Genomic DNA, 225,907 nt, shown 5'->3' on the forward strand with positions numbered 1-225,907 from the left:
CTCGCCGAGATCGGCCCGATCGAGCCGGTCCGGCTCGAGGTCGTGACCGTCGACCGCCTCGGACCGGACACCATCCTGCTCGTCTGGCGGGCCGTCGCCGACGGACGTTCCACCCTGCGCAGCAGCCTGTGGCTGCGCTCCGGCGAGCAGTGGCAGCAGCGTTTCCACCAAGGCACCCCGGAGGGCTGAGCCGTCGGGGTGGTGCGAGCCACCCGTCCGGAAGCGTCGCCATGACCCGACCGGACCACGCGCCCGGACGTTGATCGGAGGAACCCTCAAGGTCCGGTCAAGCGACAGCGTGGTCCAGACAGTTCGGATGGGATGACGCCCGTGCGATTCCTCCCTTCCAGCGTCCGCCGCGGACTCCTCGCCGCCACGCTGCTGTCCCCGGTGCTGGCCACCCTCGGCCTGTCGGCGCCGGCCGATGCCGCGACCACCACCGTCACCAACGCCAGCGCGATCTCAATCCCCAGCTCCGGGACTGCGAACCCCTACCCGTCGACGGTGTCGGTGAGCGGGATGGCCAGTAGGATCAGGTCCGTCGAGCTGACCCTGACCGGGTTCCAGCACCAGATCTCGTACGACGCGCACGTGATGCTCGTCAGCCCCACCGGACGCAACCTCACGGTGATGTCCGACATCTACAGCCTGGGCGGCGCTAGGACCTTCACCTTCGCCGACGGTGCTCCGAGGCTGGCGAACGGATCCCCCTCCGGACGCTACGCGCCGACCGACAACGACGAGCCCAACAACTTCCCGGCGCCCGCACCGGCCCGGACCGGCGTCACGACCTTCGCCGACGCCTTCAAGGACACGAACCCCAACGGCACCTGGCAGCTCTTCGTCTACGACGACATCGGGGGCGGCTCAGGCAGCATCGCGTCGTGGAGCCTGACCGTCGACGCCGGGATCCCGCACGCCGTCACCTTCGGGAGCACCGCGCCCGCCCCGGCCCGCGTCGGTGACACCTACACCCCGACCGCGACGTCCGACGCCGGCCTCGCGGTGACCTACGCCGTCGACACCGCGACCACCAACGACGCGTGCCGCCTCGCCGACGACGACCGGACGCTCTTCTTCCAGCACAGCGGCTCCTGCGTGGTGGCCGCCAGCGCGCCCGGCGACGCCGACCACGACCCCGCCCGCGCGACGCAGACCATCGCCGTGCGCGCCGCGCGATCCGACCTGGCCACCCTCGCGATCAGCCCGGAGGGCGCCTCGACCACGGCGGGCGAGCCGGTCTCGTACACCGTCGTGGGCGCCGACTCCAACGGCCTCGCGATCCCCGGCCAGCAGGCCGGCTACTCCTACGCCCCCGCCGACGGCGGCAGCTCGACCGTCTGCGTGGACGCCGCCTGCGCGCCGGAGGAGGCCGGCACCTACACCGTGACGGCCACCGCGCCCGGCGCCGACGGCCCGATCACCGACTCCACCACCCTGACCGTCCTCGCCGACGGCGTCGCCGCGCTGCAGGTCAGCCCCGAGGGCGCCACGACCACGGCCGGCACGCCGGTGCAGATCACCGTCGGCGGCACCGACCGCTTCGGCAACGCCCTGCCGGACCAGACGTCGGCGAGCACCGTCGTCGCCACCCCGGTCGGCGGCGGCGACCCGGTCGCCTGCCCGAGCGGCCTGTGCGACCTCACCGCGGCGGGCGTCTACTCCGTGGGTGCCAGCCAGTCCGGTGCCGACGCGCCCGCCGGCGACGCGACGACCCTCACGGTCACGCCCGCTGCCCTCGACCACGTCGAGCTGGGCGGCGAGGCCACCACGGCCGCCGGCAGCCCGGTCGTCTTCACGGTCACGGCCTACGACGAGTTCGACAACATCCGCACCGGTGGCACCCCGACCGTGACGGCCACCCACGGCGCCACGAGCGTCGCCTGCCCCAACGGCGTCTGCTCGCCCACCAAGGCCGGCACCTGGACCGTCGAGGGCGCGATCGGCTCCGCCAGCGACACGACCTCGCTCGAGGTCACCCCGGGCGCCCTGGCGTCGCTCGTCGTGACCCCCGACGTCACCACGGTGACCCCGGGCACCGACGTCGCCTACAGCGCCACCGGCGCCGACACCTACGGCAACGACCTCGGCGACCGTACGGCGCAGAGCACCTTCACGATCGCGCGCGGCACCGACGAGGCGAAGGCCTGCGCGGACGCCGTCTGCACGCCCGCCGCGACCGGCAACCACCGCGTCACCGCGACGATCGGCGGCGTCACCGGCGCGGCCACCCTCGTCTCCGCGCTGCCCTCGGTCGCCGTCGAGCTCGGCGCGCTCCCGGCCGCGACCTACGGCGACGTCGTCCCGCTCTCGGCGACCGTCACCAGCGCCGACGGCACCCCCACCGGCACCGTGCAGTTCACCCTGGACGGCGAGCCGGTCGGCTCCCCGGTCCCGGTCGACCGCTCCGGCACGGCCACCGCCGCCGACCTGTCGGGCGTGCGCGCCGGCGCGCACCGCGTGGGCGCGACCTTCGCGTCCGTCCCCGCGGGGGCGTTCGACGCCGCAGGCGTCACCCAGCAGCTCGTCGTGGCCAAGGCCCCGACCACCACCACCCTCGCCGTCGGCAGCAGCCTGACCGCGACCGTCGCCTCGAGCGTGGAGGAGCCCACCGGCACCGTCACCTTCGCCGTCGACGGCGTCGACCGGGCCACGGTCCCGCTCACCGCTGGCTCGGCGACCTGGGCCGGCAACCACTCCGGTGGCGCCGACTCGGTGGTGACCGCGACCTACTCCGGCAGCGCCGACCTGCTCGGCTCGGCCGCGTCCACGGCCCGCAAGGACCCGAAGATCGTCGCCACGGTCGGCGGCACAGCCCGCAACGGCTGGCACAACACGCCCGTCACCGTCACCTTCAGCTGCACCCCCGGCTCCGGCGTCGTGACCTGCCCGGCTCCCGTCACCCTCAGCGGTGACGGGGCCGGCCAGACCGTGACGCGTACGGTCGTGGCGAGCGACGGCGGCGTCGCCGCGGTCACCAGCGCCCCGGTCTCCATCGACCGCACCGCGCCGGTCGTCCGGGTCACGGGCGTGCAGGAGGGTCGCACCTACAACGGCACGGTCCCCGAGGCGGCCTGCGCCGGCTCCGACGGTCTCTCCGGTGTCGCCAGCTGCACGGTGACCACGACCGGTCGCACCGGCGCCGCCTCCGCGACCGTCACCGCGACCGACCTCGCCGGCAACACCGCGACCGCCACCACCTCGTACGTCGTGCGGGACCTGTGGGTCACCCGCAGCGAGCAGGTCAAGGGCGCGTGGCAGCTGCCCGTCGGCAGCCGCCGCAACCTCCAGCTCATCGGCAACGACCTGCCGAGGCTCAAGGGCGGGAAGGGCCTCGAGATCGCGCCGTTCCGGTTCGCCGGTCGCGCCGACGGCGTGGGTCACTGGACCGCTCGGGTGCGGGTGCCGCGAGGCGTGCGCCCCGGGAAGGTCTTCGTCCTGCGCGTGACCCGCGGTGACGGCACCACGGAGCGCGTGAAGCTCGTCGCCTCGCGCCGCTGACCCTGCCGGGCTCCACCGAGCCCGCTCCGCCACGGCCCCGGGCCCGACGTCCACCAGGACGCGGTCCCGGGGCCGTGGCACACTCGCGGGATGCCTCCCGCGAAGATCGCCGCCGCCCTCGCGCTGCTGGGCGGCGCCCTCTGGATCGTGCGCGCCGTCCTCGGCGGCGGTGACGACCCGGTCGCCGGCACGCTCCACGTCATCGGCCTGGGCTGCCTCCTGATCGGCTCTGCCGTCTTCGGCACGACCCTGGTCCGGAGCGACGCCGTCGGCATGCGCCTGCTGATCGGCGTGGCGTCGGGGCTGCTCACGCTGTCGCTCATCTCGGCGTTCCGCCCCGCCGACGCCGTCTGGTACGACGGCTTCTGGGGCGGCGTCGCCGTCCTCGTCGGCGGGATCACCCTGCTGCGCGCCCGCGGGTCGGCCGGCAACGCCGCGACGGGGGCGCACGCCCGCTGAGCCCGAGCCCGCTGACGGATGTGCCGGGACCTGCGGGAATCCCGGGGCCGTCGGCGGAGTTGCACCGGAGGTGCCCCCGACCGGGGTGCCTCGACGACGAGAGACCTCAAGGAGGCAGCGTGGGCGAGCGGGTGGCCATGATCAGCCTGCACACCTCACCCCTGGACCAGCCCGGCACGGGCGACGCCGGCGGGATGAACGTCTACGTCATCGAGCTCTCCCGGCGCCTCGCCGCGCACGGCATCGCGGTCGACGTCTTCACCCGCGCCACGTCGTCGGCGCTGCCGCAGGTCGTCGAGGCCGCTGACGGCGTCCTCGTGCGCCACGTCGCGGCCGGTCCGTTCGAGGGCCTCACCAAGGGCGAGCTGCCCGGTCAGCTGTGCACCTTCGCCCGCGAGGTGCTGCGCACCGAGGCCCTGCAGCCGCTCGGCCACTACGACGCGGTCCACTCCCACTACTGGCTCTCCGGCCAGGTCGGCGCCCTCGCGCGCGACCGCTGGAACGTGCCGCTGGTGCACTCGATGCACACCATGGCCAAGGTCAAGAACGAGGCCCTGGCCGTCGGCGACACCCCGGAGCCCCTGTCGCGGGTGATCGGCGAGGAGCAGGTCGTCGAGGCGGCCGACCTCCTCGTCGCCAACACCGACGCCGAGGCGCGCCAGCTCGTCGACCTCTACGGCGCGAGCCCGGACGCCGTCGAGGTGATCCACCCCGGCGTCGACCTGTCCGTCTTCGCCCCGCGCGGCCGCGCGGAGGCGCGCCGTGCGCTCGGCCTGCCCGAGGACGCAGCCGTCCTGCTCTTCGCCGGCCGGATCCAGCCGCTCAAGGGTCCCGACGTGCTGCTGCGCGCGGTCGGGGTGCTGCTCGAGCAGGACCCGGGCCTGCGTCACCGGCTGGTCGTGCCGGTGGTCGGCGGGCCGTCCGGCTCGGGGCTCAAGCACCCGACGGCACTGGCCGACCTGGCCGACGAGCTCGGCATCGCCGACGTCGTGCGGTTCGTCCCGCCGGTGTCCCAGGGCGAGCTCGCCGTCTGGGCCTCGGCCGCGACCGCGGTGGCCGTCCCGTCCTACAACGAGAGCTTCGGCCTCGTCGCCGTCGAGGCGCAGGCGGCCGGTACGCCCGTGGTGGCCGCCGCGGTCGGGGGGCTGACCACGGTGGTCCGCGACGAGGTCAGCGGCCTCCTGGTCGACACCCACGAGCCGCGCGACTGGGCTTCCGCCCTGCGGCGGCTCGTCGACGACCCCGCCCTGGTGGAGCGCCTGGGCCGGGGCGCCGTCGCGCACGCCCAGGAGTTCTCCTGGGAGCGCACCGCGCAGCGGACGCTGCAGGCGTACGAGCGCGCGGCCGGCCGGATGCGTGTGGAGCTGGCGTCGTGACCTCGGCCGCCGACACCGTCCGGGCCTACCTCGCCGACAACGACATCGAGCACGAGGAGACCACCCGCGAGGGCGACGGCGCCACCAGCTTCTCGATCTCCCTGCCGGGCGAGCGCAAGCTGCAGACGCCGGTGCGCCTCGATGTCGGCCCGCACGCGCTGGGCGTGCACGCCTTCGTGTGCCGCAACCCCGACGAGAATCACGCCCGCGTGCACCGCTGGCTGCTCGAGCGCAACCTCAAGATGTACGCCGTCTCGTTCGCCGTCGACCGCCACGGGGACATCTACCTCGAGGCCCGGCTCCCGCTCGCGGCCGTCGAGGCCGACGAGCTCGACCGGATCCTCGGGTCGGTCCTCGCCAACGCCGACGAGTCCTTCAACGCGATCCTCGAGCTGGGCTTCGCCTCCTCCATCCGCAAGGAGTGGGAGTGGCGGATCTCGCGGGGGGAGTCGACGCGCAACCTCGAGGCGTTCCGCGGGTGGCTCGAGGCCGGGACCGACCCGGCTCCCTAGCGACCGGCCGGCGCGTACGCGCGCGGCTTGCGCCGCGTCATCAGCACGCCGACGATCGCCAGGGCCCCGCCGACGAAGGTCAGCGACGGCGGCACCTCGTCGATCGTCAGCCAGGCGATGAGGGTCGCGATCAGCGGGACGAGGAACGTCGTGAGCGACAGGGCGCCGGCGTCGGTGTGGGTGAGGGCGTACGCCCAGGTGGTGAAGGCGACCGCGGTCGGCAGGACGCCGAGGTAGACGATCCACCACAGCTCCGCGCCGCCGTCGGCCACGATCGACGGCAGGTCACCCGAGAACGGCAGGCACGTGGCCGCGCCCATCAGGAACGACACGAACACGACCTGCACCGACGGGATGCGCCGCAGCAGCACCTTCTGCGTGAGCACGCCGACGGCGTACATCGCGGCCGCCACCACGACGAGCACGACACCGAGCAGGCTGGCGTCGGCATCGGTCGAGGAGCCGCGCGCGATCACCGCGACGCCCGCGAAGCCGACGACCATGCCGGCGACGAGCCACGTGTGCAGGCGCTCGCCGAAGAGCGGCACGGCAAGCAGCGCCACGATGACCGGTCCGACCTGGATGATCATCGCGGCCGTGCCGGCGTCCACGTGCCGCTCGCCCGCGTTGAGCGCGAGGTTGTAGACGCCGAACCACCCGACGCCGCCGACCGCCAGCAGGGTCCACTCGCGGCGCGTGGGGCGTACCCAACCACGGCGGAGCACCAGCGGCAGGACCACCAGCGCGGCGACCAGCAGCCGGCCCGAGCCGAGCGCGCCGGGGCTGACGTCGTGCGCGACGTGGCGGATCACCACGAACGCCGACGCCCACATGACCAGGGTGACCGCGCCGGCCGCGACGGGGAGCCACGGTGCGGGCGCGGAGGTCTGGTCGGGGCGGGTCTCGGCGGTCGTCGTCACGGGTCAAGGGTAGGTACGGTCATGACGCACCGCCAGCGCATTTCGGACGCCGTACGCCGACATCCCGCCGCTCCCGCCCGGGTCAGCAGGGGTCGGAGGTCAGAGGTCAGAGGTCAGAGGTCAGAGATCCAGCTTGTAGCCGAGGCCGCGGACCGTCACGAGGTACTTCGGCTCGCTCGGGTCGGGCTCCAGCTTGGCGCGCAGCCGCTTGACGTGGACGTCGAGGGTCTTGGTGTCGCCGACGTAGTCGGAGCCCCAGACCCGGTCGATGAGCTGGCCCCGGGTGAGCACCCGCCCGGGGTTGCGCAGGAACATCTCCAGCAGCTCGAACTCCTTGAGCGGCAGCCGCTGCTCGGAGCCGTCGACCGTCACGACGTGGCGCTCGACGTCCATCCGCACCGGGCCCGCTTCCAGCGTGTCCGGCATGAGGTCGGGCTCCTGGCCACGGCGCAGCACCGCACGGATCCGCGCGACCAGCTCGCGCGGGGAGTACGGCTTGGTGACGTAGTCGTCGGCGCCGAGCTCGAGGCCGACGACCTTGTCGACCTCGTCGTCCTTGGCGCTGACCATGATCACGGGGACCGAGGACGTCTGCCGGATCTGCCGGCACACCTCCGTGCCGGGGACGCCGGGGAGCATCAGGTCCAGCAGGACGATGTCGGGGCCGAAGCGGTCGAACTCCGTGAGGGCGGTGTTGCCGTCCGCGGCGATCGCCACCTCGTAGCCCTCCTTGCGGAGCATGTAGGCGAGCGCGTCGCTGTAGCTCTCTTCGTCCTCGACGACGAGTACGCGGGTCATCTGTGGTTCTCCTGCTGTGTCGTGCCTGATGGGGTTGCGGTCCCGTTCGTGCGTCGCGCGGGCGCGACGACCTCGACCGGGTTGCTCGTGCGGCCGGCGCCCTGGCCGGGCGCGGCGTTCTGGGGGAGGGTCAGCGTGAAGGTCGAGCCCTGGCCGTGGACCGACCAGACCGAGATGTCGCCGCCGTGCGTGGCCGCGACGTGCTTGACGATCGACAGGCCGAGGCCGGTGCCGCCGGTCGAGCGGTGCCGGGCCGGGTCCACGCGGTAGAAGCGCTCGAAGATGCGGTCGATGTCCTCGGCCGGGATGCCGATGCCCTGGTCGACGACGGAGACCTGCACCTGGTCGCCCTCGGACCTGGTGGTCACCACGACCCGGGAGCCCTCGCTGGAGTAGGCGACGGCGTTGGCGACGAGGTTGGAGATGGCGGCGCCGATCTGCTCCTGGGAGCCGAACACCTCGAGGCCGGTCTCGCCGCGCGACTCGACGCTGATCCGCTTGGCGGCCGCCTCCATCGCGCTCGTGTCGACCGCGGTCGCGACGGCCGCGTCGACGTCGACCATCACCGGCATCTCCAGGGGGTCGTCGCCCTGCAGGCGCGACAGCTCGATGATCTGCTGGACGAGCTTGGACAGCCGGTCGGACTCGGTGAGCATCCGGTTGGCGAACCGCTGGACCGCCTCGGGGTCGTCGGCGGCGTCGGTGACGGCCTCGGCCAGCAGCCGGATCGCCCCCACGGGGGTCTTGAGCTCGTGGCTGACGTTGGCCACGAAGTCGCGGCGCACCGCCTCCACCCGCCGCTCGCGGGTGCGGTCCTCGACGAGCGCCAGCACCAGGCGCGCGCCCAGCGGGGCGACGCGCGCGGTGAGCGTACGGCTGAAGCCGCCGTCGGCCGCGGGCAGGTCGAGGTCGCTCTCGCGGATCTGCCCGTCGCGGCGCACCTGGGCGATCACGTCGAGCAGCTCGGGCAGGAGCACGGTGTTGCCGCGCACGAGGCCGAAGGAGTACGCCGGCGCGGACGCCTTGAGCACGTGGTCGGACTCGTCGACGACGACCGCGCTCGAGCGGAGGATGCTGAGCACCGCGGCGACGCCCGCCTGCACGACGGGCTCCTCGACCTGCGGCAGCGTGTGCCGCTGGCGGTCGCTGATGTGCCAGGCGAGCACCGCGCCCCCCGCCATGATGGCGCCGACGATGGCAGCCAACCCGGCCTGCGTAGTCGGATCCACGCTCACCATCGTACGCAGCCGCAGGGGCCCGCCAGACCCGCTGGACGCCGGGCACGGAGTGTTCATCCGGCGTTCACGTGGCCACCACGTCCGTTCGCTTCGGCTCCCTACTGTGGCGCCATGCGTGAGGCCTTCCATGACCAGCTCGACGGCATCTTCGCCGACCTCTCCGAGATCTGCGGGCAGGTGGAGATCGCCGTCCGTGAGGCGACCAGGGCGCTGATGACCGGCGACGTGCACACCGCCGACCAGGTGATCAGCAACGACAAGGTGATCGACGCCGCGCGCGAGCGCGTGGACGACACCGCGTTCGCCCTGCTGTCGCTGCAGCAGCCCGTCGCCGGCGATCTGCGGATCATCGTGTCCGCGCTGCGCATGGTCAGCGAGCTCGAGCGGATGGGCGACCTCTCGGTGCACGTCGCGAAGATCGCCCGCCTGCGCGTGCCGGCCGTCGCCGTGCCCGACGAGCTGCGCCCGACCATGGAGAAGATGGCCGCGACGGCCGAGGACATGGTCCGCCGGGTCCGCAGCATCATCATCGACCGCGACGTCGAGGCCGCCATCGAGCTCGGTCGCGACGACGAGGTGATGGACCAGCTGCGCCGCCGCAGCTTCACCGACCTGCTCTCGACCGACTGGCAGCACGGCGTCGAGGCCGCGGTCGACATCGCCCTCCTCGGGCGCTACTACGAGCGCATCGCCGACCACGCCGTCTCCGTCGCGAACCGGGTCGTGTTCGTGGTCACCGGTGAGGTGCCGGTCCGGGTCTGAGGGGCGGCGTCGTCCATATCCCCACATGAGCGGCCATATGGTCGCTCATGTAGGGGCATACCGGGGTCCGAGCGACCACATCAGGGTCCCAGTGGCGCGAGCGCCCCCCGAGGCAACCGGCGAACGGACCGAACGACGTACGCGACGCGCGCGCCCGGCGTACGGCGGGGGCGCGGCAGCGCGTTCGGTCCGCCGGGCGGTCAGCGACCGGCGGTGCCGCCGCGGTGCACGGAGTTGCTCAGCGACCCTGGTTCGCGACGGCTGCGGCAGCCGCGGCGGCGGCCTCCGGGTCGAGGTACTCGCCGCCGGCGACCGTCGGGCGGAAGGACTCGTCGAGCCGGTAGACCAACGGCATGCCGGTCGGGATGTTGAGCCCGGCGATGTCCTCGTCGCTGATCTGGTCGAGGTGCTTGACCAGCGCGCGCAGGCTGTTGCCGTGGGCGGCGACCAGCACGGTCTTGCCGGCCGTCAGGTCGGGGACGATCTCGGACTCCCAGTAGGGGAGGAACCGGGCGATGACGTCCTTCAGGCACTCGGTGCGCGGCAGCTCGTCGCCGAGGTCGGCGTAGCGCGGGTCGGAGGCCTGCGAGAACTCGTCGGAGTCGTCGAGCGGCGGCGGGGGGACGTCGAAGGAGCGGCGCCAGAGCATGAACTGCTCCTCGCCGTACTCCTCGAGCGTCTGCTTCTTGTCCTTGCCCTGCAGGGCGCCGTAGTGGCGCTCGTTGAGCCGCCAGGAGCGCTTCACGGGGATCCAGTGACGGTCGGCGGCGTCGAGCGCGAGCGCGGCGGTGTTGATCGCGCGGCGCTGGAGCGAGGTGTGCACGACGTCCGGCGCCAGGCCGGCCTCGCGGATGAGCTGGCCGCCGCGGACGGCCTCCTCGCGGCCCTTCTCGGTCAGCGCGACGTCGACCCAGCCGGTGAAGAGGTTCTTGGCGTTCCACTCGCTCTCGCCGTGGCGGAGCAGGACCAGGGTGTGGGTCATGACGCGTCCATGCCTTCCCAGTAGCCGAAGTCGTTGCGCACGACCGGCACGTTGAACGAGATGCGCTCGCCGTTGCCGAAGTCGAAGGACAGGGGGATGAAGTCGCCCGGGCCGAAGTCGCCGGTGAGGACGATGTCCGCGGCCGGGTCGGCGAGGTTGACCAGGTTGCCGGGCCCGATGGCGACCGGCTCGAACTCGGCGGTCTCGATCGCGACGCCCTCGGCGCCGCTGACGCCGGTGAAGGTCTGCTCGTCGTCGGTGCTGTTGTTGGACAGCGACGCCACGAACGTGCCGGACCCCTCCTCGGCCGACACGACCACCGCGGAGAGGATGTCGACCTCGCCCTCGCGGTTGTTGGCGCCCCCGGCCGGGGTGTAGTCGCGCTCCGTGGCGTAGTCGAAGCCGCACGAGGCCAGCGGGGCGGCGAGCGCGAGGACCGCGGCGGCGGTCGCGATGGGTCGAAGTCGCATGGCCCACAGCCTAGCGTCGGCTCAGCTCAGTCCGACGCTCCGCCCTGCGATCAGGACGCCGGCCACGACGGCGGCCGTCCAGACGCCCGCCAGCAGCAGCAACCGGGGGGTGCCGGTGCGCAGTGCGAGGAGCATGGGGAGGGAACGCTCCCCCTCCTCGTGGTCGTCCACGAGGCCGGGCAGCGCGACCAGCACGTGCACGCCCAGGCCCAGGGCCGCGGCGAGCGCGACCATGGCCACGGTCGGCGGGGTCGGTGAGCCCAACCCGCCCCAGCCGCCGTACGCCACGAACGCGGGGTAGAGCGCGAAGCTGGCGATCCACGGTACGAACGACAGCGGGTGGGCGTGGAGCAGCCGGTCCCCGACGGCGGAGACGAGCAGGAGCGCGAGGTAGGTCGCCGCCGCCCGGCGGCCGTTCGCCACGGCCAGCGGCACCACGAGCAGCAGGGCGCACGTCAACGCGAACCAGACCGTCGCCGGGTCGAGCCGGTCGCCCGCGAGGGGCTTGTCGGGCCGTCGCCGGGCGTCGCGCTCCCGGTCGGCGAGGTCGTCGGCCCACCCGAGCAGCGACTGCCCCACGAGGACCGTGGCGGCCACGAGGCCGACCTCCCGCAGCGGCCGGCCGGCGACCGCCGCGACGGCGCTCAGCACCGCGGCGGTGGCGATCGCCTGGCGAGGATGCGCTGCCCGGACGAGGAGCAGCGACGGGGTCGTCGGCATGGCCCGCAGTATGGCCCAGCGGCCCCTCGCCGGGCGTGTCGCACCACATCGACCAGCGATCTGTCAAGCCCGCATGTGGCCTCTGACCTGCACAAACGCGTCGGGATCCCGTTCGAACCCGTGTTAGAATGGACACCTAGGAAGGGAAACTGAACATATGACTTTCACCGTCGGCGAAACGGTCGTCTACCCCAATCACGGGGCCGCAGTCATCGAGGACATCGAGATGCGGAAGATCAAGGGGGAGGACCGTCAGTACCTCGTCCTCAGGATCGTCGCTCAGCAGGACCTCGTCGTCCGCGTGCCCGCCTGCAACCTCGACCTCGTCGGCGTGCGTGACGTCGTCGACAAGGAAGGCCTCGACCGCGTCTTCGACGTGCTGCGCGCCGCCCACGTCGAGGAGCCGACCAACTGGTCGCGCCGCTACAAGGCCAACCTGGAGAAGCTGCACTCCGGCGACGTCATGAAGGTCTCGGAGGTCGTCCGCGACCTGTGGCGCCGCGAGCGCGACCGCGGCCTCTCGGCCGGCGAGAAGCGGATGCTGGCCAAGGCGCGCCAGATCCTGGTCTCCGAGCTCGCGCTCGCCGAGAAGACCAACGAGGACAAGGCCGAGGCCATGCTCGACGAGGTCCTCGCCTCCTGATCAGCTCGTGATCATCGCTCCACCCACGACCCCCGGCACACGTCCCGTGCCGGGGGTCGCGGCGTTCCCGGGCCCGCCCGATAGCGTGGCGGGACGATGACCTTCGACACCGACGAACCGACTCCCGCCCTCGGCGCGATCCTGGACGAGGGTCGCGGGTCGCTGCCCTACCAGCTGATCCACGGGGAGTCCCTCGTCGCGTGCGCCGCCTGGGCGCTCGGGCAGGCGGAGGTGGACCTCGTCGATGCCAGCGTGACGTGGGACGGCATCGTCGAGGCCGGCGCGGACCTCGTGCTCCACGACGCGCTGTGCCCGATGACACCGCCGTCGTTCCTCGCCTCCTGCCTCGACCACGCGCGGGAGACGGGCCGGGCGGTGGTGGGCGTCCGGCCGGTCACCGACACGGTCAAGGTCGTCGCCGACGGCCTGGTCGGCGAGACCCTCGAGCGCGACCGGTTGCTGGCCGTCGCGTCACCGCTCGTGCTCCCGGTCGCGGTCCTCCCGCACCTGCCCGCGCAACCGCCGTCCGACCTCGCGGCCGCCGTGGCCGCGCTCGCCGCGGCAGGTCACCGGGTCGACACCCTCGAGGCGCCGCCCGCGGGCCGGCGGGTCGCCTCCGCCGACTACGTACGCCTGCTGGAGGCCCTCACGGGGCCGGTGGGACCGCCCCGGGGCTGAGCTCAGCGGCGAGCGCGACGTCCTCGGGGAAGGTGACCTTGAGGTTGAGCGGGCTCCCGGGCACGGCGGCGACAGCCGTGGAGCCGTACGCCGCGACGCACGCGGAGGTGTCCGTGCCCTCGAAGCCGTCCGCCGCAGCCGCGCGGTAGGCGGCCAGCACGTCACGAGCCCGGAAGGCCTGGGGGGTCTGCACGCCGCCGACCGCGTCGGTCACCAGCGTCAGGTCGTCGTGCAGGAGGTGGTCGACCGGCACGACGGGGATCGCCCCGCCCGTCTCGCGGGCGCGCGCGACGACGGTCCCCCACAGCGCCGAGCCGGCGAGGGGCCGGGCGCCGTCGTGCACCACCACGACGTCCACGTCGCCGGACTCGACGTCGGGTGCCAGCACCTGGAGGGCGGCCCACTCCGACCCGTGGCGGGTCGCGCCGCCGTCGACCAGGAGGACCTCCCGGTCGCCGAGGTGGGGCGCGACGGCCGCCCCGACGGCGTCGCGGTCCTCGGGACGCACCACGAGCACGAGGCGGCGTACGTCCGGCAGCGCCAGCGCCTCGCGCAGCGACCAGACGAGGAGGGGCACGCCCCGCAGGGGCAGCAGGACCTTGTTGACCGTGGCGCCGACCCGGCTGCCCGCCCCGGCGGCGACGATGACGACTGCGGTGGACACGGTCAGCCGACGACGAGGGCCGTGGCGATCGCGGCGACGCCCTCGCCCCGACCGGTGAGGCCGAGCCCGTCGGTCGTGGTGGCCGAGACCGTGACCGGCGCCCCGACCGCGGCGGTCAGCGCGGCGGCGGCCTCGTCGCGGCGCGGACCGAGCCGGGGGACGTTGCCGATGACCTGGACGGCCACGTTGCCGATCTCCCAGCCCGCGGCGCGGACCCGACGCGCGGCCTCGGCCAGCAGGCTCGCCCCCGAGGCACCCGCCCACGCGGGCTCGGAGGTGCCGAAGTTGGTGCCGAGGTCGCCCAGGCCCGCGGCCGAGAAGAGCGCGTCGCAGGCTGCATGGGCGGCGACGTCGGCGTCGGAGTGCCCCTCCAGTCCGGCCGGCTCGTCGGGCCAGGCGAGCCCCGCGAGGTGCATCGGGACCCCCTCGACCAGCCGGTGCACGTCGGTGCCGACACCGATCCGTGGCAGCGGGAGGGGAGTGGTCACGTCGGCATCATGCCCGAAGCGTCAGAATGGGCGCATGACCACCCGCCGTCCACCGTGGGCGCTGGCAGGAGTCCTCGCCGGGCTCGCCGGACTCGCGACCAGCTATGCGACCGCGATGGTGCTCACCATCCGCGAGTCACCCGTGGTCGCCGTCGCCGAAGGGGTCATCGAGCTGACCCCGGGACCCGTCGCCGAGCGGGCGATCGCGCTCCTCGGGCACTTCGACAAGCCGGTCCTGGTCGGCGGTGTGCTGGTGCTCCTGCTCGCCTGCTTCGCGTGGGCGGGCGTGCTGGCCCGCCGCGGGTGGTGGCGGCCGATCCTGGTGTGGGCGGTGCTTGCGGGCATCGGCCTGGCCGCGGTCCTCGCCCAGCGGGGCGCCGGGGCGGTCGACACGCTCCCCGTCGCGGTCGGGCTGGTCACGTGGATCACCCTGCACTCCGCGCTCACCGACGCCCTGCACCGCGGGGTGCGGCGCCCCGAGCTCGAGTCGCACGAGCGCCGGGTCTTCCTCATGGTGGCGGGCGTGGTGGCGGTCGCCAGCGTGGGCATCGCCGTCGCCGGGCGCCTGGTCGGCGCGGGGCGTCGCCACGTCGAGGTGAGCCGGCGCCTGCTGCGCATCCCCGGCGTCACGCGCCGGGAGGCCCCCGCCGCGACCTCCCTCGGCCTGCCCGGCATCACGCCGTGGCAGACGCCCAACGAGGACTTCTACCGCATCGACACCACCATCGCCCTGCCCACCATCGAGCCCGACGACTGGTCGCTGCGCATCCACGGCCTCGTCGACCGCGAGCTCGTGCTCAGCTACACCGACCTCGTCCGCCGCCAGATGACGGAGTCGTGGATCACGCTCAACTGCGTGAGCAACGAGGTGGGCGGCAACCTCATCGGCAACGCCCGCTGGAGCGGCGTACGCATCGCCGACCTCCTCGAGGGCCTCGGCGTCTCGCCCCGCGCGGACTGCGTGCTCCAGACGTCCCACGACGGGTGGACCTGCGCGACCCCGCTCGAGGTCCTCACCGACGACCGCGACGCGATGCTCGCCGTCGCCATGAACGGTCACCCGCTGCCGATCGAGCACGGCTTCCCGGTGCGTACGGTCGTGCCGGGCCTCTACGGCTACGTGTCCGCCACCAAGTGGGTCGTCGACCTCGAGGTGAGCACGTTCGCGGAGTCGGTCGGCTACTGGACCACCCGCGGGTGGTCGGCCCTCGGCCCGGTGAAGATCGCCTCCCGCATCGACGTCCCGCGCTCGGGCGAGGACGTCCCGGTCGGTCCCTTCTCCTTCGGCGGCGTCGCTTGGCACCAGCACACGGGCATCGAGTCGGTCGAGGTGCAGGTCGACGGCGGCGAGTGGACCCGCGCCGAGCTCGCCGAGGTCCCCTCCGTCGACACCTGGGTGCAGTGGGCGGTCACCATCGACGTCCCCGAGGGCGACCACGAGGTCCGGGTCCGCGCCACTGGCAAGGACGGCGCGACCCAGACCAGCGCGCTCGCCCGCCCCGACCCCGACGGCGCCACCGGGTGGCACACCGTGGAGTTCAGCGCGGGGTGAGCGTCAGCTGTTGCGGATGACGTACGCCGTCCCGCCCGACGCGGCGATCCAGAGCCGCTCGAACTGCGCGCGGTCGTAGGTGCGGCGCACCTCGGCGTTGGTCGCGCCGGCGGGGTCGTTGACGACCACGTCGCCGTCGGCCTCGAAGCCGACGATCACCAGCAGGTGGCCGTTGCTCGTCGAGATCGGCGCGCCGGCCAGCTGGTTGCGGCCGAAGGCGATGGACACGATCAGGGGCACGCCGGCCGCGATGTGGTCCTCCGCCTCGCGCAGGTCGCGCATCCTGGTGACGTAGGAGTCGCCGCCGACCAGGGTCGCGGCGTACGCGGTGTTGAACGCCCAGTTGCCGGTGCCCTCGTAGCCGTGGTCGTAGACCATCTTCGCGGTGTGGTCGACGACGGCGTCGGCGTGGCCGGCGGCGATGCCGGTCGGGGTCGGCGTGATGCCGTAGTAGCCGAGCACCATCGCGGTGGAGGTGGGCGAGCACCAGGCCTCACCGCCGCCGCCCCACTGCGGGTAGTGCCCGCTGTGCACCATCTGGGAGTACGTCGGTACCGGGAGCACCGTGCCGACACCCGGGCCGGGCGTCGAGGTCGGTCGGGGCGTGCCGGCGTCGACCGAGGCGACGGCGCCGACCCGCTCGAGGGAGACAGCGTTCTTCGAGCCCTTCGGTCGCAGCAGCGTCACGCGGACCTGCCACGACGTCACGGCGGTCGTGGCGAGCCACGTGTCGACGCTGACCCGACCGAGGTCGTCGGCCTGCCCCGAGTAGGTCGTCCGCTTGACCGGGCGGTTGGTGCGCGACCAGTCGGCGACGGTGTCCCAGCTGCCGGTGCGGCCGTCGGCGCCGCGGCCGCGGATCTGGATCCGGACCATGCTGCGTCCCGGCGTGGTCGCCTCCCAGCTCGGCACGAGGGCCGTGGCACCGAAGCCGGGCGTGGCCCAGGGCGAGGTCCAGGTCCCGGCCTCGTACGCCCTGCCGGCCACCGTGCGCGGGGTGGGCGCCAGCATCGAGACCTGGCCGCGGCCGAGCTTGAGGCCCGTGCGCGTGCCGGCCTTGAAGTCGGCGTAGCTGCTCCACGAGGTCAGCGCGACCTGCGGGGTGGCGCGCGTGCGGGCGTCCGTGGGAGCCGCCGCGCCGGACGCCGGGACGAGCGAGGCGGCCAGGACCAGGGGGAGGCCGAGGGGGAGGAGGAGGGTCGCGGCACGTCGGAGCACCGCCCGACGATAACCCGAGGATTCCCACGCGTCCCACGAGTCACACAGGACGTCCGCGCGACTTCGGTGGGACCGGGGTCGCGCACCTAGACTCTGCCGCGTGACCCTGAGGCTCCACGACACCGCGACGCGCGAGACGCGCGACTTCGTCCCCCTCGTCGAGGGAAGGGCGGGCATCTACGTCTGCGGCCTCACCGTCCAGTCGGAGCCGCACGTGGGCCACGTCCGCTCCGCCGTGAACTTCGACGTGCTCCGCCGCTGGCTCACGGCCACCGGCCACGACGTCGACTTCATCCGCAACGTGACCGACATCGACGACAAGATCCTGGCGAAGGCTGACGACCAGGGCATCCACTGGTACGCCCTCGCCGCCGCGATGAAGCGCGAGCTCGACAAGGCGCTGGCCGCCATCAACGTCCTGCCCCCGACCTACGAGCCCGGCGCCACGGGCCACGTCCCGGAAATCGTCGAGCTCATCGAGCAGCTCGTCGCCCGCGGGCACGCGTACGCCGCCGAGGACGGCAGCGGTGACGTCTACTTCGACGTGCGCAGCTGGGCGTCCTACGGCGAGCTCACCCGGCAGAAGGTCGAGGACATGGAGCCCGCCGGCGACGCGGACCCGCGCGGCAAGCGCGACCCGCGCGACTTCGCGCTCTGGAAGGGGTGGAAGAAGGAGTCCGAGCCGCAGACCGCGTCGTGGCCCTCCCCGTGGGGACCGGGCCGCCCGGGCTGGCACATCGAGTGCTCGGCCATGGCCGGCAAGTACCTCGGTCCCGCCTTCGACATCCACGGCGGCGGCGTCGACCTGCGCTTCCCGCACCACGAGAACGAGCAGGCGCAGTCCCGCGCGGCCGGCCGGCCGTTCGCGTCGTACTGGCTGCACAACGCGTGGATCACCACGGCCGGCGAGAAGATGAGCAAGTCGCTCGGCAACTCCCTGCTGATCCCGTCGGTGCTGGAGCGGGTCCGCGGCATCGAGCTGCGCTACTACATGGTCGCGGCGCACTACCGCTCGCACGTGGAGTTCAGCTTCGAGGCGCTCGACGAGGCGGCCAAGGGATTCCGCCGCATCGAGGACTTCCTCGACCGTGCGGCCCCGGTCGTCGGGACCTGGTTCGCCGCGCTGCCCGACGCGTTCGTCGACGCGATGGACGACGACCTCGGTACGCCCGCGGCGGTCGCGGTCATCCACGACTCGGTGCGCGAGGGCAACCGGCTGCTCGCCGACGGCCCGTCGGACGCGCTCGGCCAGAAGTTCGGCGAGGTCATCGCGATGCTCGACGTGCTCGGCCTCAACCCGGCCGACCCCGCGTGGGCGACGGCCGGCACCGACGACAGGCTCACCGAGGTCGTGGACGCACTCGTCCAGGGACTGCTGGCGGAGCGAGCGGCCGCGCGCGAGTCCAGGGACTGGGCCCGCGCCGACGCGATCCGCGACCAGATCAAGGCGGCCGGGATCGACATAGAAGACACGCCCTCCGGGCCGAAGTGGAGTATCTGAACGTGGCTGGCAACTCCAAGCGCAAGGGCGCGATCAAGAAGACCGGCAAGGGCAACCCGACCGCCGGCTCCGGAGGCCGCGTGCGGCGCGGGCTCGAGGGCCGCGGGCCGACGCCCAAGGCGAAGGACCGTCCTTACCACCAGGCCCACAAGGCGGCGAAGCGCGCCGAGAAGGCCAAGGACACCCGGCCCAAGCGGCGCACCACCTCGGACGCCGAGTGGGCCGCCGGCCGCAACTCGGTCGTCGAGCTGCTCCAGGCGGGGGTCCCGGTCGCGGCGATCTACGTCGCGGAGGGCACCGAGCGCGACGGCCGGATGCGTGAGGCGTTCAAGCTGGCCGCCGAGCAGGGCCTGACGCTGCTTGAGGTCACCCGCAACGAGATGGACCGGATGACCGGCGGCGCGGTGCACCAGGGCCTCGCCGCACGGCTCCCGGCCTACGAGTACGCCCACGCGGACGACCTGCTCGACCGGGCCGACGACAACAAGGAGCCGGCGCTCATCGTCGCGCTCGACCAGGTCACGGACCCACGCAACCTCGGCGCGGTGATCCGCTCGGCCGCCGGCTTCGGCGCCCACGGCGTGCTCATCCCCGAGCGTCGCGCCGCGGGCATGACCGCCTCGGCGTGGAAGACCAGCGCGGGCGCCGCGGCCCGGCTGCCCGTCGCCCAGACGGTCAACCTCACGCGCCAGCTCAAGGCGTACCAGGACGCGGGCTGCATGGTCGTGGGCCTGGCCGCCGACGGCGACCTGTCCCTGCCCGAGCTCGTGGCACCGGGTGGTCTCGCCGAGGGCCCGCTCGTCGTGGTCGTCGGGTCGGAGGGCAAGGGCCTCGGTCGCCTGGTCGCGGAGACCTGCGACCAGATCGTGTCGATCCCCATGGCCGGCCAGCTCGAGTCGCTCAACGCCGGCGTCGCCGCCTCGGTGGCGCTCTACTCGATCTCGCAGGCCCGGCTGACGTGATCTGCTGATGGGCCGCCGACGCCGCGTCGCAGGCGGCATCGTCGTCGTCTGCCTGAGCGCGCTGCTCGGTGCGTCCGTCGCGGTGTCGCTGTTCCTCAACAGCAGCCGGACGGTCGTGCTCGTCGGTCACGACACGGTCGTGCGCCCGACGACGTCGGGTGACGCGGTCGTGCAGACCGGCCCCCTGCTGCCGGACTTCCGGTTCCGCGACGTGGGCCCAGTCGGCGTCTCCCTTGCGCTCGGCAAGACCGAGGTCGGCTCCGTCGAGGAGCTCGTCGAGCGCTACGCCTACATCGCCGGCGACCCGACCGGCCAGGTCGACAAGGTGCGCGCCGTCGTGGTCGACATGGCGGTGTCGGCGGCGCTGCGCGGGCTCGGCGTCGGGCTGGTCCCGGTGGCCTTCTACCTGCTGCTGGGCCGCCACCGGCGCGGCGAGCTGTTCCGCGGCGTACGCTCCCGCAACGGTCTCGTCGCCCTCGCGTTGCTGCTTGTCCTGCCGGTGCTGGTGTGGCAGCCGTGGGAGGCCGACGCGGAGACCCAGGAGGAGCAGGGCAGCTGGCAGACGCTGGCCGAGCTCGCTGGTCCCGACGTCACCCTGCCGGGGGAGGTGCGCGACATCGAGGTCCGCACCGGGCCGGTGACGACCCAGAGCAAGCGGCTCGTGCTGAGCGCGATCGACACCTACGACAAGTCCAAGGAGTTCTACTCCACGGCCGCCGAGGGTGCGGCCGACCTCGACCTGCGCGAGCCGGAGGACGGGGAGACCGTCGCGCTGCTGGTCAGCGACCGGCACGACAACATCGGCATGGACCGGGTCGCCCGGGCGATCGGCGAGCGGGCGGGGGCCACCGTCGTCCTCGACGCCGGCGACGACACCTCGACCGGCCAGCCCTGGGAGGCGTTCAGCCTCGACTCGCTCGAGGGCGCCTTCTCGGACTGGGAACGGTTCGGGGTGGCCGGCAACCACGACCACGGGACCTTCGTCAGCACCTACCTGGCCGACCTCGGCTGGACGATGCTCGACGGGGAGGCGGTCGACGCGCCGTGGGGCGGCACGCTCCTCGGCGTCGACGACCCGCGCAGCAGCGGCCTGGGCAACTGGCGCGAGGAGTCCGGGCTGAGCTTCGCCGAGGTCGGCGACCGGCTGGCCGACGACGCGTGTGCCGCGGCCGAGGACGGCGAGCGCGTCAGCACCGTGCTCGTCCACGACGCCAACCTCGGGCGCGAGGCGCTCGCCCGCGGGTGCGTGGACCTGGTGCTCGGCGGCCACACCCACGTCCAGGCGGGCCCGGACGTGATCACGGGCGAGGACGGGTCCACGGGCTACACGTGGACCAACGGCACCACCGGCGGGGCGGCGTACGCCATCGCGATCGGCAGCAAGCCGCGTCGCGACGCCGACGTCAGCCTGGTGACCTATGCCGACGGCCGGCCGATCGGGCTCCAGTGGGTGCGGCTGCGCACCGACGGGTCCTGGCTGGTCGGCGACTGGAGCCCTGTCGAGCCGGGCTGAGAGTCCCCACGTTCCCTCGGCCCGGCCCGCGGGTCGATCCTCCGTCGCCGGGCGCCGCAGCGCGAGTCGGTTTCATGATCAAGGCTGGATGAAATCTTTACCTCCTCGGCGCGAGACGGGTGTGCCGACGACGTCATGCGTGCCCTGACAATCGGCGCGTGCCCGAACCGACCAGGATGACGATCGTCGACGACTCCACGTCGCTCGCCGGTCCGGTCATCGACGTGGCCGCCCGCATCGGCTGGGTGCTGCGGATGGCCCGCACGACCGCCCGGGACGTCGACACCCGGATGCGCCCCGTCGCGGAGGCGCTCGGCACGAGCACGGCGCGGCTGTCGCGGGCCGAGACCGGCCAGCTGCGCGACGGCGAGCTCGTCGACGGCTACGAGCGCGTGCTGGGGCTCCCCGAGGGGTCGCTGCGTGCGCCGATCGACGTCCTGTGCCGCACCTTCCCGGCCACCAGCCCCGTCGACGTCAGGCCGGGGCTTCCGATCTCCTCGGTCGAGGAGCTCTCCCGGCTGACCGAGAGCATCGCCGGCGCCGAGGACGTCTCAGGGGGTGAGTGGCTGCGCTGGGCGCGTGCCATCTCGGCGCCCGGCAACATCGGCCTGCCGGTCTCCCTGGCCCGCACGGCCGTGCGGCGGCTCGTGCGCGAGCTCGCCCGGTCGGTCAGCCACGGCTACCCGACGCGCTACGAGGCGCTCGCCCGGATCCGGTGCAGCGGCTACGGCTTCCTCGTCCTCGAGATCGCGCGCGAGGAGGTCGCGCACCCGCACGCGCAGGCGCTCGGCGACCTGCTGAGCGCGGTCGGGGAGGCCGCGACGCCGGACGCCGTCGCGTGGTGCCTCGAGCTGCTGGTCGACGAGGCCCCCCACCTCGCGCTGTGCGGGGCCCTGGGGCTGGAGAACATGGCCGAGATCGCCGGGCCGCAGGCCTTCTGGACCGAGGTGGCGCCGGCGCTGGTCGACGCCTTCGACGCGGTCGCCGCCGGCTCGGTGCAGGAGGAGTGGGCGACGCACCTCATCCGTCTCGTGCCGGCCGCCGTGTGGCGGACGCTGGGGCGTACGCCGTCGCGGCCGCTGCCGCGCGCCCCCGAGGTGGAGGGTTTCGACCGCGAGGCCACCAACCGGCACTGGCAGGGGTGCCAGGAGTCCGCGCGACGGATCGGCCGGCAGGTCGGGGTCGGCGACCAGCCGATGCTCGCACGACTGATGTTCGACATCGGCTACGGCCACTGGGAGACGCGCGCAGTGACCGGCTACTTCCTGCTGGGCGGGCTCCCCGCCGTCGCCCGGCCCACGTGGGAGCACCTCGCCCGCATGGTCGACGACGAGCCCGACGAGCGGATCCGCCACCGGATGGTCCGGCGGATCCAGGGCACCCTGCACGGGGACGGGTCGAGCATCGCGACCCGGTGGCTCGACTCGCCCGACGAGGTGCTGCGAGCCGCCGGCCTGCAGGTCGCGGGGGCGTCCGGCCTGCACGTGCCCGTCAACGACCTGCGACGGGCGCTGTCGGACTCCGCCACGCGTCGCGCGGCCGCGTTCGCGGCGGGGATGAGCGCGCACCCGGCCCTCGCCACGCTGGCCCGCGACCCGGGCCTCGACGAGGCGGCACGCGGCTCGGCCGGCTGGTGGCTGGACCGCGGCGGGCGCATCGCGGTCTGAGCGTGCGCGCCCCGGCCAGCGCCGGGTCCTACTCCTGTCCCGCGATCGCCTCGTCGGCGCGGGTGGTGAGGAAGCGGTCGATGTAGTCGCGGGCGGTCTCCTTGATGTCCACCTCGTGACCGGCGCGCTCGGAGAGGTACCACCGGTGCTCGAGGATCTCGTGGAACACCTCGGCCGGCTCGAGCTTGCCCGTCGCGTCCGGCGGGATCATCGCCATGATCGGCTCGAAGACGTCGTGCATCCACCTGCTCGCCACGAGGTGCCGGTCCTCGCGGCCGAGGTCGAAGTGGGCCGTGAACGCGGCGAGGTCGTTGAGCAGCCGTCGCGCCTGGTTGTCCTCCACGCTCATGCCCGTCAGGTCCCGGATCTCGCGGGCGTGGTGGCCCAGGTCGACGACCTTGGGCTGGATCCGGATGGTGTCGCCGCCGAGGTCGGTCACGATGTCGAGCTCGTCGACGTCGAAGCCGAGGTCGTTCAGCCGCTCGACGCGCTGCTCGATGCGCCACATCTCGTCGGCGCGGAACTCCTCGAGCCCGGTCAGCTCGTTCCACAGCGCCTCGTAGCGGGTGCGGAGGTGCTCGATGATCGCGAAGCCGTCGATCTCCTTCTGCACGGCGCCGCTCGCCGAGAGGTCCATCAGCTCGGCGAAGATGTTCTCGCAGCCGACGGTGATGTCGTAGTCGCGCAGCCGGTCGCCGACCGACTCGTGCAGCTCGCCGGTCTCGGCGTCCACGAGGTAGGCCGCGAGCGCGCCGGCGTCGCGCCGGAACAGGACGTTGGAGAGCGAGACGTCGCCCCAGTAGAACCCGGCGAGGTGCAGCCGGACGAGCAGCACGACGATCGCGTCGATCAGCGTCGGCACGTGCTCGGCGTCCATGCCGCGGCTGAACAGGCTCCGGTAGGGCAGGGAGAACTGCAGGTGGCGGGTGATGAGCGCCGCCGGGAGCTCCTCGCCGTCCGCGTCCTCGCGGCCGGTGACGACGCCCTGCGGCACCACCGACGGCATCCCCATCCGCTGCAGGTCGCGGAGCATCCGGTACTCACGGAAGGCGATGTCGCCGTGGGTCTCCTTGACGGCGTAGACCGAGCTGTTGAGCCGCACGATGCGCACCACGTGCCGCGACAGGCCGCGGGGGAGGGGCACGACGACGTCCTCGGGCCACTCCTCCAGGGGGAGGTGCCACGGCAGGGTGAGGACGGCCGGGTCGGGCCGGCTGGCGACGATCCGCATGGCCATGGCCCGACACGCTACTCCGTGACGAGCTCCCACACATCGACCCGCGGCCCGTCGGACGCGGGCACCACGAGGCCGCGGGTGCCGGACGCGAGGTCGGTCCCGCCGGTCTCCGAGCCGTAGAGGTGCCGGGCGTCACCGAGCGGGAGGTCGAACGCCGCCCCGGCGCAGCGGCGTACGACGACGAGGACGCTCTGGTCGGGATGCTCGCGGACGTAGGCGATCGTGTCCGCGTCGACGTGGGCCCAGCGCAGCCCGCCGCGGCGCAGCGCCACGTGGGCGCGGCGCAGGGCGGAGAGCCCGGCGTACGCCTCCAGGGTGCGGGTGTCCCACTCGTCGCGGCGGTCCCACGGCATGGTGCGGCGGGCGTCCTCGCCGTTGACCCCCTCGAGCCCGATCTCGTCGCCGGCGAACACCATGGGGACGCCGGGCAGGGTGAACTGCAGGCCGACCGCGACGCGGTGGACGGCTGCGTCGCCGCCCACGAGCGTGCGGATCCGGGCGGAGTCGTGGGAGCCGAGGATGTTCCAGCTCGAGGCGGTCGCCCGCCAGCCGAGGGTGCCCTGCCAGGCGCGGAAGGTCTCGACGACCGCGGGACCGTCGCGCCGGGGCACGGGGACGGGGCGGCCGAACGCACGCGCCGGCGAGGCCGGGTCGCGCAGCCACGACCAGACCGGCCACGAGAAGCCGGAGTAGTTCATCGTGCCGTGCCAGCCGTCGCCGTCGACGTCGCCCGTCGCGTCGTGGTTGTGCTCGCCGATGACCCAGGGGTCCTCCCGCAGCGCCGCGGCGGTGGCGCGCACCGTGCGGGCGACGTCGTGCGCGACGTCGATGGCGCCGAGCCGGCCGGTCATGTTGGCGACGTCGATGCGCCAGCCGTCCACGTCGTAGGGCGGCTGCAGCCAGCGGCCCACGACCGAGCTGGGCCCGTCGACCATGGCGTGGCGGGCGTCGAGGTTGGCGTGGTTGATCTTGGGCAGGGTGCCGTGGCCCATCCAGCACGCATAGGTGCCATCGTCCTCGAAGTAGTAGAACGACCGGTGCGGGTCCTCCGGGTCGTCGACGGCGGCGAGGAACCACTCGTGGGTGTCGCCGGTGTGGTTGGTCGTCAGGTCGCCGAGGATCCGCCACCCGCGCGCGTGCACCGCCGAGCTGAGCCGGGCGTACGCCTCGCTGCCGCCGAGCAGGGCGTCGACCTCGAGGAACGTGGTGGCGTTGTAGCGGTGGTTGCTCTCACCCGGGAACACCGGCGTCGTGTAGAGGACGTCCGCGCCGACCGCCGCCACGTGGTCGAGGTGCTCGGTGACGCCGTCGAGGTCGCCGCCGAACAGCTGCATCGGGGTGCGCGGGTCGCTGCCCTCGAACACGACCTCCTCGTCCCACGCCGCCGGCAGCGCCCAGTCGGGGACGGGTCGCTCGTCAGCCGCGGCCGAGCGGGCGAACCGGTCGGGGAAGACCTGGTAGACGACGCCGTCACGCCCCCAGTCGGGCGCGGAGGGGAAGGCGGAGAGGCGGAAGTCCGCGGCGTCCGGGAGGTCGTACGCCACCGCACCGGCCCCGGTCAGCCACTCCTGGCTGCCGTCCGCGCGGACGAGGAGGAAGCGGTAGCGGGTCACCGGGTTGTGCACCGGCAGCGCCGCGGACCACCAGACCACCTCGCCCTCGGCGGTGGCCGTCGTCGGGTGGAAGACCGGCTCCGCGTCGTACGTCGTGCGCAGCCAGACCGCCTCGACCGGGTCGGCGGCGCTCGTCCGCACGCGCACCGTCACCGTGTCGCCGAGGGCCGGCGCCTCGTCGGACACGAAGAGCGGGGAGCCGTCGTGGTGCGGCAGGTGGAGGAGGCTCACGGGCGCCATCCTCCCTCACCTAGGATGGCCGCCGCGCCGCGAGGCGCACGCCGGTGTAGCTCAGTTGGTAGAGCGCATTACTTGTAATAATGATGTCGCGGGTTCGATTCCTGTCACCGGCTCCCGCTGCTTCACCATGGGATGTCGACGAGCCTGCACTTCCCGGGGTCGATGAACCGAGGGAAGTGCGCCTTCACCGACATCCCATGGTGGAGCGTCAGCGGACCTGCTCGACCTCGAACTCGTTGGCGGGGGAGGCGATGGCCTCCTGGGCCGCGATCAGGCGCAGCTCGCGCTCGCCGGAGTCGAGGGTCTCCTTGAGCACCGCGAAGACCGACGAGGCCGTGCGGGCGAGCGCGTCGGCGGCGGAGCCCGTCGTCCTGAGGTGGGCGGTGAAGAGGGCGGCGGTGATGTCGCCGGAGCCGTTGGCCTTCATGGGCAGCCGCGGGGTCCGCACCAGCCACGCCTCGTCGCCGGTGACGGCGAGCATCTCGATGGCGTCCTCGGGCGCGCCCTCCCGGTCCACGGACGTCACGAGCACCGTCGACGGGCCGAGGGCGCGGACCTCCTCGACGGCCTCCAGGATCGCCTCGAGCGACGACGCACCGCTCAGGGCGTCGCGCTCGGTGATGAAGCCGAGCTCGAACTGGTTGGGCGTCAGGACGTCGGCGACCGGGATGACGGTGGAGCGGTACTTCGGCGGGATGGCCGGGTTCACGAAGCAGCCGGAGGTGGCGTTGCCCATGACCGGGTCGCACGTGTAGGTCGCGTCCGGGTTGGCCACCTTGACCTGCGCCACGGCGTCGACGATGACGTCCGCGATCTCCGGCGAGCCCTGGTAGCCCGAGAGGATCGCGTCGCAGGTCGCGAAGGCGCCCCGCTCACCGATGCCGGTGATGACCGCCGCGACGTCGTCCGCGTCGATGAGCGGCCCGCGCCACGCGCCGTAGCCGGTGTGGTTGGAGAAGTTCACCGTCAGGACCGGCCACACCTCGTGGCCGAGGCGCTGGAGCGGGAAGACGGCTGCGGAGTTGCCGACGTGGCCGTAGGCGACGTGGGACTGGATGGAGAGGACGCGCATCCCCCCAATCTATCCGGGTCTCGACACGCGCCGTCACGGCCTCGTGCCTCGGCCGTGGGCTCGCTCGACCTCGCCTGGCTGCGGGCCGCCTCGTTCCTCGGCGACCCGGTCGGTCCCGGGTCTCGGTACGTGCCGTCACGGCCTCGTGCCTCGGCCGTGGGCACACTCGACCTCGCCTGGCTGCGGGCCGCCTCGTTCCTCGGCGACCCGTCAGGCGACCTGCAGCGACCTCTTGGAGAGGCCCATCCAGAACCCGTCGATCACCTGGACCCCGGGGTCGTCGGCGGTGGTCGCGGCGCCGAGCGTCACGAAGAGCGGCGTGTAGTGCTCGACGGTCGGGTGGGCGTACGGCATGCCGGGGGCCTTGGCCCTGTAGTCCGACAGCAGGTCGACGTCCCCGCGGGTCAGCGCGTCGGCCGCCCAGTGGTCGAAGTCGACCGACCAGCCGGGCGCGGCGGCCTCGATGCGGAACTCCTTGAGGAAGGGAAGGCCGTGGGTGAGGAACCCGGAGCCGATGACGAGGACGCCCTCGTCGCGGAGGGGACGCAGCCGCTCGCCGAGCTGCATGAGCCGGTGCGGGTCGTCGGTGGGCAGCGACATCTGCAGGACGGGGATGTCGGCCTCGGGGTACATGATCTTGAGCGGCACCCAGGCGCCGTGGTCGAGACCGCGCGAGACGTGCTGGTGGACCGGCTCGGTGCTCGGCATCATCGCGGCGATGCGCTGGGCGAGCGCGGAGGAGTCCGGCGTCTCGTAGGTCATCTGGTAGTACTTCGGCGCGAACCCGCCGAAGTCGTAGACCAGTGGGGCGCGGTTGGCGCTCAGGCTCACCGGCGCGGACTCCCAGTGCGCGGAGACGATCAGGATCGCCTTCGGGCGCGGGAGGTCCTTCGCCCAGGCGGCGAGCTGCCCAGACCAGATCGGGTCGTCGAGCAGCGGCGGCGCACCGTGGCCGATGTAGAGGGCAGGCATGCGATCGTTCATGACATCCTCAATAGTACAGAATTCAATTATATTCCGGAAGGGCCCAGTCGACCGGACCCGCTCCCTGCTCCTCGAGCAGGCGGTTGACCCGGCTGAAGGGCTTGGACCCGAAGAACCCGCGGCGCGCGCTCAGCGGCGAGGGGTGGGCCGACTCCACCCACGGGACCGGCCCCAGCAGGGGCTTCAACGACTGGGCGTGGCGGCCCCAGAGGATCGCCGCGCAGGGACCGCCACGGGCGGCGAGGGCCGTGATGGCGCGATCGGTGATGACCTCCCACCCCTTGCCCTGGTGGCTGTTCGAGTCACCGGGACGCACGGTCAGGGACCTGTTGAGCAGCATCACGCCCTGGTCGGCCCACGCGGACAGGTCGCCGTGACGGGGCGGCACGATCCCGAGGTCGTCGCGCAGCTCGACATAGATGTTCACCAGGCTCGGCGGGAGCGGCCACACGTCCCGCTCCACCGCAAAGCTCAGCCCGATCGGGTGCGAGGGGTTGGGGTAGGGATCCTGCCCGACCACGAGCACGCGCACATCGGCGAGCGGACGCTCGAAGGCCCGGAAGATCCGCTCTGCGGGGGGCTGGTACCCGCGGCCCGCCGCCTCCTCGTCGCCGAGGAAGCGCCCCATCGCCGCGATCCGGTCGTCGACCGGGGCGAGCGCCTCCGCCCAGTCCGGGGCGACCCGTCCCTCCTCGACGAGCCCCGCGAGCGAGCTCATGGGCGGCCCCCTCGCACGGGTCGCTGCAGCCGGTCCAGGAAGGCGACGAGCAGCGCCTCGCGCATGGCGGGCGAGGCGACGTCGAGCATCGCGTTGACCTCCGCCATCCGGGTCGGCAGCTCGAGGTCACCGTCCGCGCCGGCACCGACCAGGCCGGACGCCGCGAGCAGGCCGTCGAAGTCGTCGTCACCGAGCGCCGCCGGGTCGAGTGCCTCGATGAACGCCACCACGCCGGGGTCGACCGCGACGGGTCCGGCCGCCTGGGCTGCCGCGACCGACTCCGACAGCGCGTCCCTGAGCTCGGCGACGTGCGGGAGGGTGCCCGCGCTGACGGACAGGTGGATGCTCGGCCCGCCCCCGGCGTACGACAGCTGCGGCTGGACGTACCACCCGCGCGAGACGAGCTCGTCGGTCAGCGTGAACGGGTCGCACGACCCGTCGGTGGCCAGCGTGACGAGGGTGGAGTCCGGCTGGACGACGAGGTGCAGGGCGGGCTCGCGCTCGACGGCTGCGACGATCGCGTCGACGGCGTCGAAGGCGCGCCCGGCGAGGTCGAGGTAGCCCGCGTCCCCGACGTGCTCCACCACGGCCCACGTGCCGGCCACGGGTCCGCCCGACCGCGTCGACTGGGTGGTCGCGTTGAGCATCGTGTAGCCCGGCCAGGCCGCCGAGGCGAAGTACTGCGGCTTGCGCAGCGACGCGTCGCGGTGCAGCAGCAGCGAGGTGCCCTTCGGGGCGTAGGCGTACTTGTGGGTGTCGACCGAGATCGAGGTGACGCCCTCGACGGCGAACGTCCACGGCGGCACCGCGCGGCCCAGCCGGGAGGCGTAGGGCAGCACCCACCCGCCGATGCAGGCGTCGACGTGGCAGCGCACCCCGCGGGCCGCTGCCGCCGCGGCGATCTCAGTCACCGGGTCGACCACGCCGTGGGCGTACGACGGCGCGCTGGCCACGACCAGCACCGTGTCGTCGTCGACGGCCTGCGCCATCGCCGCGGCGTCGGCCCGGAAGTCCGGCCCGACGGGCACGAGCACGGCCCCGACGCCGAAGTAGTGGGCGGCCTTGTGGAACGCCGCGTGGGCGGTGGCCGGCAGCACCATCCGCGGCCGGACGACGTCGGGACGGCTGTCGCGCGCGCCCTGCACGGCCAGGAGGATCGACTCGGTGCCGCCGGAGGTCACCGTGCCGACCGCCGAGTCCGGTGCGTCGAGGAGCGCGCACGCGAAGCCCACCAGCTCGTTCTCCATCTGCAGCAGCGAGGGGAAGGCGGTCGGGTCGAGCGCGTTGGACGCGGCGTAGGCGGCCACCGCCTCGCGCGCGACCCGGTCGACCTCGGGGTCACCGCAGTCGTAGACGTAGGCCAGCGTGCGGCCGCCGTGGACCGGCAGGTCGGCGCCCTGCAACGCCTTCAGCCGCTCGAGGGGATCAGTCATGGGAGCCTCCCTGGGCAGTGGCCACCTCGGTGGCGTCGAGCGCGTAGCGGCGCAGCCACCACAGGCTGGCCAGGACCAGCAGCGCGGGGACCACGGAGAAGCCGAGCACGATGGCGAGCTGAGCCGACTCCGGCTGCTCGATGTCGCGGCCCTGGCTCGACACGTAGCCCCCGAGTGCCAGCCCTACGGCGTACACCGCGGGCCCGAGCGCGAGGCCGAGGGTCTCGCCGGCCGTCCAGACGCCGGTGTAGACGCCGGCGCGGTTCTCGCCGGTGCGGGCCGAGTCGACGGCGGCCGCGTCGGGCAGCATCGCCATCGGGAACACCTGGCACCCGGCGTAGCCCACGCCGACCAGCGCCGTGCCGATCATCGTCCACACGTCGTTCAGCCCGAGCGCGAGGAGCGTCAGGAGGGCGCCGGCGGCGAGCACGAGCGACGACACGACGTAGCCCTGCTTCTTGCCGACCCGCTCGCCGACGCGCGCCCACACCGGGGTGAGCACCAGCGCCGGTCCGACGAAGCAGACGAACAGGATCGTCGCCGCACCCGGGCGCAGCAGCACGTCGCCGGCGAGGTAGTCGACCCCGGCGAGCATGCAGCCCGTGGCCAGCGCCTGCAGCACGAAGGTGGTCAGGAGCAGCCGGAAGTCGCGGGCCCGGCCCACGATCCTCAGCTGCTCGCGCAACGAGCCCGCGCCCGCGCCGATCGCGCCGATCGGTGCCGAGCGGGTGCCCCACCACGCACTCACCACGCCGACGACGATGAGCACGGCCATCACGACGCCCATCACGCGATAGCCGTCGCGGCCGCCGACGCCGTCGCGGATGAGCGGCGCGGTCGCGCCCGCGAGCATGATCGTGAGCGCGAGGATCGCGACCCGCCACGTCATCAGCCGGGTGCGCTCGTCGTAGGAGGAGGTGATCTCGGCCGGCATCGCGACGTAGGGGACCTGGAAGAAGGCGTACGCCGACGCCGCCAGCACGAAGAAGACCAGGACCCACGTCGCCTCGAGCGCCGCGCTGCCGAGGTCGGGTGCGGCGAAGATGAGGGCGAACGCGCCCGCCAGCATCAGCCCCGCCCGGATCAGCCAGGGCCGTCGTGGGCCGGCGGGGTCGATCGTCCGGTCGCTGACCCGTCCGGCGACGGGGTTGAGCAGCACGTCCCAGGCCTTCGGCACGAACACGATGACGCCGGCCCAGATCGCCGCGATCCCGAGCTCGTCGGTCAGGTAGGGCAGCAGCATCAGCCCGGGGACGGTGCCGAACGCGCCGGTCGCCACGGAGCCGCTGCCGTAGCCGATGCGTACGCCCCGGGTGAGCGTGGCCGGCTCGCCCGTCGGGACGGCGGTGCTCACCGTCGGCCCAGGGAGCGCGACCCGGCGGAGCCGTAGCGGCGCGACGGGTTGGAGCCGATGGTGCTGGCCGACGCCTTCTTCGCCGCGGCCTTCTTCGCGGGCGCCTTCCTCGTCGCTGCCTTCGTGGCCGGCGCCTTCTTGGCGGGCGCCTTCTTCGCAGCGGTCTTCCTGACCGGCGCCTCGGTCGTCGCCGGCGCCCGGCCCGACCACTGGTCGACCCACTCGTCGAGGGTGGTCCACGTCGTCCCGCGTGCCGCCCGCCCGGTCAGCATGCCGAGGTGCCCGCCGGGCACGACCTCGAACTGGACCTGCTCGGACCCGGTCAGCAGCGGCACCACCGCGCGTACGGCCGGCAGCGGTGCGATGCCGTCGGTGTTGCCCGCGAAGACCAGCACCGGCACCTCGATGGCGGCGAGGTCGATCGTCCGGTCGCCGACGTCCATGCGCCCCTCGGCGAGCGCGTTGCCCTTGACGAAGCGGTGGTAGAGCTGGCCGAACGTGCGACCGGGGTAGGCGATCATGTTCGCGCGGAAGCGGTCGACCGCCTCGAGCTGCGCGAGGTAGTCGGTGTCGTCGAGGTGGGTGAGCACCGCCAGCGGCTTGGTGACCACCTTCTGCGCCGACGCCGCCGTGAAGGCCCAGTTGACCAGCGGCGTCGGGACGCCGCCGAGGGCTCGGTAGATCCGCGTGACCGCGCCCCTGCCCTGCGTCAGGTTGAGCAGCGGCCTGACCGGCGCGACCAGCGGCACCTTGCGGACGTCGACCGGCGAGCCGACGACCGTCAGCGACGCGAGGGGCAGGTCATGGCGGTCGGCCGCGACCAGCAGGGCGAAGATCCCGCCGAGGCTCCAGCCGACGAGGTGCACCGGCCGCCCGCCGGCGTGCTCGGAGACCGTCCGGACCGCCTCGGGGATGACCTCGTCGACCCAGTGCTCCACACCGAGCGAACGGTTCTTGAACGACACCTGCCCGTACTCCACCAGGTAGGTCGGGCGTCCCCCCTGCACGAGGTGCTCCACGAGGGAGCAGCCGCGCCTCAGGTCGAAGCACAGTGCGGGCGCCGCGAGGGGGGTCACCAGCAGCACCGGGTCGCCCGTCTCCTCGACGTCCTTCACGGGCCGGTAGTGGTAGACCTCGCGCAGCTCGCCGTCGTCGATCAGCGTCCGCGGCATCGGCCGCAGGTCGGCCAGGCCGCCGTAGAGCACGCTGTGCGCCACGTTCCCGGCGGCGGCGACCACCTGTTCGGGGGTGGGGATGAGGTCCATGGAAAGAAATCTACGGGCAGGTGCATCCGATCCGCCGCCCCAGCCGGAGAAGGGGGAGACAGGGCGCCACCGGGCGCCCCCAACGGAAGGACTGCATCATGAAGCGTCGCGTTCCCGCGATCCTGGCCGCCTCCGCCCTCGCCCTCGGCGCGGTGCAGGCGACCGCCCCCGCCGCCAGCGCGAAGGCCGCCGGTGACGACAGCCTCGCCGCGCTGCTGACCTCCGACGGCAACCAGTTCGACAAGAACAAGAACGACTTCGACATCCTCACCGAGGCCGCCCTCGCCGTGATCGACGCCAAGCCGGACTCCCCGGTCGCGCTCGTCGCCGACGGCTCGCAGCGCCTCACGGTCTTCGCGCCCACCGACGAGGCGTTCCGCCAGCTGGCCAAGGACCTCACGGGCAAGACGATCAAGAGCGAGAAGAAGATCCTCGAGGCGCTCGTCGAGCTCGCCGGTGTCGACACCATCGAGACCGTGCTGCTCTACCACGTGGTCCCGGGCAAGACGCTGACGAGCAACAAGGTGCTCAAGGCCAACGGCGCCAAGCTCAAGACCGCCCAGGGCGGCACCGTCAAGGTCTCGATCAAGAAGAAGCCGATGCTGAGCATCACGCTCAAGGACGCCGACAAGAACGACCAGGACCCGAAGGTGGTCCTCAAGGCCCTCGACCTCAACAAGGGCAACAAGCAGGTCGCCCACGGCATCGACCGGGTCCTGCGCCCGATCGACCTCTGAGTCGCGGCCACCACCTGACGCGGGCACGGGCGGGGAGCGCGATGACCATCATCCCGTTCCCCGCCCGTTCGCCTCGCCGGTACGGTGACCTCGTGGTCACCCAGCCGATGGCGCTCGAGGACGAGGCGGACGACGTCCGCTCACTGGCCGAGCGCCTGGTCGCGGGGGAGGAGGCAGCCCTCGAGGCGGTGTACGACCGGTGGTCCCCGCTGGTCCACACCTACGCCCTCCGGGCCCTGGCCGACCCGCACGACGCGGAGGACGTCACGCAGCAGGTGTTCGTCGCCGCGTGGCGCAGCCGCCACACGCTCACCCCGAGCCCCAGCGCCCTGCCCGCCTGGCTGATCGGGATCGCCCGGCACAAGGTCGCCGACGTCCGCGCCGCCCGCGCGCGCGACGCCGACCGGCTCGCCGCGGTCGTGTCCCTGCCGGGCGCGCACGAGCTCCACCAATCCGCGGACGAGGACGTCGCCGAACAGCTCGTCGTACGGCAGGCCGTCGACGAGATGCCCGACCCCCGCCGCACGATCCTGTTCCTCGCCTTCTGGGAGGAGCACAGCCACGCCGAGATCGCCGAGCGGGTGGGACTTCCGCTCGGCACCGTCAAGAGCCACCTGCGCCGTGGCCTGATCACGCTCCACCGACAGCTCGAGGGGGTGCGCCATGAGTCACGCTGAGCCCGACCAGCTCGCGGGCCTCGCGCTCGACCCCGACGACGCCTCCGAGGCGGTGCGCGAGCACGCCCAGACCTGCCCCGAGTGCGCGGCCCTGGTGGCCGCCTTCACCGGCACCCGCCGACGCGCCGGTGCCGACGCCCTCGTCGCCCCGCCCGCGCACGTGCGCGACCGGGTCCTGGCGGACGTACGCGCCCCGGCGCCGCCCACCGCCCCACCCCCGGTCGTCGTGCGGGAGCGTCGCGGCGTCCCGGCGTGGCTGGCCGCCGTCGCCGCCGCGCTCGCCCTCGTCGCCGGCATCGGCCTCGGCCGGATCGGCACCGGCGAGACCCCGGCGCCCGAGGCGAGCGACCCGACCCCGGTCGAGACCGACGACGGCGGTGAGGTGGTCGCCGCCACCGCGCTCACCGCGCTCGACAGCGACGCCGAGCGGGGCGAGGCCAGCGTCACCGACCGCGACGACGTGATCACCCTGCGGGTGCGCGCCCGCGACCTCGGCGACGAGGACGGCTTCCACGAGGTGTGGCTGATCAACGTCGACGGCAAGCGCATGGTGGGCGTCGGCATCCTCGCCGACGGCGACGACGGTGAGTTCAAGGTGCCGCGCCACCTCATCGACGACGGCTACCGCATCGTCGACATCTCCGTGGAGCCCGACGACGGCGACCCCACCCACTCCGGGGTGAGCCTCGCCCGCGGCGAGCTCGCCTGACCGCCACCAGGTCCTCGACATCACGGTCCACGAGGGCTAGGAACGGACCATGAAGTGGAGGTACGCGATCCTGGGCGGCACCGCGGCGGCCGCGGCCGCCACGACGGTGCACGACCTGGTCCAGTCCAAGCACGCGATCATCCGCAACTTCCCGGTCGTCGGGCACGCCCGCTTCTTCCTCGAGCGGTTCGGCCCCGAGCTGCGGCAGTACATCGTGACGAGCAACGACGAGGAGCGGCCGTTCAGCCGTGACCAGCGTCGCTGGGTCTACGCCAGCAGCAAGCTCGAGAACAACTACTTCGGGTTCGGCACCGACAACGACGTCGAGCGCGTCGAGGGGTACCCGATCATCAAGCACCGCACCTTCACCGGGCCCGGCGCGGCGACGATGCCGCACGCGCAGGAGGAGATCGTGCTGCCGTGCGCCAAGGTGATGGGCGCGGCGCGCGGGCGTACGCACGCCTTCCGCCCCGGCTCGGTCGTCAACATCTCCGGGATGAGCTTCGGCTCGCTGTCCGGCAAGGCCATCGAGGCGCTCAACAAGGGAGCCGCGCTGGCCGGGTGCCTGCAGAACACCGGTGAGGGCGCCCTCTCTCCCCACCACCGCCACGGCGGCGACATCGTCTTCCAGATCGGCACGTCCTACTTCGGCTGCCGCGACGAGCACGGCCGGTTCGACCTGGCCCGGCTCGTCGACCTCGTGCAGTCGGCCCCCGTCCGGGCGATCGAGGTCAAGCTGAGCCAGGGTGCCAAGCCGGGCCTCGGCGGGATGCTGCCGGGGGAGAAGGTGAGCCGGGAGATCGCGGAGATCCGCGGCATCCCGGAGGGCAGGGACTGCGCCTCCCCGAGCCGTCACGAGGTCTTCCACGACGTCGACTCGATGCTCGACTTCGTGGAGTCGGTGGCGCAGGCCACCGGGCTGCCCGTCGGCATCAAGTCCGCGGTCGGCAACACCACGATGTGGGACGAGCTCACGGCCGCGATGGCGGGCGGCGATCGGGGCGTCGACTTCGTCAACATCGACGGGGGCGAGGGCGGCACCGGTGCGGCGCCGATGATCTTCGCCGACTCCGTCGCCTACCCGTTCCGGATCGGCTTCTCCGAGGTCTACCGACGCTTCGCGGAGGCAGGGCTCAGCGACGACGTCGTCTTCATCGGCGCCGGCAAGCTGGGCGTCCCGGAGAACGCGGTGGTCGCGTTCGCCCTCGGCGCCGACATGGTCAACGTCGGGCGCGAGGCCATGATGGCCATCGGGTGCATCCAGGCGCAGAAGTGCCACACCGACCACTGCCCGGTCGGCGTGGCCACGCAGAACCCGCGCTACACCCGCGGCCTCGACGTCAGCCTCAAGAGCGTGCGCGCGGCCAACTACGTGCGCTCGCTGCGCCGCGACCTGCTCAAGGTCTCCGAGGCCGTCGGCGTCGTGCACCCCGGCCTGATCGGCCCGCGCGACGTCGACATCCTCGACGGCACGCGCTCGGCGGTCGGGCTCGCCGCGACCTACGGCTACGACCCGTCGTGGCCGCGGCTCGGCCGGCACCTCGTCGACGAGATCGAGTCGATCATGGTCGCCCAGGACGCGACCGACCGGGAGAGCGACGAGGAGCGCCCCTGACGACGGTCAGCGCCTCGCGGGGCGCCGCACCGACTTGTCGTGGTGCTCGGGCAGCCCGGCGAGCTCGGTGAGGAACTCGTCGGCCCACTTGGAGACGTCGTGGGTGGTGACGGTCCTGCGCATCGCGCGCATCCGGCGGTTGCTGTCCTTCTCGTCGGCGGCGTACGCCTCGAGCAGGGTGGCCTTCATCCCGTCGATGTCGTAGGGGTTGACCAGCCACGCCTGCCGCAGCTCGGCGGCGGCACCGGCGAACTCCGACAGCACGAGCGCGCCGTCGTCGTGGATGCGGCAGGCGACGTACTCCTTGGCGACGAGGTTCATCCCGTCGCGGAACGGGGTCACGACCATGATGTCCGCGGCGCGGTAGAAGGCGGCCATCTCCTCGCGCGGGAACGAGCTGTGCAGGTAGTGGATGGCGGGACTGCCGATGCGGCCGTGGTCGCCGTTGATCCGCCCGACCAGCATCTCGATCTCGTCGCGCAGGATGCGGTACTGCTCGACCCGCTCGCGCGAGGGGGTGGCGACCTGCACGAAGACCGCGTCCTCGACGTCGAGCTCTCCGTCGCGCACGAGCTCGCCGAAGGCGCGCAGCCGGGAGTAGATGCCCTTGGTGTAGTCGAGCCGGTCCACCCCGAGGAAGATCTTGCGCGGGTTGCCGAGGGCCTCGCGGATCTCGGCCGCGCGCTTCTCGGTCGCCTCGGACCGGGCGAGCTCCTCGAACCCGGCGGTGTCGATCGAGATGGGGAAGGCGGTCGCCTTCACCGGGCGGCCGTCGGGGAGGTAGATGGTGTCGCGGTGCGTCTTGTGGCCCACGCGGCTGCGCACGAGCCGTACGAAGTTGGCGGCCGCGCCGGGCAGCTGGAAGCCGATGAGGTCCGCGCCGAGCAGGCCCTCGAGGATCTGGCGGCGCCACGGCAGCTGGCTGAACAGCTCGGCCGGCGGGAACGGGATGTGGAGGTAGAAGCCGATGCGCAGGTCGGGCCGCTGCTCGCGGAGCATCTGGGGCACGAGCTGGAGCTGGTAGTCCTGGACCCACACGGTGGCGCCCTCGGCCGCGACCGTCGCCGCGCGGTCGGCGAAGCGCTGGTTGACCGCGACGTAGGAGTCCCACCACTCGCGGTGGAACTCCGGCTTGGCGACGACGTCGTGGTAGAGCGGCCACAGGGTCCCGTTGGAGAAGCCCTCGTAGAACTCCTCGACCTCCTGGCTGCTCATCGCGACCGGCACCAGCGAGAGGCCGTCCTCGACGAACGGCTCGATCTCGTCCTCGTCGGCCGACCCCGGCCAGCCGATCCAGGCGCCGTCGTTCTTGCGCAGGACCGGCTCGAGGGCGGTGACCAGACCGCCGGGCGAGGTGCGCCAGGAGTCGGTGCCGTCCGGGAGGCGGACGCGGTCCACGGGCAGCCGGTTGGCCACGATGACGAGGTCTGCCTGCGGTGTCCGGCTCACGCAGCCACCCTATCGACGCACGGTGACGCGCAGGTCACCCCGCGGTGTTGCTCCTCCGGCCCCGCCGACCACCCGTCCGTCGATCCCGCGCGGTTTGTCCAGACGACTCGCCGGGAGCGAATGACATGGTTGTCGTTCGTCGCCTAGACTGACCGCAGTCCGCCCGGCCACGGGTGGGCGTGGGGTCGAGGAGGAACAGGCAATGGACGCCGCGAAGCACGCCGCAGCCGAGCAGGAGACTGCCGCCGGGCTGAGCCAGCGCGACCGGGACATCCTCGAGTTCGAGCGCCACTGGTGGAAGTACGCCGGCGCCAAGGAGCAGGCCGTCCGCGACAAGTTCGACATGTCCTCGACCCGCTACTACCAGGTCCTCAACGCCCTCATCGACCGCCCGGAGGCGCTCGAGGCCGACCCGCTGCTCGTGCGGCGCCTCCGCCGCCTGCGCGCCTCCCGCCAGCGCCAGCGCTCCGCGCGCCGCCTCGGATTCGAGATCTGATCCACCGACCCTGACCAACCACTCACGATCGGTCCTTCCCCATGGCCTTCTTCCCCAGTCCTGGCCGCCCCTCCTCCCGCCGCCCGCGTCGCCGCGACGAGCGGGGGGTGGCGTTCCCGTCCCCCCTCGTGATGCTGTCGGTCCTCGCCGTGGCGATGGCGTCCATCACCTTCCTCGCCACCCGTGACCCGGCGCCGACCGAGCGCCGCGTCGACACCGCGACGATCGCCAGCGCCGACCAGTCGCCGAGCCCCGAGCCCGAGGCCACGCCCACCGAGACCCCCAAGCCCAAGCCGCAGGTCAAGCGGGGCGAGGTCTACGTCGAGGTCTACAACAACTCCGGGATCAAGGGCCTCGCCGCCGCCACGGCGACGAAGGCCACCGGCGTCGGCTGGGCGGTCGTGGGCGAGGACAACTGGCAGGGCCTGATCCCCACCAGCACCGTCTACTACCCCCCGCGGCTCGAGCGCGCCGGCAAGCAGCTCGCCCTGGACCTCGGCATCACGCGCACCGCCCCGGCGGTCGGCGTGATGAAGCGGGACCGCCTGACGGTGATCCTGACGGAGGACGCTCCGCGCTGACCCGTGTGGTTGGCTTGACCCATGGAGCTCACCTCCGACGAGGCACGCGCCCACTACGACGCCGTGCGTGACGTCCTCGCGGGCACCGTCGTCGGGCTGGACTTCGACGGCACGCTCTCGCCGGTGGTGGACGACCCGGAGGCGGCCCGCCTCCACCCGGGTGCTCCGGGGGCCCTGCTCGAGCTCGCCGAGGTCGTCCGCGCCGTCGCCGTCATCACCGGACGCCCGGCCCGGCAGGCCATCGCGATGGGCGACCTCGACGCGCTCGGCAACGCCATGCTCGACCGCGGCGCCGAGCTCTTCGTCTTCGGCCAGTACGGCAACGAGCGCTGGTCGGCGACCGAGCAGCGGATCCGCTCGCCCCGCCCGCCCGCCGGGCTCGCGAGCTTCGAGCGCGAGCTGCCGTCGGTGCTCCGCCGCGCCGGCGCCCCCGACGCCTTCATCGAGGAGAAGGGGCTCGCGGTCGCGGTGCACACGCGTCGCATGGACGATCCCTCCGGAGCGTTCGACCGGCTGGTCAAGCCGATCGCGGCGCTCGCCGAGCGCCACCACCTCACGACCGAGCCCGGTCGCAACGTCATCGAGGTGCGCTCGGGGGAGATGCACAAGGGCCGGGCCGTGCGCACCTTCGTCGCCGAGCAGGAGGCCGCCGGCGTGGTCTTCGGCGGTGACGACCTCGGCGACGTCGAGGCCTTCGAGGCCGTCCGCTCGCTGCGCTCGGAGGGCCTCCCCGGGCTGGTGGTCTGCTCCGCCTCCCACGAGCAGCCCGACCTCGTCCGGCTCGCCGACGTCGTCGTCGACGGCCCGGCCGGCATGGTCGACCTGCTCGGCGCCCTCGTGCGACGTCCCTGACCACGAGCCGGAACCCACGTCGCCCACATCGTGGACTCGATGTGCGCATCGTGAGACGCCGTGCCTAGGCTGAGCGTGCTCATCACGAGGGACTGAGGGAACGGCCCGTCGAAGTCCCGGCAACCACCCGTGAGCCTCCTGTCCGGACGCAGTCCGACAGTCACGGGAGCAGGTGCCAAATCCGGCCCACGCGAAAGCCGCGCGGGACAGATGAGAAGGAGGACTTCATGAGCACCGTGCTGGACGAGAACGACACGACGGCCGCGACGACCGTCACCGCGCCGCCTCAGGCTGCGGGCCTGCGCGACGGTGCCTTCGGCAACGCCCGCGCCCTGGCCTGCCGCGAGTGCGGCCACGAGGTCGGGCTGGGCCCGTCGTACGCCTGTCCCGAGTGCTTCGGGCCGCTGGAGGTGGCCTACGACTACCCGGCCGTGACCCGCGAGGAGATCGCCGCCGGTCCCCGCAACATCTGGCGCTACAAGGCGCTGCTGCCGGTGCCGACGGACATCGAGCAGAGCCCCAACACCGAGCCCGGGTTCACCCGGCTGCTCGACGCCCGCAACCTCGCCCGCGAGCTCGGCCTCGAGAAGCTGTGGGTCAAGGACGACTCGACCAACCCGACCAACTCCTTCAAGGACCGCGTCGTCGCCTGCGCCCTCAGCGCGGCCCGCGAGCTGGACGCCAAGGTCTTCGCCTGCCCCTCGACGGGCAACCTCGCCAACGCCGTCGCCGCTGCGGGTGCGCGGGCGGGCATCCCGACGGTCGTGTTCATCCCGAGCAACCTCGAGCAGCCCAAGCAGGTCAACTCGGCCGTCTTCACCGAGCGGCTCGTCGCCGTCGACGGCAACTACGACGACGTCAACAAGCTGGCCTCGGAGATCGCCGGCGAGGAGGAGGGCTGGGCGTTCGTCAACGTCAACGTGCGTCCCTTCTACGCCGAGGGCTCCAAGACGCTGGGCTACGAGATCGCCGAGCAGCTCGGCTGGCGCCTGCCCGACCAGATCGTCATCCCGGTGGCGTCCGGGTCCCAGCTGACCAAGGTCGACAAGGCCTTCCAGGAGCTGATCAGGCTCGGCCTCGTCGAGGACAAGCCCTACAGGGTCTTCGGCGCCCAGGCCACCGGCTGCTCGCCCGTCTCGGTCGCCTACAAGGCCGAGACCGACGCGATCCGTCCGGTCAAGCCCGACACGATCGCCAAGAGCCTGGCCATCGGCAACCCCGCCGACGGGATCTACGTCCTCGACATCTGCCGTCGCACCGGCGGCGCCGTGGAGGACATCAGTGACGACGAGGTGCGCGAGGCGATCGTCCTCCTGGCCCGCACCGAGGGCATCTTCACCGAGACCGCCGGCGGCACCACGGTGGGCGTGCTCAAGAAGCTCGTCGAGACGGGCCAGCTCGACACCTCGCTCGAGACCGTCGTGATCAACACCGGTCACGGTCTCAAGACCCTCGACGCGGTCTCGGACCGGGTCGCCCCGTTCGCCACCATCGCGCCCAGCTACGACGCGTTCGTCGCGGCCGACGTGCTCTGAGGAGAAGGAACACCCATGGCAGTCTCCGTCCGGATCCCGACCATCCTGCGCACCTACACCGGCGGTGAGTCCGAGGTGAGCGCCGAGGGCGACACCCTCGCCGCCGTGCTCGACGACCTCGACGCCCGCTACGCCGGCATCAAGGGCCGCATCCTCGACGAGGCCGGTGCCCTGCGCCGCTTCGTCAACGTCTACGTCGGCAACGACGACGTCCGCTTCCTCGAGGACCTCGCCACCCCGACGCCCGACGGCGTGCAGGTCTCGGTGATCCCGGCGGTCGCCGGGGGCTGACCGGAACCGTCCGATGGCCGTCGCGCGTCGAAGCGGCATGAACCCCCTCCAGCGCTCGTCCCTCGCCCTGCTGCTCGCCGTCGCGCTGGGCGCCGGCGCGGCCCCGTCGTACGCCGTCGCCGACGACCCGCTGCCGGTCGACCCGTTCGTGCCGGGGATCCACGAGGACCCGACGCTCGCGACGGCGTGGCAGCGCTGGCAGTCCAGGGCGATCGACGACTACGTCATCACCGTCCGGAGGAGCTGCTACTGCCCGCCGGAGTCCGCGGTCCGCACGGTGGTCCGCGACGACGCCGTCCGGCGGGTCACCCGTGGGGAGAAGCGGCTCGGACCCGCCCTCGGCTACTCCATGGACGGGATGTACGTCCGGCTGCGCGAGGCGATGGCTCGCGCGGACCGGGTCGAGGTCGACTGGACAGAGCGCGGTGTGCCGCGCGCGATCACGATCGACCCCGACCTCAGTGCCGCCGACGAGGAGACCTACTTCTCGGTGGTCGTACGCCGGCTCTGAGCGCTCAGGGAGCGCGTACGTCGACGACGGCGGCGTTGCCGCGCCCGTCGACCCGAAGCTCAGCCACGGCGCCGCCGCGCAGCAGGTCCTCCGCCGCGCGGGCGTCCTCCTGCGGCAGGAACCAGCTCTCGATGCCGCACCGCACCTGCCACGAGCGGTCGTCGCAGGCGAGGTACGGCCCGTCCGCCGGTCGCCGGCGGGTCCAGTCCGCGGCCACCCAGACACCGTCCTGCTCCACGAGGGGGACGTAGACGTCCCCGGAGCGGCCGTCGTCCACCACGCCGAGCCCGTCGGTCCACGCGTCGGCGTCCTGACGGGCCAGGTCCGGGTAGTCGAGGGCGACGTACGCCCCGCGGAACGGGTCGATCGGGTCGACGGGCGCCACCCGCACCAGGTAGGTGTCGCCGGTGAGGCGGGCGGACAGCTGCGGGGCCACGCCCACGCCGACCAGCGCGAGCTGGGCGACGGCGACGACGGCGGTGGCCAGGATGCGCTTCATCGGTCGGATCCCTTCGGGTCGGTGGAGGTGTCGAGTGCCTGGGCGAGCTCGCGGCGGGCCCGGTCGACCAGGAAGCCGGTGCCGAGGAACACGGTGCCGAGCACGACGAACAGCCAGGCGCCGGTGACGATCGGGGCGAACACCGCGAAGCTCTGGAACGTCGTGAACACGACCAGGCCCGTCGTCGCCATCCAGGTCAGCGCCGGGTGGTCGCGCACGGTGCCGAGTGCGACGAGGCCGACGGCGAGGGCGACGTAGGCGAGCACCGAGACGGCCGCGTGCAGCCAGTCGGAGGTCCGGACGTCGCTCGCGTCGGCGCCGGTGGACCACGACGCGAGCAGCGTCGCTGCGACGGCCACGGCGACCGCGCCGGCCGGCTCGAGCACGCGCGGCCCGGGACGTACGAGCGCGGCGGCGACAGCGGCCAGGCCGGCCAGCACGACGGCGACGACCATCCACGTCGACCACCGGATCCCGTCAGCCCCGACGTCGGGAACCGCGGCGACGAACATCGCGAGCAGGGCCATGCCGCCGGCGACCGTGCGCCACGTCCAGGCGAAGCTGGCGATGCGGCCGTCGTGGACCACCGCGAGGCCGGAGGCGAGGACCGCACCGGCCCCCAGCAGGACGACCCAGGTCAGGCCGTCGCCGTCGACCCACGTCGGCTGCATGAACCACCAGGCGACACCGGTCGCGACGCCGACGACGAACGGCAGGTACGCCCGCGCGAGGTAGGCGTGCAGCAGCGCGCCGGCGGCCCAGAGACCGACGAGCCGCGGCTCGTACGCAGGGACCTGGAGCGACTGCGCCGCCTGGAAGACCACGGCGCCGGAGCCGAGGGCGGCGAGCAGCCGGACCGCTCCGACGAGCGCGGGGGAGGAGCCGCGGGCGGCGAGCGCCTCACCGCCGAGGAGGAAGGAGAGCCAGAGGGCGGCGACCACGCCGAAGCGGGTGGCGGGGGAGAGGGCGTCGAGGTTGGCGGCGACCAGCCAGATCAGCCCGACGCCGACGAAGCCGGCGCCGAGGACGAGGAGCACGCGGCCGACGTCGGTGCGGGCATGGTGCCGGGAGTGGTAGCGGGCCGAGATCCGGGCGGCCTGGTCCTCGCTGACGATGCCCTGCGCGGTCCAGTCGGCCAGCTCGGTGTGCAGCCACGTGAGCTGCTGCGGGGCCACCGATCGGGTGACGAGAGGCGGAGCCGTGGTGTCATTCATGGGCCCAGCGTCCCCAGCCACCGCCCGGATGTCCTGAGTACCCGGACCCATGTGTGACGCACCGTTGGGTCGGGCGACGCACGGTGTTGCGCGCGCGTTCAGGTCGGTGTGGTCCCTGTGACCTGTGACGAGCAAGCTCCTGCCCCGGGCCGTCGTGGCCCTGACCGTCCTCGGCGCCGTGGCGGGCGGGGCGGCGTACGGGGCGCGCGAGCTGCTGCGCCACCAGGCGGCGCAGGCCCGGCGGGCGATCGGGAAGCCGCTCGGCGAGGTGGCCCCGGCCGCGGACCGGCACTACAAGAAGAAGTACGGCGCGCCGGTGGACCTGCTCGTGCTCGGCGACTCGATCGCCGCCGGCCTCGGCGCCGAGCGCCCCGAGCACACTCTGGGCGGTCGGCTCGCGCGCGGGATCGCGAAGGGGGCGGGACGGTCCGTACGCCTGCGCACCGCCGCCGTCGTCGGCTCGGAGAGCAGCATGCTCGCCGCCCAGCTCGCGTCGCTGCCGCGGGCGTACCGCCCCGACGTAGCCGTCATCGTCGTCGGCGGGAACGACGTCACCCACCGGGTCCCCGTCGCGGACTCGGTGCGGCACCTCGGCGAGGCGGTCGAGGCGCTGCAGGAACGGGGCGCGCACGTCGTCGTGGGGACCTGCCCGGACCTCGGCGCGCTGCGACCCGTGCCGCAGCCGCTGCGCACCCTGGGCTCACGCGCGTCGCGGCAGCTCGCGGACGCGCAGCGCACGGAGGCGCTGCGCCGCGGCGCGCGGGTGGTGTCGCTGGCCCACGTGGTCGGCCCGTTCTTCATCACCAACCCCGACGAGATGTTCAGCCTCGACCGGTTCCACCCGAGCGCGCACGGCTACAAGCGCACGGCCAAGGCCATGCTCCCGTCGGTGCTCGCGGCGCTGGACGTCGTCGAGGACGTGCCCTATGGGCACCACGCGCCGGTGGTCGGCGGGTCAGGCTAGGGTCTGCGGGTGCGCACCACTGCTCGACGAGCCGGCCAGGCCGTCAAGAAGGCCGCCCGGAAGGCCGGACGCGTGCAGGCACCCTCCGCGCCCGAGCCCCCCGCGCCGGCCGACCCGAAGGCGGAGCGCCGCAAGCGCCTCCTCGCCAGCAACCTGACCGAGCTCGCCATCGAGTTCCGCACCGACAAGTGGGGCGTCCACAAGTACACCCCCCACTACGAGCGGCACCTCCAGCACCTGCGCAAGGAGTCGTTCACCCTCCTCGAGCTCGGCATCGGCGGCTACAAGAAGCGCCGCAAGAGCGGCGCCTCGATGAAGATGTGGCGCTGGTTCTTCCCCAAGGCCCGCATCGTCGGCCTCGACATCGAGGACAAGTCCTGGCTGACCCGGGGGCACATCCACGCCTACCTCGGCGACCAGACGGACCCCGAGGTCCTGCACCGGATCATCGACGAGCAGGGCGCCCCGCTGGTCGTGATCGACGACGGCAGCCACATCCCCGCCCACGTGCGCGAGTCGTTCCGCATCCTGTTCCCGCTGATGCCCGACGGCGGCATCTACTGCATCGAGGACATCCAGACGTCCTACTGGCCGGCATGGGGCGGCCAGCTCGACCCGCGTGCCCCGGGCACCTCGATGGACCTCGTTAAGGACCTCATCGACGGCCTCAACCACGAGGAGTTCCTCGTCGAGGGCTACGAGCCGACCTACACCGACCAGTGGGTCCGGGCGGTGCACTGCTACCACAACCTCGTGATCATCGAGAAGGGCGACAACCGGGAGGGCACCAACCGCGACAACGTCGCGCACGAGCTCTACGGTGCGTCCGAGCTGCCGGACGCATGACGGTCCTCCTCGCGACCAGCGGCGACCTGCCGCAGGGCGAGCCGGGCGCCGGCGCGCTCGACGCCGCCCTGCGCGAGCGGGGCGTCGACGCCGTCTGGGCGCGCTGGGACGACCCGGCCGTGGACTGGGCGTCGGCCGACCTCGTCGCGGTGCGCTCGACGTGGGACTACACCGAGCGCCCCGCGGAGTTCCTCGCCTGGGCCCGGTCGCTCGACCAGCGCCGGCTGCTCAACGGCGCCGACGTCTTCGGGTGGAACCACGACAAGCGCTACCTGCTCGACCTCGACGGCCTCCCGGGCGTACCCACCGCCTGGGTCACCAGCGCGACGCAGCTCGTGGCCGCCGTCGACGGGCTGGGCACCGCGGTCGTGAAGCCCGCGGTCGGGGCCGGCGGCGAGGGGCTGACGATCCTCGAGGCGGGTCTCGACGAGGACCGGGCCGCGCCCGTCGTCGCACGGGGCGCGGTCGTGGTCCAGCCCCTCGTCGAGTCGATCCACACGCGCGGGGAGGTCTCGGTCTTCGTCCTCGACGGCCGGATCGCCCACCGGTTCGACAAGACACCGGGGGAGGGCGACGTACGCGTCAACGAGGAGCACGGCGGCACCGTGCAGAACGTTCCCGTCGGGGACGTCTCGGACCTCGTGCTGCGGGCGTACGCCGCCATGACCGCGCGGTTCGGTCGCCCGGTGGACTACCTGCGTGTCGACCTCCTGCACTGGCAGGGGGAGTGGGTGGTGAGCGAGCTCGAGCTGATCGAGCCCGGCCTCTACCTCGACGTGGCTCCGGTCAACGCCGGACCGTTCGCCGACCTCGTCGCGCGCGCCCTGACGACGCCGGGGTAGGCGGAAATAGCCCGAACGGGCTATACGAAAGGCCTCTTCGGAGGGCGCGGCGCGAGCGCGCTTCCCCGGATGATGGTGGGAACCTGCGCGCGGGTGTCTGGGGGGATCCCCGGCGCGCAGGCCATCTCAGGTCGCGCGTCCGGGAGCGCGACACCGAAGGGGGAAGGCCATCGTGGGTACGTTGCACAGCCGCAAGCGGCAGCGCGGGAGTCGTGGCGCCGTCGCCGTCGAGTTCGCGCTGCTCATGCCCATCCTGCTCGCGCTCGTCGCAGGCATGATCGACGCCGGCTTCGCGATCAACCGCTACACCATGCTCAACAACGCGGCGCGTGAGGGCATCCGCGCCGCGAGCCTCGGGCAGAGCGTCGGCGACGTCGAGACCACGGTGAGGAACTACCTCGGCGACAGCGGGGTCGCCGCGGCGACGATCACCCTGACCTGCCAGCGCCCCAACTCCACGACGGCCTGCGCGGGCGGCTGGGCCGGCCGCGCCACCGGCGGTACCGCGATCCTCACGATCACGTACTCCCACCCCTGGATCACCCCGGTCCCGGGCCTGATGGGCTCCGACCAGGTCAACCTCCGCAAGACGATGCGAATGAGGATCGAGTGATGACCAAGCCCTTCCGCCGCGCCAGGCGCGAGCGCGACGAGGACGGCGCCATGGCCCTCATGGTCGCCCTCATGGCCGTCGTGCTGTTCTTCGCCGGCGCCATCGCGGTCGACATCAGCGCCCTGGCCATGGAGCGCCAGCAGCTCCACGACAACATCGACGTGGCCGCCCACGCCGGCGCCTACGAGCTGCCCAACAACGGCACCGGCGCGATGACCAAGGCGCGCGAGATGGCGCTGCTCCTCGACCCGGACCTCAGCCCGGAGACGGACCTGTGGTGCATCGTGGCCTCGACCGGCAGCGCGAAGGCGGTGCGCGTCGAGCAGATCCCGGCGACCTGCAACCCGGGTGCTGCGCCCTACACGGCGGCCAGCTACCCGGGACTGCGCTGCGACACCGTCATCTGCGCGATCCCGTGCTTCCCCGCGCAGGGCGACAAGTGCAACTCGATGCGCGTCTCCGACGAGAAGGCGGTGCCGTTCGGCTTCGCCAGCATCGGCGACTGGCTGCGCACCCGAGGCGCCAACGACCGCCGTGAGGGCACCACGGGATCGGTCACCACCGTCGCCTGCAAGGGCTCGTGCGGCAACGAGACACCGAACCCGCTCGACGTGGTGGTCATGGCCGACCGCACGGCCTCCATGGAGTACGCGGACCGCGAGGCGATGAAGCAGGCCATCCTGAGCATGCTCAAGGTGATGACGCCGTCCATGCACTACGTGTCGTTCGGGACGCTGCACAAGTCCCGCACGTCGAGCTTCACCCCCAAGACGTCGACCTACGGGCCGCAGAAGGACGACTTCATCGTCACCAGCTGCCTGACCGGCTGCACCGTCGCCCAGGAGAAGGCCGCCGACTCCAGCACCCTGCGCAACTACAACGGGCACTGGGACGGCACGGGAGACACCAACAACGACGGCCGCTGCTACACCGAGGCCAGCACCAAGGCCACCCCCAGCACCAACACGGTCATCAACACCTACAACTACACCCCGACCACGGGCACGCCCACCTCGACCTCGCGCCCCAAGCCGGGCTTCGGCAGCCAGACCGACGTCAAGGCGGGCACCTGGACCCCTGTGCCGTTCTCCAAGGACTACCTCGCCACCGTGGCGTCGCCGACCACCGTGGCCACGCTGAACAACGCCAGTGCGCTGGTCGACGGGATCTCCTGCCTGCCGCAGTCCATCGCGGCGGAGTACGGCACGCACCTGGCCAGCGCACTGAAGGGTGGCGTCGCGAGGCTCCTCGACGGCACGACCGCGTCGATGACCCCGCGCCCCGGCACCCCCCGCAAGGTGCTCGTCTTCGAGACGGACGGCATGCCGGACGAGTCCGGGTTCACGACCGCCGGCTTCGGCGACACCGCTCTCGGTTCGGGCGACCTGTCGGCAGGGACGCAGAGTGCCACCCGCGGCCCCCAGGGCTGCGCGAACCTGGTCCGCGTCGCGGAGCTCGCGAAGGAGAAGGACATCACGATCATCACGATCGCGTTCGGCGACGCCGCGACCCAGTCCTGCGTCAAGGGCAGCCCGTCGTCCGGGCGCAAGGTGCGCGACGTCCTGGCCGAGGTCGCGTCCCCCGACCCGAACACCGGCAACGCCAGCACGGCGAACAGCTGCCAGGGCGCGGACATCGCGAAGGAGAACACCGACGGTGACTTCTTCTTCTGCGCGGCCGACGGCTCGTCGCTCGCGAACATCTTCACCACCGCGATCACCCAGGTGACCTCCGGCATCAAGTTCGTCAAGATGCCCCCCGCTCCCTGAGCCACTGCTCCTCGGAGCACCCGCACACGCCGTCCCGGACCTCCGGGGCGGCGTTTGCACTCTCGGGGTGCGAGTGCTAAACATGAGGTTGGCACTCTCGTCATGAGAGTGACAATGACCCAGGTGACGCTGAGGTCCGCAGAAGCCGGCGTGAATGGATCGCCGGCGGAGCGGGTCGTCCGTCGCGGGCAGCCCGCCTGGTGTCGCACACAGACTCACGTCGATAAGGAATCGCACGCGATATGGCCAAGCTGATTGCTTTCAACGAGGAGGCCCGCCGCGGGCTCGAGCGGGGTATGAACACCCTCGCCGACGCGGTCAAGGTCACCCTCGGCCCCAAGGGCCGCAACGTCGTCCTGGAGAAGAAGTGGGGCGCCCCCACGATCACCAACGACGGTGTCTCGATCGCCAAGGAGATCGAGCTGGAGGACCCCTACGAGAAGATCGGCGCCGAGCTGGTCAAGGAGGTCGCCAAGAAGACCGACGACGTCGCCGGTGACGGCACGACGACGGCCACCGTCCTCGCCCAGGCCATGGTCCGCGAGGGCCTGCGCAACGTCGCAGCCGGCGCGAACCCGATGGGTCTCAAGCGCGGCATCGAGGCCGCCGTCGCCGCCGTGTCCGAGCAGCTGCTCAGCATGGCGAAGGACGTCGAGACCAAGGAGCAGATCGCCTCCACCGCGTCGATCTCCGCCGCTGACACCACCGTCGGCGAGATCATCGCCGAGGCGATGGACAAGGTCGGCAAGGAAGGCGTCATCACCGTCGAGGAGTCCAACACCTTCGGGCTGGACCTCGAGCTGACCGAGGGCATGCGCTTCGACAAGGGCTACATCTCGGCCTACTTCGCCACCGACCTCGAGCGCATGGAGGCCGTGCTGGAGGACCCCTACGTCCTCATCGCCAACTCCAAGGTGTCGACGGTCAAGGACCTCCTCCCGCTGCTGGAGAAGGTCATGCAGTCCGGCAAGCCGCTGCTGATCATCGCCGAGGACGTCGACGGCGAGGCGCTCTCGACCCTGGTCGTCAACAAGATCAAGGGCACCTTCCGCTCCGTCGCCGTCAAGGCGCCGGGCTTCGGTGACCGCCGCAAGGCCATGCTGCAGGACATCGCCATCCTCACCGGTGGCCAGGTCATCTCCGAGGAGGTCGGCCTCAAGCTCGAGTCGGCCGGTCTCGAGCTGCTCGGCCAGGCCCGCAAGGTCGTCATCACCAAGGACGAGACCACCATCGTCGAGGGTGCCGGCGACCAGGGCCAGATCGAGGGCCGGGTCAACCAGATCCGCGCCGAGATCGAGAAGTCGGACTCCGACTACGACCGCGAGAAGCTCCAGGAGCGCCTCGCCAAGCTGGCCGGCGGCGTGGCCGTCATCAAGGTCGGCGCGGCCACCGAGGTCGAGCTCAAGGAGCGCAAGCACCGCATCGAGGACGCCGTCCGCAACGCCAAGGCCGCGGTCGAGGAGGGCATCGTCGCCGGCGGCGGCGTCGCGCTCGTCCAGGCTGCCGCCACCGCGTTCGACAAGCTCGACCTCACGGGCGACGAGGCCACCGGCGCCAACATCGTGCGCGTTGCCACCTCCGCTCCGCTCAAGCAGATCGCGGTCAACGCCGGCCTCGAGGGCGGCGTCGTGTCGGAGAAGGTCGCCAACCTCGAGGCGGGCCACGGCCTCAACGCCGCGACCGGTGACTACGTCGACATGATCGCCGAGGGCATCATCGACCCGGCCAAGGTCACCCGCTCGGCTCTGCAGAACGCCGCGTCGATCGCCGCGCTGTTCCTCACCACCGAGGCCGTCGTGGCCGACAAGCCCGAGAAGGCGCCGGCCATGCCCGGCGGCGACATGGGCGGCATGGGCGGCATGGACTTTTGATCGGCCAGTCGGGCGCGCTCGCGCGCCCGACGTCGGCCGATCAGGTCGAGTAGCGGCCGCGCACCCGAGCGCAGCGAGGGAACGCGGACCCGCGTATCGAGACCGGATCGACCATCCGTCAGCTCCACCAGCACCACCAGCAGGGCCCCCGCTCCGGCGGGGGCCCTGCTGCGTGTCCGGTCCACGCGCACGCGTTGTCGCGTTCGCCTGACGCCAGCCGTGAGCGTCCCTAGGCTGAGCGGCGCCTGGGCGCCATCGGGGTGGCCCGCAGTCGACCCTGGGGGTCATCCATCGTGCGTCTCTCCATGCCCACGCGCCTGAACGGCCGTACTGCTTCCGCGGTGCTCGTCGCCGGCGCTCTCGTCGTCTCGGCCGGTGTCGGTGGTGCCACCGCCGGCGCCCTCATCACGGGCAGGGACATCAAGGACGGATCCATCACCGCGGCCGACATCAAGGACCGCACGCTCGGCACCAACAAGCTCAGCGAGGCGGCGGTCGCGAGCCTGAAGACTCGCTGGAACTCGGGCGCGGGTGCGCCGACCGAGCAGGGAAGCGTCCGCGGCGACTGGTACCTCGACACCACCACGGGTGACGCGTACAAGAACACCCCCTCGGGCTGGGAGCTCCGGGTCAACATCATGGGCGCCACGGGCGCTCCGGGTGCGGTGGGGCCGCAGGGCGCCAAGGGCGACCTCGGTGTGACCGGCGCCAAGGGTGACCAGGGCGTCCAGGGCGTGAAGGGCGACACCGGCGCCAAGGGCGACCAGGGTGACAAGGGCGACCGGGGAGAGCAGGGCGACCAGGGCATCCAGGGCATGCAGGGCGCGAAGGGCGACACCGGCGCCAAGGGCGACCAGGGTGACCGGGGCGAGAAGGGCGACCAGGGCGTGACGGGCGACGCTGGCGCCGACGGCAGCAGGTGGCTGCGCGGCACCACCGATCCCGCGGCCGGCACCGGAGCGGTCGGTGACTGGTACCTCAACACCACGACGTGGGACGCCTTCGAGAGGACCACGGCCGGCTGGACCGCCGTCGTCAACCTCCGCGGCCCGATCGGCCCGAAGGGCGACAAGGGCGACACCGGCGCCCAGGGCACGAAGGGCGACCAGGGCGTCCAGGGGAACCAGGGCGTCCAGGGGAACCAGGGCGTCCAGGGCACCCAGGGGCTGAAGGGCGACAAGGGCGACCAGGGCATCCAGGGGGTCCAGGGTCCGATCGGCGCGACAGGTCCGCAGGGGCCCAAGGGTGACCCGGGCGTCCAGGGCCCGACCGGACCCGCGGGCGCCGGCGGCCTCGTCCTCAAGGACGGCAACGGCGTCACGCTCGGCACCATCGTCTCCGTCGGCGCACCCGTCGCCGGCAACGCGGTGGCCGCACAGAGCCGCGGCGTGTTCATCCGGACCTCGACCGGCTACCTGATCAACGTCGGCTGGGACGGCCAGACCGCCCGGGGCCAGATCTACTACTCCGGGAACTGCTCGGGCGACGCGTACTGGAACGCGAGCAACTCCAACCCGCAGACGATCTACGGCAACAGCGCCGTCTACTCCTACACCCTCGACCAGTGGATGGTGATCGAGACGACGGCCAACGGATTCGCCACCTCGGCGGCCATGCCCGCCGGCATCGGCGGCCAGGACAGCACCCTCAGCAGCAGCCCGACCGGGTGGTCGTGCACGGTCCCCCCGAGCCAGCCCACCCAGTCCGCGTGGAAGCTGCGCGCGTCGGGCAACGTCGAGCTCGGGCTCCCGGGGACGATGACGGGCAGCAAGTTCGTCCTGCCGCTCTCGGTCGGCTGACCGCGGGACGCACTCCCTCAGCGCGCACCACCAGCAGGGCCTCCGCTCCGGCGGAGGCCCTGCCGGCCATTTCGGGCACTGGTAGGAATGGCGCATGCGCCTGCCCGTCCCCGGACCCCGCGACGTCCTGTCCGCCCTCGAGCGAGGGAGCGAGCAGGTCGAGGCGCTGCTCGGGGCGGTGCCGCGGGTGCTGGCGCTGCTCGACCGCGCCGAGGAGATCGTCGACCGCGCCGAGCAGACGGTCGACCGGGTCGGGGCGGTGGTCGACGCCGCCGTGGTCGAGGTCGCTCGCGTCGGCGCCGTGGTGGACGCGGCGACCGCCCGGGTGGACCAGGTCGGTGCCGTGGTGGACGCGGCAGCGACCGAGGTCGCACGCGTCGACGAGGTGGTCGGTGGCGCCTCGATCCAGGTCGGCCGCGCGGCAGTCCTCCTCGACGCCCTCGAGCCGCCGCTGACCCGGCTGCAGCCGACACTGGAGACGCTGGCCGACACCACCGACCCCGACGAGGTCGCGGCCCTGGTCACCCTGGTCGACCACCTGCCCGCGCTGACCGTGCAGGTCGAGCGCGACGTGCTGCCCATCCTCACGACGCTCGGCTCGGTCGCCCCCGACCTCCACGAGCTCCTCGACGTGAGCCGCGAGCTCAACGAGATCCTCGGCAAGATCCCGGGCATCGGGAGGCTCAAGAAGCGGGTCGAGGACGAGCAGGACGAGGACCGGTGACACCGGGGAACCACCGTGCCGTCCCTCCCGTCGAAGCAGATGAGGGGGCGGGAGGCTCCGCCCCCCAGACGAAAGGGATGCCCGCCATGAGCCGACTCCGCACCACCCGCCTGCTCCCCGCCGCTGCGGCCGTCCTCCTCCTCGCCCTCGCCGGCTGCGGCGGACAGGACGACACCGCCGACACCGCGAGCGACACCAGCAGCGCCGACACCTCGTCCTCCGACGACTCCGCCGGGAGCACGCCCGACGAGACCCTCGCCCTCACCGCTGACGGCTCCGTCGCCGGCAAGTGCGCCATGCCGTCCGCCGATACCCTCGCGACCTTCGACACCGCGTTCGAGGGCACCGTCACCTCCGTGGACGCCGGCACCGTCACCCTGTCCGTCGACGAGTGGTACGCCGGCGACGAGGCCGCCACGGTGACCGTCGAGGCGCCGAGCAAGGAGCTCGAGGACCTCCTGCTGGCGGTCGACTTCCAGGAGGGTCGCACCTACCTCGTCAGCGCCACGGACGACCGGGTGACCCTGTGCGGCTTCACCGCCGAGACGTCGCCCGAGCTCCAGGCGATGTACGTCGAGGCCTTCGCGCAGTGACGTCGGTCGCCGGGCTGCTCCTCGCGGCAGGGTCGGGGGAGCGGTTCGGCGGCCCGAAGGGCCTGGCCCGCGACGCGGACGGCACGTCGTGGCTGCTCCGCTCGGTGCAGGCGCTGCGCCCGTGCGCCGAGGTCGTCGTCGTGGTCGGCGCGGAGGCCGAGCGGGTCGCCGCGCTCCTGCCGATGTCGGTCGCCCGGGTCCGCGCGGACGACTGGGCCGAGGGGATGGGTGCTTCGCTGCGCGCCGGCCTCGAGGCGCTGCGCACGACCACCCACGGCGCCGCGCTCGTCTCGCTCGTCGACCTGCCCGACGTCGACGGCGCGGTGGTCGCCCGCCTGGTCGACGCGGCGACCGGCCCGGCCGTCCTGGTGCGTGCGGCGTACGACGGCGTCCCCGGGCACCCGGTGCTGATCGGGCGCGACCACTGGGCGGGCGTGGTCGCGACGGCCACGGGCGACCGAGGCGCCCGCGACTACCTGGCGGCGCACGAGGTGGGTCTCGTCGAGTGCGGCGACCTCGCCACGGGTGTCGACGTCGACCGCCGCTGACGTCAGGTCACGGCGCCCCAACGTCCAGCCAACGTGCCGGGTCGTAGCCTGACGCCATGGCGCTAGGGATGGACTCCGCGGCTGATGTGGCCGCCCGGCTGGGCACGACCGGCTACCTCGCCGACGACGAGCTGGCCACGGTGGTGTTCCTCGCCTCGCGGATGCAGCGGCCGCTGCTCCTGGAGGGCGAGCCCGGCACCGGCAAGACCGCGCTCGCCGAAGCCCTGTCCGAGAGCCTCGAGCTCCCCCTGGTGCGGCTGCAGTGCTACGAGGGGATCGACGCCAGCCAGGCGCTCTACGACTGGGACTTCCCGCGCCAGATCCTGCACCTCCGCGCCCTCGAGGCGGGCGGGCAGGTCGACGCCGACGATGCCGAGAAGAGCCTCTACGACGAGCGCTTCCTGCTGGCCCGCCCGGTGCTCGCAGCGCTCCGCCAGGCGCCGGCCGTGCTGCTCGTGGACGAGGTCGACCGCGCCGACGACGAGTTCGAGGCCTTCCTGCTCGAGGTGCTCTCGACCTGGCAGGTCACGATCCCGGAGTTCGGCACCGTGACCGCGCAGGAGCCGCCGTTGGTGGTGCTCACGTCCAACCGCACCCGCGAGCTCCACGACGCCCTGAAGCGCCGTTGCCTCTACCACTGGATCGACCACCCGGGCCTGGAGCGCGAGGTCGAGATCGTCCGCTCGCGAGCGCCCGAGGTGAGCGAGGCCCTCGCGCGCCAGGTCGTCGGCCTGGTCCAGCAGCTGCGGACCCGTGACGACCTGCTCAAGCCGCCGGGCGTCGCCGAGACCCTCGACTGGGCCCGCGCCCTGACCTACCTCGGGACGACCGACCTGGACCTCGCGTCGGCGGCCGCCACCCTGGGCGCGCTCCTGAAGTACCGCGAGGACGCGGACCGGGTGCGGGCTGCGCTCGACCGGATGCTGGCGCGATGACGCTCGAGCACGCCGCTGACGAGGTGCTGCTCGGCTTCGCCCGGGCGCTGCGCGCGGCCGGGGTGCCGGTGACGCAGGACCGCGCGCTCGGCTACCTGGCCGCGGTCGCCGCGGTCGGGGCCGACGACCGGCAGGCCACCTACTGGGCCGGCCGCGCCACCCTCTGCGCATCGCCGGACGACCTCGCCCGCCACGACCAGGTCTTCGCAGCCTGGTTCGACCCCCGCGACGGCCTGCCCCGCACCGCTCCGCGCGCGGCGTCCCGCCCCTCGACGGCCCACCTGCTGCCCGAGGCCGAGGGCGCCGGAGGCACGGGCGGCGACGAGGAGGACGTGGTCCGCGCGGCCGCCTCCGCGGAGGAGGTGCTGCGCCACCGCGACGTCGCGTCGCTCGACGCCACCGAGAAGCGTCGCCTCGCCTCGATGTTCGTCCGCCTGTCGCTGCGCCCGCCCGTGCGGCGTACGTCCCGGCACCGTCGCTGGCACCGCGGCGAGGTCGACGCCTCCCGCACCCTGCGCGCGTCGCTGCGCCACCTCGGCGAGCCCGGCGACATCGCCTGGCGGCGCCGGGGCACCCGCCCGCGCCGGGTGGTGCTGCTGGTCGACGTCAGCGGGTCCATGAGCGCGTACGCCGACGCGCTGCTGCGGCTGGCCCACCGGCTCACCCAGTCGGCGCAGGCCACGGGCGGCACCGTCGAGACGTTCACGATCGGCACCCGCCTCACCCACGTCACCCGCGCCCTGCGCTCGCGCGACGCCGACCGCGCCATCGTCGCTGCGGGGGAGGTCGTGCCCGACTGGTCCGGTGGCACCCGGCTGGGGGAGACGCTGCGGGTGTTCCTCGACCGCTGGGGCCAGCGCGGCATGGCCCGCGGGGCCGTGGTCGTGGTCTTCAGCGACGGGTGGGAGCGCGGCGACGCCGGGCTCCTCGGCGAGCAGATGGCACGCCTGCGCCGGGTCGCCCACCGCGTCGTGTGGGTCAACCCGCACCGTGGGAAGGCGGGCTACGAGCCGCTCCAGCGAGGCGTCGTGGCCGCGCTGCCGCACTGCGACGACTTCCTCGCCGGCCACTCGCTCGCGACGTTCGTCGACCTGACGGAGGTGATCGCACGTGCGTGACGTGCTGCCCGAGCTGATGGCCTGGTGGGAGGCCGGCGAGACCGTCGGCGTCGGCACCGTCGTGGCCACCTTCCGCTCCGCGCCCCGGCCGGCCGGGGCGTCGATGCTGGTCGGTCCGGACGAGACCGCCGTCGGCTCGGTGTCCGGCGGGTGCGTCGAGGGCGCGGTCTACGACCTGGCGCAGACGGTGGTCGCCTCCGGCGAGCCCGTGCTGGAGCGCTACGGCGTCTCCGACGACGACGCCTTCGCCGTGGGCCTGACCTGCGGCGGGATCCTCGACGTCTTCGTCGAGCAGGTCTCGCGCGAGACGTTCCCCGAGCTCGGCGACGTGGCCGCCGACGTCGGGGCCGGCCGCCCGGTCGCCCTCGCGACCGTCATCGAGCACCCCGACCCGGCACGGGTCGGCCGCCGGATGGTCGTGCGCCCCGATGCCGCCGCCGAGGGCAGCCTGGGCTCGTCGCGCGCCGACGCGGCGGTCCACGACGACGCCCTGGGGCTGCTCGCGGCCGGCAGCAACGCGACCCTGACGTACGGCCCCGACGGCGAGCGCCGCGGCGAGGGGATGCGGGTCTTCGTGTGGGGATTCGCCCCCAAGCCGCGGATGCTGGTCTTCGGCGCGATCGACTTCGCGGCCGCCGTGGCGAAGGTCGGCTCGTTCCTCGGCTACCACGTGACGGTCTGCGACGCGCGCCCGGTGTTCGCGACCAGCTCGCGCTTCCCCGGGGCCGACGAGGTCGTCGTCGACTGGCCGCACCGCTACCTGCGCGCCGAGCTCGACGCCGGCCGGATCGACCGCCGCACGGTCCTCGCCGTGCTGACCCACGACCCCAAGTTCGACGTGCCCCTCCTCGAGGTGGCGCTGCGGCTCGGGGACGACGTGCGTCCCGGCTACATCGGGGCGATGGGGTCGCGGCGCACCCACGAGGAGCGCCTCGACCGGCTCGTCGAGGCCGGGCTGTCGACCGACGAGCTGGCCCTGCTGTCCTCGCCCATCGGCCTCGACCTCGGGGCCCGCACCCCCGAGGAGACGGCCGTGTCGATCGCCGCGGAGATCGTCGCGCGGCAGTGGGGTGGCTCGGGGGAGCGGCTCGCGACCACGCAGGGCCGGATCCACCACGACGACTGAGCGGGCGGCCGGGGCCCGTGGACCCCGACTTTGCCCACGCGCCGGTTTCCCTTACCTTCTTTGGGATGATTTTTCCTGCCGCGCTGCTCCGTGACCGTGTCCGTACGACCGCCCTGCTGGCGACGAGCCTCCTCGTGCTCGCCGTGCTGGCACCGCTCCCCTCGGGCGCAGCGGTCCGTGAGGACACCCGCGCCGCGGCGAAGTCCGGGTCCGCCCGCGAGTTCTCCGTGGCCACGCTCAACCTCCGCAAGGGGATGCGCGTGCCCGGGATGCGTCACGACATCGGGCGCGTCATCGGCGGCGGTGCCACGGTCATCGGCTTCCAGGAGCGACTCTTCAGCCGGCCGGCCCTGCGGGCGAGCCTGCCGAAGTCGTGGTCGCTGCTGATGCCGGACGGCCCCACCGGCACCGACGACAACCCGGTCGCCTTCGACAAGGACGTGTGGAAGCTGCAGCGCACCTGGCCGGTCCTGCTCACCGGCAAGACCTGGCGGCGCCAGACCGGTCGCACCGCGCACGACCAGTACGGCGTGGTGGCGGTGCTGCGCCACCGCGCGAGCGGCCACGTGATCCGGGCGGTGAGCTTCCACCTGCCGAACCACCTGCACAACCGGCGCACCGGCGGTCCCAACTTCGCCAACCGCGGCGGCGTCGAGGCGATGTGGCGCATGGCCCACCGGATCCGCCTGCTCGAGGCCAAGACGCCCGAGGAGCACCAGTTCGTCGCGATGTGCGACTGCAACGTCACCGCCGACCGCGACACGACCGGCCTCCTGCTCAAGGGCCGCATCATCAAGCCGGCCGGCCTGAAGTCCAACTACGCCGTCAAGGGCCGCGGCCCGGGGTCCGGGATCGACTACGTCCTCGCCGAGCGCGGCCAGGACTTCCGCATCAAGACCTACCAGTCGTTCACCGACCTGGTCACCGACCACCCGGGCGTCGTCGGCACCTTCGTGCGCCGCCGCTGAGGCAACCTGCGGGGAACGGTGGCCCGGTCTCCCTGTTGCGGGCGTCACACGCGGGCTAGGTTGGCGGCGACCACCGGGAGCCGCCATGACCAGCGATGACCTGCACGCACGGCGCGTGAGCGCCGTGCGCGCCTGGACCCAGTTCGTCTCCGACGGCGACGAGGGTGCCGAGGCCGTGCGTCCCGAGATCCTGCGCAGCTGGCAGCTCTCGGGCGTGGTGTCGCCTACCGTCACCCACGCGCCGCTGGCCGACGAGGGCGACACCGCCGACTTCTGGAAGCAGTCGCCGCTGCAGACGGCGGTCGAGCGGGTGCAGGACGAGCTGCGTCGCACGGCCGAGGACGGCGACCTCGTCATCGCGGTGACCGACGACCAGACCCGCATCCTGTGGACCTACGGCGGTCGCGTGATGCGACGCAAGGCCGAGACCGTGAACTTCGTCCCCGGCGGGCGGTGGGACGAGGCGAGCGTCGGCACCAACGCCCTCGCGATCGCCGGACGCACGGGCGCGCCGTCGATGGTGTTCAGCGCCGAGCACTACGCCGAGGTCGTGCACAACTGGGTGTGCTGGGCCGCGCCCGTGTTCGACCCGGCGACCGGCCGCCCGCTCGGCGTGATCGACCTGTCGACGACCTGGGACCGCACGCACCCGATCGGCCTGGCCACGGCGCGGGTGATGGCGCGGCTCATCGAGGGCGCGCTGCCCAGCGACCGCCGTACGGCCCTCGCGGGCGAGGCCGGACCCGCGGAGCCGGGGCTCACGCTCACCCTGCTCGGCATGGCCGAGGTGTGGCTCGACGGCCAGCGGCTGCTCCTCAACCGGCGCCAGACCGAGATCCTCGCGCTGCTCGCGCTGCACCCGGCCGGCCTGTCGGTCGAGCACCTGCACGCCCTGCTCTACGGCGACTCCACCGTGACGACGTCGACGCTCAAGGCCGAGGTCTCGCACCTCAGGGCGGCGCTCGCCGGCCAGCTCTCGTCGCGCCCCTACCGCCTGACGATGCCGGTGACGAGCGACGTCGAGGAGGTCCAGCGGCTGCTGCGGCGCGGGGACGTGCGGGCGGCCGTACGGGCGTACGGCGGGGACCTGCTGCCGGGCACGGACTCGCCCGAGCTGGTCCAGATGGGCGACTACCTCGCGGTGAGCGTGCGCGAGGCCCTCCTCGCGAACCCGGACCCCGACGCCGTGCTGCGCTACAGCGAGCTGGCGCCCTACGACACGGCCGTCGTCGAGGCGTGCCTCGCGTCCCTGCCGGTGCACCACCCGGTCGCGCCCCTGCTCAAGGGCAAGCTCGCCTCGGCACGCTGATTCCTTTACCCATTGTGGGTGAAGAAGGTAAAGAGGTGGCCGTTCCCCGCGCAGCGGGTCGATCCTGCAGGGATCGCCACACCAGGGAGGGGTGGCACGTACGAGGGAGAACGCATGGCCGCAACACGACGCGCGATGGCCGCAGGTGCCGTCGCCCTGCTCACGGGGAGCCTCCTCGCGAGCCCGGCCGGGGCAGCCCAGGCCCCCGAGCCCACCACCGTGGCGAAGAAGCTCGTCACGCCGCTCAGCATGGCGGTCGCCGCGGACGGCACCGCCTACGTCGCCCAGAACTTCGCCGGGCTGCTCACCGCGGTCTCGCCGGGTGCCAAGCCGCAGGTCGTCTTCGCCGCCCCCAAGGGGACCGAGGTCGGCGCGGTCTCGACGCAGGGGAGCACCGTCCACTTCGCCACGACGAAGGGCAAGGCGGCCGCGCTCTGGTCGATGCGCCCGGGCGGCAAGCCGAAGAAGCTCGCCAACCTGTCCGGGTACGAGAAGGAGAAGAACCCCGACGCCGACCAGGCCTACGGGTTCGAGGGACTCGACCCCGCGTGCGCCGCGCAGGTGCCGCCGGAGGTCCCGGCCAGCTACACCGGCATCGTCGAGTCGCACCCCTACGGCTCGGTGGTGCACAAGGGCGTGACCTACGTCGCCGACGCCGCGGGCAACACGATCGTGTCGGTCAAGCCCAACGGCAAGGTGCGCACGGTCGCCGTCCTGCCGCCCGTGCCGGTCGTCGTCACCGCGGAGGCCGCGGCGGCCAACAAGCTGCCGGCGTGCACCGTCGGCAAGACCTACAACTTCGAGCCGGTCCCGACCGACGTCGAGGTCGGCAAGGGCGGCTGGCTCTACGTCAGCATGCTGCCCGGAGGTCCCGAGGACGGCAGCACCGGAGCCAACGGCGCGGTGGTGAAGGTCAAGGCGACGTCCGGCAAGGTCCGGCCCGTCGCGTCGGGCTTCGCGGGTGCCACCGGCGTGGCGGTGGCCGACAACGGCGACGTCTACGTCGCCCAGCTGTTCGGCGGCCAGGTGTCGCGGATCAAGGCGGGCAGCACCACGGCGAAGACGTACGCCCAGGTCATGATGCCGGCCGCGGTCGAGTGGGCCGACGGCGATCTCCTCGTCTCGGCCAACGTCCTGGCGGAGGGGCCGAAGGGCAAGGTCCTCGCCTACTGAGCCGGACCACCGAGCCGGTCGCGGGCCTTCGGGTCCCGCGGCCGGCTTCGTGGTCTCGATCGGGACGGCCGAGCCGGCGGGCTGCCCCCAACCTCTCGCCAACCAGCCCGACCTAGCCTCACCAGTGGCGTGACCCACCTCACACCCACGACACACTGGAGCGGCCAGATGACGAAGATCGAACTCACCGTCGACGGAGCTGCGGTCTCCGACGACGTCGAGCCCCGGATGCTGCTGGTGCAGTACCTCCGCGAGAAGCTCGGCAAGACCGGGACCGTGATCGGGTGCGACACCTCCAACTGCGGGGCGTGCACCGTGCACCTCGACGGCACGAGCGTGAAGTCGTGCAACGTCCTCGCCGTGCAGGCCAACGGCCGCACCGTCACCACGATCGAGGGTCTCGCCGACACCGCCGAGGGCGACCTGCACCCCGTCCAGGAGGCGTTCCGGGAGTGCCACGGCCTCCAGTGCGGCTTCTGCACGCCGGGGATGATCATGCAGGCCGTCGACCTGCTCGCCGAGAACCCGACGCCCACCGAGGAGGAGGTGCGGCTCGGCATGGAGGGCAACCTCTGCCGCTGCACCGGCTACCACAACATCGTCAAGAGCGTCCTCCAGGCGTCCGGGCAGACCGAGGGGGCACAGGCATGACCGCCACCCAGGACCGCCCGGCCGCCGAGATCGGCAAGGACCGCCGCCGCAAGGAGGACCAGCGGCTGATCACGGGCCGCACCCGCTGGACCGACAACATGACCCTGCCGGGCATGCTGCACCTGGCGATGGTGCGCAGCCCGTTCGCCCACGCCTCGATCACCTCGATCGACGTCGACGCCGCCAAGGCGTCCGCCAACGTCGTCGCCGTCCTCACGGGCAAGGACTTCGGCGACGAGCTCGGCGTCTGCATCAACGCCTGGCCCATCACGCCCGACCAGAAGACGCCCGCCCACTCGCCGATGCCTGCCGACCGGGTCGCGTTCGCGGGCGAGGTCGTCGCCGTCGTGGTCGCCCGCAGCGCAGCGGCGGCCCGGGACGCAGCCGAGCTCGTCGACGTGGAGTACGACGAGCTGCCTGCCGTCGTCGGCATCAAGAAGGCCCTCGAGGACTCGGTGCTCGCGCACCCCGACCTCGGCACCAACAAGTCCGCGCTCTGGATCTTCGACTCGAGCGAGGCCGGCACCGGAGGTGACGTGGAGGGCGCGATCGAGGAGGCGCGCGCCAACGGCATCGTCATCGAGCGCGAGTACCGCCAGCAGCGCCTCATCCCCGCGTTCATGGAGCCGCGCAGCGTCGTGGTCGACCCGACCGGCGAGCAGATCACCATGTGGTCCGCCACCCAGATCCCGCACATCCTCCGCTTCGCCCTGGCCGCCACCACCGGCGTACCCGAGAGCAAGATCCGGGTCATCGCCCCTGACGTCGGTGGTGGCTTCGGCGGCAAGCTGCAGACCACGCCCGAGGAGTGGATCGCCTGGGCCGTCGCCCGACGTCTCTCCAAGCCGGTGAAGTACACCGAGACCCGCAGCGAGAGCCTGATGGCGGCCCACCACGGCCGCGACCAGGTGCAGACCCTGACCCTGGCCGCGGACAAGGACGGCAAGGTCACCGGCTTCAAGGTGCACCTCGACGCCGACCTCGGCGCCTACATCGCGATCGTCGGCGGCGGCGTGCCCGTCCTCGGCGCCTTCATGTTCAACGCCATCTACAAGTTCCCGTCCTATCGCTTCGAGTGCCAGACCGTCCTCACCAACACGACCTTCACCGACGCCTACCGCGGCGCCGGCCGGCCCGAGGCGACCTACGCCATCGAGCGGATGATGGACGAGCTGGCCGCCGAGGTCGGGGTCGACCCGCTGGAGATCCGCGAGCGCAACTGGATCACCCACGAGGAGTTCCCCTTCACGACCGTGGCCGGGCTGGAGTACGACACCGGCAACTACGAGGCGGCGACGGCGAAGGCCAAGGAGTCGTTCGGCTACGACGAGCTCCGGCGCGAGCAGGCCGAGCGCCGTCAGCGCGGCGACCGCGTCCAGCTCGGCATCGGGGTCTCCACCTTCACCGAGATGTGCGGCCTCGCACCGAGCCGGGTGCTCGGCAGCCTCGACTACGGTGCCGGCGGCTGGGAGCACGCCAGCGTGCGGATGACGCCGCTCGGCAAGGTGGAGGTCGTCACCGGTGCCAGCGCGCACGGCCAGGGCCACGAGACGGCCTTCAGCCAGATCGTCGCGGACCGGCTCGGGGTCCCGTTCGAGGACGTCGAGGTCCTCCACGGTGACACCCAGGTCGCGCCGAAGGGGCTCGACACCTACGGGTCACGCTCGCTCGTCGTGGGCGGCGAGGCACTCGTACGGGCCGTGGACAAGGTCATCGACAAGGCCAAGGTGCTGGCCGCGCACCTGCTGGAGGCCAGCGAGGACGACCTGGAGTACACCGCCGGTCGCTTCAGCGTCCGGGGCACCGACCAGGGCACGACGATCCAGGAGCTGGCCACGGCGACCTTCGCGGGGCACGACTACCCCGAGGGCATGGAGCTCAACCTCGACGCCGACGCGACCTACGACCCGGTGAACTTCAACTACCCCCACGGCACGCACCTGTGCGCGATGGAGGTCGACACCGAGACCGGCGCGGTGAAGATGCGCAAGTACACCTGCTGCGACGACATCGGCACGATCATCAACCCGCTGATCGTCGCCGGGCAGGTGCACGGCGGCCTCGTGCAGGGCATCGCACAGGCGCTGTGGGAGGAGGCGGTCTACGACGAGTCCGGCACGCTGGTGAGCGGGTCGTTCGTCGACTACCTGCTGCCGACGTCGGCCGACACCATCTCCTTCGACGTGGTGCACACCGACGACCCCAGCATCTGCACGACCAACACGCTCGGCACCAAGGGCGTCGGCGAGGCGGGCACCATCGCCTCCACCCCGGCCGTGGTCAACGCCGTGGTCGACGCCGTGCGCCACCTCGGCGTCAGCGACATCCAGATGCCGTGCACCCCCGAGCGGGTCTGGCGCGCCATCCACGCGGGCGACGGCGACGCACCGACACCCGGGGCGGCGATGCCGCACTTCCAGGAGGACTCCCTCAACCAGGACGAAGGAGCAGGCCAGTGATCCCCGCACACTTCGACTACCTCGCGCCGACCTCGGTCGAGGAGGCCCTGGCCGCGCTCGGCGAGCACGGCGACGACGCCAAGATCATCGCCGGCGGCCAGAGCCTGCTGCCGGTGCTGCGGATGCGGCTCAACGCGCCCGAGGTCGTCATCGACCTCGGCGGCATCTCCTCGCTGCGCGGCATCCGTGACGACGGCGACGCGATCGTCATCGGCGCCATGACCACGCACCACGCCGTCCGCGACCACGACCTGGTCACGGAGCACGCGCTGCTGCTGTCCAAGGCCGCCGCCGAGGTGGCGGACGCCCAGATCAGGCACCGCGGCACGTTCGGCGGCGCGCTCGCGCACGCCGACCCCGCCGGCGACCTCGGTGCGCCCGCACTCGCCCTCGACGCGCAGTTCGTGATCGCCGGGCCGGGCGGGACGCGTACGGTCGAGGCGGCGGACTTCTTCGTCGACCTCTTCGAGACCGCGATCGGTGACGACGAGATCCTCACCGAGGTCCGCGTCCCCAAGCACACCGGCTGGGGGGCGCACTACGAGAAGTTCGTCCGCGTGGCCCACCAGTGGCCGATCGTCGCCGTCGCGGCGACGGTCCGGGGCTCGATCGACGAGGCCAAGGTCGGGCTCACCAACATGGGCTCGACACCGCTGCGGGCGAGCGCCACCGAGCAGGCGCTCGCGGGCGCCAGCGCCACGGAGGAGGGCGTACGCGCGGCGGCGGACCTCGCGGCCGAGGGCACCAACCCGCCGTCGGACCTCAACGGAGCCTCCGACTACCGCCAGCACCTGGCGCGGGTGCTCACCGGGCGGGCCGTGCTGAAGGCAGCGGGGTCCTGACGGCATGGAGCTGAGCCACCAGTTCACCGTCCCGATCGGCGTCGAGGAGACCTGGGCGCACTTCAACGACATCGCGTCGGTGGCCGAGTGCTTCCCCGGCGCCGTGGTGACCGAGGCCGACGAGCAGTCCTTCGCGGGGTCGGTCAAGGTCAAGCTCGGGCCGATCGCCCTGCAGTACAACGGCAGCGGCACCTTCGTCGAGAAGGACGCGGACGCCCACCGGTTCGTCGTCGACGCCAAGGGCAAGGACAAGCGCGGCAACGGTACGGCGGGGGCGAAGGTCACGGTGACGATGACCGATGCCGGGGGTGCGACGGACGTGTCCGTCGAGACCGACCTCGCCATCACCGGCAAGCCCGCCCAGTTCGGTCGCGGCGTCATGCAGGACGTCTCGGACAAGCTGCTGGGCCAGTTCGTCAGCTGCCTGGAGCAGCGGCTCGCGGGTCCCTCCCCTGGGACGGGCGGTGAGCCGGCAGCCGAACCACCCCTGGAGACGGTTGCCGGCCCGCCGCCCACGACCGGCACCGACGCACCGGCTCCGCCGCCCCCGCCTCCGCCGCCTCCGCGGACCCCGCCGCCGCGGGAGCCGGAGGCGCTCGACCTCGGCAGCGCCGTGCTGCCCGTGCTGCTCCGGTCCTACTGGAAGCAGGCGGTCGCGGCGCTCGCGGGCATCGTCGTGGTGCGGAGGCTGCTCAGAAGACGTTGAGCGGGCGGAACTGCACCGAGATGCGCGGCCCGGAGTGGGCCACCTTCGGCACGGCGTGCTCCCACGTGCGCTGGCACGACCCGCCCATCACGACGAGGTCGCCGTGGCCCATGGTCACGGCGATCGAGGCCCCGCCGCCGCGCGGGCGCAGCAGCAGGCGCCGTGGGTCGCCCACGCTCACGATGGCCACCATCGTGTCGGTGGTGCGGCCCCGGCCGATCGTGTCGCCGTGCCACGCCACGGAGTCGTGGCCGTCGCGGTAGTAGCAGCACCCCGCGGTCACGAACGGCTCGCCCAGCTCGGGCAGGTAGTGGGCGCTGAGGGCCTCGCGGGCGCCCGCGAGCGCCGGGTGGGGGAGCGGGTCCGCGGCGAGGTAGGTGTGGACCAGCCGCGGCACGTCGACGACCGCGTCGTACATCTCCCGGCGCTCGGCGCGCCAGGGCACGTCCGCGACGAGTGCGGAAAACACGGCGTCGGGGTCGGTGAGCCAGTCGCGCTGGACGTCGAGCCACGCTCCGTGGGACAGCTGTCGACGCTCGGGCGACAGCGCCACGGAATCCGTGGTCGACTCGGCGAACAAGGACGACTGGTAGTCCACGGGGCCAGCGTACCGCACGAGTCGAACAGGCGTTCGAACTTCTCGGATCGTCGGAAGGTTCCTCGAAGGAACCGTCAATATGCAGACACCCGTCCAGACCAGTTCTACTCTCACCCCTATGGATCAGGTGGACCTCGTCGTACCGCGTCAGCGAGCGCTGAAGCATGTCCAGGTCCGTGAGCACGTCCGCAGCCTCATCGAGGCGCAGCCCCCCGGGTCCGCAGCACCTTCCGAGCGCGAGCTGGTCGCTCGCTTCGGGGTCGCGCGGATGACCGTACGACAGGCGCTCGACGCGCTCGTCGCCGAGGGCCTGCTGGAGCGCATCCCCGGACGTGGCACGTTCGTCGCGCAGCCGCCCAAGACCGCCGGCCGTCTGAGCTCCTTCACCGAGGAGATCCGTCGCCGGGGCATGCTGCCGGAGTCCCAGACCCTCCTCGCGCGCGTCGAGCAGGCCGGGCCCGGCGTGGCCCGCGCGCTCGACATCTCGCCGGGCGACCCGGTCCTGCACTGGCGTCGGCTGCGGCGCGCGGACCAGGCGATCGTCTGCGTGGAGGACGCCTACCTCAACGAGGTCCTGCTGCCGGGCTTCCTGCAGCACGGCACGCCGACGAGCCTCTACGAGGCGCTCGGCGCCCGCGGCCTGCGCCCGACCGAGGTCGAGGACTCCATCAGCGCCGACCGCGCCAGCGCGGACGAGGCGGCGATGCTCGACATCACCGAGGGTGACCCGGTGCTGCGCCACGCGCGTCGCGCCGTGTCCGACGGGCGCATCGTCGAGGTGTCGCGCACCTGCTACCGGCACGACCGCTTCACGGTCTACCTGCAGCTCAACGACCGCTGAGCCCGGCGAGCTCACGCTCGAGGTTCGCGCGCGCCGCGCTCTCCCACAGCGCGCGCGCCTGCGTGGTGTGGAAGAGATGTGGCTTGGCGGCGAGGTCCGTCAGGACGGCCGCCCGGCCGGCGCGGAAGTCCGCGTCGCCCACCTCGGCGAAGTCGGCGCGCACGCCGGCGACGTAGGCGTCGTAGCGCCGGCGGGGTGCGGCCAGGATGGCGAGGTCGGCGTCGCTGAGGGCGGCGCCCGCCTCGTCGGAGTCGTCGGGCCGGTGGTGCTGGGTCATGCGCACGAGCCGCGCCACCTCGGTGGCGTACGCCGGCGGCAGCGCACGCTCTGCCCACCGCGCCGACTGCTCCTCGTCGTCGGCCGCGCCCGCGTAGACGGCGTCGTGGAACCATGCGGCCAGCGCGACCGTGGTCCGGTCGAAGCCGACACCGGCCCCGGCGAGCAGGTCGAGCCGGTCGAGCACCTCGGTGAGGTGGAGGAGGTCGTGGTAGCCCGCCCGGTCCCAGGCGCCGAGCAGCTCGTCGCGCAGGTCCAGGTGGTCCTCGAGCGGCCAGCGGTCGGCCAGCGTCACGCGTGTGCCTGCTGCATCTCGCGTGCCTCGGCGTGGCCGGACGCCATCGCCCACCGGATGGTGCGGGTGGCCGCGGCGCCGAGGACCCGGTTGGTGACCGGGGGGACGGGCGGCAGCCGCAGCTCGCGCCGCGCGTCGGACGGCAGCAGGCCGATCGCCGCCGTCGCCAGCGAGAGGTAGCCGGGTCGTGCGGCCAGCGGGAGGTCGGGGTGCAGCAGCAGGAAGCGGATGGCCTCGACGGCCTCGGTGGTGGCCCGCAGCTCGGGGCCGTACGCCGTGAGCACCGCGCGCAGCTCCTCCACCGTCTCCGGGGGGTCGAGCACGCCGAGGTGGCGCGCAGGCACGGCGGCCTGCGCGAGGTACTCGTCGCGCTCGGGGCCGACGAGCGGACGGTGGCCGTAGCGGTCGTGCGCGGCGAGGAAGCTGTCGACCTCGGCGGCGTGGACCCAGCCGAGCAGGTGCGGATCGGAGGCGGCGTACGGGCCGCCGTCGGGCATCGTCCCGGTCACGGACTCGTGGGCGCGCTGCACGGCCCGGATGACCGTCAGCGCGTCCTGCTCGGCGCCGAAGGTGGTCATCGCGATGTAGGTCGACACCTGGGCGAGCCGGCCCCACATGTCACCGCGGTAGCCGGAGTGGTCGGCGACCCCCTGCATCGCCGCCGGGTGGAGCGACTGCAGCATGATCGCGCGGATGCCACCGACGAACATCGACGCGTCGCCGTGCACCCGGGCGATGGGGGAGTCGGTGGAGAACCAGCGCGGGCCGGGGGTTCCGTGGACGCGCTGGCGCTGCCGGGGCCCGTCGGGTCCGGCGACCTTGCGGAACAGCTCGGCGCCCAGGCGCTCGCGGAGGGTCACGCTCCGAGGCTAGCCAAGGCCGGCAACGTCGCCGGCGTCGATGATGCGGTAGGCGTAGCCCTGCTCGGCCAGGAAGCGCTGCCGGTTCTGCGCGAAGTCGGCGTCGACCGTGTCGCGCGAGACCACCGTGTAGAAGTGCGCGGTACGCCCCTCGGTCTTGGGCCGCAGCAGCCGGCCGAGACGCTGGGCCTCCTCCTGGCGCGAGCCGAACGACCCGCTCACCTGGATCGCGACCTCCGCCGACGGCAGGTCGATGGAGAAGTTGGCGACCTTGCTGACCACGAGGAGCCCGATCTCGCCGGACCGGAACGCGTTGAACAGCCGCTGCCGCTCCTTCACCGTGGTCTCGCCCTTGATCACCGGCGCGTCCAGCATCGCGCCGATCTCGTCGAGCTGGTCGATGTACTGGCCGATGACGAGCGTGGGCTGGCCGGCGTGCTGGCGGACCAGGTCCTGCACGACATCGATCTTGGCGTGCGTGCACGACGCGAGGCGGTAGCGCGTGTCGGGGTCGCTGGTGGCGTACGCCAGTCGCTCGCCGTCCGGCAGGGTGACCCGCACCTCGACGCAGTCGGCCGGCGCGATCCAGCCCTGCGCCTCGATGTCCTTCCACGGCGCGTCGTAGCGCTTCGGCCCGATCAGCGAGAACACCTCGCCCTCACGGCCGTCCTCGCGGACCAGCGTCGCGGTGAGGCCGAGCCGGCGACGGGCCTGCAGGTCGGCGGTCATCCGGAAGATCGGGGCCGGGAGCAGGTGCACCTCGTCGTAGACGATGAGGCCCCAGTCGCGGGCGTCGAGGAGCTCGAGGTGCGGGTAGACGCCCTTCCGCTTGGTCGTCAGCACCTGGTAGGTCGCGATGGTGACCGGGCGGATCTCCTTGACGGCGCCGGAGTACTCCCCGATCTCGTCGGGGGTCAGCGACGTGCGCGCGACCAGCTCGTCCTTCCACTGCCGGGCGCTGACGGTGTTGGTCACCAGGATCAGCGTGGTGGCGCGGGCGTGCGCCATCGAGGCCGCGCCGACGATCGTCTTGCCGGCGCCGCACGGCAGCACCACGACGCCGGAGCCGCCGTCCCAGAACGACTCGGCGGCCTCGCGCTGGTAGGGGCGCAGCGTCCAGCCGTCCTCGGCGAGGTCGATCGCGTGGGCCTCGCCGTCGACATAGCCGGCGAAGTCCTCGGCCGGCCAGCCGAGCTTGAGCAGCGCCTGCTTGAGGTTGCCGCGCTCGCTGGGGTGCACCGCGACGGTGTCCGCGTCGAGCCGCTCGCCGATCATCCCGGCGACCTTCTTGGCGCGCAGCACCTCCTCGAGCACGGGGCGGTCGGTCGAGGACAGCACCAGGCCGTGCACCGGGTGCTTCTCCAGCCGCAGCCGGCCGTAGCGGCCCATGGTCTCGGCGACGTCGACCAGCAGCGCGTGCGGGACGGCGTACCGGCTCCAGGTCAGCAGGGCGTCCACGACCTGCTCGGCGTCGTGACCGGCGGCGCGGGCGTTCCAGAGGCCGAGCGGCGTGAGGCGGTAGGTGTGGATGTGCTCGGGGGAGCGTTCGAGCTCGGCGAACGGCGCGATCGCCTTGCGCGCCTCCGCGGCCGAGGGGTGGTCGACCTCGAGCAGCAGCGTCTTGTCGGACTGGACGATGAGGGGGCCGTCGTTCACCGCGCCGCCGCCTCGGCCTCGGCGCCCGGCTCGTTGCGCGCCTGCTCGGCCCGGCGCTGGCGGGCCCGGAAGGCGGCGACGTTGGCCCGCGAGGAGCACCGGTCGGAGCAGTAGCGCCGCGACTGGTTGGGCGAGGTGTCCACGAAGACGTGGTCGCAGCGGGGCTCCCGGCAGATGCCGAGGCGGGTCGCCCCGAGGTCGCACACGAGGGTGGCCAGGCCCATCAACGCCTCGGCGACGAGGAGCTCGGCCACCGAGGACGCGCGGTTGGTGACGTGCATGTGGAGGTTGTCCGGGTCGTGGTCGGAGATCATCGGCGTCACCGGGTGGCGGGCGAGCAGGTCGTTGAGCGAGCTCACGACGAGCCCCACGTCGTCGACGTCGGACGCCTCGAACACCGGGCGCAGCTCGGCCTGGAACGCGCGCAGCGACGCCAGGTCGCCCTCGGCGACCGAGCGGTGCAGCCAGGTGCGGTCGGCGAGGTGCTCGTGGAGCGCGTCCTCGTCGGTCAGCTCGGCGTTGACGAGCGCCGCCGAGCGCTCGGCGTACCGGATGAAGTCCATCCGAGCATCCTACGGAGGTGCCCCTTACAGCCCCGCTACGCGCGACGTACGCCCGTGATGCGGTGGACGGCGAAGTCGCGGACGTCGTCGGCGCGGTGGTCGTAGGCCGACAGCCGCCCGCCGTCGAGACGTCGCGGCTCGACCACTCGCTCGCCCGTCGCCCCGTGGTTGTCGACGTAGCCGATGACGACGGTGCTGCCGGCCTCGATCGCCTCCCGCAGCGCGGCGAGCGCGGCGGACGGGTTGGTCGCCTCGGCCGTCGGGGGCCGCGACGACTCGGCCCGGTCACCGGCCCGGATCGCGGTGGCTACGGCCTGCACCTGGGCGGCCTGCCGGGCCTCGACGGCGCCGGCCGGCCGACGGCCGCGACGGCTGCGGGCGCGGTGCAGGTCGGGGCGGGTGACCCGCACCGTGCCGTCGGCGGCCTCCACGACGGGCGCCGCGCCGAGCTCGCGGAGCCGGGGGAGGAGGACGTCGAGGGGTGAGGTGGCGATCGCCACCGTGGGGGCGAGCAGCCGCAGGCCGAGGGTCCGGGCGCGCGGGTCGTGGACGAGCGAGGCCAGGGCCGCCTCGTCGTCGGCCCGGAGGAAGGCCTCGGCGTGCCCGACCCGGACGCTGCCGAAGGTCCGGGCGACGTCGTCGACGAGGTACTCCAGCGGCTGCGGGACGGGCGTCTGCGACACCGACGTCAGGAAGTCGCGCACCTCGACCGCCGACCAGCCCGCGTCGAAGCCGCGGCGCAGCGACCCGGGGGTGAAGCGGTAGACGGTCGCGCCGCCCCGCGACTCGACGTCGGCGAGGAGGTGCAGGCGGCGGGCCACCTCCGTCTCGAGCGGGCCGGGGGCGACGGCGGTGAGGTCGGCCTGCAGCAGCACGCGGTCGACGGGCGTGGGGAGGAGGGGCGCGATCGCAGCGGCGGCGCCGGCGAGGTCGCCGTCGGCCACCAGCCGCCCGCTCGGCGGCAACCCGCCGGCGCCGCTGACACCCAGCGCGGCCGCCTCGTCGAGCGAGGCGGCGACGAGGTCGGCGAACACGGTGGGGCGCCGCGGCCTCAGCCACCCGACGCGCTGGACGACCGACGCGACCCCGGTGCCGGCTGCGAGGACGTCACCGTCGGGCATCCCGGAGAGCACCTGCAGCGCGAGCCGTCGCGCCTCCCCGGCCAGGCCGCTGGAGAGCTCGGGGGACAGGGCGTTCCACGCCTTCCCTGCGGCGTCGCGCGAGCCGACGAGCGACGGCATCCGGCTGCTCGCCAGCCACCCGCCGACCAGCCGCGCCCACCGCTCGGCGATCGGGAGGGCGGACCAGACGTCGAACTCGTCGGTCGGGAGCCAGGACGGCGTCCCGTCCGCGACCGCGGCCTCGGCGACCAGGCCGGCGGAGAGGGCGACCTCGACGACCAGCGCGGCGCCCGGCTCGTCGAGGTGCAGCTCGAGCGCCACGGCCTTGAGGTCGCGCACCCCCAGCCCGCCGCTGCGCAGCACGCCCGGCGGCCGTACGCCCCAGTGGTCCAGCAGCAGCTCCACCCGGCGTACGACGTCGAACGCGGCACCGGCGGCGCTGCGGGCGACCAGGGCGGGGTCGCGCGGGGAGGTCGCGAGGTCCGGCACGTCGTCGACCGGCTCGGTCGTCGTCCGTCCTCCCCGCAGCGCGAGCCCGACCTCTCCGGGCAGGACCACGGCGTCGCCCTCGCGGGGCACCAGGAGGCGACGGCTGATGAGCTCCTCCGCCGGGCTCCGGGCGTCGGCGGGTGACACCGTCCGGCGGGCGGACCCGGTCGTGCCCTCGCCGCCGTGCTCGTCGACGTGGCGCAGCAGGGCGGCCGCCGCGGGCGACAGCTCGGCGATCCGACCGGCCACCTCGGCGGGCGCCGGCGGCTCGGGGCTCGAGGGCCGCAGCCCGCTGGTGAGACCGGGCATCCCGCGCATCGCGTCGGCGACGCCGGTCAGCGCGCGGACCCCTCCCGGGGCCTCCCAGGCGAGGGCGAGGTCGAGCAGCCGCCGCAGCGCGGCGGCCACCCGCTCCTTGTCCGCGTGGACGATCGAGATCAACCCGTCCGAGGTGGTTTGACCTGCAACCAGGAGGGCATCAAGGACGGAAAGCTCCAGGCGGTCGAGGCCGTCGAGGGCGCGGTGGATCGACGAACGCGTGGCTGCCCGGGAGGCCAGCTGCGACGAATCTTGAGGGGCGGGTGTGGCGAGGTCTGGACGAGCCCGGAGGAGCGCCACGAGCCGCTCGTCGGGCCAGCTCCGCAGCTGGTCGGCGAGGGTGCGTGCGGGTGTCGCCCGCCCAGGACTGGACATCCCTCTTACGCTACTCGCCGGGTCGGCACCACGACCCCACATCTCGACACGGGGCGAAGAGGGCTGGGCATGAGGCACGTTGACCTGCACCACGGTGCGTCGACCGACGTCGGCCTGGTGCGCAAGGTCAACGAGGACTCCTACCTCGTCTCTCCCCCGGTGTTCGTCGTCGCCGACGGGATGGGCGGCCACTCGGGCGGCGACGTGGCCAGCCAGATGGTCGTCGAGGAGTTCCAGCGGCTCGCCGACTCCTACGACCCCGCCCGCGGGGCCGAGCTCGTCACCGACGCGTTCACCCGTGCCCAGGCCCGCATCGTCGACTACGGCGACGCCCACCGCGCGCTGCACCCGGGCTGGCACGCCGGCACCACCGCGGTGGTGGCGGTGCTGGTGGACGACGACGGGGCGGCCAAGTGGCTGCTGGCCAACCTCGGCGACTCCCGGATCTACCGCATCAGCGACGGCCGCCTCGAGCAGATCAGCGTCGACCACTCGGTCGTCCAGGAGCTGATCGACGCCGGCCAGATCACCGCCCAGGAGGCGGCGGTCCACCCCGAGCGTCACGTGATCACCCGGGCCCTCGGCAGCCCCGGGGGGATCCAGCCCGACTTCTTCCTGCTCCCGCTCACCTCCGTGGAGCGCCTGCTGCTGTGCAGCGACGGCGTGACCGGGATGATCGAGGACAAGGAGATCGAGGAGATCCTCGAGTCCGTCGCCGACCCCCGCGACGCCGCCGACCAGCTCGTGCGCGCCGCCGTCGCGGCCGGAGGTCGTGACAACGCCACGGCGATCGTGGTCGATGTGGTGGGATTGGTGACCGACGCGACCTATGACTCCCAGCGCCAGCTGGAGAGTCTCGAATCCAAGCTGGGGGGACGACTGTGAGCACCGAGGCAAGGTTCGCCGCCGGGGACTGGTACGCCGTCGTCGGCGACGCCGCGACCGTCCTGCTCCCCGCCAGCCGCCGCGACCGCGTCGCCGGCCTGTGGGACCTCGCCGACGCCGGGGCGAGCCCCGACGCGCTCCTCGACGCGCTCCTCGCCGGTGGGCTCTCCTCGCTCGAGCACTTCGCGCTCGTCGCGCACGGCGACGACGCCACCCGCCTCATCGTCCGGGGCGCGCCGACGGCGACGGTCTCGGCCACCTCCGGCGACGAGATCGTGTCCGCCGCGCCCGGCACCACCTGGGCGGAGAAGGTCGTCACCGGGGTCACCAGCATCCGCGTCACCCTCACCGGCGACGGGGAGGCGGCCCACACGCTCACCCCCGGCCTGGCCCGGGTGTCGGTCGTCGAGTTCGGTACGCCCGCCCCCGCCGCGCCCGACGCCCCCGCCCCGTCCGCCGCGCCCGGCGAGCCGGTCGCGCCCGCCGAGACCGCCGCGCCCGTGATGGCGGTCGAGCCGGAGCCGGAGCCGGAGCCGCAGCCCGATCCGGTCGCCGAGCCGGTCGCCGAGCCCGTGCCGTTCGTCCCCGAGGCCGAGCCGGTCGCGGCGGCACCGATGCACTTCGGCGAGCCCGAGGACGACCCGACGCCGACCGGTGAGACGCCGGTCGTGGGGGGCGACTGGGACCGTGACGGCCAGACCCAGATCGGCGCGCCCGTCCCGGAGTTCGACCGTCCGCCGATCCCCGGCCAGGAGATCGCCCCCGACGTCGTCTCGCAGCCCGTGGCCGCGCTCGTCTTCTCCACCGGCGACGTCGTCGCGGTCGACCGCACCGTCCTCGTGGGCCGCGCCCCGGAGGCCCGCCGGTTCGCCTCCCACGACCAGCCCCACGTCGTGACGGTGCCGAGCCCCCACCAGGAGATCTCCTCGACCCACCTCGAGATCCGACCGGGTGCGGGGGCCGACCACGGCTCGGCGATCGCGACCGACCTGGGCTCCACCAACGGCACGGTCCTGGCCCAGCCCGGCCTCGACCCCGAGGAGCTCAAGCCCGGCATCGCCGTCAGCCTGATCCCCGGAGCCGTGCTCGACCTCGGTGACGGCGTGACCATCCAGGTCACCAACCCCTGAGCAGCACCCCGTGACCCAGCACCCCCAGCACGCCGGCCAGCACGCCGGCCAGCACGCCCTGACCTACCCGGTCGCCCAGCTCGAGCGCCGGTTCACCGCGTTCGCCGTCGACCGGCTCCTGGCCTGGAGCCTGCTCGCGGTCGTCGGCGTGGTCACCGCGATGGTCGTCTCGGACGACCTCTGGACCGTGGTGGGCGCCGTCGCGGGGGCCATGGTCCTCGTGTGGCTCGTCAACGCCGTCGCCACGGGCGTCAGCGGCACGTCGGTCGGCAAGGCGATGACCGGCCTGCGGGTGGTCCACCACGGCACCGGCACGCCGATCGGGGTCGGCCCGGCCCTCCTGCGCTCGCTGGTGCTCGGCATCGCCGGGCTGCCGACCTTCGGCATCGGCGTGGCCACGCTCGCCTGGACGGCCGTCGAGGACCGCGGCCGCCAGCGCCGCGGCTGGCACGACCACCTCACCCACACGGTCGTCGTCGACGTCCGCCCGGCGGTCGAGGTGACCGAGGCGGCCGACGAGGGGCCGCGCCACATCGTCAACCTCACCGCCATGCGTCTCGTGCCGGCTCCTCCCGTGGAGGACGTACGCACGCCCGAGCGCACCGAGCAGTCGGTGCGTCGCCAGCCGCTCCTGCCGGAGGTCGCCCCACCGACCTCGCCGCCGCCCTCACCGCAGCAGCCGCCCGCCCCGCAGCCGCAGGTCCCCCAGCCGGGACCCTCACCGCAGTGGGGAGCCCCGCCCCAGCAGTCAGCGCCGCAGCCCCGGCAGCCAGCGCCGGAGTCGATCCCGCAGTCGGGCCCGCCGGTGGGCTGGCAGCCCCAGCAGCCCCAGCAGCCCCAGCAGCAGCCCGCGGCATCGCGGCCCCCTGCCGCGCCGGCGCGCTGGCGGGTGCGGTTCGACAACGGCGAGAGCTTCGTGATCGCCGGCCTGGCCCTGGTCGGTCGGCGCCCCGAAGCACGCTCGGGCGAGCAGGTGGCCCACCTCATCCCGCTCTCCTCGGCGGACATGTCGGTGTCCAAGACGCACGCCCAGTTCGGTCCCGCGTCCGACGGGACGATCGTCGTGATGGACCGCGGCTCCACCAACGGCACCGTCCTGGTCCGGCAGGGCGTCTCGCGCCAGCTGGCGCCCGGCAAGCCCGCCGCGCTGATCGACGGCGACAAGGTGGTTTACGGCGACCGGGAGATGACGATCTCCCGCGAGGCCTGACGCCCGGTCCGCCTCAGCGCGTCAGGGCGACGGGCACCCGGGTGACGCCGCCGCGGGCCCCGAGCCACACCAGCACGCCGTCGTCGAGCGCGCCGGGGGTTGTCGGTCCGGTCACCGTGATCCGGAAGTCGGCCGACTCGCCCGGTGCGAGGCGTACGGCGAGGGGCTGCACGCGCACGCGGTGGGAGGCGAACCCGCGGGCGGTGACCGAGAAGTACTCCGGCCGCTCGCCGACGTTGGTGACCGTGCGGACCGCCGACGACTGGCGCGAGGACAGCAGCAGGGAGCTGGTGTTGAGGTCCGCCAAGGTGTGCGTGCGCAGCGCACGTCGCCACTGGGCGGGAGCGACGTCGAGTACGAGATGAGCCCGGGGGGCGCGGCCCGGCAGTGCTCCGGAGCCCTGCTCGAGCGCGGACGACCCGGCCACGGGCCGGCCCGCGGTGACGACGAGCGAGCGCACCGCGGCGGCCGACCAGTCCTCGTGCTTGCCGATCACGAGCGCGGCGAGGCCGCTGGCGTGGGCGGCGGCGGCCGAGCTGCCGCTGAACACGCCCCAGCTGCGTCCCGTCGAGTCGGGGAGCGCGCCCAGCACCGCGTCGCCGTCGGACACCGCGTCGGGCTTCAGCGAGGCGCCGCGCGGGTCGCCGGCGGCGCTCCACGGGGCCGTACGGCGGGTGCCGGGCGCGCCGGCCACGCGCGACATCCGCACGCGGGCGTCGGGGTGCCGCGCCACCCAGCGGCTGAACGCCCGACCGGCCGGCGCGGAGAGGTGGACGGTCGGCACCGCGTGGAGGTCGGCCGTGACCGCGCCGCGGCTCCGGTTGACCAGCACCATCGCGCGCCCGCCCGCCTGTGCCACGGCCTGTGACTTGTCGATGCGCCCGATGCCACCGCGCCGGCACACCACGATCCGGTCGGCGACGAGGCGCGTGTCGAGGGCGCCGCGCCGGCACTGTGCGGCCTCGCGACGCGTCGCACCGGGGGCGGGGGCTTGCTGGGCCAGCACCGCCCTGCCCGTGAGCGGGGTGGGTCGGCCACCGCCGGTCCAGGAGCGGCCGCCCGGGAGCGTGACGCGTCCCCGCGACATCCGCCCGACGGCCGAGCCGACCGTGGTGACCCAGGGGCCGGCGTGCGCGGCGTACGCCGACGAGCCGGAGTTGCCCGACGCGCCGACCACGACGACGTCGGCCTCGGCGGCGCCGAGCAGCGCGAGCTGGAGGGTGTCGATCCGCTCGCCGCCGGCGAGGGCGATGGTCAGCACGTCGACCCCGTCGGCCACCGCGGCGTCCACGGCGGTGACGACGTCGGCGGTCGAGCAGCCGTCGTCGGACGGGTCCGGGGCGCCCCAGCACGCCTTGTAGGCGGCGATCCGGGCCTGAGGTGCGACGCCGCCGAAGCGACCGGCGTCGCGGTCGTCGACCCGGACGCTGACGCCGGCGTTGCCGGCTGCGACGGAGGAGACCTGGGTGCCGTGCCCGAGCACGTCGGTCGGGGACAGCGACTCCGACGAGCGCACCCGGTCGGCGCCGAAGCCGTCGACGTACCAGCGGGCACCGACGACCTTGCGGGTGCAGGAGTCGGCCGACCAGCCGTCCCCCTCCGCGCAGGCACCGGTGAAGTCCTTCGGGTCGGCGCCGAGACCGGGGACCTCGGCGAAGGCGGGGGACTCCGGCGCGATGCCCGAGTCGACGACGCCGACGACCACGCCGGCCCCGCCGCGCAGCCGCGGCATGGCGACGTCGCCGACGAAGGCCGGGGAGGTGTGGCCGGCGAGCGGTCGGACTGTGTCGGCCTCGACGGCGGCGACGCCCGGCTGCTGGTCGAGCGCGGCGAGCTGGGCCGCGGTCAGGTGTGCGGCGAAGCCGTTGAGCGCGGTGGTCCAGCGGTAGACCGGCTCCCCGGCGCCGATCGCGCCCAGCACGGCGTCCTGGCGGGCGAGGACCTCGGTGACGTCGCGGCGTCCGGCGGACGTGCCGGCGCCGTCGAGCGTGACGAGGGTGAGCTGCTCGGGGGCCGGCACCGACCCGGTGTCGTCGGCGGTCGCGGTGCTCGCGAGGGGCAGCGCCACGGACGTCGTCACGGCGGTCGCGAGCAGGCAGGAGCCCAGCAGCCGTCCCAGTGTGCGTGCCCGCACCTCGACCTCCCGCTCGTCCGTCGTCATGGCCACCGCCCCCGCGGTGGGCCCCGAGCCTCCCATGGTCCCAGCAGGGACGTCTTCAAATCAAAGGTGGCCCCGAGGAACCCGTTGGTGGGCGGCTGGCGCTGCCGCCTATCCTTTGCGGGCCGCGTCGCACGACGCGGCACCGAGTGCAGAGCTGAGGGGTGGACCGTGCCGACTGGCAAGGTGAAGTGGTACGACGCGGAGAAGGGCTTCGGCTTCCTCTCGCAGGAGAGCGGCCCGGACGTCTACGTCCACTCCGACGCGCTGCCCGAGGGCACCGGGACGCTCAAGGCCGGCACGAAGGTCGAGTTCGGCATCGCCCAGGGCCGCCGCGGCGACCAGGCGCTCCAGGTCCGCGTCCTCGACGCGCCCGCCTCGGTGGCTCGCAACCAGCGCAACGCGCAGCGCAAGCAGCCCGAGGCGATGGTGACCATCGTCGAGGACCTCATCAAGATGCTCGAGGGCGTCGAGGAGACCTACCGCCGCGGCCGCCACCCCGAGCGCGCCGCCGCGCGGGGAACGGCGAAGGTGCTGCGCGCCCTCGCCGACGAGCTCGAGGTCTGACCCGCCCAGTCAGGCGCGGCTGGGCTCCGCGGCAGCGCCCCGGGGCCGGCTGACCAGCACGAAGGTCGCCCACAGGGCCAGCACGCCGGCGGCGATGCCGATCCCGAGCTGCGGCATGAGCGGCATGGCGATCCCGACGAAACCGCCGATCACCCACGCGAGCTGGAGCGTGGTGTCGGAACGGGCGAACGCGCTCGCCTGGATCCGGCTCGGGATGTCGCGCTGGATCGTCGAGTCGAGGGACAGCTTGGCCAGCGCCTGGGCCAGCCCGGCGGTCAGCCCGAGCAGCACCAGCGGGACGATGCCGTAGAAGAGTGCCGCCACGGTCGCCACGACCGCGTCGGCGAGGAGCGCGAGCACCACCGTCACGGCCGGGTTGAGCTTGCGCAGGACCGAGCCGATCGTGATGCCGAGGGTGTTGCCGAGGCCGGCCGCGCCGATCACGAGGCCGAGCAGCACCTCGGGTCGCCAGTCGCCGATCGGGTTCTCGCGCAGCAGGAACGCCATGAACATCGTGAGGAAGCCCGACAGCCACCGCGGTCCGCAGTTGGCCCGCAGCGCGAAGGCGACGGCCGCGGGGATCCGGGTCTTCGTCCGGCGCCCGGTGCGGCCCTCCTCGTCGGAGCCGGTGAGGACCATCTCGCCCTCGCCCTGGCTGGCGTCGACCTGCTCGGGGAGCCGGATCGCCCAGATCGTGGCGAGCACGAAGATCACGAAGCCGTAGCGCAGCGACCACTCCGGGCCCAGCGTCGAGGCGAGGATCGCGAGGGGCGCGGACACGCCCGCGCCGACGATCCCGGCGAGCGAGACCCGCGCGTTGGCCTTGACCAACGTCAGGTCGGGCGGGAGCAGCCGGGGGACGGCGGCGGCCCGCGTGACGCCGTACGCCTTGGACGCGACGAGACAGCCGAGGGCCGCGGGGAACAGCCACGGCGACTCCGTGACCACGGCCGTCGCCAGCACCCAGCACAGGAACCCGCGGATGGCCATCGTCGAGCCGACCGCCCAGCGGCGGCCGTGGCTGAAGCGGTCGAGGAACGGCCCGATCAGGGGAGCGACGACCGCGAAGGGCAGCATCGTGAGGCCGAGGAACAGCGCGACCTGGCCGCGCGCCTCACCGGTCGGGACCTGGAAGAAGAGCGTGCCCGCGAGGGAGATCGCGACGGCCGCGTCGCCGGCGGCGTTGAAGGCGTGCAGCTCGATCAGCCGCGACAGCCCGGAGTCGCCCGCGCCCTCGGCGCGCGCGGCCCGGCGTGCCTGCGTGACGGCGAAGTGTCCCGCGGTGCCGGCCCCCCGGCCGGCGACCCTGGCTCCGCGGCCGGCGGCCCGGGCGCCGCGAGCGGCACCCGCGAGGGAGCGGCGCACCGCCCCGGGCCGGATCGGCTGCGTCTGCTGCTCGGTCGGGTCGGAGGCCTGCTCCGAGGCCTGCCCGGAGTGCGGGTCGGGGCGCTCGGAGGTCACGCACCCATCTTGGACCACGCACCCGACAGCCCGGCGGAGGACGTCCCGGCAGGCGTCCCGACGGGACAGGACCACCGGGCATTTGCCATGATGCGCACGTGATCTCTCTCCGCTCCCGTGCCGGCAAGCCGGACTCGCCCCTCGCCAAGGCCGTCGACCTGGCCCGCGCGGTGGTGCTCGAGGTGGCCGACCCCGCCGAGGTGGGCGACCACCTCGGTGCGTACGCCGAGGGCGAGCGTCTGGTCACGCACCACTTCTCCTGCGCGCGCCCGGGCTACCCCGGCTGGTACTGGTCGGTCACGCTCACCCGCGCCAAGCGCGGCAAGGACATCACCGTCAACGAGGTCGTCCTGCTGCCGGGTGACGAGGCGATCGTCGCCCCCGCGTGGGTGCCCTACAAGGAGCGGCTCCAGCCCGGCGACCTCTCGCCCGGCGACCTGCTGCCCGTCGAGGACGAGGACGTCCGTCTCGTCCCGACCTACCTCGTCGGCGACGACCCGCTGGACGACCCGCTCGACACCGACGCCAAGGCTCAGGTGCGCCGCGTGGCCGAGGACCTCGGCCTCGGCCGGGTCCGCACCCTGAGCCGCGAGGGCCTCGACATGGCAGCCGAGCGGTGGCACGACGGCGACGGCGGGCCCGACGCGCCCCTCGCCAAGAGCGCCCCGGAGAACTGCTGGTCCTGCGGCTTCCTGGTCCGGCTCAGCGGCTCGCTCTCGACGCGCTTCGGCGTCTGCGCCAACGGCAACGCCAACGACGACGGCCGGGTCGTCACCTTCGACCACGGCTGCGGCGCCCACTCGGAGGTCAAGCTCGCGCGCAAGCAGCAGCCGCTCCCGATGCCGGACCACGTGCTCGACACGATCACCGAGGACGGGCTCGAGACCCTCTGACCGCGCTCAGGCGCGCGCGAGCACCCAGACGGCGTACTCGTCGCTGGGCTCGTGGAGCTCGTAGCTGCCGAAGCGGTGCACCACCCGCAGGCCGGCGGCCTCCGCGTCGGCGACGAACTCCTCGGCGGGGTACGTCCGGCTGCCGGCCTTGATCGCGGTGAGGTGGAAGCCGACGGCGGCCCGGCCGTCCGGGGCCAGCAGGTCGCGGACCCGCTCCAGCACGGGGCGTTCGGTGTCCTCGCCGACGTAGACCATCACGTTGCCCACCACGGCGACGAGGTCGAACGTGCCGACCTCGGCCGGGTCGAGGGCGAGCGCCTCGTGGGGGAGCACCTCGAGGTCGGGGTAGGTCGCGCGCGACTGCTCGCGCAGGGCGGCGTCGGGCTCCGTGGCGACGACGTCGTGCCCGCGCGCGCGGAGGGCGGCCGCCACCCGGCCCATCCCGGAGCCGATGTCGAGGATCCGCGACGCGCGCGCCGCCATCGCGTCGAGGAAGCGGGCCTCGCCGTCCACGTCCACGCCGCGCGCCACGCTGTCGGCGAAGTGGCGCCCGTAGCCGCGGTTGTCCTCACCGGCCAGCTCCCACCGGGTCGGCGGGAGCGTCACCGGGTGCCCCGCTGCGCCGCGCGCTCCTTGCGCCGGCGGCGGCAGTACTCCAGGCCGCAGAGCCCCAGGCCGAAGCCCGCCAGGCAGGTCCACAGCCACCAGGTCCGCCCGCTCTCCTCCAGGGCGCCCCAGAACGGCAGCAGCCCCAGGAAGCCCAGCAGCCAGAGCGCGGTCCCGACCTCGGTGGTGCGTACGCCGTCGACGTCGAGCGGCTCGACCTGCGCGACGATGTAGGTGCGCCGGCCGATCTCGTGCTGCGTCGGCTGCTCGTCACCCAGGTCCACGTCGCCCACGCTACACAAGGGCGCGGACGCGAAACACGGCCGTAGCACGCTTCTGCCACACTGCCGTTCCGTGACCGACCAGACGCAGACCACCCCCCAGTCCCCGAGGGCCTCCGGGCTCGACGGGTACTTCCAGATCAGCCGGCGAGGATCGACCGTGGGCCGCGAGGTCCGCGGCGGCGTCGTCACCTTCTTGACGATGGCCTACATCATCGTGCTCAACCCGCTGATCCTCGGCTTCGTGCCCGACTCGACCGGCGCCTTCCTCGGCGGCGGCGCCGAGCCCGGCAGCGGCATCCCCGCGATCGCCGCCGGCACCGCGCTGGTCGCCGGCGTGCTCACCATCGCGATGGGCGGCTTCGCCAACTTCCCCCTCGCGCTCGCGACCGGACTCGGCCTCAACGCCTTCGTCGCCAACACCATCGCGCGCCAGTCGACGTGGGACGCCGCGATGGGCCTGGTCGTCCTGGAGGGCATCGTCATCCTGGTGCTGGTGCTGACCGGCTTCCGCAAGGCGGTCTTCCACGCCGTCCCCCAGCAGCTCAAGGTGGCGATCTCGGTCGGCATCGGGCTCTTCATCGCCCTCATCGGCTTCGTCGACGCCCGCGTGGTGACCCGCATCCCCGACGCCTTCCAGACCACCGTGCCGGTGCAGCTCGGCGCCGACGGGCACCTCGGCGGCTGGCCGGTCCTCGTCTTCGTCGTCGGCCTGGCGCTGATGATCGCGTTGTGGGTCCGCAAGGTGCGGGGCGCGATCCTCATCTCGATCGCGGTGACGACGGTCCTCGCCGTCGTCGTCGAGGCCATCGGCGACCTGGGGGCCTCGTCCGCGGAGAACCCGAAGGGCTGGTCGCTCAGCGTGCCGAGCCTGAGCGGCGACGTCGTCGGCCTGCCGTCGTTCGACACCCTCGGCTCGGTCGACCTCTTCGGCGCCTTCAGCTCCACCGGCACCGGCGTCCTCGCCGCGCTCCTGCTGGTCTTCTCGCTGCTGCTCGCCGACTTCTTCGACACGATGGGCACCATGACGGCCATCGGCGCCGAGGCCGGGCTCAACGACGACGAGGGCACCCCGCCGAACGCCCAGCGCATCCTGGTCGTGGACTCCGTCGCCGCCATCGCCGGCGGCGCCGCCGGCGTCTCGTCCAACACGTCCTACATCGAGAGCGCCTCGGGCGTCGGGGAGGGCGCCCGCACCGGCCTCGCCTCGGTCGTCACCGGAGTCCTGTTCCTGCTGGCGACCTTCTTCACGCCGCTCGTCGCGGCCATCCCGTCCGAGGCGGCCGTACCTGCCCTCGTGCTGGTCGGCTTCCTGATGATGCAGCAGGTCACCGAGATCGACTGGCGCGACCTCGAGGTGGCCATCCCGGCCTTCCTCACCGTGGTGCTGATGCCGTTCACCTACTCGATCTCCGTCGGCATCGGCGCCGGCTTCGTGTCGTACGTCCTCATCAAGGTCGTCGTGGGCAAGGTCCGCGACATCCACCCGCTCATGTGGGTCGTCGCCGCGCTCTTCGTCGTCTACTTCGCCTACACCCCGATCAGCGGCTGGTTGTCCTGACGGGCTGACTGCGGCGCTTCGTCAGCGATCCCCGGTCAGCCGGGGATTGCTGACGTTGTCGGCCGTTGCAACGCCTGACAACGTCAGGGAGAGCCGGTCAGCCGGGGATCACTGACGGGCAGATCCGCGGCGGAATAGTTAGCACAGGTAATGAGTTATGCTAACGACATGCCGACCGCTGACCTCCGCACCGACACCGGGCTCGCCTCCGAGCTCCGGGCCGGCGTCATGCGCCTGCGCCGCCGCCTGATCTCGGAGCGGCACCCCGACAACGACCTCAGCATCAGCCAGATGGTCGTCCTCGGGCTCCTCGTGCGCCACGGCGACCAGACCGTCGGCGAGCTCGCCCGCGCCGAGCGCGTGCAGCCGCCGTCGATGACCCGCACGGTCAACTGCCTGGAGGAGGGCGGCCACGTCGAGCGCCGGCCCCACGAGACCGACGGCCGCCAGGTCGTCGTCGCGCTCACCGACGCCGGCCGAGCGGCCGTGCTGGCCGACCGCCAGCGCCGCGACGCCTGGCTCGCGCGCCAGCTCGGCGGCCTCACGCCGGCCGAGCGCGCCACCCTCCGCGACGCGGCGCCGATCCTGGCCCGCCTCGCGGTGACCGACTGACACCCCGACCGACACCCCCACCGACCACCCGACCGACCACCTGACTGACCGAGGAGTCACCACGAGCCCCACGTTCCGCTCCCTCGCGAACCCGAACTACCGCCGGTACGCCGCTGGCGGCGTCGTGTCCAACACCGGCACCTGGATGCAGCGCATCGCCCAGGACTGGCTGGTCCTCGAGCTCGCCGCCGGCTCCGGCGCCACCGCGCTCGGCATCACGACCGGCCTGCAGTTCCTGCCGTTCCTGCTGCTCACGCCGTTCGCCGGCCTCGTGGCCGACCGGATGCCCAAGCAGCGCCTGCTCCAGCTCACCAACCTCGGCATGGCGGTGCCCGCAGCGGTGCTCGGCATCCTCGCCGTGACCGGCGTCGCCGAGGTCTGGCACGTCTACGTCCTGGCCCTCGTGCTCGGCGCGGCCTCCGCGTTCGACGCCCCCGCCCGCCAGTCCTTCGTCTCCGAGCTGGTCGAGCCCGGCGACCTCACCAACGCCGTCGGCCTCAACTCCGCGAGCTTCAACGCCGCGCGCCTCGTCGGCCCCGGCCTCGCCGGGCTGCTCATCGCCGCCTTCGGCGGGGGAGCGGTCGCGACCGGTTGGGTGATCCTGTTCAACGCGGTGTCGTACGCCGCCCCGATCTGGTCGCTGCGCCACCTCGACGCCAGCCGGATCGACGCCGCGGCGCCCGCCGACCGCGGACCCGGCGCCATCCGGGAGGGTGTCGCCTACGTCCGGGCGCGACCCGACCTGCTCCTGGTCCTCAGCCTGGTGTTCTTCGCCGGGACGTTCGGCCTCAACTTCCAGATCACCTCCGCGCTGATGGCGACCGAGGTGTTCGACAAGGGGCCCGAGGAGTTCGGCGCGCTCGGCACCTTCCTGGCGGTCGGCTCGCTCACCGGTGCCCTGCTCGCCGCGCGACGTACCCAGGTCCGCCACCGCCTCGTGGTCGGCGCCGCGCTGGCGTTCGGCACGAGCGTCGTGCTGGCCGGCCTGATGCCGTCCTACCTCACGTTCGCGCTGCTCGCCCCGGTCACCGGCCTCACCGCGCTGACCTTCATCACCTCCGCCAACACCTACATGCAGCTGCACACCGACGCGGGCGTGCGTGGGCGGGTGATGGCGCTCTACCTGATGATCTTCATGGGCGGCACCCCGGTCGGCGCGCCGATCATCGGCTGGATCGGGGAGGAGTACGGCGCACGCTGGACCCTGCTCGGCGGTGGCCTGCTGACGATCGCCGGCGTGGCCGTCTCCGCGGTGGTCTACCTCCGCCTCGAGCGGGCACGCTGGGAGCGGGCGGCTAGAGTGGAGGACGCGCCCGTGGAGCGGGCCTCGGCGGCATTTTGACCCTGCCGGAGCGCCCGAGTAGCCTCAATCCTTGTGTCTGGCACGTCCAGACCCCTGCGCATGCTCTCAGCAGCGGCCGATCTCCGAGCCGCTCCCAGCAGGTGGCAACAGGCACGACGCAGCAACGCACGACACCCGAGCCCGGCACAGCGCCGAGCCGTGACGAGAAACAGAGAGAGGGAACCACCCGGTGCCCACCATCAACCAGCTGGTCCGCAAGGGCCGCCAGGACAAGGTGTCCAAGAACAAGACGCCTGCCCTGAAGGGATCCCCGCAGCGCCGTGGCGTCTGCACCCGCGTCTACACGACCACCCCGAAGAAGCCGAACTCCGCCCTCCGCAAGGTCGCCCGCGTGCGCCTGAGCAGCGGCGTCGAGGTCACGGCCTACATCCCGGGCGTCGGTCACAACCTGCAGGAGCACTCGATCGTGCTCGTGCGCGGCGGCCGTGTGAAGGACCTTCCCGGTGTCCGCTACAAGATCATCCGCGGCTCGCTCGACACCCAGGGTGTCAAGAACCGCAAGCAGGCCCGCAGCCGCTACGGCGCGAAGAAGGAGAAGTAATGCCTCGCAAGGGTCCCGCTCCCAAGCGCCCCCTCGTCGTCGACCCGGTCTACGGCTCGCAGCTGGTCACCCAGCTCGTCAGCAAGGTCCTCCAGGACGGCAAGAAGGCTGTCGCGCAGCGCATCGTCTACACCGCTCTCGAGGGCTGCCGCGAGAAGACCGGCACCGACCCCGTCGTCACGCTCAAGCGCGCGATGGACAACGTCAAGCCGGCCATCGAGGTCAAGTCCCGCCGCGTCGGCGGCGCGACCTACCAGGTCCCCGTCGAGGTCAAGGCCAACCGCTCCACCACGCTGGCGCTGCGCTGGCTCGTGGGGTACGCCCAGGACCGTCGCGAGAAGACGATGTCCGAGCGCCTCATGAACGAGATCCTCGACGCGAGCAACGGCCTCGGCGCCGCTGTGAAGAAGCGCGAGGACACCCACAAGATGGCCGAGTCCAACAAGGCCTTCGCCCACTACCGCTGGTGACGTTGAGAGGCCGTACGCCCCGCACCCGCGGCCGTACGGCCTCTCACCCCACAACCCCACTACTTCCGAGGGACTGAGACACAACAGTGGCTGTCGACATCACCACCGACCTCAACAAGGTCCGCAACATCGGCATCATGGCGCACATCGACGCCGGCAAGACCACCACCACCGAGCGCATCCTCTTCTACACCGGCATCACCTACAAGATCGGTGAGGTCCACGAGGGTGGCGCCACGATGGACTGGATGGAGCAGGAGCAGGAGCGCGGCATCACCATCACGTCCGCCGCGACGACCTGCTGGTGGAAGGACCACCAGATCAACATCATCGACACCCCGGGCCACGTGGACTTCACCGCCGAGGTGGAGCGCTCGCTGCGCGTCCTCGACGGCGCCGTGGCGGTGTTCGACGGTGTTGCCGGTGTCGAGCCGCAGACCATGACGGTGTGGCGCCAGGCCAACAAGTACTCCGTCCCCCGCATGTGCTTCGTCAACAAGCTCGACCGCACCGGTGCGGACTTCTTCCGCTGCGTCGACATGATGGTCGAGCGCCTCAACTCCACCCCCCTTGTGCTCCAGCTCCCCATCGGTGCCGAGTCCGACTTCCTCGGTGTCGTCGACCTGGTCGGCATGCGTGCCCTCACGTGGCGCGGCGAAACCAAGATGGGTGAGGACTACGACGTCGAGGAGATCCCCGCCGATCTCGCCGACCAGGCCGCCGAGTACCGCGAGAAGTTCATCGAGACGCTCGCCGAGGCCGACGACGACATCATGGAGAAGTACCTCGAGGAGGGTGACGAGAACTTCACCGTCGATGAGCTCGAGGCCGCGATCCGTCGCGCCACCCTGGCCGACAAGCTCAACCCGGTCCTCTGTGGCACCGCGTTCAAGAACAAGGGCGTGCAGCCCCTGCTCGACGCGGTCGTCAAGTACCTCCCGTCGCCGCTCGACATCGACGCGATCATCGGCCACTCGCCGCGCGACGAGGAGGAGCAGATCTCCCGCAAGCCGTCCGACGACGAGCCGTTCTCCGGCCTCGCCTACAAGATCGCGAGCGACCCGCACCTCGGCAAGCTGATCTACGTCCGCGTCTACTCGGGCAAGCTCGAGGCCGGCTCCACCGTGGTCAACTCGGTGAACGGCCGCAAGGAGCGGATCGGCAAGGTCTACCAGATGCACGCCAACAAGCGTGAGGAGATCGCGTCGGTCGGTGCCGGTCAGATCGTGGCCGTCATGGGTCTCAAGGACACCAAGACCGGTCACACCCTGAGCGACCCCAACAACCAGGTCGTCCTCGAGTCGATGACGTTCCCGGCCCCGGTGATCGAGGTCGCGATCGAGCCCAAGACCAAGGGTGACCAGGAGAAGCTCGGCACCGCGATCCAGCGTCTCTCCGACGAGGACCCGACCTTCACGGTCAAGGCCGACGAAGAGACGGGCCAGACGATCATCGCCGGCATGGGCGAGCTCCACCTGGAGATCCTCGTCGACCGCATGAAGCGCGAGTTCCGCGTGGAGGCGACCGTCGGCAAGCCGCAGGTGGCCTACCGCGAGACGATCCGCAACACGGTCGAGAAGCACTCCTACACCCACAAGAAGCAGACGGGTGGCTCGGGCCAGTTCGCCAAGGTGGTCATCAGCCTCGGCCCCAACACCGACCCGGAGACCGGCGCCGGCGCCGGCTACGAGTTCGTCAACAACGTCACCGGTGGTCGCGTGCCGAAGGAGTACATCCCCTCGGTCGACCAGGGTGGCCAGGAGGCCATGGAGTTCGGCGTGCTCGCCGGCTACCCGATGGTCGACGTGAAGTTCTCGCTCGAGGACGGCGCCTACCACGACGTCGACTCGTCCGAGCTCGCGTTCAAGATCGCCGGCAACCAGGCCTTCAAGGAGGCCGCGCGCAAGGCCCGCCCGGTCCTGCTCGAGCCGATGTTCGCCGTCGAGGTCACGACCCCCGAGAGCTTCCTCGGCACGGTCATCGGCGACATCAACTCGCGTCGCGGCCAGATCCAGGCGCAGGAGGAGCGGCACGGCGACATGGTCGTGAGCGCCCTCGTGCCCCTGTCGGAGATGTTCGGGTACGTTGGCGACCTGAGGTCCAAGACCTCCGGCCAGGCGTCGTACTCGATGGAGTTCGACTCGTACGCCGAGGTTCCCACGAACATCGCCGACGAGATCGTGAAGAAGGTCCGCGGCGAGTGATCGTCGCCGGATCCTCGGCACCCCAGCTGTACCCACACCCACGAGTCACGTAACAACAATCAGGAGGAGCCCCAGTGGCTAAGGCGAAGTTCGAGCGGACCAAGCCGCACGTCAACATCGGCACCATCGGTCACATCGACCACGGCAAGACGACGCTGACCGCGGCCATCACCAAGGTGCTGCACGACAAGCACCCGGACCTCAACGAGGCTTCGGCGTTCGACCAGATCGACAAGGCTCCCGAGGAGCGTCAGCGCGGTATCACGATCTCGATCGCGCACGTCGAGTACCAGACCGAGTCGCGTCACTACGCGCACGTCGACTGCCCCGGTCACGCCGACTACATCAAGAACATGATCACCGGCGCGGCGCAGATGGACGGCGCGATCCTCGTGGTCGCCGCCACCGACGGCCCCATGCCGCAGACCCGCGAGCACGTGCTGCTCGCGCGCCAGGTCGGCGTCCCCGCCCTGGTCGTCGCGCTCAACAAGTGCGACATGGTCGACGACGAGGAGCTCATCGAGCTCGTCGAGATGGAGGTGCGCGAGCTCCTCTCCGAGTACGAGTTCCCGGGCGACGACATCCCCGTCGTGCGCGTGGCGGCCTTCCCGGCCCTCAACGGCGACGCCAAGTGGGGCGAGTCGATCGTCGAGCTCATGCAGGCCGTGGACGACTACATCCCGACCCCCGAGCGTGAGACCGACAAGCCCTTCCTCATGCCCGTCGAGGACGTCTTCACGATCACCGGTCGTGGCACCGTCATCACCGGTCGCATCGAGCGCGGCATCGTCAAGGTCAACGAGGAGGTCGAGATCATCGGCATCCGCGAGGGCTCGCAGAAGAGCACCGTCACCGGTGTCGAGATGTTCCGCAAGCTCCTCGACGAGGGCCAGGCGGGCGAGAACGTCGGTCTGCTCCTCCGTGGCACGAAGCGCGAGGACGTGGAGCGCGGCATGGTCGTGATCAAGCCGGGCACGACCACCCCGCACACCAACTTCGAGGCCTCGGTCTACATCCTCTCGAAGGACGAGGGCGGCCGTCACACGCCGTTCTTCAACAACTACCGCCCGCAGTTCTACTTCCGTACGACTGACGTGACCGGTGTTGTGACCCTTCCCGAGGGCACCGAGATGGTCATGCCGGGTGACAACACCGAGATGTCGGTCGAGCTCATCCAGCCCATCGCGATGGACGAGGGCCTGCGCTTCGCCATCCGCGAGGGTGGCCGCACGGTCGGCGCCGGCCGCGTCGTCAAGATCACCAAGTGATCACCGCCGGTCACTGACCGGCACCTGCACCACCCGAGACCCCGTCTCCCGTCAGGGAGGCGGGGTCTCGTGCGTCCGGCGGTGCCGGGCAGGATGGTGCCATGGGATTCACCAGGGCAGAGCTGGAGTCGTTCCGCGACGTGGAGGTCCCCGACCTGCTACCGGCCGACGGCCAGCCGCTCCGGCTGCTCTTCGTCGGGATCAACCCGGGGCTGTGGACCGCGGCGACGCAGACCCACTTCGCCCGTCCGGGCAACCGCTTCTACCCCGCGCTGCTGCGGGCGGGCGTCCTGACGCACGCGGTCGACCCGTCCGCGGGGATGACCGACGCCGATCGCGCCGAGTTCCGCAACCTCGGGATCGGCATCACCAACCTCGCCCCGCGGGCGACCGCCCGGGCCGACGAGCTCACCGCCGAGGAGCTCCGCCAGGGCGGCGCGCGGTTGCGTGCGCTCGTGGAGGAGCGCCGCCCGGTGGTCGTCGCGATCGCCGGCATCACCGCCTACCGCACGGCCTTCGGGGACCGGAAGGCGCGCACCGGGGAGCAGCCCGAGGGGTGGGGGCCGTCGCGGCTCTTCGTCGTGCCGAACCCGTCCGGGCTCAACGCGCACGACACCGTCGACACCCTCGCGACGGCGTACGCCGAGGCCGCGGTCGCCGCCGGGGTGCTCCCGCGCGGGGCCGGTCAACCCATGTCCACGCCCTCGAAGTCCTCGGGCGTGTAGTCGCGCTTCTCCACCAGCACCATCCAGTTGCCGGAGTTGTCGCGCATCAGCGCCTCGACGCCGTACGGCCGCTCCTCCGGCTCCTGCAGGAACTCGACGCCCTTGGCCTTGAGCTCCTCGTAGGTCGCGCGGCAGTCGTCGACGTCCATCCCGATCCCCGGGAGCCCACCCTCGTCCTGGGCGCGCCTCATCGCGTCGATGAGGTAGTCGGGGAGCGGGCCGCTCGGCGTGGTCAGGTGCACGTGGACCTCGGGCTGCTTCGGGTGGTAGATCGTGCACCACCGGAAGTCCGGCCCGAGCTGGAGGTCGTCCCCGGTCTCGAAGCCGAGGACGTCGGTGTAGAAGGCGAGGGACTCGTTGATGTCCTTCACCCACAGGGACAGCAGGGAGATGTTGGTGATCATGGGACGAGCCTAGGAAGCGCCGGCCCCGCCGTGCTTCTCCTGCGTTGCGGTGTGCGCGCCGTCCGTCTCGACCAGCCCCGCCATGAACACGAAGCACCCGGGGATGCGCGGGTTGCCCGCCGCGGCGTACCTGCGCTGGAAGTCGCTCGGGGTCTCGCCCACGATCTCGCGGAACCGCGAGCTGAACGACCCCAGGCTGCTGTAGCCGACCGCGTGGCACACCTCGGTCACCGTGAGGTTCGCCGCCCGCAGCAGGTCCTGCGCCCGCTCGACCCGACGCTGCGCGAGGTACGCCGCCGGCGTGGTGCGGTAGGTCGTGGCGAAGGACCGGACGAAGTGGTACCTGCTCATCCGGGCGAGCCGTGCCAGGTGGTCGAGGTCGAAGGGCTCGGCGAAGTGGCGGTCGAGGTGGTCGCGGGCGCGGCGCAGGTGCACCAGCACGTCCCCGGGCACCCGCCGCGGCCCGTCGGCGGGGCTCATCCGAGCAGCGCCTCCACCGCTCCGCGGAACGCCGAGGTGTGCGCGTCGACGTCGGTCTGCCCGTGGAAGGGCGAGAACAGGGACATGTTGTGGAACGGCGCGAGCAGCACCCCGCGGTTGACGGACCACAGGTGGAAGAACGCGTCGAGCTCTTCGTCGACGGCCGCGGCCGCCTCGGCGCCCGTGCGCGGGGGAGGGCAGAACCAGTACTCCGCACGGCACCCGAGACGCTGGACGTGCCACGGCAGGTCGTGGGCGTCGATGACGTCCTGGATCCCGTCGGTGAACGACGCGGCGAGCGGGACCGCGACGTCGAAGTCCTCCTGCCGCAGGGCCGTGGACAGCGTGGCCCGGACGGCGGCCATGGCCAGGGCGGAGCCGGACAGCGTTCCGCCGACCCCGGCGACGTCGATGTCGTGGCCCAGCATCGGTCCCTCGAGGCGGGCGGCGACCTCGTCGCTCATGCCGTAGGCAGCGACGGGGATCCCGCCGCCGATGGGCTTGCCGATCACCACCATGTCGGGCTCCAGGTCCCAGGCGGCCGTGGCCCCGCCCGGTCCGGCGCAGATGGTGTGCGTCTCGTCGTTGACCAGCAGCACCCCGTGGCGCCGGGTGACCTCGCGGACGCCGGCGAGGTAGCCCTCGTCGGGCAGGACGATGCCGATGTTGGTGAGTGCCGGCTCCATCAGCAGGCACGCCACGTCACCCTCGGCCAGGCGGGCTTCGAGCGCGTCGAGGTCGTTGAACGGGACGACCGCGGTGGTGAGCGCTACGTCGACCTGCGGACCGAGAGCGCCCGGCCGGGCGACCACCCGGTCGCCGGCGCGGCCGTGCTCGAGCACGCCGAGGGTCTCGTCCACGGTGCCGTGGTAGCACCAGTCCATGACGGCGATCCTCGGCCGGCCGGTGAGGTGCCGGGCGAACCTGAGCACGAAGCGGTTCGCGTCCGTGGCGGTCATGGCCATCTGCCAGCGTGGCAGGCCGAAGCGACGGCTGAGCTCGCCGGCGACCCACGCGGCGTCCGTCGACGGCAGCATCGTGGTGATGCCGCGCTCGGTGCGCTCGCGCACGGCGTCGGCGACGGCCGGCAGGCAGTGGCCCGTCATCGAGCCGGTGTCGCCGAGGCAGAGGTCGACGTAGTCCAGGCCGTCGACGTCGGTGAACCGCCCGCCTCCAGCCTGCTCGACGAAGAGGGGGAACGACCCGGGCCACCGCGTCATCCACGGCATGGGGACGCCGGCCAGCAGGTGGGCGCCCGCGTCGGCCGCCAGCCGCCTCGAGGTCGGGTGCAGGTCGACGAACCGCTGCTCCTCCTCGGCGTGGAGGGCGGCGAGGCGCCCCCGGTCGATGGTCGTCACAACGCGCTGCCGACGTACTTGGTCTCGAGGTACTCCTCGATCCCCTCGAAGCCGCCCTCGCGCCCGAACCCGGAGTGCTTGACCCCGCCGAAGGGGGCGGCGGGGTTCGACACGATGCCCGTGTTGAGCCCGACCATCCCGAACTCCAGCGCCTCGCTCACCCGGATCGCCCGCGCGTGACCCTGGGTGAAGACGTAGGCGACGAGGCCGTACTCCGTGTCGTTGGCCTTCGCGATCGCCTCCTCCTCGGTGTCGAAGGTCGTCACGGGCGCGACCGGACCGAAGATCTCCTCGCGGAACACCCGAGCGGTCGCGGGCACCTCGACGAGGACGGTCGGGGGGTAGAAGTGCCCGGGGCCGTCGGGCACCGAGCCGCCGACCAGCGCCCGCGCGCCGGCCGAGACGGCGTCCTCGACGAGCTCGTGCACGCCCGCCCGGGCCTTCTCGGTGATGAGCGGGCCGACGTCGACGCCGTCGCGGGTGCCGTCGCCGACCGTCAGGGAGCCCATGCGCTCGGCCAGCCGCTCGGCGAAGGGCTGCGCGAGCGAGGAGTGCACGAGGAAGCGGTTGGCCGAGGTGCAGGCCTCGCCGATGTTGCGCATCTTCGCGAGCATGGCGCCGTCGACGGCTGCGTCGAGGTCGGCGTCGTCGAAGACGACGAAGGGCGCGTTGCCGCCGAGCTCCATCGAGACCCGCAGCAGCTGGTCGGAGGCCTGCGCGACGAGCTTCTTGCCCACGGCGGTCGACCCGGTGAAGGTCAGCTTGCGCAGCCGGCTGTCGGTGATGAGCGGCTCGCACACGCCGCCGGAGTCGGTGGTGGTGATGACGTTGAGCACGCCCGGGGGCAGTCCGACCTCCTCGAGGAGCGAGGCCAGCGCCAGCATGGTGAGCGGGGTCTCGGCGGCCGGCTTGACGACCATCGTGCAGCCGGCGGCGATGGCCGGGCCGATCTTGCGGGTGCCCATCGCGAGCGGGAAGTTCCAGGGGGTGATCATCAGGGTCGGACCGACCGGCCCCTTCATGGTGATCAGCCGCGAGCCGCCCGCGGGCGCCTCGGCGTAGCGGCCGTGGACCCGCACCGCCTCCTCGGAGAACCAGCGGAAGAACTCGGCGCCGTAGGTCACCTCGCCCTTCGCCTCGGCGAGCGTCTTGCCCATCTCGAGGGTCATCAGGCGGGCGAAGTCGTCGGAACGCTCGACGAGGAGCTCGAAAGCGCTGCGCAGGATCTCGCCGCGCTCGCGGGGCTCGGTGGCCCGCCATCCCGCCTGGGCGTCGGCGGCAGCGCCGAGCGCCCGGAGGCCGTCGTCGGGCGTGGCGTCGGCGACCGTCGCGAGGACGCCGTCGTCCGCCGGGTTGCGGACCTCGAAGGTGCCGCCGCTGCTGGCACCGACCCACTCGCCGCCGATCAGCAGCCGGGTGGGCACGGTCTGGGTCTGCGTCAGGTCTGCCATCACTCCACCTTGCCATTCGCTGCCGCGTCGAACGCCGCCTCGAAGACGTCGAGGCCCTCGGCGAGCAGGTCGTCGCCGATCGCGAGCGGCGGCAGGAAGCGGAACACGTTGCCGAACGTGCCGCAGGTCAGCGTGACGAGACCCTCGGCGGAGCAGGCCCGGTGCACCGCGCCGGCGAGCGCCGCGTCGGGCGTACGACCGGGGCCGTCGCTGACGAGCTCGACGGCGAGCATGGCGCCGCGACCGCGGATGTCACCCACCCGGTCGGGGTGCCGCTCGGCGAGCGCGCGCAGCCGCGGCACGAACAGCGACTCGATCTGGCGTGCGCGCGCGGGAAGGTCCTCGGCCTCCATCGTCTCGATGGCGGCCAACGCCGACGCGCACGCGACGGGGTTGCCGCCGTAGGTGCCGCCGAGGCCGCCGACGTGCACGGAGTCCATCACCTCGGCGCGCCCGGTGACCGCTGCCAGCGGCAGGCCGCCGGCCATGCCCTTGGCGGTGGTCAGCAGGTCGGGCACGACGCCCTCGTGGTCGCAGGCGAACCAGTCGCCCGTGCGGGCGAAGCCGGTCTGGATCTCGTCGGCGATGAGGAGGATGCCCTGGTCGCGGCACCACTCCGCGACGCGCGGGAGCCAGCCCGGCGGCGGCACGATGAAGCCGCCCTCGCCCTGGATCGGCTCGATGAGGACGGCGGCGCAGTTGTCCTCCCCGACCTGGGCGTGCACCGTCGCGACGAAGGCGTCGAAGGACTCGTCGGCGCACGCCTCCGCACCGCCCGGCCAGCGGTAGGGGTAGGCCATGGGTGCCCGGTAGATCTCGCCGGCGAACGGCCCGAAGCCGTGCTTGTAGGGCATGTTCTTGGCGGTCAGCGCCATCGTGAGGTTCGTACGCCCGTGGTAGGCGTGGTCGAACACGACGATCGCGTCGCGGCCGGTGTGGTGCCGGGCGACCTTGACGGCGTTCTCCACCGCCTCGGCTCCCGAGTTGAAGAGCGCGGAGCGCTTCTCGTGGTTGCCCGGCGTGACCTCGGCGAGCTTCTCGCAGACCGCGACGTACTCCTCGTAGGGGGTCACCATGAAGCAGGTGTGGGTGAAGTCGGCGACCTGGCGCTGCACGGCCTCCACCACGCGGGGCGCGGCGTTGCCGACCGTGGTCACGGCGATGCCCGAGCCGAAGTCGATCAGCTGGTTGCCGTCGACGTCGCGCAGGATGCCGCCGGCCGCCTGCTCGACGTAGACCGGCAGCGTCGTGCCGACGCCCGCCGAGACGGTCGCGACCTTGCGGGCCTGCAGCTGCCTCGAGCGCGGCCCGGGGATCTCGGTGGCGAGGATGCGTTCCTGGCTCAGGCTCATGACTTCTCCTCCATGCCCCACGGGGATCCGAACCCCTCGGGCCTCGGTGCGGCGAGCAGGTCGAGGAACGGCTTCGGCGGCAGCGCCTCGGGGCCGAGCACGCCGGTGCCCGACCAGGTGCCGTCGGCCAGCAGCTCCAGCGCCACCACGGGGTTGATCGCGGTCTGCCAGACCACGCACTGCGCGCCGTAGTCGCGCATCGAGTCGGCGTTGTCGACCACGTGGTAGAGGTACGTCGAGCGCGGGGCGCCGTCCTTGCCGGTCCCTCTCACCCACAGCCCGGCGCAGGTCTTGCCCTCCATGCGGGGCCCGATCGTGGCGGGGTCGGGGAGGCAGGCCGCGACGACGTCGCGCGGGGACACCTGCACGCCCTTCACCGACACCGGCTCGGTCGAGTCGAGACCGAGGGTGTGCAGCGTGCGGAGGATGCCGATCATCTCCTCGCCGAGGCCGTACTTGAACGTCACCCGGTCGGCGTCGACCCAGCGCGGCATGAGGAGGACCTCCTCGTGCTCGACGTGCACGCACTCCACCGGGCCGATCCCCTCGGGGAAGTCGAAGACCTCGGGCTCCGAGAAGGGCGGCAGCGTGAAGAACCCCGACTCCAGGTCGCCGCCGCCCCTCCCGCGCTCCCACACGACGGGCGGGTTGAGGCACTCCTCGATGATCGTCCACATCGAGAAGCCCGGTGCGAAGACCTCGTTGCCGGCGTCGTCGCGGATGACCAGGTTGGCTCCGTCGCGGGTGCCGAGCTCGTCGATGTGGTCGAACAGCTCGTCCGCGGCGTACCGCGCGAACACGTCGGAGAGCCCCGGCTCCACGCCGATGCCGAGGAGCGCGAGCCGGCCGGCCGCATCCCACTCGCCGGCCATGGCGAACTGCTCGTCGCCGAGCTTGACCCCCACCTGCTCGTAGGGCGCGTCGGGGTGGCGTACGGACAGACTCATCGCCATGTCGAGGTAGTCGGCGCCGGCGGCGAGCGCACCCGTGAAGATCGGCATCACGAAGCGCGGGTCGACGGCGTTGAACACGTGGGTGGCACCCACCTCGCGCGCCAGCGCGGCGACCGCGTCGGCGTCCGACGCGTCGACCTGCGCGGCCCGGAAGCGCGTGTCGCCCGGCCGTCGCTCGGCCGCTGCCGCGACGGTCCGTTCGGCGCGGGAGAGGTCGTAGTCGGCCACGACCCAGCTGTCGAAGTAGTCGCGCTCCACCGCGATGCGGGCCGCGGCGTCGCCGACGCCACCCGCCCCGACCATGAGGACGTTCATCGGTCCAGGCACTGCTCAGATCACTCCTTGGTGCGTGAGGCCCGCGCGCTGCTCACGACCTGCGCGCCCACGACGAGCAGGACGGCGAGCACGAACATCGAGAAACCGATGACGTTGGCCTCGGCGGGGATGCCGCGACGGGACGCGACGTAGACGAACTTGGGGAACGTGCTCTCGTTGCCGGAGACGAAGTTGGTGATGATGAAGTCGTCGAAGGACAGCGAGAAGGCGAGCATCGCGGCGCCGAGGATGCCCGGCAGGATGAGCGGGAAGGTGACCTTCCAGAAGGTCTGCATCGGACTGGCGTAGAGGTCCTGGGCAGCCTCCTCGATCCGGGGGTCGAGGGACTGGATGCGGGCCTTGACGGTGACGACGACGAAGCTCAGGCAGAACATGATGTGGGCGAAGACGATCGTGCCGAAGCCCAGGCTGATCCCGACGTTCGAGAAGCCCTGGACGAAGATCGTCAGCAGCGCGGCCCCCATGACGATCTCGGGCGTCGCCATCGGCACGAAGATCAGCACGTTGCTGGCCGCCTTGCCGCGGAACCGGTAGCGCACCATCGCCAGGGCCATCAGGGTGCCCAGGACCGTCGCGATGACGGTCGAGATCGCGCCCACCTGCAGGGACACCACGAGGGACTCGCACGCCCCGGCGACGCCGCACGGGTCCTGCCAGTGCTCCCAGGTGAAGCCCTGCCACACGATGTTGGTCTTGCCGTGGTCGTTGAACGAGAACGCGAAGGTGTAGGCCACCGGCAGGAAGAGGTAGAGCAGCACCAGGATCGCGGAGATCATCGCGAAGTGGTTGGCCAGCCACAGCTGGGCGCGCTTCGCCGCGGAGGGGCGGTACGCCGTACCGGCGTCGGCGGTCGTCGCAGCCACGTCAGACCAGCTCCTCGGTGCCGAAGCGGCGGACGTAGAGGAAGACCATCGCCAGGATCGCCGCCATCAGCGTGAACGACAGCGCGGCCGCCACGGGGTAGCCGCCGGGGATGGCGAGGAACTGGTCGTTGATGACGTTGCCGACCATCTTGCCCCGCTGGGGACCCAGCAGCTCCATGTTGACGAAGTCGCCCGCCGCCGGGATGAAGGTCAGCAGCGTGCCGGCGAGGACGCCCGGCATCGACATCGGCAGCGTGACGGTGCGGAAGGTCGTGAACCCGTTGGCGTAGAGGTCCCCGCCGGCCTCGATGACCCGCGGGTCGGCCCGCTCGAGGGACGCGTAGATCGGGAGCACCATGAACGGCAGGAAGTTGTAGGTCAGTCCGGCCACGACCGCCACGGGCGTGTTGATGATCTGGCCGCCGGGCAGCAGGTGCAGGACGTCGAGCGAGCGCACCACCCAGCCCTCGTCGGCGAGGATCTGCGACCAGGCGAAGGTGCGGAGGATGAAGGAGGTGAAGAACGGCGCGACGACGCAGATCATCATCAGGTTGCGCCACCGGCCGGCCTTGAACGCCATCGCGTACGCCAGCGGGTAGGCCACCACGAAGGCGAGCAGCGTCGCCAGCCCGGCGTAGAGGAACGAGCGGGCGAAGTGGGGCGCGTAGTCGGTCAGCGCGCTGACGTAGTTCTGGAAGTTGAGGTCGCGGTAGTAGTAGCCGGGGAAGCCGGGATAGCGGCTCTGCAGGCTGACCGAGGCGAGCTGCACCAGCGGCAGGATGAAGAAGACGCCGAGCCACAGCACGCCGGGCAGGAGCAGGAGGTACGCCGTCCAGCTGCGCTTCTGCGTCTCCGGGGCGGGTGCCACCGGGTCGACGGCGGGGTCGCCGGCGACCTGGGCGAGCGCGCTCATGCGTCGGCCGGGACGCCGAAGGCGTGGCCCGGGTTCCAGGTCAGCCACACCTCGTCGCCGGGTCGCAGGTCCACCGGCTCCACGTCGAGGTTCTGCTCGTAGCAGCTCCACGTGGCACCGCTCGGCATGTCGACGAGGTAGCTGGTCGCGACGCCGAGGAACGACACGTCGCGCACGACGCCCTTCACGTCGTTGCCCACGTCGTCGGGCTGCTTGCGCGACACGGTGACCTTCTCGGGCCGTACCCCGAACAGCACCCGGCCCTCGTGCACCTGCGAGCGGGACTTCAGGATCTGCACCTTGGTGCCGAAGACGTCCGCGACGAGGTGGTCGCCGTCGACCGCCTCTATGGTGCCCTCGCCGGTGTTGGCCTGGCCGAGGAAGTTCGCGACGAAGCGCGTGCGCGGCAGGTCGTAGAGCGCCGCGGGGGCGCCCATCTGCTCGATCCGGCCCTTGTTCATCACCGCGACCGTGTCGGCCATGGTCATGGCCTCCTCCTGGTCGTGCGTGACGTGGATGAAGGTGAGGCCCACCTCGGTCTGGATGCGCTTGAGCTCGACCTGCATCTCGCGACGCAGCTTGAGGTCGAGGGCACCGAGCGGCTCGTCGAGGAGCAGCACCTCGGGGTGGTTCACCAGCGCCCGGGCCAGGGCCACCCGCTGCTGCTGCCCGCCGGAGAGCTGGGCGGGCTTGCGCCCGGCGAACTGGGTCATCTGCACCAGCTCGAGGGCGTCGGCGGCGCGCGACGCCGCGTCCTTGTCCTTGCGGCGCTTCGGGCCGAAGGCGACGTTGTCGCGGATCGTCAGGTGGGGGAAGAGGGCGTAGGACTGGAAGACGGTGTTGACCGGCCGCTCGTAGGGGCGCGAGCCGGTGAGGTCGGTCTCGCCGATCTTCACCCTCCCGGTGGTCGGCTGCTCGAGCCCGGCGACCATGCGCAGGGTCGTGGTCTTGCCGCAGCCCGACGGCCCGAGCAGGGCGAAGAAGGAGCCGCGCGGGACGGTCAGGTCGATGTCGTCGACGGCGGTGAAGTCGCCGAACGACTTGGTCACGCTCTCGAGCAGGAGGTCGCCCCGCGCCTCGCGGAATCCGGCCATGTCAGTTCCCCATCACCTTCGTGGACCAGAGGTCGGCGAACTCGATCTCCTCGTCGGCGTCCAGCGAGCGGAACCCCTGGATGTTGGACTCCGAGATGAAGTCGGCGGTCGGGAAGATCCACGGGCTCTCGGCGAGCTCGGGGTCGATCTTCTCCATCTCCGCCTGCGCGCCCTCGACCGGACAGACGTAGTTCACCCATGCGGCGACCTGGGCCGCGACGGCCGGGTCGTAGTAGTAGTCCATGAGCTTCTGGGCGTTGCTGCGGTGGGTCGAGGTGATCGGCACCATGAGGTTGTCCGACCACAGCGTGCCCCCCGACTCGGGGATGGTGAAGGTCCACGCCGGGTCCCCGGTGTCGAAGGACAGGACGAAGATGTCGCCGCTCCACGTGATGCCGGCGACCGCGTTGCCGCTGGTGAGGTCCTCCATGTAGGAGTTGCCCTTCACCTTGCGGATGTAGCCCTCCTCGATCTTCTGCTCGATGAAGTCGAGCGCGGCCTCGAACTCGGCCCTGCCGAAGTCGCTGTCGATGTCGACGCCCTGGGACTGCATCACCAGGCCGGCGGTGTCGCGGAACTCCGAGAGCACCACGATGCGCCCCTTGAGGTCGTCGGCCCACAGGTCGTCGAGCGACTTGAGCTCGCGCCCGACCTTGTCGCGGTTGTAGCCGATCCCGGCGAAGCCGCTCTGCCACGTGATGGAGTGCTGGCGTCCGGGGTCGAAGCTGACGTCCTTGAGCGGCTGGAGCAGGTTGCTCACCACGTTGGGCATCTGGATGAGCTCGAGCGGCTGGCAGAGCTGGTCGCGGATGACGCGGCCGGTCATCCAGTCGGTGAGGGTGAAGATGTCGCGGTCGATGCTCTGGCCCGCGCGCAGCTGTGGGGCGACCTTGGCGTAGTAGGAGTCGTTGTCGTCGACGTCCTCGCTGTAGGAGACCTCGATGCCCGTCTGCTGCATGAACGCATCGAGCGTCGGCGACTTCGTCTCCTTGCCGTTCATGTCGAGGTAGGCCGTCCAGTTCGCCCACTTGAGGATCTTCTCCGAGTCCGAGACGTCCTCGGGCAGGTCGAGGCTGGACAGGCCGCCGCTGCCGGCGGGCGGCTTCGGCGGGGCGCACGCGGACAGCGCCCCGGCAGCGAGGCCGGTGCCGAGGAGGGCGCGGCGGCTCATGCCGCCGGACGCCGCGCGCGTGATCGCCGCGGCCGGCTCCGACAGGGGGCGCCGTGATCGGCGCGGGATCGGTGTCATCAGTTCCAGGTCCTCCGCTCGGCCCGAGTCGCTTCGCTTGTCCGGTGGTCGGCTGTCGACGTCAGCTCTCGATGTTGGCCATGACGTGCTTGATCCGGGTGTAGTCCTCGAACCCGTACATCGACAGGTCCTTGCCGTAGCCCGACTTCTTGTAGCCGCCGTGCGGCATCTCGGCGACCAGCGGGATGTGGGTGTTGATCCACACGCAGCCGAAGTCCAGGGCCTTCGACATCCGCATGGCGCGGCCGAAGTCCCTGGTCCACACCGACGATGCCAGGCCGTAGTCGACGCCGTTGGCCCACCGGACCGCCTCGGCCTCGTCGGTGAAGCGCTGGACGGTGATCACCGGCCCGAAGATCTCGTTCTGGATGGCGGCGTCGTCCTGCCGCAGGCCCGACAGGACGGTCGGCTCGAGGTAGTAGCCGTCACCCAGGTCGGTGCGGCGGTTGCCGCCGGCCGACACGGTCGCGTGCGAGGGCAGGTCCTCGATGAACCCGCTGACGTGGGCGAGCTGCCGCTGGTTGTTGACCGGGCCGAACAGCGCGTCCTCGTCGTCCGGCAGCCCGACGGGGGAGGAGCTCCGCGCGTACTCGGAGAGCGCGGCGACGAAGTCGTCGTGGATGCCCGGCCCAGCGAGCACGCGGGTCGCCGCGGTGCAGTCCTGGCCGGCGTTGAAGTAGCCGGCGATCGCGATGCCCTCGACGGCGGCCTCGATGTCGGCGTCGTCGAACACCACGACCGGCGCCTTGCCGCCGAGCTCGAGGTGGACCCGCTTGACCTGCGGGGCCGCGCTCGCGGCGACCTCCGCGCCCGCGCGTACGGAGCCGGTGATCGCCACCAGTCCCGGCGTGCGGTGCTCCACGAGCAGGCGTCCGGTCTCGCGGTCGCCCGTGACGACGTTGAGCGTGCCGGCCGGCAGGAACTCCGAGGCGAGCTCCGCGAGCCGGAGGGTGCTCTCGGGGGTCGTGTCGCTGGGCTTGAGCACGACGGTGTTGCCGGCGGCGAGGGCCGGACCGATCTTCCACACCGCCATGAGGAGCGGGTAGTTCCACGGCGTCACCTGCCCGACCACGCCGATCGGCTCGCGCCGGATCCACGACGTGTGCCCGGCCATGTACTCGCCGGCCGCCTTGCCCTCGAGGACGCGTGCCGCGCCGGCGAAGAACCGGAGCTGGTCGACCATCGGCGGGATCTCCTCGCTCGCGGTCAGCGCCTTGATCTTGCCGGTGTTGCGCGACTCGAGGTCGATGAGCTCCTCGGCGTGCGACTCGATCGCGTCCGCGATCTTCAGCAGGGCCTGCTGGCGCTCGCCGGGGGTCGTGCTGCCCCACTCGCCGAACGCCCGGTCGGCTGCCTCGTACGCCGCGTCGACCTCCTCCGGGCCGCTCACCGGCGCGTGTGCGACGACCTGGCCCGTGGACGGGTCGACGACGTCGCTGGACGCGCCGGCGGCGCCGTCGACGTAGGTGCCGCCGATGAAGTTGCGCAGCGTGCGGGGGCTGGTCACGTGGGGGTCCTCCCGGTCGGGGGCGGTCGGGTGCGGTGAGGGGAGACTAGGACGGGTGGGGGAGCAATCTCCATACTTGCGCCCAAAGAATCTGCGGTAATCGCAGAATTAACGAGTCCGAAATGCGGATTCCGCGCCGGGTGACTTGATAAAGCCGCTCCTGAGGGCAACCATGTGCCCCATGACGGAGGGAACGGTGCGGCTGGACGCGACCGCCAAGCGCATCATCGAGCTGCTCCAGGAGGACGGCCGGATCTCGTACGCCGCGATCGCGAAGGCGGTCGGCCTGTCGGAGGCCGCCGCCCGGGCGCGCGTGCAGAAGCTGCTGGACTCGGACGTGATGCAGGTCGTCGCGGTGACGGACCCGACCCAGGTCGGGTTCACGCGCCAGGCGATGATCGGCGTGCGCACCGAGGGCGACCCGATGAAGGTGGGCGACCGGCTGGCGCTGGTGCGCGAGGTCGACTACGTCGTCACCACGGCCGGCAGCTTCGACCTCCTCGTCGAGGTCGTGTGCGAGGACGACCCGCACCTGCTCGACGTCATCCGACAGATCCGAGAGCTGGAGGGCGTGGTCTCCTCGGAGACCTTCGTCTACCTCAAGCTCAACAAGCAGCACTACAACTGGGGTACCCGATGAGCACCGACCCGTCCCTCGACCCGTCGTTCGACTACCAGGCGGCCGGCCGCGACCACCTGTGGCTGCACTTCACGCGCCACTCGACCTACGAGACCGGCGGCGAGATGCCGCTGATCGTCCGGGGCGAGGGCCACAAGATCTGGGACAGCCACGGGCGCGAGTACATCGACGGCCTCGCCGGGCTGTTCGTCGTCCAGGTCGGCCACGGCCGCGAGGAGCTGGCCGAGGCAGCCGCGAAGCAGGCGAAGGAGCTGGCCTTCTTCCCGCTGTGGTCCTTCGCGCACCCGCGGGCCGTCGAGCTCGCCGACCGGATCGCCGCGATGGCGCCGGGCGACCTCAACCGCGTCTTCTTCACCACGGGCGGCGGTGAGGCCGTCGAGTCCGCGTGGAAGCTGGCCAAGCAGTACTTCAAGCTGACCGGCAAGCCCAACAAGCACAAGGTGATCTCGCGCGCCGTCGCCTACCACGGCACCCCGCAGGGGGCGCTGTCGATCACCGGCATCCCGCCGCTGAAGGAGATGTTCGAGCCGCTGGTCCCGGGCGCGCACAAGGTGCCCAACACCAACTTCTACCGTCGCCCCGAGTTCGTCGGCGACGACGAGAAGGCGTTCGGCCGATGGGCCGCGGACCGGATCGCCGAAGCCATCGAGTTCGAGGGCCCCGACACCGTCGCCGCGGTCTTCCTCGAGCCCGTGCAGAACGCCGGCGGCTGCTTCCCGCCCCCGCCCGGCTACTTCGAGCGGGTCCGCGAGATCTGCGACCAGTACGACGTCCTGCTCGTCTCCGACGAGGTCATCTGCGCCTTCGGCCGGGTCGGCGAGATGTTCGGCGCGGCCGAGTTCGGCTACCAGCCCGACATCATCACGTGCGCCAAGGGCATGACGTCCGGCTACTCGCCGATCGGGGCGATGATCGCCAGCGACCGCCTGTTCGAGCCGTTCCGGGCCGGCACCACGGCGTACGCCCACGGCTACACGTTCGGCGGCCACCCCGTCTCCTCGGCGGTCGCGATGGCCAACCTGGACATCTTCGAGCGCGAGGGCCTCAACGCCCACGTGCAGCAGAACGCACCGGCGTTCCGCTCGACGCTGGAGAAGCTCCTCGACATCCCCATCGTCGGCGACGTCCGGGGCCACGGCTACTTCTACGGCATCGAGCTGGTCAAGGACCGCGAGACCAAGGAGACCTTCGACGACGCCGAGTCCGAGCGGCTGCTCCGCGGCTACCTGTCCGGCGCGTTGTGGGAGGCGGGCCTCTACTGCCGCGCCGACGACCGCGGCGACCCGGTCATCCAGCTCGCGCCGCCGCTCGTCATCGGCCAGGCCGAGTTCGACGACATCGAGCAGCGGCTGCGCTCGGTGCTGATCGGGGCCCTCGCGCACCTCTGAGGCACGCCCCCGCGATGTGCGTCCGCGCCGGGGGAGCGGGGAGGATGGTCCGGTGAACGACGCCGTACGCCCTGCCCGCCCGCACCACAAGCTCACCCCGGACGGGCGGCGCATGCGCGAGGTGCTCACGTACTCGCGCCGGGGGAGCCGGTTCACCCCGCGGCAGGCCGAGTCGTGGGCGGCCCACCAGGCCGACTGGGTCATCCCGGACGAGGCGGTCGACCAGCCGGGCTTCGACCTCACCGAGCGCTTCGGCCGCGAGGCGCCGCTGATCGTCGAGATCGGACCCGGCATCGGGGAGGCGACCGCCGTGCTCGCCGCGGCGCGCCCCGACCACAACGTCCTGGCGCTCGAGGTGTGGCGTCCCGGCGTCGCCGACTCGCTGTGGCGGGTGGCGGAGGCAGGCGCCGACAACGTGCGCTTCTGCTCCGTCGACGCCGTCTGGACGCTGGAGAACCTCATCGCGCCGGACAGCCTCGCCGAGATCTGGACCTTCTTCCCCGACCCGTGGCGCAAGACCAAGCACCGCAAGCGCCGGCTGGTGAACCCGGCCAACGCCGCCCTCGCCTCCTCGCGCCTGGTGCCCGGCGGGGCCTGGCGCCTGGCGACCGACTGGGCCGACTACGCCGACCAGATGCGCGAGGTGCTCGACGCCGAGCCCACGCTCGAGGGCGGTCAGGTCGAGCGCTGGGCCGAGCGTCCGGTGACCCGCTTCGAGCGCAAGGGCCGCGACGTCGGTCGCGACATCGCCGACTTCTGCTATCGCAGGACGTCCTGAGCGTCAGTCCAGCGCCAGCCCGGCGCGGCGCAGCACGTGCTCGAGCCGGAGCCGCTCGGCCTCGCGGTCGGTGCCCTCGGGCACCCCGGTCAGGGTGTCGGGCTCGCCGAGCGCACGCGCCGCGGCCACCAGCAGGTCCTCGTACGCCGCGGTCGCCCCGCGACGACGCGCCATGGTGGTGCCCGGCGCCGGCGCGAGCACCTCGCCCCGCAGCCGGCGCAACGAACGGGCCAGCTCCTCGATGGGCGGGCCCTCGGGCGCGGGCTCGACGGGGGAGACCCGGGTCCGGGCCCGCCGGTAGGCCCGGGCCATCTCGCCCGGGCACAGGAACACCGCCATCGCGACGCCCAGCATCAGCGTGCAGACGACGATCGCGACCAACCCGGCCATCCTCCGACGGTAGGCCGAGCCCGGTGCGCGCACAAGGCTGCACCCCTGTCCTCGGTGCGTGGGGTGGCCGGGCCAGCACGCCGTGGGCCGTCCGCGGGTGTGAGGCGCATGCCGTCCCGCCCGCGACCACTGCGATTTGGCGTGGGGGTGCCGGGTCTGTCAAGATGTTCCGGTTGCTCCGGCGGGTCGCCGGGGCGCGGCACACCTTGACTTCTGAATCGCGTCTCCTTGATCGAGCCAGTCGTCCGCGTGCGTCGCGCCGACATCGCACGTGGATCACAGCGTGATCGCACGGTGATCGGAGACCCGACCAGATCCGCCGACCGGCGGGTGCCACCCAGAGAAACACCGCTTCCCGTTGGGGTCGCGTCACGGCTAGACACCGCGACACGCCCGACCGCGGGGGTCGGAGGGTGGAGGAGAGACAGGCGGCGCTCGCCCACCGGGGGTTGAGAGCCGAAACCAGACCAGGCGTACGAGATCGAAGAGGACAGGGACCTATGGCGGGACAGAAGATCCGCATCAGGCTCAAGGCCTATGACCACGAGGTGATCGACACCTCGGCGCGGAAGATCGTGGACACCGTCACCCGCACGGGTGCGAAGGTCGCCGGCCCTGTGCCGCTGCCGACCGAGAAGAACGTGTACTGCGTCATCCGCTCGCCCCACAAGTACAAGGACTCCCGCGAGCACTTCGAGATGCGCACGCACAAGCGTCTGATCGACATCATCGACCCGACGCCGAAGACCGTCGACTCGCTGATGCGTCTCGACCTGCCTGCCGGTGTCGACATCGAGATCAAGCTCTGAGGCCTGACATGACGAACACTTTCGAGCGCAACGCCAAGGGCCTGCTGGGCACCAAGCTCGGCATGACCCAGCTCTGGGACGAGAACAACAAGGTCGTCCCCGTCACCGTGATCGCGGCCGCGACCAACGTCGTGACGCAGGTCCGCCAGCCCGAGGTGGACGGCTACAACGCCATCCAGGTCGGCTTCGGCGAGATCGAGGCACGCAAGGTGAACTCGCCCGAGGCGGGTCACTTCGCCAAGGCCGGCGTCACCCCCCGTCGCCACGTCGCGGAGATCCGCACCGCTGACGCCGCCAGCTACACCGTGGGCCAGGAGCTCACGGTCGAGACCTTCGCCGCCGGCGAGGAGATCGACGTGACCGGCACCAGCAAGGGCAAGGGCTTCGCCGGCACGATGAAGCGTCACGGCTTCGCCGGTGTGTCCGCCTCCCACGGTGCCCACCGCAACCACCGCAAGCCCGGCTCGATCGGCGCCTGCGCCACGCCGGGTCGCGTGTTCAAGGGCACCCGCATGTCGGGCCGCATGGGCAACGACACGGTCACCACCCAGAACCTGACGGTCCACGCCGTCGACGCCGAGAAGGGCCTCATCCTCGTGAAGGGCGCCGTCCCCGGCCCCAAGAACGGGCTCGTGGTCCTCCGCTCGGCCGCGAAGAAGCAGGAGGCCTGAGCATGGCTGTCAAGACCGTCAAGGTCGACCTCCCCGCCGAGATCTTCGACGTCGAGGTCAACATCCCCCTGATCCACCAGGTCGTCGTGGCCCAGCAGGCCGCTGCGCGTCAGGGCACGCACGCCACCAAGACCCGCGGCGAGGTCCGCGGCGGTGGCCGCAAGCCCTACAAGCAGAAGGGCACCGGTCGCGCCCGCCAGGGCTCGACCCGCGCGCCGCAGTTCGCCGGCGGTGGCACCGTCCACGGCCCGCAGCCGCGCAGCTACGACCAGCGCACCCCCAAGAAGATGAAGGCCGCCGCCCTGCGCGGTGCCCTCTCCGACAGGGCCCGCAACGACCGCGTCCACGTGGTCGACGGCCTGGTGTCGGGCGACAAGCCCTCCACCAAGGCCGCGCTCGCCGCGCTGACCTCGCTGACCGACCGCGTGGGCTACCTCGTGGTGCTCGAGCGCTCCGACGCGATCACCTGGCTCTCGCTGCGCAACGCGCCCGAGGTCCACATCGTCGCCGTCGACCAGCTCAACACCTACGACGTGCTCGCCGCTGACGACGTGGTCTTCACCAAGGGTGCCTACGACGTCTTCGTCGGTGGCGCCCCCGCCCCCGCCAAGGCCGAGAAGGTCGAGAAGGCGGAGACGCCCGCCGCGACCGAGGAGCAGGCCGAGGCCGAGCTCCCCGCCGGTGCCAAGGCGCCGCTCAAGAGCGGCAAGAACCCGAAGGGCTACGAGGTCCTCGGCCAGCAGGCCGGCACCTACCTCGTCGAGGGCGACGCCGGTTACGACGTCTCCGCGGGTGACTTCTGGTTCAAGTCCGTCGAGGACGCCGAGGCCGCCGGCCTGACCCGTGCCAAGGAGGACGACAAGTGAGCACCCTGCACAAGGACCACCGCGACATCCTGATCGCGCCGGTCGTGTCGGAGAAGAGCTACGGCCTGCTCGACGCCAACAAGTACACCTTCATCGTCCACCCGGACGCCAACAAGACCGAGATCAAGATCGCGGTCGAGAAGGTCTTCGACGTCAAGGTCACCTCCGTCAACACGATCAACCGCCAGGGCAAGACGCGTCGCACCCGCTACGGCATGGGCAAGCGTCCCAACACCAAGCGAGCGATCGTCAGCCTCGCCGAGGGCCACCGCATCGACATCTTCGGAGGTCCGGTCTCCTGACCGGGCTCCTGAATAGGAACTGACATGGCTATCCGCAAGTACAAGCCGACCACCCCGGGCCGTCGTGGCTCCTCGGTGGCCGACTTCGTCGAGATCACCCGGTCCACGCCGGAGAAGTCGCTGACGCGCCCGCTGCCGAAGAACGGTGGCCGCAACAACCAGGGCCGCATCACCACCCGGCACAAGGGTGGCGGTCACAAGCGTGCCTACCGCATCATCGACTTCCGTCGCTACGACAAGGACGGCGTGCCGGCCAAGGTCGCTCACATCGAGTACGACCCCAACCGCACCGCTCGCATCGCGCTGCTGCACTACGCCGACGGCGAGAAGCGCTACATCGTCGCGCCCCGCGGCCTCGAGCAGGGCACCATGGTGGAGTCGGGCCCCAACGCCGACATCAAGCCGGGCAACAACCTGCCGCTGCGCAACATCCCGGTGGGCTCGACCATCCACTGCGTGGAGCTGCGTCCCGGCGGCGGTGCGAAGATCGCCCGCTCCGCCGGCAACTCCGCCCAGCTGGTCGCCCGTGAGGGGAGCCGCGCCACGCTGCGCCTGCCCTCCGGCGAGATGCGCTTCGTCGACGTGCGCTGCCGCGCCACGATCGGTGAGGTCGGCAACGCCGAGCAGTCCAACATCAACTGGGGCAAGGCCGGCCGCATGCGGTGGAAGGGCGTCCGCCCGACCGTCCGCGGTGTCGTCATGAACCCCGTGGACCACCCGCACGGTGGTGGCGAGGGCAAGACCTCCGGTGGTCGCCACCCGGTCTCCCCGTGGGGCAAGCCCGAGGGCCGCACGCGCAAGCGCAAGGCCAGCGACCGCCAGATCATCCGTCGTCGCAAGTCCGGCAAGGGTAGGAAGTAACCGACATGCCTCGTAGCCTCAAGAAGGGCCCCTTCGTGGACGGCCACCTCCAGAAGAAGGTGGACGCCGAGAACGAGAAGGGCTCGCACAACGTCATCAAGACCTGGTCGCGCCGGTCGATGATCGTGCCCGACATGATCGGTCACACCATCGCCGTGCACGACGGTCGCAAGCACGTCCCGGTCTTCGTGACCGACTCGATGGTCGGCCACAAGCTCGGGGAGTTCGCCCCGACCCGCACCTACCGCGGGCACGTCAAGGAAGACCGGAAGGGACGCCGTCGATGAGCACCACCGAGCGCAGCCGCACCAGTGCGCGCCGCGAGTCGCTGCTCGGCGACCAGCCGGGCGCGTTCGCCAGCGCACGCTACGTGCGGATCACCCCGATGAAGGCCCGCCGTGTCGTCGACATGGTCCGTGGCCTCCAGGTCGACGAGGCCCTGACGCTGCTGCAGTTCGCGCCGCAGGCCGCCTCCGAGACCGTCTACAAGGTGCTGGAGAGCGCGATCGCCAACGCGGAGACGACCGAGGGCCTCAACCGGGCCGACCTCGTCCTCTCCGTCGCGATGGTCGACGAGGGCCCGACGATGAAGCGTTGGCGTCCGCGTGCCCAGGGCCGCGCGACCCGCATCAACAAGCGCACGAGCCACATCACCCTCGCGGTGCAGCCGGCCGACGCGCTGACCACGTCCGCCAAGGGCAAGAACGGAAAGGGTGCCTGATGGGCCAGAAGATCAACCCGAACGGCTTCCGCCTGGGCATCTCCACCGACCACAAGAGCCGTTGGTACGCCGACAAGCTCTACAAGTCGTACGTCGGTGAGGACGTCGCCATCCGCAAGCTGCTCTCCAAGGGCATGGAGCGGGCCGGCATCGCCAAGGTCGAGATCGAGCGCACCCGTGACCGCGTCCGGGTGGACATCCACACCGCGCGTCCCGGCATCGTCATCGGTCGCCGCGGCGCCGAGGCCGACCGCATCCGCGGCGAGCTCGAGAAGCTCACCGGCAAGCAGGTGCAGCTCAACATCCTCGAGGTCAAGAACCCCGAGATCGACGCGCAGCTGGTCGCCCAGGGCGTCGCCGAGCAGCTCTCCGGCCGTGTGCAGTTCCGCCGCGCCATGCGCAAGGCGATGCAGACCTCGATGCGCTCGGGTGCCAAGGGCATCCGGATCCAGTGCTCGGGTCGTCTCAACGGTGCCGAGATGTCGCGCACGGAGTTCTACCGCGAGGGCCGCGTGCCCCTGCACACCCTCCGCGCGGACATCGACTACGGCTTCTACGAGGCCCGCACCACCTTCGGCCGCATCGGCGTGAAGGTGTGGATCTACAAGGGCGAGGTCGCCGGCACGCGTGCCGAGCGCCAGGCCCAGCAGGCCGCCCGCGCCGGTGCCCCCGGCCGTGGTGGTCGTCCCAACACCCGTGGCGGCGACCGTCCGAGCCGTGGCTCGCGCGGCGACCGCGCTCCTCGCACCGAGGCCACCGCTGAGACCTCAGCGGCCCCGGCTGCCGAGGCTGCACCGAGCACCGGACAGGAGGCCTGACCTCATGTTGATGCCCCGTCGCGTCAAGCACCGCAAGCAGCACCATCCCAAGCGTCGTGGCGTCGCCAAGGGCGGCACCTCGCTGGCCTTCGGTGACTTCGGCATCCAGGCGGTCGAGGGTCACTACGTGACCAACCGACAGATCGAGTCGGCCCGTATCGCCATGACCCGTCACATCAAGCGTGGCGGCAAGGTCTGGATCAACATCTACCCGGACCGCCCGCTGACCAAGAAGCCGGCCGAGACCCGCATGGGCTCCGGCAAGGGCTCCCCCGAGTGGTGGGTGGCCAACGTCAAGCCCGGCCGCGTCATGTTCGAACTCTCCGGCGTCGACGAGACGGTTGCCCGCGAGGCCATGCGCCGCGCGATGCACAAGCTCCCGATGAAGTGCCGGTTCATCTCCCGTGAGGCCGGTGAATTCTGATGGCAACCAAGCTGAACGCCCACGAGCTCGACGAGCTCGACGCCACCGAGCTGGAGGCGAAGCTGCGCGAGGCCAAGGAGGAGCTGTTCAACCTCCGTTTCCAGGCGGCCACCGGCCAGCTGGAGAGCCACGGCCGGCTCCGCACGGTCAAGAAGGACATCGCCCGCATCTACACCGTGGTCCGTGAGCGCGAGCTCGGGATCCGCACGGCGCCGGGCACCAACGAAGAGGCGAAGGCATGAGCGACAACACTGCTACCACGGCTGGCGAGCGCAACCAGCGCAAGACCCGCGAGGGCCTCGTCGTGAGCGACAAGATGGACAAGACCATCGTCGTCGCCGTCGAGGACCGCGTGAAGCACGCCCTCTACGGCAAGGTCCTGCGCAAGACGTCGCGCCTGAAGGCACACGACGAGACCAACCAGTGCGGCATCGGCGACCGGGTCCTCATCATGGAGACCCGCCCGCTCTCGGCCACCAAGCGCTGGCGCCTCGTCGAGGTGCTCGAGAAGGCCAAGTGACCTGAGGCCCTCGGGCCTCGCGCACCAGTTTCCACATATCAGTTCGGCCAGGCTCGCTCCCCGATGAGAGGGCGAGAACCAGCTCGACAACCAGGAGAAATCAATGATCCAGCAGGAGTCGCGACTCAAGGTCGCCGACAACACCGGTGCGAAGGAGATCCTCTGCATCCGTGTTCTCGGTGGCTCTGGGCGTCGCTACGCCGGCATCGGTGACGTCATCGTCGCCACCGTCAAGGACGCGATCCCCGGTGGCAACGTCAAGAAGGGCGACGTCGTCAAGGCCGTGGTCGTGCGCACCGTCAAGGAGCGTCGCCGCGCCGACGGTTCCTACATCCGCTTCGACGAGAACGCCGCCGTCATCCTCAAGAACGACGGCGAGCCCCGTGGCACGCGCATCTTCGGCCCGGTCGGCCGCGAGCTGCGCGAGAAGCGCTTCATGAAGATCATCTCGCTCGCCCCGGAGGTGCTGTGAGAGATGGGTAAGGACATGAACATCAAGAAGGGCGACACCGTCAAGGTGATCGCTGGCAAGGACAAGGGTGCCCAGGGCAAGGTCATCACGGTCCTCCGCGAGGAGGAGCGCGTGATCGTCGAGGGTGTCAACCTCGTCAAGCGCCACACCAAGTCCGTGCAGCAGACCAACACCACCGGCGGCATCATCACCCGCGAGGCGCCCATCCACGTCTCCAACGTGATGCTCGTCGAGGGCGACGGCGTCACGCGCGTCGGCTTCCGCCGCGACGAGGTCACCAAGCGCCGTCCCGACGGCTCGACCTACGAGGCCAGCCGCTCGGTCCGCGTGTCCCGCAAGACCGGCAAGGAGATCTGAGATGGCCGAGACCCAGACCACCGAGATCCCCCGCCTCAAGGCGCGCTACCGCGAGGAGATCGTCCCCGCCCTGCGCAACGAGTTCGAGATCGCCAACATCATGCAGGTGCCCGGCCTGACCAAGATCGTGGTCAACATGGGCGTCGGCGAGGCTGCTCGCGACTCCAAGCTGATCGAGGGCGCCATCCGCGACCTCACCGCGATCACCGGTCAGAAGCCGGCCGTGACCAAGGCCCGCAAGTCCATCGCGCAGTTCAAGCTGCGCGAGGGCATGCCGATCGGCGCGCACGTCACGCTGCGCGGCGACCGCATGTGGGAGTTCCTGGACCGCCTGCTGTCCCTGGCGCTGCCCCGCATCCGTGACTTCCGCGGCCTCTCGCCGAAGCAGTTCGACGGTCGCGGCAACTACACCTTCGGTCTCACCGAGCAGGTCATGTTCCACGAGATCAACCAGGACCGGATCGACCGGTCGCGCGGTATGGACATCACCGTCGTGACCACCGCCACCAACGACGACGAGGGGCGCGCGCTGCTCAAGCAGCTCGGCTTCCCGTTCAAGGAGAACTGACATGGCGAAGACTGCGCTCAAGGTCAAGGCCGCCCGCAAGCCGAAGTTCGCCGTCCGCGGCTACACCCGGTGCCAGCGCTGCGGTCGCCCCAAGGCCGTCTACCGCAAGTTCGGCCTGTGCCGCATCTGCCTGCGCGAGATGGCCCACCGCGGCGAGCTGCCCGGCGTCACCAAGTCCTCCTGGTAATCACCTCACACCCGTTGCAGGTCCCCAGGCCGTGAGCCTGAGGAAACCACGACGAGAAAGAACCACATCATGACGATGACTGACCCGATCGCAGACATGCTCACGCGTCTGCGCAACGCCAACCAGGCGTACCACGACGTGGTGTCGATGCCTTACAGCAAGATGAAGGCCGGCCTCGCGGAGATCCTCAAGCAGGAGGGCTACATCACCTCCTACGACGTCGCCGACAACGTCTCGGCCGAGGGCGAGCCCGCCGTCGGCAAGACGCTGACCGTGACGCTCAAGTACGGCCGCAACCGGGAGCGCTCGATCGCCGGCGTGCGCCGCATCAGCAAGCCCGGCCTGCGCGTCTACGCCAAGCACACCAACCTGCCCAAGGTCCTCGGTGGCCTCGGCGTCGCGATCATCTCGACGTCGCAGGGACTGCTGACCGACCGCCAGGCGAACCAGAAGGGCGTGGGCGGCGAAGTCCTCGCCTACGTCTGGTGACCCGGACCAACTGAGACCAGGAAGAGAGAGAAGCATGTCGCGCATTGGCAAGCTCCCCATCGCGGTCCCGTCCGGTGTCGACGTCGCGATCGACGACTCGCTGGTGACCGTCAAGGGCCCCAAGGGCACCCTGTCGCACACCATCGCCTCGCCGATCACGGTCGCCAAGGGCGAGGACGGCATCCTCGAGGTGCAGCGTCCCAACGACGAGCGCGAGAGCCGCTCGCTGCACGGCCTGACCCGCACCCTCATCAACAACATGGTGGTGGGCGTGACCGAGGGCTACGAGAAGAAGCTCGAGATCGTCGGCGTGGGCTACCGCGTCCTGCCGAAGGGCCCGACGCAGCTGGAGTTCCAGCTCGGCTACTCGCACCCGATCATCTTCGACGCCCCCGAGGGCATCACCTTCACGACCGAGGGCCCGACCAAGCTCGGCGTCGTCGGCATCGACAAGCAGCTCGTCGGTGAGGTTGCGGCCAAGATCCGCAAGCTCCGCAAGCCCGAGCCCTACAAGGGCAAGGGCGTGCGCTACGCCGGCGAGCACATCCGCCGCAAGGTCGGAAAGGCCGGTAAGTGACATGGCGATCTCGCTGAGCAACAACAAGCACACGGCGAACCGTGTCCGTGCCCGCCTGCGCCGCCAGGCGCGCGGTCGCAAGCGGATCCACGGCACGACCGAGCGTCCGCGCCTGGTCGTGACCCGTTCGGCCCGCCACATCACCGTGCAGGTCGTCGACGACCTCGCCGGCGCGACGCTGGCGTACGCCTCGTCGATGGAGGCCGACGTCCGCACCGCGGGTGGCGACAAGACCGCGCAGGCCAAGAAGGTCGGCGAGCTCGTCGCGTCGCGTGCCAAGGCCGCGGGCGTCGAGGGCGTCGTCTTCGACCGTGCCGGCAACAAGTACCACGGCCGCATCGCGGCCCTGGCCGACGCCGCCCGTGAGGGCGGCCTCCAGTTCTGATCGCCCACGCGAAGAATTCTGAAAGAGGAGAAAGTCTCATGAGCGGAGCCCAGCGCGGACAGCGCGGTGGCGAGCGCCAGGGCGGCGACCGTCGCGGAGGACGCGACAACGGTCGCGGCCAGGCTGACAAGACCGCCTACATCGAGCGCGTCGTGGCGATCAACCGTGTCGCCAAGGTCGTGAAGGGTGGTCGTCGCTTCAGCTTCACCGCCCTCGTGATCGTCGGCGACGGTGATGGTCTGGTCGGCGTCGGCTACGGCAAGGCGAAGGAAGTTCCCGCGGCGATCGCCAAGGGTGTCGAGGAGGCCAAGAAGCACTTCTTCAAGGTCCCCCGCATCCAGGGCACCATCCCGCACCCGGTGCAGGGTGAGAAGGCCGCGGGCGTCGTCCTGCTGCGTCCCGCCGCTCCCGGTACCGGCGTCATCGCCGGTGGCCCGGTGCGTGCGGTCCTCGAGTGCGCCGGCATCCACGACGTGCTGAGCAAGTCGCTCGGCTCGTCCAACCAGATCAACATCGTCCACGCGACCGTCGAGGCGCTGCGGATGCTCGAGGAGCCCGAGGCCGTGGCTGCTCGCCGTGGCATGCGCGTCGAGGACGTCACCCCGGCCGCCCTGCTCAAGGCGCGTGCCGAGGCTGCGGCGGAGGTGTCGGCCTGATGGCACAGCTCAAGGTCCAGCAGAAGCGCGGCACGGTCGGCCTCAAGGCCAACCAGCGCGAGACGCTTCGTTCCCTCGGTCTCAAGCGGATCGGCGACGTCGTCGTGAAGGAAGACCGCCCGGAGATCCGGGGCATGATCAACACCGTCCGTCACCTGGTGACGTTCGAGGAGGTGGAGTGACATGACGCTCAAGCTGCACCACTTGCGTCCCGCTCCGGGCGCCAAGACCGCCAAGACCCGCGTGGGTCGCGGTGAGGGCTCGAAGGGCAAGACCGCCGGTCGCGGTACCAAGGGCACCAAGGCGCGCTACCAGGTCCCGGCTGCCTTCGAGGGTGGCCAGATGCCGATCCACATGCGCCTGCCCAAGCTGAAGGGCTTCAAGAACCCCTTCCGCGTGGAGTTCCAGGTCGTCAACCTCGACCGCCTCGGCGAGCTGTTCCCCGAGGGCGGCTCCGTGACCGTCGCCGACCTCGTCGCGAAGGGCGCCGTCCGCAAGGGCCAGCCCGTCAAGGTGCTCGGCCAGGGCGACATCTCGGTCGCCGTCCAGGTGAGCGTCGACGCGTTCTCGACCTCCGCCAAGGAGAAGATCGAGGCCGCCGGCGGCACCGCGACCGTGGCCTGAGGCCGCGATCTCGCACATCCGGTGAAGGCCTGGCCGCACAGTGGGAACTGTCGGCCGGGCCTTTGTCGTTCTTCCCCTTGACTCCCGGGGATAAAGCGGGTCAGAACCCGACTGTTAGGCTTCCCCGGGCCCTCCGCCGCACGACGGTGAGGGTTTCTCGTCCGCCCGCCGATCATGGCCGGGCACCCATACGAAAGAGGAACCAGTGCTAGGCGCGTTCGCCAACGCTTTCCGGACTCCGGACCTGCGGCGCAAGCTGCTCTTCGTCCTGCTGATCATCACGATCTTCCGGCTCGGCTCGCAGGTGCCCACCCCCGGTGTGCACGTCGCCAACGTGCAGGCCTGCATCAGCCAGCTGGAGGAGGGCGGCCTCTACAGCCTGATCAACCTCTTCTCAGGTGGTGCGCTGCTCCAGCTCACCATCTTCGCGCTCGGGATCATGCCGTACATCACGGCCTCCATCATCCTGCAGCTGCTCGTCGTGGTCATCCCGCGGCTCGAGGCGCTGAAGAAGGAGGGCCAGGCCGGCCAGACGAAGATCACGCAGTACACCCGTTACCTGACGCTGGGCCTCGCGGTCCTCCAGGCCACGGGCATCGTCGCGCTCGCCCGCAACGGCGCGCTGCTGCAGGGCTGCACGCGCGACCTGCTGCACGACGACGGCACGAGCACCTTCCTCGTCATGGTGGTCACCATGACCGCGGGCACCGCGGTCATCATGTGGCTCGGTGAGCTCATCACCGACCGCGGCATCGGCAACGGCATGTCGATCCTGATCTTCACCCAGGTCGTCGCCACCTTCCCGGCGTCGCTGTGGAGCGTGCAGACCTCCAAGGGCTGGGTCGTCTTCAGCATCGTGATGGTCGTCGGCCTGATCCTGGTCGCCGCCGTCATCTTCATCGAGCAGGCGCAGCGCCGCATCCCGGTGCAGTACGCCCGTCGCATGGTGGGTCGCAAGATGTTCGGCGGGAACTCGACCTACATCCCGCTCAAGGTGAACCAGGCCGGCATCATCCCGGTCATCTTCGCCTCGTCGCTGCTCTACCTGCCGGCGATGGCGGTGCAGTTCAACCCGGAGAGCTCCAACCCGGTCCTGGACTTCATCGGCACCTACCTCGTGGGCGGCGACCACCCGCTGTACATGATCTCGTACTTCGCACTCATCATCTTCTTCACGTACTTCTACGTCTCGATCACCTTCAACCCTGTGGAGGTCGCGGACAACATGAAGAAGTACGGCGGCTTCATCCCCGGGATCCGGGCGGGCAAGCCGACCGAGGACTACCTGTCCTACGTCCTGTCCCGCATCACGTTCCCTGGAGCTCTCTACCTCGGTCTGATCTCGCTGGTCCCGCTCATCGCGTTCGCGATGATCCAGGCCAACCAGAACTTCCCGTTCGGCGGCACGTCGATCCTCATCATGGTGGGTGTCGCGCTCGACACGGTGAAGCAGATCGAGAGCCAGCTCCAGCAGCGCAACTACGAAGGATTCCTCCGCTAAATGAGACTCATCCTGATGGGCCCGCCGGGTGCGGGCAAGGGCACGCAGGCCCGCTTCGTGGCCGACCACTTCGGTGTCCCTGCGATCTCGACCGGCGACATCTTCCGGGCCAACGTCTCGCAGGGCACCCCGCTCGGTGTCGAGGCCAAGCGCTACATGGACGCCGGCGAGTACGTCCCCGACGAGGTCACCAACCGGATGGTCCGCGACCGCATCGACGAGCCCGACGCCGAGCCCGGCTTCCTGCTGGACGGCTACCCGCGCACGCTCGACCAGGTCGGCGAGCTCGACGGCATGATCAAGCACACCGGGCACGCGCTCGACGCTGCGGTCGTCCTCACCGTCGACCCCGAGGAGCTCGTCCAGCGACTGCTGCAGCGGGCGCAGACCGACGGCCGCGCCGATGACACCGAGGACGTCATCCGTCGCCGCCAGGAGGTCTACACAGAGCAGACCGCGCCCCTGATCGAGGTCTACCGCGAGCGGGGCATCCTCGTCGAGGTCGACGGCATGGGCGAGGTCGACGAGGTCACGACGAGGATCTTCGACGCCCTCGACGTGATCCCCGAGAGCTGAGTCGCGTGGGCCTGCGCGACCGCGGGATCGAGATCAAGAGCCGCGAGCAGATCGACCTGATGCGCGTCGCGGGACGACTCGTGGGGGAGACCCTCGAGCTGCTCCGCGCGGCCGTACGCCCCGGCGTGACCACGCTGGAGCTCGACACGCTCGCGGAGACCCACATCCGCGACCACGGCGGCGTCCCGTCGTTCAAGGGCTACAGCCAGCCCCCGTTCCCGGCCACCATCTGCGCGTCGGTCAACGACGAGGTGGTCCACGGCATCCCCGGTCCGCGCACCCTCGCCGAGGGTGACGTGATCTCCATCGACTGCGGCGCCATCGTCGCGGGCTGGCACGGCGACGCGGCCGTCACGGTCCCCGTCGGGGAGGTCGCGGCCGAGGTCACCGAGCTGCTCCGGGTGACCGAGGAGTCGCTGTGGCGCGGGATGGCCGCGGCACGGCTCGGCGGCCGGGTCACCGACATCAGCAACGCGATCGAGACCTACGTCCGGGCGCAGGGCCGCTACGGCATCCTCGAGGACTACACCGGTCACGGCATCGGCACCGAGATGCACATGGCCCCCAACGTGCCCAACTACGGCCGGCGCGGCCGCGGGCCATCGATCGTCGAGGGCCTGGCGCTGGCGGTCGAGCCGATGGTCACCCTCGGCAGCAAGCACACCGACCTGCTCGAGGACGAGTGGACCGTCGCCACCGTCGACGGCTCCGTCGCCGCACACTTCGAGCACACCTTCACCGTCACCCCGGAGGGCACCTGGGTGCTGACGGCGGTCGACGGCGGCGAGGCCCGCCTGGCCGGGCTCGGCATCCCATTCGGCGGACGCTGAGGGCCGAGGTGGGACCCACCCGCACGGTCGTGACAGACTGAGCCGGTTGGAGGGGAGTATTCCCCGGTAGTGGTGTCGTCAGTACGGCATCCGCGCGAGCGGAGCCCGGTGCCACTGGTTCGCAGCAGTCAGGCGGGCGGAAGAGACCTCCGGCGTCCGCGTGCTGCGCGGAAGCCGTACTCACTCTCACCACTAGGAGCTCAAGCGTGGACGTCCCCACCTGGGTCTGGATCGCCACCTTCGCGGTCACGATCGTGATCTTCACCTTCGACCTCGTCATCGTGGGCCGCCGGCCGCACGAGCCGAGCATGAAGGAGTGCGCGACCTACCTGTCGATCTACGTCGGCCTCGCCATCCTGTTCGGCGCCGGCGTGTGGCTCACGTGGGACCACCAGCACGGCCTGGAGTTCTTCTCCGGCTGGCTGGTCGAGTACTCCCTGTCGATCGACAACCTCTTCATCTTCATCATCATCATGGCCAAGTTCGCCGTGCCGAAGGAGCTGCAGCAGTACGCCCTGATGATCGGCATCGTCATGGCGCTGGTCATGCGGGCGATCTTCATCGGCGTCGGCGCTGCGGCGATCAACAACTTCAGCTGGGTCTTCTACCTGTTCGGACTGTTCCTCGTCTACACCGCCTTCAAGCTGGCCAAGGAGGGCGCCGAGGACGAGGACGACGAGTTCGAGGAGAACAAGCTCGTCGCGTTCGTCGAGAAGCGCTTCCCGGCGACCTCGGAGTGGCACGGCAAGAAGCTGCTGGTCAGCGGCGACGGCGCCAAGAAGATGATCACGCCGATGTTCATCGTGATCCTCACGCTCGGCACGACCGACCTGCTCTTCGCGCTCGACTCGATCCCCGCGATCTTCGGCATCACCAAGGAGCCCTACCTGGTGCTCACGGCCAACATCTTCGCGCTGATGGGCCTGCGCCAGCTCTACTTCCTCATCGGTGGCCTGCTCCAGCGCCTGATCTACCTGTCCTACGGACTGGCGTTCCTGCTGGCGTTCATCGGCGTCAAGCTGTTCTTCCACGCGCTGCACGAGAACGAGCTGCCGTTCATCAACGGCGGCGAGCACCTCGACTACGCCTGGCTGGAGATCCCGATCTGGCTCTCGCTGGTCGTCATCGTCGCCACGCTGGCCGTCACCGCCGCGCTCTCGCTGTACGTCTCGAGCCGCATGACGCCCGAGGAGCAGGACGCCGCCACCGGGCCGCGTCGCGACTGGGAGGACGACTGACCCTGACGGGTCCGAGGTCGCTCAGCTGACGCACTGCTTCGCGCTCGGGGAGCTGTCGCTGCCGCGGGTCATCACGACGTCGAGGCACACGGGCTCGTCGGTGCGCACGAGGAGACGGCCCCCCTCCTGGGTGCCGTACTCGTCGGTGTCGTCGCGGTGCCAGCGGAACGCGTCGCCCTCCTCGAGCTCGACGGGGGCGTTCCAGGTGAAGAGGACGCCGCGGGGCGTACGGCTGCCCGAGAGCGTCGGCGCCTCGGTCAGCCCCTCGGGCAGGCCGAGGTCCGGGGTCTGGGAGTCCGTCGGGACGACCACGCCGGGGTCCTCCTCGCGGTCGTTGCCCCCGAGGACGAGGAAGCCCACCAGCACCGCGACCACGGCGGCGCCGATGCCCGCCCAGACGAGCCCGGAGACGCCCTGCCTCTCGTCGTCCTCGTCGGGCGCGGCGACGGGGTCCTGGGCGGCGATGCGCCGGGGGCCGCTGGCGGAGATGACCGTCACCGGCTTCATCGCGGTGGCGTCCTCCGGCGCGTCGGGCACCTCGGGGGCGGCGACCGAGGCGTCGGGACGGTCGCCCTCCACCGCGACCGCGGTGCGCGGCCAGCCCGCGGCGGACTCGATGCGCTGGAGCGCCCGGGCGAGCTCGAGGGCGCTGGCGGGACGGTGCTCGGGCCGCTTGGCGAGGCACTGCTGCAGCAGGCGGTCGAGGGCCGGAGGCACGTCGGGGCGCTGGGTGGCCGGGGGAGCGGCGTGGAGGATGCGCGCGCTGAGGGCGCGCGTCGAGTTGTCGCCGGACGGGATCGCGAAGGGCGACCGGCCCACGAGCAGGTGCCAGATGGTGGCGCCGAGTGAGTAGACGTCGGAGGCCACCGACCCGTTGGAGCGACCGTCGAGCAGCTCCGGCGGCGACCACGGGTAGGAGATGCGGACGTCGTTGTCGCCGTCGACCTCCGAGACGTGGCCCGCGATGCCGAAGTCGGTGAGCGCCGGCTCGTGGTAGCTCGTGACGAGCACGTTGCTGGGCTTGATGTCGCGGTGCAGGATGCCCGAGCGGTGGGCGGTCTCGATCGCGCTGGCGAGCTTGATGCCGGTGGAGACCGCGTCGACCGGTGCCATGGGGTTGGAGCGCACGCGGACGCCGAGGTCCGGCGGCGGGCAGTAGCGCATCACCAGGAACGGGCGCCCGCCCTCGGCGGTGACCCCGGCCGTGATCACCGAGACGATGTAGGGGTGGTCGGCGAGCCGGGCCATCGCGTTGGCCTCGGCGGTGAAGAGGTACTTCTCGCGGTCGGTCAGCGGCACGTCGGGTCGTACGACCTTGACCGCGACCCGCTGGCGGGGCCACTGCTGCTCGTAGAGGAAGACGTCGGCGAAGCCTCCGCTGCCCAGGTGCTCGACGAACGTGAACCCGGGGATGACAGGTGCGCTCACCGGGAGACCGCCCCCGTCTCGAAGCGGACGGCGTAGACGTGGGCCATGTCGAGGACCGTGCCCGGCTCGAGGACGTAGGCGTCACCGGGGCGCATCCGCTCGGCGTCACGTCCCGGGGCCGCGATCGTCGTGCCGCCGCGGCTGTCGAGGTCGCGGGCCACCACGTCCCAGCCGTCCAGCTCGATCTGGAGGTGGCGGCGGGAGACGAACGAGTGGTCGGCGGGCAGGTGCACCAGGTGCGGCCAGTCGGTGCTGCCCTCGGCGGGCGCGGGCTTGCGCCCGAGGATGACGCCCCGGTCCAGCGGGACGACCTCGCCGGTCGGGAGCCGGAGCCCGCCGAGCGCCGGCCGGTCGACCCGGCGCGGCTCCTGCGGCGCGACCCGCTGGTGGCACACCCGGCACTGCGGGGCGATCGGCGGGGTGAGGTGGCCGAGCGGGCAGCTGACCGCCAGCACCGTCGGGGCCGTGCCCTGGGCCAGGTGCGCCGGACGCATCGTCGTGGACCCGTCGTGGTCCTCGGGCCCGCCGGCCGGGTCGGTGGGCGGGGTGTGCGGCGCGGACGCCGGGCGGATCGTGGTGTGGGTGCCCTGCTCGATGCGCTCGACCATCAGCGGGTCGGGCTCCGAGGTGTCGGGGAGGGGGGCGCCGGTGTCCTCGGCCGGACGACGCATGCGGGTGCGCGGGGGCGGGCCGTCGGGGCCCTTGGCCGCGAGGATCGAGGCGGGGATGCCGTCGATCAGGTCGCCGGCGGCCGGAGGCGCCGCGACCTCCTCGGCCCGGTGGGCGGGGGCGGTGCGCACCGACATCGGGGTGAGCTCGACCCGGTCGGAGGCGACCACGCCGCCGACGAGGCGGCGCGTGGTCGCGAGGCCGTCGGGGTCGGCGCCGCCGTCGAGGCTGAGCACCCGGGCCGGGCCGGCCAGGCGTACGTGGCCCGAGCCGCGGGAGAGGGTCGTGGAGGCGCCCGAGGTGAAGTCGACCAGGGCGAGCGCCGGCGGGTCGCCGTCGAAGGCCTTCTCCGCGATCGCCATCACGCGCTCGACGACCGTCGCGCCGGAGGGCGCGGTCATCGACAGGACGTCCCAGATCTCCTGGACGACCTGCTCGTCACCGGGGTCCGTCAGCAGCACCCAGTGCGCGCCGCTGCCGACGAGCACGCCGGTGCCACTGGCGTACCGCGCTTCCACGATCAACGTCGGCTCCCCTCGTACACGCCCACCCGACCATCATCACCCATCGCCCCAGTTCAGCGCACTCGGTCCCGACTTGTCGGAACCTCTGCTAAATACATACTCTCCTCGGGGTGACGGCGGCCGGCGCGTCATCCGTGGGGCCAAGGGGGAATTGGCGTGGCACGTGCGTCGTGGGCGCGCAGGCACCGGGCGGGCATCGCCTCCGGTGTCGCGCTGGCCGTTGCCACGGGAGCGATCGTGGCCTACGCCGTGTCCGCCGACGGCTACAAGAAGCACGAGGCCGACCTCAACGACGGCGGCGTGTGGGTCGTCAACGGCAAGAAGGGCTGGTCGGGTCGCCTCAACAAGCCGATCAACCAGCTCGACGGCGTCGTCCCCAACGTCGACGGCAAGGCCCGCCTCGACGTCGTGCAGGACGGCGCGGCCGTCGTCACGCTCAACGCCAACGCGGCGCGCGGGCAGGCGATCGAGACCACCCGCCTGGAGGCCCAGGACGGCGGGTCCGCCGCGATCCCCGTCGCCGGCGACGTCCGGATGGCCGGGGGGACGCTCGCCACGCTGGACGCCGAGACCGGCGAGGCGTGGGCCGTGCGCTTCGACGACCAGGTCGGCCAGCCCCTGATGTCGGTCGTGGACCGTCAGGCCAAGCCGCTGGTCACGACCGGTGAGGGCGCTGCGCTCGCGGTCGCCCAGGACGGCACCGTGGTCATCACCTCGACGGAGGAGGGCACCCTCACCACGCTGGAGCCCGGGGGCACCTCGTTCGGCAAGCCGCGCACCCGGGACCTCCCCGGCGACGCCGGCCAGGTCAGCGACGTGACGACCGTCGGGGACCAGGTCGTCACCCTCGACGCGGACGCAGGCGTGCTCAGCATCGTCGGCGGCCCCACCGTCTCCGTGCCCGCCGACAGCCGCCTGCAGCAGGCGGGGCCGGCCTACGACGCCGTGCTCGTCGGGGCGCCCGACGGGCTGCTGAGCATCGACCTGACCACCGGGGAGCAGACGGTCGTCTCCGACCAGAGCGGTGCGCCCGTGGAGCCGGTGCGGCTCGGCGCGTGCGTGTTCGGCGCCTGGTCCGGTGGCGTCGGCGCCGTGGCCGTCCAGTGCGGCTCCCAGGAGGTCAACGAGGACCCGCTCAAGGGCGACGCGACCAGCCTCGCCTTCCGCGTGAACCGCGGCGAGATCGTCCTCAACGACGCCGCCAGCGGCACGGTGTGGGACGTCGAGCAGGAGAACCCGGTCAAGATCGACAACTGGGAAGCCTTCACGTCGAAGAAGAAGAACGACGAGGACGAGAAGGAGAACGAGAACCAGAGCGAGGCCGACCGGCGCCCGCCGCAGGCCAAGCCCGACTCCTACGGCGTGCGCGCCGGCCGCACCACGGTGCTGCACCCCCTCGACAACGACTCCGCCCCCGAGGGGCGCCTGCTGAGCATCGTCGACGTCGACCAGCCCGCCGGCGGGGCGCGCGTCGAGATCAGCCCCGACGGGCAGACCCTGGTGCTCCAGATGCCGGAGGACGGCCGGGCCGCGACCTTCGACTACTTCATCGACGACGGTCGCACCGGCGTCACCGCGCACGCCGCGGTCGACGTGCAGATCCGCGGCGTGGACCAGAACGAGCCGCCCGACGTGCGGCAGGGCTACGAGAAGCCGACCTACAAGGTGCCGCACGGCGGGTCCCTCGCCGTACCCGTCCTCGCGGACTGGCGCGACGACGCCGACGGCGACACCCTCCTGCTCGACTCGGCGCAGGCCGTGGGCGGAGAGGAGAGCGGTGCACGGGCGCGGACCACGGCGGACGGCCGCATCCGTTTCAACGCGCCCACGGGTCCCTCCGACGGCCAGCAGCTCGTCCGGGTCGAGTACGCCGTGACGGACGGTGGCTCGGCGCCGGTCCGCAAGGCCATCAGCTTCCAGGTGCAGGCGCCGAAGGACCAGAGCTCCTTCGCCCCCCGTGCCGAGCCGGACGTCGTGCGCGGCGAGGTCGGCAAGCCGATCAAGATCCGGCCGCTGCTCAACGACCTGCCCGGCTCCGACCCCAACGACCCGGACGCCGAGCTCGCCCTCGGCGGCAAGGTCCCGCAGCAGCCCAACGTCGACGTCGTGGCCGACCTCGAGGCGGGGCAGATCACGGTCACCGCGCAGCGCGCGGGCACCTACTTCCTCAACTACGACGCCGCCTACGGCGACGCGACGATGGACTCCGGCACGATCCGCGTGGACGTGAAGGCGAAGCCGAAGCGCTCCGCCGAGCCCATCGCGATGCCCGACACGCTCACCATCTACGGCCAGGCCCCCGGGATCGTCGACGTCCTGGCCAACGACCTCGACCCGGCCGGCGGCCTGCTCGTGGTGCAGCGCGCGACGCCCCAGCGCCAGAACGAGCTCGACGTCGCCATCGTCGACGGCCGCTGGCTGCGGATCTCCTCCGTGCAGCCCGACATGGTCCCTGTCACCCAGACCGTCTCGTACACCATCAGCAACGGCACCAGCTCCAGCGTGCGCGGCGAGGTCGTGGTCACCCAGCGGCCCGCGCCCGAGGACAACACGCCGATCACGGTGTCCGACAAGGTCGTCGTCCGGGCCGGCACGTCGGTCTCGGTGCCCGTCCTGGACAACGACGTCTCGCCCTCGGGCGACCGGCTGACCCTGCTCAACGACCTCGTCGACAGCGAGACCCCGGGCCAGCTCGACGTGGTCGCACCGATCGACGTCACCGGCGACGTCGGCAGGGCGTACGTCTCCGGTCGCGTGGTCCGCTACGTCGCGCCGGACACCATCGAGGACCGCGACACCTACACGGTCACCTACGTCGCGCAGAACCTCGACGGCAAGCGTGCCAACGGCACGCTCAAGGTCACGATCGTGCCCGAGGACGACCCCAACGACCCGCCGGAACCGCCGACGCTCGAGAGCCGGGTCGTGTCCGGCGACCCGGTGAAGATCCGCGTCCCCGGCGTCGGTATCGACCGCAACGGCGACCCGGTCACCGTCACCGGCATCACCTCCGCGCCCAGGCTCGGGCGGATCACGGACGTCGGCGGCAACTTCCTGCAGTACCAGGCCTTCCCCAACACGGTCGGGACCGACGAGTTCACCTACTCCGTCGTCGACTCGCAGGGCGCGTTCGCCACCGGCACCGTCCGGGTCGCGGTGGTGCCACCCGGCCAGCCACAGCCGCCGCTGGCCGTCGAGGACCGCCTGACGGTCCAGCCCGGGCGCACCGCGACCTTCGACCCGCTGGCCAACGACTTCATCGCGTCCGGCGACTCGGTGAAGGTCCAGCTCGTCGACCCGCCGGAGGGTGCGAAGCTCGACGCCGAGACCAATCTCGTGACCGTGCCGGCGCCGGACACGCTCGAGGCGCCTCCGGTCGTGCTGGTCTACCGCGTGACCAACGGCCTCGACGAGTCGCGCTCGACGATGACCCTGACCACGGCCGCCGACTACAACAACCCGCCGGTCGTCTACGACGCCTTCGGCCGCGCCGACGACAGCGGGAGCGTCGTCGTCGACGTGCTCGACGGCGCGTACGACCCGGACGGTGACGTCGACGACCTCGAGGTGTCCGACGTGTCGGGCGACCCGAGCGCGCGGACCGTCGGCGGCACGCAGGTCCGGGTGGACCGGGGCGAGAACCCGAAGGTGCTCCCGTTCGAGGTCACGGACGGCGACGGCGCCGCGTCGGTCGCGTCGGTCTACATCCCGCCCACGGGCAACGGCCTGCCCTACGTCCTGCCCAACTCCCTCATCGAGGTCGACTCCGGCGACAGCGTGACCGGCAAGGTCAGCGACTACATCGCGGCGCCCGACGGCGCGCAGGTCCGCCTGGCGTCGGGACGCCGGTCGTACTCCGCGTCCCCCTCGAGCCTGCAGGTGGGCCCCGACGGCGACAACCGCTTCACGCTGACGACCCCCGCGGACTTCCGCGGCCCCGCGGCGCTGCTGGTCGAGGTGACCACCGCCAGTGACACCAGCGGCAACGAGGACGCCTCCACCGTGGCGGACGGCGTGACCGCCATCCTGTCCATCCCGGTCCAGGTCGGCGACGACGCGCCGACCCTCGAGTGCCCGTCGACGCCCGTGCCGATCTCGGCGGGCCAGCAGTACGACCTCGACATCGCGACCTTCTGCAAGGTCGTCACCATCGACCCCCGCGACGCCGCCGGGCTCGACTACACCGCCGAGTGGACGCAGTCCGTCGACGGCGTGACCGCCGGGGCGGCCGAGGGTTCGGTCGTGCCCGTCGCGGTGGCCGACTCCGCCACCGAAGGCGGCGAGGCCGTCCTCACCGTGCGAGCGGGCGACAGCAACACCGAGGAGGTGCGCTTCCGGCTCGCCCAGGCGCCCGCGCCGCGCCTGTCGCCGATCCGCGTCGAGACGATGGAGGCCGGGCAGAGCCGCACCTTCGACATCAGCTCCTACCTCGACTCGGGGGTCGCCGACCCCGACCCGACGATCGTCTCGGTCGAGAACACCGGCAACCCGACGGTCCGGGCGACCACGGAGGGCAGCCGGCTCACGCTGACCGCCGCCAAGGACGCCCGCGGCGTGGAGGCGTCCTTCCGCCTCGTCGTCAGCGACGTCGGGGGCTCCGACCCGCCGCCCTCGCGCACCGCCCAGGGGCGCATCCAGTTCCAGGTGATCGGCACGCCGAGCCAGCCCGGCGAGCCGAGGCCGTACCAGAACAACGCCGAGATCGGCACCATCAAGATGTCCTGGGCGCCCCCGGACGACGACGGCGGCGCGCCGATCCAGTACTACACGGTCCGCGAGGAGCGCAACGGCGCGACCCAGAAGTGCGACACCAACGAGTGCGTCTTCCGCAAGCTCGAGACCGGCGGCCGCTACAGCTTCCGGGTCAAGGCCACCAACCGCGTGGGCGACAGCGAGTGGAGCGCGATCTCGCGGTCCGCGCAGGCCGACACGGCACCCGGCCGCGTCCGTGACATCCGCATGGTCGGGCGCGGCAACGGGACGATCCAGGTCGCCTGGACCAAGCCGGCGACGCAGACGTCGCGCATCACCTCCTACACGATCTCCTGGGCCGGGGGACAGGCCGTCGTGCCCGGTGAGCAGACCTCCTACGAGGCGATCGGGCTCAACAACAACGAGCGGTACTTCTTCACGATCAAGGCGCAGAACCAGGTGGGCTACTCGCCGCCGCGCCAGTCCGCGGAGTTCCAGCCGCTCGGCACCCCTCCGGCGCCGGCGGCACCCACCGTCACCGACCTCGAGGCCGGCCCCAGCCAGACCAACCTGCGGATCTCCTGGCAGGAGGTGCTGCCCGAGGGCCCCGGCCCGACGGTCTACACCGTCAACTACTCCAACGGCGTGTCGTCCGGTGCCGTGCCCGGGTGCCAGAAGACCGCCTCGCTGACGTGCACCCACGCCAACGTGCCCTACGACGGGCTCACCTACACCTACACGGTCGTGGCGGCCAACCAGCCCGTGGGCGAGCCGGGCAACCGCTCGGCCGCGAGCGCCGGGACGTCCATCGAGGCCGTGGGCCGACCGGCGCAGTGGGGCGACTGGTCCGTGGCGCCGACCGGCGTCAGCCAGGAGCTCGAGCTCAGCTTCACGGTCCCGGACTCGCGGGGCAGCGCGAGCAACGTCGACATCATCGTCGGCGGATCGGTCGTGAGGTCGCTCAGCGCGAGGGGCCCCGTCACGGCGAAGGTCAACACCCAGAGCAACGAGACGCCCTACAACGTGGAGCTCAGGGTCTGCAACGAGAAGGCGCCCGCGGGCTGCACCGTCAGCGCCGCCAAGTCGGCGCAGAGCTACGGTCCGCTGGGCAACGCGCTGACCGAGATCCGTCCGGTGGTCAACGGCAAGGACGTCTACTGGGTGATCACCGGCACCGCCAACGGCTCCCCGGTCTCGGTGCGCTACGACGTCGACAACGACGGCGAGCAGCCGATCACCACCCAGCCCGGGGTCAACGGCCAGTTCAGCGTCCAGACCAAGACCTTCACGGCCTCGGGCTACAACCAGAACATCCGGCTCAGCGTCGCGATCTTCGACCCGTCGAAGCCCGGCCGCGGCCAGGCCTCGGGCGACAACACGACCAAGTCCGGCCTGCCGCCCGCCCCGACGGTCAGCATCGCCCGCGGTCAGGCCTGCGGCGACGGACCTAACACCACGAGGCCCTGCCGTTCCAACCTCGGACAGACGGCGTGCCTGGTCAACAGCTGCAGCACGATCCGGTTGGCGACCGAGGGCTTCCTGGAGAACTACAGCTGCTCGGTCGACGGTGCGGTGCTCAACCCCCAGAGCGGCAACCCGGGCTTCCAGACCTCCAACCACCCCGGTGGCGGCTTCGAGACCGCGTGGTACGCACCCGGCGGGACCGTCACGGTGACGTGCACGGACACCACGGGACTGCAGAAGAACAGCTCGACGATCAGCTGGGAAGTCAAGAACGAATGAGCCCCCGGACCAGCGCCACGACAGGAGAAGCATGACGATCAGCCACGAACAGGCCGAGTGGTTCAAGTCCACGTTCGACCAGCTCACCGACAACATGGAGAAGGCCGTCCTCGGCAAGCGCCATGTCGTGCGGCTCGCGCTGACCTGCCTGCTCTCCGAGGGACACATCCTGCTCGAGGACTTCCCGGGCACCGGCAAGACGATGCTGGCCCGCGCGCTAGCCAACACCGTGCAGGGCAGCCACGCGCGCATCCAGTTCACGCCCGACCTGCTGCCCTCCGACGTCACCGGCGTCACCGTCTACGACCAGCACAAGGGCACCTTCGAGTTCCACCCGGGCCCGATCTTCCACACGATCGTTCTCGCCGACGAGATCAACCGTGCCTCGCCCAAGACGCAGTCCGCACTCCTCGAGGTCATGGAGGAGGGCCGGGTCACCGTCGACGGCGTCGCGCACCCCGTCGGCAAGCCGTTCCTCGTGATCGCGACCCAGAACCCCATCGAGCAGGCCGGCACCTACCGGCTGCCCGAGGCCCAGCTCGACCGCTTCCTGATGAAGACCTCGGTCGGCTACCCCGACCGCCAGGCCACGGTCGAGCTGCTCAACAACGCCGCGGTCCGTGACCGCGCCGCGCTCGTCACGCCCGTCATCACCGCCGCCACGATCGCCCAGATGAGCGGGCTCGCCGACGAGGTCTACGTCGACCCGGCCGTGGTCGGCTACGTCGCCGAGCTCGCGGAGGAGTCCCGCCGCCAGCCGCACGTCAAGCTCGGCCTGTCCGCGCGCGGCTGCCTGGCGTTCGTGCGCGTCGCGAAGACGTGGGCCGCCGCCGACGGGCGCGACCACGTGGTGCCCGACGACATCAAGGACCTCGCCGAGCCGGTGCTGTCGCACCGCGTGCTGCTCGACGCCGAGGCCCAGTTCAGCGGCGTCGACGTGCAGACCGTGATCTCGCGCCTGCTCGACGCCGTCGCGCCGCCGACCGACCGCGTGGGGGCCTGAGCGTCCCATGCGGCAGCGGTTGAACGAGGCGCTCGAGGTCATCAAGCCGATCGGCTGGCTGATCCTCCTGCTGGGCCTGTGGACGTTGGTGGCCGCCACCTTCACGCAGTGGCGTGAGCTGGCCGTCCTCGCCACCGCGTGCCTGGCGCTGGTCGTCCTCGCGCTGCCGTTCCTCCTCGGTCGCACCTCCGTGTCGGTCGACCTCCGGCTGCAGCCCGAGCGGGTCGCGGCGGGGGAGTCGGTCGCCGCGGGGGTCCTGGTGGTCAACCGTGCGACCTCGCGACTGGTCCCGACGACCCTCGAGGTCCCCGTCGGCTCGGCCGTCCACCGCTACGGCATCAGCTCGCTGGCGCCCGGCGCCGTGCACGAGGAGTCGTTCACGATCCGCACGGAGCGGCGCGGCGTGATCGCCGTCGGCCCCGCGATGACGCGGCGGGGCGACCCGGTCGGGATCTTCTCGCGCGACGTCGTCTGGACGCCCGTGCGCGAGGTGCTCGTCCGTCCCCACCTGGTGCCGATGGAGTCGCTGGGCGCCGGCCTGCTGCGCGACCTCGAGGGTGTCTCCACCGACGCCGTCAGCCAGAGCGACCTGGCCTTCCACGCCCTGCGCGAGTACGTCCCCGGCGACGACCTGCGCCACATCCACTGGCGCTCGTCGGCTAAGGTGATGGCGTCCACGGGAGAGTCCGCGCTGCTGGTCCGGCAGTACCTCGACACGCGGCGCAGCCACGCCGCGATCGTCGTCGACGACCGGCTGGCGTCGTGGGCGGACCCGGAGGACTTCGAGACGGCGATGGCCGTCGCCGCGTCCATCGCCGTCCGCGCGGTGCTCGACGAGTTCGACGTGTCGTTCGTCTGCGGGTCCCACGCGTCCACGGGCTCCGACGGCCACCTCGCCCTCGACGCGGTCTGCCGCGCCGACTTCGGACAGCGCGGCCTCGTCGAGTCCGGTCGGCAGGCGAGCATGCTGGCTCCCGACACCAGCCTCGCGTTCTTCGTCAGCGGCAGCGAGGCGCAGTTCTCCGACCTGCTCCGCTCCGCCGCCGCGTTCCCGCCCGAGGTCCGCCGCTACGGCATCGTCGTCGACCCGGCCGGCAACAGCCGGGTGACCGAGACCGGTGGACTGCCCGTCCTGCACCTCGCCACCAAGGAAGACCTCGGCGGCCTGCTGCGGTGGAGCGTGCGATGAGTCCCCGCAGCGCCACCCGGCGTGACGCCACGCCCTCCACGACCGGCACCCGCACCCGCGTCCGGCCCCACGCCCTGCTGCCCGACCGGCACTCCTGGATCGACATCGCCTTCACGCTCGCCCTGGTCGGCGTCGCGCTCACCGCCTTCGGCACGTCCTTCACCGGTGTGGGCTACCTCGTCGTCGGGATGGTCGGTGCCGTCCTCGCGGTCGTCGTCACCCACGCCACCCGGGCCGCCGGCTGGCCGATCATCTCCGCCGTCGTGATCTGCCTGGTCCTGTTCTTCCTGCTCGGCGGCCCGCTGTGCCTGCGCTCGCTGGGCGACGCGTACGCCCTCCCCGGCGGGGCCACGCTCGCGAAGGTCGCCGACCAGGCGATCTTCGGGTGGAAGGACCTGCTCACCACGCTGCCCCCGATCGACGGCGACGGACCCCTGCTCGTGCTGCCGTGGATGGCGGGCATGCTCGGCGGGCTGGTCGGGCTCGGCCTGGCGCACCTGCCGGTGCGTCGCGCGTGGCTGGCTGCGCTGCTGCCGGTCCTCGGCCTGGCCCTGGTGCTGTCCGGGGCGATCGTGCTCGGTGTCCGGCACCCCCAGTCCCTGCTCCTGCAGGGGTCGGTCTTCGCCGGGCTCGCCCTCGCGTGGCTCGCGATCCGGGCCCGCCGGGCGAGCGCGACCGTGCAGGGCGGCACCACGTCGTACGTCCGCACCGGCGGCGCGCTGGTCATGCTCGTGCTGGCCGCCACCCTGGCGTACCCGCTGAGCGCGCCGTTCACCCGCGACACCGAGCGCGCCGTGGCGCGCAACTGGGTCGAGCCGCCCTTCGACATCGGGCAGTACCCCTCGCCGCTGGCCGGGTTCCGCAAGTACATCGACCTGGGCGGCAAGAAGAACGACCAGAACGTCTACGACAAGACGTTGCTCGAGATCCGGGGCGTGCCCGCCGAGACCCGGGTCCGCTTCGCCACGATGGACCGCTACGACGGGATGGTGTGGGGCGCGACCGACGACGCGCTGCCCGGACCGGCCGACGACGCCTTCCAGCGGGTGTCCTCCACGATCGACAACCCGGTGGACGGCGACGAGGTCGACGTGACCATCACCCTCGGTGAGGGGTGGACGGGCGTGTGGCTGCCCACCGTCGGCGCGCTGCAGTCGCTCGCCTTCGACAGCGGTGACGCCCGCGCCAAGGCCGAGCTCTTCCGCTACAACCTCGCCACCTCGACCGGGGTCGTGCCGACCGGCATGCAGCCCGGCGACACCTACCACTTTACCGCGATCGAGCCCGACGACGAGCTGACCGACGAGACCGTCGGCTCCTCCGAGCTCTCGCCGCTGCCGACCGGCGCGGCCTTCATCCAGGGGCCGACCGAGAAGTGGACCGAGGGTGCCGGGCCCGACCCGATGGACCGGGTCATGGCGGCCGCCGAGCACCTGCGCACCGAGGGCAAGTACTCCGACGGCATCGGCCGCACCGAGCGCATCTACGTCGCCGGGCACAGCGTGTGGCGACTGTCGGACGAGTTCGTCAACGCCCCGCAGATCGTCGGCAACGACGAGCAGTACGCCGCGACCATGGCGCTGATCGCCAACGAGATCGGCGTGCCGGCACGCGTCGTGCTCGGCGCGGTGGTCCCGGAGGGCGGGCGCGTGACCGGCGCGGACGTCTCGGCGTGGGTCGAGCTCCGCGCGGCCGACGGCTCGTGGAAGACGCTCCCGACCGAGGAGTTCATGTCGAGGACCCCGCCGGCCGACCAGGTGCCCGAGACCAACACGCCGATGTCCGGCACGGTCATCCCGCCGCCGAACCCGATCCCGCCGCCGTCCGACGCGGGCGAGCAGAGCGACGCCGACCTCAAGGAGCGCAAGGCCACCCGCAAGGACGCGGAGGAGGACGAGGGCCTGATCCCCGGCCTCCCCGGTTGGATCGCGGTGGTGGTCACCTACGTCGGTGGCCCGATCCTCCTCGTCGCGCTCCTGCTCGGGGCCATCGTGGCGCTGAAGGCCTGGCGCCGGCACCGGCGTCGCAGCGCCGACTCGCCGTCGGCGCGGTTCGTCGGCGCCTGGCGCGAGCTCGTGGACCACGCCCGCGACCTCGGCCAGGTCGTCCCGCTCGGCCCGACGGTCACCCGGCGCGAGCAGTCCGTCGGGATCGTGTCCGGCCAGGCCGGCGTCCTCGCCCGACGCGCCGACAGCTTCGTCTTCGGCCCCACCGCGCCCGAGCCGGGCGCCGCGACGACCTACTGGGAGTCGATCGACGCCGAGCGTCGGGCGATGTCGCAGGAGGTCGGCCGGTGGCAGCGCGTGCGGGCGGCGATCAGCCTGCGGTCGCTGCGGCGTACGCCCGCGCGGACCGCCTCCGCGGGCGGTGCCGGGGAAGGCGTCGACCCAGCGGTCGCCGCGGGGGAGGGCTCCACCCCCGCGACCGGGCGTGTCGCGCGTCTCGGCGCGCGGGTGCGCACGCTCGCTGATTGGCGTTCTCGCAGGACGCCTGACTAAACTGGTGCGTCGGCCCAACGTGGGCTGTGTTCTGTGGTGCCTCGCGGCTGCCCGGATCTCGTGTGATCGTCCCCGACGGCTGCACGCGTGCCCGGGGATGAGGTGCCCCGGACCGCCTCACGAGGTCCACCGGCCACCTGCGAGCAGGGGCCGGGCGGTTCCCGGGCCACGGTAGACACCTGACGAGAAGATTGTGGAGGACATGCCGAAGAAAGAAGGCGTGATCGAGATCGAGGGCACCGTCGTGGAGGCCCTTCCCAACGCCATGTTCCGTGTGGAGCTGGCCAACGGGCACAAGGTGCTCGCGCACATCAGCGGCAAGATGCGACAGCACTACATCCGGATCCTCCCCGAGGACCGGGTCGTGGTGGAGCTCTCGCCGTACGACCTCACCCGGGGTCGCATCGTCTACCGCTACAAGTAACCAGCCAGCCGAGTAGCAAGGATCGTTGACATGAAGGTCAACCCCAGCGTCAAGCCCATCTGTGACAAGTGCAAGGTCATCCGCCGTCACGGCCGGGTCATGGTCATCTGCGAGAACCCCCGCCACAAGCAGCGGCAGGGCTGAGTGATGCTCGTCAGGCTTGCCTGACGAGCAGCGCGAGCCGCGCAGCCGCTTGCGGCAAGCGGGTGTGAACCCCAGCAGGACCAGCAACACCGCACCACCACACAACGTGATCGCTAGGCCAGGCACCGCCTGAGTCGAAGCCACCTCCGGAGCACCGGCCGGAGCCCACCCGAGGCGGGATGGGATGCGACACGACCGAAACCGATGCGAGAACAGACAGGAATCGCCACATGGCACGCCTCGTTGGTGTGGACCTCCCGCGCGACAAGCGCATCGAGATCGCACTCACCTACATCTACGGCATCGGCCGTACCCGCGCCCAGCAGCTGCTCGCTGCCACCGGCGTCGACCCGAACGCCCGGGTCCACACGCTCGGTGACGAGGAGCTGGTCAAGCTTCGCGACGAGATCGAAGCCAACTTCAAGATCGAGGGTGACCTCCGGCGCGAGGTCCAGGCGGACATCCGCCGCAAGATCGAGATCGGCAGCTACCAGGGTCGCCGCCACCGCATGGGCCTCCCGGTCCGCGGTCAGCGCACCAAGACCAACGCGCGCACCCGCAAGGGTCCCAAGCGCACCGTCGCCGGCAAGAAGAAGGCGAAGTGATCTGCGCCCCTCACCGGGTGCAGCGCTGATCACTTCAGTCCCTACGCAAGCTTCCAGACCAGAACCTCACAGGAGTTACTGAATGCCTCCCAAGAGCCGCGCGACCAAGGTCCGCCGCAAGGAGAAGAAGAACGTCGCCCAGGGCGAAGCCCACATCAAGAGCACGTTCAACAACACCATCGTCACCATCACCGACCCGACCGGCGCGGTGATCTCGTGGGCCTCTGCCGGCACCGTCGGCTTCAAGGGCTCGCGCAAGTCCACCCCGTTCGCCGCCCAGATGGCTGCCGAGGCCGCCGGTCGTCGCGCCATGGACCACGGCATGAAGAAGATCGACGTCTTCGTCAAGGGTCCGGGCTCCGGTCGTGAGACGGCCATCCGGTCGCTGGGTGCCATCGGCCTCGAGGTCGGCACCATCCAGGACGTCACGCCCACCCCGCACAACGGATGCCGGCCGCCCAAGCGCCGCCGCGTCTGACCCGAGACTGAGAAAGAGAGACTGACACATGGCCCGCTACACCGGTCCCATGACCCGCAAGTCGCGCCGTCTCGGTGTCGACCTCGTCGGCGGCGACGCCGCCTTCGAGAAGCGTCCCTACGCCCCCGGCCAGCACGGCCGCGGTCGCATCAAGGAGTCCGAGTACCTCCTGCAGCTGCGTGAGAAGCAGAAGGCGCGCTTCACCTACGGCGTGATGGAGAAGCAGTTCGTCCGCTACTACAAGGAGGCCAGCCGTCGTCAGGGCAAGACCGGCGACAACCTCCTGCAGCTCCTCGAGTGCCGCCTCGACAACGTGGTCTACCGCGCCGGCTTCGCCCGTACGCGCCGCCAGGCCCGCCAGCTCGTCACGCACGGCCACTTCCTGGTCAACGGCAAGAAGGTCGACATCCCGTCCTTCCAGGTCACCGACCACGACATCATCGACGTGCGCGAGAAGTCGCTCGAGCTCACCCCGCTCATCGTGGCCCGTGAGACCCACGGCGAGCGCGTCACCCCTGCGTGGATGGAGGTCATCCCGTCGCGGATGCGCATCCTGATCCACCAGGTCCCGGTCCGGGCGCAGATCGACGTCCCGGTCCAGGAGCAGCTCATCGTCGAGTACTACTCCAAGAAGTGACTCCCCGTCGGTGGCCGCCCGCTCGTCCCGGGCGGCCACCGACGCCGCTGTTCCCGCTCCACCTCCTGCCACTCCTCACCAGGTTCGGATCCGTCAAATAGTGGGTGGATCCGGAAAGGAAGAACTCCGTGCTTATCGCTCAGCGCCCGACCCTCACGGAAGAGACCGTCGACGAGTTCCGTTCGCGGTTCGTCATCGAGCCCCTCGAGCCCGGCTTCGGCTACACGCTCGGCAACTCGCTCCGTCGTACGCTCCTCAGCTCGATCCCGGGTGCCTCGGTCACCAGCATCAAGGTCGACTCCGTCCTCCACGAGTTCTCGACCATCGAGGGCGTCACCGAGGACATGACCGAGATCATCCTCAACCTCAAGGGCATCGTGGTGTCCTCCGAGCACGACGAGCCGGTCGTGATGTACCTGCGCAAGTCCGGTGCCGGTGACGTCACCGCCGCCGACATCACCCCGCCCGCGGGCGTCGAGGTGCACAACCCCGACCTCAAGATCGCCACGCTGTCCGACAAGGGCAAGCTGGAGATGGAGCTCGTCGTCGAGCGTGGCCGCGGCTACGTCTCCTCCGTGCAGAACAAGGGCGCCGACAACGAGATCGGCCGCATGCCGGTCGACTCGATCTACAGCCCCGTGCTGAAGGTGACCTACAAGGTCGAGGCCACCCGTGTCGAGCAGCGCACCGACTTCGACAAGCTCGTCATCGACGTCGAGACCAAGCCGTCGATCCGTCCCCGCGACGCGATCGCCTCGGCCGGCAAGACGCTCGTCGAGCTCTTCGGCCTGGCCCGTGAGCTCAACGTCGAGGCCGAGGGCATCGACATCGGCCCGTCGCCCGTCGACGAGCAGCTCGCCGCCGACCTGGCCCTGCCGGTCGAGGACCTGCAGCTCACGGTCCGCAGCTACAACTGCCTCAAGCGCGAGGGCATCCACACCGTGGGTGAGCTCATCAGCCGCTCCGAGCAGGACCTGCTCGACATCCGCAACTTCGGCGCCAAGTCCATCGACGAGGTGAAGGCCAAGCTCGTCGAGATGGGCCTCTCGCTCAAGGACAGCGCGCCCGGCTTCGACCCGCACGCCGCCCTCGCCGCCTACGGCGACGATGACGACGACGCCTTCATCGAGGACGAGCAGCTCTGATCTGAACGACGCTGGCGCGCACCTCGCGGCGTTGTCGTCGGTCGACGTCCAAACCCGGGACGCCTTCCCTCCTCCGCCTTGCGAGGCACGCACCATCGCCGCCCAGATCCACCACACACCCATCTACTCGAGTACCTGATACGGCTCGGGAGAAACGAGAAGATCAATGCCCAAGCCCAAGAAGGGTCCCCGCCTCGGCGGCAGCCCGGCCCACCAGCGCCTGATGCTGTCGAACCTGGCGACCGCCCTGTTCGAGCACGGCCGGATCACGACCACCGAGACCCGCGCGCGCCTGCTGCGCCCGGTCGCGGAGAAGCTGATCACCAAGGCCAAGCGCGGCGACCTGCACAACCGTCGTGAGGTCCTCAAGACCATCCGCGACAAGTCGGTCGTGCACACGCTGTTCACCGAGATCGCGCCGACCTTCGCCGAGCGTCCGGGTGGCTACACCCGGATCACCAAGATCGGCCCCCGCAAGGGCGACAACGCCCCCATGGCGGTCATCGAGCTCGTGACCGAGGCCTACAGCCCGAAGGCTCCCTCGACCAAGAAGACCGAGAAGGCCGCTCCGGCTGCCGCCCCGGTCGCCGGGTCGAACGACGCCGACGAGCCGGTCGAGGACACCGCCACCACCGACGCCGCTGCCGAGCACGAGGCTGCCGCCGAGGAGCACGAGGCCGCTGCCGAGGAGCACGAGGCCGCCGCCGAGGAGCACGAGGCTGCCGCCGAGGAGCACGAGGCCGCCGCCGAGGCTGCCGAGTCGTCGGAGGACGAGACCAAGGCCTGATCGGCCTGCTGTCCCACCACGAGGCCCGCCACCCCGCACCGGGGTGGCGGGCCTTCGTGCGTCACTCGCCGGTCGGCGGACCGAGGGCCGCGAGGACCTTGCCCGCGTCGAGGCTGCGCGGCGCGCCACCGGCGTACGCCAGCGCGCGGGTGGCCGCGACGACGGCCTCGTTGACGGGCGTGGGGATGCCGAGCAACCGGCCCTGGAGCACGACCTCTCCGGCGAGGTAGTCGATCTCCGAGTCACCGGTGCCACGGCTGAGGCTCTGCCAGGTGGACCCGCCGCGACGCTCGAGGTCGGGACGACGCTGGAGGATCGAGCCGCGGCGGGCGCGGTCCTCCTCGGCCGTGACCACGCTGACGCCGGCGGCGGCCAGCACCTGCTCGCCCTCGGCCTGGGCGCGGGCGGCGAGCTCGTCGGCCGCCTCGCCCTCGGCGAACGACGCGTCCACGCCGTTGCCGAGGTTGAGCACCAGCTTGCGGCGCTTCATCGCCATGATGTCGTCGCGCTCGACCGAGTCGATGCCTGCCGCGCGCAGGTCGGCGGACACCGCGGCGGTGACTGCGTCGGTGCCGCCCGGGATGCGGCCGACGTCGAGGATCGCGGGCGTGGGGTGGCAGGAGGCGACCACCACGCCGGGCTCGAGGTGGGAGGCGGGCAGCATCACGCAGAGGGCGTACGTCCGCGCGAACGACCGCAGCGTGGCCGTCTCCGTCGCGATCCCGTTGGTGGCGCACACGACCGGGGTGTCCGCGGGCGCGTGGGCGCGCAGGTCGGCCAGGGCGGCGGCGGCCTGGTGGGACTTCACCGCGAGGAGCACGACGGTGTCGTCGGTCCACGCGACGTCGGCGGCGGTGTCGGTCGCCGGCGCGTCGATCCGGTGCCGCCCGTCGCCGGTATCGAGGACGAGACCCCCGGAGCGGATGGCGGCCAGGTGCTCCCCGCGGGCCACGAGGGTGACGGGAGACCCGGCGAGGTGCAGGTGGCCCCCGATCACACCGCCGACCGCGCCGGCGCCGTACACGACATGTCGCACGCCTCCCACCCTACGAAGGCGTGCCGCGCGCTCAGGCGGGCGGTCGCCAGGCGGGATCGCGACCGACGAACCCCATGAGCCGGTCGACGACGGGCGCGTCGAGGGGGACCGGTACGGCGGGGCCGTACTGCCCGGAGTCACGCAGGAGCTGCTCGATGGGCTGCATGCCGGACAGCATGCCGGCGGCCTCGTCCTCGTCGAGGCGCGCCTCCTGGCCGGTCGCCCGGGCGAGGTCCCACGAGTGCATGAACACGTCGGCGGTGTAGAACCGGTCGATCGTCGTGTCGAGCCGGCCGGGTCCGACGTGTGGGTGGGTGAAGTCCTCGGCGCCGCGCCCGTCGAGGAGCGTCTGCACCGCGTCGGCGTGGTGCTGCCAGGCGGCGACGGGGTCGTCGTCGGCGGACGGCCCGGCAGCCAGGTCGACACCCCCCGCGGCCAGGAAGCCGGGGAGCCAGGTGACGAGGTGGTCGACCACGTCGCGAGCGGTCCAGCCGGTCACCGGTGCCGGAGCGTCCCAGTCGGGGGTGCCGGCCACGAGCCGGGAGAGCTCTCCGGCCACCACGCCGTGGCGGGCGGCCGGGGACGAGGGGAGGGCCATCAGGAGGTGCCCCCGGCGAGCATCCGGTCGAGCTTGGCGTAGCCCTCGTGGACGCCGGTCTCCATGCCGCTGGCGAGCATCGCGTCCCGGCCCTCGAACGAGTCGCACAGCGAGAAGGCGTGGAGACGGGTACGCCCGTCGCCGAGGTCCTCGAAGGTGAGCGTCTCCAGCGCGATCGCCTCCGGCATGCCCTCCCAGGTGAAGGTCTGGACGATCTTGTCCTCGGTGACGAGCGGGAAGGTGCCGCGGAAGGCGTACTCCTCGTCGCCGCGTGTCGAGACGTAGCGGTAGGCGCCGTTGGTGCGGCACGACCACTCGTCGATGCGGGTGGTGAGCGAGTCCGGACCGATCCACCGGGCGAACAGGTCGGGGTCGGTGTGGGCCCGCACGAGCTGGGCCGGCGTCGCGGCGAAGTCGCGCCAGATGTGGACGGCCGGCACGTGCTCGTCGGCGAGGATCGCCGCCTCGGGGTAGCGGGTGGTGGTGTCGGGGCTCTGCACGGTGGTCATGATGCGGTTCCTGTCTGTCGGTCGTCGGTGCTGCGGTCGGGGTCCTCGTCGTCCTGCATCCGCGCGAGCACGGTGTCGAGACGCGCGTAGCGCTCCTCGGCCCGTCGGCGGTGGCGCTCGATCCACTTCGTCATCAGGTCGAGCACCTCGGCCTCCAGGTGCACCGGGCGGCGCTGTGCCTCCCGGGTCCGGGTGACCAGCCCCGCGTCCTCGAGCACCTTGAGGTGCTTCGAGACGGCCTGGAGGCTCACGTCGTACGGCGCGGCCAGGTCGTTCACCGTGTGGTCGGCCTCGGTGAGGCGCGCCACCATGTCGCGACGGGTCGGGTCCGCGAGGGCGGAGAAGACGCGGGAGAGCTGGTCGGTCACGGAGCACCTTCTTCAACTAATGGGTTGAATAGAAGGTAAGCCGAGTCGACCCCTTTGTCAACCAACCGGTTGACCAAGGTCAGCGGGGGACGCGTACCGTCCTGGAGACCGCCTTGCCGCACTCCGCGACACCTGTGCTGTAGGTCGGGGTGACCATGGCGTAGTAGCGGGCACCGCCGGGCACCGAGAACCGTCGCCGCCCCTGGGAGGACGCGTCCGAGGCGAGCAGCTTGTCCGACCGGCCGGGACGGTCGAGGAAGAGCTTGATGCGGGCGCGGGCGACGCACGCCCCGGCCGGCGAGCTGACCCGGGCCTCCAGTCGCTCCTTGCCCGCCAGCCACCTCAGCGACACCGTGCGCCACACGGTCGGGCAGCCCGTCGCGGTCCCCGACGCCACCGTGGGGCAGCCGTCGATCGAGTCGTCCAGTCCGTCCCCGTCGGTGTCGACGGCTGAGAGGACGGGCGCGTCCGTCGCGCCGGACGAGGTCGCCGCGCCGGGTGCGACGAGGGCGCCCGTCGTCGACAGGACGAGGGCCAGGATGCGTCCGAGGAGGCGTGACCAGGACATCACCCGCCCCACACTAGGCACTGGACCGGCCCGGCGACACCACCTCGGGCCCACCCCTGCCGCCCGGCCTAGAATTCGTCACGTGCGCCTGCGGATCGACTGTGCCTACGACGGCGCCGAGTTCTCCGGCTGGGCCGCCCAGCCGTCGCTGCGCACCGTGCAGGGCACGCTCGAGGCCGCCCTGGCGACCGCCCTGCGGTTGCCCGAGGTGCGCGTGACGGTCGCCGGGCGTACGGACGCCGGTGTCCACGCGCGCGGCCAGGTCGTCCACGTCGACGTCGATCCCGAGGTCGTCGCCGCCTCGGCCGGGCGGTCCACCGACCCGCCACTGCACGCCCTGGCCCGCCGCGTCGACGGCATCCTCCCGCCCGACCTGCGGGTGCGCCGCGTCGTCGAGGCGCCCGACGGCTTCGACGCCCGCTTCTCCGCGGTCTGGCGCCGCTACGCCTACCGCATCGCCGACGCCCAGGAGCTCGCCGACCCGCTCGTGCGCGGCCACGTCCTGACCTGGGGTCGCCCTCTCGACCTGGACGCCATGAACCGGGCGTCCGCGCCCCTCGCCGGGCTGCAGGACTTCGCGTCCTTCTGCAAGCAGCGCGAGGGCGCGACGACCGTGCGTACGCTGCTCGACCTGCACTGGGCCCGGGACACGTCCGGCGTCGCGGTCGGCACGGTGCGGGCCGACGCGTTCTGCCACAACATGGTGCGTGCCCTCGTCGGCTGCCTCATCGCGGTCGGGGAGGGGCGTCAGCCGGTCTCCTGGCCGGCCGAGGTGATGGCCGGGCGGCGACGCGACCAGGGCGTCCGCGTGGTCCACGCCCACGGCCTCACGCTGGAGGAGGTCGGCTACCCCGACGACGACGAGCTGGCCGCGCAGGCCGAGCGAGCCCGCGCCCGACGAGAGGCGATCGATGCCTGAGCACTACTTCACCGCCGACCCGACCGTCCCCTTCGAGCGGGAGGGCTTCACCGCCGAGCTGTGGGGGAGCACCCTGACCTTCGAGACGGGCTCCGGCGTCTTCAGCCGGGGCCACCTCGACCACGCGACCGCGGTGCTGTTCAAGGAGCTCGACCCGCCGCCGCAGGGCCAGTTCCTCGACCTGGGGTGCGGCTACGGCGTGATCGGCCTGGCGATCGCCCGGGCCGTGCCCCTCGCCAACGTCACCGCCGTCGACGTCAACGAGCGCGCGATCCTGCTGGCCAACGAGAACGCCCGCGCCGCCGGCCTCGACCCGCGGTTCGTCGCGTGCACCCCCGAGCAGGTCCCCGGCAACCAGGTCTTCGACGAGATCTGGTCGAACCCGCCGATCCGCATCGGCAAGGAGGCGCTCCACGAGCTCCTGCTGACGTGGCTGCCCCGGCTCGCCCCCGGCGGCCGGATGGTCATGGTGGTCGGCAAGAACCTCGGCGGCGACTCGCTGCAGCGCTGGCTCACCGAGCAGGGGTGGCCCACCGAGCGGCTCGCGAGCAGCAAGGGCTTCCGGGTGCTGGAGACGCGGCGGGGCTGATCACGGGCGCCCGTCGAGGAACATCCTCAGCCGGGTGCGCGTCCCGTCAGGGTCCTGGGGCAGGTGTCCGTTGACCGCCCGGCAGACCCAGCCGAGCCGCATCGCGATCGCCGCCGCGCCACGGAGGTCGTCGCGCCCGTAGGCCTCCTCGTAGGGGCGGAGGTAGGCCGCGAGATGGGGTTCGAGGTCCTCGGAGCCCTCCACGTCGTCGACCCCCCACGCGATTACGCCCTCGAGCGTCACGCTGAGGGTGAGGAAGGGGTGCGAGACGCACGCGTCACCCCAGTCGAGCACGTGGGCATGGCCCGACGGCACGAAGACCTGGCCGTCGTGGAGGTCGTCGTGCTGGATGGTCTCCCTGATGCCATGGGCCGCCAGCCGGTCGCACAGGTCCCCGACGGCAGACGCGTCCGGGAGCCGCGGGTCGACGTCGCCGAGCTCGGCGAGCAGGTCGGCGTACGCCCCGGGCAGGGTGGTCAGACGACGGTCGGGCAGCCCGAGGGCGAGCAGGGCGTCCACCTCGCCCTCGCAGGCCAGCTGGATCCGGGCGTACGCCTCCAGCGCGTCGTGCCAGCGGTCGAGGCTGCGTTCCTCGACGATGACCTCGCGCAGCCGCGGTGTCATGTCGACCATCAGCATCCAACCCGTCCCCGGGTCGAACGCCTTGGGACGAGCCACCCGCCCGTCCGACCGCGGGGCGAGGAACGCCGTCACCGCGGCCTCGTGCCGCATCGACTCGTCGTTGGCCTTGAACCACAGGACGGTGTGCCGCGTCGTGACCCGCATGACCGTCGACCAGTCGGTGACGTGCGTCTGCTCGATCGAGAGCACCGGACCGGAGACGTCGTCGTCCAGCTGGTCACGGATCCAGGCGTGCGCCGCGGACACGAAGGCCGGCCCGCGCCAGCGCTGCTCCAGGTCGGACATGGGGTGCATTCCAGCCGGTCCCGGCTGGTGGGAGCAACGGAGATTCCGGGCGGCGGGCCTCAGCCGAGGCGGACGGGCAGCCGTTCGACGCCGTGCACGATGGCGAGCTCGGTGAAGCGCAGGTCGGCGGGGTCGCAGGCGAGCGACAGGCCGGGGAACCGGCGGGCCAGGGCGACGAGCGCGGTCCGCAGCTCCATGCGGGCCAGCTCGGCGCCGACGCAGCGGTGCATGCCGTGGCCGAACGCCAGGGTCCCGGCGGTCGGCTTCGTCGGGTCGAAGTGCTCGGGGTCGACGCGGTGGTCGGGGTCCCGCTCGGCACCGGTGAGGGAGACGAGCACGATGTCGCCCGGGATGACGACGTGCTCGCCGACGGCCACCTCGCGCCGCGCGATCCGCGGGAACGCCATCTGGACCGGGCAGACGAAGCGGAGCAGCTCCTCGACCACCCGGTCGACCTCGGCGGGCTCGCCGCGCTGGAGGGTCGCCCAGGACTCCGGGTGCTGCAGCAGCACCCACGTGCCGAGGGACAGCATGCTCGCGCTGGTCTCGTAGCCGCCGAGGAAGACGCCGTCGGCCAGCCCGCCCAGCTCGACGTCGTCGAACGCGTCGCCGTGGTCGGCGACCATCCGCGACATGAGCCCGTCGGGGAGGTGCGGGTCGAGCCGCTCGGCGGCGACGAGGTCGATGAGGAACTGGCGGGTGCCGGCGGCGGTGTCGAAGATGCCCGCCCCCGCGTCGCGCAGGTCGAACCGCGCGGCGCCCTGCGCGCGGAAGGCGGCGCGGTCGACGTCGGGCATCCCGAGCAGGTCGCAGATGACGCCGAACGGCACCTGGAAGCCGAACCTCTCCACGAGGTCCACCTCCGGCCCGTGGGCCTCCATGTCGTCGAGGGCGGCCTCCACGACGCGGTCGATGTCGGACTGCAGCTCGACGAGGCGACGACGGGTGAAGTAGGGCGTGAGCACGCCGCGCAGGCGGCCGTGGTCGGGCTGGTCGGTCATGCCGAGGCCGCCGATCCGCTCGGCGGGGGCGCGGTCCTGGCGTCCGATGAGGTCGCGGACGTCGTTGCCGAACGCGTGGGAGTCGGCGAGCACGGCCCGCGCGACGTCGTACCCCGTGACCAGCCAGACGCGCGTGCCCAGCAGGCTCGCGAAGCGGACCACCGCGCCGCGCTCGCGCGTGGCCGCCAGCCGGGGGACGGGATCGATGCCGTCGCGCTGGAGGGGGAACCGGATGCTCGCCGGCACGCGCCGGACGTACGGCACGCGGCGCGCGGTCGACAGCGCGAGCTTGAAGGCGGTGCCACGCAGGGAGGAGGCCATGGGGCAAGTCAATCCCACGCGCACCACCAGCGTCGATCGGGATCAACCCCGATCCGCCCCCGAGACGCCCCGACCGGCGACCGGGCAGGATGTGGCCCATGGCATACGTTGCAGCCCACGACAGGTACGACGACGCGACCGGCATGCACTACCGGTCGACCGGCCGGAGCGGGCTCAAGCTCCCGGCGCTGTCCCTCGGCCTCTGGCAGAACTTCGGCACCGACCGCCCGGAGGACGTGCAGCGGGCCATCCTGCGCCGGGCGTTCGACCGCGGCGTCACGCACTTCGACCTGGCCAACAACTACGGACCGCCCTACGGTCGCGCCGAGGAGAACTTCGGCCGCTACCTCAAGGACGACTTCAAGCCCTACCGCGACGAGCTGATCATCTCGACGAAGGCCGGCTACGACATGTGGCCGGGGCCGTACGGACAGGGCGGCGGCTCCCGGAAGTACGTCCTCGCCTCGCTCGACCAGTCGCTGGAGCGCCTCGGCCTCGACTACGTCGACATCTTCTACAGCCACCGCTTCGACCCGGAGACGCCCGTCGAGGAGACGATGATGGCGCTGGACGCGGCCGTCCGGTCGGGTCGCGCGCTCTACGTCGGGATCTCGTCCTACTCGGCGGCGCGGACGAAGGAGGCGGCCGACATCGCCCGCGACCTCGGCACGCCGCTGCTGATCCACCAGCCGTCCTACTCGATGCTCAACCGCTGGATCGAGGGCGGGCTGCTCGACGAGCTCGAGCAGCAGGGGATGGGGTGCATCGTCTTCACCGCGCTCGCGCAGGGCCTGCTGACCGACCGCTACCTCCGGGGCGTGCCCGACGACTCGCGTGCCGCGCGCGACGACTCGACGCTGACCGGGCTCGACGAGGAGACCCTGGGCCGCGTGCGGGCGCTCGACGAGATCGCGCAGGAGCGTGGTCAGAAGCTCGCCCAGCTGGCCCTCCAGTGGGTGCTGCGCGACGACCGCGTGACCAGCGCGGTCATCGGCGCCTCCAGCGTCGAGCAGCTCGACACCAACCTCGACGCGCTGTCCGGACCCCCGCTGTCGGGCGTCGATCGCGCCGAGATCGACCGCTACGCCGTCGAGTCCGGCATCAACCTCTGGGCGAAGCAGACCCAGGAGTGAGCACGCGGGTGCTCGTCGTCGGGGCGGACGCGGCGGGGATGTCCGCCGCCCACCAGGCGTTGCGGACCGCGAGGCGGACCGGTAACGACATCGCGGTGACCGTGCTCGACAAGGGCACGCACACCTCCTACAGCGCGTGCGGCATCCCCTACTGGATGGCGGGCGACGTCGCGAGCGGCGACGACCTCGTCGCCCGCACCGCCGACGAGCACCGCGAGTCGGGCATCGACCTCCGGATGGGCGTCGAGGTGGTCGGCTCCGACCTGCAGGCGCGGACGGTCACGACCGCTGACGGCGAGACAATCGGCTACGACGAGCTGGTCGTGGCCACCGGCGCGCCTGCCGTGGTGCCGGACTGGGCCCTGCAGGCGGACGGGACGGCGTACGACGGGGTGGGCGTCGTCAAGACGCTCGACGACGGTGCCGCGTGGGTGAAGCGGTTCGCCGCAGCCGACAGCGCCGCCCACGTGGTGGTCGTCGGCGCGGGCTACGTCGGTGTCGAGGTCGCGGAGGCCGCGCTCCGCCACGGGTTCGGCGTCACGGTGCTGACCCGCACGCGGGGCATGTCGATGCTCGAGGACGAGCTGTCCGACACGGTGAACACCGGCCTGGTCGACGCCGGTGTCGAGCTCGTGCTGGGCGCCGAGGTCACGGGCCTGGAGCTCGACGGGGACCGGGTGACCGGCGTGCGCTGGGACGGTGGCAGCCGCGAGGCCGACCTCGTCGTCGTGGCCATCGGCGTCGAGCCCGCCACCGGGTTCCTCGCCGGATCCGGGATCGAGACCGCGGACAACGGCGCGCTGCGACCCGACCCCCACGGGCGGGTCGCCGACCACGTGTGGGCCGCCGGCGACTGCTGCGAGGTGCGGCGACGGGTCGACGACTCCTGGGTGTTCCGGCCCCTCGGCACCTACGCCACCAAGCAGGGGCGCGCGCTGGGCGACACCCTGGCCGGCGGCGCCCTGGCCTTCGACGGGATGGTGGACACCTCCATCACCCGCTTCGCCCACGGTGACGTGTACCTCGAGATCGCTCGCACCGGGCTGTCGCGCTCGGAGGCCCGGGAGGCGGGTCTCGACCCGGTCGACCTGCTCACCGAGGGCACGACCGCCACCGGCTACATGCCCGAGGCCGAGCCCCTGTCGGTCTGGGTGATGGCCGACCGCACGACCCGCCGCCTGCTCGGCGTGCAGGTCGTCGGCGGCCACGGCGCCGGCAAGCGCATCGACGCCGCAGCCGCCGTGCTGTGGGCCGGGGGCAGCGTCGACGACCTGGCGTGGATGGACCTCGCCTACGCACCCCCGTTCGCGACGACGTGGGAGGTGCTGCAGGTCGCGGCTCGCCGGGTCGCCGAGCGGCTCTGAGCCCCACCGAAACCGGTTGCCGTCCGCTGCAGGATGTCGGCATGGAGCCGGAGATCGTCACCCTCGCCGAGCGGCCGGACCTCATGGAGGTCTTCTGGGACATGGACACGTCCTGGCCGGAGTTCATGAAGCACGACCCGATCGGCAACTCGTACTACTCCTGCCTGGAGGAGTACTTCACCGAGTGCGTCCTGATGGCCCTCGACGACAGCGGCAGGATCGTCGCCAAGGCGTTCTCCGCGCCGTTCACGCTGCCCGAGGGGGACCTCCCCGACGCCGGGTGGGACTTCGCCCTGCGCAGCGCGGTGCTCACCCGGGCCCGGGGTGGGAGCCCGAACGCCATCACCGCGGCGGAGATCGCCGTCGAGCCGGGCCGGCAGGGCACCGGGCTGTCTGCCGTCATGCTCGCCGCGCTGCGCGACAACGCCGGCCGACTGGGCTACCGCGAGCTGCTCGCCCCCGTCCGTCCCAACGGCAGGACCGATGTCCGCGAGCCCATGGAGGCGTACGCCTTCCGCACCCGCGACGACGGGCTGCCCGTCGACCCGTGGCTGCGCGTCCACGTGCGTGCCGGCGGTCGCATCGACCGGGTCGCGCGGCGCTCGATGTGCATCCCCGGGACGCTCGAGGAGTGGCGGGAGTGGACCGGTCTGCCGTTCGACACCACCGGTCCGGTCGTCGTGCCGGGTGCGCTGGTGCCCGTCCTGTGCGACGCCGAGCACGGCACGGCGACCTACGTCGAGCCGAACGTCTGGGTGCGCCACGCCACCGGCGCCTGACGTCAGGCCCCCGCGACCGCCTTGCGGACCTCGTTGACGCACAGCGCGAGGAAGGCGAGCGCGCACAGCACCATCAGCACGTTGGAGTGCAGCTTGTTGCGCCACTCGGCCGGCGTGCGGTCGGTGTTGAGCAGCCACAGCAGCGTGATGGCGAGGAACGGCATGAAGAAGGCGCCGAGCACGCCGTAGGCGAGGATCAGCCACACCGGCTTGCCGAGGAACATCATCACCATCGGCGGGAAGGTGAGCCAGAGGATGTAGGCGCGGTACCACTTGCCGCCGGCCCTGGCGTCCTCGGCGGGGCCGTCGGTCACGTTGGTCACGAAGTCGGCGAACATGAGGCTGACGCCGTTCCACACGCCGACCAGCGACGACATCGCCGCGGCCCAGAAGCCCAGCAGGAACAGCTTCCCGGCCCACTGGCCGTAGCGGTCCTGGAGCACGACCCCGAGGTCGAGCAGGCCCTGGTCGCCGCTCTCGATCGCGACGCTCGTGGAGTAGAGGAGCTCGGCGCCGACCACGAGGGTGGCGAGCACGAAGATGCCGGTGACGACGTAGGCGACCGTGTTGTCGATCCGCATCACGCGCATGTAGCGCGGCGTGTCCCAGCCCTTCTCACGGAGCCAGTAGCCGTACGCCGCCAGGGTGATGGTGCCGCCCACCCCGCCGGCGAGCGCGAGGGTGTTGACGAGGCCGCCGTCCGGGATCCGGGGCGCGAGCCCGGTGAGCAGCTCGCCGAGGTTGGGCAGGGTCAGCAGCGCGGCTCCCACCATGGTCACGAACATGATGCCGACGAGTGCGGCGAGGACCTTCTCGAAGATGCTGTAGCGGCCCGTCCACACGAGCACCAGGCCGAGGAGGCCGGACAGGATGCCCCACCAGGTGGTCGAGAGGCCTCCCGCGAGGCCCTGCAGCGCGAGTCCGGTGCCCGCCATCGCGGCGGCGCCGTACACGAATCCCCAGATCACGATGTAGGGCCCGAAGTACCACGTCGTCCACGCCCCCAGCGAGCGCCAGCCCTCGAAGATCGTGCGCCCGGTCGCCAGCGAGTAGCGGCCCGCGCCCTCGACGAGCACGATCTTCATGACGCAGCCGACGACCACGCACCACAGCAGCGTGTAGCCGAACTTCTGGCCCGCGATGAGGGTCGCGACGAGGTCCGCTGCGCCGACGCCGGTCGCCGCGACGACGAGGCCGGGGCCGATGATGCGCCACTTCGGGGGCGAGGACTGCTCTGCCGTGGTGGGGGTCGCCATGCGCCCGCAGTCTAACGGCGGTCTGGACCACTGGGCGGCGCTGGTCGAGAGGTTCGAGCACGACGCACCCGTCCGCGCCCACGGCTCGACGGAGGCGCGTGGAGCCGCGTGGGTCCGAGATCTGTCCGGGGGCAGTCACCGGCCGCGCGTTCTTTGGTCCTCGATCTGCGCGGCGAGCCTGACCAGCACGAGACCCGCCTCGCTGGCCTCGAGCGGTCTGGCTCGGTGGAGCAGCGCGCCGCCGATCCGGGGCGGAGGGGTCGCGTGCAGCTCGCGGGCGGCGGCCTCGAAGGTCCCGAGCCGGACCGCGACGGCCGGTGTGCGCAGGGCCACGGGTTCGGGTTAGTCCCGAGCGCCGGACCTTCTTGCGGCCCTGCGCACACGGGAGAGCCGAACAGACATCACGGGCGACTGCCGCTCGTGTGGGTGGACTCGACGTGCCTGTGGCCCCGCCCTCGTGGTGAGTGGCGGGGTGTGGGGCGGGGTCATCGTCGGCGGGGTCGCGGGATGTCGGGTGGTGGTCCGGTGTCGATCGCTCGGGTGCCGGTGGGGTCGCGTCGGAACCTGTGGCCGTGGGGGCTGGTCCAGTCGTACGTCCCCGGCGCGGTGGTCTCGTAGTGCCAGGAGCTGTGGGTCTTGAGCCTGTGGTGGGTGCGGCACAGCGGTGCAAGGTTCGACGTCGAGGTGGGTCCGCCGGCGTCGAAGGGGACGACGTGGTCGAGGTCGCAGCGGCGGGCGGATCGGGTGCACCAGGGGAACACGCAGGTGCGGTCGCGAAGGATGACGGCCTCGCGGATGCGGGTGGTGGGTTCGTAGGCGGGTGTCGCGAGCTCGGTGTTGAGGTCGATGACGGGACGGAGGGTGACCTTGGTGCGGGTGTCGGTGCACCAGTCCTTGACCTGGTCGAGCAGGACCAGGCGTTGGCCGTCCTCGAGGCGACCAGTGGCTTCGAGGACGGGGCCGCCCGATGTCGCGGTGGCGTTGAAGTGGGCGTGCAGGACGACCTCGCGGGCATGCGGGAGATCGGGTCTCGATACGCCCGCTCGTTCCTCACGGGCTACTCGACCACCTTCATCTGCCGCCTCGCGGGCTACTCGACCGCCTTGCGCGAACAGGTCGAGGGCGGTCTGGGTGCGAGCCAGATCGCCGAGCGCTGCGGAGCGGCGGACGTCGAGCGACGCTTCCGACCCGAGGGCCTTCAGGGTCGCGGCTCCATGAGCCAGTGCCCGGTCCAGGTCGAGGGCGTCGGCGATGTCGAGCTCGGCCTCGAACCTCATCGTCCCGGCGTAGTGCACGTCCTCGCCGTGCAGGGTGGCGTGGCGCGGGTCGACGTACTGCCACCCGTCCTCCGGGTCGTCGGTCGGGTCGGCGTCGGCGAGGTCGTAGCGCTTGATCGCCTCGGCCACCAGCCGGTCGAGCTGCGCGGGACCGATCCGCCCGGCCACCGCGGCGACCTGCGCGTCGACGAACGCTGCCGCCTCGACCGTCAGGGCAGGTGAGGCATGGATCGTGGTCTCGGCGACCGACCGGGCCCGCCACGCCGGCACGGCACCCGACTGCACCCCAGTCCACAACCGTGGCAGTCGGTGGCGCAGCTCGAGCGCGTGCCCGACGAGCCGCTTCGCCGACGTGGTGGACATGCCGAGCACCGCACCGAGCTCCGCGATGCAGAACTCCGCGACCAGGGGCGTACCCGGTCCTGCGATGGGTTCCTCGTGCTCGCACCCGGGGATGGTGAACGACGCCGCGGAGTGGATCGACTCCGGCGGGTGGAGGTCGGCCCACCGGGCGGCGAGGTCGAGCTGGCGGACGGCAGCAGCATTCTCGACGTCGCGGGCCGCGCGGATCGAGGCGAGCAGGCCGGCGGCGGAGAGGCCGTCGTCGACCCTCGCTGCGTCCCGATCCAGTGTCTCGATCATGTGTTCGATTATATGTTAGCGGTCCAACAGTCGCCCGCGGTGGAGCGTCAAGATCGGCCTGGGTTTCGACACGGGCGCGGGGCGCCCTGCTCAACCAGCGGTTGGGTGGGGTGGCCTGGGTTTCGACACGGGCGCGGGGCGCCCTGCTCAACCAGCGGGAGCACGTGCGGGGCGAGGTGATCGACCGGCGGGCGGACGGGCACGATGCGGGCTGTGAGGCGCCGCTCGATCGGCGGCGGGTGGGAGCGGCGCCCTTGGTTTCGACACGGGCGCGGGGCGCCCTGCTCAACCAGCACGGCGATAACCCCGCGACGCGGGGTGGACGGGCTTGCGACAATCCTCGACGTGGGTCACGTGGATGTCGCTGGAGTCCGTTACGAGCTGCCGGACGGGCGGGTGCTGCTCGACGACGTGAGCTTCCGGGTCGGCGACGGCCAGAAGGTCGCTCTCGTCGGGGCGAACGGCGCCGGGAAGACGACGCTGCTGCGCATCGTCACTGGGGACCTCCAGCCGCACGCGGGAGTCGTCACCCGCTCCGGCGGGCTCGGCGTGATGCGCCAGTTCGTCGGCCACGGCGGTGGGGACGAGACCGTCCACGACCTCCTGCTCAGCGTGGCCCCGCCGCGCGTGCGCGAGGCCGCGGCGGCCGTCGACGCCGCCGAGCTCGAGCTGATGGACACCGACGACGAGCGCACGCAGATGGCGTACGCCGAGGCGCTGGGGGAGTACGCCGACGCGGGCGGCTACGACATCGAGGTGACCTGGGACGTCTGCACGACCGCGTCGATGGGTATGCCGTTCGACCGGGCCCGCCACCGCCTCCTCGCGACGCTGTCGGGCGGCGAGCAGAAGCGGCTCGTCCTGGAGTACCTCCTGCGCGGCCCCGACCAGGTGCTGCTGCTCGACGAGCCGGACAACTACCTCGACGTGCCGGGCAAGATCTGGCTGGAGGAGCGGATCCGCGAGTCGCCCAAGACGATCCTCTTCATCAGCCACGACCGCGAGCTGCTCGCCAACACCGCGACCCGCATCGTCACCGTCGAGCTCGGCAGCGCCGGCAACCTGGTGTGGACGCACCCCGGTGGCTTCGCGAGCTACCACGAGGCGCGCAGCGACCGCTTCGAGCGGTTCGAGGAGATGCGCCGCCGCTGGGACGAGGAGCACGCCAAGATCAAGGCGCTCGTCCTCCGGCTGAAGATCAAGTCCGAGTACAACGACGGCATGTCCTCGCAGTACCGCGCGGCCCAGACGCGGTTGAAGAAGTTCGAGGAGGCGGGGCCGCCGACCGAGCAGCCACGCGAGCAGCAGGTGAAGATGCGGCTCAAGGGCGGGCGGACCGGCAAGCGCGCCGTGGTGTGCACCGACCTCGAGCTGACGAACCTCATGAAGCCGTTCGACCTCGAGGTCTGGTACGGCGAGCGCGTGGCCGTGCTCGGCTCCAACGGCTCCGGCAAGTCCCACTTCCTGCGGCTGCTGGCCGCCGGCGGGAGTGACCCCGACGTCGAGCACCGCCCCGTGGGCGACCCGCCCGCGCCGGTCCTGCACACCGGCAGCGCCAAGCTCGGTGCGCGCGTGCGGCCCGGCTGGTTCGTGCAGACGCACGAGCACCCCGAGCTGGTCGGCCGCACGCTGCTGGAGGTCCTGCACCGCGGTGACGGCACGCCCGACGGGCGCGCCGGGATGGGGCGGGAGGCCGCCAGCCGGGTGCTCGACCGCTACGAGCTCGCGCACGCCGGCGAGCAGCGCTTCGAGTCGCTGTCCGGTGGGCAGCAGGCACGGTTCCAGATCCTGCTCCTCGAGCTGTCCGGTGCCACCCTGCTGCTCCTCGACGAGCCCACCGACAACCTCGACGTGCAGTCCGCCGAGGCCCTCGAGGCCGGGCTGGAGGCGTTCGAGGGGACGGTGCTCGCGGTGACCCACGACCGCTGGTTCGCCCGCGGCTTCGACCGGTTCCTGGTCTACGGCGCGGACGGGGAGGTCTACGAGTCGCCGGGGCCGGTCTGGGACGAGGGCCGGGTGGCGCGGGCGCGCTAGCCAGCGTCGGGCAGGTCTGCGCGCATCGCCTGGAGGAGACCGGACATCGCGCGCTCGTCGACGTCGCAGCCGCGCTCGTCGGGTCTCACCACTCGCACCGCCTTCGTGTCCGGCGACACGAGGTAGACGTCAGGGCTGATCGGGTAGGGCTCCTCTGCGAAGGTGCGGAGCGCCAACCACGACATGGCGACGGCGGTGTCCACGACGGCGGTGTCCACGACGGCGTCGTCCACCGGTACGTGCACCCAGAGCTCGAACGTGGTGGGGACCGCCACGAGCACGCCGTGGCTCGCGAACGGGATGCGCATCCTCCGGAGCAGCTCAGGGAGCACGGTCACGCGTGCTGCGCCGTAGGCATCGGGGCCGTCGAGGAACTCGACCCACGACGTCGTCACCCGAGGGTCCGCACGGCGGCTCGAGGGGCTCGTACGTGAGGAGGTCGTCCGCGCGAGGTCGTCGAGGCCCACCGTGCGCCCATCATCCATCCCGAGTGCGACCCCCTCGACCACGTGTGGGGTGTGGCCGAGGTCGATCAGGACCTTCGTCGCCTCGTTCACCAGCCACTGCGTGTCGGACGTGGACAGGCTGGGGAGGCGAGGGGCTTCTGTCGTCATGGTCGACAGGGAATCAGGGGCCGGCCGGTGCGTGCTCGCGTCATCCACAGACCCCGAGCATGGCTGGCGTCGTCCACAGGGTGGCCCTGACCGGAGGACGAGGTCCCACGCCAAAGGGGGATGCCTGGTCTGTCCAACGTGAGCAGGATCGTCGTGTGCTCAGACCTGCGCCTGCCGATGCCGACCTCGTGCCCCACCACCTGCTGCTCGGCCCCGACACCCACGGGGTCACGAGGTACGCCGGGGAGGTGGCCGACGCGGCGGGCGCGCCCGTCGTGCGGGATGCGTCGGCGGTCGAGCCGGGCGCGCCGGTGCACCTGCACCTCACCGACCGGCTGCTCGGGCGCGACCCCGCGGCCGCGGCCGCTGCCGTGGAGGAGCTGGCGCGCCGGGTGCGCCTGACCGTCACGCTGCACGACGTGCCGCAGCCCACCGACGGTCCGGGCTTCCCCGCGCGGGCGCAGGCGTACGGACGGATCGTCCGCGCGAGCCACGCCTGGGCGACGAACTCCTGGCACGAGCACGCACTGGTCGACCGGTGGAGCGCGGCGGGCGCCACCGGCACGGTGATCCCGCTGCCGGTCCTCGACGGCCCGGTCGTCCCTCGGCCGCGTGGAGCGGTGCCGCTGGGGGAGCCCGTGCTCGGGGTCTTCGGCTTCGTCTACCCCGGCAAGGGTCACCAGCAGGTCCTCCGCGCCGCGGCGGCACTGCGCCGGGGCGGCACCCTGGTGGGCGTGCGGGTGCTCGGCGACGCGGCGCCCGGTCACGCCGACGAGCTCGACGCGCTCGTGCGCAACGGTCGCGCGCGCGGCGTGCCGGTCGAGGTGACCGGACGGGTGCCCGAGCGTGACCTGGCGCAGGCGCTGCGGGGCGTCACGGTGCCGGTCTGCGCGCACCGCAACGTCTCCGCGTCCGGCAGCCTCAACTCGTGGATCGCGGCCGGGAGGCGCCCGCTCGTGCGCGACGGGGCGTACGCCCGCGAGATGGCCGCGCTGCGCCCGGGCACCACCACCCTCTTCGACGACGCCACCCTCGTGCCGCGTCTGCAGGAGGCGCTGGAGCGGCCGGGCGCGACCTGGACGCGGCCCGGGGCCGACCTCGGGCCGAGGCTCGCCGACACGGCCGCCGCCTACCGGACGTGGTGGGCCTCGGTGCACGGATGACGACGACCCCGCCGTGGGGGACGGGCGTGCCGGGCAACCGCTGGGACCTCGCGCCCCCCGGGGCACCCGAGCGGACCGTATCCGTGGTCGTCACCCACTTCGAGCAGCAGGAGGCGCTCGACCGCACGCTGGCGGCGCTGCGCCGCCAGACCCGGAGCGTCCACGAGGTCGTCGTCGCGGACGACGGCTCACGGCGCGCGCCCGGCGTGCCCGCCGGCGTGGGGCTCGTGCGCCAGGCGGACCGCGGCTTCCGGGCCGCGGCCGCGCGCAACCTGGGCGTCGCCGCCAGCACCGGCGAGGTCGTGGTCATGCTCGACGCGGACACCACCCCCGAGCCGGGGTTCGTCGAGCGCATCGTCGCGCTGCCCGAGGCGCTGCCGGAGGCACTCGTGGTCGGCCGCCGTCGCCACGCCGACCTCTCCGGCACCGGCCCGGAGGACCCGGTCGAGGTCGTCGCACCCCCGCGCGAGCTGCCCGAGCCGGCCTGGCTGCGGACGGCGTACGCCGACACGGGCGACCTGCTCCGTGCCGACGCGACCAGCCACCGCTTCGTCATCAGCGCGGTGCTCGCCTGCAGCCGGTGGTGGTACGACGAGCTGGGCGGCTTCGACGAGACGTTCACGGCCTACGGCGGGGAGGACTGGGAGCTCGCGCACCGTGCGTGGACCGCCGGCGGCCTGCTGGCCCACTGCCCCGACGCCGTCGCGTGGCACGACGGCCCGGACGCCGGTGCCCGGGAGTCCGACCCGCTCGGCCGGCTCGTCGAGACGACGGCGGTCGCCGACCGCACGTCGGCCCCGGGCACGACGTGGCGCGGGCTCCTGCGCGGGCCGGCGGACCTCGTCGTGACGCTCGACCCCGCGATCGACGACACGGCGGCCGTCGTCACCGTCGACTCGCTCCTCGCCGCGCTGCCGCGCGCCGCCGTACGGCTCGGCCCGCGTCACCGCGAGCTGGTGGGCGCGGACCCGCGCGTCCTGCCTGCCGGGTCGGACGTCGCCGCCTCCGCGCGCGCCCACCTCGTCGTACGGCGGGGGCTGGTCGGGGACGCCGAGGCCTGGACCGCACTGGTGGCCGGCCTCGACGGTGTGTCGGGCTCACGGTCGCTCGACGGCGGGCACGCCGAGCTGCACGACCTGCGCCTGCAGCGCCGCGCCGCCCGGTGGGACCGCGCCGGGCTCGCGCCGGAGGGACCACCGCTCGCGAGCCGCCTGCGGCCGGTCGACCCGGACGTGACGCTGGCGGCCTGGCTCGGCGGGTGGGCCTAGGGCTCGATCGAGCCGTCGTGCTCGCCGAGACGCACCGTGTGCCCGGACCGGATGGCGGCGGCCAGCTCCTCGAGGTCGGCGTCGGACGTGGCCCGGAGGCCGCGACTGCGCAGCTGTGCGCGCAGGTCCTCGAGCACGTCCGTCCCGGGCGTCCGGGTGTAGGTCGTCGACACGGTGTCGACCGCCTCCTGGGCCACGTCACGCACGGGTGCGCCGAGCGCCGTGTCGTGGATCGTCTCGAACTCCATGCCGGCCCGGTACCCACCTCGCCACGGACGATCCCGCGGGGGAGGTGCTGCAATGGGCGCATGACGACGCGCCGCGGCATCTTCCTCGCCCCCTTCGACGCGCTGGCCGACCCGCGCCTGGTCGGCGACCTCGCCGCAGAGGCGGAGGCGGCGGGCTGGGACGGGGTGTTCGTCTGGGACCACCTCCAGTACGGCGAGCGGATCAGCGAGGTCGCGGACGTGTGGGCCTGCTGCGCCGCGATCGCGATGCGCACCGAGCGGGTGCTCCTCGGCCCGATGGTCACCCCGCTGGCGCGCAGGCGCCCGCAGGTCCTCGCGCGTCAGGCGGCCAGCCTGGCGACGATGTCGGGGGGCCGCCTCGTGCTCGGCCTCGGCCTCGGCGACGACTGGGTGGGGGAGTTCAGCGCGTTCGGCGACGAGCCCGACCCCAGGGTGCGCGGCCGGATGCTCGACGAGGGCCTCGCCGTCCTGACCTCGCTGCTCGGCGGCGAGCACACCGACCACGCGGGGGAGCACTACACGGCCCGCGGCGTGACGTTCCGACCGTCGCCCCGCGTGCCGATCTGGCTGGCCGGACGGTTCGGCAACGCCGCCCCGCTGCGCCGGGCGAGCGCGTACGACGGCTTCTTCGTCATCGACCTGGCCGGGGCCGAGGACCTGGACCGTGTGCGCGCCGACCTCGAGGCCCACTCCGTGGCGCCCGACTTCGACGTGGTCGTCGACCTGCGCGACGGGCAGGACCCGGGCCCGTGGCTGGACCGCGGGGCGTCGTGGGTGCTCGACCGGATCGGGCCCTACGACCTCGACCTCGCGGACGTGCGCCGCCGGATCGCCGCGGGCCCGTCCGTCACGTGAACGCGCTGACGCCCGTCTCGGCGCGTCCGATGAGCAGCTTCTGGATCTGCGAGGTGCCCTCGTAGAGCGTCATCACCCGGGCGTCGCGGAGGTACTTCGCGACCGGGAAGTCGTCGACGTAGCCCGCACCGCCGTGCACCTGGACGGCGTTGCCCGCCGCGCGCACGGCGGCCTCCGAGGCGTACAGCTTCGCCTTGGACGCGGCGGTGCCGTAGGGCTCCCCGCGGTCGATCAGGTCCGCGCAGCGCCAGGCGAGGAGCCGGGCGGCGTCGGCGTCGACGGAGATGTCGGCGATGAGGTCCTGGACGAGCTGGAAGGAGGCGATGGGGCGACCGAACTGGGTGCGCTCGGCCGCGTAGGCGACCGAGGCCTCCAGGCAGCCCTGGACGATCCCGACGCAGCTCGACGCGACGGCGAGCCGGCCCTTGTCGAGGGTGCTCATCGCGATCTTGAAGCCCTGCCCGACCTCGCCGAGCCGCGCGGAGTCGGGGACGCGGACGCCCTGCAGGAAGAGCTCGGCGGTCGCCTGCCCCCGCAGGCCGAGCTTGCCGCGGATCTCGCGCGCCTCGAAGCCCGGGCTGTCGGTCGGCACGAGGTACGCCGTGATGCCGCGTGACCCGTCGTCACTGGTGCGGGCGAGGACGAGCGCCACGTCGGCCCAGGTGCCGTTGGTGATGAAGACCTTCTGGCCGTCGAGCACCCAGTCGTCGCCGTCGCGGGTCGCCCGGGTGGTCAGGTTGCCGGCGTCGGAGCCGTGGCCGGGCTCGGTGAGGGCGAAGCACCCGAGCTTCGTCGCGGCGGCGAGCTGTGGCAGCCACTCCTGCTTCTGCTCCTCGGTGCCGTGGACGAGGATCGACTTCCCGACCAGGCCGCTGCTCACCGAGACGATGCCGCGCAGCGCGGAGTCGGCTCGGCCGAGCTCCTCCATCGCGAGCGAGTACGTCACGTAGTCGCCGCCGACGCCGCCGTACTCCTCGGGGATGGTGAGCCCGAAGAACCCGAGGTCGGCCATCCTCGGCACGATCGCGAGGTCGACCGACTCGTCGTGGTCCCACTGCATCCGGTGCGGGACCGCCTCGCGCTCGAGGAAGTCGCGGGCCAGCGCGCGGAAGGCCTGCTGGTCCTCGGTGAGCGAGAGGTCCATCAGACCGCGTCGACGAGGTCGTGGTCGTCGACGCGCCCGGCGAGCCGGGTGAGGTGGTGGCCGCCGTTGCCGAGCCACTGCTCGAGGACAGTGAGGTGCGCGGTGCCGACGCCCACGGCGTACTCCGCGGTCATCCCGATGCCGCCGTGCAGCTGGATCGCCTCCTGGCCGATGTGCCGGCCCGACCTGCTGACCTGCAGGCCCACCCGGTCCGCGGCGTCCGCCACGGCGACCGGGTCGCCGCCGGCGATCGTCATCGTCGCCCAGTCGACCATGCTGTGCGCGAGCTCGAGGGAGACGTACATGTCGGCGGCCCGGAAGTTCAGCGCCTGGAAGGTGTTGAGGGTGACCCCGAACTGCTTGCGGCTCGTGAGGTAGTCGGTCGTCGCCCGGACCTGCGACTGCATCACGCCCAGCGCCTGGTTGGCACCCATGATGCGGGTCAGGTCGCTGATGGTGGCGATGCTCGGCGCGAGGTCGCGGCCGGGCTCGCCCAGCGGCGTCGCGGTGCTGCCGTCGAAGGTGATCGAGGCGGCGCGGGTCAGGTCGGCGGTGGCGTAGCCGGTGCGGGTCGCGTCACCCGCCTCGACCACGAAGACGCCGGTGCCGCCGCCGTCGGGCAGCGCGGCGGTGACGACGAGGACGTCCGCCGACTCACCACCCATCACGGGGTCGGCGACCCCGTCGAGGGTCCAGGCCCCGTCAGACACCGAGGCGCGCACGCCGTCCGCCTGCGAGCCCCAGCGGCTCCCGGGGGCGGTGTCGGCCGCGGCGAGGAGGACCTCCCCGGCGCTCAGCCTGCCGAGCAGGTCGGCCTTCTGCTCGGCCGTCCCCACCGCGGCGACCAGGCCACCGGCGTGCACGACGGCGGCGAGGTAGGGCTCGGGCGCGAGCACGCGGCCCAGCTCCTGGCACACGATGCCGATCTCGACGGGACCGGCGCCGACCCCGCCGTCGGCCTCGCTGAACGGCAGGCCCAGGACGCCCATCTCGGCCAGGCGGCCCCACAGCGCCCTGTCGAAGCCCGGCTCGGCGCCCGCGGTGCGGCGGCGCGCGTCGTGGTCGGCGTACGCACTCGCGAGGAGGCCGCGCACGGCCTCGCGCAGCGCCTGCTGCTCGTCGTCGTAGGTGAAGTCCATGTCCGTCTCCCTGCTGGGGCTCAGAGGCCCAGGATCGTGCGGCTGATGATCTGGCGCTGGATCTCGTTGGACCCGCCGTAGATCGACGCCTTGCGGAGGTTGAGGTAGGTCGGGGCCGAACGACGCGCCCAGCCCTCCTGCGGCGAGTCGTCGCCGGCGCGCGCGGCGAGGGACGCCGGCCCGGCGAGGTCGAGGGCGAGCTCGCTGACGGCCTGCTGCAGCTCGGTGCCCCGCAGCTTGAGCACCGACGACGCGGGGTGCGGCTCGCCGTCGGAGGAGTGCGCGACGACGCGGAGCGCGGTGAGCTCCAGCGCGAGCAGGTCGTTCTCGAGCTCGGCGACCCGGGCGCGGACGAGCGGGTCCTCGAGCTGCGCGCCCGCCGTGGCCTTGAGTGTGGCCAGCGCGCGCTTCGTGGCACCGACGGGGGCGACGCCGACCCGCTCGTTGCCCAGCAGGAACTTCGCCTGCGTCCACCCGCTGTTGAGCTCGCCCACCATGTTCTCGCCCGGCACGCGGACGTCGGAGAACCAGACCTCGTTGACCTCGTGGCCTCCGTCGATGAGCTCGATCGGACGCACCTCGACGCCCGGGGTGGTCATGTCGATCAGCAGCATCGAGATCCCTTGCTGCTTCTTCACCTCCGGGTCGGTGCGGACGAGGGTGAAGATCCAATCGCCGTACTGCCCGAGCGTCGTCCAGGTCTTCTGGCCGTTGACCACCCAGTCGTCGCCGTCGCGCACCGCGCTCGTGCGCAGCCCGGCGAGGTCGGACCCGGCGTCGGGCTCGGAGAAGCCCTGCGACCACCAGATGTCGAGGTTGGCCGTCGGGGGCAGGAAGCGCTCCTTCTGCTCCCGGGACCCGAACTGCGCGATGACCGGTCCGATCATCGAGGCGTTGAACGCCAGCGGGATCGGTACGCCCGCGCGCTGCATCTCCTCGTGCCACAGGTGCCGCTGGAGCTCGGTCCAGTCCTGCCCGCCCCACTCGGTCGGCCAGTGCGGGACGGCGAGGCCCTCCGCGTTGAGGATCCGCTGCGCCTCCACGATCTGGTCGCGTGACAGGTGGCGGCCCTCGAGGACGGTGTCGCGGATCTCCTGCGGGACCTTCGTGGTGAAGAACTCCCGCAGTCGGTCGCGGAACTCCTCGTCCTCGGGGCTGAGCTCGAGCTGCATGTGGCTCCTCTGTCACGGGTGGGGTCGGGCACGGCACAGGCCGGCCGCACCATCATGGCGCGACCGGCCTGAGCCCGCGTGCGGGGGCGGCTGTGCCCCCGCGTGTCAGCCTTGCGTGGCGTCGGAGTCGAGCGTGACCTGCGCGTCCTGGGACTGGCCGTCGCGCGTCCAGGTGACCGTCACCTGGTCGCCGGGGCGGTAGGACCGGATCGTCGCGACGAGCGAGTCGGCGCTGGTGATCCTCTGGTCGTCGATCTGGGTGATCACGTCGCCCGCCTTCATCCCGGCCTCCGCGGCCGTCGAGCCGTCGGTGACGTCGGAGACCACCGCGCCGGCCGCGTCGTCGCCGACCCGGATGCCGAGCCGGGCGTGGGTCGGGGTCTCGCCCTTGGCCATCTGGTCGACGATCGGCATGACCTCGTCGATCGGGATCGCGAAGCCCAGGCCGATCGACCCGGACTGCGACTGGCCGTACGCCGACTGAGAGGCGGCGGTGCGGATGGAGGAGTTGATGCCGATGACCGCGCCGGACATGTCGACCAGCGGTCCACCGGAGTTGCCGGGGTTGATCGCCGCGTCGGTCTGGATCGCGGGGTAGGTCGTCGAGTTCCCCTCGTCGTCGGAGCCGACGTTGACCGGTCGGTTGAGGGCGCTGACGATGCCGCTCGTCACGGTGGCGTCGAGGCCGAACGGCGAGCCGATCGCGACGACGCCCTCGCCGACGCCGAGGTTGGCGGACTTCCCGATCGTGGCCGGGGTGAGCCCCGAGACGTCGGTGGCCTTGATGACCGCGGTGTCGGTGAGCGGGTCGGTGCCGAGCACCTCGGCGGCGGCGCTCGTGCCGTCGTCGAAGGAGACCGTGATCGACCCGGGCTGGGCGCCCTCCACGACGTGGTTGTTGGTGAGGATCGTGCCGTCGTCGGTCAGGATGATGCCCGAGCCGGAGGCCTCGCCCTGCTGCGTGGCGACGTCGATCTTCACCACGCTCGGCAGCACCTTCTGGGCCACCGACTGCACCGAGCCGTCGGCCGCCGGGGTCTGCGTCTGCGACACCGTCGAGGTGGAGACCTGGCTCGCCTGGGGCGTCGTCGCGGGGTCGTCGTGGGCGGCGTCCCACCACGCGGCGCCGCCGATCCCGGCGCCACCGCCGACGAGCAGCGAGGTCGCGACGACAGCGGCCGCGAGGCTCGTACGCCGGCGCCGCGGCGGCGTCAGGGGAGCGGGCGGCTGCGACGTCTGGGACGGGTGACCCGGCTGCCCGGGGGGCGGGGAGCCGAACGCCTGCTGCGGCGCGTGGTCGCCGGACCAGCCGGAGCTGGCCTGGCGGAACGGGTTCTGGTCGCCGTGCTGGGGGTGCTGTCCGTCGCTCATGTCATCGACAGTGCGCCGCGAGCCTGTGGATGCCCTGAGAACCGGCTGGGAAGGTACACAGACCTGGGGATCCGTCGGACGAGAAGAGCCCCCGGCCGGTGGCCGGGGGCTCTCCTCGTCAGACGTCGGGCGGGCGGGTCAGCTCCACCGCTCCGACGCGGCGGTGAAGGTGAGCTCGCGGTCGCCGGTGTAGATCTGCTTCGGGCGGGCGATCTTCTGGTCCTTGTCCTGCACGAGCTCCGACCACTGCGCCAGCCAACCCGGGGTGCGGCCGATGGCGAACAGCACGGTGAACATCTCCGGCGGGAACTGGAAGGCCTCGTAGATCAGGCCGGAGTAGAAGTCCACGTTGGGGTAGAGCTTGCGCTTGACGAAGTACTCGTCCTCGAGCGCGATCTTCTCCAGCTCGAGCGCGATGTCGAGCAGCGGGTTGGTGCCGGTGACCTCGAAGACGTCCTCCGCGGACTTCTTGATGATCTTCGCGCGCGGGTCGTAGTTCTTGTAGACCCGGTGGCCGAAGCCCATGAGGCGCTCGTTGCCGTCCTTGACCCCGTCGATGAAGGCCGGGATGTTCTCCTTCGAGCCGATGCGCTTGAGCATCCGCAGGACCGCCTCGTTGGCGCCGCCGTGCAGCGGGCCGTAGAGGGCGCCCACCCCGGCCGAGACGGCCGAGTAGGGGTCGACCTGCGACGAGCCGACGGAGCGGACCGCGTTGGTCGAGCAGTTCTGCTCGTGGTCGGCGTGGAGGATGAAGAGGACGTCGAGGGCCTTGACCAGGCGCTCGTCGGCCTCGAACTTCGACTCGCTCATCTTGAAGAGCATCGAGAGGAAGTTGGCGGTGTAGCCGAGGTCGTTGTCCGGGTAGACGTAGGGCTTGCCCTGCGCGTGACGGAACGACCAGGCGCCGAGGGTCGGCATCTTGGCGATCATGCGGACGATCTGCATGTGGCGGTTGTCCGCGTCGCTGATGTTGCGGGCGTCGGGGTAGAACGTCGACAGCGCGCCGACGGAGGCCATCAGCATGCCCATCGGGTGCGCGTCGTAGCGGAAGCCCTGCATGAACGTCTTCACGTTCTCGTGGACGAACGTGTGGTAAGTGATCTCGTGCACCCACGCGTCGTACTGCTCCTTGGTGGGGAGCTCACCGTGGATGAGGAGGTAGGCCACCTCGAGGAAGTTGGACTTCTCCGCGAGCTGCTCGATGGGGTAGCCCCGGTACTCGAGGATGCCCTTGTCTCCGTCGATGTAGGTCACCGACGACCTGCACGAGGCGGTGTTGACGAACCCGGGGTCGTAGGTCGCGAGGCCCGGCTGCTCGTCGTCGAGGCGGATCTGCCCCAGGTCCTTGGCCGCGATCGTGTTGTCGGTGATCGCGATGTCGTACGTCTGACCGGTCCGGTTGTCGGTGACAGTCAGGGAATCCTTGGCCGCAACGTCGGTCACGTCGGCTCCTGTCTCTGCGCTCGATGTATTTCGGGCGTCTTGGGTACGTCGTCAGTTGTCCCCTCAACCTAGTCCGCGCCCCGTGGGGAGGGGTAATCAGGTGTCCACCCTGAGACCTGGACCACGGAATCAGCGGCCGGCCACCCGGTTCGCGAGGCGGGCCACGCGGCTGGTGCGCCCGAGGCCGGCGTCCTCGCGCCGGTCGGCTGCCCGGTAGAGCCGGTAGAGGGCGTGCACGCCGGCCCAGCGCAGCGGCTCGGGCTCCCACCTCCGCACCCGGTGGCCGGTCCAGGGCAGGGCGGTCAGGTCGGTGCTAGCACCCAGCACCAGGTCGCGCAGCGTGCGACCGGCGAGGTTGGTCGCGGTGAGCCCCGACCCGACGTAGCCGCCCGCGTGCCCGAGGCCGGTCGCGGGGTCGTACGCCACGCTGGCGCTCCAGTCGCGCGGCACGCCCAGCACGCCGCACCAGGTGTGGTCGAGGCCGATGCCGGCGAGCGACGGGAACAGCGAGGTGAGGGTCGCGCGCAGCGACTCGACGGTCCACTCCTGCGTGCGGCCGTCCACGTCGGTGCGGGACCCGAAGCGGTACGGCACGCCGCGCCCGCCGAGCGCGATCCGGCCGTCGGCCGTGCGCTGCGCGTAGCAGTAGGCGTGGGCTTCGTCGCCGAGCAGCTCCTGGCCCTCCCACCCGACCTCGGCCCACTGCGCGTCGCTGAGCGGCTCGGTCACCACGATCGCGGAGTTCATCGGCAGCCAGTCCCGGCGGTGGCCGGCGAGGCCTGCGGTGAAGCCCTCGAGGCAGCGGAGCACGACGGGGGCGCGCAGGGTGCCGCGGTCGGTGTGCACGGCGCCCGGCTCGAGGCGTACGGCCCGCGTCCCCTCGTGGACCCGCACGCCGCGCTCGCGCACGACCCGGGCGACGCCGGAGACGAGCTTGGCCGGGTGGACCCGCGCGCAGTCCGCGTCGAAGTGGCCGGACACCGCGCCGGCGACCCGGATCCGCGCGGCCACCTGCTCGGCGGACAGCTCGCCGTCGAGCCGCTGGCGCTGGGCCTCGGACCTCGCGACCATCAGCACGCCGCTGCGCACGACGTCGGCGTCGATGCCCTCGCGGTCCGCGACGCCGATGACCTCGTCGACCGTGGCGCGCAGGGCGGCGCGCAACCGCTCGACTCCCTCGGGGCCGGCGGCCCGCTCGTAGGTCCGGACGCTGCCGGCCAGCTCGCTCGACAGCCAGCCCCCGTTGCGGCCGGACGCGCCGAAGCCTGCGAACCGCGCCTCCACGACCCGTACGTCGAGGGAGGGGTCGGCCTCGCGGAGGTAGTGGGCGGTCCAGAGCCCGGTGAGGCCGCCGCCCACGATGGCGACGTCGCAGACGTCGTCGCCGGTCAGGGGGTCGGCGGGGGAGGGCAGCCCGACCTGCTGCCACCAGAAGGACACGCCGCCGTTGTGCACCCGGTCATTGTGGCGCCCGTGCCGTTTTGACCCTCCCGCGCGGGGCGCCGTACTCTTGCTGGTCGCGACTCCTGCCGCGTCCACTCCCACTCGTCACGAGGCGGAGCGGGTGCAGATCCGGACGTCATCCCCAGTCCCGCCACGCGGGGCCGGGGAGCGATCCGGGCCGTGTTCGTCAGTAGCCGCGGCACGACTCCGTTCCTCGTCCGGGGAGCGGGACCAACGAACCAGAACGGGATACCGCCGTGCGCACGTACAGCCCCAAGCCCGCTGACATCCAGCGTGAGTGGCTCGTCATCGACGCCACCGACGTGGTCCTGGGCCGCCTCGCCGTCCAGACCGCGAACCTCCTCCGCGGCAAGCACAAGCCGACCTTCGCTCCTCACATGGACATGGGCGACTTCGTGATCATCGTCAACGCCTCCAAGGTGTCGCTGTCGGGGACCAAGAAGACCACCAAGATGGCCTACCGCCACTCCGGCTACCCGGGCGGCCTCTCGGCCACCCCGTTCGGTGAGCTCCTCGAGAAGGACGCCCGCAAGGCCATCGAGAAGGCCGTGTGGGGCATGCTCCCGAAGAACAAGCTCGGTCGCCAGATGCTGAAGAAGCTCAAGGTCTACGCCGGCCCCGACCACCCGCACGCGGCCCAGAAGGCCACCCCGTTCGAGATCTCGCAGATCTCCCAGTGACGACTGAGGACGCACACATGACTGAGAACACCACCGAGGTCGAGGAGACCTTCGAGACCGACGCCGAGGGCGTTGCCTACACCTCCGAGAGCGACGCCTCGGCCGACACCCCCGCCCGCCCGGCCACCATCGCGCCCGCCGGCGCCACGGGCCGCCGCAAGGAGGCCGTCGCCCGCGTCCGCATCGTCCCGGGCACCGGCGAGTGGACCATCAACGGCCGCACGCTCGACAGCTACTTCCCCAACAAGCTGCACCAGCAGATCGCGAACGAGCCGTTCGCGGAGCTGCAGCTCGAGGGTCGCTTCGACGTGATCGCCCGCATCCACGGCGGCGGCATCGCCGGCCAGGCCGGCGCCCTGCGCCTCGGTGTGGCCCGCGCGCTCAACGCCGTCGACGTCGAGGCCAACCGCCCGGCGCTCAAGAAGGCCGGCCTGCTGACCCGCGACGCCCGCGTCGTGGAGCGCAAGAAGGCTGGTCTCAAGAAGGCCCGCAAGGCCTCGCAGTTCAGCAAGCGCTGATCTCCTAGGGTCTCGTCCATGACGCGACTCTTCGGCACGGACGGGGTCCGGGGCCTGGCGAACGCCGATCTCACGGCAGAGCTGGCCCTGGACCTCTCCGTCTGTGCGGCCCACGTCCTGGCCGACCGAGGCGAGTTCGAGGGCCATCGCCCCCTCGCCGTGGTGGGGCGGGACACGCGCATCTCCGGGCAGTTCCTCGAGGCCGCCGTGGTGGCCGGGCTCGCCTCGGCCGGTGTCGACGTGCTGCTGCTCGGCGTGCTGCCCACCCCCGGTGTGGCGTACATGACCGAGCGCCTCGGCGCCGACCTCGGCGTGATGCTGTCCGCGTCGCACAACCCGATGCCGGACAACGGCATCAAGTTCCTCGCGCGCGGCGGCCACAAGCTCGACGACGCGATCGAGATCGCGATCGAGCGCCGCATGGGCGAGCCGTGGGAACGCCCGACCGGTGGCGCGGTGGGCCGGGTCAACGCCTACCCGAGCGCCGTCGAGGAGTACGCCGCCCACCTCGAGGGCACGATCACGCACCCGCTCGTCGGCCTGAAGGTCGTCCTCGACTGCGCGGAGGGCGCAGCGCACGCCGCCGGGCCGCGGGCGCTCGAGGACGCCGGCGCGACCGTCATCGCGATCCACGCCGACCCCGACGGCCTCAACATCAACGAGGACTGCGGCTCGACCCACCTCGGCGACCTGCAGCGTGCCGTCGTCGAGCACGGCGCCCACGCGGGCTTCGCCCTCGACGGTGACGCCGACCGCTGCCTCGCGGTCGACGCGGACGGCAACGTCGTCGACGGCGACCAGATCCTCGCGATCCTGTCGCTGTCGCTGCTCGAGCAGGGCCGGCTCGCCAAGGACACCGTCGTGGCCACCGTGATGAGCAACCTGGGCTTCGTGCAGGCGATGCGGGCCCACGACGTCGGCGTACGCCAGACGAAGGTCGGTGACCGCTACGTCCTCGAGGCGATGAAGGTCTCCGGCTACTCCCTCGGCGGCGAGCAGTCCGGGCACGTCATCCTGAGCGACCACGCCACCACCGGCGACGGCATCCTCACCACGCTCCACGTGATGGAGCGGATGGCCACCACCGGCAGGTCCCTGGCCGAGCTCGCCTCGGTCATGACCCGGTTGCCGCAGGTCCTGCTCAACGTCTCGGGCGTCGACAAGTCGCGCGCCGACGACGACCCCGTCGTGGCGGCGGCGGTCGCGGAGGAGGAGGCCGTGCTCGGTGAGCGCGGCCGGATCCTGCTGCGCCCGTCCGGCACCGAGCCGATCGTCCGCGTGATGGTCGAGGCGCCCACGCACGACGAGGCGCAGGGGGTCGCGACCCGGCTGGCCGAGGTCGTGCAGCGTCAGCTGTCGCTGTCGTGACGACCGACCCGCGACGGGCCGTCGAGGAGGTCGAGCCGCCTCGGCGCAGCCTCCTCTCGCTCGGTGACGTCGCCTTCGCGATCGGTATCGGGCTCGTGCTGGCGTTCGTGCTCGCCGTCATCACGCCGGGCACGCGCAGCCACCTCCTCGGCGGCACGGAGCGGCGCGACACGACGGTCGTGAGCGTCCGCGAAGCGCCCCGCGAGGGCGACCCGGACCGCGTCGTGACGACCTACGGCCTGCGCTGGTCCGACGACGGCGAGGCCCGCGAGGCGACCTTCCGCCGCTCCGGTCCGCCCCGTCGCGACGTCGGCGAGACGTGGTCGCTGTGGGTCTCCGAGGACGGCTCCTCGGTCGAGACCAGCTCGCCGCGCACCACCTGGCTGCTGCTGGGGGTCGGGATGCCCGTCTTCGCCCTGGTCATCGGCGCGCTCGTGCGTTGGCGCGGCCGCGTGATGTCGCGCGCGTCGCGGCGCCAGGCCGACCGCATCGAGGCGGCGCGCAGCCGCCGCGCAGCCCGGCGCCGGTCGTCGGCCTAGCCGTCCCGCGGGTCCTCCCGCAGGCCGGCCAGGGTCTGCGCGGCCCGGCGCGCCGCGACGGCGCGCTCCGGCACCGAGCAGGCGTACGCCCGCCCGGCCTCGTGCAGCGAGGCGATCTCCGCGTCGAGGAGCGCCCGCTCGTCCGCGTCGCTCAGGACGCGGCGCCGAGCCTCGGTGGCGCCGACCCCGACCGGGGCGTCCTCGATCGCGCCCGCGGAGGTGTCGGTCGGGACGGCCTCGGCGTTCTCGAGCGCGGCGAGGGCCGTACGCAGCGTCGAGACCGTCTCGGCGTCCCGGGCCCTGCGGGCGTCGAGCAGCGCGGCCCGGATCCGGTCGCGGAGCGGAGAGCTGGTCGTCATGGCTCCACCCTGCCAAGGGAGCCCGGTCCGGCGCACGCGATATCCGGGTGACGACCGGCGCGGTCGTCGCTACGGTCGCGACGTGGTCGACATCGAGCAGCTCAACCCGCGCAACGAGGCCGCGCTGCGGGCGTGGTGGGACGTCGGCAACCAGGCCAACGCCTACCGTCCGGGCAAGCCGTGGCCGGTCTGGGAGCAGAGCCGCGTCTCGCTGCCCGCGCACAACCCGGAGCGGGGCGTCACGCTGCTCGCGGCCATCGACGGGCGCGAGATGGTCGGCGCCGGGCTCCTCGTCCGCCCGCTGAAGGAGAACCTCCACACCGCGATGGCGTTCGCCTACGTCCGCCCCGACCGCACCCGCGAGGGCATCGGCCGTCGGCTCGTCCGCGAGCTCGAGGTGGTGGCCGCCGGCGACGGCCGTACGACGCTGCAGGGCGAGGCCTACCTCCCGCCCGGGGTGAGCGGCACCGCGCCCGAGGCCTTCGGCCGGGCGATGGGGTACGCCGTCGCCAGCCGCGAGTCGATCAAGGAGCTCGCGACCGCCGACTACCTCCAGCGCCGCTCCGGCCTCGTCGAGCGGGCCCCGGTGCCGGACGGCTACCGGGTCATCACGTTCGACACGGTGTGCCCCGAGGAGCACCTCGCGTCCTTCGGACGGCTGCTCGGGATGCTGATGTCGGAGGTGCCGCTGGGCGAGCTCGACCTCGCCGCCTCGGACTGGCCACCCGAGCGGATCCGCGAGGCCGAGCAGCGGCAGGTCGACACGGGTCGGCACGTGCTCACCGCGATGGCCCTGGCTCCGGACGGCGCCGTGGCCGGCGTCTCCGACGTGCGCGTCGACGACAGCGACACCGTGCACGGCCAGGTCGGCATCACGATCGTCGACCCGGCGCACCGTGGGCGACGCCTCGGCCTCGCCCTCAAGGTGGCCACCCACGACCTCGCGCTGGCGTCGTACCCCGCCCTCGAGTCGGTGGACACCTCGAACGCCGAGGTGAACACCTGGATGAACGCGGTCAACGAGGCGCTGGGCTACCGGACGATCGAGACGCTGCTGGAGCTGCAGAAGAAGCTCTGACCCCGGACGTCATGAGGATCAGCGGTGCGCACCGGCGATTCCCATGACGTCGAGGTCCGTGGGTCGTCCACAGACGAGCCGCGGCGCCGTTCTCCACAGCCGGCGAGGTCGTCCGTAGCGATGCTCCGTCCTGTTCCGCGAACGTTGCCCGATGCCAGCGAAAGGACATGCTCCGCGTCCACGGCAGGAGCGGGAGGTACGCCGGGCGGCGGTGCGCGACGTCGGCGAGGCCCAGGGTGGCGTCGTCTCGCGCGACCAGCTGAGGGCGGCGGGGATCACCGGTCACGAGGTCGCCGCCCATCTCCGCGCCGGACGGTGGCGCGCGGTGCACACCCAGTCCGTCGCCGTCCACACCGGCCCGCTGCCGTACGTCGGTGAGCTGTGGGCGGCGGTCTTCGAGGCCGGCGACCGCGGGTGCCTCGACGGGTCGTCGGCGTTGATCGCCTCCGGCCTCCAGCACTACACCGAGGACACGATCCGCGTGTCGGTGCCGCGTGGGGTGCTGGTCAGGCGCGCGCCCGGCCTCGACGTACGCCAGACGCGCCGCCTGCGGCCGGAGGACCTCGCCGCGCACGGCATCCCCCGCACCCGCTCGGACGTGGCAGGCGTGCGCGCGGCCCTCTGGGCCCGGTCGGACAAGCAGGCCGCCCTGCTGATCACGATGTCGGTCCAGCAGGGACTGACGACGGCCGAGCGCCTCGGCGCACAGGCGGTGAAGGTGCGCCGGGACCGGAGACGGATGCTCGTCACCACGGTGGTCGCCGACCTGCTCGGAGGGGTGCGCTCGCTGGGTGAGCACGAGTTCGCCCGCGAGTGCCGACGGCGCGGCCTGCCGGAGCCGAGCCGTCAGGCGGTCCGGCGCTCGCGAGACGGCCGGTGGTACCTCGACGTCTGCTGGGATCAGTGGGGTGTCGTCGTGGAGATCGACGGGATCCAGCACGAGTGGGCGACCAACCTCGTCTCCGACGCCCTGCGGCACAACGCGGTGACCCTGGACCGGGCCGTCGTCCTGCGGCTTCCGCTGCTCGGCCTCAGGGTGGCCGCAGACGAGTTCTTCGCCCAGATCATCGAGGCCCTGGTCGGTCGTGGCTGCCCGATGCCCGTAGCGTCATGAGATCGATCGCTTCGCACCGAGGATTCTCATGACGGCCCGGGTCAGAGCTTGCGCAGCCGCACGTAGCGCACCGAGTGGTCGGCGTCCTTGCGGAGCACGAGGTTGGCGCGCGAGCGCGTGGGTGCGACGTTCTGGACGAGGTTGGGCTCGTTGATCGAGTCCCAGATCCGGGTCGCCTCGTCGACGGCCTCGTCGTGGGAGAGGGAGGCGTACTTGCGGAAGTACGACGCCGGGTCGCGGAAGGCGGTCTCGCGGAGGCGGAGGAAGCGGTCGACGTACCACCGCTTGATGTCGGTGAGGGCGGCGTCGACGTAGACCGAGAAGTCGAAGAAGTCGCTGACCGCGAGGCCCGTGCGGCCGTCGTCGCGCACGCGTGCCGGCTGGAGGACGTTGAGGCCCTCGATGATCACGATGTCGGGCCGCTTCACCACGACCCGGTCGTCGGGCAGCACGTCGTAGACGAGGTGGGAGTAGATCGGGGCCTCGACCTCGTCCTTGCCCGACTTGATGTCGATGACGAACTTGAGCAGCGCCTTGCGGTCGTAGGACTCGGGAAAGCCCTTGCGGTGCAGGATCCCGCGGCGGACCAGCTCGGCGTTGGGGAGCAGGAAGCCGTCGGTGGTCACCAGCGCGACGTGGGGGTGCTCGGGCCAGTGGGCGAGCATCTGCTGGAGGACGCGCGCGGTGGTCGACTTGCCGACCGCCACCGACCCGGCGAGGCCGATCACGAAGGGCGTACGCGGCGGGGTGACGCGGTGCAGGAACTCCTCCTGCTCGCGGTGGAGCCGCGAGTTCGCCGCGACGTAGAGGCTCAGCAGCCGCGAGAGCGGGAGGTAGACCTGCTCGATCTCGCGCAGGTCGAGCTGGTCACCGAGACCGCGCAGCCGGGCGACCTCGTCGCGGGTGAGCGTGGTCTCCGACGTACCGGCGAGCTGCGCCCACGCGGCGCGCTCGAGCTCGACGTACGGGGAGGCGAGGCCGCCGTGGGAGGACGACGTGACCTCGGACATGCCTGCGATTGTGGCACCGTGGCGGGGCGAGGCCGTGCGCAGGCCTGCCGATAGACTTCCCGGTCATGTGCGGAATCGTCGGATACGTGGGTGACAAGCCGGCCCAGGGCGTGGTGGTCGAGGGTCTGCGTCGCATGGAGTACCGCGGCTACGACTCCGCCGGCATCGCCCTCGTCGACGCCGGGTCGATCGTCTCCGACAAGCGAGCGGGCAAGCTCGCCAACCTCGAGAAGGCGATCGCCGAGGCCCCGCTCCCGGCGGTCACCACCGGGATCGGTCACACCCGCTGGGCCACGCACGGTCCGCCGACCGACCGCAACGCCCACCCCCACCTCGGGCGTGCGCGACGGGTCGCGCTGGTGCACAACGGCATCATCGAGAACTTCGCGGAGCTGCGCGGGCGCCTGGAGTCCGAGGGCGTGGAGATGGCCTCCGACACCGACACCGAGGTCGCCGCCCACCTGCTCGAGGAGCAGCTGGAGACCGGCGCCGACCTGACCGTCGCCATGCAGACCGTGTGCCGCGGGCTCGAGGGTGCCTTCACCCTGGTCGCGGTCGACGCCCAGGACCCCGACCGCGTGGTCGCCGCCCGCCGCAACAGCCCGCTCGTGGTCGGCATCGGCGAGGGCGAGAACTTCCTCGGCTCCGACGTCGCGGCGTTCATCGAGCACACCCGCGAGGCGATGGAGCTCGGCCAGGACCAGGTCGTCACGATCACTCGCGACGGCGTCGAGGTGTCCGGCTTCGACGGCGCTCCCGCCGAGGGCACGCGCTACCACGTCGACTGGGACCTGTCGGCCGCGGAGAAGGACGGCCACGACTGGTTCATGCGCAAGGAGATCTTCGAGCAGCCGCGCGCGGTCGCCGACTCGCTGCTCGGTCGTCGCAACGCCGACGGCCTCCTGCAGCTCGACGAGATGCGGCTGTCCGACCAGGACCTGCGCGAGGTCGACAAGATCATCATCATCGCGGCGGGCACGTCCTTCTACGCCGGCATGGTCGCCAAGTACGCCATCGAGCACTGGTGCCGCATCCCGGTCGAGGTGGAGCTCGCGAGCGAGTTCCGCTACCGCGACCCGATCCTCACCGCCTCGACCCTCGTCGTGGCCATCAGCCAGTCGGGCGAGACCGCCGACACCCTGCAGGCGATCCGGCACGCGCGCGTGCAGCGCTCCAAGGTGCTCGCCATCTGCAACACCAACGGCTCGACGATCCCGCGCGAGTCCGACGGCGTGATCTACACCCACGCCGGCCCGGAGATCGGCGTCGCCTCGACCAAGGGCTTCCTCACCCAGCTGGTCGCCTGCTACCTCCTCGCGCTCTACCTCGCGCAGGTCAAGGGCACCCGCTTCGGCGACGAGATCGCGCAGGTGATGGACCAGCTCGACGAGATGCCGGGCCACATCGAGAGCGTCCTGGCCAAGTCCGAGGAGGTGTACGCCCTCGCGCGCGACCACGTGGAGAACCGATCGGTGCTCTTCCTGGGCCGCCACGCCGGCTACCCGGTCGCCCTCGAGGGCGCGCTGAAGCTCAAGGAGATCGCCTACCTCCACGCCGAGGGCTTCGCCGCCGGCGAGCTCAAGCACGGACCCATCGCGCTCGTCGAGGAGGGTCTGCCCATCCTCTGCGTCGTGCCGCCGCGCGGTCGCGACCAGCTGCACGACAAGATGATCAGCGGCATCCAGGAGGTCCGCGCCCGCGGCGCGCGCACCCTCTGCCTCGCGGAGGAGGGCGACACGGCGATCGAGCCCTACGCCGACGTCCTGATCACGCTCCCGCAGGTGCCGGTCCTGCTGCAGCCCCTCGTCGCGGTGGTGCCGCTCCAGCTGTTCGCCTGCGAGCTGGCGACCCAGCTCGGCCACGACGTCGACCAGCCCCGGAACCTCGCCAAGTCCGTCACGGTCGAGTAGGACGACACCGTGCCGGTCATCGGCGTCGGCATCGACGTGGTGGACATCGACCGCTTCGTGCGGTCCCTCGAGCGCACCCCCTCCCTGCGGGCGCGGCTGTTCACCGATGCCGAGGCCTCGCGCCCGCCGGCCTCGCTCGCGGCCCGGTTCGCCGCCAAGGAGGCCATCGCCAAGGCGCTCGGTGCGCCGGTCGGGATGGCCTGGCACGACGCCGAGATCGTCTCGGAGGAGACCGGCCGGCCGCGCTTCGAGATCCGCGGGACGGTCGCCGCGCGGGCCGAGGCGCTCGGCGTGGCGCACGTGCACGTCTCCCTGTCCCACGACGCCGGCATCGCCTCGGCCGTCGTCGTCCTGGAGAGCTGAGGAGGCACCGGTGCTCCGCGCCCACACCGTCGAGGACGTACGCCGCGCCGAGGCCGCGGTCATGGCCCGCCTGCCCGAGGGTGCGCTGATGCAGCGCGCCGCCGCCGGGCTGGCGGCTGCGCTGGTCGAGCTGCTGGACGGCGCGTACGGCCGGCGGGTGCTGCTCCTGGTCGGCCCGGGCGACAACGGCGGCGACGCACTCTGGGCCGGCGCCCGGCTCGCCGCCCGGGGCGCGCGCGTCGAGGCGCTCCTCCTCGCCGACCGCGTCCACGCGGACGGGCTCGCCGCCCTCACCGCGGCCGGCGGCCTGGCCGCCCGCGACCTCGCCGACCTGCACCCCGCGCCCGACGTCCTCGTCGACGGCATCGTCGGCATCGGTGGCCGGCCCGGGCTGCGCCCCGAGGCGGTCGCCGCGCTGGAGGCCCACGACGGGGTGCCGGTCGTCGCGGTCGACGTGCCGTCGGGGACCGACGTCGACACCGGGCGGGTCGACGGTCCGCACGTCGTCGCCGACCTCACCGTCACGTTCGGCACCCACAAGGTCGCGCACCTCGTCGACCCCGCGTCGGCCGCGACGGGCGCGCTGCACCTGGTCGACCTCGGCCTCGACGAGGAGCTGGGGGAGCCCGCCGTCGAGGCGCTGCAACCCGCCGACGTGGCGGCGCTGCTGCCGCGGCCGGGCGAGCTGGCCCAGAAGTACACCCGCGGCGTCGTCGGGGTCCGTGCCGGCTCGGGCACCTACCCCGGAGCCGCGCTGCTGGCCGTCTCCGGTGCCAACAGCGGCCTCGTCGGCATGGTCCGCTACGTCGGGCCGGAGGAGATCGCCGAGACCGTCCGCACCGCGCACCCCGAGGTGGTCGGCGCCGGCCGGGTGCAGGCCTGGGTGGTCGGCCCCGGCGGTGGTGACGACGCGGGCCGGATGCTGTCCGAGGCGCGCGCCGACGGCGTACCGCTCGTGGTGGACGCCGACGCCCTCCGGCACGTCGACGAGTCGCTGCCCGGATGCGTGCTCACCCCCCACGCCGGCGAGCTCGCCGCGATGCTCGACGTTGAGCGGTCCGAGGTGGAGGCCGCGCCGCTCGAGCACGCGCGGGCCGCGGCCCGGCGCTGGGGCTGCGTGGTGCTGCTCAAGGGGCGCCACACCCTCGTCGCCGACCCGGCCGGACGGGTGCGCGCCACCACGACCGGCGTCCCGTGGCTCGCCACGGCCGGGGCCGGGGACGTGCTGTCGGGCCTGGTCGGGGCCCTGCTCGCGGCCGGGCTCGAGGCGTACGACGCCGCCTCCGTCGCCTCGTGGGTGCACGGCGCGGCGGCGACCGAGGCCGCGGCCGGGGGCCCGCTGACCGCCAGCCGGGTCGCAGCCCAGATCCCGCAGTCCGTGCGCGAGACCCTCGCGGGTTTGGGATGATCGCTCCCATGAGCGATCCCGTGCCGCAGCGCGCCGAGATCGTGGTCGACCTCGCGGCCGTGCGGCACAACGTCCGCATCCTCAAGGACCTGGTGAGCGTCGACGGGCCCGTGCAGCTGATGACGGTCGTGAAGGCCGACGGCTACGGGCACGGCATGGTCGAGGTGGCCGCCGCCGCCCGTGACGCCGGAGCGGACTGGCTCGGCGTCGCGACGATCGACGAGGCGCTCGCGCTGCGGGCCGCGGGCGACGAGGGACCTCTGCTGTGCTGGCTGAGCGCGCCGGGCGACGACTTCGCCGCCGCCGTCCGTGCAGGCGTCGAGGTGACGGCCTACTCCGTCGCGGAGCTGGACGAGATCGCCGCCGCCGGGCCGGCCCGGGTCCAGCTCAAGGTCGACACGGGCCTCTCGCGCGGCGGCGCCGCGCGCGCGGACTGGGAGTCGCTGTTCGCCGCGGCCGCCGCCCACGAGGAGGCCGGCCGGGTCCGGGTGACCGGCGTCTTCTCCCACCTCGCGGCCAGCGACGAGCCGGACCACCCCGCCAACGACCAGCAGGAGCAGTCCTTCCGGGACGCGCTCGCGCTGGCGGAGCGAGCCGGGCTCGCGCCGGACGTCACCCACCTGGCGAACTCCGCGGCCACCCTCCTGCGCCCGTCGTCGCACTTCGACCTCGTGCGCTGCGGCATCGCGTCGTACGGCCTCGACCCCGCGCCGGGGACCAGTCCGCGCATCGGGCTGCGGCCTGCGATGACGGTGCGGGCGCGCCTGGTGCTGAGCAAGGAGGTGGCGGCGGGGGACGGCGTCTCCTACGGCCACACCTGGGTCGCCCCCCAGGACACCACGGTCGGGCTGGTCCCCGCCGGCTACGCCGAGGGGATCCCGCGCGCGGCGGGCAACACCGCCTCGGCGTGGGTCGCGGACTCGCTGCGACCGGTCCGCGGCCGCGTCTGCATGGACCAGCTCGTCGTCGACCTCCAGGGCGAGCTGCTGCCTCCCGGCACCGAGGTCGTCCTGTTCGGCCCCGGCGACCGCGGCGAGCCCACGGCGCAGGACTGGGCCGAGGCCGTCGGCACCATCAGCTACGAGATCGTCACCCGCGTGGGCGGTCGCCTCGTGCGCCGCCACGTCGACTCCGAGGGGACCACGCGTTGAGCATCAAGGGCCGGATCTTCGGCACCGTCGTGGGCGCAGCCGGACTGGCCGCCGCCGCCGGTGCGGTCGGCATCGCCCGCCAGAACCGCGTCATCGGCAACCGCGCCGCGGGCGAGCAGGTGGCGTTCGGCGAGCTGCACAGCCCGGCCCGGGTCGTGGTCACCGACGACGCCGTCGACCTCCACGTCGAGATCGACGAGCCCGAGGACTTCGGTGGCCGGCCGGCGACCGACGACGACCTGACCGTGGTCTTCGTCCACGGCTACTCCCTCAACCTCGACTGCTGGCACTTCCAGCGCGCGGCCTACCGCGGGCAGGTGCGCACGGTCTTCTACGACCAGCGCAGCCACGGCCGCTCGGCCCGCTCCGACGAGGAGCACTGCACCATCGAGCAGCTCGGCGACGACCTGCGTCGCGTCATCGAGCACACCGTCCCGGGCCGGTGCGTGGTCGTCGGTCACTCGATGGGCGGGATGAGCGTCATCTCGCTGGCCGAGCAGCACCCCGACCTCTTCGGCGACACCGTCGTCGGCACGGCGCTCATCTCGACGACGGCGGGTGGGCTCGACGCCGGACGCATCCTCTTCCCGATGCTGCCCCTCGGCCTGGGCGGGCGCTTCGTCGGGCGCGCCGTGCGTACGCTCGACCGCGGCCACCGCGTCGTCGACGTCGCGCGCAGCTGGGGCCACGCGGTCGCGGACGTCTTCACCGACCGCTACGCCTTCGGCGACGACGTCCCGCAGGCGATGGTCGAGTTCGTCTACTCCATGCTCAACGCCACGCCCTTCGCGGTGGTCGCCGACTTCTACCCCGCCTTCGCCACGCTCGACCACTTCGACCGCCTCGAGGCGCTGGGGCGCGTGCCCACCTCGATCATCTGCGGCACCGAGGACAAGATCACCTCGATCGGGCACAGCCGCAAGCTGCACAGCCGGATCCCCGGCTCGAGCCTGCTCGAGTGCGAGGGGGCCGGGCACATGGTGCTCCTCGAGCGCCACAAGCAGGTGACGGCCGAGCTCGACGACCTGCTGTCGCTCGCCGAGGGCGAGGACCTGCGATGACCCTCGAGGTGCGCCGGGTCGGTCCGGAGGCGGCCGCCGAGGTCCTGGCGGTCGTGCGCGAGGCGTTCAGCGCCCGTCCACCGCTGGACCCGCCGGCCGACGCGCTCGGGGAGGACGTCGACTCCATCGCCCGCCTGCTCCGCCGTCGTGGCGGGCTGCTGGCGCTGCTCGACGGTGAGCCGGTCGGCTGCGTCGTCCTCGACCCCGACGCGGACGGTCTCGTGCTGCGCCGCTTCGGCGTGCTCCCGTCCGCCCAGGGCAGGGGGGTCGCGACGGCGCTCGTCGAGGCCGCCGTCGAGGCGGCCACCGGACGCTCCGCGGTCCGGGTGGTCGCCCGCGAGGAGCTGCCCGGCACCGTCGCCTTCTGGGAGGCGCACGACTTCGTCGTCACCGGCCGCACCAGCCCCTACGTCGAGCTGGCGCGCTGGTTGGGCACCAGCTTCGACGCACCGGACGCCGAGACGATGCGCGCGCTGGGGGAGCGGCTCGGCCGCAGCCTGGTCGCGGGAGACCTCGTCGTGCTGACGGGGGAGCTCGGGGCCGGCAAGACGACGTTCACCCAGGGCCTCGGCGAGGGCCTCGACGTCCGCGGCGGGGTGACGTCGCCGACCTTCGTGATCGCCCGCGTGCACCCGGCGCTGGGCGACGGGCCCGACCTCGTCCACGTCGACGCCTACCGCCTCGGCGGGCTGGATGAGCTCGACGACCTCGACCTCGACACCTCGCTCGACTCCGCGGTGACCGTCGTGGAGTGGGGCGCTGGCCTCGCCGAGGGGCTCGCGGACGCCCGCCTGGAGGTGCTGATCGAGCGCACCGTGGGCGACAGCCCCCTCGAGGGCGAGCTCGATCCGAGACGCGTGTCCGTGCGCTGGGTCGTCGGCCAGTAACCTCGACGCCGTGCTCCTCGCCTTCGACACCGCGACCCCGCTGGTGACCGTCGCCCTCCACGACGGTGACCGGGTGGTGGTCGAGCACTCCTCGGAGCAGCCGATGAAGCACGGCGAGCACCTCGCCCCCCTCATCGCGCGCGCCATGGACGACGCCGGGATCGTGCGCCAGGACCTCACGGCCATCGCCGTGGGCGTCGGCCCGGGACCCTTCACGGGCCTCCGCGTCGGCGTCGTCACGGCCCGCACCCTCGGCTTCGTGCTCGACGTCCCGGTCTACGGCGTGTGCTCCCTCGACGCCATCGCGCTGGAGGTCGTCGGGCGCGGTGCGGCCGAGGGGAGCTTCCTGGTCGCCACCGACGCGCGCCGCAAGGAGGTCTACCTCGCCTCCTACGACGCCGATGCGCGACGCCTCGAGGGCCCGGTCGTCACGCGGCCCGCCGACGTCGCCACCGAGGCTCCCGTCGCCGGAGCGGGACCCGAGCTCTACCCCGGCGACTTCCCCCACGCCCTCGCGCCGACCCGGCCGAGCGCCGGCTGGCTGGCTGCGGGCGTCAGCGAGGAGTCCGTAGAATTGCTGGACCCCGAGCCCCTCTACCTGCGGCGCCCCGACGCGGTCGCCGGCGCACCCAGAAAGCCCGTGTCGTGATCCGTCCCGCAACCCTCGACGACCTGCCCGCGCTCGTCGCGCTCGAGCAGGAGCTGTTCGGCCCCGACGCGTGGAGCGAGACGCTCGTGCGCCAGGAGATCGTCGGCCCGGGCCGACGCTTCGTCGTCGCCGACGACCTGTCCGGCTACGGCGTCACCATGACCGCCGGCGACATCGTCGACCTGCTCCGCATCGGCGTACGCCCCGACGCGCGCCGCACCGGCATCGCGACCAGGCTGCTCGACGAGCTCCTCGTCGGCACCGACGACGCGTCGCGGATGCTGCTCGAGGTCAGCGTCGCCAACGTCGAGGCGCTCGGCTTCTACGTCGCGCGCCAGTTCAGCGTGATCGACGTCCGCCCCCACTACTACCGCGACGGTTCGGAGGCGCTGGTGATGTGCCGCTGGCTCCCCGGCGCCGCGCGCACGGAGACGACGACGGCCCATGACTGACGAGCCGCTGGTCCTCGGCATCGAGACGTCCTGCGACGAGACGGGCGTCGGCATCGTCCGGGGGCACACCCTCCTCGCCGACACGGTCGCGAGCAGCGTCGAGGAGCACGCGCGGTTCGGCGGTGTCGTTCCCGAGGTGGCCAGCCGCGCCCACCTCGAGGCGATGGTGCCGACCATCGAGCGTGCCGCCGAGACCGCCGGCATCTCGCTGTCCGACATCGACGCGGTCGCCGTGACCAGCGGCCCCGGTCTCGCCGGCGCGCTCCTCGTCGGCGTCGCGAGCGCGAAGGCCCTCGCCCTCGGGCTCGGCAAGCACATCTACGGCGTCAACCACCTCGCGGCGCACGTCGCCGTCGACCAGCTCGAGCACGGGCCTCTGCCCGAGCCGTGCCTGGCGATGCTCGTCTCGGGCGGGCACTCCAGCCTGCTCCAGGTGAGCGACGTGACGGTCGGCGTCGAGCCGATGGGGTCCACCATCGACGACGCCGCGGGGGAGGCCTTCGACAAGGTCGCCCGGCTGCTCGGACTGCCGTTCCCCGGCGGCCCGCACATCGACAAGCAGGCCCGCAGCGGCAACAGCGTGGCCATCGACTTCCCGCGCGGACTGACCAGCCGTCGCGACCTCGAGCGGCACCGCTTCGACTTCTCCTTCTCCGGCCTCAAGACGGCCGTCGCGCGGTGGGTCGAGGCCCAGCAGCGCGCGGGCGCCACCATCGACGTCGCCGACGTCGCCGCGTCCTTCCAGGAAGCGGTCTGCGACGTCCTGACGCGCAAGGCGATCGACGCGGCGTCGAGCCGCGGGATCGAGGACATCCTCATCGGCGGCGGCGTGGCGGCCAACAGCCGGCTGCGTGCGATGGCGGAGGAGCGTGCGTCCGCGGCCGGGATCCGCGTACGCGTGCCGCGACCGGGCCTGTGCACCGACAACGGGGCGATGGTCGCCGCGCTGGGCGCCGAGCTCGTCGCGCGTGGCCGTGCCCCGTCGCTCCTCGACCTGCCGGCCGACTCCTCCCAGCCGATCACGACCGTCGTCGCCTGAGCTCACCGGCGCGACCGCCCCGGACATGACGAAGGCCCCCGCCCGAGAGCGGGGGCCTGCATCACTGACACCTGACCGAGGTGGCGTGCCTCAGTCGAGGACTCCGGGGGCGACGTCCTCGTCGCCGAGCCAGTCCTGGTCGTAGACCAGGGAGTCGCGCTGCCCGTCGCGCTCGCGGTCGCCCTTGCGTCCGCCGCGACCGGAGGCACCTCCGGCGCCGGCACCGCGGGCGCCACCTGCGCCTCGGCTGCCGGAACGGGAGCCGGCGTTGGAGCCGGTCGCCGCGCCCCGGCCCCCGGCCGCGCCGCGACCGCCGGCCGAGCCTGCTCCGCGTGCCGCCGTGCTGCCGCTCGCCGCGCCGCGCGAGCCCGCCGCACCCGGAGCACCCGAGCGGGCGGCTGCCGAGCCAGGCGCCGACGCGCTGCGCGAGAGCGCACCGGCGCTCGCGCTGCGGGCCGTGGCGCCGATGGGACGAGCGGGAGCGCTGCCGGCGGGCGCGGGAGCCGAGCCGGCACGGATGGCGCCGGCCATGCCGCTCATCCCTCCCGCGGCTCCGGCCGCCCCCATCGCAGCCGCGTTGACACCGGGAGTCGCGCCGGCGGTGGTGGTGGCCGCGGGGACGGACGAACCCGTGGGCTGGTAGGTCACGCCGCTCTGCTCATGGCCACCGACCGTGGTGCTGGTCGTGGGGTGCGGGGTGGTGGTGATCTCGGGCGGGGTGCTGACGTGGGTGGGATCGACCGGGGTCAGGGTGCACCAGATGGTCTCCGGCTCCACGTGGTTCGGCGGAGGGAGGACGGTGGGCTCGAACTCCGTCGAGGTCCACTTCACGATCCCGGTCTCGGTGTAGTGCGGCTTGACGCCACTGGCACCGCCGCCGGTGGGCGGCGGGGCGGAGGTGCCCGGCAGGTAGGTCCCGCCGGGGCCGGACGGCACGCTGGGCGGGGGCTCGGTCGGGTCCTGCTGGCCGTGGATCTCCTGCATCGGCGGGATGGCGCCGAGGAAGGCGGCGTCGAGGTCCCTGGTCAGGGCGAGGGCCTTCGCCTCCTGCTTGTCGTACTGCGTCTGCCAGGCGTTGCGCTCGGCCTGACGAGCGGCCGACGCGTCGGCCTGCGCCTGCAGCTCCTCCTTGGTCGGCTCGACGCCGGGCGTCCCGGCCGGGGCCTGGTAGGGGCCGGGCTGGGGGCCGAGGTCGGCGAGGTTGTCGCGCGCGTCCTTGGTGTCGTTGATCTGCTGGCCGACCACGACCAGGGCCTCTCCGGCGTTGCGCAGCAGGCCGGCCTTCTCGCCCATCGCGGTGGCCGACTCCTCCATGCCGGCGCGCAGGGCGGGGCCGGTGAGGGTCTGCTCGCCGATGCGGAGCTCGGCCTGGCCGGCAGCGAGCTTGAGGGCGTCGCCCAGGGTCTCGAGGTCCTCGGCCTTGCGCTTCCAGTCGCGGCCGACGGCCTGGAGGTGCCCGCCCATGGCGGAGTCGAGGTAGGAGTCCAGCTTCTGGCGGTTGGGTCCCTTGGTCACGGCGTCAGTCCTGGCTCTCGGTCGGCAGCGTGCACTGGCTGGAGGCGAAGTCGGGGGCGGCCACGCAGTCGGTCGCGACCTCGATGCGGGTCGCCGTCGCCACGGACTGCTCCGTCGTCTTCTGCACGTCGTTGCTGAACTCCTCGACCGACGCGCCCATCTCGCGCAGGCCGGCGACCATCCGCTGGAGCTCCTCGCCGACGGCCTGGTGGGCCATCTCGACGTTGGTCGCGAGCCGGTAGCCCCCGGTGAACGAGTCACCGTAGGAGGCGCCCACCACGGGGGCGACCGGGTCGTTCTCCAGGCCGGAGGCGGCCTTGTCGAACGAGAACAGGAGCGACGAGATGGTCTCGGCGTCGATGTTGAGCCCGACCATCGTCTGGCTGAGGAGTTCCCTGTCTTCGAGCGGCAGCATGCCGTGTCCTTTCCCCCTGTCGACAGAACCAAAACCACTTTAGGTCGATGATCTGGTGGCGTCATCTCGGCGTCGACTTGGCTAGTCTCGCCGCATGATTCCTCGGGGAACCGGACGCCGGTGGCTCGCCTCCTGCGCAGGTGTGATCGCCCTCACGGTCACGACCGGGTGCCAGTCGTCGGCCTCGGACGAGACGGGCGGGGACGGCCCCGCGACCGCGACGAGCTCGCCGTCGGCGACGTCCTCCGCGCCGGTCCCGGTCCCCGACGCCCCGGTCGAGGCCTCCGACGGCAAGGTCGTCAAGGTGCCCGGTGCCTCGATGCGGGCGCTGAAGACGTACAAGCGGGTCAGCGACTACGGCATCGTGCAGGGCTACAACGACGAGCAGAGCGCCCTCACCCTCTCTCCCAACCTCACGCAGAAGACGTCGCTGGACGCGTACGCGAAGGAGTGGATCCGCGCGCACGGCGGGCCGAAGCGGATGGAGCGCCAGGAGGACGCGGTCGTCGGCGGGAAGTACAACGCCTGGCACGTCATCGACACCCGAGGACCCACCGAGGAGTCGCACTACTTCGGGGTGATGTTCCTCGACAGCGCCTGGCTCATCAACATCGCGATCTACAAGGGCGACCCGTGGAGCCTGACGCCCGAGGAGGGCGAGGAGGTCATCGCGAGCCTGCTCGCGTCGTTCAAGACCGACCTCGACTGAGGCCGGCCGGGGATCGGGCCGGGGCGGGGATCCCGGCTCAGCCCGGCTCAGCCACCGTCAGGCCGGACGCGCCCGAGCTCGCGACGTCGATGCGTTCGACCGTCCCGTCCAGGCCGAGCCTCATCATGGCCGAGTCATCGCCGGTGAACAGGCGCGCCACGACCGCGTCGTCGCCCGCCCAGGCCAGCTGGGTCGCGAACCCACCGGCCGTGCGTGGCGGCAGCGCGGCCTCGAAGGTCACGACCTCCTCGCCCGTCGCGGCGTCGAGCACGGTGAGCGTGGGCGAGCCGTAGGCGTCGGCCTCGGGGTCCGAGCCGAGGACGTACTGGCCGCCGGGGCTGATCGGACCGAGCACGTGGTCGCACGTCTCCCACAGCGTGGCCCCGGCGTCGGCGACGCCCTCGACGACCGCGGAGCACGCACGTCCGTCCTGCGAGCCCTTCAGCCCGGCGACGACGCCGGTGACGGGGGAGGCGGAGCGTCCCTCGACCGGCCCCGGCAGCGCACCGGGGGAGTCCCCGCCGCCCACGAAGGTCGAGAGGACCCCCCGACCGTCGTTCTGGGTGGCGGCGACCTCGACGTCCGAGACGAACCCGATGGGCGCGACCTCGTGGTCCTCCGGGCCGGGCGGGAAGACGAGGTGGTCGGACGCCGGGCCCCCCGCGGCGTCGGCCAGCCTGACCCGCCACTGCGTGCCGTCGTACTCCGACCATGCCACGCGCGTGCCGTCGGGACTCACCACGAGGCCCCCGGTGGCCACCGGGTCGTTTACGACCTCGAGGTCGGCGTCGAGGATCTCGATCGTGCTCCACGGCACGCCGGGGGCGTCGTTGATCGCGACGCCGATCCAGCCGTCGCCGTAGGGGGTCAGCGCCTCGTAGTCACCGGGCAGGTCGACCGTGCTGCCGTCCGGCTGGAGGAGGGCGGGGCCGTCGACGTCGAGGAGGGGGACGGGCGCCTGCTCCACGGCCTCGGCGCTGAGCGGGTCGACCTTCACGATGCCCGACGCGATCGTCGGGGCGGGCGGCTGGGTCGCCGGGGGCACCTCGCTGCGCTGGCCGGGGTCGACCAGCGACAGCCCGACCGGGACCGCGATGGCCAGGACGGCGGCGACGGCCGCGCCGGCCGCGACGGTGCGGCGGCGCTGGATGCGGCGCGCACGCGTACGCACGTCGGTGACGCTGAGCGGCGACCGGTCCAGCGGGTCTGCGGTGCGGTGCAGGGCGTCGTGGACCTGCTCCTCGAGGGGACGGTCGTTCATCGTGCGTCCTCTCCGGTCTGGTGGGGATTGAGTGACTGCGGGGCGCGGGCCCGGAGACCCGCGAGTGCGCGACTGGCCTGCGACTTGACGGTGCCGACGGAGATGCCGAGGACGTCGGCGATCTCGGCCTCGCTGAGCTGCTCGTAGTAGCGCAGCACGATCACCGACCGCTGCTTGGGCGGCAGGGTCTGGACGAACGACCACAGGGCGCCGCCCATCCCGTCGTCGTAGACGTCAACGACACCGGTGTCCGGCATGACCTCGGTCGAGTGCTCCTTGCGCTTCCAGGCGCGGCGCCACAGCGAGTTGTTCTCGTTGACCATGATCCTGCGGACGTAGCCGTCGAGGGCCTCGCGGTCACGGATCCGGTCCCAGGAGAGGTAGAGCTTGGCGAAGGCGTTCTGCAGGAGGTCCTCGGCCCCGGCGTGGTCGCCGGCCAGGAGGTAGGCCGTCCGGTAGAGCGCGGGCTGGCGCGCGGACATGTAGGCCGAGAAGTCGGCGTCCTTGACCGCCTGCCTGTCCACAGGCGCGTCGGCCTGCCGCTCGTGCGCACCCATGTCGATGAGTGTCGCGGTCATCTCGCACCTCCCGTCCGATCTCGGCGCCCCCGGGCGGGGCGTGTCGTGATGAGGACGCGACCGGGTCGACCGGGGTTGCATCCATTTGGGAGGCTCGTCCCATCCAGTTCCAGACATCTGCCAGGAGGCATCGATGCAGCAGGTCAAGGCCGTCGTCGCGCTCGCGAAGGGCGAGCCGGTGCAGCTCACCACGATCAACGTCCCCGACCCCGGGCCGGGCGAGGCGGTGGTGACGGTGCAGGCCTGCGGGGTGTGCCACACCGACCTGCACTACCGCGAGGGCGGGATCAACGACGACTTCCCGTTCCTGCTCGGCCACGAGGCGGCCGGCGTGGTCGAGGCGGTCGGTCCTGACGTCACCGGGGTGGCGCCGGGGGACTTCGTGGTGCTCAACTGGCGCGCCGTGTGCGGTGACTGCCGGGCCTGCAACCGCGGCGAGCCGCAGTACTGCTTCAACACCCACAACGCCACGCAGAAGATGACGCTGGCGGAGGGTGAGCTGGCGGGCACGGAGCTGTCACCCGCCCTCGGGATCGGGGCGTTCGCCGAGAAGACCCTCGTCGCGGCGGGCCAGTGCACCAAGGTCGACCCGTCGGCCCGCGCGGCCGCGGTCGGCCTGCTCGGCTGCGGCGTGATGGCCGGCCTGGGCGCGGCCATCAACACCGGCAACGTCGGTCGCGGATCCACCGTCGCCGTCATCGGCTGCGGCGGCGTCGGCGTCGCCGCCATCGCCGGTGCGGCGCTGGCCGGTGCCGCGAGGATCATCGCCGTCGACATCGACGAGCGGAAGCTCGCGACCGCGAAGAAGCTCGGAGCCACCCACACCGTGAACTCGTCGGAGGTCGACGCGGTCGAGGCGATCAGGTCGCTGACCCCGCCGCCCGACGGCACCGGCCACGAGGGCGGCGCGGACGTCGTCATCGACGCCGTCGGCCGTCCGGAGACCTGGAAGCAGGCGTTCTACGCCCGCGACCTCGCCGGCACCGTCGTCCTCGTCGGCGTGCCCACCCCGGAGATGAAGGTGCCCGAGATCCCGCTCATCGACGTGTTCGGCCGCGGCGGGTCGCTGAAGTCGTCCTGGTACGGCGACTGCCTGCCCTCGCGCGACTTCCCGATGCTCGTCGACCTCTACCAGCAGGGACGCCTCGACCTCGACGCGTTCGTCACCGAGGAGATCGGCATCGAGGACGTCGAGGCCGCGTTCGACAAGATGCACGGCGGACCCGACTCCGAGACCGTGCTGCGCTCGGTGGTGGTCCTGTGACCGCGCGGGTGGACCACGCCGTCGTCTCCGGCACCTTCAGCCTCGACGGCGAGACGCACCAGGTCGACAACAACGTCTGGGTGATCGGCGACGACGAGCAGTGCCTGGTCATCGACGCCCCGCACGACGTCGACGCGATCCTCGAGGTCGTCGCCGGTCGCACCGTGAAGGCGATCGTGTGCACCCACGCCCACGACGACCACGTACGAGTCGCGCCCGCCCTGCGCGTCGCGACCGGTGCTCCGATCCTGCTCCACCCCGACGAGCGGCCGCTGTGGGAGCTGACCCACGGAGGCGACGAGGAGGGTGCCGAGCTGTGGGACGTCGACCTGTCCGACGGCATGACGCTGACGGTCGGCGGCGCGGCCGTCCGGGTGATCCACACCCCCGGGCACGCGCCCGGCGCGGTGTGCCTCTACGTCCACGACCTCGGCTGCGTCTTCACCGGCGACACCCTCTTCGAGGGTGGGCCGGGCGCCACCGGCCGGTCCTACTCCGACGCCGACCTCATCAAGGAGTCGATCCGCTCGCGCCTGTTCGACCTGCCCGACGAGACGGTCGTGCACACCGGGCACGGCGCCGACACCACGATCGGCGCGGAGAGGGCCAACGTCTGAGAGTCGTCAGCCCACCGATCTCCGGTTGCCCGAGACCGAGCGGGGCCTACGGTCGCGCGCATGAGCGCCGACCCGTTCGTGCCCGACGACTTCGAGCCGCCGACGCGCCTCGTCGCCGAACGCTTCGTCCTCGAGCCGCTCGGGCCGCAGCACAACGACGCCGACCTCGCGGCCTGGACGTCGAGCATCGACCACATCCGGTCCACGCCGGGCTACCCCGACGGGGACTGGCCGCCCGTGGACGGGATGTCGTCCGAGGCGAACCTCGCTGACCTCACCCGCCACGCGGCGGACTTCGCGGCCCGTACGGGCTTCACCTTCACCGTCCTCGACCCGGGCACGGACGAGGTGATCGGCTGCGTCTACCTCTACCCGTCGCACCGGCCGGAGCACGACGTGGAGGTGCAGTCCTGGGTACGCGCCGACCGGGCCGACCTCGACGGGCCGCTCGCCGACGCCGTCGCGGCGTGGCTGGACTCCGACTGGCCCTGGGAGGCGCCGGACCGCCACGGGCGGTGATGCTGCTGCGCGGGTGCTGGCTGCACCTGGATTTCCCGGCACCGGTCGCCGTGCCACCATGGCGCGATGCTCGCGCGGCCGCTCTCGCTGGTGGCGACCCTCGCCCTGGTCGCCACGCTGTCGGCCTGCGACGGGGACGGCGGTGAGCCCCGCGAGGAACCCGGCGCGGAGGGAGCCGCCGCCTCCAGCACCCCCACCGTGCCGCCCAGCCCGTCCGAGGAGCTCGGGCTGGTCGAGGGCTGGGGGCCGGACCGTGCCGAGCTGGACCGGGCCGCGCGAGCCGTCGCCCGGTTGCGCCTGCCGGACCTCGCCGGCCAGGTCATCGTCGCGGACTGGCAGGGCACGTCGGCGCCGGTGGCCATGGTCCGCGACCTGCACCTCGGCGGGGTCATCGCCTTCTCCTCCAACGTCGCGTCGGCCGAGCAGGTCGCGCGCGTCAACTCGGCCCTCACCCACCAGGTCCGGCGGACGTGGCCGCTCTTCCTCGGCGTCGACCAGGAGGGCGGCGTCGTCGAGCGGCTACGGGGTGCCGCCACCCGGTTCCCGGCCTTCATGAGCACCGGCGCCGCCGACGACGCGGCGCTGACGCGGCGGGCGTACGCCGCGGGCGCGGGTGAGCTGCGCCGCCTCGGGTTCACCGTCGACTTCGCGCCCGACGCCGACGTGACCTCGGGACCCGACGACCCGACGATCGGCTCGCGTGCGGCGTCCTCGCGCCCCGCGGTCGTCGCCGAGCAGGTCGTGGCGGCGGCAGCGGGCTTCGGCTCGGCGGGCGTGCTCCCGGTGATCAAGCACTTCCCCGGCCACGGGTCGGTCCCCGCGGACAGCCACCTCACGCTGCCCGTGCAGGCCAGGACGGCCGAGGAGCTGGAGGCGACCGACCTGGTGCCGTTCCGGGCGGCCGTCGAGGCCGGGCTGCCCGCCGTGATGGTCGGTCACATCGACGTGCGTGCGGTCGACCCACGGGTGCCGTCGTCGCTGTCGCGCAAGGTGACGACGGGCCTGCTCCGCGACGAGCTCGGCTTCGGCGGCCTCGTCGTGACCGACTCGCTCGAGATGGCCGGCGTGACCCGCGGTCGCAGCCCCGCCCGTACGGCCGTGCAGGCGATGCGCGCCGGCGCGGACGTGCTGCTGATGCCACCGTCGCCGGCCGTGGCGCGCACGGCGCTCGTGCGCGCCGTCCGGGGCGGGTCGCTGCCGCGCCGCCGCCTCGAGCAGGCGGCGGCCCGCCAGATCGCCCTCCTGCGCCACCTCGCCGGCGTCGAGCCCGGCGGGACCGGCGGGACCGGCGCGGCGGCGGAGGCGTCGCGGGCCCTGTCGGCGGCCGCGATCACCGTGACCGACGGGGCGTGCGCCGGCGCGCTGGTCGGTGCCGCGGTCCACCCGTACGGCGACGCGGGCGCGGTCGCCTCCTTCGCCGCCGCGGCGCATCGTGCCGGTCTCGAGGTGCTGCTCCGCCGCTCGCCGCCGGCGCGGCTCGCCCGCGCCGAGACGAGGCCGGAGCGCCGCGACCGCGAGCGGAAGCGGGCGTACTTCAAGCGCATCCGCGCCTGGAAGAAGGCCGAGGCGCAGCGCGAGCGGCGGCTGGCGGCCTGGACGTCCCGCGAGGACGCCCGGCTCGCCGCGGGCACCGCGATCGGATTCACGGGCTACCGCGACGCCCCCGTCGACGGCGCCGTCGCCGTGGCCACCGACACCCCGTGGGTGCTCGGGCGGGTGGGCGCGCCGACCCGGATCGCGACCTACGGCGACACCCCGACGGCGATGGACGTGCTGGTGGAGGTCCTCACCGGCGCGGCAACGGCGCCCGGCCGGCTGCCGGTCAGGGTCGCCGGTGTCGCGCGGTCGGGGTGCTGAGAGCCTCCCCGGACGTCATGAGATTCACGGGTTCGAACCCGGATTTCTCATGACGTCATGGGTTGTGGTCGTCCCGGCGACCGCCGCCCATGACGTTGCTGGGCTCGAGGGGGCATCGGCTCCGGGGGGCGGAGGACCGGACCGGGCGATCGTCGGTCGTGCCGCTGTCGACCTGTGCGAGCATCCGAGGCGTGGCCAGGAGGTACGAGACCGGTCGCTCGACGACTGCCGATGCCTCGTCGGTGACGGACAGGGATAGCTTCGCCTACTTCCTCGAAGTGGTCCTCGGGGACTTCCGGCTCGGCGATGGCGAGTCGGAGTGGGAGAACGCGACTCTCGACCGTTTCCTGGAGGCGCTCGCAGCGTTCGCCGAGGCACGTGTCACCGATGGGCCGGGACAGGACATGGACCAGGATCGAGGCAGCTGGCGACTCTTTGCCCAGATGGTCGTCGCCGCCACCGGCTACGAGTGACTCGCACGCAGCTCAGGCCGCCACGAGCGCTTGCTGCCCCGCGACGGGTGCCTCGGACGTCATGAGATCCGCCGGTTCGAACCCGAAATTCTCATGACGTCATGGCCCGTGGTCGTGGAGGCAGCCGCCTGCCATGACGTCCCGTCAGGGCGTACGCCTCAGAAGGGCTCGACCAGGAGGGCGGTGCCCTGGCCCGCGACCCGCGTCAGCACCAGCGTGGCCTCGGCGTCGCCCTTGAGCGCGAGGCGCTTGCGCAGCTCCTCGGGCACGACCTGGACGCCGCGCTTCTTGATCGTCAGGCGCCCGACGCCGCGCTGCTGCAGGGCGGCCCGCAGCTGCTTCTCGCGGTAGGGGAGGTGCTCCAGCACGCGGTAGCCGCGCGCGAACGGGGTGCGGAACGACGCGTTGCTGGTGACGTAGGCGATGTGCTCGTCGACGAGACCGCCGTCGACCCCCGCGGCCACGGCCGTGACCAGCCCGGCGCGGATCACCGCGCCGTCGGGCTCGTAGAGGAAGTCGCCCACCTCGCGTACGCCCGCGCCCGGGTCGTCCTCGTCGGTGAGGGTGGCGAGCCCGCGCTCCTCGATGACGGTCGCGCGCCGGTCGGTGGTGGACAGCCCGGGGGCCCAGAGGACCGCCTCCTTGACGTCACCCCCGTCGCTGACCCACTCGGCCTCCACGCCGTCGGGGACGAGGTCGTGGCCGATGCCCGGCGCGACCTTGACGAGGGCGCGACCCCGGAGCAGGTCGAGCACCCACGGCCACGGCGGGGTCCAGCCGTCGACGTCGAAGACCCGACCGCGACCGCCGCGGCGCGCGGGGTCGGCGAAGGCGGCGTCGAAGCCGCGAACGTCGATGGCGGTGGCGTCGCACGCCATCACCGCACCGGCGAGTCCCAGGGCGTCGAGGTTGGCCCGGGCCATCTCGGCGCGGACCGGGTCCTGGTCGACGCCCGCCGCGACCAGCCCGGCGCGGGCGAAGGCGAGGAGGTCACCGCCGATGCCGCAGCCGAGGTCGACGACGCTGCCGCCGGGGATCGCGGCCGCGAGGCGCGCGGCCCGGTGGTCGGCGACCCGGGTGCGGGTGGCCTGCTCGAGCGCGTCGGGGGTGAAGTACATCGCGTGGGCGGCGTCGCCGAACTTCGGCACGGCCTTCACGCGCAGCTGGGCCTGAGTGGTCGCCGCGGCCGCCTTCTCCGCGTCGGGCTCCAGCCGGCGTACGACCGCCGCCACGCGCACCGGGTCGCCCGGGTGGTCGGCCCACGCCTGGGCGGCGTGCACGAGCAGCCGTCCGCCCTCGGGCGTGCGCAGCCACTCCAGCGTCTCGATCTCCACGCGGCCATCCTGTCAGGCGCGTCGCGGTGGCGTACGGCCCCTGCTAGCACTCGATCGGGGTGAGTGCTAACGTCTGATCTGGCACTCTCACCGTGAGAGTGTCAATGCTCGTGAGCCTGGCACGACCCCCGCGACGGCGTGCCGCCCGGAGCGCGAGCCCACGTCCTGGGAGCCGACCGGCTCCTGCAGAATCTCGTGAAGAGAAAGTGGAGGTTGATCCGAAGTGTCGGTCAACATCAAGCCCCTCGAGGACCGCATCGTCGTCCAGACGCTCGAAGCCGAGCAGACCACCGCCTCCGGCCTGGTCATCCCGGACACCGCCAAGGAGAAGCCCCAGGAGGGCGAGGTCGTGGCGATCGGCCCCGGTCGCATCGACGACAACGGCAACCGCGTCCCCCTCGACGTCGCGGTCGGCGACAAGGTCATCTACAGCAAGTACGGCGGCACCGAGGTCAAGTACTCCGGCCAGGAGTACCTCATTCTCTCCGCCCGCGACATCCTCGCCGTCGTCGGCTGACCTGGCATCACGCCTGACTGCGCCGGGGGCGCTCGACGACCCGCTTCGCTCAGAGGTCGCCGTCGCGTCCCCGGCTTGTCAGCCGCGCGCCATGCCACCCGACGCAGCGCGAGGCCCCGCACCCCCCTCCTGAAGTCTTCCTAGAGGAGCCACCCGCAATGCCCAAGATCCTGGAGTTCGACGAGAACGCCCGCCGCGCGCTCGAGCGCGGCGTCGACGCCCTCGCCAACGCCGTCAAGGTGACGCTCGGCCCCAAGGGCCGTTACGTCGTCCTCGACAAGAAGTGGGGCGCCCCCACGATCACCAACGACGGTGTGACCGTCGCGCGCGAGGTCGAGCTCGACGACCCGTTCGAGAACCTCGGTGCCCAGCTCACCAAGGAGGTGGCCACCAAGACCAACGACATCGCCGGTGACGGCACCACCACCGCCACCGTGCTCGCCCAGGCCATGGTCCACGAGGGCCTGCGCGCCGTCGCGGCCGGCGCCAACCCGATGGGCCTCAAGCGCGGCATGGACGCCGCGGCCGAGGCCGTCGGCGACGCGCTGCGCGAGGCCGCCCGCGAGGTCGAGTCCCGTGAGGACATGGCCTCGGTCGCCACGATCTCCAGCCGCGACAGCCACATCGGCGACCTGCTCGCCGAGGCCTTCGACAAGGTCGGCAAGGACGGCGTGATCACGGTCGAGGAGTCCAACACCATGGGCACCGACCTCGAGTTCACCGAGGGCATGCAGTTCGACAAGGGCTACATCTCGGCGTACTTCGTCACCGACCCGGAGTCGATGGAGGCCGTCCTCGACGACCCCTACATCCTTCTCCACCAGGGCAAGATCTCCTCGATCCAGGAGCTCCTCCCGGTCCTCGAGAAGGTCATCGCCACCGGCAAGCCGCTCTTCATCCTCGCCGAGGACGTCGAGGGCGAGGCGCTCTCCACGCTGGTCGTCAACAAGATTCGCGGCACGTTCAACGTCGCCGCCGTGAAGAGCCCCGCGTTCGGTGACCGCCGCAAGGCGATGATGCAGGACATCGCGACCCTGACCGGCGGCCAGGTCGTCGCCCCCGAGGTCGGCCTCAAGCTCGACCAGGTCGGCCTCGAGGTCCTCGGCCAGGCGCGTCGTGTCGTCATCACCAAGGACAACACCACGATCGTCGACGGCGCCGGCGACAGCACCGCTGTCGAGGGCCGCGTCAACCAGATCAAGGCCGAGATCGAGAACACCGACTCCGACTGGGACCGCGAGAAGCTCCAGGAGCGCCTCGCCAAGCTCGCCGGCGGTGTGTGCGTGATCAAGGTCGGCGCCGCCACCGAGGTGGAGCTGAAGGAGAAGAAGCACCGCATCGAGGACGCCGTCTCCGCGACGCGCGCCGCGATCGAGGAGGGCATCGTCCCCGGCGGTGGCTCCGCGCTCATCCACGCCGTGTCGGTGCTCGAGGACAACCTCGGCCTGACCGGTGACGAGGCCGCCGGTGTCCGCGTGGTCCGCAAGGCCGCCGACGAGCCGCTGCGCTGGATCGCCGAGAACGGTGGCGAGAACGGCTACGTCGTGACCGCCAAGGTCCGCGAGCTCGGGGTCGGCAACGGCTACAACGCCGCCTCCGGCGAGTACGGCGACCTGGTCGCCCAGGGCGTCCTGGACCCAGTCAAGGTCACCCGCTCGGCGCTCGTCAACGCGACGTCGATCGCCGCGATGCTGCTCACGACCGAGACCCTCGTCGTGGACAAGCCCGAGGAGGAGGAGCCCGCGGCCGCAGCCGGTCACGGGCACGGCCACGGTCACTGAGACCCGCCGCTCCACCCTGCACGCACGGCCCGCTCCGCACCCGCCACCCGGCGGTGCGGGGCGGGCCGTTCCGCATGCGTCGTCAACCACCCCCGCGCCCGGGGCGTCCCACCTGCATGCGGACCCTCGGCGCGCTCGTCCTCGCCCTGCTGCTCGTCGGGTGCACTGCGCCCGAGGACGGGTCCCCAGCGCCGGCGCCCGCACCGACCACCACGCCCGCGACGCCGTCCGCACTCCCGTGGGGCACCGACCTGGCGTACACGGGACCACCGCGCATCCCGTGGGTCGACGGTCGCGTCCTGCGCTTCCCCGGCGGGCGCACCGTCGAGCTGCCGCGCCGCTGGGCGGTGACGTCGATCGCCCGCCACGCCGGCGGCTACCTCGTCACCGACGACCGCGCCCTGGAGGGCATGGTGGGGATGCACCGCCTCGGTGCCGCGACGGCATCGTGCGCGCGAGCTGGACCTCGACCGGTCCGGCGGAGACGAGCCCGGACGGACGGGTGGGCTGGGTCAGCCTGGTGCCGTCCGAAGGCGGACGCGTCGGTCCCACCGAGCTGCACGCGGACTCCGTCGACGGGGGAGCGGCGGTGAGCCAGCGCCTCGACCGCAGCCGGGTGCCGTTCCTCGGCGGGTGGTTCCGCGGGCAGCTGGTCTACGAGACGTGGGGGGACGCGGCGTCGTTCGTGAGCGACCTCGTCCACCGCCCCCGTCCGGTGCCGCGGGCCGAGGACCTCGGGGTGCTGCAGCCGGACGGGGCGTACCGGGCCCGGATCACGGCCGAGGGACTGGAGATCCTCCACCACGACGGTGCTCCGTCCCGCGTCGTGCGCCTGCGCGGCTTCGGCCGCACGATGTTCGCGGACCTCGCGTGGGAGGACGACCGGCACGTCCTCACGACCATCACCCGCAACGGCCGGCAGGCCGTCGCCCGCATCGGCACCGGCGGGCGGGTGTCGCTCGCGTCGGAGTGGCGCGAGGCCGGCTGGGTCGGTGTCGCGTTCCTGCCGCCCGCGCACGGGACGGCAGCACGGTGCTGCCGCGGGAGATGAAGGCCGACGACGTCCGCGTGTACGCCAACCCAGAGCAGCGCCGCGGCGCGCCTCAGCGGATGATCTCGCTGAGGTGCGTCTCGGCCCCGCTGCGGCCGAACGTCGCGACCTTGCGGCCGGTCGGCTCGTTCCACAGGAACTGGTCGCCGGGCGCCGCACCGGTGGCGGCCGACCACGCCGACATGCTGTCGCTGAGTCGCAGCAGGTCGCCGCTGTCGAAGTCGTAGAGGTAGGTGCCACCGGTGGCGCGGTCGTACGCCGAGACGACCAGGTGGTCGCCGCCGCCCACCAGCGCGCCGCCCTCGACCCCGTCGTCCTGCAGGGTGACGACCTGCTCGCCGTCGGTCGTGACCACCTGGACGCGGTCGTCACGGACCCCGTCGCCGTAGGTGCCGCAGTACTGCGAGAGGGCGATGCGACCGCCTGCGACGTCGAAGCCCAGCAGGTTGCACCGCTCACCGAGGCGGGGGCCGAACGAGGTCTCCTCGCCGGTGACCAGGTCGCGCACGTGCACCTCCCCGGCGGCGCCGTTGGAGCGGTCGGTCCACACGAGGCGGTCGCCGTCGAAGCCGAAGTCACCGACCAGCAGGCTCTCGTCGCGCACGTCCGTCGGGTCGGTGAGCGACATCGACCACAGTGCGCGCACGTCGCCCTCGGCGTCCGCGTCGTCCGCCTCCCCGTCAGGCCCCGTCGGCCAGCCGCCCTCGGGGACGTCGCCGCGATCGACGAGCAGTGCGGCGTACGCCCGTCCGTCCGGACCGACGTGCACCTGCGGGAGGTCGTCGCTCGCCGGCAGGTCCGGCCAGCTCATGGTGGTCCAGGCGCCGGCCGACCGGTCGTAGACGGACAGCTCGAGCGGGCGGCTCGCTGCGGTGCCCGACCAGCTGAGCCACTGCAGCACCAGCCGGTCCTCGCCGAGCTCGACGGCGAGCGGGTTGCTCACGTTGCCGGGGGGATCGGGGAGCCACTGCTTCTCTCCCGTCGCCGGGTCCATCAGCGCGAACCGCTCCGTGAGCCGCGTCATGGTCTGGCCCTCGCGGAAGAGCACGAGCCCGTCGTCGGTCACCCCGTCGAGGTACTCCCCGTTGTCCGACTCGAGGTCCTCGTTGACGTAGGTGGTGACGTCGCGGTAGTCGATGCCCTCGACAGCCGGCCGCGCACCGCGCAGGTCGATGGTCGGCCCGGACGGGCGGGGGACCCCCGCGGCGGCGAGGTCCGCGGGGGCGGGGTGCAGCCAGGTCGCCGAACCGAGCGCGATCGCGCCGGCCGCCAGCGCGCTCCCGGCCACGACGCCGGCGCGGCGCACGCGCACGCGCCGCCGTCCGGCACCCAGAAGGGCCTCGACCTCGCGGGTCTCCTGCGGTGCGTGCGCGGACGCGTCCCGCAGCAGCTCCTTCAGCTCGTTCACCATGACACCGCTCCTTCGGACCGCCGGTCGGCGGACGACTCGTCCGCCGGCTCCTCCAACATGGACCGGAGCGAGAACAGGCCGCGCGAGGTCTGGCTCTTCACGGTCCCCTCGGTGCAGCCCAGCAGTGCCGCCGTCTGCTCGACCGAGAGGTCCTCGAAGTAACGCAGGACCACGCAGGCACGCTGCCGGGGTGGCAGGTCGGCCAGCGTCGCCATCAGCGTCTCGCGCGTGGCGACGGCGTGCGCGACGTCGACGGGGGAGGCGAGCGTGGGGTCCGCCTCTCCCGGCCGCTCCGTGCTGGACCGCCGTCGGGCGTGGTCGAGGTAGGCGCTGACCACCGCCTTGCGGGCGTACGCCAGCTCGCCGCCGTTGCGCACCAGCCGCGGCCACCGGACGTACACCCGGATCAGGCCCTCCTGGACGAAGTCGGAGGCCCGGTCCCAGTCGCCGCACAGCAGGTAGGCCGTGCGCCGCAGGCGGGGCCGCGCCGTCTCGGCGAACTCCACGAACGCCGCCTCGTCACGCACTGTTCTGCTCCATGCCCCTTCCAACGCGGTGGGCACGCACGGGGGTTGCACGGCGCGCGACGGGAATCATCACCGGCCCCAGATGGTGCGGTACGGGGAGGTGCAGTCGACGTCGACGTCGATCGGCTCGACGGTGTTGAGGTGGTAGATCCGGTAGCGGTCGCACGCGGTCCGGATGAACTCGTACTTGCGGATGAGCGAGCGCTCGATGGGGCGCGTGCCGAGCTCGCTCCAGGTGTTGATGTAGGTCGCCTCGACGAACCACGTGGGCGGGTTGGGCCCGGTGAGCACGTCCTCCAGCTGGGTCAGCCCGGGGTCGAGGGTGCGCATCGGCAGCGACCAGAGGTAGGGGTACGGCGACTGCGCGCGGCTCGCCCACTGGATGTCCGCGCGACCGCCGTAGACCAGCACCCGGTCACCGGGTCGCGCGGCGTCGTGGATCGCCTGGCCGGTGCGCACCTCGACCGGCACCCGGCCCTCGACCCATGCCGCGGTCCAGGCGATCATCGCGACGCCGCTCGAGGCGACGACGAGGCCGACGGCGGCGCGCGTGACCCGGTGGCGGAAGCGGTCGAGGTGGTCGTGCGCGAGCAGGGCCGACAGCGCCAGCACGAGGCCGGGGATCGGGACGAAGAGGTAGGGCATCCAGAAGCTGCCGCTGAGCGCGACCCCGAGCAGGTCCAGGCCCAGCATGGCGGCGATGGCGACCACCGGCACCGGGTCGTGGCGGAGCAGCCCGCGCAGGCGCACCGCGAAGCACGCCACCACGAGCAGCATGCCCGTGCCGGCGAAGACCGCCAGCAGCACCGAGATCCGGCTGGTCGCACCCTCGGCGCTCTGGGTGGCGATGACGTGGCTGGCGTCGGAGCGGAAGGTCACCACGACGTACCAGAGGGTGCGCAGGTGCACGCCGGCCGCGAGCGCCCACGCGACGACCACCACCACCGGCACGGCCGCCCCCGCCAGCGCCGCGCCGGCGCACCGGAGCCCGTCGCGCAGGTCGAGCTGGCGCGCCAGGACCGAGCCCACCAGGAGCACGCCCCCGAACACCAGCCCACCGACGATGCTCTGCTTCATCCCGACCGCGACCATCGCGAGCAGGCCCGCGACGAAGGCGTCCGTCACCGAGATGCGCCGCACCGCCCGGAGCGCCAGCCAGCACGATCCGAGCACCAGCGGGATGCCGAACAGCTCGCCCTTGGCGGCCACCGGGTCGATCTGCGCGTTGCCCACCAGGGCTGCGGTCGCCAGCGCGACCCACCCGGCGAGCCGGCGGACCGACGCGTCGTCCAGCACCCCCGCCCGGGTCGCGACCTCGCGCGTCGCCGCCGCGGCCGCCAGCACCAGCAGGACGCACGCCACGGCGCCGACGAGGCGGTGGGCGTACGGTCCCCCGAACTGCTCGCTGGCCCGGACCAGCCAGATGATCGGCGGTGGCCGGTCGACCCAGTAGTGGCCGTAGAGCGAGTCCGGCTCGGGGTGCCACGTGCGGGCCACCAGGAGGAACCCCGCCTCGTCGGGACGCAGCGGCCACAGCAGTGACGGGAACCGTGCGACGAACGCGACCGCCGCTGCCACCCACACCATCCGCCCCATGCGGACACCGTAGAATGTGGCCGTGGAGATCCCTGAGAAGTTCGCTGCGCTCGGCCTCACCTACGACGACGTGCTGCTGCTGCCGGGGGAGTCGGACCTCGCTCCGAGCGACATCGACACCACCACCCGCCTGACCCGCGAGATCTCGATCCGGGTGCCGCTGATCAGCGCCGCGATGGACACCGTGACCGAGTCCCGGATGGCGATCGCGATGGCCCGCGAGGGCGGCATCGGCGTGCTGCACCGCAACCTCTCGATCGAGGACCAGGCCCGCCAGGTCGACCTCGTGAAGCGCACGCAGACCGGGATCATCTCCAACCCGGTCACGATCGGCCCCGACGCGACCCTGGAGGAGCTCGACCGGCTGTGCGGGGAGTACCGCGTCTCCGGCCTCCCCGTCGTCGACGTCGACAACCACCTGCTCGGCATCATCACCAACCGCGACCTGCGCTTCACGCCGGTCGCCGAGTGGGCCACCACGAAGGTGGACGAGGTGATGACCAGGGAGGGCCTGATCACCGGTCAGGTCGGCATCTCGCGCGACGACGCCACCGCCCTGCTGCGCGCCCACAAGCGCGAGCGGCTGCCGCTGGTCGACGGCGAGGGCCGCCTCAGCGGTCTCATCACGGTCAAGGACTTCGTCAAGGGCGAGCAGTTCCCGCACGCGTCGTACGACTCCGACGGCCGCCTGCTCGTCGGTGCGGCCATCGGCTACTTCGGCGACGCCTGGGAGCGCGCCACCACGCTGATCGAGGCCGGGGTAGACGTCCTGGTCGCCGACACCGCCCACGGGCACGTCCACCTCCTGCTCGACATGGTCCGCAGGCTGAAAACCGACCCGGCCACGCGGCACGTCCAGGTCATCGGCGGCAACGTCGCGACCCGCGACGGCGCGCAGGCGTTCGTCGACGCCGGCGCCGACGCGGTCAAGGTCGGCGTCGGCCCCGGCTCCATCTGCACCACCCGCGTCGTGACCGGCGTGGGCGTGCCCCAGGTGACCGCCGTCTACGAGGCCTCGCTGGCCACCCGGCCCGCCGGGGTCCCGCTCATCGCGGACGGCGGCATGAAGCACTCCGGCGAGATCGCCAAGGCCCTCGTGGCCGGCGCCGACTCGGTGATGGTCGGCTCCATGCTCGCCGGGTGCGAGGAGTCCCCGGGCGACGTCGTCTTCGTCAACGGCAAGCAGTTCAAGTCCTACCGCGGGATGGGCTCGCTCGGCGCGATGAGCAGCCGCGGCAAGAAGTCCTACTCCAAGGACCGCTACTTCCAGGCCGAGGTCGCCAGCGACGACAAGATCGTGCCGGAGGGCATCGAGGGCCAGGTCGCCTACCGCGGTCCGCTGTCCGCGGTCGCGCACCAGCTCGTCGGCGGCCTCAACCAGTCGATGTTCTACGTCGGCGCCCGGACCATCCCCGAGCTGCAGGACAAGGGGAAGTTCGTGCGCATCACGTCGGCCTCGCTCAAGGAGAGCCACCCCCACGGCGTCCAGATGACCGTCGAGGCGCCCAACTACAGCGGCAGCTGAGGCCCCACCGGCACCCGCTCACGGCTCGGCCGAAAGTAGGGACTACCCGAACCCGTCGGTAGGCCCTACGTTCACTGGTGTCAGGGGATCGGGCCCCGCGACGGTGCGATCCATCGACACGATGTGCTCGATCCCGGTTTCTCTCGGGAGGAGCGCTTCAGTGCGCAGGAACATCCTGGCCATCACCGGCACCGCCGGTGTGCTGGCCCTCGTCACACCAGCCCTGTCCACCGCCGCACCGGCTGGTGACGACACCCTCACGCCGTCGCAGCAGACGGCCCTCGACCTGGGCATCCAGGTCGCGCAGAAGGACGCGGGCGCGGCCGCCCTCAAGGCGACCACCAACCCCAACCCCTACCTCGCCAACCTGCCCGACATCGAGGACGCGAACTACTTCGCGTGGAACCGGAAGATGGCAGCCGACGCCGACGAGCGGGCCGGGTCCGCCAAGCTCGCCACCGCACGTCGCCAGGCGCTGCGCAGCACCCGCACCGGCGTCTCGGCCAAGGCCGTGCCGACGCCCTTCGTCCACGACGAGGAGGAGCCTGCCGGCACCTCCGGGTCCAACGACTCCCACCTCGACGCCGAGCCCATCACCCCGTTCGGCACCGGGTCGGCGAAGCTGCCGGCGGTACGCATCCTCGGCAGCCTGACGCCCCCCGCCACCACCGCGCCGCGCACCGTCACGACCACCGAGGACCAGGGCGCCATCCCGCTCGCGACCTCCACCGGCATCGCCGGCACCGGCGCCGCCACGACGACGTCCGTGCTCGGCGACGGTCCCCACGGGACGACCGGCGACGCGACCAACGACTTCGACTTCTACTCCGTCGAGGTGGGCGCCGGCATGACGCTGAGCGCCTCGACCATCGGCAGCCCCACGACCACCGACACGATCCTGGTCGTCTACACGGCCGACGGCGAGCCGGTCGCGGCCAACGACGACGCCGCGTTCGGCACCCTCGCCAGCGAGGTGACCTACAAGCCGGCCGAGGCCGGCACCTACTACGTCCTCGTGGGCGGCTACGCCACCGACCCGCTGCCGGCGGACCCGTTCGACTCGGGCAGCGGTGCAGGCGGCGCCGACACCGGCGACTACCGTCTGGCCGTGTCCAGCGCCAAGCTCGACGCCGACTTCTACTCGGTGCGCCTGCGTCCCGGCGACACCATCGGCTCGACCGGCACCGGCTCGGTGACCGGCCTGACCGTGCGCACGCCGTCGGGCGAGCAGCGCGTGGGCGGCGTCGAGACCGACGCGTCCTCGCTCTACCCGCCGACGTCGCCGCTGCCGGGCGGCGGCAACACGACCATCGCCTACGTCGCGGAGGAGGCCGGCTGGTACTCCGTCGAGGTCTCCGGGGCGACCGGCGCCTACGACGTCACCGTCGAGGGCTACCGTCCCGGCACCCAGGGTGACCGCGGGCGTACGCAGACGGTGCTGCTCGACTTCGCCCCCGGACGCGTCAACACCGGCACGTGGGGCGGGCCGGGCGTGCGCAGCGTCTCTCCCTTCGCCGCCTTCGTCCCGCAGTGGGGCATCGCGCGCGCCGACGCGCGCAAGGTCGAGAACCGCATCGTGAACCTCGTCCGCCGCAACCTGCAGGCCGAGCTGTCGGGCACCAACCCGGCGGTGAACGTGGAGGTGCTCAACGCGCGCACCAATCCCGAGCTGATCGGTCAGGAGAACGTCTCGCGCATCTACGTCGCCGGGACGATCGCCGAGACGGCCATCAGCACGATCGGCATCGCGCAGTACATCGACCCGGGCAACTACGGCCACGAGGACGAGGCGATCGTGCTGCTCGACGTGCTGAGCGCGCCGGCCGGCCCGGCCTCCTCGCTCAACACCTACCTCACCGCCGCCAGTGACCGCATCGGCTTCGTCTCCGCCGCAGTGGCCAACGTGACGGCGCACGAAGTCGGCCACACCATCGGCAACTACCACACCGACAACGCCGACGAGATCCACAACATGATGGACAGCGGCGGCGCCAACTTCGGCCAGAACCTCTACGGCGTCGGGCCGGACAACCTCGGCGGCACCGCGGACGACGAGAACATCGAGTTCGTGACCGACACCTACTCCCCGGCGGAGGGCTTCACCGGGCTGGAGGACACCGAGAACGTGTCGTCCTGGGCGTACGCCGGCCGCTGAGCCGACCCGCCCCGCTCCGGCACGACCCCGTCGGGCACCGCTCGACGAAACCTTCACCCGGGTCTTCCGTGTTCTCCAGCGGAGGGCCCGGGTGTTTCGGTACGGTGTGGTCGTATCCAAAGGGGGGTGCCGGAGGTGGACGTGCGTGGGGCACGAGGGATCGCCGCGGGGGCAGCGATCCCACCACCTCCGGCTCGCCGCCCCTACGACGCCAGCGGCCGCCGGGCAGCCGCCGAGCAGCGGCGGGTCTTCGTGACCGTGACGGCCGCGGGTCTCTTCGCGGAGCGCGGCTGGCGCGGCACCACCATCGCCGCGGTCGCACGCGAGGCGGACGTGTCGGTGGAGTACGTCACCAAGACCTTCGGCGGCAAGCAGGCGCTGCTCATGGAGGCGATGCGCTCGGCCACGTTCGGCCGGAGGGGGTCGCTCCAGGACGCCTTCGCCGAGCTGGCGCTGGCCGACGAGCCGGACCGGCAGGTGCGACTCGACCGCTTCGTCGACTTCGCCTGCGCGTCCGTGGTCCCGATGGCGCCCTTCGTCCCCGCCATGGTCCAGGGGGCCTCCGAGGACGAGCGGATGCGCAGCGTGCTCGACACGGCCCGCGCCGGGCACGTCGAGGTGGTCCGTGAGGCGGTCCCGCTGCTGGCGACCGGCCCCGTGCACGACGACGCCGTCGACGAGATCGTCGTGCTCACGCGCGCCGAGACCTACCTGACGTTCGCCGTCGAGCTCGGCTGGGCCGGGGGCCGCTACGCGCGGTGGTTGCGCCGCGCGGTCGGCCGCGCGGTGGGCCTCACGGGGTGAAGCCCGCCCGGGTCGGTGCAGTACGCACGACCACGGCCGAGGCGGGTCGGGTGAGCAGGCGGGAGCGGGCGGCGCGGCCGGCCACGACGAAGACCCCGGCGTTGCTGCGCGTCACCAGGCCCGGGGAGCGGGTCGGGTCGCCGGACGACACGCGACCGGTCAGTCGCGAGCGCTCGCCCGGGACCGCCGCGCGGACGAAGAGGTCGCCGCGGGTGTCGACCGCCGCCACGTGCAGCCGGTCCGCCACCACGCCCACGGCGGGGGAGGCGTACGGCGACCACTCGCCCGCGAGACTCGCGGGCCGGCTCCAGCCGCGCCCGCGCAGGATGCGCACCCGGAGCGTCCCGTCCGCGCCGACCTGGTGCACGTAGGTGGTGCCGTCGCTCGCCGTCGTCAGCGCGGGCGTCGAGGTCACCGACGCCCGCGCCCCGGGGAGGCGGAGCAGGCGACGACGCTCGACGGTCTGGACGGCGGTCGAGCCGTCGGCGCCGACCGCGACGAGCAGGGTGCGACCCGTGCGGTCGCTGCCGAGGACGGGGGCGACGTGGGTGGCCCACGCGCCGGCCCGGCCGACGCGCGCCGGTCGGCTCCAGCGGCCCTGCTGCGTGAGCCGCCGGGTGCTGAGGGTGCCGTCGGGGGAGGTGGTCGCCAGCAGGGGGCGACCGGTGCGGGTGAGCGTGAGGGCCGGGCTCGCCGTCGGCGCCGAGGAGCCGACCGCGCGCAGCCTCAGCCGTCCGTCGCGCAGGCGCCCCGCCAGCACGCGGCCGTCACGGGCGGTCGCCGCGATCCAGGGCATCCCGGTGCGGTCCAGCGCCAGCGCCGGCGCGGCGAGCGGGGAGAACGCCCGACGCGGACCGGCGACCCGCATGGGCCGGCCGGGACGCGAGATCCAGAGGGTGCCGCGGTCGTCGACGCGCGCCCTCGACGAGTCGCCGAGGCCGTCGGGCACCGAGACGACGGGCCGGTCGGACCCGAGGAGCGGCGACGGCGCCACGTCGGCCAGGTGGAGGTAGCGGAACTCGCCGACCGGGACCGTACGGCTGCCGTACCCGCCCGCGACGCCGTGGTTGTACTCCTCGACCGTGACGGTCCCCGGGCCGATCGCGCTGACCCACGCGACGTGGCCGACCCGGCCGGCGTCGGTCTGGGCGACGGCGCCGATCGCGGGGACGTCGTCGACGCGGTAGCCGAGCCGCCGGGCGACGTCGTCCCAGTTGGCCGCGTTGCCCCAGTGCTCGCCGCCGAAGTGGTTGCCGAAGCCGGCCATCCGGTTGCGCTCCTGCAGCCGCCACGCCACGAAGCTCGTGCAGTTGCGCAGCACGAAGCCCCACGAGTCGCCGATGGAGCCGTTGATCGACCACACCCGCCTGGCGCAGGTCGGCTTCGGTCCGCGCGGGTCGTAGAGGTGGCCCGACACCGGGTCGAGCACGGGCGGCGGGGGAGGCGGCGGCTCGACCGCGGGCTCGGCGTCCCCGGCTCCCGCTGGGCCGTCGTCGGCCTTGCCGGGCGGTGCGATCTCCGGCGTCGGCTCCTCGATCGGCTCCTGCGGCACGATCGGGCACTGGCCCTGCCACGCCCACGGGTAGTCGTCCTCGGCCTGGGCAGCCGAGAGCGTCCCGGTCACCAGTCCAGCGGCCAGGCATGCGGGCGCGAGCACGCGCGCCAGTAGTCCCCACTTCCCCACCCGGAGGACGCTAGGCAAGGTGGAGGTCGCGCGTGGCGTTTTTGCCGACCTGTTGCCGAGCAGTGGAGGAGGCCCCCGGGGAGCGGGCCGCGGCACCTGCCTACGCCGCCGATAGGCTTCGGTCCGTGACCGAGATCGAGATCGGCCGTGCCAAGCGCGGTCGCCGCGCCTACTCCTTCGACGACATCGCGATCGTGCCCTCGCGGCGCACCCGCGACCCCGAGGAGGTCAGCACGGCCTGGCAGATCGACGCCTACCGCTTCGACATCCCGGTGCTCGCCGCCCCGATGGACTCGGTCATGTCCCCGTCGACCGCGATCGCGCTCGGCCAGATGGGCGGCCTCGGGGTGCTCAACCTCGAGGGCCTCTGGACCCGCTACGACGACCCGTCCGGCCTGCTCGAGGAGGTGGCCGGCCTCCAGGGCACCGAGGCGACCCGCCGGATGCAGGAGATCTACACCGAGCCGATCAAGCCCGAGCTCATCACCGCGCGGCTCAAGGAGATGCGTGCCGCGGGCGTCACCGTCGCGGGGTCGCTGTCACCGCAGCGCACCAAGGAGCACGTGAAGGCCGTCGTCGACGCCGGTGTCGACATGTTCGTCATCCGCGGGACGACCGTCTCCGCCGAGCACGTCAGCAGCCAGGCCGAGCCGCTGAACCTCAAGGAGTTCATCTACGAGCTCGACGTCCCGGTCATCGTCGGCGGCTGCGCGACCTACCAGGCCGCGCTCCACCTCATGCGCACCGGCGCTGCGGGCGTACTCGTCGGCTTCGGCGGCGGCGCCGCCCACACCACCCGCACCGTCCTCGGCGTCGCGGTCCCGATGGCCAGCGCCGTGGCGGACGTCGCCGCCGCCCGCCGCGACTACATGGACGAGTCGGGCGGCCGCTACGTGCACGTCATCGCCGACGGCTCGATCGGCAGCTCCGGTGACATCGCCAAGGCCGTCGCCTGCGGCGCCGACGCCGTGATGATCGGCTCCCCGCTCGCCCGTGCCACCGAGGCCCCCGGCCGCGGCTTCCACTGGGGCAGCGAGGCCACCCACTCCGAGCTCCCGCGCGGCGAGCGGGTCGCGTTCGCCCCGGTCGGCTCGCTGGAGGAGATCATGTTCGGCCCGTCCCGCGTCGCCGACGGCACCATGAACCTCGTCGGGGCCCTCCGCCGTGCCATGGCGACCACGGGCTACACCGAGCTCAAGGAGTTCCAGCGCATCGAGGTCGTCGTCCAGCACTGACGGACTGAGGACAGTGGAGCCGTGAGGTCACCCGGTGACCTCGGGACTCCACCATCTTGTCTCCACAGATCGGCCGTGGGCCTGTCGACCGGCCCCGCAGGGGTCGCAGGGTTGCTCCGTGCGCGAAGACCCGTCCCTGACCGCGATCGCCGCCCTGCTGCGTGTCCAGTCCGGGGTCGTGGCGCGTCATCAGCAGCTGGCGGCGGGGCTCGGCCCCCACGACGTGCGCAGGCTGGAGCGGCACCGCGACCTGGTCCGGGTGCTGCCCCGGGTCCACGTCGCGCACACCGGTGAGCCGACGTGGGTGCAGCGTGCCTGGGCGGCCGTGCTCTACGCGTGGCCGGCGGCGCTCGTGCGCGAGTCCGCACTCCGGGCAGCCGATGGTCCTGGCCAGCCGGGACGGGACTCCGGTCCCATCACGGTCGGCATCGACCTGCAGCGTCGGGTGCGGTCGCTGCCTGGAGTGGTCGTGGTCCGCACGTCGGACCTCGAGGCCCGCGCGCGGTGGAACCTCGGCCCGCCCCGCGTGCCCTACGACGACGCGGCGCTCGACGTGGCCCTGCACGCGGGGTCCGAGATGGAGGCGCTCGCGGCCGTCACGCGCGCGGTGCAGACCCGACGCACGACCGCCGTACGCATCACGTCCGTCCTCGCCGGACGCTCACGCGCACCTCGCCGGGCATTCCTCGAGCGTGTCCTCGAGGACGTGGCCCACGGCACCTGCTCGGTGCTCGAGCACGCCTACCTCACCCGGGTGGAGCAACCGGACGGGCTGCCCCCGGCGCTGCGCCAGGTGCGCGAGGTCACGGCCAGCGGGATCGTCTACCGGGACGCCGACGTGCTCGGCCTGACGATCGAGCTCGACGGCCGGCTGTTCCACGACACGGCGGAGCAGCGGGACGCGGACGCCGAGCGGGACCTCGACCTCGCCGTGGTCGGCCGCGACGGCGTACGCCTCACCTGGGGTCAGGTGGTCGGCCGGCCGTGCAGCACCGCGGCCAAGCTCGACACCATCCTGCGCGCTCGCGGCGCTCCCGCTGGTCGAGCATGCGGACCCGGCTGCGGGCTCCGCCAGGTCCCTTCCTCAGGTGGCCCTGAGACACTGGCACCATGACCCTCGCCAAGGCCCTCGACGCCGACCAGCGGGCCGACGCCCTCGACCAGCTCGGGTCGGGCGAGCTCGACGTGCTCGTCGTCGGCGGCGGCATCGTCGGGGTCGGCGCGGCGCTCGACGCCGTCACGCGCGGGCTGAAGGTCGGGCTCGTGGAGCAGCGCGACCTCGCGTCGGGCACGTCCTCGCGCTCCTCGAAGCTCGTGCACGGCGGGCTGCGCTACCTCGAGATGTTCGACTTCGCCCTGGTCAAGGAGGCGCTGGAGGAGCGCGGCCTGCTGCTGACCCGGCTCGCGCCCCACCTCGTACGCCCGGTGCCGTTCCTCTACCCGCTCGAGCACGCCTGGGAGCGGCCGTACGTCGGGGCCGGGGTCGCGCTCTACGACGGCATGGCGATGGCCGGGACCTACGACATGGGCGTGCCGAAGCACAAGCACGTGTTCCGCAAGCAGCTCACGCGGATGGCGCCCGACATCAGGACCGACGACCTGCACGGCGCGATCCGCTACTACGACTGCCAGGTCGACGACGCGCGGCTGGTCATGACGATCGCGCGGACCGCGGCCAACAACGGGGCCCACGTCGCGACCCGGACCAAGGTCACCGGGTTCCTGCGCTCGGGTGACGGCGACGACGCGCCCGTGGTCGGCGTCCGCGCCCGCGACCTCGAGGGCCAGCGCGACCTCGAGATCCGCGCCAAGGTCGTCATCAACGCCGCGGGGGTGTGGACCGACGAGGTGCAGGACCTCCTCGGCGGTCGCGCGCAGCTCGACGTCGACGCCAGCAAGGGCATCCACCTCGTCATCCCGCGCGAGCGGATCCGCTCCGAGTGCGGCTTCATCACGAAGACCGAGAAGTCGGTCCTGTTCGTGATCCCCTGGGGCCAGTTCTGGATCATCGGCACGACCGACACGGCCTGGGACTTCGACCTCGCCCACCCGGCGGCGAGCAAGACCGACATCGACTACCTGCTCGGCCACGTCAACCGCCTCCTCAAGGACCCCCTCGACCACCGCGACGTCATCGGCGTGTGGGCCGGCCTGCGGCCGTTGCTCAAGCCGATGCGCAAGGAGGGCGAGATGGGGGAGACGACCAAGCTCTCGCGCGAGCACACCGTCGCCAACCCGGTGCCGGGCCTGGTCCTCGTCGCGGGCGGCAAGCTCACGACCTACCGCGTGATGGCCAGGGACGCCGTCGACCACGCGATCCGCGACTTCGACGCGACACCGGCCTCGATCACCGACCGGGTGCCCCTGATGGGCGCGTGGGGCCACGAGGCGCGCACCAACCAGCGCGTCGCGCTGAGCCGCTCGTCGGGCCTCGACATCGGTGTGGTCGACCATCTGCTCGGCCGTTACGGCGGTCTCGTCGACGAGGTCCTCGCGCTCATCGACCGACGCCCCGACCTCGCCGAGCCGCTGCCGGGCGCCGAGCACTACCTGCGGGCCGAGGTGCTCTACGCCGCCACCCACGAGGGCGCGCGCCACCTCGATGACGTGCTGGCCCGCCGTACGCGCGTGTCCATCGAGACCTTCGACCGCGGCGTCGCGGCCGCCCGCCCGGCCGCCGAGCTGATGGCGGAGGCGCTGGGCTGGGACGAGGCCCAGGTGGCCGACGAGGTGGACCACTACCTCCGGCGGGTCGAGGCCGAGCGCCAGAGCCAGCTGATGCCGACCGACCAGGAGGCCGACGAGGCCCGGGTCAAGGCCCCCGACATCGTCTAGAGCTGCTGGATCGGGCCCGGCGAGGAGAGACCGAACGCCTCGCGCAGCCCGGACCGCCTGCCTCGCGCCTCCAGTGCGTCGGCGGTCCTGCCGACCGGTCGCGACCACGGCCAGACGTGGTAGCCCATGAGGACCAGCGAGACGACGGCCCCGCCGGCGAAGGTGAGGAAGCCACCGTCGGGCAGGACGAACGCCAGCGCGATCGAGGCGATGGCGATCGACTCGATCAACGCGAAGCGCAGGATCATCGCGCCCTGGTGGCGCACCATCGCCTGCGCGGACGCGGCGTCGTCGTCGAGCGACGGGTCGAGGGCCGGCGGGCGGTAGCCGATCGCCTCGACCAGCACGTGGACCGCGACCCCGGCGGCGAGCTGGGCCGGCAGCACCCACACCGGCGGGGCCTCGTCGAGCGGCAGCACGAAGAAGAGCGCCAGGGCGATGAAGAACAGGCCGCTCACGAGCGTGCCCGCGACGAGCCGGTGCTGGGAGGCGAGGGGCGACATGGCCGAGACCCTAGCGTCCATCGGCGGCCGGGCGCGGTGGACAAATACTGCCGAGATGTCGAATGCTGGGACGGAAGTGACCAACCAGTAGCAACGCCGGGCACGCCGACCTACGCTTCGAGGATGAGTGAGCAGACCCCCGCCTCAGGTCCCATCACCGACGGTCCCGCGGACCCCGAGCACGACAGCACCGCGGCCTACGGCCTCGACCGGTCGTACGTCGCCAGCCTGACGCGTCGTGTCGTGAGCACGTCCGGTGCGACCGCCGCCGTCGCCTCGCCGATCGGCGGCACCCCGCTGGCCCACGTCCCGCAGTCGAGCCCGGCCGACGTGGCCGAGGCCTTCGCGCGGGCCCGCACGGCGCAGGTCGCGTGGGCCGCCACCCCGATCGACCAGCGAGCCGCGGCGATGCTCCGGCTCCACGACCTCGTGCTCGACCGCCAGGACGAGCTCATCGACCTCGTGGTGTGGGAGTCCGGCAAGGCCCGCAAGGACGCCTACCTCGAGGTCGCCCACCTCGCGCTGACCGCGCGCTACTACGCCCGGACCGCGCACGAGCACCTGGACACCAGGCGCGTCGGGGGCATGTTCCCGCTGCTGACCCGCGCGGAGGTCAACCGCGTGCCCAAGGGCGTCGTCGGCATCATCTCGCCGTGGAACTACCCGCTCACGATGGCGCTCTGCGACGGCCTGCCCGCGCTCCTCGCCGGCAACGCCGTGGTGTCGAAGCCCGACGCGCAGACGATGCTGACCGCGCTGCTGGCCGCCCAGCTCCTCGAGGAGGCCGGCTTCCCGGCCGAGGTGTGGCAGGTCGTGGCCGGCCCCGGTCCGGAGGTGGGAGGAGCGATCGTCGCGCACGCCGACTACGTCTGCTTCACCGGCTCCACCGCCACCGGCCGCACGATCGCACGCGGCTGCGCCGAGCGGCTGATCGGCTGCTCGCTCGAGCTGGGCGGCAAGAACCCGATGCTCGTGCTGCGCGACGCCGACGTGCACCGCGCGGCCGAGGGCGCCGTACGCGCGGTGTTCTCCAACGCCGGCCAGCTGTGCGTCTCGATGGAGCGGCTCTTCGTCGCCGACCAGGTCTACGACCGCTTCGTCGACGCCTTCGTCTCGCGCACCCAGGCCATGACGCTCGGCGCCAGCCACGACTGGTCGGTCGACATGGGCTCGCTGATCTCGCAGGCGCAGCTCGACACGGTCACCGCGCACGTCGAGGACGCCGTCGCCAAGGGCGCCACGGTGCTCACCGGCGGCAGGCACCGCCCCGACCTCGGGCCCTTCGTCTTCGAGCCGACCATCCTGGAGGGCGTCTCGGCCGACATGGAGTGCTTCGGCAAGGAGACCTTCGGCCCGGTCGTCTCGCTCTACCGATTCCACGGCGAGGACGAGGCGGTCGAGCGCGCCAACGACGGGCAGTACGGCCTCAACGCGTCGGTCTGGACCCGCGACGGCGCACGTGGCCGGGCGCTCGCGCGACGGATCAGGTGCGGCACGGTCAACGTCAACGAGGCCTACGGAGCGACGTTCGGCTCGCTCGGCGCGCCGATGGGCGGCATGCGCGAGTCCGGGATGGGTCGCCGGCAGGGCGCGGAGGGCATCCTGCGCTACACCGAGGCGCAGTCCGTCGCGACGCAGCGGCTGGTGCCGATCGCCCCGATGTTCGGGATGTCGGAGGAGACCAACGCGAAGGTGATGACCTCCGCGCTGCGCCTGCTCAACAAGCTCGGTCGCGCCTGACATGACCCAGGGCGACACCCGGCACTACGACGTCCTCGTCATCGGGTCCGGCTTCGGCGGCTCGGTCTCCGCGCTCCGGCTGACCGAGAAGGGCTACCGCGTCGGCGTCCTCGAGGCGGGCGCCCGGTTCGAGGACGGCGACTTCCCGGCCACCTCGTTCGACGCGAGGCGGTTCCTCTTCGCGCCCTCGCTGGGGATGTACGGCATCCAGCGCATCGACATGGTCAAGGACTGCCTGATCCTCGCGGGAGCGGGGGTCGGCGGGGGCTCGCTCGTCTACGCCAACACGCTCTACGAGCCGCTCGACGCGTTCTACCGCGACCCGTCCTGGGCGCACATCACCGACTGGAAGTCCGAGCTCGCGCCCTACTACGACCAGGCCAAGCGGATGCTCGGCGTCGTGCAGAACCCGCGCCACACCCCGGCCGACGAGGTGATGCGCACGGTCGCCGAGGAGATGGGGGTGGGGGAGACGTTCCACCCGACGCCGGTCGGCGTGTTCTTCGGCGGGCCCGACGCCGCGGGTGGCGAGCGGGTGGAGGACCCGTTCTTCGGCGGCGCCGGGCCGGCGCGCAACGCCTGCCTCAACTGCGGCGAGTGCATGACGGGGTGCCGGCACAACGCCAAGAACACGCTCGTCAAGAACTACCTCCACCTCGCCGAGCAGGCGGGGGCGGTCGTGCACCCGCTGACCACCGTGACCCGCGTACGCCCGCGCGCCGGCGGCGGCTACGAGGTGAGCGCGCGCTGGACCAAGGCCAAGCTCTCGCGGCGCACGGCGACGAAGACCTTCACCGCCGACCAGGTCGTCTTCTCCGCGGCGGCCCTCGGCACGCAGAAGCTGCTCCACCAGCTCAAGGGCGAGGGCGACCTGCCCGGCATCAGCGACCGCCTCGGCGTGCTGACCCGCACCAACTCCGAGGCGATCCTCGGTGCGCTCGCCCCCGCCGGCGGCCCGGTCGACTACACCGAGGGTGTCGCGATCACGTCGTCCTGGCACCCCGACGACGTCACCCACATCGAGCCCTGCCGCTACGGCAAGGGCTCCAACGCGATGGCGCTCCTGCAGACCGTGCTGGCCGACGACATCCCGGGGCGCTCGCGCGTACGCACGTGGGTGCGCGAGCTGTGGGCGCAGCGGCGCACCGCGCTCGACCTCTACGACTTCCGGCACTGGTCGGAGCGGGCCGTGGTGGCGCTGGTCATGCAGACCCTCGACAACTCCATCACCACGCGGGGCGTGAAGGGCCGCTTCGGCTGGCGGATGACCTCGGTGCAGGGCCACGGCAGGCCCAACCCGACCTACATCCCGGTGGCCTACGACGCCGTGCGCCGGATGGCCGACGTCATGGGCGGCACGGCGGGTGGCAACGTCGGCGAGCCGTTCAACCGGCCGCTGACCGCGCACTTCATCGGCGGCTGCACGATCGGCGACTCACCGCAGACCGGCGTCGTCGACCCCTACCAGCGGCTGTTCGGGCACGACGGCCTGCACGTCGTCGACGGCTCCGCGGTCTCGGCCAACCTCGGCGTGAACCCGTCGCTGACGATCACGGCCCAGGCCGAGCGGGCGATGGCGTTCTGGCCCAACAAGGGCGAGGCCGACCCGCGTCCCGCGCTCGGGCAGGCGTACGTCCAGGTCGCCCCGGTGGAGCCGAAGAACCCGGTCGTCCCGGACGCCGCGCCGGGTGCGCTGCGGCTGCCGATCGTCGGCGTCAGCTGAGCTGTCCGGGCTCCGTCGGAATTCCCCCAGCCCGGCCGTAACCACCCCCTGCAGGCGTCGTTGGGCGGGTAAGGGGTCCGACAGTCATGCTCCCTCCCAAGGGTCGGGCTCCCGGGTTCTCGGCAGTGCCGGGCGCCAAGCATCAGGGCCCGGCCACCCTCCCTCCCCGGTCGGGTCCTGATGCGATTTCGGAGAGAGGGCGCCGATAGACTCCGAGCGTGACGCAGCCTGCAGAGCACGACCTGGTCCTCGTCGTCGACTTCGGGGCGCAGTACGCCCAGCTGATCGCGCGGCGCGTCCGCGAGGCGCGCGTCTACTCCGAGATCGTCCCGCACACGATGCCGATCGCGGACATGCTCGCCCGCAAGCCCAAGGCGATCATCCTGTCCGGCGGCCCCTCGAGCGTGTACGCCGACGGCGCGCCCGGCATCGACGACACCGTCTTCACGGCCGGGGTCCCCGTCTTCGGCATGTGCTACGGCTTCCAGCTGATGGCCAAGGGTCTCGGCGGCGAGGTCGCCCACACCGGCGCGCGCGAGTACGGCCGTACCCCCGTCTCCGTCAGCGAGCCGGGCACCCTGCTCGCAGGCATCCCCGCCGACCACACGGTCTGGATGTCCCACGGCGACTCGGTCGCCCGCGCACCCGAGGGCTTCACCGTCCTCGCGTCGACCGACGTCACCCCGGTCGCGGCGTTCGAGGCCGTCGACCGGGGCCTCGCCGGCGTGCAGTGGCACCCCGAGGTGCTGCACACCGAGCACGGCCAGAAGGTCCTCGAACACTTCCTGCACCACATCGCCGGCGCCCGGCAGACCTGGACGATGCTCAACATCGCCGAGGAGCAGATCGAGCGGGTCCGCGAGCAGATCGGCGAGTCGGGGCTGGCGATCTGCGGCCTGTCCGGCGGCGTCGACTCCGCCGTCGCCGCGGCCATCGTGCAGCGCGCCATCGGCGACCGCCTGCACTGCGTCTTCGTCGACCACGGCCTGCTGCGCGAGGGCGAGGCCGAGCAGGTCGAGCGCGACTTCGTCGCGGCCACCGGCGTCAACCTCCACGTCTACGACGCCCGCGAGACCTTCCTGTCCGCTCTCGCGGGGGTCACCGACCCCGAGGAGAAGCGCAAGATCATCGGCCGCGAGTTCATCCGCGCCTTCGAGGCCGCGGAGGTCCAGGTGCTCGGCGAGGCGGCCGAGCAGGGCGAGAAGGTCGGCTTCCTCGTGCAGGGCACGCTCTACCCGGACGTCGTCGAGTCGGGCGGCGGCGCCGGCACCTCCAACATCAAGTCCCACCACAACGTCGGCGGCCTGCCGGAGGACCTCGAGTTCGCGCTCGTCGAGCCGCTGCGCACCCTGTTCAAGGACGAGGTCCGCCTCGTCGGGGAGCAGCTCGGCCTGCCCGCCGAGATGGTCTGGCGCCAGCCGTTCCCCGGCCCCGGCCTCGGCATCCGGATCATCGGCGAGGTCACCTCCGACCGGCTCGACATCCTGCGCCGCGCCGACGCGATCGCCCGCCAGGAGCTCACCCGCGCCGGCCTCGACCGCGACATCTGGCAGATGCCGGTCGTGCTCCTCGCCGACGTCCGCTCCGTCGGCGTCCAGGGCGACGGCCGCACCTACGGCCACCCCGTCGTGATCCGCCCGGTCACCTCCGAGGACGCGATGACCGCCGACTGGGCCCGGCTGCCGTACGAGGTGATGGAGCGCATCTCCACCCGGATCACCAACGAGGTGGCCGAGGTCAACCGGGTCACGCTCGACATCACCTCGAAGCCGCCGGGGACCATCGAGTGGGAGTGAGCCGCGCCGCTCCCTGAGCCGGGGCTGGGTTTCACGGCGGGTCGTCGGGGAAGCATCGAGACACGAGCACCGACCCAGGGGGAGGCCGACCGTGTCCGAGATCGCCATCAAGATGGAGACGATCTACCACGTCGCACACGACGTGCTGCCGGAGAAGGCGACGCTGTTCGCGGGCCGCGCGAGCGACGTGACCGAGGCGATCGAGCCCGTCCTCGCGCAGGTCGCGCTGGCCGGCAACCACGCGATCGCGAGCGACCTCGGGAGCCTGTCGGTCGAGATCTTCGCCCACCTGCGCGAGCTGGTGCGCACCTTCAACGACAGCGCCACGGCGCTCGACCGGATCGCCGACGACTTCGTGGCCGTCGACGACGCCGCCCGGCTCTGGTTCGAGGGCCAGCAGCAGTACGTCGGCGACCCCGACCTCCCCGCCGAGCCGACCGCCCCGGAGGTGTGAGCATGTCCGGGATCCTCGACCAGGTCGAGCCGCTCTTCGAGGAGATCGCCGACCTCATCGGCCAGCTGGCCGGCAACGAGGCCGCGCTCCGCTTCCAGAACGCGGAGTGGGACCGTGAGCCACCCGAGGGCTACACGCGCGAGCAGGTCGCCCTCACCTACCCCGGTGACCACGGCTTCGAGCGCGTGTCCGGCATCGTGATGATGTCGACCACCCACCCCGACTTCATGTCCGGCTCGACGACCAACGCCGACATCATGCGGGCGATGCAGGACGGCATCAACGAGGTGTGGGAGCGCGAGCACTCGGTCTACAAGAACGGCGCGACCAGCACGCTCTTCCGCATCTACAGCAAGAACATCTGGGAGCCCGACGCCGAGGTCATCGAGTCGTCCGCCAACAGGCTGGCGGACCTGAGCCGCTTCCTCGACTCCCAGCTCACCGCGTCCGCTGGCTGGGTGCCCGTCGACGACACCGAGAACGCACCCGACTGGCTGCCTCGCCTCAAGGCCGACTGGCCGGCGACCTCGCAGAGCTCCGGGTCCTTCTACGAGTTCTGGAACGACGTCAACGACAAGTGCGCCCTCTATCGCAACGCCACCGCCCGTCTGGGCGCGGCGACGGCGGCCGTGTGCTCCACGGTCTCGGACTACCAGAAGAACCTGGTCAAGGCGGCCCAGCAGACCCGCGACCAGGCGCGGCTCGCGCTCCAGCAGTGGCAGGAGTGGAAGGAGCCCAGCGGCGCGTGGCCCACCGGCGAGCTCCAGGACAACAGCCTGCTCGACGGCATCCTGGGCGGCGTGAGCTACGGCACCGGCGTCGTCGCGCTCATCCCGCCCGCCTCCCTCATCGCCGGCACCATCAGCGTGATCACCGGCGGGCTGGCGTACGCCGTGCCGTCGGAGACGCGGGTGATGGAGGCGACCCAGGCGCTCACCGCCAAGGCGCTGTTCGACGGCTTCACCGCCGACCTGCAGCAGATGAGCGAGGAGATGGGCAAGGCCCTCGACGCGATCCGCAGCGAGCCGGTCGCGGACGTCGAGAGCGCCGCCAACTCCGAGCTGGGTCTCACCGCCTACGTCCACGAGGTCGAGGGGAGCCAGCGCGACTGGAGCCCGCCCGAGGTGAACCTCTGAGGGCTGCGCTCGCCTAGGGTCGTCGGCATGGGAGTCCCGGGGTGGGTGCTGGCGCTGGAGGACGCGTGGGACGCGCGGCGGGCGAGGCGGCGGGAGGGTCGCTCGCCCGACCACTTCCGCATCGAGTCCTACGGCGGGCACGGCGGTCCGGAGGGTGTCGTGGTCCGCGGACGGGTGGTGGACGACCCGCCGCTGTCGCGGGCCGTCGAGGGCGAGGGCGTGCGCGCGGCGGTCGGTCGCACGCTGCGCTCGTTCCTCACCGACGAGCTCCCCGGCGTGCCGCTGCGGGTGCGGGTGGGGGAGATCGAGGCGACGACCACCACCGACGACGAGGGCTACTACGTGGTGCGGCTGGCGGGCGTACGCTCCGACGGACCGTGGGTGGACGGGACGGTCGGGCTGGACGGTCCCTACCGTGGCCTCGTCGACGTCCCCCCGACCCCGATCCGGGTGCGGGTCCCCACGGCCGCGGCGAGCTTCGGCGTGGTGTCCGACGTCGACGACACGATCCTCGAGACCGGCGTGCAGCGCGTCGGCCGGATGGTCCTGCAGACGTTCACCGGGTCGGCGCTGACCCGTACGCCCTTCCCGGGGGTGGTCGAGCTCTACCGCGACCTGGCGCGCGGCGACGCCAACCCCGTCTTCTACGTCTCCTCGAGCCCGTGGAACCTCCACGCCTTCCTCGACGCGTTCCTGCGCCACCGCGGCTTCCCGCTCGGACCGGTCCTGCTGCGCGACCTCCTCGGCTCCCGGGCGGGTCGGGAGGAGAAGCACGGCCGGATCCGCGAGGTGCTCGCGCTGCACCCCGACCTGCCGTTCGTGCTGATCGGCGACTCGGGGGAGCGGGACCCCGAGATCTACGCCGAGACCGTGCGCGAGCACCCGGGGCGCGTCCTGGCGGTCTACATCCGCGAGACGCGGCTCGACCCCGGTGACGGGCGCGTGGAGGCCGTGTCCGACGCGTGGGAGCACGAGGTGCCGTTCGTGCTCGCCGCCGACAGCGACGCCGTACGCCGTCACGCCGAGGCGGCCGGGCTCCTCGGCGGGGTGACGGGGTGACGGGGCGACGCCCCGAAGGGTGGTGGTGCTCGCGCCGGGCGCCTCGACGGGTCTAGGTTGCTGGGTGGCCCAACTGAAGAAATCCCGGGAGGTGACATGTCGTCAGACACCCTGATCGATGCGTCGTGGCTCGACTACCTGCTCGTCGCCATCTACTTCGGCTTCGTCCTCGGCATCGGCGTGATGGCGCGCCGGTCGGTGTCGGACTCGATCGACTTCTTCCTCTCCGGGCGCTCGCTCCCGGCGTGGGTCACCGGCCTGGCGTTCATCTCCGCCAACCTCGGCGCCGTCGAGATCATGGGCATGTCGGCCAACGGGGCCGAGATCGGCCTCCCGACCGTGCACTACTTCTGGGTCGGCGCGGTCCCCGCGATGCTGTTCCTCGGCGTCGTGATGATGCCCTTCTACTACGGCTCCAAGGTCCGCTCGGTGCCGGAGTTCATGTTCAAGCGGTTCGGCACCGGCGCCCACCTCGTCAACGCCATCAGCTTCGCGGTCGCCCAGCTGCTGATCGCGGGCGTCAACCTGGCCCTGCTGGCCGGGATCGTGAGCGCGCTCCTCGGCTGGCCGACCTGGATCGCCCTGATCGTCGCCGCCGTGATCGTGCTGTCCTACATCACCCTCGGCGGCCTGAGCGCGGCGATCTACAACGAGGTCCTGCAGTTCTTCGTCATCGTGGCCGCGCTGACGCCGCTGACCCTCATCGGGCTCAACCGGGTCGGCGGCTGGAGCGGGCTCACCGACAAGATCACCGAGGCGGCCAGCAGCGCGCCCGCCAGCGCCGAGGTCGCCTCCGCCGAGCAGCAGCTCAACTCCTGGCCGGGCCAGGCGCTCGCCGGTTTCGACTCCGGCCTGCTGTCCGTGATCGGCATCGTCTTCGGTCTCGGCTTCGTGCTGTCCTTCGGCTACTGGACGACCAACTTCGTCGAGGTCCAGCGCGCGATGGCGTCGAACTCGATCTCGGCCGCCCGCAAGACCCCGATCATCGGCGCCTTCCCCAAGATGTTCATCCCGTTCATCGTGATCGTCCCAGGCATGATCTCCGCCGTCCTGGTCAAGGAGATGATCGACCTCAAGGGCGGCGGCACGCCCTCGGGCGGGGCGTCCGGCGACGTCACCTACAACGACGCGCTCCTGCTGCTGATGCGCGACGTGCTGCCCAACGGCCTGCTCGGCCTCGCGATCGCCGGCCTGCTCGCCGCCTTCATGGCCGGCATGGCGGCCAACATCTCGGCGTTCAACACCGTGTTCTCCTACGACCTGTGGCAGCGCTACATCCGCAAGGACCACTCCGACGACTACTACCTGCGGATCGGGCGCCTCGCGACGATCGCAGCGACCGTGATCGCGATCTTCACCGCGCAGATCGCCATGGGCTACGACAACGTCATGAACTACCTGCAGACGCTGTTCGGGTTCTTCAACGCTCCGCTGTTCGCCACGTTCATCCTCGGCATGTTCTGGAAGCGGATGACCCCGACGGCCGGCTGGGTCGGACTGGTGTTCGGCACCCTGTCCGCCATCGCGGTCGACCGGCTCGCGGCCGCGGGCGTGATCGACCTGCCCGGCCAGGGCGCTGCCTTCCTCGCCGCCTCGACGGCGTTCGTCGTCGACATCGCGCTCAGCGTGGTCGTGTCGCTGGTGACGAAGCCGAAGCCGGCCTCGGAGCTCAAGGGACTCGTCTACTCCGAGACCCCGCGTGAGGACCTCGTCGACCCGGACGAGGCGGCCATGCCGTGGTACCGGCGCACGATCCCACTGGCCGGCATCGCGCTCGCGATGGTCGTCGTCCTGAACTTCGCGTTCTGAGCCCCTGACCGAGGAGAGGAGCCACCATGTCTGACGACAGCACCAGCACCCGGACCCACCAGGCCGGCGCCTTCGACATCCGCAACATCATCGGCGCGCTGATGGGGGTGTACGGCGTGATCCTCGCGCTCGCGGGCCTCTTCGGGGACCCCGAGCTCGAGAAGACCGGGGACGTCAACGCCAACCTGTGGACCGGCCTCGCGCTGGTCGTCGTGGCCGTGGCCTTCCTCGCGTGGGCGCGCCTCAAGCCCATCGAGGTCCCGGAGGAGTTCGACCGTCCCGACGACGACCCGACCCGTCCCGCGCCGCAGCGCAAGCGCCCGCCCGCGCAGTGACCACGCACTGAGCCGCGCACCGAGCCACGTCCCCACCCCTCGGGACGGCACTGGTCTGAACCGCTCGGTAACAAACAGGCAACGCCGCAGCGGTGGGTCTGGACGTGACGGTGCTCACTCCATATGTTGTGCCGGACAACATATGCGCGAAGGCTGGACGTCCTCGACCGGCTGATGTGCGACCAAGATCGCTTAGGAGGCGGTTCGCGTGAAGCGGAAGCACAGTTTGGTCCTCGTCCCCCTCGTCGCTTCGGCGATGTTCCTGTCCGCGTGCGGCAGCGACGACTCCGGCAACGACTCGGGCGGCGACTCCGGCGGCGACAGCGGCAGCAGCGAGGCCCAGGGCAAGATCGGCGTGATCCTCCCCGACACCGAGTCCTCGGTGCGCTGGGAGAGCGCGGACCGTCCGGCGCTCGAGGCGGCCTTCGACGAGGCCGGCGTCGAGTACGAGATCCAGAACGCCGAGGGCGACGCGGAGAAGATGACGCAGATCGCCGACACGATGATCGGCAACGGCGTCACCGTCCTCGCGATCGTCAACCTCGACTCCGAGTCGGGTGCCGCGATCCAGGAGAAGGCCACCTCGCAGGGCGTGTCCACGATCGACTACGACCGCCTCACCCTCGGTGGCGACGCGGAGTACTACGTGTCCTTCGACAACACCGTCGTCGGCGAGCTGCAGGGTCAGGGCCTCGCGGACTGCCTCGGCGACAAGGACGCCAACATCGTCTACCTCAACGGCTCGCCCACCGACAACAACGCGACGCTCTTCGCCGAGGGCGCGCACAGCGTGCTCGACGAGATGAGCAACTACAAGGTCGTCGGCGAGCAGGCCGTCCCGGACTGGGACAACGAGGAGGCCGCCACGATCTTCCAGCAGCTCTACACCGCTGCTGACGGCAAGGTCGACGGCGTGCTCGCCGCCAACGACGGTCTCGGCGGCGCCGCGATCAGCATCCTCGAGGGTGCCGGCCAGGCCGGCAAGGTGCCGGTGACCGGCCAGGACGCCACGGTCGAGGGTCTGCAGAACGTGCTCGCCGGCACGCAGTGCATGACGGTCTACAAGTCCGCCACGCAGGAGGCCGAGGCGCTCGCCGACGTCGCCATCGCGCTCGCCAACGGCGAGGAGGCGGAGACGACCGGCACCACGGTCGACTCCTCCGACGACAGCGAGGTCCCCTCGATCCTGCTCACGCCGCAGGCCATCACCAAGGACAACGTCGGCGACGTCATCGACGACGGCGGCCAGAAGGCCGAGGACGTCTGCGCGGGTGACTTCGCCAAGCTGTGCGAGGAGGCCGGGATCGGCTGATCCCGCCCGTCGATCGGCGCCCGGGCCTCGGCCCGGGCGCCGATCACCGTCGTCCCGCACAACAAATTCGTCCTGATCGGAGCAAGACCATGGAACCGCTGCTCGAGCTGCGCGGAGTCAACAAGAGCTTCGGCGTGGTGCACGTGCTGCACGACGTCGACTTCGCCGTCTACCCCGGTCAGGTCACCGCACTGGTCGGCGACAACGGCGCCGGCAAGTCGACGCTGGTGAAGATCATCGCCGGCATCTACGGCCGCGACAGCGGCGACTACCACTTCGACGGCAAGCAGGTCGAGGTCCACGGCCCGCGCGACGTCGCCGCGCTCGGCGTGGAGGTCGTCTACCAGGACCTCGCGCTGTGCGACAACCTCGACATCGTCGAGAACATGTTCCTCGGGCGCGAGGAGACCTCCCGCTTCGGCCTCGACGAGGTCACCATGGAGACCCGCGCCCGCGAGACCCTCGCGTCGCTGTCCGTGCGGACCGTGAAGTCCGTGCGCCAGAGCGTCGCGAGCCTCTCCGGCGGCCAGCGCCAGACCGTGGCCATCGCCAAGGCCGTCCTGTGGAACTCCAAGGTCGTCCTCCTCGACGAGCCGACCGCCGCGCTCGGTGTCGCCCAGACCCGGCAGGTGCTCGACCTCGTCCGCCGGCTCGCCGACCGCGGCCTCGGCGTCGTGCTGATCTCGCACAACATGACCGACGTCTTCGAGGTCGCCGACCGGATCACCGCGCTCTACCTCGGCCGGGTGGCGGCCGACGTCCCCGTCAAGGACGTCACCCACAGCCAGGTCGTCGAGCTCATCACCGCCGGACGCTCCGGGGACCTCGGCATCGCCGAGAACCCCGCGACCGCGTCCGTCTGACCCGCCGAGAAGGATCCGGAGACCCAGCATGAGCACCGACGCAGACACCCAGACCGGCTCGGCGGCCACCCCCGCCTCGAGCGGCTTCGACAACGACAACCGCCAGGCCGCGACCATCGGCGACTCGGCCCGCGACTACCTCAACCGGCTGCGCGGCGGCGACATGGGCTCGCTGCCCGCCATCCTCGGCCTGATCTTCCTCTTCATCGTCTTCGCCTCCCTCAACGACCGCTTCCTGACGACCTACAACATGGCCAACCTGGTCATCCAGGCCGGCTCGATCTGCGTCATGGCGATGGGCATCGTCTTCGTCCTGCTGCTGGGCGAGATCGACCTCTCGGCCGGTGTCGCCGGCGGCGCGTGCGCGACGATCACCGCGCTGATGCTCATCGACCACGACTGGACGTGGTGGGCGGCCACCCTCGCCGGTGTCGCCGTGGGCGCCCTGATCGGCACGGCCATCGGGTCACTGGTGTCCTTCCTGGGCATCCCGTCCTTCGTGGTGACGCTCGCCTTCTTCCTCGCGCTGCAGGCCGTGCCGCTGCGGCTGATCGGCTCGGGCGGCTCGCTGCGCTACGACGACGCCGTGCTGCGCGGGCTCTCGATCAAGAACGTGCCGGTCACGGCCGGGTGGATCGTGGCGGTCCTCATCGTCGTCGGCTTCGCCGCGCTGTCGCTGTGGCGCTACCGCACGCTGTCCGCCAAGGGCCTGGTCCACCAGCCGATCGGCCTGGTCGTCATCCGCATCGCGGTCCTGGCCGCGGTCGTCCTCGGCCTCACCGCGCTCCTCAACGCCAACCGCGCGCCCAACCCCAACTTCACGATCGCGGGCATCCCGTGGGTGCTGCCGGTCGTGATCGCGCTGCTGCTGTTCTGGACGTTCGTCCTCACCAAGACCCGCTTCGGTCGGCACCTCTACGCGGTCGGCGGCAACGCCGAGGCCGCCCGTCGCGCCGGCATCAACGTGCGCCGCATCCGGATCATGGCCTTCGTCATCTGCTCGTCGATGGCCGCGCTCAGCGGCCTGCTGCTGGCGTCGTACGTCGGCAAGGTGTCCCCGGGATCCGGCGGCGGCAACGTGCTCCTGTACGCCGTGGGCGCGGCGGTCATCGGCGGCACCAGCCTCTTCGGTGGGCGCGGCCGGGCGATCGACGGCGTGATCGGCGGCCTGGTGATCGCGACGATCCCCAACGGCCTCGGTCTGCTCAACCAGGCCAGCTACATCAACTTCCTCGTCACCGGCGGCGTGCTGCTGCTCGCCGCGAGCGTCGACGCCATCTCGCGGCGCCGTCGCTCCTCGGCCGGCGTCTAGGTCGACACCGTGAGCCCGCAGCGGCGCACGGGCCTCGGCACCAACCAGGAGGCAGTCCGGCGCCACAACCTCGGCACGGTCCTCCGGCACGTGCACAGCGCCGGAGCCATGTCGCGCGCCGAGCTGACGAGCCGGATGGGCCTGAACCGCAGCACGATCGCGGGGCTGGTCGGTGAGCTCGAGCAGCTCGGCATCTCCGAGCGCGCCGAGCCCGCCGAGGGCGTGCGCCAGGGTGCGGGCCGCCCGTCGGCGGGGGTGCGCGTCGCTGACAACGGGCCCTACGTCATCGCGGTGGACCTCGGTGTCGACCGCGCGGTCGTGGCGCGGGTCGGGCTGGGCGGGCGCATCCTGCAGCGGGCGCAGGCCCCGGTCCACGCCGACGGAGAGGCCTGGCAGGTCGGCGCGGCCGTGGCCTCCCTGGTCCGCGCCGTGGTCGAGGACGCACCCGCACGCTCGCCGCTGGTCGGGATGGGGATCAGCGTCCCCGGCCTGGTGCGGCGCAGCGACGGGCTGATCCGGCTGGCGCCCAACCTCGAGTGGCACGACGTGTCCTTCGGAGCGATCGTGCTCGCCGCGCTGGGGCTCGACGTCCCCGTGTGCCTGGCCAACGACGCCGACCTCGGCGCCCTCGCCGAGCACACCCGCGGCGCGGGGGTCGGCACGGACGAGCTGATCTACATCTCCGGCAACGTCGGCGTCGGCGCCGGCGTCATCACCGGGGGTCACCGTCTCGAGGGGGCCGGCGGCTACGCCGGGGAGGTCGGGCACCTGCGCTTCGACCCCGAGGGCCGGCCGTGCCACTGCGGGAACCGCGGCTGCTGGGAGACAGAGGTCGGCGCCCACGCCATCGCCGAGGCGATCCAGTGCCCGGCGGACAGGGTGGCGCAGCTCGGCGAGGTCCTCGACGCCTTCGACTCGCCGTCGCCCGCCCTGCGGGCCACGGGCACCGCGCTCGGGCACGGGCTCGCCAGCCTGGTCAACATGTTCAACCCGCGGACCGTGATCCTCGGTGGCTACCTGCGCTCGCTCTACATGCTGGTCGGTCCCGAGGTGAACGCCGGCCTCGCCGACCGGGCCCTGCCCGCGCCGCTGGAGTCGGTGACCCTCACGCTGCCGGGCCTCGGGGCCGACTCGTCCCTGCTGGGTGCCGCCGAGATCGCCCTCGAGCCGCTCTTCGTCGACCCGGTCGCCGCGCTCGGTACGGCGCTCGACGACGTGAGCTCCCGGCTCGCCGGATGACGTCCGTGTCCACCTCGGTCCTGGGCCGGATGCCCGACGGTCGCCCCGTGCACGTGCTGCGGATCGGCAGCGAGCCGGATGTGGTGGTGGAGGTGCTCGACCTCGGTGCGACGGTGCACCGGCTGGGGGCCGTCGGTGGTGACGGCGTGCGCCGCGACGTCGTGCTCGGCCTGCCGGACGTGGCCGAGCGGCTCGCCGGCGGCGGCTACGTCGGCGGCACGATCGGCCGCTACGCCAACCGCATCGCCCACGGGCGCTTCCCGCTCGACGGTCGTGAGGTGCAGGTCGAGGTCCACGACCGGGGCAACAGCCTGCACGGCGGACCCGACGGCTTCGACGTGCGCCTCTGGGACGTACGTACGCACACCCCCGACGAGGTGGTGCTCGAGCTGGTGAGCCCCGACGGCGACCAGGGGTTCCCCGGGACGGTCACGGCCGTCGTGCGCTACCGCGTCGCCGGGGACGTCGTGAGCGTCACGATGGAGGCGACCACCGACGCCCCCACGCCCGTCAACCTGACCAACCACGCCTACTTCAACCTCGCCGGCGAGGGGTCGGGTCCGGTCGACGACCACGTCCTGCAGGTCGAGGCCGACCTGTTCACCCCGATCGACGGGACCGGCCTGCCGCTCGGGACGGACCACGCGCCGGTCGAGGACACCCCCTTCGACCTGCGTCGGCCGACCCGGCTCGGTGAGGCGACGGAGTCGGCGCACCCGCAGGTGGCGGCGGTCGACGGGCTCGACCACAACTTCGTCCTGCGGGGGAGCGGCCTGCGCCGCGCCGCGGTCCTCGAGGAGCCGGCCGTCCGCAGCCGGCTCGAGGTGTGGACCGACCAGCCGGGCCTGCAGGTCTACACCGGCAACGCGTTCGACGGGGAGAAGCGTGCGCGCGGCGGCGGGCGGCACCACCGTCGCGCCGGGGTCGCGCTCGAGCCGCAGCTCTTCCCCGACTCGCCCAACCGCGACGCGTGGCCGTCGCCGGTGCTCCGCCCCGGTGACACCTACCGCTCCGTCCTCGAGTGGCGGTGGGGCCGTGCCGCACCAGGCACCCGATAACCTCCTCGAGATGCTGCGCGCCCGGATCCCCGCCCTCGTGATCGTCGCCGTCGCACCGCTGCTGGCCGGGTGCGTGGGCGACGAGCCGACCGTCGCCCTCCTCGTCGCCGACGGCTCGGACGCATCGTCGCGCGCCGTCGACGTCGCACGCTTCACCGACCGCGTCGAGGCGACGTGCGACGAGTGCCGCGTGCAGGTCTTCGACGCCGAGGGCGACGCCGCCACCCAGAAGAGCCAGGCCCGTCAGGCCGAGGCGACCTCGGCGGACGTCGTCGTGGTGGTGCCCGTCGACACCGACGGCCTCGACACCCTGACCGGCAGCGACCTGCCGGTGGTCTCCCTCGGAGAGCTGGTCCCGGGGTCCGACCGGTTCGTCGGGCTGGCCGGCGGCGCCCTCCCGACGCAGCGCGGCACCGACCTCGCCGCGGCTCGCGAGGTGCTCCTCGGCGACGAGGAGGCGATGACCTACGTGCCGACCGGGGCGATGAGCGAGCGGGCCGCCGACGTCGCCGTCGCCTTCCTCGCCGACACACCCGCGGCGGACGCCGAGGTCGTCGACGGCGTGGAGTCCTGGCTGTACGAGAGCCAGGAGGTCACCGTGGACACCCTCACCTCCGTGCTGGTGGGCCAGGGGGTCGTCACCCTCGACGACCT

At 72.3% G+C, this 225,907-nt stretch carries 223 protein-coding genes, 1 tRNA gene and 1 riboswitch (2 of these 225 only partly in view); of the genes, 150 read left to right on the plus strand and 74 right to left on the minus strand.

Annotated elements, in window-relative coordinates; genetic code table 11:
* The 5 genes from F4692_RS10780 to F4692_RS10800 form a co-directional block, all read left to right on the plus strand.
* Positions 1-189 carry the end of an RNase H family protein gene (locus F4692_RS10780; protein WP_308645257.1) on the plus strand. Its footprint begins 693 nt before the window's first position, so 189 of the gene's 882 nt are visible here — the last part of the coding sequence; its start codon lies off the left edge, out of view; its stop codon occupies positions 187-189.
* 141 nt (positions 190-330) lie between these two features.
* Entirely contained in the window at positions 331-3,501 is a 3,171-nt protein-coding gene (locus F4692_RS21200; RefSeq protein ID WP_179619649.1) for an Ig-like domain-containing protein, read from the plus strand.
* Between the two features lie 90 nt (positions 3,502-3,591).
* Positions 3,592-3,960 (plus strand): hypothetical protein, encoded by a 369-nt coding sequence (locus tag F4692_RS10790; RefSeq protein ID WP_179619650.1) that lies wholly within the window; start codon positions 3,592-3,594, stop codon positions 3,958-3,960.
* A 119-nt stretch (positions 3,961-4,079) separates the two neighbouring features.
* Entirely contained in the window at positions 4,080-5,336 is a 1,257-nt protein-coding gene (mshA, locus tag F4692_RS10795; RefSeq protein WP_308645258.1) for a D-inositol-3-phosphate glycosyltransferase, read from the plus strand.
* Entirely contained in the window at positions 5,333-5,848 is a 516-nt protein-coding gene (locus F4692_RS10800) for a type III secretion system chaperone family protein (RefSeq protein ID WP_179619651.1), read from the plus strand. The genes mshA and F4692_RS10800 overlap by 4 nt, the downstream gene beginning before the upstream one ends.
* On the opposite strand, the gene F4692_RS10805 is transcribed toward F4692_RS10800, so the two are convergent.
* The 3 genes from F4692_RS10805 to F4692_RS10815 all read right to left on the minus strand — a co-directional run bounded on the left by F4692_RS10805 (position 5,845) and on the right by F4692_RS10815 (position 8,804).
* On the minus strand, positions 5,845-6,768 hold the full coding sequence (locus F4692_RS10805) for a DMT family transporter (RefSeq protein WP_179619652.1): 924 nt from the start codon (positions 6,766-6,768) through the stop codon (positions 5,845-5,847). The genes F4692_RS10800 and F4692_RS10805 overlap by 4 nt on opposite strands.
* Before the next feature lie 120 nt (positions 6,769-6,888).
* Positions 6,889-7,566 carry a response regulator transcription factor gene (locus tag F4692_RS10810; protein ID WP_179619653.1) on the minus strand — a complete coding sequence of 226 codons (678 nt, stop codon included), beginning with the start codon at positions 7,564-7,566 and terminating at the stop codon, positions 6,889-6,891.
* Positions 7,563-8,804: a sensor histidine kinase gene (locus F4692_RS10815; protein ID WP_218858394.1), complete on the minus strand. Its 1,242-nt coding sequence runs from the start codon at positions 8,802-8,804 to the stop codon at positions 7,563-7,565. The genes F4692_RS10810 and F4692_RS10815 overlap by 4 nt, the downstream gene beginning before the upstream one ends.
* A gap of 111 nt (positions 8,805-8,915) precedes the next feature.
* Between F4692_RS10815 and phoU the strand changes: the two genes are divergently transcribed.
* Entirely contained in the window at positions 8,916-9,566 is a 651-nt protein-coding gene (gene phoU, locus F4692_RS10820; RefSeq protein WP_179619655.1) for a phosphate signaling complex protein PhoU, read from the plus strand.
* A gap of 238 nt (positions 9,567-9,804) precedes the next feature.
* Here the strand turns inward: phoU and F4692_RS10825 are convergent, their stop codons facing one another.
* Genes F4692_RS10825 through F4692_RS10835 form a run of 3 tightly spaced genes read right to left on the minus strand, consistent with a single transcriptional unit; the run spans position 9,805 to position 11,738 of the window.
* Complete coding sequence (locus F4692_RS10825; RefSeq protein WP_179619656.1) at positions 9,805-10,548, minus strand: phosphoglyceromutase; 744 nt, start codon at positions 10,546-10,548, stop codon at positions 9,805-9,807.
* Positions 10,545-11,018 (minus strand): hypothetical protein, encoded by a 474-nt coding sequence (locus tag F4692_RS10830; protein WP_179619657.1) that lies wholly within the window; start codon positions 11,016-11,018, stop codon positions 10,545-10,547. Before F4692_RS10830 ends, F4692_RS10825 begins: the two co-directional genes overlap by 4 nt.
* A 21-nt stretch (positions 11,019-11,039) precedes the next feature.
* Positions 11,040-11,738, minus strand: coding sequence for a UbiA family prenyltransferase (locus F4692_RS10835; protein ID WP_179619658.1), 699 nt, complete (start codon positions 11,736-11,738; stop codon positions 11,040-11,042).
* A 157-nt stretch (positions 11,739-11,895) separates the two neighbouring features.
* Between F4692_RS10835 and F4692_RS10840 the strand changes: the two genes are divergently transcribed.
* Positions 11,896-12,381 carry a CarD family transcriptional regulator gene (locus F4692_RS10840; RefSeq protein ID WP_121141777.1) on the plus strand — a complete coding sequence of 162 codons (486 nt, stop codon included), beginning with the start codon at positions 11,896-11,898 and terminating at the stop codon, positions 12,379-12,381.
* Positions 12,382-12,477: 96 nt separating this feature from the next.
* Positions 12,478-13,059: a 2-C-methyl-D-erythritol 4-phosphate cytidylyltransferase gene (locus F4692_RS10845; RefSeq protein WP_179619659.1), complete on the plus strand. Its 582-nt coding sequence runs from the start codon at positions 12,478-12,480 to the stop codon at positions 13,057-13,059.
* Here F4692_RS10845 and F4692_RS10850 read toward each other — a convergent pair.
* Both F4692_RS10850 and ispF read right to left on the minus strand, forming a co-directional pair.
* The gene (locus F4692_RS10850; protein WP_179619660.1) at positions 13,028-13,723 is read right to left on the minus strand and encodes an IspD/TarI family cytidylyltransferase; all 696 of its coding nucleotides are present in this window, start codon (positions 13,721-13,723) and stop codon (positions 13,028-13,030) included. The two genes, F4692_RS10845 and F4692_RS10850, sit on opposite strands and share 32 nt — an antisense overlap.
* Before the next feature lie 2 nt (positions 13,724-13,725).
* The gene (gene ispF, locus F4692_RS10855; RefSeq protein WP_308645259.1) at positions 13,726-14,211 is read right to left on the minus strand and encodes a 2-C-methyl-D-erythritol 2,4-cyclodiphosphate synthase; all 486 of its coding nucleotides are present in this window, start codon (positions 14,209-14,211) and stop codon (positions 13,726-13,728) included.
* A 34-nt stretch (positions 14,212-14,245) separates the two neighbouring features.
* Here ispF and F4692_RS10860 point away from each other — a divergent pair, with 34 nt between their 5' ends.
* Entirely contained in the window at positions 14,246-15,763 is a 1,518-nt protein-coding gene (locus F4692_RS10860; RefSeq protein WP_179619661.1) for a molybdopterin-dependent oxidoreductase, read from the plus strand.
* Positions 15,764-15,766: 3 nt separating this feature from the next.
* Here the strand turns inward: F4692_RS10860 and F4692_RS21570 are convergent, their stop codons facing one another.
* Positions 15,767-16,981: a C39 family peptidase gene (locus tag F4692_RS21570; protein ID WP_179619662.1), complete on the minus strand. Its 1,215-nt coding sequence runs from the start codon at positions 16,979-16,981 to the stop codon at positions 15,767-15,769.
* A gap of 100 nt (positions 16,982-17,081) precedes the next feature.
* On the opposite strand from F4692_RS21570, the gene cysS reads away from it, so the two are divergent.
* From cysS to F4692_RS10885, 4 genes are all read left to right on the plus strand, one after another.
* On the plus strand, positions 17,082-18,482 hold the full coding sequence (cysS, locus tag F4692_RS10870) for a cysteine--tRNA ligase (RefSeq protein WP_179619663.1): 1,401 nt from the start codon (positions 17,082-17,084) through the stop codon (positions 18,480-18,482).
* Positions 18,483-18,484: 2 nt separating this feature from the next.
* Positions 18,485-19,444, plus strand: a complete 960-nt coding sequence (rlmB, locus tag F4692_RS10875; protein WP_179619664.1) for a 23S rRNA (guanosine(2251)-2'-O)-methyltransferase RlmB — start codon at positions 18,485-18,487, stop codon at positions 19,442-19,444.
* Positions 19,445-19,451: 7 nt separating this feature from the next.
* Positions 19,452-20,957, plus strand: coding sequence for a metallophosphoesterase (locus tag F4692_RS10880; RefSeq protein ID WP_179619665.1), 1,506 nt, complete (start codon positions 19,452-19,454; stop codon positions 20,955-20,957).
* 158 nt (positions 20,958-21,115) lie between these two features.
* Entirely contained in the window at positions 21,116-22,624 is a 1,509-nt protein-coding gene (locus F4692_RS10885) for a hypothetical protein (RefSeq protein ID WP_179619666.1), read from the plus strand.
* Positions 22,625-22,652: 28 nt separating this feature from the next.
* Here the strand turns inward: F4692_RS10885 and F4692_RS10890 are convergent, their stop codons facing one another.
* Positions 22,653-23,861 carry a DUF4032 domain-containing protein gene (locus F4692_RS10890; RefSeq protein WP_179619667.1) on the minus strand — a complete coding sequence of 403 codons (1,209 nt, stop codon included), beginning with the start codon at positions 23,859-23,861 and terminating at the stop codon, positions 22,653-22,655.
* An 11-nt stretch (positions 23,862-23,872) separates the two neighbouring features.
* Entirely contained in the window at positions 23,873-25,705 is a 1,833-nt protein-coding gene (locus tag F4692_RS10895; RefSeq protein ID WP_308645260.1) for a glycoside hydrolase family 13 protein, read from the minus strand.
* Positions 25,706-25,754: 49 nt separating this feature from the next.
* On the opposite strand from F4692_RS10895, the gene F4692_RS10900 reads away from it, so the two are divergent.
* Positions 25,755-25,827, plus strand: a tRNA-Thr gene (locus F4692_RS10900).
* Positions 25,828-25,922: 95 nt separating this feature from the next.
* Here the strand turns inward: F4692_RS10900 and pdxY are convergent.
* The 6 genes from pdxY to F4692_RS10930 all read right to left on the minus strand — a co-directional run bounded on the left by pdxY (position 25,923) and on the right by F4692_RS10930 (position 32,540).
* Positions 25,923-26,786 carry a pyridoxal kinase PdxY gene (pdxY, locus tag F4692_RS10905; protein ID WP_179619669.1) on the minus strand — a complete coding sequence of 288 codons (864 nt, stop codon included), beginning with the start codon at positions 26,784-26,786 and terminating at the stop codon, positions 25,923-25,925.
* 210 nt (positions 26,787-26,996) lie between these two features.
* A complete protein-coding gene (locus F4692_RS10910) occupies positions 26,997-27,758 on the minus strand; it encodes a dioxygenase family protein (RefSeq protein ID WP_257029748.1) in 762 nt (253 codons plus the stop codon).
* Between the two features lie 34 nt (positions 27,759-27,792).
* Positions 27,793-28,488, minus strand: a complete 696-nt coding sequence (locus F4692_RS10915; protein ID WP_179619671.1) for a uracil-DNA glycosylase — start codon at positions 28,486-28,488, stop codon at positions 27,793-27,795.
* A complete protein-coding gene (locus F4692_RS10920) occupies positions 28,485-29,921 on the minus strand; it encodes a pyridoxal phosphate-dependent decarboxylase family protein (RefSeq protein WP_179619672.1) in 1,437 nt (478 codons plus the stop codon). Before F4692_RS10920 ends, F4692_RS10915 begins: the two co-directional genes overlap by 4 nt.
* Positions 29,914-31,275 (minus strand): MFS transporter, encoded by a 1,362-nt coding sequence (locus F4692_RS10925; RefSeq protein WP_179619673.1) that lies wholly within the window; start codon positions 31,273-31,275, stop codon positions 29,914-29,916. Before F4692_RS10925 ends, F4692_RS10920 begins: the two co-directional genes overlap by 8 nt.
* Positions 31,272-32,540 carry an alpha/beta fold hydrolase gene (locus F4692_RS10930; protein WP_179619674.1) on the minus strand — a complete coding sequence of 423 codons (1,269 nt, stop codon included), beginning with the start codon at positions 32,538-32,540 and terminating at the stop codon, positions 31,272-31,274. The genes F4692_RS10925 and F4692_RS10930 overlap by 4 nt, the downstream gene beginning before the upstream one ends.
* Positions 32,541-32,638: 98 nt before the next feature.
* Here F4692_RS10930 and F4692_RS10935 point away from each other — a divergent pair, with 98 nt between their 5' ends.
* The 4 genes from F4692_RS10935 to F4692_RS10950 all read left to right on the plus strand — a co-directional run bounded on the left by F4692_RS10935 (position 32,639) and on the right by F4692_RS10950 (position 36,278).
* The gene (locus F4692_RS10935; protein WP_179619675.1) at positions 32,639-33,277 is read left to right on the plus strand and encodes a fasciclin domain-containing protein; all 639 of its coding nucleotides are present in this window, start codon (positions 32,639-32,641) and stop codon (positions 33,275-33,277) included.
* A gap of 92 nt (positions 33,278-33,369) precedes the next feature.
* Positions 33,370-33,954: an RNA polymerase sigma factor gene (locus F4692_RS10940; RefSeq protein WP_218858395.1), complete on the plus strand. Its 585-nt coding sequence runs from the start codon at positions 33,370-33,372 to the stop codon at positions 33,952-33,954.
* On the plus strand, positions 33,941-34,663 hold the full coding sequence (locus F4692_RS10945) for an anti-sigma factor (RefSeq protein WP_179619676.1): 723 nt from the start codon (positions 33,941-33,943) through the stop codon (positions 34,661-34,663). The genes F4692_RS10940 and F4692_RS10945 overlap by 14 nt, the downstream gene beginning before the upstream one ends.
* A 49-nt stretch (positions 34,664-34,712) precedes the next feature.
* Positions 34,713-36,278, plus strand: a complete 1,566-nt coding sequence (locus tag F4692_RS10950) for an FMN-binding glutamate synthase family protein (RefSeq protein WP_179619677.1) — start codon at positions 34,713-34,715, stop codon at positions 36,276-36,278.
* A gap of 6 nt (positions 36,279-36,284) precedes the next feature.
* Here the strand turns inward: F4692_RS10950 and F4692_RS10955 are convergent, their stop codons facing one another.
* The gene (locus F4692_RS10955) at positions 36,285-37,727 is read right to left on the minus strand and encodes an alpha,alpha-trehalose-phosphate synthase (UDP-forming) (protein WP_179619678.1); all 1,443 of its coding nucleotides are present in this window, start codon (positions 37,725-37,727) and stop codon (positions 36,285-36,287) included.
* A gap of 202 nt (positions 37,728-37,929) precedes the next feature.
* Here F4692_RS10955 and F4692_RS10960 point away from each other — a divergent pair, with 202 nt between their 5' ends.
* The 6 genes from F4692_RS10960 to F4692_RS10985 all read left to right on the plus strand — a co-directional run bounded on the left by F4692_RS10960 (position 37,930) and on the right by F4692_RS10985 (position 41,993).
* Entirely contained in the window at positions 37,930-38,223 is a 294-nt protein-coding gene (locus tag F4692_RS10960; protein ID WP_179619679.1) for a DUF3263 domain-containing protein, read from the plus strand.
* Positions 38,224-38,330: 107 nt separating this feature from the next.
* Positions 38,331-38,804 (plus strand): LytR C-terminal domain-containing protein, encoded by a 474-nt coding sequence (locus tag F4692_RS10965; RefSeq protein ID WP_308645261.1) that lies wholly within the window; start codon positions 38,331-38,333, stop codon positions 38,802-38,804.
* Positions 38,805-38,825: 21 nt separating this feature from the next.
* Positions 38,826-39,656, plus strand: a complete 831-nt coding sequence (gene otsB, locus F4692_RS10970; protein ID WP_179619681.1) for a trehalose-phosphatase — start codon at positions 38,826-38,828, stop codon at positions 39,654-39,656.
* 76 nt (positions 39,657-39,732) lie between these two features.
* Positions 39,733-39,873: riboswitch (SAM riboswitch) on the plus strand.
* A 10-nt stretch (positions 39,874-39,883) separates the two neighbouring features.
* Positions 39,884-41,191 (plus strand): threonine synthase, encoded by a 1,308-nt coding sequence (gene thrC / locus F4692_RS10975; protein ID WP_179619682.1) that lies wholly within the window; start codon positions 39,884-39,886, stop codon positions 41,189-41,191.
* A gap of 15 nt (positions 41,192-41,206) precedes the next feature.
* Positions 41,207-41,482, plus strand: a complete 276-nt coding sequence (locus tag F4692_RS10980; RefSeq protein ID WP_179619683.1) for a MoaD/ThiS family protein — start codon at positions 41,207-41,209, stop codon at positions 41,480-41,482.
* Between the two features lie 37 nt (positions 41,483-41,519).
* A complete protein-coding gene (locus tag F4692_RS10985) occupies positions 41,520-41,993 on the plus strand; it encodes a DUF6174 domain-containing protein (protein ID WP_179619684.1) in 474 nt (157 codons plus the stop codon).
* 4 nt (positions 41,994-41,997) lie between these two features.
* Here the strand turns inward: F4692_RS10985 and F4692_RS10990 are convergent, their stop codons facing one another.
* Together F4692_RS10990 and F4692_RS10995 are read right to left on the minus strand one after the other, a co-directional pair.
* Positions 41,998-42,492: a GDYXXLXY domain-containing protein gene (locus tag F4692_RS10990; RefSeq protein WP_179619685.1), complete on the minus strand. Its 495-nt coding sequence runs from the start codon at positions 42,490-42,492 to the stop codon at positions 41,998-42,000.
* On the minus strand, positions 42,489-43,706 hold the full coding sequence (locus F4692_RS10995; protein WP_179619686.1) for a DUF2157 domain-containing protein: 1,218 nt from the start codon (positions 43,704-43,706) through the stop codon (positions 42,489-42,491). Before F4692_RS10995 ends, F4692_RS10990 begins: the two co-directional genes overlap by 4 nt.
* 124 nt (positions 43,707-43,830) lie before the next feature.
* Here F4692_RS10995 and F4692_RS11000 point away from each other — a divergent pair, with 124 nt between their 5' ends.
* From F4692_RS11000 to F4692_RS11095, 20 genes are all read left to right on the plus strand, one after another.
* On the plus strand, positions 43,831-44,670 hold the full coding sequence (locus tag F4692_RS11000) for an SGNH/GDSL hydrolase family protein (RefSeq protein ID WP_308645262.1): 840 nt from the start codon (positions 43,831-43,833) through the stop codon (positions 44,668-44,670).
* 9 nt (positions 44,671-44,679) lie between these two features.
* Positions 44,680-45,516 carry a class I SAM-dependent methyltransferase gene (locus F4692_RS11005; RefSeq protein WP_179619687.1) on the plus strand — a complete coding sequence of 279 codons (837 nt, stop codon included), beginning with the start codon at positions 44,680-44,682 and terminating at the stop codon, positions 45,514-45,516.
* Positions 45,513-46,358: an ATP-grasp domain-containing protein gene (locus tag F4692_RS11010; protein WP_179619688.1), complete on the plus strand. Its 846-nt coding sequence runs from the start codon at positions 45,513-45,515 to the stop codon at positions 46,356-46,358. Before F4692_RS11005 ends, F4692_RS11010 begins: the two co-directional genes overlap by 4 nt.
* A 172-nt stretch (positions 46,359-46,530) precedes the next feature.
* The gene (locus F4692_RS11015; RefSeq protein WP_179619689.1) at positions 46,531-46,971 is read left to right on the plus strand and encodes a TadE/TadG family type IV pilus assembly protein; all 441 of its coding nucleotides are present in this window, start codon (positions 46,531-46,533) and stop codon (positions 46,969-46,971) included.
* The gene (locus tag F4692_RS11020; protein WP_179619690.1) at positions 46,971-48,740 is read left to right on the plus strand and encodes a Tad domain-containing protein; all 1,770 of its coding nucleotides are present in this window, start codon (positions 46,971-46,973) and stop codon (positions 48,738-48,740) included. Before F4692_RS11015 ends, F4692_RS11020 begins: the two co-directional genes overlap by 1 nt.
* 242 nt (positions 48,741-48,982) lie before the next feature.
* Positions 48,983-50,611, plus strand: coding sequence for a chaperonin GroEL (gene groL / locus F4692_RS11025; RefSeq protein ID WP_179619691.1), 1,629 nt, complete (start codon positions 48,983-48,985; stop codon positions 50,609-50,611).
* Positions 50,612-50,916: 305 nt separating this feature from the next.
* Positions 50,917-52,410: a collagen-like domain-containing protein gene (locus F4692_RS11030; RefSeq protein ID WP_179619692.1), complete on the plus strand. Its 1,494-nt coding sequence runs from the start codon at positions 50,917-50,919 to the stop codon at positions 52,408-52,410.
* A 94-nt stretch (positions 52,411-52,504) separates the two neighbouring features.
* Complete coding sequence (locus F4692_RS11035; RefSeq protein WP_179619693.1) at positions 52,505-53,134, plus strand: hypothetical protein; 630 nt, start codon at positions 52,505-52,507, stop codon at positions 53,132-53,134.
* A gap of 86 nt (positions 53,135-53,220) precedes the next feature.
* Positions 53,221-53,727, plus strand: a complete 507-nt coding sequence (locus tag F4692_RS11040; protein WP_179619694.1) for a hypothetical protein — start codon at positions 53,221-53,223, stop codon at positions 53,725-53,727.
* Positions 53,724-54,275 carry a nucleotidyltransferase family protein gene (locus F4692_RS11045; protein ID WP_179619695.1) on the plus strand — a complete coding sequence of 184 codons (552 nt, stop codon included), beginning with the start codon at positions 53,724-53,726 and terminating at the stop codon, positions 54,273-54,275. The genes F4692_RS11040 and F4692_RS11045 overlap by 4 nt, the downstream gene beginning before the upstream one ends.
* Positions 54,276-54,331: 56 nt before the next feature.
* Positions 54,332-55,210 (plus strand): AAA family ATPase, encoded by an 879-nt coding sequence (locus F4692_RS11050; protein ID WP_257029749.1) that lies wholly within the window; start codon positions 54,332-54,334, stop codon positions 55,208-55,210.
* Positions 55,207-56,328: a vWA domain-containing protein gene (locus F4692_RS11055; RefSeq protein WP_179619696.1), complete on the plus strand. Its 1,122-nt coding sequence runs from the start codon at positions 55,207-55,209 to the stop codon at positions 56,326-56,328. The genes F4692_RS11050 and F4692_RS11055 overlap by 4 nt, the downstream gene beginning before the upstream one ends.
* On the plus strand, positions 56,321-57,454 hold the full coding sequence (locus F4692_RS11060; RefSeq protein WP_179619697.1) for an XdhC family protein: 1,134 nt from the start codon (positions 56,321-56,323) through the stop codon (positions 57,452-57,454). Before F4692_RS11055 ends, F4692_RS11060 begins: the two co-directional genes overlap by 8 nt.
* 65 nt (positions 57,455-57,519) lie before the next feature.
* Positions 57,520-58,422 (plus strand): exonuclease/endonuclease/phosphatase family protein, encoded by a 903-nt coding sequence (locus tag F4692_RS11065; RefSeq protein WP_179619698.1) that lies wholly within the window; start codon positions 57,520-57,522, stop codon positions 58,420-58,422.
* 85 nt (positions 58,423-58,507) lie between these two features.
* A complete protein-coding gene (locus F4692_RS11070; RefSeq protein ID WP_179619699.1) occupies positions 58,508-59,731 on the plus strand; it encodes a sigma-54-dependent transcriptional regulator family protein in 1,224 nt (407 codons plus the stop codon).
* Between the two features lie 114 nt (positions 59,732-59,845).
* Positions 59,846-60,904, plus strand: coding sequence for a ScyD/ScyE family protein (locus F4692_RS11075; protein WP_179619700.1), 1,059 nt, complete (start codon positions 59,846-59,848; stop codon positions 60,902-60,904).
* 168 nt (positions 60,905-61,072) lie between these two features.
* Positions 61,073-61,555 (plus strand): (2Fe-2S)-binding protein, encoded by a 483-nt coding sequence (locus tag F4692_RS11080; RefSeq protein WP_179619701.1) that lies wholly within the window; start codon positions 61,073-61,075, stop codon positions 61,553-61,555.
* Positions 61,552-64,014, plus strand: coding sequence for a xanthine dehydrogenase family protein molybdopterin-binding subunit (locus tag F4692_RS11085; protein WP_179619702.1), 2,463 nt, complete (start codon positions 61,552-61,554; stop codon positions 64,012-64,014). Before F4692_RS11080 ends, F4692_RS11085 begins: the two co-directional genes overlap by 4 nt.
* A complete protein-coding gene (locus tag F4692_RS11090) occupies positions 64,011-64,856 on the plus strand; it encodes an FAD binding domain-containing protein (RefSeq protein ID WP_179619703.1) in 846 nt (281 codons plus the stop codon). Before F4692_RS11085 ends, F4692_RS11090 begins: the two co-directional genes overlap by 4 nt.
* A gap of 4 nt (positions 64,857-64,860) precedes the next feature.
* Positions 64,861-65,562 (plus strand): SRPBCC family protein, encoded by a 702-nt coding sequence (locus F4692_RS11095; protein WP_179619704.1) that lies wholly within the window; start codon positions 64,861-64,863, stop codon positions 65,560-65,562.
* Here F4692_RS11095 and F4692_RS11100 read toward each other — a convergent pair.
* A complete protein-coding gene (locus F4692_RS11100) occupies positions 65,549-66,160 on the minus strand; it encodes an alpha-ketoglutarate-dependent dioxygenase AlkB (protein ID WP_179619705.1) in 612 nt (203 codons plus the stop codon). The two genes, F4692_RS11095 and F4692_RS11100, sit on opposite strands and share 14 nt — an antisense overlap.
* A gap of 118 nt (positions 66,161-66,278) precedes the next feature.
* On the opposite strand from F4692_RS11100, the gene F4692_RS11105 reads away from it, so the two are divergent.
* The gene (locus F4692_RS11105) at positions 66,279-67,001 is read left to right on the plus strand and encodes a GntR family transcriptional regulator (RefSeq protein WP_179619706.1); all 723 of its coding nucleotides are present in this window, start codon (positions 66,279-66,281) and stop codon (positions 66,999-67,001) included.
* On the opposite strand, the gene F4692_RS11110 is transcribed toward F4692_RS11105, so the two are convergent.
* From F4692_RS11110 to F4692_RS11130, 5 genes are read right to left on the minus strand one after another with little or no spacing between them, the layout of a single operon-like run.
* Entirely contained in the window at positions 66,988-67,572 is a 585-nt protein-coding gene (locus F4692_RS11110) for an HD domain-containing protein (RefSeq protein WP_308645263.1), read from the minus strand. The two genes, F4692_RS11105 and F4692_RS11110, sit on opposite strands and share 14 nt — an antisense overlap.
* Complete coding sequence (locus F4692_RS11115) at positions 67,569-68,432, minus strand: oxygenase MpaB family protein (RefSeq protein WP_179619708.1); 864 nt, start codon at positions 68,430-68,432, stop codon at positions 67,569-67,571. Before F4692_RS11115 ends, F4692_RS11110 begins: the two co-directional genes overlap by 4 nt.
* 9 nt (positions 68,433-68,441) lie before the next feature.
* Positions 68,442-70,088 carry a DNA repair helicase XPB gene (locus tag F4692_RS11120; protein ID WP_179619709.1) on the minus strand — a complete coding sequence of 549 codons (1,647 nt, stop codon included), beginning with the start codon at positions 70,086-70,088 and terminating at the stop codon, positions 68,442-68,444.
* Positions 70,085-70,651, minus strand: a complete 567-nt coding sequence (locus F4692_RS11125; protein ID WP_179619710.1) for a CGNR zinc finger domain-containing protein — start codon at positions 70,649-70,651, stop codon at positions 70,085-70,087. Before F4692_RS11125 ends, F4692_RS11120 begins: the two co-directional genes overlap by 4 nt.
* A gap of 35 nt (positions 70,652-70,686) precedes the next feature.
* Entirely contained in the window at positions 70,687-72,954 is a 2,268-nt protein-coding gene (locus F4692_RS11130; protein WP_179619711.1) for a helicase C-terminal domain-containing protein, read from the minus strand.
* Between the two features lie 69 nt (positions 72,955-73,023).
* Between F4692_RS11130 and F4692_RS11135 the strand changes: the two genes are divergently transcribed.
* From F4692_RS11135 to F4692_RS11145, 3 genes are read left to right on the plus strand one after another with little or no spacing between them, the layout of a single operon-like run.
* Positions 73,024-73,839, plus strand: a complete 816-nt coding sequence (locus F4692_RS11135; RefSeq protein WP_179619712.1) for a PP2C family protein-serine/threonine phosphatase — start codon at positions 73,024-73,026, stop codon at positions 73,837-73,839.
* The gene (locus tag F4692_RS11140; protein WP_179619713.1) at positions 73,836-74,969 is read left to right on the plus strand and encodes an FHA domain-containing protein; all 1,134 of its coding nucleotides are present in this window, start codon (positions 73,836-73,838) and stop codon (positions 74,967-74,969) included. Before F4692_RS11135 ends, F4692_RS11140 begins: the two co-directional genes overlap by 4 nt.
* A gap of 10 nt (positions 74,970-74,979) precedes the next feature.
* Complete coding sequence (locus tag F4692_RS11145; RefSeq protein ID WP_179619714.1) at positions 74,980-76,179, plus strand: RDD family protein; 1,200 nt, start codon at positions 74,980-74,982, stop codon at positions 76,177-76,179.
* 13 nt (positions 76,180-76,192) lie between these two features.
* On the opposite strand, the gene F4692_RS11150 is transcribed toward F4692_RS11145, so the two are convergent.
* Positions 76,193-78,340, minus strand: a complete 2,148-nt coding sequence (locus F4692_RS11150; RefSeq protein ID WP_179619715.1) for a S8 family serine peptidase — start codon at positions 78,338-78,340, stop codon at positions 76,193-76,195.
* Between the two features lie 168 nt (positions 78,341-78,508).
* On the opposite strand from F4692_RS11150, the gene F4692_RS21575 reads away from it, so the two are divergent.
* Positions 78,509-78,904: a cold-shock protein gene (locus F4692_RS21575; RefSeq protein ID WP_179619716.1), complete on the plus strand. Its 396-nt coding sequence runs from the start codon at positions 78,509-78,511 to the stop codon at positions 78,902-78,904.
* A gap of 9 nt (positions 78,905-78,913) precedes the next feature.
* Here F4692_RS21575 and F4692_RS11160 read toward each other — a convergent pair whose 3' ends face one another.
* On the minus strand, positions 78,914-80,365 hold the full coding sequence (locus tag F4692_RS11160) for an MFS transporter (protein ID WP_308645264.1): 1,452 nt from the start codon (positions 80,363-80,365) through the stop codon (positions 78,914-78,916).
* 98 nt (positions 80,366-80,463) lie between these two features.
* Here F4692_RS11160 and F4692_RS11165 point away from each other — a divergent pair, with 98 nt between their 5' ends.
* A complete protein-coding gene (locus F4692_RS11165) occupies positions 80,464-81,258 on the plus strand; it encodes a DUF3027 domain-containing protein (protein ID WP_308645265.1) in 795 nt (264 codons plus the stop codon).
* A 6-nt stretch (positions 81,259-81,264) separates the two neighbouring features.
* Here the strand turns inward: F4692_RS11165 and F4692_RS11170 are convergent, their stop codons facing one another.
* Complete coding sequence (locus F4692_RS11170) at positions 81,265-81,864, minus strand: class I SAM-dependent methyltransferase (protein ID WP_179619717.1); 600 nt, start codon at positions 81,862-81,864, stop codon at positions 81,265-81,267.
* On the minus strand, positions 81,861-82,148 hold the full coding sequence (locus F4692_RS11175) for a DUF2530 domain-containing protein (RefSeq protein WP_308645266.1): 288 nt from the start codon (positions 82,146-82,148) through the stop codon (positions 81,861-81,863). The genes F4692_RS11170 and F4692_RS11175 overlap by 4 nt, the downstream gene beginning before the upstream one ends.
* Positions 82,149-82,218: 70 nt before the next feature.
* Here F4692_RS11175 and F4692_RS11180 point away from each other — a divergent pair, with 70 nt between their 5' ends.
* The 8 genes from F4692_RS11180 (at position 82,219) to F4692_RS11215 (ending at position 90,889) form a co-directional block, all read left to right on the plus strand.
* A complete protein-coding gene (locus F4692_RS11180; protein ID WP_179619718.1) occupies positions 82,219-83,706 on the plus strand; it encodes an NCS2 family permease in 1,488 nt (495 codons plus the stop codon).
* A 168-nt stretch (positions 83,707-83,874) separates the two neighbouring features.
* Positions 83,875-84,318, plus strand: coding sequence for a MarR family winged helix-turn-helix transcriptional regulator (locus F4692_RS11185; RefSeq protein WP_257029750.1), 444 nt, complete (start codon positions 83,875-83,877; stop codon positions 84,316-84,318).
* Between the two features lie 124 nt (positions 84,319-84,442).
* Positions 84,443-85,660: an MFS transporter gene (locus F4692_RS11190; RefSeq protein WP_374757297.1), complete on the plus strand. Its 1,218-nt coding sequence runs from the start codon at positions 84,443-84,445 to the stop codon at positions 85,658-85,660.
* Between the two features lie 190 nt (positions 85,661-85,850).
* On the plus strand, positions 85,851-86,222 hold the full coding sequence (gene rpsL / locus F4692_RS11195) for a 30S ribosomal protein S12 (protein WP_056906817.1): 372 nt from the start codon (positions 85,851-85,853) through the stop codon (positions 86,220-86,222).
* Positions 86,222-86,692, plus strand: a complete 471-nt coding sequence (gene rpsG, locus F4692_RS11200; RefSeq protein ID WP_090969237.1) for a 30S ribosomal protein S7 — start codon at positions 86,222-86,224, stop codon at positions 86,690-86,692. The genes rpsL and rpsG overlap by 1 nt, the downstream gene beginning before the upstream one ends.
* Positions 86,693-86,778: 86 nt before the next feature.
* Positions 86,779-88,896 (plus strand): elongation factor G, encoded by a 2,118-nt coding sequence (fusA, locus tag F4692_RS11205; RefSeq protein WP_179619720.1) that lies wholly within the window; start codon positions 86,779-86,781, stop codon positions 88,894-88,896.
* 74 nt (positions 88,897-88,970) lie between these two features.
* Entirely contained in the window at positions 88,971-90,164 is a 1,194-nt protein-coding gene (gene tuf, locus F4692_RS11210; RefSeq protein WP_179619721.1) for an elongation factor Tu, read from the plus strand.
* Positions 90,165-90,265: 101 nt separating this feature from the next.
* A complete protein-coding gene (locus F4692_RS11215) occupies positions 90,266-90,889 on the plus strand; it encodes a mismatch-specific DNA-glycosylase (protein WP_179619722.1) in 624 nt (207 codons plus the stop codon).
* Here the strand turns inward: F4692_RS11215 and F4692_RS11220 are convergent.
* The 11 genes from F4692_RS11220 to F4692_RS11265 form a co-directional block, all read right to left on the minus strand.
* Positions 90,850-91,293: a VOC family protein gene (locus tag F4692_RS11220; protein ID WP_179619723.1), complete on the minus strand. Its 444-nt coding sequence runs from the start codon at positions 91,291-91,293 to the stop codon at positions 90,850-90,852. The genes F4692_RS11215 and F4692_RS11220 overlap by 40 nt on opposite strands.
* Positions 91,294-91,302: 9 nt before the next feature.
* Entirely contained in the window at positions 91,303-91,773 is a 471-nt protein-coding gene (locus F4692_RS11225; protein ID WP_179619724.1) for a helix-turn-helix domain-containing protein, read from the minus strand.
* On the minus strand, positions 91,770-93,131 hold the full coding sequence (locus F4692_RS21210) for a transaminase (RefSeq protein ID WP_308645267.1): 1,362 nt from the start codon (positions 93,129-93,131) through the stop codon (positions 91,770-91,772). Before F4692_RS21210 ends, F4692_RS11225 begins: the two co-directional genes overlap by 4 nt.
* Positions 93,128-94,582 (minus strand): NAD-dependent succinate-semialdehyde dehydrogenase, encoded by a 1,455-nt coding sequence (locus F4692_RS21215; protein ID WP_257029751.1) that lies wholly within the window; start codon positions 94,580-94,582, stop codon positions 93,128-93,130. Before F4692_RS21215 ends, F4692_RS21210 begins: the two co-directional genes overlap by 4 nt.
* Entirely contained in the window at positions 94,582-95,934 is a 1,353-nt protein-coding gene (gabT, locus tag F4692_RS11235) for a 4-aminobutyrate--2-oxoglutarate transaminase (RefSeq protein ID WP_179619725.1), read from the minus strand. Before gabT ends, F4692_RS21215 begins: the two co-directional genes overlap by 1 nt.
* A complete protein-coding gene (locus F4692_RS11240; protein ID WP_308645268.1) occupies positions 95,931-97,214 on the minus strand; it encodes a saccharopine dehydrogenase family protein in 1,284 nt (427 codons plus the stop codon). Before F4692_RS11240 ends, gabT begins: the two co-directional genes overlap by 4 nt.
* A gap of 8 nt (positions 97,215-97,222) precedes the next feature.
* Positions 97,223-98,086: an ABC transporter permease gene (locus F4692_RS11245; protein ID WP_308645269.1), complete on the minus strand. Its 864-nt coding sequence runs from the start codon at positions 98,084-98,086 to the stop codon at positions 97,223-97,225.
* Position 98,087: 1 nt separating this feature from the next.
* Positions 98,088-98,999, minus strand: a complete 912-nt coding sequence (locus F4692_RS11250; RefSeq protein ID WP_179619726.1) for an ABC transporter permease — start codon at positions 98,997-98,999, stop codon at positions 98,088-98,090.
* The gene (locus F4692_RS11255) at positions 98,996-100,093 is read right to left on the minus strand and encodes an ABC transporter ATP-binding protein (protein ID WP_179619727.1); all 1,098 of its coding nucleotides are present in this window, start codon (positions 100,091-100,093) and stop codon (positions 98,996-98,998) included. The genes F4692_RS11250 and F4692_RS11255 overlap by 4 nt, the downstream gene beginning before the upstream one ends.
* Position 100,094: 1 nt before the next feature.
* Positions 100,095-101,342: an ABC transporter substrate-binding protein gene (locus tag F4692_RS11260; protein ID WP_179619728.1), complete on the minus strand. Its 1,248-nt coding sequence runs from the start codon at positions 101,340-101,342 to the stop codon at positions 100,095-100,097.
* A gap of 61 nt (positions 101,343-101,403) precedes the next feature.
* A complete protein-coding gene (locus F4692_RS11265) occupies positions 101,404-102,849 on the minus strand; it encodes a gamma-aminobutyraldehyde dehydrogenase (protein WP_179619729.1) in 1,446 nt (481 codons plus the stop codon).
* Between the two features lie 181 nt (positions 102,850-103,030).
* Here F4692_RS11265 and F4692_RS11270 point away from each other — a divergent pair, with 181 nt between their 5' ends.
* The 3 genes from F4692_RS11270 to trmB are packed head-to-tail and all read left to right on the plus strand — an operon-like array spanning position 103,031 to position 105,655.
* Positions 103,031-103,489, plus strand: a complete 459-nt coding sequence (locus tag F4692_RS11270) for an Lrp/AsnC family transcriptional regulator (protein WP_179619730.1) — start codon at positions 103,031-103,033, stop codon at positions 103,487-103,489.
* A complete protein-coding gene (locus F4692_RS11275; RefSeq protein ID WP_179619731.1) occupies positions 103,486-104,877 on the plus strand; it encodes an aspartate aminotransferase family protein in 1,392 nt (463 codons plus the stop codon). The genes F4692_RS11270 and F4692_RS11275 overlap by 4 nt, the downstream gene beginning before the upstream one ends.
* Positions 104,878-104,929: 52 nt before the next feature.
* Positions 104,930-105,655 carry a tRNA (guanine(46)-N(7))-methyltransferase TrmB gene (gene trmB / locus F4692_RS11280; RefSeq protein ID WP_308645270.1) on the plus strand — a complete coding sequence of 242 codons (726 nt, stop codon included), beginning with the start codon at positions 104,930-104,932 and terminating at the stop codon, positions 105,653-105,655.
* A 3-nt stretch (positions 105,656-105,658) separates the two neighbouring features.
* Here the strand turns inward: trmB and F4692_RS11285 are convergent, their stop codons facing one another.
* Positions 105,659-106,045 carry a hypothetical protein gene (locus F4692_RS11285; RefSeq protein ID WP_179619732.1) on the minus strand — a complete coding sequence of 129 codons (387 nt, stop codon included), beginning with the start codon at positions 106,043-106,045 and terminating at the stop codon, positions 105,659-105,661.
* Between the two features lie 500 nt (positions 106,046-106,545).
* Between F4692_RS11285 and rpsJ the strand changes: the two genes are divergently transcribed.
* The 25 genes from rpsJ (at position 106,546) to F4692_RS11410 (ending at position 120,497) form a co-directional block, all read left to right on the plus strand.
* Positions 106,546-106,854 (plus strand): 30S ribosomal protein S10, encoded by a 309-nt coding sequence (gene rpsJ, locus F4692_RS11290; RefSeq protein ID WP_008360994.1) that lies wholly within the window; start codon positions 106,546-106,548, stop codon positions 106,852-106,854.
* Between the two features lie 8 nt (positions 106,855-106,862).
* A complete protein-coding gene (rplC, locus tag F4692_RS11295; protein ID WP_179619733.1) occupies positions 106,863-107,525 on the plus strand; it encodes a 50S ribosomal protein L3 in 663 nt (220 codons plus the stop codon).
* Positions 107,526-107,527: 2 nt separating this feature from the next.
* Positions 107,528-108,391, plus strand: a complete 864-nt coding sequence (rplD, locus tag F4692_RS11300; protein WP_179619734.1) for a 50S ribosomal protein L4, sunset domain variant — start codon at positions 107,528-107,530, stop codon at positions 108,389-108,391.
* Positions 108,388-108,693, plus strand: coding sequence for a 50S ribosomal protein L23 (rplW, locus tag F4692_RS11305; protein WP_056906590.1), 306 nt, complete (start codon positions 108,388-108,390; stop codon positions 108,691-108,693). Before rplD ends, rplW begins: the two co-directional genes overlap by 4 nt.
* A gap of 24 nt (positions 108,694-108,717) precedes the next feature.
* Positions 108,718-109,554 (plus strand): 50S ribosomal protein L2, encoded by an 837-nt coding sequence (gene rplB, locus F4692_RS11310; protein ID WP_179619735.1) that lies wholly within the window; start codon positions 108,718-108,720, stop codon positions 109,552-109,554.
* Between the two features lie 5 nt (positions 109,555-109,559).
* The gene (gene rpsS, locus F4692_RS11315) at positions 109,560-109,841 is read left to right on the plus strand and encodes a 30S ribosomal protein S19 (protein WP_056906592.1); all 282 of its coding nucleotides are present in this window, start codon (positions 109,560-109,562) and stop codon (positions 109,839-109,841) included.
* The gene (rplV, locus tag F4692_RS11320; RefSeq protein WP_179619736.1) at positions 109,838-110,275 is read left to right on the plus strand and encodes a 50S ribosomal protein L22; all 438 of its coding nucleotides are present in this window, start codon (positions 109,838-109,840) and stop codon (positions 110,273-110,275) included. The genes rpsS and rplV overlap by 4 nt, the downstream gene beginning before the upstream one ends.
* Positions 110,275-111,093, plus strand: a complete 819-nt coding sequence (gene rpsC / locus F4692_RS11325) for a 30S ribosomal protein S3 (RefSeq protein WP_179619737.1) — start codon at positions 110,275-110,277, stop codon at positions 111,091-111,093. Before rplV ends, rpsC begins: the two co-directional genes overlap by 1 nt.
* Positions 111,094-111,097: 4 nt before the next feature.
* A complete protein-coding gene (gene rplP, locus F4692_RS11330; protein WP_179619738.1) occupies positions 111,098-111,517 on the plus strand; it encodes a 50S ribosomal protein L16 in 420 nt (139 codons plus the stop codon).
* Positions 111,517-111,759, plus strand: coding sequence for a 50S ribosomal protein L29 (rpmC, locus tag F4692_RS11335; protein WP_218858397.1), 243 nt, complete (start codon positions 111,517-111,519; stop codon positions 111,757-111,759). The genes rplP and rpmC overlap by 1 nt, the downstream gene beginning before the upstream one ends.
* Positions 111,756-112,037, plus strand: coding sequence for a 30S ribosomal protein S17 (gene rpsQ, locus F4692_RS11340; RefSeq protein WP_179619739.1), 282 nt, complete (start codon positions 111,756-111,758; stop codon positions 112,035-112,037). Before rpmC ends, rpsQ begins: the two co-directional genes overlap by 4 nt.
* Before the next feature lie 103 nt (positions 112,038-112,140).
* A complete protein-coding gene (rplN, locus tag F4692_RS11345) occupies positions 112,141-112,509 on the plus strand; it encodes a 50S ribosomal protein L14 (protein WP_056599693.1) in 369 nt (122 codons plus the stop codon).
* 15 nt (positions 112,510-112,524) lie between these two features.
* Positions 112,525-112,866: a 50S ribosomal protein L24 gene (gene rplX, locus F4692_RS11350; protein WP_179619740.1), complete on the plus strand. Its 342-nt coding sequence runs from the start codon at positions 112,525-112,527 to the stop codon at positions 112,864-112,866.
* A gap of 1 nt (position 112,867) precedes the next feature.
* Positions 112,868-113,434: a 50S ribosomal protein L5 gene (gene rplE / locus F4692_RS11355; protein WP_179619741.1), complete on the plus strand. Its 567-nt coding sequence runs from the start codon at positions 112,868-112,870 to the stop codon at positions 113,432-113,434.
* Position 113,435: 1 nt separating this feature from the next.
* Positions 113,436-113,621 carry a type Z 30S ribosomal protein S14 gene (locus F4692_RS11360; protein ID WP_011757321.1) on the plus strand — a complete coding sequence of 62 codons (186 nt, stop codon included), beginning with the start codon at positions 113,436-113,438 and terminating at the stop codon, positions 113,619-113,621.
* 69 nt (positions 113,622-113,690) lie between these two features.
* Positions 113,691-114,110, plus strand: a complete 420-nt coding sequence (gene rpsH, locus F4692_RS11365) for a 30S ribosomal protein S8 (RefSeq protein ID WP_179619742.1) — start codon at positions 113,691-113,693, stop codon at positions 114,108-114,110.
* A gap of 34 nt (positions 114,111-114,144) precedes the next feature.
* A complete protein-coding gene (rplF, locus tag F4692_RS11370) occupies positions 114,145-114,687 on the plus strand; it encodes a 50S ribosomal protein L6 (protein WP_179619743.1) in 543 nt (180 codons plus the stop codon).
* Position 114,688: 1 nt separating this feature from the next.
* Entirely contained in the window at positions 114,689-115,072 is a 384-nt protein-coding gene (rplR, locus tag F4692_RS11375) for a 50S ribosomal protein L18 (protein ID WP_179619744.1), read from the plus strand.
* 38 nt (positions 115,073-115,110) lie between these two features.
* Positions 115,111-115,728: a 30S ribosomal protein S5 gene (gene rpsE, locus F4692_RS11380; protein ID WP_179619745.1), complete on the plus strand. Its 618-nt coding sequence runs from the start codon at positions 115,111-115,113 to the stop codon at positions 115,726-115,728.
* Positions 115,728-115,910 (plus strand): 50S ribosomal protein L30, encoded by a 183-nt coding sequence (gene rpmD / locus F4692_RS11385; protein ID WP_090969275.1) that lies wholly within the window; start codon positions 115,728-115,730, stop codon positions 115,908-115,910. Before rpsE ends, rpmD begins: the two co-directional genes overlap by 1 nt.
* A gap of 1 nt (position 115,911) precedes the next feature.
* Complete coding sequence (gene rplO, locus F4692_RS11390; RefSeq protein ID WP_179619746.1) at positions 115,912-116,352, plus strand: 50S ribosomal protein L15; 441 nt, start codon at positions 115,912-115,914, stop codon at positions 116,350-116,352.
* 205 nt (positions 116,353-116,557) lie between these two features.
* Positions 116,558-117,853, plus strand: a complete 1,296-nt coding sequence (secY, locus tag F4692_RS11395; protein ID WP_179619747.1) for a preprotein translocase subunit SecY — start codon at positions 116,558-116,560, stop codon at positions 117,851-117,853.
* Positions 117,854-118,429, plus strand: a complete 576-nt coding sequence (locus tag F4692_RS11400) for an adenylate kinase (protein ID WP_179619748.1) — start codon at positions 117,854-117,856, stop codon at positions 118,427-118,429.
* A gap of 5 nt (positions 118,430-118,434) precedes the next feature.
* Positions 118,435-119,259 carry a type I methionyl aminopeptidase gene (gene map, locus F4692_RS11405; RefSeq protein ID WP_179619749.1) on the plus strand — a complete coding sequence of 275 codons (825 nt, stop codon included), beginning with the start codon at positions 118,435-118,437 and terminating at the stop codon, positions 119,257-119,259.
* 206 nt (positions 119,260-119,465) lie between these two features.
* Complete coding sequence (locus F4692_RS11410) at positions 119,466-120,497, plus strand: TerC family protein (protein WP_179619750.1); 1,032 nt, start codon at positions 119,466-119,468, stop codon at positions 120,495-120,497.
* A gap of 21 nt (positions 120,498-120,518) precedes the next feature.
* On the opposite strand, the gene F4692_RS11415 is transcribed toward F4692_RS11410, so the two are convergent.
* Together F4692_RS11415 and F4692_RS21580 are read right to left on the minus strand one after the other, a co-directional pair.
* Complete coding sequence (locus tag F4692_RS11415; protein WP_179619751.1) at positions 120,519-121,925, minus strand: serine/threonine-protein kinase; 1,407 nt, start codon at positions 121,923-121,925, stop codon at positions 120,519-120,521.
* Positions 121,922-123,112 (minus strand): FHA domain-containing protein, encoded by a 1,191-nt coding sequence (locus F4692_RS21580; protein ID WP_179619752.1) that lies wholly within the window; start codon positions 123,110-123,112, stop codon positions 121,922-121,924. Before F4692_RS21580 ends, F4692_RS11415 begins: the two co-directional genes overlap by 4 nt.
* Before the next feature lie 162 nt (positions 123,113-123,274).
* Here F4692_RS21580 and F4692_RS11425 point away from each other — a divergent pair, with 162 nt between their 5' ends.
* The 11 genes from F4692_RS11425 (at position 123,275) to rplQ (ending at position 138,463) form a co-directional block, all read left to right on the plus strand.
* Positions 123,275-129,553, plus strand: a complete 6,279-nt coding sequence (locus F4692_RS11425) for an Ig-like domain-containing protein (protein ID WP_179619753.1) — start codon at positions 123,275-123,277, stop codon at positions 129,551-129,553.
* 31 nt (positions 129,554-129,584) lie between these two features.
* Positions 129,585-130,556 carry an AAA family ATPase gene (locus F4692_RS11430; RefSeq protein ID WP_179619754.1) on the plus strand — a complete coding sequence of 324 codons (972 nt, stop codon included), beginning with the start codon at positions 129,585-129,587 and terminating at the stop codon, positions 130,554-130,556.
* Between the two features lie 7 nt (positions 130,557-130,563).
* Positions 130,564-131,745: a DUF58 domain-containing protein gene (locus F4692_RS11435; protein ID WP_179619755.1), complete on the plus strand. Its 1,182-nt coding sequence runs from the start codon at positions 130,564-130,566 to the stop codon at positions 131,743-131,745.
* A complete protein-coding gene (locus tag F4692_RS11440) occupies positions 131,742-134,243 on the plus strand; it encodes a transglutaminase-like domain-containing protein (RefSeq protein WP_179619756.1) in 2,502 nt (833 codons plus the stop codon). The genes F4692_RS11435 and F4692_RS11440 overlap by 4 nt, the downstream gene beginning before the upstream one ends.
* Before the next feature lie 202 nt (positions 134,244-134,445).
* A complete protein-coding gene (infA, locus tag F4692_RS11445) occupies positions 134,446-134,667 on the plus strand; it encodes a translation initiation factor IF-1 (RefSeq protein WP_056599768.1) in 222 nt (73 codons plus the stop codon).
* A gap of 30 nt (positions 134,668-134,697) precedes the next feature.
* Positions 134,698-134,811, plus strand: a complete 114-nt coding sequence (gene rpmJ, locus F4692_RS11450; protein WP_004008316.1) for a 50S ribosomal protein L36 — start codon at positions 134,698-134,700, stop codon at positions 134,809-134,811.
* 230 nt (positions 134,812-135,041) lie between these two features.
* Entirely contained in the window at positions 135,042-135,416 is a 375-nt protein-coding gene (gene rpsM, locus F4692_RS11455) for a 30S ribosomal protein S13 (protein WP_056599771.1), read from the plus strand.
* 82 nt (positions 135,417-135,498) lie between these two features.
* Positions 135,499-135,894 carry a 30S ribosomal protein S11 gene (gene rpsK / locus F4692_RS11460; protein ID WP_056906616.1) on the plus strand — a complete coding sequence of 132 codons (396 nt, stop codon included), beginning with the start codon at positions 135,499-135,501 and terminating at the stop codon, positions 135,892-135,894.
* A 28-nt stretch (positions 135,895-135,922) separates the two neighbouring features.
* The gene (gene rpsD / locus F4692_RS11465; RefSeq protein ID WP_179619757.1) at positions 135,923-136,531 is read left to right on the plus strand and encodes a 30S ribosomal protein S4; all 609 of its coding nucleotides are present in this window, start codon (positions 135,923-135,925) and stop codon (positions 136,529-136,531) included.
* 128 nt (positions 136,532-136,659) lie between these two features.
* On the plus strand, positions 136,660-137,676 hold the full coding sequence (locus F4692_RS11470; RefSeq protein WP_179619758.1) for a DNA-directed RNA polymerase subunit alpha: 1,017 nt from the start codon (positions 136,660-136,662) through the stop codon (positions 137,674-137,676).
* 166 nt (positions 137,677-137,842) lie between these two features.
* Positions 137,843-138,463, plus strand: coding sequence for a 50S ribosomal protein L17 (rplQ, locus tag F4692_RS11475; protein WP_179619759.1), 621 nt, complete (start codon positions 137,843-137,845; stop codon positions 138,461-138,463).
* A gap of 61 nt (positions 138,464-138,524) precedes the next feature.
* Here rplQ and F4692_RS21820 read toward each other — a convergent pair whose 3' ends face one another.
* The 5 genes from F4692_RS21820 to F4692_RS11500 all read right to left on the minus strand — a co-directional run bounded on the left by F4692_RS21820 (position 138,525) and on the right by F4692_RS11500 (position 141,542).
* The gene (locus F4692_RS21820; protein ID WP_179619760.1) at positions 138,525-139,499 is read right to left on the minus strand and encodes a ketopantoate reductase family protein; all 975 of its coding nucleotides are present in this window, start codon (positions 139,497-139,499) and stop codon (positions 138,525-138,527) included.
* A gap of 31 nt (positions 139,500-139,530) precedes the next feature.
* Entirely contained in the window at positions 139,531-140,097 is a 567-nt protein-coding gene (locus tag F4692_RS11485; protein ID WP_179619761.1) for a TIGR03086 family metal-binding protein, read from the minus strand.
* A complete protein-coding gene (locus F4692_RS11490; RefSeq protein WP_179619762.1) occupies positions 140,097-140,606 on the minus strand; it encodes an SRPBCC domain-containing protein in 510 nt (169 codons plus the stop codon). Before F4692_RS11490 ends, F4692_RS11485 begins: the two co-directional genes overlap by 1 nt.
* Positions 140,603-140,974 (minus strand): ArsR/SmtB family transcription factor, encoded by a 372-nt coding sequence (locus tag F4692_RS11495; RefSeq protein ID WP_179619763.1) that lies wholly within the window; start codon positions 140,972-140,974, stop codon positions 140,603-140,605. Before F4692_RS11495 ends, F4692_RS11490 begins: the two co-directional genes overlap by 4 nt.
* Before the next feature lie 79 nt (positions 140,975-141,053).
* Positions 141,054-141,542 carry a hypothetical protein gene (locus F4692_RS11500; protein ID WP_179619764.1) on the minus strand — a complete coding sequence of 163 codons (489 nt, stop codon included), beginning with the start codon at positions 141,540-141,542 and terminating at the stop codon, positions 141,054-141,056.
* Between the two features lie 82 nt (positions 141,543-141,624).
* On the opposite strand from F4692_RS11500, the gene truA reads away from it, so the two are divergent.
* Both truA and F4692_RS11510 read left to right on the plus strand, forming a co-directional pair.
* A complete protein-coding gene (gene truA / locus F4692_RS11505; RefSeq protein WP_308645271.1) occupies positions 141,625-142,461 on the plus strand; it encodes a tRNA pseudouridine(38-40) synthase TruA in 837 nt (278 codons plus the stop codon).
* Positions 142,454-143,050 carry a class I SAM-dependent methyltransferase gene (locus F4692_RS11510; RefSeq protein WP_179619766.1) on the plus strand — a complete coding sequence of 199 codons (597 nt, stop codon included), beginning with the start codon at positions 142,454-142,456 and terminating at the stop codon, positions 143,048-143,050. Before truA ends, F4692_RS11510 begins: the two co-directional genes overlap by 8 nt.
* On the opposite strand, the gene F4692_RS11515 is transcribed toward F4692_RS11510, so the two are convergent.
* Positions 143,051-143,977: a phosphotransferase family protein gene (locus F4692_RS11515; protein WP_179619767.1), complete on the minus strand. Its 927-nt coding sequence runs from the start codon at positions 143,975-143,977 to the stop codon at positions 143,051-143,053. It lies immediately after the preceding gene.
* Positions 143,978-144,036: 59 nt separating this feature from the next.
* A complete protein-coding gene (locus F4692_RS11520) occupies positions 144,037-145,299 on the minus strand; it encodes a cytochrome P450 (protein WP_179619768.1) in 1,263 nt (420 codons plus the stop codon).
* Between the two features lie 98 nt (positions 145,300-145,397).
* Here F4692_RS11520 and mgrA point away from each other — a divergent pair, with 98 nt between their 5' ends.
* Genes mgrA through F4692_RS11535 form a run of 3 tightly spaced genes read left to right on the plus strand, consistent with a single transcriptional unit; the run spans position 145,398 to position 148,575 of the window.
* The gene (mgrA, locus tag F4692_RS11525) at positions 145,398-146,432 is read left to right on the plus strand and encodes an L-glyceraldehyde 3-phosphate reductase (protein WP_179619769.1); all 1,035 of its coding nucleotides are present in this window, start codon (positions 145,398-145,400) and stop codon (positions 146,430-146,432) included.
* Positions 146,429-147,796, plus strand: a complete 1,368-nt coding sequence (locus tag F4692_RS11530; RefSeq protein WP_308645272.1) for an FAD-dependent oxidoreductase — start codon at positions 146,429-146,431, stop codon at positions 147,794-147,796. Before mgrA ends, F4692_RS11530 begins: the two co-directional genes overlap by 4 nt.
* Positions 147,797-147,837: 41 nt before the next feature.
* On the plus strand, positions 147,838-148,575 hold the full coding sequence (locus tag F4692_RS11535) for an N-acetyltransferase (protein ID WP_179619770.1): 738 nt from the start codon (positions 147,838-147,840) through the stop codon (positions 148,573-148,575).
* 2 nt (positions 148,576-148,577) lie between these two features.
* On the opposite strand, the gene F4692_RS11540 is transcribed toward F4692_RS11535, so the two are convergent.
* The 3 genes from F4692_RS11540 to F4692_RS11550 form a co-directional block, all read right to left on the minus strand.
* Positions 148,578-149,831, minus strand: a complete 1,254-nt coding sequence (locus F4692_RS11540; RefSeq protein ID WP_179619771.1) for an Nramp family divalent metal transporter — start codon at positions 149,829-149,831, stop codon at positions 148,578-148,580.
* A gap of 135 nt (positions 149,832-149,966) precedes the next feature.
* On the minus strand, positions 149,967-150,164 hold the full coding sequence (locus F4692_RS11545) for a hypothetical protein (protein ID WP_179619772.1): 198 nt from the start codon (positions 150,162-150,164) through the stop codon (positions 149,967-149,969).
* Positions 150,165-150,316: 152 nt separating this feature from the next.
* Entirely contained in the window at positions 150,317-151,750 is a 1,434-nt protein-coding gene (locus F4692_RS11550; RefSeq protein ID WP_179619773.1) for an HNH endonuclease signature motif containing protein, read from the minus strand.
* A gap of 345 nt (positions 151,751-152,095) precedes the next feature.
* On the opposite strand from F4692_RS11550, the gene F4692_RS11555 reads away from it, so the two are divergent.
* A complete protein-coding gene (locus tag F4692_RS11555) occupies positions 152,096-153,784 on the plus strand; it encodes an ABC-F family ATP-binding cassette domain-containing protein (RefSeq protein WP_179619774.1) in 1,689 nt (562 codons plus the stop codon).
* Here F4692_RS11555 and F4692_RS11560 read toward each other — a convergent pair.
* Positions 153,781-154,398, minus strand: a complete 618-nt coding sequence (locus F4692_RS11560) for a hypothetical protein (RefSeq protein WP_179619775.1) — start codon at positions 154,396-154,398, stop codon at positions 153,781-153,783. The two genes, F4692_RS11555 and F4692_RS11560, sit on opposite strands and share 4 nt — an antisense overlap.
* Positions 154,399-154,553: 155 nt before the next feature.
* Here F4692_RS11560 and F4692_RS11565 point away from each other — a divergent pair, with 155 nt between their 5' ends.
* Positions 154,554-155,561 carry a glycosyltransferase family protein gene (locus F4692_RS11565; protein WP_179619776.1) on the plus strand — a complete coding sequence of 336 codons (1,008 nt, stop codon included), beginning with the start codon at positions 154,554-154,556 and terminating at the stop codon, positions 155,559-155,561.
* Entirely contained in the window at positions 155,558-156,829 is a 1,272-nt protein-coding gene (locus F4692_RS11570) for a glycosyltransferase (RefSeq protein ID WP_179619777.1), read from the plus strand. The genes F4692_RS11565 and F4692_RS11570 overlap by 4 nt, the downstream gene beginning before the upstream one ends.
* Here the strand turns inward: F4692_RS11570 and F4692_RS11575 are convergent.
* A complete protein-coding gene (locus F4692_RS11575; protein WP_179619778.1) occupies positions 156,826-157,077 on the minus strand; it encodes a hypothetical protein in 252 nt (83 codons plus the stop codon). The genes F4692_RS11570 and F4692_RS11575 overlap by 4 nt on opposite strands.
* Before the next feature lie 60 nt (positions 157,078-157,137).
* Here F4692_RS11575 and F4692_RS11580 point away from each other — a divergent pair, with 60 nt between their 5' ends.
* Entirely contained in the window at positions 157,138-157,932 is a 795-nt protein-coding gene (locus F4692_RS11580; protein ID WP_218858400.1) for an LLM class flavin-dependent oxidoreductase, read from the plus strand.
* On the opposite strand, the gene F4692_RS11585 is transcribed toward F4692_RS11580, so the two are convergent.
* The 6 genes from F4692_RS11585 to F4692_RS11610 all read right to left on the minus strand — a co-directional run bounded on the left by F4692_RS11585 (position 157,925) and on the right by F4692_RS11610 (position 165,656).
* Positions 157,925-159,076 (minus strand): acyl-CoA dehydrogenase family protein, encoded by a 1,152-nt coding sequence (locus F4692_RS11585; protein WP_179619779.1) that lies wholly within the window; start codon positions 159,074-159,076, stop codon positions 157,925-157,927. The two genes, F4692_RS11580 and F4692_RS11585, sit on opposite strands and share 8 nt — an antisense overlap.
* A complete protein-coding gene (locus F4692_RS11590) occupies positions 159,076-160,215 on the minus strand; it encodes an acyl-CoA dehydrogenase family protein (protein WP_179619780.1) in 1,140 nt (379 codons plus the stop codon). The genes F4692_RS11585 and F4692_RS11590 overlap by 1 nt, the downstream gene beginning before the upstream one ends.
* A 20-nt stretch (positions 160,216-160,235) precedes the next feature.
* Positions 160,236-161,387 (minus strand): acyl-CoA dehydrogenase family protein, encoded by a 1,152-nt coding sequence (locus F4692_RS11595; protein ID WP_179619781.1) that lies wholly within the window; start codon positions 161,385-161,387, stop codon positions 160,236-160,238.
* 105 nt (positions 161,388-161,492) lie between these two features.
* Entirely contained in the window at positions 161,493-162,758 is a 1,266-nt protein-coding gene (locus F4692_RS11600) for a S1C family serine protease (RefSeq protein ID WP_179619782.1), read from the minus strand.
* Between the two features lie 138 nt (positions 162,759-162,896).
* Positions 162,897-164,201 carry a citrate synthase gene (locus tag F4692_RS11605; protein ID WP_179619783.1) on the minus strand — a complete coding sequence of 435 codons (1,305 nt, stop codon included), beginning with the start codon at positions 164,199-164,201 and terminating at the stop codon, positions 162,897-162,899.
* A 129-nt stretch (positions 164,202-164,330) separates the two neighbouring features.
* On the minus strand, positions 164,331-165,656 hold the full coding sequence (locus tag F4692_RS11610) for an NAD(P)/FAD-dependent oxidoreductase (protein ID WP_179619784.1): 1,326 nt from the start codon (positions 165,654-165,656) through the stop codon (positions 164,331-164,333).
* A 245-nt stretch (positions 165,657-165,901) separates the two neighbouring features.
* Here F4692_RS11610 and rplM point away from each other — a divergent pair, with 245 nt between their 5' ends.
* From rplM to F4692_RS11630, 4 genes are read left to right on the plus strand one after another with little or no spacing between them, the layout of a single operon-like run.
* On the plus strand, positions 165,902-166,345 hold the full coding sequence (gene rplM, locus F4692_RS11615; RefSeq protein WP_135838891.1) for a 50S ribosomal protein L13: 444 nt from the start codon (positions 165,902-165,904) through the stop codon (positions 166,343-166,345).
* Positions 166,346-166,362: 17 nt separating this feature from the next.
* Entirely contained in the window at positions 166,363-166,863 is a 501-nt protein-coding gene (gene rpsI, locus F4692_RS11620; protein ID WP_179619785.1) for a 30S ribosomal protein S9, read from the plus strand.
* A gap of 18 nt (positions 166,864-166,881) precedes the next feature.
* Positions 166,882-168,231: a phosphoglucosamine mutase gene (gene glmM, locus F4692_RS11625; RefSeq protein WP_179619786.1), complete on the plus strand. Its 1,350-nt coding sequence runs from the start codon at positions 166,882-166,884 to the stop codon at positions 168,229-168,231.
* Positions 168,228-168,770, plus strand: coding sequence for a hypothetical protein (locus tag F4692_RS11630; protein ID WP_179619787.1), 543 nt, complete (start codon positions 168,228-168,230; stop codon positions 168,768-168,770). The genes glmM and F4692_RS11630 overlap by 4 nt, the downstream gene beginning before the upstream one ends.
* On the opposite strand, the gene F4692_RS11635 is transcribed toward F4692_RS11630, so the two are convergent.
* Positions 168,767-169,129 (minus strand): GatB/YqeY domain-containing protein, encoded by a 363-nt coding sequence (locus F4692_RS11635; RefSeq protein WP_179619788.1) that lies wholly within the window; start codon positions 169,127-169,129, stop codon positions 168,767-168,769. The genes F4692_RS11630 and F4692_RS11635 overlap by 4 nt on opposite strands.
* Positions 169,130-169,211: 82 nt before the next feature.
* Here F4692_RS11635 and F4692_RS11640 point away from each other — a divergent pair, with 82 nt between their 5' ends.
* Positions 169,212-170,207: a GNAT family N-acetyltransferase gene (locus F4692_RS11640; protein WP_179619789.1), complete on the plus strand. Its 996-nt coding sequence runs from the start codon at positions 169,212-169,214 to the stop codon at positions 170,205-170,207.
* 151 nt (positions 170,208-170,358) lie between these two features.
* On the plus strand, positions 170,359-171,321 hold the full coding sequence (locus tag F4692_RS11645; protein ID WP_179619790.1) for a hypothetical protein: 963 nt from the start codon (positions 170,359-170,361) through the stop codon (positions 171,319-171,321).
* 41 nt (positions 171,322-171,362) lie between these two features.
* Here the strand turns inward: F4692_RS11645 and coaA are convergent, their stop codons facing one another.
* Positions 171,363-172,331, minus strand: a complete 969-nt coding sequence (gene coaA, locus F4692_RS11650; RefSeq protein WP_179619791.1) for a type I pantothenate kinase — start codon at positions 172,329-172,331, stop codon at positions 171,363-171,365.
* Positions 172,332-172,396: 65 nt separating this feature from the next.
* On the opposite strand from coaA, the gene glmS reads away from it, so the two are divergent.
* The 9 genes from glmS to tsaD are packed head-to-tail and all read left to right on the plus strand — an operon-like array spanning position 172,397 to position 181,251.
* Entirely contained in the window at positions 172,397-174,241 is a 1,845-nt protein-coding gene (gene glmS, locus F4692_RS11655) for a glutamine--fructose-6-phosphate transaminase (isomerizing) (RefSeq protein WP_179619792.1), read from the plus strand.
* A 9-nt stretch (positions 174,242-174,250) separates the two neighbouring features.
* Complete coding sequence (locus F4692_RS11660; protein ID WP_179619793.1) at positions 174,251-174,604, plus strand: holo-ACP synthase; 354 nt, start codon at positions 174,251-174,253, stop codon at positions 174,602-174,604.
* Positions 174,605-174,614: 10 nt separating this feature from the next.
* The gene (locus tag F4692_RS11665) at positions 174,615-176,012 is read left to right on the plus strand and encodes an NAD(P)H-hydrate dehydratase (protein WP_179619794.1); all 1,398 of its coding nucleotides are present in this window, start codon (positions 174,615-174,617) and stop codon (positions 176,010-176,012) included.
* A gap of 8 nt (positions 176,013-176,020) precedes the next feature.
* A complete protein-coding gene (gene alr / locus F4692_RS11670) occupies positions 176,021-177,163 on the plus strand; it encodes an alanine racemase (RefSeq protein WP_179619795.1) in 1,143 nt (380 codons plus the stop codon).
* Positions 177,160-178,224 carry an alpha/beta fold hydrolase gene (locus F4692_RS11675; protein ID WP_179619796.1) on the plus strand — a complete coding sequence of 355 codons (1,065 nt, stop codon included), beginning with the start codon at positions 177,160-177,162 and terminating at the stop codon, positions 178,222-178,224. The genes alr and F4692_RS11675 overlap by 4 nt, the downstream gene beginning before the upstream one ends.
* Complete coding sequence (tsaE, locus tag F4692_RS11680; RefSeq protein ID WP_179619797.1) at positions 178,221-179,111, plus strand: tRNA (adenosine(37)-N6)-threonylcarbamoyltransferase complex ATPase subunit type 1 TsaE; 891 nt, start codon at positions 178,221-178,223, stop codon at positions 179,109-179,111. Before F4692_RS11675 ends, tsaE begins: the two co-directional genes overlap by 4 nt.
* Before the next feature lie 10 nt (positions 179,112-179,121).
* Positions 179,122-179,760: a tRNA (adenosine(37)-N6)-threonylcarbamoyltransferase complex dimerization subunit type 1 TsaB gene (gene tsaB, locus F4692_RS11685; RefSeq protein ID WP_179619798.1), complete on the plus strand. Its 639-nt coding sequence runs from the start codon at positions 179,122-179,124 to the stop codon at positions 179,758-179,760.
* A complete protein-coding gene (locus tag F4692_RS11690; protein WP_179619799.1) occupies positions 179,757-180,212 on the plus strand; it encodes a GNAT family N-acetyltransferase in 456 nt (151 codons plus the stop codon). The genes tsaB and F4692_RS11690 overlap by 4 nt, the downstream gene beginning before the upstream one ends.
* The gene (gene tsaD, locus F4692_RS11695; RefSeq protein WP_179619800.1) at positions 180,205-181,251 is read left to right on the plus strand and encodes a tRNA (adenosine(37)-N6)-threonylcarbamoyltransferase complex transferase subunit TsaD; all 1,047 of its coding nucleotides are present in this window, start codon (positions 180,205-180,207) and stop codon (positions 181,249-181,251) included. Before F4692_RS11690 ends, tsaD begins: the two co-directional genes overlap by 8 nt.
* 90 nt (positions 181,252-181,341) lie before the next feature.
* Here the strand turns inward: tsaD and F4692_RS11700 are convergent, their stop codons facing one another.
* Entirely contained in the window at positions 181,342-182,766 is a 1,425-nt protein-coding gene (locus F4692_RS11700) for a hypothetical protein (protein ID WP_179619801.1), read from the minus strand.
* Positions 182,767-182,770: 4 nt separating this feature from the next.
* A complete protein-coding gene (locus tag F4692_RS11705; protein ID WP_179619802.1) occupies positions 182,771-183,181 on the minus strand; it encodes a hypothetical protein in 411 nt (136 codons plus the stop codon).
* Positions 183,182-183,275: 94 nt separating this feature from the next.
* On the opposite strand from F4692_RS11705, the gene F4692_RS11710 reads away from it, so the two are divergent.
* Complete coding sequence (locus F4692_RS11710; protein WP_179619803.1) at positions 183,276-183,890, plus strand: hypothetical protein; 615 nt, start codon at positions 183,276-183,278, stop codon at positions 183,888-183,890.
* Positions 183,891-183,927: 37 nt separating this feature from the next.
* Here the strand turns inward: F4692_RS11710 and F4692_RS11715 are convergent, their stop codons facing one another.
* Both F4692_RS11715 and F4692_RS11720 read right to left on the minus strand, forming a co-directional pair.
* Positions 183,928-185,151 (minus strand): hypothetical protein, encoded by a 1,224-nt coding sequence (locus tag F4692_RS11715; RefSeq protein WP_179619804.1) that lies wholly within the window; start codon positions 185,149-185,151, stop codon positions 183,928-183,930.
* Positions 185,148-185,729, minus strand: a complete 582-nt coding sequence (locus tag F4692_RS11720) for a SigE family RNA polymerase sigma factor (protein ID WP_257029752.1) — start codon at positions 185,727-185,729, stop codon at positions 185,148-185,150. Before F4692_RS11720 ends, F4692_RS11715 begins: the two co-directional genes overlap by 4 nt.
* Before the next feature lie 133 nt (positions 185,730-185,862).
* Between F4692_RS11720 and F4692_RS11725 the strand changes: the two genes are divergently transcribed.
* From F4692_RS11725 to F4692_RS11745, 5 genes are all read left to right on the plus strand, one after another.
* Positions 185,863-186,993 carry an S-(hydroxymethyl)mycothiol dehydrogenase gene (locus tag F4692_RS11725; protein WP_179619805.1) on the plus strand — a complete coding sequence of 377 codons (1,131 nt, stop codon included), beginning with the start codon at positions 185,863-185,865 and terminating at the stop codon, positions 186,991-186,993.
* A complete protein-coding gene (locus tag F4692_RS11730) occupies positions 186,990-187,610 on the plus strand; it encodes an MBL fold metallo-hydrolase (protein WP_179619806.1) in 621 nt (206 codons plus the stop codon). The genes F4692_RS11725 and F4692_RS11730 overlap by 4 nt, the downstream gene beginning before the upstream one ends.
* A 60-nt stretch (positions 187,611-187,670) precedes the next feature.
* Complete coding sequence (locus F4692_RS11735) at positions 187,671-188,129, plus strand: GNAT family N-acetyltransferase (protein WP_179619807.1); 459 nt, start codon at positions 187,671-187,673, stop codon at positions 188,127-188,129.
* A gap of 66 nt (positions 188,130-188,195) precedes the next feature.
* Complete coding sequence (locus F4692_RS11740) at positions 188,196-189,986, plus strand: glycoside hydrolase family 3 N-terminal domain-containing protein (RefSeq protein WP_179619808.1); 1,791 nt, start codon at positions 188,196-188,198, stop codon at positions 189,984-189,986.
* Positions 189,987-190,177: 191 nt separating this feature from the next.
* Positions 190,178-190,459, plus strand: coding sequence for a DUF7660 family protein (locus F4692_RS11745; protein WP_218858401.1), 282 nt, complete (start codon positions 190,178-190,180; stop codon positions 190,457-190,459).
* 158 nt (positions 190,460-190,617) lie between these two features.
* Here the strand turns inward: F4692_RS11745 and F4692_RS11750 are convergent, their stop codons facing one another.
* Positions 190,618-191,793 (minus strand): class I SAM-dependent methyltransferase, encoded by a 1,176-nt coding sequence (locus F4692_RS11750; protein WP_179619809.1) that lies wholly within the window; start codon positions 191,791-191,793, stop codon positions 190,618-190,620.
* Between the two features lie 223 nt (positions 191,794-192,016).
* Here F4692_RS11750 and groES point away from each other — a divergent pair, with 223 nt between their 5' ends.
* The 3 genes from groES to F4692_RS11765 all read left to right on the plus strand — a co-directional run bounded on the left by groES (position 192,017) and on the right by F4692_RS11765 (position 195,142).
* Positions 192,017-192,310 carry a co-chaperone GroES gene (gene groES, locus F4692_RS11755; RefSeq protein ID WP_179619810.1) on the plus strand — a complete coding sequence of 98 codons (294 nt, stop codon included), beginning with the start codon at positions 192,017-192,019 and terminating at the stop codon, positions 192,308-192,310.
* Between the two features lie 158 nt (positions 192,311-192,468).
* A complete protein-coding gene (gene groL, locus F4692_RS11760; RefSeq protein WP_179619811.1) occupies positions 192,469-194,091 on the plus strand; it encodes a chaperonin GroEL in 1,623 nt (540 codons plus the stop codon).
* 448 nt (positions 194,092-194,539) lie between these two features.
* Complete coding sequence (locus F4692_RS11765; protein WP_179619812.1) at positions 194,540-195,142, plus strand: hypothetical protein; 603 nt, start codon at positions 194,540-194,542, stop codon at positions 195,140-195,142.
* Positions 195,143-195,194: 52 nt separating this feature from the next.
* Here F4692_RS11765 and F4692_RS11770 read toward each other — a convergent pair whose 3' ends face one another.
* The 3 genes from F4692_RS11770 to F4692_RS11780 all read right to left on the minus strand — a co-directional run bounded on the left by F4692_RS11770 (position 195,195) and on the right by F4692_RS11780 (position 198,676).
* Positions 195,195-196,553: a hypothetical protein gene (locus tag F4692_RS11770; protein WP_179619813.1), complete on the minus strand. Its 1,359-nt coding sequence runs from the start codon at positions 196,551-196,553 to the stop codon at positions 195,195-195,197.
* Positions 196,547-197,080, minus strand: coding sequence for a SigE family RNA polymerase sigma factor (locus F4692_RS11775; RefSeq protein WP_179619814.1), 534 nt, complete (start codon positions 197,078-197,080; stop codon positions 196,547-196,549). Before F4692_RS11775 ends, F4692_RS11770 begins: the two co-directional genes overlap by 7 nt.
* 69 nt (positions 197,081-197,149) lie before the next feature.
* Positions 197,150-198,676 carry a hypothetical protein gene (locus F4692_RS11780; protein WP_179619815.1) on the minus strand — a complete coding sequence of 509 codons (1,527 nt, stop codon included), beginning with the start codon at positions 198,674-198,676 and terminating at the stop codon, positions 197,150-197,152.
* 22 nt (positions 198,677-198,698) lie between these two features.
* Between F4692_RS11780 and guaB the strand changes: the two genes are divergently transcribed.
* The 3 genes from guaB to F4692_RS11795 all read left to right on the plus strand — a co-directional run bounded on the left by guaB (position 198,699) and on the right by F4692_RS11795 (position 203,160).
* Positions 198,699-200,201, plus strand: a complete 1,503-nt coding sequence (guaB, locus tag F4692_RS11785) for an IMP dehydrogenase (protein WP_179619816.1) — start codon at positions 198,699-198,701, stop codon at positions 200,199-200,201.
* A 160-nt stretch (positions 200,202-200,361) separates the two neighbouring features.
* On the plus strand, positions 200,362-202,356 hold the full coding sequence (locus F4692_RS11790; RefSeq protein WP_179619817.1) for a PPC domain-containing protein: 1,995 nt from the start codon (positions 200,362-200,364) through the stop codon (positions 202,354-202,356).
* Positions 202,357-202,497: 141 nt separating this feature from the next.
* The gene (locus F4692_RS11795; RefSeq protein WP_179619818.1) at positions 202,498-203,160 is read left to right on the plus strand and encodes a TetR/AcrR family transcriptional regulator; all 663 of its coding nucleotides are present in this window, start codon (positions 202,498-202,500) and stop codon (positions 203,158-203,160) included.
* Here F4692_RS11795 and F4692_RS11800 read toward each other — a convergent pair.
* The gene (locus F4692_RS11800) at positions 203,150-204,844 is read right to left on the minus strand and encodes a CHAP domain-containing protein (protein ID WP_179619819.1); all 1,695 of its coding nucleotides are present in this window, start codon (positions 204,842-204,844) and stop codon (positions 203,150-203,152) included. The genes F4692_RS11795 and F4692_RS11800 overlap by 11 nt on opposite strands.
* A 125-nt stretch (positions 204,845-204,969) precedes the next feature.
* Here F4692_RS11800 and F4692_RS11805 point away from each other — a divergent pair, with 125 nt between their 5' ends.
* From F4692_RS11805 to F4692_RS11815, 3 genes are all read left to right on the plus strand, one after another.
* Positions 204,970-206,079 (plus strand): GuaB3 family IMP dehydrogenase-related protein, encoded by a 1,110-nt coding sequence (locus F4692_RS11805; protein WP_179619820.1) that lies wholly within the window; start codon positions 204,970-204,972, stop codon positions 206,077-206,079.
* A 118-nt stretch (positions 206,080-206,197) separates the two neighbouring features.
* Positions 206,198-207,193, plus strand: a complete 996-nt coding sequence (locus tag F4692_RS11810; protein ID WP_218858402.1) for a hypothetical protein — start codon at positions 206,198-206,200, stop codon at positions 207,191-207,193.
* A complete protein-coding gene (locus F4692_RS11815) occupies positions 207,190-208,914 on the plus strand; it encodes a glycerol-3-phosphate dehydrogenase/oxidase (protein ID WP_179619821.1) in 1,725 nt (574 codons plus the stop codon). The genes F4692_RS11810 and F4692_RS11815 overlap by 4 nt, the downstream gene beginning before the upstream one ends.
* Here F4692_RS11815 and F4692_RS11820 read toward each other — a convergent pair.
* Positions 208,911-209,417, minus strand: coding sequence for a hypothetical protein (locus F4692_RS11820; protein WP_179619822.1), 507 nt, complete (start codon positions 209,415-209,417; stop codon positions 208,911-208,913). The genes F4692_RS11815 and F4692_RS11820 overlap by 4 nt on opposite strands.
* A 123-nt stretch (positions 209,418-209,540) precedes the next feature.
* Here F4692_RS11820 and F4692_RS11825 point away from each other — a divergent pair, with 123 nt between their 5' ends.
* From F4692_RS11825 to F4692_RS11890, 14 genes are all read left to right on the plus strand, one after another.
* Complete coding sequence (locus F4692_RS11825; RefSeq protein ID WP_179619823.1) at positions 209,541-211,157, plus strand: succinic semialdehyde dehydrogenase; 1,617 nt, start codon at positions 209,541-209,543, stop codon at positions 211,155-211,157.
* Between the two features lies 1 nt (position 211,158).
* Entirely contained in the window at positions 211,159-212,880 is a 1,722-nt protein-coding gene (locus tag F4692_RS11830; RefSeq protein WP_179619824.1) for a GMC family oxidoreductase N-terminal domain-containing protein, read from the plus strand.
* 218 nt (positions 212,881-213,098) lie between these two features.
* Complete coding sequence (gene guaA / locus F4692_RS11835; protein ID WP_179619825.1) at positions 213,099-214,676, plus strand: glutamine-hydrolyzing GMP synthase; 1,578 nt, start codon at positions 213,099-213,101, stop codon at positions 214,674-214,676.
* A gap of 91 nt (positions 214,677-214,767) precedes the next feature.
* On the plus strand, positions 214,768-215,130 hold the full coding sequence (locus F4692_RS11840; protein WP_179619826.1) for a hypothetical protein: 363 nt from the start codon (positions 214,768-214,770) through the stop codon (positions 215,128-215,130).
* Positions 215,131-215,132: 2 nt separating this feature from the next.
* Positions 215,133-216,266 (plus strand): hypothetical protein, encoded by a 1,134-nt coding sequence (locus tag F4692_RS11845; RefSeq protein WP_179619827.1) that lies wholly within the window; start codon positions 215,133-215,135, stop codon positions 216,264-216,266.
* A 27-nt stretch (positions 216,267-216,293) separates the two neighbouring features.
* Complete coding sequence (locus tag F4692_RS11850; RefSeq protein WP_179619828.1) at positions 216,294-217,325, plus strand: App1 family protein; 1,032 nt, start codon at positions 216,294-216,296, stop codon at positions 217,323-217,325.
* A gap of 96 nt (positions 217,326-217,421) precedes the next feature.
* Positions 217,422-219,134 carry a sodium:solute symporter family protein gene (locus F4692_RS11855; RefSeq protein WP_179619829.1) on the plus strand — a complete coding sequence of 571 codons (1,713 nt, stop codon included), beginning with the start codon at positions 217,422-217,424 and terminating at the stop codon, positions 219,132-219,134.
* Between the two features lie 26 nt (positions 219,135-219,160).
* The gene (locus tag F4692_RS11860; RefSeq protein ID WP_179619830.1) at positions 219,161-219,469 is read left to right on the plus strand and encodes a hypothetical protein; all 309 of its coding nucleotides are present in this window, start codon (positions 219,161-219,163) and stop codon (positions 219,467-219,469) included.
* A 208-nt stretch (positions 219,470-219,677) separates the two neighbouring features.
* Complete coding sequence (locus F4692_RS11865) at positions 219,678-220,781, plus strand: sugar ABC transporter substrate-binding protein (RefSeq protein ID WP_179619831.1); 1,104 nt, start codon at positions 219,678-219,680, stop codon at positions 220,779-220,781.
* Between the two features lie 89 nt (positions 220,782-220,870).
* Entirely contained in the window at positions 220,871-221,644 is a 774-nt protein-coding gene (locus tag F4692_RS11870) for an ATP-binding cassette domain-containing protein (protein WP_179619832.1), read from the plus strand.
* Between the two features lie 28 nt (positions 221,645-221,672).
* The gene (locus F4692_RS11875) at positions 221,673-222,956 is read left to right on the plus strand and encodes a sugar ABC transporter permease (RefSeq protein ID WP_179619833.1); all 1,284 of its coding nucleotides are present in this window, start codon (positions 221,673-221,675) and stop codon (positions 222,954-222,956) included.
* Positions 222,957-222,965: 9 nt separating this feature from the next.
* The gene (locus tag F4692_RS11880) at positions 222,966-224,195 is read left to right on the plus strand and encodes an ROK family transcriptional regulator (RefSeq protein ID WP_179619834.1); all 1,230 of its coding nucleotides are present in this window, start codon (positions 222,966-222,968) and stop codon (positions 224,193-224,195) included.
* Positions 224,192-225,253, plus strand: coding sequence for an aldose epimerase family protein (locus tag F4692_RS11885; protein WP_179619835.1), 1,062 nt, complete (start codon positions 224,192-224,194; stop codon positions 225,251-225,253). The genes F4692_RS11880 and F4692_RS11885 overlap by 4 nt, the downstream gene beginning before the upstream one ends.
* Before the next feature lie 10 nt (positions 225,254-225,263).
* Positions 225,264-225,907: the 5' portion of a type 1 periplasmic-binding domain-containing protein gene (locus F4692_RS11890; protein ID WP_179619836.1), read on the plus strand. Its footprint extends 49 nt past the window's final position; 644 of the gene's 693 nt are visible here — the first part of the coding sequence; it begins with the start codon at positions 225,264-225,266; its stop codon lies beyond the right edge, outside the window.

Source organism: Nocardioides cavernae (assembly GCF_013410035.1).
Taxonomy (GTDB): Bacteria; Actinomycetota; Actinomycetes; order Propionibacteriales; family Nocardioidaceae; genus Nocardioides; species Nocardioides cavernae_A.

Coding starts and splice junctions, on each gene's coding strand:
- F4692_RS10790 (WP_179619650.1), top strand. CDS start 3,592: ATGCCTCCCGCGAAGATCGCCGCCGCCCTCGCGCTGCTGGGCGGCGCC.
- F4692_RS10810 (WP_179619653.1), bottom strand. CDS start 7,566: ATGACCCGCGTACTCGTCGTCGAGGACGAAGAGAGCTACAGCGACGCG.
- F4692_RS10815 (WP_218858394.1), bottom strand. CDS start 8,804: ATGGTGAGCGTGGATCCGACTACGCAGGCCGGGTTGGCTGCCATCGTC.
- phoU (WP_179619655.1), top strand. CDS start 8,916: ATGCGTGAGGCCTTCCATGACCAGCTCGACGGCATCTTCGCCGACCTC.
- F4692_RS10825 (WP_179619656.1), bottom strand. CDS start 10,548: ATGACCCACACCCTGGTCCTGCTCCGCCACGGCGAGAGCGAGTGGAAC.
- F4692_RS10830 (WP_179619657.1), bottom strand. CDS start 11,018: ATGCGACTTCGACCCATCGCGACCGCCGCCGCGGTCCTCGCGCTCGCC.
- F4692_RS10835 (WP_179619658.1), bottom strand. CDS start 11,738: ATGCCGACGACCCCGTCGCTGCTCCTCGTCCGGGCAGCGCATCCTCGC.
- F4692_RS10840 (WP_121141777.1), top strand. CDS start 11,896: ATGACTTTCACCGTCGGCGAAACGGTCGTCTACCCCAATCACGGGGCC.
- F4692_RS10845 (WP_179619659.1), top strand. CDS start 12,478: ATGACCTTCGACACCGACGAACCGACTCCCGCCCTCGGCGCGATCCTG.
- F4692_RS10860 (WP_179619661.1), top strand. CDS start 14,246: ATGACCACCCGCCGTCCACCGTGGGCGCTGGCAGGAGTCCTCGCCGGG.
- F4692_RS10880 (WP_179619665.1), top strand. CDS start 19,452: ATGGGCCGCCGACGCCGCGTCGCAGGCGGCATCGTCGTCGTCTGCCTG.
- F4692_RS10890 (WP_179619667.1), bottom strand. CDS start 23,861: ATGGCCATGCGGATCGTCGCCAGCCGGCCCGACCCGGCCGTCCTCACC.
- pdxY (WP_179619669.1), bottom strand. CDS start 26,786: ATGCGCGTCCTCTCCATCCAGTCCCACGTCGCCTACGGCCACGTCGGC.
- F4692_RS10910 (WP_257029748.1), bottom strand. CDS start 27,758: ATGCCTGCCCTCTACATCGGCCACGGTGCGCCGCCGCTGCTCGACGAC.
- F4692_RS10915 (WP_179619671.1), bottom strand. CDS start 28,488: ATGAGCTCGCTCGCGGGGCTCGTCGAGGAGGGACGGGTCGCCCCGGAC.
- F4692_RS10920 (WP_179619672.1), bottom strand. CDS start 29,921: ATGACTGATCCCCTCGAGCGGCTGAAGGCGTTGCAGGGCGCCGACCTG.
- F4692_RS10930 (WP_179619674.1), bottom strand. CDS start 32,540: ATGGACCTCATCCCCACCCCCGAACAGGTGGTCGCCGCCGCCGGGAAC.
- F4692_RS10935 (WP_179619675.1), top strand. CDS start 32,639: ATGAAGCGTCGCGTTCCCGCGATCCTGGCCGCCTCCGCCCTCGCCCTC.
- F4692_RS10945 (WP_179619676.1), top strand. CDS start 33,941: ATGAGTCACGCTGAGCCCGACCAGCTCGCGGGCCTCGCGCTCGACCCC.
- F4692_RS10950 (WP_179619677.1), top strand. CDS start 34,713: ATGAAGTGGAGGTACGCGATCCTGGGCGGCACCGCGGCGGCCGCGGCC.
- F4692_RS10960 (WP_179619679.1), top strand. CDS start 37,930: ATGGACGCCGCGAAGCACGCCGCAGCCGAGCAGGAGACTGCCGCCGGG.
- otsB (WP_179619681.1), top strand. CDS start 38,826: ATGGAGCTCACCTCCGACGAGGCACGCGCCCACTACGACGCCGTGCGT.
- thrC (WP_179619682.1), top strand. CDS start 39,884: ATGAGCACCGTGCTGGACGAGAACGACACGACGGCCGCGACGACCGTC.
- F4692_RS10980 (WP_179619683.1), top strand. CDS start 41,207: ATGGCAGTCTCCGTCCGGATCCCGACCATCCTGCGCACCTACACCGGC.
- F4692_RS10985 (WP_179619684.1), top strand. CDS start 41,520: ATGAACCCCCTCCAGCGCTCGTCCCTCGCCCTGCTGCTCGCCGTCGCG.
- F4692_RS10990 (WP_179619685.1), bottom strand. CDS start 42,492: ATGAAGCGCATCCTGGCCACCGCCGTCGTCGCCGTCGCCCAGCTCGCG.
- F4692_RS10995 (WP_179619686.1), bottom strand. CDS start 43,706: ATGAATGACACCACGGCTCCGCCTCTCGTCACCCGATCGGTGGCCCCG.
- F4692_RS11010 (WP_179619688.1), top strand. CDS start 45,513: ATGACGGTCCTCCTCGCGACCAGCGGCGACCTGCCGCAGGGCGAGCCG.
- F4692_RS11020 (WP_179619690.1), top strand. CDS start 46,971: ATGACCAAGCCCTTCCGCCGCGCCAGGCGCGAGCGCGACGAGGACGGC.
- groL (WP_179619691.1), top strand. CDS start 48,983: ATGGCCAAGCTGATTGCTTTCAACGAGGAGGCCCGCCGCGGGCTCGAG.
- F4692_RS11030 (WP_179619692.1), top strand. CDS start 50,917: ATGCCCACGCGCCTGAACGGCCGTACTGCTTCCGCGGTGCTCGTCGCC.
- F4692_RS11035 (WP_179619693.1), top strand. CDS start 52,505: ATGCGCCTGCCCGTCCCCGGACCCCGCGACGTCCTGTCCGCCCTCGAG.
- F4692_RS11040 (WP_179619694.1), top strand. CDS start 53,221: ATGAGCCGACTCCGCACCACCCGCCTGCTCCCCGCCGCTGCGGCCGTC.
- F4692_RS11050 (WP_257029749.1), top strand. CDS start 54,332: ATGGCGCTAGGGATGGACTCCGCGGCTGATGTGGCCGCCCGGCTGGGC.
- F4692_RS11055 (WP_179619696.1), top strand. CDS start 55,207: ATGACGCTCGAGCACGCCGCTGACGAGGTGCTGCTCGGCTTCGCCCGG.
- F4692_RS11065 (WP_179619698.1), top strand. CDS start 57,520: ATGATTTTTCCTGCCGCGCTGCTCCGTGACCGTGTCCGTACGACCGCC.
- F4692_RS11070 (WP_179619699.1), top strand. CDS start 58,508: ATGACCAGCGATGACCTGCACGCACGGCGCGTGAGCGCCGTGCGCGCC.
- F4692_RS11075 (WP_179619700.1), top strand. CDS start 59,846: ATGGCCGCAACACGACGCGCGATGGCCGCAGGTGCCGTCGCCCTGCTC.
- F4692_RS11080 (WP_179619701.1), top strand. CDS start 61,073: ATGACGAAGATCGAACTCACCGTCGACGGAGCTGCGGTCTCCGACGAC.
- F4692_RS11085 (WP_179619702.1), top strand. CDS start 61,552: ATGACCGCCACCCAGGACCGCCCGGCCGCCGAGATCGGCAAGGACCGC.
- F4692_RS11095 (WP_179619704.1), top strand. CDS start 64,861: ATGGAGCTGAGCCACCAGTTCACCGTCCCGATCGGCGTCGAGGAGACC.
- F4692_RS11105 (WP_179619706.1), top strand. CDS start 66,279: ATGGATCAGGTGGACCTCGTCGTACCGCGTCAGCGAGCGCTGAAGCAT.
- F4692_RS11125 (WP_179619710.1), bottom strand. CDS start 70,651: ATGGACTTCATCCGGTACGCCGAGCGCTCGGCGGCGCTCGTCAACGCC.
- F4692_RS11130 (WP_179619711.1), bottom strand. CDS start 72,954: ATGTCCAGTCCTGGGCGGGCGACACCCGCACGCACCCTCGCCGACCAG.
- F4692_RS11135 (WP_179619712.1), top strand. CDS start 73,024: ATGAGGCACGTTGACCTGCACCACGGTGCGTCGACCGACGTCGGCCTG.
- F4692_RS11150 (WP_179619715.1), bottom strand. CDS start 78,340: ATGACGACGGACGAGCGGGAGGTCGAGGTGCGGGCACGCACACTGGGA.
- F4692_RS11185 (WP_257029750.1), top strand. CDS start 83,875: ATGCCGACCGCTGACCTCCGCACCGACACCGGGCTCGCCTCCGAGCTC.
- rpsG (WP_090969237.1), top strand. CDS start 86,222: ATGCCTCGCAAGGGTCCCGCTCCCAAGCGCCCCCTCGTCGTCGACCCG.
- F4692_RS11215 (WP_179619722.1), top strand. CDS start 90,266: ATGGGATTCACCAGGGCAGAGCTGGAGTCGTTCCGCGACGTGGAGGTC.
- F4692_RS11220 (WP_179619723.1), bottom strand. CDS start 91,293: ATGATCACCAACATCTCCCTGCTGTCCCTGTGGGTGAAGGACATCAAC.
- F4692_RS11225 (WP_179619724.1), bottom strand. CDS start 91,773: ATGAGCCCCGCCGACGGGCCGCGGCGGGTGCCCGGGGACGTGCTGGTG.
- F4692_RS21215 (WP_257029751.1), bottom strand. CDS start 94,582: ATGGCAGACCTGACGCAGACCCAGACCGTGCCCACCCGGCTGCTGATC.
- gabT (WP_179619725.1), bottom strand. CDS start 95,934: ATGAGCCTGAGCCAGGAACGCATCCTCGCCACCGAGATCCCCGGGCCG.
- F4692_RS11250 (WP_179619726.1), bottom strand. CDS start 98,999: ATGAGCGCGCTCGCCCAGGTCGCCGGCGACCCCGCCGTCGACCCGGTG.
- F4692_RS11255 (WP_179619727.1), bottom strand. CDS start 100,093: ATGGCCGGATTCCGCGAGGCGCGGGGCGACCTCCTGCTCGAGAGCGTG.
- F4692_RS11260 (WP_179619728.1), bottom strand. CDS start 101,342: ATGACACCGATCCCGCGCCGATCACGGCGCCCCCTGTCGGAGCCGGCC.
- F4692_RS11270 (WP_179619730.1), top strand. CDS start 103,031: ATGACGGAGGGAACGGTGCGGCTGGACGCGACCGCCAAGCGCATCATC.
- F4692_RS11275 (WP_179619731.1), top strand. CDS start 103,486: ATGAGCACCGACCCGTCCCTCGACCCGTCGTTCGACTACCAGGCGGCC.
- F4692_RS11285 (WP_179619732.1), bottom strand. CDS start 106,045: ATGGCCGGGTTGGTCGCGATCGTCGTCTGCACGCTGATGCTGGGCGTC.
- rpsJ (WP_008360994.1), top strand. CDS start 106,546: ATGGCGGGACAGAAGATCCGCATCAGGCTCAAGGCCTATGACCACGAG.
- rplC (WP_179619733.1), top strand. CDS start 106,863: ATGACGAACACTTTCGAGCGCAACGCCAAGGGCCTGCTGGGCACCAAG.
- rplD (WP_179619734.1), top strand. CDS start 107,528: ATGGCTGTCAAGACCGTCAAGGTCGACCTCCCCGCCGAGATCTTCGAC.
- rplB (WP_179619735.1), top strand. CDS start 108,718: ATGGCTATCCGCAAGTACAAGCCGACCACCCCGGGCCGTCGTGGCTCC.
- rpsS (WP_056906592.1), top strand. CDS start 109,560: ATGCCTCGTAGCCTCAAGAAGGGCCCCTTCGTGGACGGCCACCTCCAG.
- rplV (WP_179619736.1), top strand. CDS start 109,838: ATGAGCACCACCGAGCGCAGCCGCACCAGTGCGCGCCGCGAGTCGCTG.
- rpsC (WP_179619737.1), top strand. CDS start 110,275: ATGGGCCAGAAGATCAACCCGAACGGCTTCCGCCTGGGCATCTCCACC.
- rplP (WP_179619738.1), top strand. CDS start 111,098: ATGTTGATGCCCCGTCGCGTCAAGCACCGCAAGCAGCACCATCCCAAG.
- rpmC (WP_218858397.1), top strand. CDS start 111,517: ATGGCAACCAAGCTGAACGCCCACGAGCTCGACGAGCTCGACGCCACC.
- rpsQ (WP_179619739.1), top strand. CDS start 111,756: ATGAGCGACAACACTGCTACCACGGCTGGCGAGCGCAACCAGCGCAAG.
- rplN (WP_056599693.1), top strand. CDS start 112,141: ATGATCCAGCAGGAGTCGCGACTCAAGGTCGCCGACAACACCGGTGCG.
- rplX (WP_179619740.1), top strand. CDS start 112,525: ATGAACATCAAGAAGGGCGACACCGTCAAGGTGATCGCTGGCAAGGAC.
- rplE (WP_179619741.1), top strand. CDS start 112,868: ATGGCCGAGACCCAGACCACCGAGATCCCCCGCCTCAAGGCGCGCTAC.
- F4692_RS11360 (WP_011757321.1), top strand. CDS start 113,436: ATGGCGAAGACTGCGCTCAAGGTCAAGGCCGCCCGCAAGCCGAAGTTC.
- rpsH (WP_179619742.1), top strand. CDS start 113,691: ATGACGATGACTGACCCGATCGCAGACATGCTCACGCGTCTGCGCAAC.
- rplF (WP_179619743.1), top strand. CDS start 114,145: ATGTCGCGCATTGGCAAGCTCCCCATCGCGGTCCCGTCCGGTGTCGAC.
- rplR (WP_179619744.1), top strand. CDS start 114,689: ATGGCGATCTCGCTGAGCAACAACAAGCACACGGCGAACCGTGTCCGT.
- rpsE (WP_179619745.1), top strand. CDS start 115,111: ATGAGCGGAGCCCAGCGCGGACAGCGCGGTGGCGAGCGCCAGGGCGGC.
- rpmD (WP_090969275.1), top strand. CDS start 115,728: ATGGCACAGCTCAAGGTCCAGCAGAAGCGCGGCACGGTCGGCCTCAAG.
- rplO (WP_179619746.1), top strand. CDS start 115,912: ATGACGCTCAAGCTGCACCACTTGCGTCCCGCTCCGGGCGCCAAGACC.
- F4692_RS11400 (WP_179619748.1), top strand. CDS start 117,854: ATGAGACTCATCCTGATGGGCCCGCCGGGTGCGGGCAAGGGCACGCAG.
- F4692_RS11430 (WP_179619754.1), top strand. CDS start 129,585: ATGACGATCAGCCACGAACAGGCCGAGTGGTTCAAGTCCACGTTCGAC.
- F4692_RS11435 (WP_179619755.1), top strand. CDS start 130,564: ATGCGGCAGCGGTTGAACGAGGCGCTCGAGGTCATCAAGCCGATCGGC.
- F4692_RS11440 (WP_179619756.1), top strand. CDS start 131,742: ATGAGTCCCCGCAGCGCCACCCGGCGTGACGCCACGCCCTCCACGACC.
- infA (WP_056599768.1), top strand. CDS start 134,446: ATGCCGAAGAAAGAAGGCGTGATCGAGATCGAGGGCACCGTCGTGGAG.
- rpmJ (WP_004008316.1), top strand. CDS start 134,698: ATGAAGGTCAACCCCAGCGTCAAGCCCATCTGTGACAAGTGCAAGGTC.
- rpsM (WP_056599771.1), top strand. CDS start 135,042: ATGGCACGCCTCGTTGGTGTGGACCTCCCGCGCGACAAGCGCATCGAG.
- rpsK (WP_056906616.1), top strand. CDS start 135,499: ATGCCTCCCAAGAGCCGCGCGACCAAGGTCCGCCGCAAGGAGAAGAAG.
- rpsD (WP_179619757.1), top strand. CDS start 135,923: ATGGCCCGCTACACCGGTCCCATGACCCGCAAGTCGCGCCGTCTCGGT.
- rplQ (WP_179619759.1), top strand. CDS start 137,843: ATGCCCAAGCCCAAGAAGGGTCCCCGCCTCGGCGGCAGCCCGGCCCAC.
- F4692_RS11485 (WP_179619761.1), bottom strand. CDS start 140,097: ATGGCCCTCCCCTCGTCCCCGGCCGCCCGCCACGGCGTGGTGGCCGGA.
- F4692_RS11490 (WP_179619762.1), bottom strand. CDS start 140,606: ATGACCACCGTGCAGAGCCCCGACACCACCACCCGCTACCCCGAGGCG.
- F4692_RS11500 (WP_179619764.1), bottom strand. CDS start 141,542: ATGTCCTGGTCACGCCTCCTCGGACGCATCCTGGCCCTCGTCCTGTCG.
- F4692_RS11510 (WP_179619766.1), top strand. CDS start 142,454: ATGCCTGAGCACTACTTCACCGCCGACCCGACCGTCCCCTTCGAGCGG.
- F4692_RS11515 (WP_179619767.1), bottom strand. CDS start 143,977: ATGTCCGACCTGGAGCAGCGCTGGCGCGGGCCGGCCTTCGTGTCCGCG.
- F4692_RS11520 (WP_179619768.1), bottom strand. CDS start 145,299: ATGGCCTCCTCCCTGCGTGGCACCGCCTTCAAGCTCGCGCTGTCGACC.
- mgrA (WP_179619769.1), top strand. CDS start 145,398: ATGGCATACGTTGCAGCCCACGACAGGTACGACGACGCGACCGGCATG.
- F4692_RS11535 (WP_179619770.1), top strand. CDS start 147,838: ATGGAGCCGGAGATCGTCACCCTCGCCGAGCGGCCGGACCTCATGGAG.
- F4692_RS11540 (WP_179619771.1), bottom strand. CDS start 149,831: ATGGCGACCCCCACCACGGCAGAGCAGTCCTCGCCCCCGAAGTGGCGC.
- F4692_RS11550 (WP_179619773.1), bottom strand. CDS start 151,750: ATGATCGAGACACTGGATCGGGACGCAGCGAGGGTCGACGACGGCCTC.
- F4692_RS11560 (WP_179619775.1), bottom strand. CDS start 154,398: ATGACGACAGAAGCCCCTCGCCTCCCCAGCCTGTCCACGTCCGACACG.
- F4692_RS11570 (WP_179619777.1), top strand. CDS start 155,558: ATGACGACGACCCCGCCGTGGGGGACGGGCGTGCCGGGCAACCGCTGG.
- F4692_RS11575 (WP_179619778.1), bottom strand. CDS start 157,077: ATGGAGTTCGAGACGATCCACGACACGGCGCTCGGCGCACCCGTGCGT.
- F4692_RS11580 (WP_218858400.1), top strand. CDS start 157,138: ATGACGACGCGCCGCGGCATCTTCCTCGCCCCCTTCGACGCGCTGGCC.
- F4692_RS11585 (WP_179619779.1), bottom strand. CDS start 159,076: ATGGACCTCTCGCTCACCGAGGACCAGCAGGCCTTCCGCGCGCTGGCC.
- F4692_RS11590 (WP_179619780.1), bottom strand. CDS start 160,215: ATGGACTTCACCTACGACGACGAGCAGCAGGCGCTGCGCGAGGCCGTG.
- F4692_RS11595 (WP_179619781.1), bottom strand. CDS start 161,387: ATGCAGCTCGAGCTCAGCCCCGAGGACGAGGAGTTCCGCGACCGACTG.
- F4692_RS11600 (WP_179619782.1), bottom strand. CDS start 162,758: ATGAGCGACGGACAGCACCCCCAGCACGGCGACCAGAACCCGTTCCGC.
- rpsI (WP_179619785.1), top strand. CDS start 166,363: ATGACTGAGAACACCACCGAGGTCGAGGAGACCTTCGAGACCGACGCC.
- glmM (WP_179619786.1), top strand. CDS start 166,882: ATGACGCGACTCTTCGGCACGGACGGGGTCCGGGGCCTGGCGAACGCC.
- F4692_RS11635 (WP_179619788.1), bottom strand. CDS start 169,129: ATGACGACCAGCTCTCCGCTCCGCGACCGGATCCGGGCCGCGCTGCTC.
- F4692_RS11645 (WP_179619790.1), top strand. CDS start 170,359: ATGCCAGCGAAAGGACATGCTCCGCGTCCACGGCAGGAGCGGGAGGTA.
- coaA (WP_179619791.1), bottom strand. CDS start 172,331: ATGTCCGAGGTCACGTCGTCCTCCCACGGCGGCCTCGCCTCCCCGTAC.
- glmS (WP_179619792.1), top strand. CDS start 172,397: ATGTGCGGAATCGTCGGATACGTGGGTGACAAGCCGGCCCAGGGCGTG.
- alr (WP_179619795.1), top strand. CDS start 176,021: ATGAGCGATCCCGTGCCGCAGCGCGCCGAGATCGTGGTCGACCTCGCG.
- tsaE (WP_179619797.1), top strand. CDS start 178,221: ATGACCCTCGAGGTGCGCCGGGTCGGTCCGGAGGCGGCCGCCGAGGTC.
- tsaD (WP_179619800.1), top strand. CDS start 180,205: ATGACTGACGAGCCGCTGGTCCTCGGCATCGAGACGTCCTGCGACGAG.
- F4692_RS11705 (WP_179619802.1), bottom strand. CDS start 183,181: ATGCTGCCGCTCGAAGACAGGGAACTCCTCAGCCAGACGATGGTCGGG.
- F4692_RS11710 (WP_179619803.1), top strand. CDS start 183,276: ATGATTCCTCGGGGAACCGGACGCCGGTGGCTCGCCTCCTGCGCAGGT.
- F4692_RS11715 (WP_179619804.1), bottom strand. CDS start 185,151: ATGAACGACCGTCCCCTCGAGGAGCAGGTCCACGACGCCCTGCACCGC.
- F4692_RS11720 (WP_257029752.1), bottom strand. CDS start 185,729: ATGACCGCGACACTCATCGACATGGGTGCGCACGAGCGGCAGGCCGAC.
- F4692_RS11725 (WP_179619805.1), top strand. CDS start 185,863: ATGCAGCAGGTCAAGGCCGTCGTCGCGCTCGCGAAGGGCGAGCCGGTG.
- F4692_RS11735 (WP_179619807.1), top strand. CDS start 187,671: ATGAGCGCCGACCCGTTCGTGCCCGACGACTTCGAGCCGCCGACGCGC.
- F4692_RS11740 (WP_179619808.1), top strand. CDS start 188,196: ATGCTCGCGCGGCCGCTCTCGCTGGTGGCGACCCTCGCCCTGGTCGCC.
- groL (WP_179619811.1), top strand. CDS start 192,469: ATGCCCAAGATCCTGGAGTTCGACGAGAACGCCCGCCGCGCGCTCGAG.
- F4692_RS11770 (WP_179619813.1), bottom strand. CDS start 196,553: ATGGTGAACGAGCTGAAGGAGCTGCTGCGGGACGCGTCCGCGCACGCA.
- F4692_RS11780 (WP_179619815.1), bottom strand. CDS start 198,676: ATGGGGCGGATGGTGTGGGTGGCAGCGGCGGTCGCGTTCGTCGCACGG.
- F4692_RS11815 (WP_179619821.1), top strand. CDS start 207,190: ATGACCCTCGCCAAGGCCCTCGACGCCGACCAGCGGGCCGACGCCCTC.
- F4692_RS11820 (WP_179619822.1), bottom strand. CDS start 209,417: ATGTCGCCCCTCGCCTCCCAGCACCGGCTCGTCGCGGGCACGCTCGTG.
- F4692_RS11825 (WP_179619823.1), top strand. CDS start 209,541: ATGAGTGAGCAGACCCCCGCCTCAGGTCCCATCACCGACGGTCCCGCG.
- F4692_RS11830 (WP_179619824.1), top strand. CDS start 211,159: ATGACCCAGGGCGACACCCGGCACTACGACGTCCTCGTCATCGGGTCC.
- F4692_RS11845 (WP_179619827.1), top strand. CDS start 215,133: ATGTCCGGGATCCTCGACCAGGTCGAGCCGCTCTTCGAGGAGATCGCC.
- F4692_RS11850 (WP_179619828.1), top strand. CDS start 216,294: ATGGGAGTCCCGGGGTGGGTGCTGGCGCTGGAGGACGCGTGGGACGCG.
- F4692_RS11855 (WP_179619829.1), top strand. CDS start 217,422: ATGTCGTCAGACACCCTGATCGATGCGTCGTGGCTCGACTACCTGCTC.
- F4692_RS11860 (WP_179619830.1), top strand. CDS start 219,161: ATGTCTGACGACAGCACCAGCACCCGGACCCACCAGGCCGGCGCCTTC.
- F4692_RS11870 (WP_179619832.1), top strand. CDS start 220,871: ATGGAACCGCTGCTCGAGCTGCGCGGAGTCAACAAGAGCTTCGGCGTG.
- F4692_RS11875 (WP_179619833.1), top strand. CDS start 221,673: ATGAGCACCGACGCAGACACCCAGACCGGCTCGGCGGCCACCCCCGCC.
- F4692_RS11885 (WP_179619835.1), top strand. CDS start 224,192: ATGACGTCCGTGTCCACCTCGGTCCTGGGCCGGATGCCCGACGGTCGC.